The following is a 230,686-nucleotide window of genomic DNA, read 5'->3' on the forward strand; positions in this document are numbered from 1 at the left end:
ACCCTTTGGCGGGCAGATACTCTGCCTGAACGGGAATTATGATCCTGTTGGCAGCTGCCAGTGCGTTGACTGTGAGCATACCCAGGGAGGGCTGGCAGTCGATGAGGATATGGGAGTATTGCCCCTTCAGCGTGTCCAGATATTGCCGCAAGATAGTCTCACGACTCATGGCGTTTACCAGAGATACCTCCATACCGGATAACTGGATGTCCGCAGGCATCAGGTCTACGCCCTCTGAGTGGTGCAGGATACCCTCGCCGGGACGGAGCGGCTCATCCATCAAGATTCGACCCATAGCGTCGGACAAGGTAAAGGGCAGCTTGTCCGGTTGCGGATTTCCCAGGCTGATTGTCAGGCTCCCTTGTGGGTCTCCGTCGATCAGAAGGACTTTCTTTCCGGCCTGCGCCAGCCCGATTCCCAAGTTGGCACAGGTCGTTGTCTTGCCAACGCCGCCTTTCTGGTTGGCAATGGCGATGATCTGTGTGTTCAAATAAACCTCCTCCTTCTACAAAAAATATCTCTATTCCGAAAAATAGGGGATGAAAAAAGCCGCTTACTCAAATAAATGAATAAACGGCTATGTAAGAAATATTCGATTGTAAGTAAAGTTTTATATCACTGCAAAATAACGAAGTGCATCTTTGATTGCTTCTACCTTTTCTGGTGTCGGATGTTTCCTCGGCTGTTTCAATTCTTCTACCGCATTAGGAGCATCATACATCGGCAATCCCAAATTTCGCTTTACCTCTGCGATATATGCGGTATGTACCTTGAAGCCGTATTTCGCTTCTATGTACTCCTTAATCATTTTGTAGGTCACTTTTTCTTTGGGCTTGTACGCTTCGGCTCTTTTAGCAATACTATCTACCGGAATCTTGCCCTCGCCCTCTCCAAACTCCACATCAATGTGGATATAACTGTCGGCTTTTTTGTGGGACAAAAGAACTACCGTCTCCACATGAAAAGTTCTCGGGAACAGATCGAACGCCTGTGCCTTCTCGAGCGTATAGCCTGCGCCGCACAGCTCCGCCACATCGCGCGCAAGCGTTGCTGGATCGCACGAAACATACACAACCTTAGGCGGCTGCATTTTAAGGATCGCGTCGCGTGCAGTCGCGTCCAGACCCTTGCGCGGCGGATCGACCACCAACACATCAATGCCGCGCTTAGCCAACCGCTGCGCCGCCTGACCCGCATCCGCACAAAAGAACTCTGTGTTCTCCATGCCGTTGCGGAGCGCGTTGCGCTTGGCATTTTCGATGGCCTCCGGCACGATTTCCACGCCAATGGCAGTCTTTGCATGCTCGGCCAGCGCCAGCGTGATCGTACCCGCACCGCAATAGAGGTCAAGCACGGTCTCCTCGCCGGTCAGACCGGCGTAGTCCACCGCACACGCATACAGCCGCTCGGCCTGCGCGTGATTAACCTGATAAAACGCCTCGGGCGAGAGCAAAAACGTGTGCCCGCACAGGCGGTCCTCCAACATCGGCTCACCCCAGAGAACATCCGTCCGGTCACCCAGAATCACGTTGTCATCGCGCTGGTTGTGGTTGAGCAGAATACCCGTCAGCGACGGTGCTGCCGCGCGCAAACGCTCGACCAGCACGTCCAGTCCGGGCATTTTCTTGGTCGCGGAAATGAGCGTCAGCTGGCTTTCGCCGCTTTTTTCGCCCACTCGAACATAAATATGGCGAATTGTGCCGCGCTTGCTCGCATAATCGTACGGCTTGACCGAAAATTCCGTCATCCATTCACGCACCACAGCGGCAATCTTATCTGCCGTCTCGGACTGGATCAAACACCTGTCCACCGGCACAATGTCGTGGCTGCGCGGACGGTAAAAGCCGGTAACGATGCTGCCCTCTTTGTCCCGTCCGACCGGATACTGCGCCTTATTGCGGTAATGCTCAGTCGTCGGCGCACCCGTAATGCCGAGCAGCTTTGCGCCGTCCTGACCGCCAATGCGCGTCAGCGCATCACGCACCTTTTTCTCCTTTGCACGCAGTTCTTCCCCGTAGGTGATATGCTGATAACAGCAGCCGCCGCACTTGTCCGCCACCGGACATGCAGGCGCAATGCGCTGTCCCGACGGCACGATAATCTTCTCTACCCTGCCGAACGCCACATTTTTCGTCACCTTGACAATGCGGACATCACACTGATCGCCAACTGCTGTGCGCGGCACAAATACCGCCCGGCCTTCGATCTTCGCAAACCCCGTGCCGTCCGCCGTATAATCCGTAATCTGACAACGATAAACCTTGTTCTTCTGTAAATCCATTTCTTACCCCTTGATATGAGAGTGAAGAGTGGAGATTGCAGCGTGAAGAGATAAGGTGCTCTTCCCTCTCAACTCTTCACGCTCCACTCTATAATTACTAATTACTCATTCCTAATTACTAATTTTATAAGTGTATTATAGCACGAACTTCGGAGATACTGCAATCGAAAGGAGCGTGCAATTATGGCGCAGGACAGGAAAAAACAGGTCTCCGGCGAGATTCCCTTTGATTTTATGCAGGAAATGGGCCACAGTCCGCGGGCAATGGAGCAGTTCTTTGATCTGCCGTATCAGGCGCGGCAGGTGCTGACCGATGCGGTATGTATCTCAGACGAACCCGAGGAACGCCGCGCGACGGCTCTCAAGTCGCTTGCAAACGGCGGCGAAGGCTTCTGCGAACGGTTCTGACCGCTTTTCCCGCTCGAACGGCTGTACCTTACGGTGCAGCCGTTTTGCTGTATTCGCCAAAATACGCTGTCTTGACACCTTTTATTTCTAATCGCTTTTCATTGCGTTAGTGCATATTTGGTGGTAGAATAGATACTGAATTATTGTATAAACAACGACTTATATATAATGTAATGGAGAATATTTATGTGGATCGCAGATCATTGGAAGGACTACGCCGTGCTCGACTGCGGCGGCGGTGAAAAAATTGAACGATGGGGCAATCAGATTCTGCAGCGCCCCGACCCGCAGGCTATCTGGCCGCGCGACAAGGACTGCAAAATCTGGAATAAGCCGAACGCTATCTATCATCGCTCGAACGCGGGCGGAGGCAAGTGGGAAATCCGCAAGCTGCCCGAGCAGTGGGCTATCCACTACGGTGATTTGACGTTCCAGCTCAAGCCGATGAGCTTCAAGCATACCGGTCTGTTCCCCGAACAGGCTGCCAACTGGGATTTTATCGACAAGATGATCCGTCACGCAGGCCGCCCGATCAGCGTGCTCAACCTGTTCGCGTACACCGGCGGCGCTACGCTTGCGGCGGCAAACGCCGGCGCGTCCGTCTGCCACGTTGACGCATCCAAGGGCATGGTGCAGTGGGCCAAGGAGAACGCCGCGTCCTCCGGTCTGAGCGACCGCCCGATCCGCTGGATCGTGGACGACTGCAAAAAGTTCGTGCAGCGCGAGATCCGCCGCGGACGCAAGTACGACGCGATTATTATGGACCCGCCGAGCTACGGCCGCGGTCCGTCCGGCGAGACGTGGAAGATTGAGGAGGACGTTGCCGACTTCATAGACCTGACCATGGGCGTGCTGAGCGACAAGCCGCTGTTCGTGCTCATTTCCAGCTACTCCACCGGTCTGGCGCCGTCCGTAATGAGTTATCTGCTCGGCATCACCGCAGGCAGGCGTGCCGCGGGCAAGATTGAGGCGCAGGAGCTCGGCCTGCCGGTTGAATCGACCGGTCTGGTGCTGCCGTGCGGCTCTTCGGCGCGCTTTATCGCCGAGGAGTAAATTCACAGCACCCCGCCCTACGATATTTTATTTATCCGGTGTATATTGTACCATCAACCCTTTGAAATCTACCGAAGGACGAAAATAAATGAGTGAAATCATCAAAACCGAAAACCTGCAGTACGCCTATCCCACCGAGGACGGACAGCTTTCCGTTCCTGTGCTAAAGGGCGTAAATCTTTCCATCCAGCGCGGCGAGTTCGTCGCGGTGCTCGGTCACAACGGCTCGGGCAAGAGTACGCTTGCCGGCTGCTTCAATGCGATCCGTCTGCCGACCGGCGGCGTATGCTACGTTGACATGATGGACACCCGCGACGAAAACAACACCTACGATGTGCGCAAAACCGTCTCGATGGTATTCCAGAATCCGGACAACCAGCTTGTCGCCACCGTTGTTGAAGAAGATGTCGCATTCGCGCTGGAGAACATGGGCGTGCCGCCTGAGGAAATCCGCAAGCGCGTTGACGATGCACTGCGTGCCGTCGGCATGTACGAATACCGCGCACAGGCGCCGCACCGTCTGTCCGGCGGACAGAAGCAGCGAATCGCAATCGCAGGCGTTATCGCCATGATGCCGCGCTGCGTTGTACTCGATGAGCCGACCGCCATGCTCGATCCGCAGGGCCGCCGTGAGGTCATGAATGTTGTCCGTGAGCTGAACCGCAAATTCGGCATCACCGTTATCCTTATCACCCACCATATGGACGAAGCCGTGCAGGCGCAGCGTGTGGTTGTCATGCACAAGGGCAACGTGCTGATGGACGGCGCTCCGCGCGAGATTTTCACGCAGGTGGACAAGCTGCGCGCGGCTTCCCTGACCGTACCGCAGACCATCGAAGTCCTGTACGACCTCGATCAGCAGGACGGCGAAAAGCTGCCGATCGACGCACTCTCGATCGAGGAATGTGCAGATATTCTCGAACAAGAATATTTGAATTGATTATCCGAAGGAGAATCTTATGTCAACCATACTTGAAACGAGGGGCTTGACGCACGTTTACGGCGCAGGCACCCCCTTTGAGCGTGTTGCGCTTGACCATGTTGACCTGAAAATCGAAAAAGGCGAAATTCTCGGTGTGATCGGTCACACCGGTTCGGGCAAGTCTACGCTCATTCAGCACCTGAACGGTCTGCTGCAGCCGTCCGAGGGCGAGGTCCTGCTCGACGGCAAGTCCATCTGGGATGCCAAGGGCAAGTGCAGCCGCGAAACGCGCTTCCGCGTCGGTCTGGTGTTCCAGTATCCGGAGTACCAGCTGTTCGAGGAGACCATCGCAAAGGATATCGCCTACGGCCCGACCAACATGAAGCTGCCGCAGGCCGAGATTGACGAGCGCGTGCGCGAATCCATGGCGGCAGTCGGCCTTGCCCCCGAGCTTGCCGACCAGTCTCCGTTTGCGCTGTCCGGCGGTCAGAAGCGCCGCGTTGCCATCGCAGGCGTTATCGCGATGCGGCCGGATGTGCTCGTGCTCGATGAGCCGACCGCCGGTCTCGACCCGGCCGGCCGTGACGAGATTTTTGAGCTGGTCCGCAGCTACCACAAGAAGTCCGGCGCGACCATCCTCATCGTGTCCCACTCGATGGAGGATATCGCACAGATTGCCGACCGTCTGCTTGTGATGAACCACGCCAAGGTGCTGTTCTGCGACACGCCGCGCGAGGTTTTCTCGCACGCGGACGAGATCATTGCCTCAGGACTGGACATCCCGATGATCACCAAGGTCATGCTTGAGCTGAAAAAGCGCGGTCACGATGTTGATACCTCGGTCTACACCGTAGCGCAGGCAATGGATGCCCTGCGTGCCTGCAAGCGGAAGGAGGCTGCTCACGAATGCTGAAGGATATTACCCTCGGTCAGTTTTTTCCGGGCAACAGCGCGGTGCACCGTCTTGACCCGCGCGTAAAGATCGTGCTGACGGTGGCATTCATCGTGCTTCTGTTCCTCGCGCAAGGCCCGGTTTCCTATGCGCTGATCATCGCATTTCTTGCCGTTGTCATCGGTATTTCGCGTATTTCGCCCAAAATGGTGCTGCGCGGCCTCAAGCCGATCCTATTCATCGTCATTTTCACGGCGGTGCTCAACCTGTTCTATACACCGGGTACCTACATTTTCCAGTGGCACTTCCTGCACATCAGTATGGAAGGCATTAAGCTGGCCATCTTCATGGTGCTGCGTCTGATGCTGCTCATCATCGCAACTTCCATGCTCACCTACACCACCTCACCGATTCAGCTGACCGACGGCCTCGAGCGCCTGCTCTCGCCGCTCAAAAAGCTGCACGCGCCGGTGCATGAGCTGTCCATGATGATGTCGATCGCACTGCGCTTTATCCCGACCCTCATCGAAGAGACCGAGAAGATCATCTCGGCACAGAAGGCGCGCGGCGCGGATTTCGACTCCGGCAACCTGATTCAGCGTGCCAAGGCCATGATCCCGATTCTCGTTCCGCTGTTCATCTCGGCGTTCCGCCGCGCGGATGAGCTCGCTACCGCCATGGAGTGCCGACTGTACCGCGGCGATGTCGGCCGCACCCGCATGCGCCAGCTAAAGATTGCCCGCGTAGATGTTTGCGCTTTATTGTGGGTTGCGGTTTTGTTCGCAGTTGTTATTATACTCAAGCATTTTGGCCTTTGATAATTGAAAATTGATAATGGAGAATTGCGGTATCGCATAAAGTGCGATTTATTATAATCGGCGCTTTTGCACCGCACCTTCATTTTCCATTTTCCATTCTCAATTCTCCATTCACGACCCACTAAGAGTAACTGAAATGATGAAAAATATTGCAGTAGTGCTGTCTTACGACGGCACCCACTATAACGGCTGGCAGATTCAGAAAAACGGTCCTTCCATCCAAGAGAGCATGGAGGACGCGATTTTTCATCTGCTGAAGCAAAAAGTTCATGTTTCCGGTGTCGGACGCACGGATTCCGGCGTTCATGCCCGCCGGTATGTGGCAAACTTCCACGCAGACTGCACGATCCCGATGGACCGTCTGCCGTATGCGCTCAACAGCTTTCTGCCCGAGGACATTGCGGTTTCCGGCGCAGTCGAGGTTCCCGAGGACTTCGATGCGCGCTTCAACTGCACCAAAAAAGAATACGCCTATTATCTGTTTCCTTCCACCCTGCGGGACCCGTTCCACGCGCGGTACGCATATCGGTACAATTATCCGCTGGATATTACAAAAATGCAGGAAGGCGCACAGTATTTTGTCGGCAAGCAGGACTTTGCATCCGTGAGAAGTCAGGGCACACCGGTCAAGAGCACGGTTCGCACCATTTTCTGGTGCGAGGTGGAGCCGGTGGATGACCTCATCCGCATCCGCGTCTGCGGCGACGGCTTCCTGTACAACATGGTCCGCGCGATTGCGGGCACGCTGACGTATGTCGGCGGCGGCAAGCTGGCGCCCGAGCAGGTGCGCGATGTACTGCTCGCGTGCGACAGAGAGCAGGCCGGACCGACCCTGCCTGCCTGCGGTCTGTTTATGAACCGCCTGTGGTACGACGATACCCCCGAACTGGACAGATTCCGCCTGTCGGACTGACAGATTTCAAGTTTTATTCACATTTTCACCCACAAAACACGCTACAATAAGGAGGCGGGATTTCATGAGCGAACAGAACCCAAAGCAGAATATCATCCGCTTTCCGCTCTCCAGGAGGGAGCGCCGTCAACGCCTGTTCGACAGCAAGGACGCGCGTATCCGCATGACCGCCCTGCTCCGCATGCTCTGCGGCTGGGCTCTGGTGCTGGGAACAGCCATGTTCCTGATTGCCAACTACCGTATTTTTACGCCGACCTCGCTGCGCACACTCGGCAGCTATATTGCGGCCGGTATTCGCTCACATGACGGCGATATCACCACCATCAACTACGAAAACGAGACCTTCAGCGACGGTGCGCTGTTTGAATCCGGTCTGGCGTACGCGGACAGTGACGCGCTGTTCCTGTCCCGCGCGGGCAGCATGACCACGCTGCGCTATTCGCTCGGCTACTCCGATCCCGCGGTGGAGAGCAGCACGAATCATGTGCTCGTGTACGACCGCGGCGGCGTCAAAGCCGCACTGGTCGGCTCGGCAGGCGCTGTTGCGGAGCTGGAGCTGGAATCCACCATCCTGAACGGTTCGATCGGCCGCAGCGGCCGTTTCGTACTCACCACCAACGAGCACGGCTACCGTACCGCCGCTGCCGTTTACGACACCGCAGGAAAAGAGGTTTTCAAATACTGTGCATCGGAATACTATATTGTATCCGCCGTGCTCTCGCCGGACTGCAATACGCTCGGCATTCTCGCCTTCCGACAGAACGGCGTAACGCTTGAGTCCCATGTGCTGTTCTTTGATGTGTCCTCCGGCAAGCAGGTTTCGGACACCGCACTGACTGACGCGCTCGGTGTAACGCTCACTTATTCCGAGAACAACGCCGCGATCGCGCTGTGCGACACCGGCCTGTATCATGTCACCCGCAGAGGCACGGTCGATGTGCTGCTCGAGCTCAGCTCGCAAGATCTGATCGCCACTGCCTCTCAGGGCAGTACGATGGCTGTCGCTGTGCGCTCCTACCTGAACGATGCACGCAGCGATCTCTATACCGTCCGCAACGGCAGCCTGCACGGCCCGTTCGCACTGACCGAGGAGCCGACGGCGCTTGCTGTCTCCAACGCCGGTACGGCGGTGCTGTCCGCGTCCGGCGTCACGGTCTACAACACCTCTGCCGAGCCGCAGTGGCACAATGATGACGCTGTCGGCGCACGCCGTGTGCTCATGACCGATGACGGTACGGTTTTCCTGCTCTACAACCGCAACGCGCGTATCTTTACCGCGCATTCCGAACGATCCGAGGAAGTGCATGCAGATAACTGATATCAACGATATGATTTCCACAGCGGCGCAGCTGCTCAACGCGCCTGACCTTATCCTCATTGCCGTGCTGCTGGCCAACGTGTGGCTCGGTGCCCGACGCGGACTGGTCGGTGCGCTGTACGGCGTGCTCGGCCGCATCGGCATGATCGCCGCGTCGGTCGCCGCCGCCAAGTATACCGCGCCGTATATCGCGCAGTGGGTAGTCGTGCCGGCAGTCGGTCAGCTGTTTGAAAAACAGGCCGCACTTAAAACCGCCGAAGGCGTGCTGGACGGTCTGCGGCAGAGCGTCACCGAAGCGGCTGTCGGCATGTCGGAGAGCATCGCGTTCTCTATGCTTGTGGTGCTGTTCAGCGTTCTGTTCGGACGGCTCATCTGGATTTTCGGCCGCAGCCTCAAACTCATTGTGCGGCGTACACCGCTCAGCGCACTCGATTCTGCAGGCGGCGCACTCATCGGCTTTGTAACCGGCATCGTATTCGTCTGCATCCTGCTGATCGTGCTGCAGTGGCTGTTCCCGATCACCTACACATCGCTCGGCTATCTCTCGCCGGAGCGCGTCAAGCATACGCTGCTGCTAAAACAGCTGGTGGACGCTTTACCAATCGCCATTTAATGGAGAACACCTTAATTCTCCATTTTCTATTATCAATTCTCAATTCCTAAAAGGAGTTTAACCTATGAATATGCCAATGTGCTCGCGGTGCAAGAAAAACATCGCGGTGGTGTTCATCACCAAAATCGAGGGACCGGATAAGACCACCCAGGAGGGTCTGTGCCTCAAATGTGCACGCGAACTGGGTGTCAAGCCGCTCGATAACATCATGGAGCAAATGGGTATCACCGAGGATGACCTCGAAGCGCTCTCCGGTGAGATCGGCTCCCTGTCCGACCTGAACGACCTGGTTCCCGCCGGTTCGGACGGCACGGACGACGACGCCCCCCATGAGACCGATCCGGTTGCTGCCGGCACTCTGCCGGGACAGCCCGCAGGCGGCTCTCATGATGAGACCCGTACCCGTTCTTCCCGCAAGGAGGACAAAAAGCGTAAATATCTGAACAATTACTGCGAGAACCTGACCCAAAAGGCAGCAGAAGGCCGCATTGACCACATCGTGGGCCGCGACCGCGAGACCGACCGCGTCATTCAGATTTTGAACCGCCGCCAGAAGAACAACCCGTGCCTGATCGGCGAACCCGGTGTCGGCAAGACCGCCGTTGCCGAGGGTCTGGCAGTCCGCATCAACGAGGGCCGCATTCCGTTCAAGATGCGCAACAAGGAGGTCCATCTGCTCGACCTGACCGCTCTCGTGGCGGGCACGCAGTTCCGCGGCCAGTTTGAGAGCCGCATGAAGGGCCTGATCGACGAGGTAAAGCGTATCGGCAACATCATCCTTGTCATCGACGAGGTGCACAACATTGTCGGCACCGGCGATTCCGAAGGCTCGATGAACGCCGCAAACATCCTCAAGCCTGCCCTCGCCCGCGGTGACATTCAGGTCATCGGCGCGACCACGCTCAAGGAGTACCGCAAGTATATCGAGAAGGACGCCGCGCTCGAGCGCCGTTTCCAGCCGGTCTACATCGGTGAGCCGTCGGTTGCCGAGACCACCGAGATTTTGAAGGGCATCCGCTCGTACTACGAGACCTTCCACGGCGTTACTGTTTCTGATGAGATGTGCCGCCGTGCCGCTGAGATGAGCGAACGCTATATCACCGACCGTTTTCTGCCGGATAAGGCCATCGACCTGATCGACGAGGCGTGCTCGCGCCTCAATCTGGATTCTCCGCAGCTGTCCGAGATTCCCGAGCTGCAGAACGAGCTTGAGCGCCTGCAGGCACAGCTTGACGAGCTGACCCAGTCCTCTGCCCGCGCCGAGGAGGAGGAGACCTACGCCAAGATCGCCACCTGCCGCAGCCGCATTCTGCAGGTGGAGGCACAGCTGCACGAGCTGCTGACCAAGCCTGCACCGCAGGTTGACGAGCAGCTTCTGGCTGAGGTTATTGAAATCTGGACCGGCATTCCGGCATCCAAGGTAGCGGCGCAGGAGTCCGCACGCCTGCGCGATATGGAATCCCGCCTGAAATCGCACGTTATCGGTCAGGACGAAGCCGTAGACGCGGTCTGCGCGTCCATCCGCCGCAATCGCGCGGGCATCAGTCCCAAGCGCAAGCCGGCATCCTTCCTGTTCGTCGGCCCGACCGGCGTCGGCAAGACCGAGCTGGTCAAGCAGCTTGCTCTCGACCTGTTCGACTCGCCGGATGCACTCGTGCGTCTCGACATGTCCGAATATATGGAAAAGCACACAGTTTCCCGCCTGATCGGTTCCCCTCCGGGATACGTCGGCTACGATGAAGCCGGTCAGCTGACCGAGAAGATCCGCCGCCGTCCGTACTCTGTCGTTCTGTTCGACGAGATCGAGAAGGCGCATCCGGATGTACTCAATTCTCTGCTGCAGATTCTGGATGACGGCCGTCTGACCGACGCGCAGGGCCGCGTTGTCAGCTTCGAGAACACGGTCATCGTTATGACCTCGAACGCCGGTTCGCAGTCCAATAACACGCCTGCAGGCTTCGGCCGCACCGTGTCTCAGATGAGCAAGGACCGCGTGATGAAGGCTCTTGAAGAAATCATGCGTCCGGAGTTTCTCAACCGCATTGACGAGATTATCGCGTTCAACCAGCTGTCCGAGGATAACTTCCGCCATATCGCTGAGATCATGCTCGGTGAACTGCGCACCACGCTCGCGGATAAGGATATCCGCCTGACGTGGGACGACAGCCTGCTCGGTCTGCTCACCGAGAAGTCCTACTCGGTCAAGTACGGCGCCCGCAATCTGCGCCGCCTGATCGAGAAGGAGATCGAGAATCCGCTGGCCACCGCCATCGTCGCCGGTGATAAGCCGCTGATGGGCGCTCACCTGTCTGCTGTGGACGGCAAGGTAAAACTGGATACCATCTAACACGCGAAAACCGCCTGAACAGGCGGTTTTCTTTTGCACGCAGATTGACAATTCCTGTCGAATACGGTATAATCGTGTAAATTATTGGAGGTGTTATTTATGGATTTCAGCGATTCCTCGACTTTCTCCACCGCATCCGGCAAGGACTATCATTACGTTGTTCTGCAGGTTACTTTGAAGGAAAAATTTCTCGGCACCGGTTCCGGCAACCTGACCGAACTGGAAGAAGCGATTAACCATCAAGCGCAAAAGGGTTATCGTCTGCACACGATTACTACATCGAACGGCGGCAGCAAGGGTCTGATGGGCGGCGACCGCATTCAGGCAACCATGGTATTCGAAAAGGTTATTTAACAAAGCAAAAACCGCTCTTTCGAGCGGTTTTTGCTATTTATCTGCGAATTGGAACCAGAACTTCGGTCCGATTTCGGTATTCTCCGCTCCGCAGGCGTATCCATGCAGATCGAACACGGTTTTCGCAATCGACAGTCCCAATCCGTCGCCTTTTGCGCTGCGCGACGGATCGGCCTGATAATACGCCTCCCACAGCCGCGGCAGCGCGTCCGCCGGAATGGCATCGCCGGTATTCGTCACCGAGAGCACGCCGTCCGCGAGGTGCACCGTGATGCAGCCGTCTGCCGGCGTATGCTGCACGGCGTTCTCAAGCAGAGCGTCCAGTGCCCGCGTGAGCAGTGCCCTGTCCGCATTGACCTCGTATTCGCCCTGTGCTGCAAATTCGGTGTGGATGGTGGAATCGGCCGGCAGAGCCGCCTGCAGGCGCTCCTGCGCCAATTCTGCCAGAGAGAACGCGGTTCGCCGCAAAGCCTTTGCGCCGGTCTCCAGCCTCGACAGTTCAAGCATGTGCCGCACACTGCCGTCCATCCGCTGCGCCTGCTGCTGAATGACACCCAGATAGTGCGCCTGCTTTTCCGGTGCAAGGTTGTCACCGAGCAGCTCGGCGGTGGCGCTGAGCACGGAAAGCGGCGTTTTCAGCTCGTGCGCGAGCGCGGCTGTCGTTTCGCGGCGTACCCGCTCTATGCGCTCCTGTTTGCGCCAGACGCGCAGCTGCGCACCGGACAGCACTGCCGCGCAGAATAGCGCCAGTACCAGACTGAACGCCCATACGGGAATCAGTACCGGCAGCAAGGCTTTGAGCGGATATCCTTCCGCCGCATAGGACACCAGCACAGCGCCGCTTTCCGCAAACGGACAATATCTGATCGTCCGCCGGTACGTTCGCACGAGCCACAGCTTCTCGACCGTTTGGCTGCTGTTTGTGCGGCTCGGGTATTCTGCCCATTCCCGCAGCGCCTGCCGCGCGGGCGAGGACAGGGATTCCGCAATCTGTTCGGTCGTGGCGCCGTTCGGTCCGGGGCACACCAAGCGATTACAACTCATGGTTTTCATCGTCAGACCTTTCACCTGCTCCGCGTCATATGCGCATTCAATCGTGCGCACCTCTCCGGTCGGCTCCCAAGTGCCGCTCTTGGTCGGCTCGATCGTGATGGATTTCAGATAGGCGTCATCGCGGTATCCGGGCACGCTGTCCACCCACGCCTCAAAGGTTATCTTCGGCAGCGATTCTATTTTCGACTCGCCTGTGCCCGCACCCGCAAGAACCGCCTCGCACACCTCGCGCGGCTGACCGCTCATATCCACGCGGTACAGGTTGTCTCCCTCGATCAACTCAAGCCACCAGCGGTTGCTTTGCAGAACTTTGCCGGATTTCAGGTCGGTGATAGCGGTCTCGATGATCTGCAGATTGGGCGGGTCTGCGCTGTCCGCCATGAATACCGGCTTGCTCAATCGTCTGCGCAGTTCCGTCTCGTCCGTCGTGTCATAGCTCGAGGGATCAAGCAAACAATCGGTATCCTCTCCCATCAGCTTGTCCGATTTGCTTTCCATTTCCGCCAGCATGAGCTTTGCACGCTGCTGCGACAGCAGGACGGTGAACACCGCCATCACTGCCAGCCAGAATGCAAGGAAGCCCGCGCCGATTCGTGTGAAAAAGCTCCAAAAGGTTCTACGTTTGGTTTTCATCTCCGTCCACCTCCAGCTTATAGCCGCGCTTCACCACGGTTTTGATGCAGTCCGCATGCGGACCGAGTGCGCGGCGCAGCTTTTTGATGTGCCCGTCGATCACCCGGTCCGTGCCGTCAAAATCCCAGCCCCACGCAAGATTAAGCAGCTCATCTCGAGTAAGCACGCGGTTTTTGCGCTCCATCAGCGCCCGCAGCAAAGCAAATTCCTTGGGCGGCAGGTCAATGCGCCTGCCGTTCGCTGTGACAATCCCCCGTTCCGGGTCGAGTGACAGGGTACCCGCTGTCAACGTATTTCCGGCATTCAAGCCCCGCGCTCGCCGCAGAAGCGCCAGCGCCTTGGCGTACAGCACCGCCAGCGAAAACGGCTTGACCACATAATCGTCCGCACCGAGGCCGTAGCCGTGCAGCTTGTCCTGCTCGTCCTCGCGCGCCGTGACGAACAGAATGGGCGCGTCTCCCTGCTGCCGTGCTGCGCGGCACAGCGCGAAGCCATCCGTGCCCGGCAGCATGATGTCAAGCAGCAGCAGGTCGAACCGCCGGGTCTCGATCAGGTGCAGCGCCGTGTCGCCGTCCGGCGCAGACACAACCGAGAAATCGCCGCCGCTCTTTGCGGTGAAGTAGTCGGTCAGCACCTCCCGCATGGCCTGTTCATCCTCGGCCAGTAAGATCGTTGCTTTCATGCTCTCTCCCTCCTTTGATTACAGTATAGCATGACCGTCTGCCCTTTTGATGTTCTTTGCAAATTTGGCCGAAAAAAGTTTTTAAAAAAAATTTTAAAAAAGATGTTGACATTATAGGGTTTTATTGATATACTAAATGAGCGTCAGAAAGACCCGCGGGTGTAGTTCAATGGTAGAATGTCAGCCTTCCAAGCTGAACACGTGGGTTCGATTCCCATCACCCGCTCCATTTTCTTCGAATGGGTTTGTCGGAATTGATATGCGCCAGTAGCTCAGCCGGATAGAGCAACTGCCTTCTAAGCAGTAGGCCGGGGGTTCGAATCCCTCCTGGCGTGCCATTTCCGTCGGCTGCAAACTTTATATGGTGGGTATAGCTCAGTTGGTTAGAGCATCGGATTGTGGTTCCGAGGGTCGAGGGTTCGAGTCCCTTTACCCACCCCATATAACCCTGTGACGCGCTGCGAACGCAGCGCGTTATCTTTAGGGTAACGCTGTTTCGAGCAAACGAATACGGGGGCGTCGCCAAGCGGTAAGGCATCGGCCTTTGACGCCGACATTCGCTGGTTCGAATCCAGCCGTCCCTGCCATTATGGCAGATTTTGAATCCTTGGATTCGAAAGGCGGCTCTTGCCGCAGCAAAAGCGAATCCAGCCGTCCCTGCCATTATGTCATACGACTTAATTTCATACTCAGCGCAAAACTTTTTTGACCTGACCCAGTAGCTCAGTCGGCAGAGCACCTGCCTTTTAAGCAGGGTGTCCGGGGTTCGAATCCCCGCTGGGTCACCAAAATGGAAGTTTAGCTCAGCTGGGAGAGCATCTGCCTTACAAGCAGAGGGTCACAGGTTCGAGCCCTGTAACTTCCACCACATTTTCAGCACTCACGAAAGCGAGTGCTTTTCTTTTGCTTTTGCAGCTGGGTTCGTCATGTACCAACCGGCAGAGGGTCACAGGTTCGAGCCCTGTAGCTTCCACCATCAAGCACTTACGAAAGTAAGTGCTTTTTCTTTTAATCTTTATTTTAATCTTTAGCAGAGACCATTCCCGACACCGGTTTTGCTTGGCACACGAGGCGCGTATGCGCTACGCCCTGTCCGAGCGGTAGCTTTTTCAGCACCGGCTGAGCGGAGTACTCGAACTGCGTAAGCGTGTTCGTCCCTAACGGACGGGATGTTTTTCGCTGAGATTCAGCGGGGATGTGCCTACCCGGCAGGGGCACAAGAGGGTAGACACCTACGGTTTCCACTCTCTGATTTTCATCCCTTTCCCTTGTTTGTTAGTCTGACGCAGACCAGAGACCGGCGACCGCTTCGAAATGGGGAACGGCAGTCGGGTTACTCTACCGTATCTTTCGTGAAATATTCGCAGTTCACAGACAGCGTACTGCTGCACATACGGTTAAGGCCATACCGCAAGCGCGACACGAGGTGAATCGCCGAAGATCAAGAGAGGGGCCCTGGGTGATAACAGTGTTGCACAACTCGTCGGTCTGGTGGCGATGGACAACACCTGCGAATCTAACAATTAGTACAATCTACCCCGCAGGGTGCGCTGAGGTCGGTACATCATCCGGAATGTCAACGGTCGGCTTGCTGCTGCCGCCGCCACCGCCGGACGATCTGCGGGTCCATACGCCAATCAGCTTGACATCCTGCTGAATGTCCTTGATCTCGGTTACAACATCACCACTACCGTTGATCCGCCAGCCGCTGAACGTGTAGCGGCTCTGCGAGGTGGTCTGTACCGGTGCGACGGTGTAGCTGCCGCCCTTCTTAACCTTTGCTGCCGCCGGAACTGCGCCTGCGTCAGACGGAATGTCGCCGGTTACTTCGTAGGTTACGCTGCAGAGCTGACCGTGTGCAGCCTTGAGCGCCAGTGCATCGGAAACAGCCTCTTCGCTAACCGTATATTCGTCAGCGTAGTAGGCATCGCCTTCACCATCACCGTTCCAGCGCTTGTAGGCATTGTCCGTCAGCTTTTCCTTGCCGTCGTGATACCAGCCTACGATCGGGTCGTTGCAGCCGTCCAGTACCCAGTCCTTGCCGACAGGGGCAAAAGTGATGCGGCCATCGCAAGTGTAAGTTTTATACTTATAGGTACCGTTGTAAATATCATCGCCAGCAATCAGTGCATGGTTGTTATACAGCTGTGCACCAGCAGAAACAGTAATTTCACCGTAATTGCGGATACCGCCGCCATACTGAGTTTTGCTGCCGTTGTTCTTGATAACTGTGTCGGCACCGATTTCGATCATACCGCAGTTTCTGATTGCGGAAACTGCATTGTCAATCAAATTTACGGTTGCATTATCTGCAAACCGGACATTTGCGTTAGCCGGATCAGCGGTTCTTATAGCCAGAGCACCGACATAGTAACCCTCTACGACTTCCTTGGATACAGAATTACCGGTGCCGGTAATTGTCAGCGCTGTACCGTCCTGTACATCAACATTGCCGCCGTGCATGAAGATACCGCTGTGAGCGTTATCCTTATTTGCTTGTAATTTTTGTACAGCCTGAAAACTTCAATTTTCAAACAAAAAGGACGTGCCTTTTGGCACGTCCTTCCGCTTACGCTTTATCCAGCAGCTTGATGATTTCTGCGATCTTCTGCTCACGCTCGTTCTGATCTCCGGTCTCAAACGCATCCTGCACACAGCCGGAAAGGTGTCCGCGAAGAACCTCCCTCTGTGCCTTATGCACCAGCGATTCCACCGCCTGCAGCTGCATCATAATATCCATGCAGTAGCGGTTGTCCTCGATCATTTTGAGCACGCCGTCGATCTGCCCGCGCGCGGTTTTGAGCAGCGGCTCGACCTTTTTACGATCTGCCATCATTTGATGTCAACCACCTCATAGCCCGCCTCGGTGACGGCTGCGGTCAGAACGGCATCCTCCGGCAGCGTTTTGCCCGAAACGACTGCCTTGCCTGCATCCAGATCGACCGCAACATCACAGCCGGCTGCTGCACCCTCGAGTGCCTTTTTGACATGTGCCACGCAGTGCTGACACATCATGCCATCAACCTTGATTGTCTTTTCCATAACATTTTCCTCCTTTTTATGTGCCGTAAGCGGCTTTTCGCCGCTTATGGGCAAAACAGCAGGCGTCCCCGCCGTTTTTCTCGGTGTTGCGCTGAAAAAGCGCAGGCGCAGCGCGTTGGATACCACGCAGACGGACGAAAGGCTCATTGCCGCCGCGCCGATCATCGGACTGAGCTTGATGCCAAACGGTACCCACAGCAGACCCGCCGCAATCGGAATGCCGATGCAGTTGTAGAAGAACGCCCAGAACAGGTTCTGGCGAATGTTGCGCATAGTCCGGCGCGACAGCCGGATGGCGTCCACCGCGTCCATCAGGTCGCTCTTCATCAGCACAACGTCCGCAGACGAGATAGCCACGTCCGTGCCTGCACCAATCGCAATGCCGACATCGGCACGCGCAAGCGCCGGTGCATCGTTGATGCCGTCGCCAATCATGGCAACCTTGCGATTCTTGCCCTGCTTTTCGCGCACGATGCGCTCCTTGTCCTGCGGGAGCACCTCAGCGATCACATCGGTCACGCCAAGCTCGGACGCGATAGACTGGGCGGTTTTCTTATTGTCGCCGGTGAGCAGCGTTACGTCGATGTGCATGCTGCGCAGCGCTTCGACTGCCGCCTTGCTGGTCGGCTTGAGCACATCAGCGACCGCAAAAATGCCGACAATCTGGCGGTTTGCTGCAAAGAACAGCGGCGTTTTGCCTGCCGCGGCGAACTCATCGCCCAGCTTTTGCATCGATCCGGACAGCGCGAGACCGTTGGCGAGCAGCATGCGGCGGTTGCCCGCAAAGCACGGCACGCCGTCCACGGATGCGCGAATGCCCTGCCCCTCGAGCATCTCAAAGTCGGTTACCGAACGCTCCTGCGCGTTCTTCTCGCGTGCATAGCGCACAATGGCGTCCGCCAGCGGATGGTCACTGCGGCTCTCGAGTGACAGCGCCAGCGAGAGCAGGTCAGCCGACTCCACGCCGAAGGATTTTACGTCGGTTACGACCGGACGTCCTTCGGTTACGGTGCCGGTCTTATCCATAATAACTGCGTTTACGTTGTGCAGATTCTCGAGCGCCTCCGCCGACTGGAACAGCACGCCGTTTTTCGCACCGACACCCGTGCCGACCATGATAGCGACCGGCGTTGCCAGTCCCAGTGCGCACGGGCACGAGATGACCAGAACCGAAATCGCGCGTGTGAGCGCAAAGCTCGGCGTTTCGCCAGCCAGCAGCCAGATGATTGCCGTCACGAGCGCAATACCCATAACGACCGGCACAAACACGCCTGCCACCTTATCCGCCAGCTTGGCGATCGGCGCCTTGGACGCGCCTGCCTCCTCTACCAGACGGATGATCTGGCTCAGAGTCGTATCGTCACCGACACGCGACGCTTTCATGACAACATAGCCGCTCTTGGACACGGTAGCACCGATCACGGTATCGCCGACATGCTTTTCGACCGGCATGCTCTCACCGGTGATGGCGCTTTCGTCCAGATACGCGCTGCCCTCGGTGATCTCGCCGTCAACCGGCACGGACTGACCGCCGCGCACGATAACGAGATCGCCAACCTGTACCTGCTCAATCGGCAGCTGCATGGTCTGACCGCCACGAATGACCTCGGCGGTCTGCGGACGCAGGTCCATCAGTGCCGCGATGGCTTCGCCTGTCTTGCGCTTGGCACGCGCTTCAAAGAACTTGCCGAGCGTTACCAGCGTCAAAATCATGCCTGCGGACTCAAAATACAGGTCGTGCATAAAGCTGTGGGCTGCCTCTGGCGTGGGCGCGAGCGCGATTTGAATCAGCGCGTAAATGCCGTACACGAGCGCCGCACCCGAGCCGACGGCGATAAGCGCGTCCATCGTCGGGGCACGATGCAGCAGCGTTTTGAAGCCGTTGATATAATACTTGCGGTTGATAATGACGATCGGCAGCGTGAGGATCAGCTCCGTGAGCGCCAGATTGAACATGCCGTCCATACCTGCCGCATAGGACGGCAGCGGCAGCCCGACCATCTCGCCCATCGAGAAGTACATCAAAACGACCATGAACACCGCCGAAACAATAATGCGGGTCTTCATTTCCTTCAGCGCCTCGTCCGCCTGCGGGCTTTGCGCCGGAGCCGATGTCTGCCTGCCGTCGTCCACCGCAGCCGTGTAGCCGCCGGACTCAACCACCTTTATAATCGTCTGTGCGTCGCACGCGTTTTCGTCGTACTCGACCGCCATGCTGCCGGCGAGCAGATTTACCTGCACGCCGCTGACACCCGGCACCGCCGAAACGCTTTTCTCCACATGGGCGGAGCAGGCCGCACAGCTCATGCCGCCCACCCGAAACCGTTGTTTCATATCGCATCTCCTATCTATACCCCTCCCCCAAGGGAGGGGGTTCTCATTTACAGACACAGTATACACCCAGGGAACAGTCTTGTCAATAACAAAGTTAGTCTTGACGAACGCCCATAAAATATGGTATGATAACTATAATTAATGGTAGTTGAAGTAGTCCATAGGACGAAGTAGACGAAAGTTTACTTCGTCCTATTTTTTTGCGTTCAGCTGCATTTCTATTCGTTATCAAAAAATATTTCACATACACAAAAAGGAGAAAACAAAATGCCAAAAAACAAATTTCAGGACGTTATTTACACCATTATCATGGCTTCTGTCATGGTATACGGCATGGTAGCGTACAACATCGTGCTGAACACCGGTTCCATGCAGAACTGGGTATTTCTCGCAGTGTTCCACGAGTGGCCGATTATGACTGTTATCGCAATTCTGCTCGAGCTGGTGTTTGTCGGCAAACTGGCGATGAAGGTTGCATTCCGCCTTGTCAATCCGCGTGAAGCCAGCCAGACCAGCATTATGCTTGCCATCTCGGCTGCATCCGTATGGCTGATGTGCCCGTGCATGAGCTTCTTTGCCACCCTGCTGTTCAAGGACAGCCATAACGCACAGTTCTTTGCAATCTGGGTACAGACCACCGTTATGAACTTCCCGATGGCACTGCTGTGGCAGTTCTTTGCAGCCGGTCCGCTGGTGCGCCGCATTTTCGGTCTGCTGTTCCGGGAGAACGCAGACAAGTCCTCTGCGGCGGAGATGGAGTCGGTTTAATCTTCAATCGATAATTTTGATTTGCCGGTTTACTCGGCACCGGTTTTGCGGGGCGCACGAGTTGCGTTAGCAATACGCCCTTTCCGGGCGGGAAGGTTTTCGCTTAATCTCAACGGAGAGCTGCGCTCTGCGGAGCGCGGGGACGTGCTCTGACGCCGCGCGGGCGCATAAGAGGGATGGACACCTAAGGTTTGCCCGTAGGCCACTAAACCTTTTTCCCGCGCCGTGCGCGGATTTAATGAGTGCGTACCCCTCTTATGAATCTCCCCGTTTCCTCTTAACACGGCGACATTTGCAGAACTGAGACTATAAAGGAACGGCAGAGGATTCTTTCTGCCGTAGGGGTGGCCAATGGCCGCCCATTTCTTTACCTCTACGCAATGCCAGATTCCGTACTGCTACACATATCGGCTACTCTCCGCAGGCGCGACACAAGGTGAATTGCCCGAAGGGCAAGAGAAGGTCCCCTGGGGGATACCCGTGTCGCGCAACTCGTTTGTCTGGATATTACGGACGGCACCTACGGATTTCACCTATCCATCAACTCCTACCTCCTACCTTGCAGAACCGCTCACCTTGACACCAACAAAAAAGGAGAACCCACCCGGGTTCTCCTTTTTCATTACGCCATATCCTTGAGCAGACCATGCTTCTCATAGGTGGTGGTGCGGACGATCTTATTTTCCTCATCCACAAACACGACCTGCGGAGCATAGCCGTTCTTGACCTCCTCCGGCGTCAGCTGCGCGTACGCCATCAGAATGACCTTATCACCGACGCTGACGCAGCGCGCTGCGGCGCCGTTCAGGCAGATCATGCCGCTGCCGCGCTCACCGGCGATCGTATAGGTCTCAAAGCGGTTGCCGTTCTCAATATCCACGATGGCAACCTTCTCATATTCGTAAATACCGGCCGCATCCAGCAGATCGGCATCAACGGTAATCGAGCCGACGTAGTTCAGCTCAGCCTGCTTGACCGTTGCACGGTGAATTTTACCCTTGAGCATCTGTACTGTCATGGCTTAACCCTCCACCGAAAAGTTGTCGATCAGGCGTGTTTTGCCGATATAGACCGCCATAGCGACCAGTTCGCCGCCGTTGATCTCATGCACCGGCAGCATGGTCAGACCGTCCACTGCGGAAACGTAATCAATACGTGCGAGCGGCTCCTGCTCGATAAGCGCACGCATGGCATTGACGATTGCATCCGCGTTTTTCTCGCCGTTCTGTACCAGCTCCTGACCGAGCTTTACAGCGCGCGACAGCACAAGCGCCGCCTTGCGCTCCTCTGCGCTCAGATAGGTATTGCGCGAGGACTTCGCCAGACCGTCCGCCTCACGGATGATCGGGCAGCCGACAATCTCAATACCCATGGACAGGTCGAGCACCATACGGCGGATGATCGCCAGCTGCTGTGCGTCCTTCTGACCGAAGAACGCCTTATCCGGCGTTACGATGTTGAACAGCTTGGAAACGACCGTGCACACGCCGCGGAAATGAATCGGACGGGTCTTGCCGCACAGCTGGCGCGGCATTTCGGACTGCACCTCAACAAAGGTGGCAAAGCCGTCCGGGTACATCTCAGACACCTCAGGATGGAACACCATGTCACAGCCGCACTCGGTCAGCAGTGCACAGTCGTGCTCAAAATCACGCGGATAGGTCTCCAGATCCTCACCCGGACCGAACTGGGTCGGATTGAGGAACACGGACGCTACCGTGCGGTCGCACTGCTGCACGGACGTTTTGACCAGACTGGCGTGTCCTTCATGCAGATAGCCCATGGTCGGCACCAGACCGACGGTCAGACCCTGCTGTTTCCACTCGCGCACCTGTGCGCGTACTTCTGCGATGGTTGTTGCGATTTTCATTGTATATGCTCCTGTTTCTCTCAAAATTCAGCGTCGAGTTTGGCGAGATATTCATCGCTGCAGTCAGACTTGACAAAGCTCTGCTTTTCGGTCGGGAACGTGCCGTTCTGCACCTCGTTCATGTAAGTGCGGAACGCATCCACCATGCGCTCACCGATATTGTCGAACTGCTTGGCGAACTTGGGCGTAAAGTCCATGTTCATGCCGAGCATGTCCTGATAAACCAATACCTGTCCGTCACAGCCTGCGCCCGCGCCGATGCCGATAGTCGGGATGGTCAGCTTTTTCGAGATGAGCGCCGCCAGCTTGGGCGGTACGCACTCGAGCACGACCGAAAATGCACCGGCCTCCTGTACGGTAAAGGCATCCTCGAGCAGCCGCTTTGCCGCATCCTCGCCCTTGCCCTGTACCTTAAAGCCGCCGAACACGTTGACGCTCTGCGGCGTCATGCCGATATGTGCCTGCACCGGAATGCCGGCGTCTGTAATCGCGCGAATCTGCTCGGCAACGGCTGCGCCGCCCTCCAGCTTGACTGCATGGCCACGCGCTTCCTTCATCAGCCGGCCTGCGTTGCGCACGGCTTCGGAAACCGATGCCTGATAGCTCATAAACGGCATATCCATGATGACCATGGTGTTCTCGCACGCGCGCACGACGCAGGCACTGTGGTGGATCATGTCCTCCATCGTAACCGGCAGGGTCGTGTCATAACCCATCATGGTCATGCCGAGCGAATCGCCCACCAGAATGGCGTTGATGCCCGCTTTTTCCACCAGCTTGGCGGTCGTGTAATCGTAGCTGGTAATCTCGGTGAGGCGTTCGCCGTTTTGCTTCATCGAGAGAAATGTGCTCACTGTGTTCTTCATTCTTTCTGCTCCTTTTCCCTGTTCAGCAGGGCGGCAAGCGTGCCGTAATCCTGCTCAGGATGTTTTTCCTGTGCCATTTTGACCTGTTCGAGTCCCAGCAGCGCGTAAAGCTGCCGGTCGTCTCGTTCCGTCAGGCACGACAGATGCTTTTGCACGGTCTGTGTGTCGCCGCGCTCAATGGGTCCGGTCAGCGCTGAGACGGCACCGTGCTCGATCACATGCGCCAGATTGCTCCGCATGAGCGGCGCAAGCGCGTGCAGTGCGTCCGTTTCGGAGAATCCGCAGCCGCTCAGCAGCTCTGCGCTGCGCTGCACGAGTGCACAGACAAAGTTGCTCGCCAGTGCACAGCTGAGGTGGTACTGCGCCTTGCTCTCCGGCGAAATGGTCTGCACCTGCAGCCCCAGTCCGCGCAACAGCGGCACAAAGACCTCGACCGCCTGTGCGTCTCCCTCGACGCAAAAAAAAGCACCTGCCAGCTCCCGCCAGCAGTTATACTTGCTGCTGATCGGAAATAGCAGATGAATGGATATTGCATAGGCTCCCTGCGCGTGAATACCCGGAAAGGCTTCCTCGGCTGTGCAGGCGCCGCTGCAATGACATATATACTTGTCCTGAATTTCAAATTCTGCGACCTGCCGATACACCTCGGTGATCGCATTATCCGGAACGGTGATGAAAATCGCGTCACTATCTTCGATGAGTTTGCCCAGGTCGGTATAGTGTCCGGAATTTGTAAATTCTGCAGCTTCTCTTGCGCTGTCGGAATTGCGGCTGTAATAGCCGGATATCCGCACGCCTTTTTCGGCAAGCAGTCTGCCGAAGGAAAAGCCGACTTTTCCTGCTCCAACAATGCCAATGTTCATGCTGTCACCCGCTTTCTGTGGTGTGACGCAACGTAAAATCACTGTCGGAAAAATTTGAAAAACATGTTGTGACAAGGTATAGCTTCCGCTCTGCGGAATGCCATCCATCAAGGGGTATTATACCCGCTTGAGATAAGAATGTAAAGGAAAAGTTTTCGGCTCCGGGGAGCCAATCAACAGTGAACGCACGTTCATTTATGCGTATTTTGTTCTGCAATCATGCTCACAATCACAAAAACCGCTCTGTATCTTTTGATACAGAGCGGTTTCCGGTTATGCGTAATATGCGATCCTGAGCAGCTCCTCCGGGGTGGTAACACCCTGTTTTACCAGTTCCAGACCCTTATCCTTCAGGCTGCGCATGCCCTGCTGTTCCCGCGCATAGGCCTCGATCTCCTCGATTTCGGCGCCGCGGCTGATCATGCGGCGGATATTGCGGTCGATCGTGACGATCTCATGCACGGCAATACGGCCACGGTAGCCGGTGCCGTTGCAGTGCGCACAGCCTGTGCCGCGCTTGATGGTCGTGATATCCTTGCCGAGCAGCGCCTGCTCCTGCGGCGTAACTGCGACCTCTCTGCCGCAGTGCGGACACACCTTACGCATCAGTCGCTGCGCGACCAGACCGATCAGCGAATTTGCGATCAGATAGTGGTCGATGCCCATATCGGCCAGACGGACGATGCTCGAGACCGCATCGTTGGTATGCAGCGTACTCAGCACCAGATGACCGGTGATGGCCGCACGAACCGAAATACCGGCGGTTTCGCCGTCACGGGTCTCACCGACCATGATGATATCCGGGTCCTGACGCAGCAGTGCGCGCAGACCGGACTCAAACGTCAGTCCGGCAACCGGATTGACCTGCGTCTGGTTGATGCTCGGCACGTTCTTCTCCACCGGGTCCTCAACCGTGGAGATATTCACCTGCCGGTGCGACAGGTACTCGAGCACCATGTACAGCGTAGTGGACTTACCCGAGCCGGTAGGACCGGTGATATAAATAATGCCGTTCGGTGAGTTGAGCATAGGCAGGAACCTTGCATAGCTTTCGTCATCCATGCCGAAGTGGCCGGCGTAATCGACCTGACCGGCCGTTGCCAGAATTCGCAGCACGGCCTTTTCTCCGAACACGGTCGGCAGCAGCGATACACGGATGTTGACGTACTCGCTCTGTCCCACACGGATACGGAAATGACCGTCCTGCGGCAGACGGCGCTCGGCAATATCGAGGTTCGCCATGATCTTGATTCGCGCGATCAGCGGCTGATGTACACTGCGCTGCAGCGTTACATAATCAACAATCGTGCCGTCGATACGCATGCGCACGCGCGTGCTGCCCTCAAACGGCTCGATATGCACGTCGCTCGCGCCGGTGCTGATTGCACGGTCGAGCAGACTGTTGAGCAGCTTGACGATCGGCGCTTCCGGATCACCGCTTTCGCTTTCTTCGACCTGCAGCATCTCCACATTACGCTCTGCAAAGTCCTCGTTGGCGGTCTGTGCCGCCTGCTGCGCGCCGACCTCGGCGTAATAGTAGCGAATCGCGCTCTGCAGCGGACCCATTTCACTCAGGCGGATGACCACCTGACAGCCGGTCAGCTGGCGCACTTCCTCAAAGGCAAAGTAGTTCAGCGGATCGTTCGTCACGACCTCGAGGCTCTTGTCCGCAAAGCCGACCGCAAGCAGGTTCTGCTTTTCCGCCAGCTCGCGCGGAATCATGCGGACAGCGGTCAGATCGACCTGCATCTGTCCGATGCTCACAATTTCCAGTCCCAGACGGGCAGCCAGCGCCTCGATCACCTGCGTCTCGGTGACAAAGCCCAGCTCGATCAGGATTTGACCGACTCGCTTTTCACGGTGCTCCTTCTGGTAGGCGAGCGCCTGCTCCATCTGCTCCTGCGTGATGTAATTGCGCTCCATCAGCACTTCGCCGATACGCAAATTGGTTTTCATGCGTCCGCCTCCTTGTCGCTGACACACATATAGATCTCCAGCGTGCCGGTGATCAGATTGGTGCTGACCGCCTGCGTGTTGTTCTCCACATAATCATAGTCTGCAATACTGAAATTGGTCACGCGCAGACCCTTGTACCTGTGCTCTACCTCATCGAGAAAGTTCAGCCACTGGGTTACGGCGCCCTGCGCCGAGATAGTCGCAGTGCCGATGTAAACGCAGTTGACCGGCTGCACCAGCGCTGCCGATGTATCATCGGTCGAATCGGCGGATTCCGTATCGGACGAGGTGTCCGCACTGCCGTCCGTCTGCGCTGCTTCCTGCTCGGCGAGATACGCGCTGACCGCACCCGGAGCGGCCTCCGTCAGCGTCAGCGACTGCGGAAACAGTCCGTTCTCGAGCGCGATACCCGTGATGATATCGTCCATCTGACGGGTTTCCAGATCGCCCTTGTAGTATTTTTCGCTTGCCGTGTTCAGCGCGGCTTCATTCTGCGCGATAATATCGTCAATCGTCGCGAGTGCGGCAATCTGCGTCTGATATTCCTGCTGCTTCTGTTCGGCGGCGTCATACTCGTTCTGCAGCGTTTCGTGATTTTTCATCGCAGGACGGATGAGATACATGCCGAAAATGACGATTATCGCCAGACAGGCCACCAGCCGGAGCAGCTTTTTATCACGTTCGGTTACAACGATGTTCATTCGGCTGCCTCCTCTCCCAGCAGGATACAGTTCAGGCTGAGAACGTACACGCCGTCCTCATAGGTATAGCCGGTGTAGTCCACCTTGCGGAACAGACCGGTTTTCTGCAGCTTGAGCACATAGCTCGGAATGTCGATAACGCTGCCGCTCTGTGCATCGAACTGCAGCGCGCCGGTAGCCGCATCGTAGCCGGTCAGCACCATGCTGACCTGAGCACCGCCTGCCGCACCGATTTTGCTCATCAGGGTGCTGTCCACCTGCGGATAGGTGGCAAGCGCGTCCGTCAGATTGCGCACCTGCTGCAGTCCCTGCACCAGATTGTCATTGCGCTGCTGCTTTTCGGCAGCCTCGTTGTACTGCTCGATCACAGTCGGATCGTTCAGCCAGTCGTTGATGTCGTCGGTCCTGTGGCTCAGGCTGCTGTTCATCCGCAAGAACACACACCAGACCGCAGCGCACACCACCAGACACACCGCAATCGGTGTGTAGAAGCTGTGCAGCAGGTCGGTCTGCTTTTTGCTGCCGCGGGACAAACGCCGATAGCTGCGGAGCAGATCCAGCTCCTTGTTTGCACGAAGCACGGTGCGAATCAAAGCCTCGGCACAGCCGAGCCAGTCGTTCAGCCGCTCGCCGTTCGGCAGGGCGCGGAACGCACGGCATTCGGGCAGACGGCTCACTTCCAGACCCAGACCGCGGATACCCGCCAGACACACCTCGAAATCATCATCCGAGCAGCCGGCGTAATACACATCGGTCAGCGTGCCGCCCGAGCGGCTTGCCGTGTGGAACTGCATCGTACCGGAGACATCCCGTGTCATCTCAGTGCCGAAATCCACCGTGCCCGGCTCACTGAAAATACGGTTGCGACTGGAATAACGGTACTCTCCGTTCTCGACCAGCAGCGAAAGCACGCTGCTGCCCTCAAAGCACAGCCAGATACAGGTCTTGCCCTGCATGGGCTGCATGGCATGCAGGAGCTTGAGCCGTCCTGCCATGGTAACGGTAACGTTTTCCAGGCGCAGACCGAGCCGATCGGTCATTGCAAGGTATTCCTCCATCGTTTCCTTGCGGCAGGCAGCGCAGAACAGCTGCTGACGGCCTTCGGCATCTGTGCCGAGCGGCACATAGTCCGCCGCCACAAGCTGATCCTCCCGCGGACGCATTTCGTGCCGCACAAGCTCCTCCAGCTTGTTTTCCGGCATGCTCGGTGCGGTGATAGTCTTGGTGGCAACCGCCTCATCCGGCAGGACGAGCGTGATGCCGCGGGTCGGCAGCCTGTGCTGCTGCCAGAGTGCGCCTATCGCCTTCTCCCAGTTTTCCATGCCGCCGCCGTGTGCGGGGGCACTGTAAAGCGCCTGCACGGAAGGCTGCGCGCCGGACTTGCCGACCGCGACAAGCACCTGCTCCTCCTGCAGCGCCAAAACGGTTGTGTTCATTCTCATTTCTCCCCTTTTGTGAGGTTTACACGTTTCCGAGGTTATACGTTCCCCGAACTCTCTATCGCGCTGTACGAGCCGATAATCGGCGACATGACCGCGATAATGATAAAGCCGACCACAAACGCCATCAGCACGATCAGCATCGGCTCCAGAATGGTCATCATACGCTTGCTCGCCTGCTGTGCATCGTACTCCATCGAATCCGCAATGGAATCCAGCATGGAGTCCAGACGGCCGGTCTCCTCACCAACTGCGATGCTGCTGCACAGCTTGCGCTGAAAGCCATCCACCGTCTCGAGGGCGGCGGACAGGCTGACGCCCGAACGCACCTGCACAAGCACGTCACCGAACTGCGAAACGATGTAGGCGTTGCCGATGGTATCACGGGCGGTCTGCAGTGCAGTGACGATCGGCAGACCGCTCGAGTACAGGCTGCTGATGGTTCGCGCGAACCGCGCCGTGCAGATAACCTGATTGAGCGGACCGAAAACCGGCATTTTGAGCTTTCGCCGGTCCATTTCCAGCCGGACGGCCGGAATGCGCAGCAGCGAGCGGATAACCATGACCACAGCTGCGACACCCAGTATCATCAGATACCATTTGGTAACCATAAAACCGGAAAACGCCATCAGCGCCAGCGTAACGCCCGGCAGCGAATCCATTGTGGAGAACAGATCGCTGAACTGCGGCAGCACGAAGGTTACGATAACGATAACGACCGCGACCGCCAGAATCGCAAGGATCATCGGGTACATGAGCGCCGACTTGACCTGCTGGTTCATCTGGTGCGCCTTCTCATAGTGGATGGCGAGCCGCTCCGCGACCTGATCTATCTTGCCGCTGCCCTCGCCTGCGCGGATCATGCCGAGCATGAGCGTTGGGAACACCTGCTGCGCCTCGAGTGCGGCGGACAGGCTGGAGCCCTTCCGCACCTCACCCAGAACATTCTCGTAAATGCGGCGCAGACCTGCGCTGATGCCCTCATCCTGCGAGATGATCGTCAGCGCGCGCACCAGACTGACACCCGAAGCCAGCAGCGTGGACAGCTGACGGCACAGGTCGCTCAGCTCCTGCGGACGCAGGGTGCGCGGCTTGCGGCCCGCACCGCGGCGGGTCGCACTCTGCAGATACAGCCCCTGAGCGAGTAATTGGGTATACAACGTGTCATAGTCCGCAGCCTCCATTGTGCCGCGGACTATCTTTCCGTCTATGTCCTTTGCCGTGTAGCGGAACAGCGTGTGACCGCTGTTCGGTTTGACCGTGACGGTCAGCCTGCGGTTGTTGGATGCAGCCATGCTGACCCTCCTCTCCATTCATTACAATAATCCCATATACCAGTCCGCAATCGTTTCTCCGAAAAACATGGCGATCGCAATGCCGATGCACAAAAACGGACCGAATGCGAACTGGCTTTTCCGGTTTGCCTTCTTTTGGGCGAGCAGCAGCGCGCCGAAGCCGCCGCCGAGCAGAATGCCGATGAACGCGGCAACGACCGTCAGCTTTGCGCCGAGAAAAAATCCCGCGCCGAACATCAGCTTGATATCACCGCCGCCGAAGCCGCCGGGCACGATGAGCGCCAGAAGCAGCATCGGCACACTGACGATCACGCAGCCGATCAGCCGCGATTTTATCCCCAGGCTGGGGATAAGTATTTGCGCAGCGATGCCGCAGACAAACAGCAGCGCCGGAAACCGGTCGTAGATTTCAAGCGTGTCTATGTCCATGAGCGCCACGACCGTCAGAATACCGAGCACGACGAACGCCAGCGCCGCCTGTGCGGTCTCGCCGCCGAAGGCATATGCACAGGCACAGGAGCACAAGCCGCCGAGCACCTCGATCCAGAAATCCCTTGCGGGGATTTTTGCACCGCAGCCGCGGCATTTGCCGCCCTGCAGGAGAAAGCTCAGGCACGGGAGCAGCTCCGCCGCCGACAGCGTGCGCCCGCACACCGGACAGTGACTGCGTCCCTTCACCACGCTCTCTCTGCGCGGCAGGCGCCATACCACCACTCCGAGAAAGCTGAATACGCATGCGCCCAATGCAAACCGTAACAGCCATAATACAGCATAGGCAATGTAAAGCATTGGTTTCCTCCTCGTTTGGGTTGGTTTGGAATGATTTTTTACAAATAGAATCTACCATGCAGAAAACCGCATGGCAGGTCACAGCCTCTTAACTGTTAAGGGGCTGTGACCCGCCATACCGTCCGACGGCGAACGCGCACCGTGCGTTCACTGTGCTGCGGCGGCATGAATCAGGTCAACACCGACGGACACGTTCCAAGTGACCGGATCGGCGGTGTAGGTTACGGTGAAATCCCCTTCGGTGTAGATCATCTGCTGTACGGTATAGCCGTTTTCGTCGGTCTGCAGCACCCAGAAATCACCGGGCACCTTGCAGGCTGTCAGCACCTCGTTGTAAACCGCCTCCGAGACCCCGCCCTCATGGGCGGAGTCCGTGAAGGGACGGTTTTCGCCGTAGGCCTCGATCGAGGCGGCGTATAGCGCCATACGCACCGTTTTTGCATTGCCGAGCGCCACATGCGCGTCTGCCCGATAGAGCAGACCGAGCACGCTGCCCGCCGCCGCGATCACAGCCAGAAGGATCACACACACCACCGTCAGCCACCAGCTTACTGCGCCGTATTTGATCGGCGCAGTCGGTCCGTGGCGTTCGGTGCGGTTAATCATTTAACATCAGTTACTGCATACTGACCATCAGTCTGGGTATAAGTGCATTTCTTCTTATTGCGAGTATATTCAACGGTAGAAATCTTATTGCCAGAAACAGTTACCTTATTAATCGTTCCTGTAACTTCAGAAAGTGTTTTAATATTGTCCATAGTGAACTTACCTGCAGTCGAACCCGGCTCAGTTACCGGAGTAGCATCTGCCGCCAGCGTACCGTAGTATTCATCATACAAAGTCTGAGCAGCCATTACTACCTGACGTGTTTCAGCAATCAGAGACTTCTCCTTAGCCTTATTAATGTAACCAGTCAGAGCCGGAATCAGCAGTGCTGCCAGAATCGCCAGAATAACCAGAACCACGATCAGCTCTACCAGCGTAAAGCCGCCCTTCTTGCTGCGGCGCTTCTGCTGCAGCGCGATCATTTTTTCCATCATGATCTTATTCCTCCAATTTTATTTTTGTTTTTCTATTTCTGTAAACCGCGGCGGTGCTCCGCAGAGTTACACATATGGTATTGCCGTTATGCCGGCTTTTTCGTTGCCGTTACCCCGGTTTTCACCGAAATATCGTACCGCAGGTCGATAATGAGCGAATCCGAATAGATTTTATCGGTCAAATCCTTATCGCGGTAAATTGTCACGGTGGCGGTAACGGTGTGCTTTGCTTCGTCGATTTTGAAATGCAGTCCGGCGCGCAGCCCCATATAAAAGCCCTCTGCGTAGGTTTTCGTCATGGCTCGGGCAATGGGATTGCCGTCCGCATCCTGACTGTAGCCGTCTTTATAATAGCGCTCGACAAGATAACCCTTTTCCACCCGAGGCTGCTCACCGGAGTCCTTATCGGCAATCACGATTTTGGTTGGTCCGCAGCCGTCTGCCGTCAGCAGCTCCGCCGCGTTATATCCCTGTTCGGTCTCATAGCCAAACTCGATCGCCGAGCCTTCGGACGAACCGGTTTTATTCGTTACGTCCGCGCCGTTATCGTAGCATTTGATGTAATCCGTGGCGGTCTCCACCTTGCTGCGCACGGTTTCAAGCAGGTCGTCCGCGATCAGCTCGGCGCTGTTCAGCTCCTGCGTGCGGCGCGATACCTCGGCCGCCGGCCGCAGCGACGCACTGAATACGCCGATGACCAGACACAGCAGTCCGGCGCCGACCACAAGCTCCACCAGTGTCATGCCTTCCCGGCCGCGCAGGATTGAGCGAATGCGTTTCATGCCGTCACTCTCCCTTCGCAAACCGGTAGAAGGGCACGGTTTTGCCGTTCTCGGTTTTGGCGTTTACGGTCTGCTTTTTTACCTTTACGCGGAAGGCGTCAATATCGGTATCTTCGCCGTCCGACGTCGTTACCTTAAAATCGTATGCGGCAGCTTCGCCGTCCGCGACTTCTGCACTCCCGCGCACGCTTTCCTGCAGTTCGGTCGCGTCCCTGCGGAGCTGCTCCGACTTGCGCTGCGCATTTGAGGCAAAGCCGACTGCGCCGTTCAGCGCGCCCAGCAGCAGCATGAACACCACCGTGGAAACCAGAATTTCCACCATGGATTCGCCCCGGCGGTCGCGCAGCACGCGAATCAGTCTATTCATCGGCTGCACCTCCGGTTGTCCGGGCTGCCGGCTTGTGGATGGGTTCGTATCGGCTGTACGTTGGATTGTTGATATCATAGGTGTAGCTGATCTCCACATACTCCGTGCGGGCATCCTTGCCCTCGCCAATGACCTTGGGTTCTACCGGCTCCTCGCCGTTGGCACTTCGGCAAAAGCGGCCGTTTACCCAGTAGACCGGGAACTGTCCGCTGACGCCGACTTCCCCTTCCCATGTGTAGATCGGCTGAAAACTGTCCTTTCGGCGGTATTCTGTGGTGTACATGTAGCTGTCCGCTCCCTTTTCCGCCTTGACGCCTACCCAAACCTGATGTCTGTTAAAGGTTGTCTGCTCTGCCTTTTCGGTGCCTTTGTCACGAGCATCGTATGCAAAGGTATCGCCTGTGATCGGGTCCTGCGCATCGGTAACATCACGGAGCAAAATCGTAATCCTGCCGTAGTTATCCTCGGTCGAACCCGCATTATAGCAGGCAGTGGTTTCATCCGAACGGTCCGGATCGTAAATACCCAATCCCGTATCTTCCGCTAAAATGTTGTTCACTTCACGGTAGAAACAGCCTTCCGGCGCAAAATTGGTATCTAATTCCGGTTTTATTGTTTTGTATTCCTGCAGTTCGCTGTCCAGTACCTGTGCAAAGGACTGCGCCAGCTGATAACAGCGTTCCCTGCCGATCTTGCGGTTGGCCCGCGAGAGCAGCATGGAGGAGGAATACACGATACTGAGCGAAAGTCCGATCAGGACGGCGACAGCACAAAGTGCTACGATCAGCGAAACACCGCTTCGCCTGCTGCGCCGCAGGGTGTTCCAGCCCTGACGTATCCGCTTCATGTCTGCCGCCTCCCTTCGTAACTAAAATTTGCGCTCAGCAGGATCGGAGTCCGTATAACGGTCGCTCTTGCTGTCCGCAATGACAGTTACCCTGCTGATCTGTATACCATTCGTCAGCTGCAGGGTCTGATTCTCGTGCGTTACCACGGAGAAAATGTTAGGCAGCTTCAATGTAAATGTGCCGTTCTTCACCTGCAGCATGGTATCCGGCTGATAGCTGTAATAACGAATGCTGCCATTGGTAAGGCTGTATCTGCCGTTGACCGCACTGCCCTGTTTTACAGTATACCAGTCATCCCCTGCAACTGCAAACGTATTTTGACCATTTATGATAATCTCCGGCAGGTTCCCGCTCATATCGACGGTAACCGTCGTGGAATTATCGTCCTTATCGGTCAATTCAATCCGATACAGGTCAGCGTCTGCCACCTCGTCCCACGAGAGCGCGGTAAGCTGTGCAGCCCACTCTGCCGTATTGATAAGACGATTCATCGGACCATAGCTGACCGCAAGCGTCTCATTCACGTTTGCCAGCGACGCGCTCGGTGCTTCCAGCTTCACACGCGGGAATACCACATCGCCGCTCGATACCCAGACCGAGCTTACCTGTCCGGCGGATTGCGAGATACGGGCCTCAAACCGTACAGAACAGCCTGCATATTTCGTATTCAGATCGGTCAGGCTGCAGACGTAGCTGCCGCCGCTTTCGCTCATTGCGGAAACGGGGTAAGCCACCGTTGTGCCGTCCGTTCCGGTGATTTTTGCCCGCAGCAGATAGGTACTGCCGCCGGGCGGTACGCTGTTCGTGCCGGTTTTCGGCGTAACGGTGACCTGCAGGCCGCCGCTCCGGAAACCGGCCGCCGGAATCGGGTTGTTTGCTGCCGCATTCCAGTTGTACGACCACTTGACGCTCGGCGTATCCAGACGCTTCGGCACGGTCATCGTGTACACGATACCGTTCGGGCTGTCCGCGTAACCGGAATCGTCAGCAGCCACCGCCACCAGATAGAGGTCGATGGTCTTGCCGGCGTAATCTTCCAGACTGCGGCTTACCGAGCAGGTGCCGCCCCTGACGGGCACAAGCGCACCCAGGGCAGCGGCCGTTTCGCCCTCCGGCTGCACATAAATCTGATAGCCTGCACAGCCGTTTTCGCTGCCGATGGCGCTCCAACCGATGGTGTATTCCAGCTCGTTGGTATCCGGGTTGGTTACCGACGGCTGTCCCGGACGCTCGAGGCGCTGCTTGACAGCGTACTTCTTCGTCGTACTCAGGCCAACCTCGCCGTATGCCTGTCCCAGACGGGTAACGGTCAGCTCAACCTCGGCGTACTGCCAGTCGTCCGCGCTGATGGTGAACGATTGGGAAGTATTCGGATTCTCCTGCGTACCGTAAACCTCGTTGACCGGAATGCCGATTCTTGCGCCTGCCGCGGTAATACCGGTCAGCTTGACGCTGTAGTGCGGCACTGCAGTCCCCTGCCCGGGCTGCGTCCACGAGAACCGGTAGCTGATACTGCCGTTATCTTCCTGCATCAGTACCGGGTCGTTCAGCTCCGGCGCCGTCAGCGGCTTGATGTTCAGCGCCGCGGTTCTAATGTAGTTTGCAAAGTCATTCGCGTGGCCAAGGACATGACTGTAAATGATCTTGTCCTGCTGCTGAACGCCCTCTGCGCTGTAAGTCCGCAGCGTAACAGACGCATCGCCGGTCTGCCGGGTATCACCATAGGTGTAAACCGGTCCCAGACCGGAGGCGGCGTACCATGCACGCACCCGACGATTTGTGACATTCTCCGCGAAATACTCCTTCGGCAGGTCGCGGAAGTTTGCCGTAACCGTGTTGCCCGCCGAGGTCAGCACATCCTCATACGCAAACACATACTCATTTGTGCCAACCGTGCCGAGCACCTCGATACGGTAAATCGGCGGTGTTTCCATCTGCGGCTCGTTGACCGTCAGTGCAGCCGTGACCGTGCAATCATCTACCGTACTGCCCGAGTACGATACCGACAGATTGTTAATACTGCCGTCCGGCTTGTACTTCGGCGTGTCGGTCGGGATGGTATCCGTCACGGAGGCCGGCTGAATGCCGTTCGTAATGCCCGCCGCTGCCGTGACGATCAGCTCCTTCAAATCATCGCCGTTGATCTCGGCGGTATGGTTGTTCTGATCAATGGTCACGGTCTGCGAGCCAAGCCTGAAGGTAACCTTCCAGTTGCTGAAGACCGCATAATCCGCAAGGTTTTTCAGCGAGATCTGGTATTTAGCGCCATTGTTCCAATGGCTCACCAGTCGGATATTGACATCCGGTGTCGGCAGCACCGACACATCCTGCGTCGCCGCAGTTTTCCATGCAGAAGGCGCGGTATCCTCAAACAGACTGACAGCACGAACCGACAATGTAATGGTCTTGCCTGCTGTGTCTGCCGCAAGGCTTGCCGGCAGCTGGAACGAACCGCTGGTCGTACCGGAGCCGTACGCCTGCGTGCCGTTCAGCTTCGGGTCCCACTGTCCCTGCCCCTTTCGGTTCGGGATAAAGCGCAGATTGGACAGTACTTCCTTGTCATCAACGAGCACTGTACCCTCGTAGTACAAAGGACGGTCCGTATCCTCGATGGATACATCGAAACTGCCGTCTGTCTGCTGTTTCAAATCGACCATGAACGAGGCATCCAGCTTTTTGTCGGTTTGGTCGTGCTCCATGTCGCGATAGTTCTCTCGAACATACTCATCAAACAGCTTTTGCTCTGTGTTGAACACCGTATTCTTTTGATACAGCAGCGGGCGCAGCCACGAAGCACCGTGTCCATTCGTCTGTGCAATCTCTCTATATGTTGGTGTATCCGGCATGGTGAACAAAATCCGTCCCGTAATTTGGTCAGAACCATTGATATTCGTACGGATAATGCCATGCTCATCGATCGTAGAGTTTGCCGTTGTTACATTGTAATACATCCGGTTGTCTGTATAGTCGATCACGCCAAGCTGCGGACCGGCAATGGCGGCAAAGCTCTTATTCGCCCATTTTCCGTCACTGCCTGCCCAGTATCCATAGGCAACCATGCGGGAAAATCCCTTTCGTGATTCATTGCGCGTATTACTGCTGTCAAAGATTCGTCCGGCAGTGTTCGTCAAGCCCCATGTATCAAAGAAATAATAATTGTTTCCCACCTTATCACCGCTCAGGGAGCTGCTCAGGCTGGCGTTATTCAGCGATACGATGCCTGTACTGGTACCCGCATCCGAACCGATGACCGAGTAACAGTTCTGGATATAAGTATTATCCTGCGCCACAGTGCCGTCCTTATACCGGTCGCCAAAGATGCCGGCGATATAATTGTTGCCGCCGACCAGTGTTTCCGCATAGTTGCGGCAGCGGTCGATATTCAGCACGATATTTGCGGTCGAAGTGCCGATTGGACCGCCGTTCTTGCTGCTTGCCGTATCTGTTGAGAAGTAACCCACGATACCGGAGGCCATGGAGGATGAATAGATCTTAACGCCCGGCGCATTGACACAATCCGAAACGTTAATGGTGAACTTCTGTGCAGCATTTATATCATACGTCGTATAAACCGTAACGTTGCCAAGGATGCCCGCACTGTCGTTCGCGCAGTCCTTGACCCTCTTGCCGTTCTCCCAATGATAATAGTTTGCACCATCCCGGCCAAAAACGCTGCCGTGATTCTGACAGCTGATGATATTGAAATCCTGACCGGAGGCCGCATGATACAGCTGTGCCACGATACCGCCGGATGCACCGACCCAGCCGGTTTCATACGTGGTCTGCAGATTGCCGTAGTTGTAGCAGTTCTCAATCGTACCGCCGTTATTGGTCCACTGGCCGACGATACCGCCCGAGTAGTGCGACAGATAGCCGTACACCGTACCATAATTGATACAGTTCTCGATCGTCCAGTCGCTTGTGGTCTGGTTGGTCTGTGTGCCGATGATACCGCCTGCAAATCGGCTGGTCGCGCCGTTTGCCAGCTGGCGGCCGACAAACGCCTGATTGAGCAGATAGGACAGGTCCTTTTCGCTCTCGTTCATGCCGACAATACCGCCGGTGCCGACACCGATGCCGTCCGACTTGTTGACCAGCAGCCAGCTGCCGCTGACGCAGCGATTCAGCTCACCGGTCGGCGCGTTGTAACCCGCCACGCCGCCAAGGTTGCCGTTGCTCGATACGATGATCTGCATGGTGCGGTCTGCCGCTACGCTCTTGCTGCCGCCGTTGTAGGATAGTCTTTCCACATCCGTCCGGTCTGCCCACTTTACCCAAGTGGAATCCGCAGACAGCTTCTGTGCCTCGGCATTGGACAGCAGGTCGCTCACCTTGCTGACATTTTCCATCAAGGTTTCGGTGCTCTTATCGCCGGACATGGTGATCGTGCCCTTGTTATAGCCGGTCACACCGCCGACCATGCCGTTTTTGACCGTGATCGTGCCGGTTCCGGTATTGTCTATGTAGCACTGCTCGATGATGCCGGTCGTATCATTCTTGCCTGCAATGCCGCCGATATGCGAGGACAGGCGTTCCTTCTCTGCCGCCGAGCTGGTGGAGGTTGCGGTGTACACACCATCCGCCGTCAGCGTCAGCCTGGAAACTGTGCTGCCCTGCAGCAGACCGCCGTTCAGTCCGGCAATGCCGCCGTAGCAGTTGCCGACCGCGCTCTTTCCTTCGTCGATCGTGCCGGAATACGTGCATTCGGTTACCTTGCCGCTTGCATTATTCTGACCGACTACACCGCCGAGATAGGTATACTTCGTGAATTTCTCAAAATCCGAGGTGACCTTCACCTTGCTGACCGTACCGCCCGCTCGATTGATGCCGACTGCACCGCCGACCTGCAGCGTGCTTGCGGAAACGCTGTATGTCGGCTGCTGCGAAACCTCGGTTGCAGTGACCGTACCGCTGTTGTCTCCGACAACAGCACCCAGAATGAATGCACTGCCGGAAATCGTGATATGATCGCCGAGTGTCGCTCCCTGAACCGTACCGCCCTTGTGGTTTACCGCACAAATCGCGCCTGCCGCAGTCTTGTTGCGGGTGATAAGCGTTACCCTGTTGTCCGTGCCGACGCTGCAGCTCCTGATCGTACCGTAGTTTTCGCTGGCAACGCCGCCTGCATAGCCGTCGTTACTGGTGACACTGCCGTTGCCGATACAGCTCTCGACCGTGCTGCCCGCGCTGTTCATGCCGACAATGCCGCCTGCCGCACCGACATTCGCGGTCACCTGACCGAGATTCTTCGCGTACCGCAGAACAGCCTTTGTGCCCTCCTGCGCGCCGACAACGCCGCCTGCACTGCCCGCCGCCGCACGGACCTCTGCCGCCTGATTGGTCAGGCAGTTGATGCTCGTGCCGCCGAGTGTGCCGCGGTTGATGCCGGCAATACCGCCGACCATACTGCTGCCGTGCACGGTCAGCTTGTTATCCGCAGCAATGACATCGCCCTGCACGCTGCCGCTTGCCGGACTGAGCGTGCCGGTTGCGGTATTCACGCCAATCACGCCGCCGACACCGCTGCCGCTGCCGTTGACACGGCGCTTTCCTGCCGGTGTGCTCGAAAGCGTAATCGCACCGCCGTTTTCGCCCGCAATACCGCCGACACGGCCTGCACCGCTGACATTGGCGCTGCTGGTATTGTTCTGTATCCTGCCGCCGCTGAGATTATAGCCGACGATGCCGCCGACCGTGTTCCGTCCGGTGACGGTGCAGTTTTTCTCGGTCGTGCAGTTTTCAATCGTGCCCGCCGTCCTGCTGCCGACATTCAGACCCGCGATACCGCCGATATAATCCTGCGTTGCACTGCCCATGCTGCCGGAGAGCGTGCAGTCGCGGATGATGCCCTCGTTCAGACCGACCACGCCGCCCATGGCATTCAGGCCGTTCATCGTGCCCTTGCTGGCACAGTGGTCTATCACCTGATTCTCACCGTTGACGCCGATCACACCGCCGATGACGGAAATACGCAGCTCGCCGCCGCCCAGCTCATCGGAGAGCGCCTTCGCGGCATCCGTGTACTTCTGCGCCTGCAGATAGGACACCATATCCACACCGGTTTTCAGCTTACTGTCCGGGAAGGTGTCCTCTGCCGGACGGTCAAAGCCGCCTGCATTCAGGCAGTGCTCCACCTTCATCCGGGTCTGCGGCTCACAGCTGCCGATAATGCCGCCTGCATACGCATACGCGCGGATGGTCATGTTGTTGGAAACCGCAGACAGCCTGCCTGCACTGTTGCCGTCCGCTGTGATGGTGATGGTATGCGTATTGGTAGAAGCCTTGACCGTTCCCGGCACATTGCTGTTGTTTGCCGCGATGCCCGGCAGAAGCGCATACAGCGTTCCGCCTGCCCGGTCTTTCTCCGTGTAGGTGCGCTGATAACCGATCAGACCGCCGCAGAATGCCTCTGCAGTGACCGTGCCAAGGCTGTTATCGACCTTGAGACCGCTGACCGTGACATCCTCTCCCGGATTGACCACATTTGCACCGATCGCACCGCCGACATAGTACCGTCCCTGCACACTGCTCGGCTTGATGGTCAGCTTCTTCTCGAGCAGCTTTGTCGAAGCATTCAGACCGATCAGACCGCCGACACAGTCTCCGGTTGCGGCAACACGGCCGCCGATGAGCGTGTAATTGATGTCAATCGTGCCGTCCGTGTCGTTATAGCCGACCAGACCGCCGACATAGTGTCTGCCGACGACGATACCCGCCACACTCCGAGTGGAGACTGCGTTATCCTTGTCGCTGAAGGTGATCGTGCCGCTGTTGTAGCCGGTCAGACCGCCCGCATAGCTGCCGACGGCTCCCCAGTCCGTGACACGCCTGTAGATCGCATTATTGGTGTCCGAAACATAGCTTGCACAGTTTATGATGGCCGCATTGTTCTCATTTGCACCGCAAATACCGCCGATAAATACATTGTATCCTGCAACGACACCTGTGTTGACGCAGTTTTTGATCGTCGAACCGCCTTTATTCTCACCGATGATGCCGCCGACATACGAATTGCCGATGACATAGCTTGCGTTAACGGTTGTTCTGGTGCCGTTTTCACTGAGCAGTGCCGTCTGCGTATCAGACTGATTCAGCGCACCGATGATGCCGCCGACATACTCGCTGCCGAGAACGTAGCCGTTTGCCTCGGTCTCGCAGTCATACAGCACACTTTGTTCGCCGTAGCCGACAATGCCGCCGACATATCTGCCGCGCAGCCTGTCTCTATCCTCCTGCTTATAGGTATAACTGTCCGCATATCCGGCACGGCTCCTGCATTCGGAAAGAGACGCCTTATGCGCGTAGCCGACAATGCCGCCGATATAATGTCCTGCCAGCGAATGATCATCTGCGGCTGTGCTGCTGAGAATCAGGCCCTCATTTTTGCAGCCAGACATATCTTTTCCCGTGGCCTGATCCTTGCCGGAAAAATAGCCTGCAATGCCGCCAACCGAGCGATTGCCCGTTACAGCGGCGCTGTTGGTCAGGGTCTTGACTGCGGCACCGTTTGTTGTCAGGCTGCCCGCAATACCGCCGATACCGCGCGCAGTACCGCCGGTCGGCAGCGTACCGGTTACAGTACCCGATGCAGACAGCTTGATTACTGACTTAGAATCGCTGACCTCAATCACACCGGCCACACCGCCGATGCCCTGCGCCTGTGCCGAAGTCAGCGCAGCCTCCACCTCGGCTTCGGTGCCGTCCACGGTATCGCCCTTCAAAGAACCGTTGCTGTAACCGCAGACAGCGCCGACACCCTTGAGCTTGCCCGATGCGATCTTCACCTGCGGATTGAGCAGGCGCAGATCATGGATCGTGCCTGCGTTTTTTTGAAACAGACCAAGATATTCTGCGTCATCGGCAATCGAGATCTCATCCAGCTTGAGATTACTGATGGCATTCCCGCCGGTAAACACGCCGGCAATGCGGTTCAGCAGACCGCCTGTGCCGTCCAGTGTCTGATTGCTGCGCAGCGCAGGGATGCTCGGGAAGCCGATATCCTTGCCGGTGGAAACCGAAAGTGCGCCGCGGGCTGCCGTACCGTAAACCTTTACACTGTCGCTCATCCAGTCCAGTGAACGCGCGGTAACGGCAAATGCCGCCGTCGTATCCATATAACGGATATTGGACAGATGACGGAAGGTTTCGATCTCGCACCGGCTGTTATCCGACCGGGTGCCGTCACCGAAAAGCGTGTTCGCCTTATTGGATTCGATAGCGTCACTCTTTTGATACTCCTCACCGCGGGTGTTTTCTGCGTTCGGGTCCGGAAACACCTGCACGGCTGCGTAAACATTCAGCGGGGTTTCCAGCTTGCCGCCGAAGCGCGTGATGCTGGTATCGCTGCTCTGCCGGAAGGCTGCTTTGTTATCAGCGGACAGCTTATCCAGCCGGTCGTACAGCTTCGCATTCATCATACCGTCCAGCACGAGTGTTGCCCGCTTGCCGGTCCGGTCATATTCCATGGGGAAGGTATAATTCTTCGTCGCATTATCCTCGGTCGTAACCGCAACCGACTGCGAACCCGTTTTCAAATCTCTGCCCGGAATATTGATCGACAGAAGCTGCGCTTTATCCTCACTGCTGTACAGCTTGACCTCGTAATAAACCTTATCCAGATCCTGATCCTTCACATTGCTCGACCAGTTCAGCGACAAAGTTTCACCGTTTACCAGATTGATCGAGGTGATCTTCAGCTTAGTCGCATCCAGACTGACAGCATTGACTGCATCCTGAACCGAGTAATAGCCCAGCCGTTCTTCCCGGCGCGTATCGCGGCCGCGCTTGCTGTAATCAATATCCAGCCAGCTGCCGGACATATCCGCCGGTTTGCTGTCCTCATTCGATCCGTAGTACAGTCCCTTGCAGTTTGTGCCGTAGAAAACCGAATAAATCTGACCGCTTTCCACGTCGATTTCGATGCAGATTGCAGCATTCAGCACACTTTTATCATAGGTATCCTGCGAAAGAAGCGCACCAACGAGCGCACCGTCACCCGACAGCTCGCCTTCTGCGTATTCGCCTGCATCCAGACGAATGCCGTAAATACGGCCGACCAGCTTTTTCCGGTCCTCGTCCGACTCATCAAACGACTGATTCAGCACGCCTTCCTTCTTCACCTTACTGCAGAACGACTCCCATTCACCGCCGGTACGAAGGTAGGTCAGCTCGGATTCTGCCGACAGATACATGGTCTTAGCGTACGATTCATTCTTTCGGAACTGTGACAGATGGATATACCCCAGAAGGCTCGGTACAGCGATGGCAAACAGAATGCTCAGAATGACCAGTGCAACCACCAGCTCTACGAGGGTAAAGCCGCCTTTTCCGAACTTTTTACGCTGCTGTGTCATATTCGCTGCCTCCTTCCCTTCGGATATAGGATAAATGGGTATACTGCCCCAATTTAGTCATTTTATATTTTACCAACTCCTACGTTTTCTGTCAAGTATCGACACCGTTCAACTGCAATCCCCACTGTTTTCGCGTATTTCCTCTGATATTCACCATGATTTTCATGCCATACAAAAAAGGCTGCCGAAGCGAGCTTCGGCAGCCTTCTGCAATCTTTACGATTTCTTAATTAAAGGAAGATGTACTTGAGTACGAACAGTACTGCCAGAACGTACATCAGCGGAGCAACCTTCTTGCCCTTGCCGGCTGCAACATTCAGCAGAACGTAGGAGATAACGCCCAGAGAGATACCCTCGGAGATGCTGTAGAACAGCGGCATAGCGATGATGGCGAGATAAGCCGGGATGGACTCGGTCAGGTTGTCCAGATCGAAGTTGATCTCGGTTACGGTGCCTACCATCAGGAAGCCGACCATGATCAGCGCCGGAGCGGTTGCGAAGGACGGGATGGCAGTGAAGATCGGTGCAAACAGCGTGGATACAAGGAACAGGATGCCGGTAACCAGAGCGGTCAGGCCGGTACGGCCGCCGACTGCAACGCCGGATGCGGACTCAACAAAGGTGGTGGTGGTGGAAGTACCCAGAATTGCACCTGCGGAGGTTGCAATCGAGTCTGCCAGCAGAGCGGGCTTGATGCCCGGCAGCTTGCCGTCCTTATCGAGCATCTTCGCCTTAGTGGCAACACCGATCAGCGTGCCGAGGGTGTCGAAGATATCAACGAACAGGAACGAGAAGATGACAACGATGAAGTTTACGATGCCAACCGCGCTGAAATCCACGTTGAAGCACTGGCCGAAGGTCAGACCCAGTCTGGAGAAGTCGGTCATGCCCCAGCTCGGGAACAGAGAATAGAAGCCTGCGTCCGGCGTCGGAACGTAAAGGCCGGTCACCTGACAGATCATGCCGAGGATCCAGGTCAGCAGGATGCCGTACAGGATGGCGCCCTTCATCTTGCGGGTATAGAATACTGCGGTGAAGAACAGACCGATCAGCGTCAGCAGTGCGCAGATGCCTGCGGTGTGGAAATTCTCCGGGAAGCTGATGATGCCGACCAGCGTTGCGGAGTCCACGCACAGACCGGAGTTCTGCAGGCCGATGAAGGCGATGAACAGACCGATACCAACCGAAACACCCTTTTTGAGCGTCAGCGGAATGGCATTGAAGATGGCCTCACGGATGTTGGTGAGCGACAGGACGATGAAGATCAGGCCCTCAATGAATACGGCCAGCAACGCAACCTGCCAGCTGTAGCCATAGCCTGCAACAACGGTGTACGCCATGAAGGCGTTCAGACCCATGCCGGCAGAGAGCGCGAACGGCAGGTTTGCCATAAACGCCATGCACAGCGTGCCCAGGCAGGATGCCAGGGCGGTTGCCAGCAATACCGCGGTGGTATCCATACCGGTGGAGCCGAGTACGCTCGGGTTTACGGCAAGGATGTACGCCATGGTCATAAAAGTAGTGATACCGGCCATGACCTCGGTCTTGACTGTGGTTTTGTGTTCCGATAGCTTGAAAACACGTTCAAACATCGAATAACCCCCTTTTAAATTTTCAGGCTTTCGCCTTGATTACTGTGAAATGATAATTTTACTTACTTCCCCTCGTAAGCGACAACCGTCTCCGCCGGACAGGTTTTGATGCGGTCGCGTCCGTGCAGACCCTTGAGCTCCAGCAGGCAGACAACCTTGACGACCTTCGCGCCGAGCTGCTCCAACAGGTGGACAGCCGCCTCAAGCGTGCCGCCGGTAGCGATGAGGTCGTCCACAACGACAATCTTCATGCCCGGCTTGATGTCATCGCGGTGTACCTCGATGGTCTCCATGCCGTATTCCAGCTCGTAGGACATGCGGGACGTTGCACGCGGCAGCTTGCCCTGCTTGCGGATCGGAATGAATGCCTTATGCAGATTGTACGCCATCGGTGCACCGAACAGGAATCCGCGGGATTCCAGACCGGCGATTGCGTCAAACTCCACGCCGTCCAGCAGCGCAGTCATCTCGTCCACCGCCAGATGGAAGCCGTCCGCATCACCGAGCACGGTGGTAATATCGCGGAAGATGATGCCCTCCTTCGGAAAATCCGGAATGCTGGTGATATACTGCTCAACCTTACTCATGAAACCTCAATTTCCTCCTTATCCCTGCCGCCCGGCAGAGAATCAATTATGCTGTTTTTACCATTTAGCGCGTAAAACAGCAACACTTCTTATATATTATCAAATCGTGTCGTTTGTGACAAGAGATTGATTGTACGAAATGCAGATTTTTTAACACGAAGATTATTACAGCTATACAAATCCTCATCAAATTGTTCACTATCAGATGCGGAGCGAGTGCCAGCCTTTGGTTCGGTGGTTCGCCGCACCCGCGGCGGCGGGCAACTCGTTGGCCCGGTGGTTACGGACGGCATCTGAGAGTTTCATCTTTAGTACCTCTTACCTTTTATATAACCGCTATTTACTGTAACCATCTGCATCACATTTATTGCGTTCTTCCTATCGCTGTGCTATGCTGTGTATATACCGACTAACCTCGTTTATGATGGGAGGCTACTGTGATGAATCGAAAAAGCGTTATCAATATTCTCTGTGCCCTGTCGGCCATGATTGCTGTCGGAATTGCGGTTTGGATCACTCTGACTGCCCACACACCGCACACGATGGACGATTATATCAACCATCAATACCTGATTGGTGTTTCCAGCGGAATCACACTCATACTATGTATTATCCGCAGCTATATGCCAAAATAGCAGAAGAGACGCAACTGCGTCTCTTTTTTATTCTATGGAGAGCGGTAAACCGCAAGTCTCTCTTCACTCTTACTCTAATTCTCAATTTTCCATTTCTCTCCTCATCCAGCTCATCAGCATTCCAACGATATAGACCTGCTGCTCCGCCGAAAGCGACACGCCCTGCGGAATGCCGTGCCACTTCTCCAGACAGCCGCGGCAGCAGCAGGCGGTAGCGTGCTGCGCGATGAACACCGGATGTCCCCGCATGGGGGTCTGCTTGCCGTCGTTTTTCGGCTCGGCCGGTGCAAGCCGCTTGGAAACGAAATCTGCCGCGTGGTCGGCAACCGTGTTCCATCCCTTCTCGCGGATGTACTGCTTATCCTGTGCCTTCAAATGAAAACGGCTGCGGAAATTCGAGCGCGAAAGCCGCACGAGCATCTGTGCATAGGTTTCCTGCCGCTGTTTGTCTGTCATTGTGCTCACCTCTTTTTATAGTATACTCCGATCGACTTTTTTACGCAATCCGGATAGAACATTTGTTTTCTTTTCCCGAATATGATATACTATCTCTGCATTTGATTTTCTGTATCTTCAAACGAAACGAGGAAACCTATGGAACCGACCAAATTTGATATGAAATATGCCGCTGTCCGGCGTGCGATCATCGAACAGCGCTTTTCCAAGTTAAACGACAAGCAGCGCGAGGCTGTCTATCAGACCGAGGGTCCGCTGCTCATCCTGGCGGGTGCAGGCAGCGGCAAGACGACCGTGCTCATCAACCGCATCATCAACATTCTCAAGTTCGGCGATGGACTGGACAATCCCTATGCGCCCGACTGGGCGACCGAGGACGATCTTCTATTCCTGACCGAATACCTGACCGACCCTAACCCAGAGAACCGTGCCCGTGCGGAGCACCTGTGCGCGATGAATCCCGCCCGCCCGTGGCAGGTGATTGCGATCACGTTCACGAACAAGGCCGCGCGCGAGCTGCGCGAGCGTCTGGAATTTGCCCTCGGTGACGAGGAAGCCGCGTCCGCTGTCTGGGCGTACACCTTCCACACAGCCTGCCTGCGCATTCTGCGCAAGCATGTTGATCTGCTCGGCTTTGAAAGCGCGTTCACCATCTACGATGAGGACGACAAGAAGCGCGTCATTCTCAACGTAATGAAAAAGCTCGATCTCGATCCCAAGAATTTTGATCCGCGAACCGTGATGGGCATGATCTCCCGCGCGAAGGACAAGCTGATGACCCCGCGTCAGTTCAGCGCGGATGCCGTCGGTGACTATTTCCGTGAAAAGGTCGCAGACGTCTACCGCGATTACGAAAAGGCCATGAAAAAGGCCTGTGCACTGGATTTCGACGATATTATCATGAAAACCGTGCTGCTGCTGCAGAACAACCCCGAGGTGCTGGAATACTACCAGCGCCAGTTCCGCTATGTGCTCGTGGACGAGTATCAGGATACCAACTACGCGCAGTATGTGCTCACCAGCCTGCTGGCAGGCTATTACGAGAACATCTGCGTTGTCGGCGATGACGACCAGAGTATCTACAAGTTCCGCGGTGCAACCATCACGAACATTCTGGAGTTTGAAAAGCAGTTCAAGGACGCGAAAACCATCCGTCTGGAGCAGAATTACCGCTCGACCGGCAACATTCTCAATGCCGCAAACGAGGTTATCCGCAACAACGTCGGCCGCAAGGGCAAGGAACTGTGGACCGACCACGGTGACGGTGCGAAAATCCGTCTGCATCGCTCGGACAGCCAGGAGGGCGAGGCTGCCTACATCGCGGACACCATCCGCGAGGGCGTGGAGCAGGGCCGAAAATGGGGAGATTTTGCCGTTCTGTACCGCAATAACGTCCTGTCGGATAACATTGCCGCCGCATTCATCCGCGCAGGCATTCCGTACCGCGTATACAAGGGCCGCGACTTCTTCTCCCGCGCCGAGGTCAAGGACATGTTCGCCTACCTGTGGGTGATCGAAAATCCGGCGGACGAGCTGCGCCTGCGCCGTATCATCAACACGCCTGCCCGCAAGATTGGCGATAAGTCGGTCGAAACCGCCATGCAGCTTGCCGTCGAGTATGGCACAACGCTGTATGATGTGGTATGCCATGCTTCTCAGTACCCTGCCCTGTCCCGCGGCGCCGCGGCAATGGAGAAGTTCGGCGAGATGATCGAAAATCTGCGCAAGCTGCGGGAATTTGTTTCGCTTTCCGAGCTGTACGATGAACTCATGGACAAAAGCGGCTACATCCGTGCGCTGCAGCTAAAGGGCGGTGCAGAAGAGGAAAGCCGCATTGAGCACATCGAGGAGTTAAAATCCTACATTGTCGATTACGAGGACAAGACCGAAACGCCGTCGCTCGGCGATTTTCTCGAGAACATGGCGCTGTACACGGATGCCGACCAGTCCGGCGAGGACGATGACGCGGTTATCATGATGACCATGCATGCCGCCAAGGGTCTGGAATTCCCTGTCGTATTCCTCGCGGGCATGGAAGACGGGCTGTTCCCCGGCTTCCGTGCAATGGAGAAGGACGAGGACATGGAGGAGGAACGCCGCCTGTGCTACGTTGCCGTCACCCGCGCAAAGGAGCAGCTATATCTCACCTGTGCGGAGCGCCGCCTGCTGTACGGCCGCACGCAGTATTCGCATCCGTCGCGCTTTGTTGATGAGATGCCGGAGGAGCTGCTTGAGAGCAATATCACCGAAAGCCGCCGGTTCTCAAACGCAACTGCACCCGATCCAACGCTTTCACGTCCGCAGGTGGCTCGCGCGCGGTACGTTTCTGCCGCAAATACTGCGCCGAGCGCGTCGCTGGCCTCGGCAGCCCAAAGCAAGCCGCTGCCGAATTTTGCCGCAGGCGACCGCGTGTTCCATAAGGCCTTCGGTGATGGACTGATCGTGTCGGTAAAGCCGATGGGCGGCGATGCCCTGCTCGAAATTGCGTTTGATCAGAAGGGCACCAAGCGGCTGATGGCTAAGTCGGCCGGACAGTTTATGCATAAATTATGAGCAAACGACAGGAATTCTGCCTGGCGCTGCACCATCTCGCGCTCACGTTTTTCGTGATATGTGCGCTCCCGCTGTGGTATCTCACGGGTATTTTATCCGATGTTCCACCGGATGTCAGTGCAGGCGCACTGCACGCAGGCCGCCGCCAGCTCGCGATTCTGTTTGCGGTATTTACCGTTATTTTTCTTATCGGTATGATTGTATTCCGATTGGGGCGGCTGCCGCGCAGTAAATTTCAGATTGCGGCGCTGATCGTGCTTCTGATGCTCGTCAGCTTTCCGTTCCTGCTGTACTGCTCGATTGCAGCTGAATTGCGGCTTGGCAAAGTGATACTTGCGCTTTATACTGCGTATCTGGTTGAAATTTGTGTGCTGATAGTACAAATCCTTCTGTCTCCGCACAAATAAAAAGGAGTTCTCTCACGAGAACTCCTTTTTAGGCTGTCAATTAAGTTCGTTTTCGCGATGCTAATGCTGTCGCGCGGCAGCGCGTATGAAATAGCATTTGCAGCCCAAATGCATGAAAACCGGGGCGTGTACCTCGGTTTTCATACTTTCAGAGGGAGAAAGTTTCCGCACGGGAACTTTCGGACGTCCGTGTTTTGCGAAGTCAAAACACAGATTGTCGGAAAAACGAAGTTTTTCGACAGTCTCAACTCCTTTTTCACTCTCTCAGCATTTCCCTCAGCTTCTCTATGGCGCGTTTTTCGATGCGCGAGACCTGCACCTGCGACACGCCGACGATGCGGCTGACCTGCTGCTGCGTCAAATCACGCGAATAGCGCAGACTGAGCACCTGCCTGTCGCGGTCGGGCAAGTCCTGCAGCGCCTCGTGCAGCGACAGATGCAGGCAGGTTCTCTCCTCCATTCCCTCGTCACCGACCAGATCACCTACGCGTCCGCCGCCGGACAGCTCCCGCTCGAACGAGTCCACCGACACGTCCGCCTGCTCGCAGGCCGCTACTTCCTCGACCGTCAATCCGGCGGCCTGTGCCAGTTCTGATACGGTCGGTGACCGTCCGTTCCGGCTCTCCCAGTCGCTTTGCAGGCGGCGCACACGAACCGCGCGTTCCTTGACCGCCCGGCTGACCTTGACCGCACCGTCGTCCCGCAGAAACCGCCGAATCTCACCCGCGATTTTGGGCACCGCATAAGTAGAAAACTCGTTGCCGAGCGACACATCAAAACCGCGCACGGCCTTGATGAAACCGACACACGCCAGCTGATACAGATCGTCCGGCTCGGTGCCGCGCCCGTAATACCGCCGCACGATCGACCAGATTAAACCGCTGTTGTCCTCGATCAGCCGCGCTTCCGCGTCCCTGTCGCCCGAAGCCGCCTGCTCGAGCAGCGTGCGCATTTCTCCGGTCACACCTGCCGCTCCTTCAGCACCTTGACCATCGCAACCAGCGTTCCCTTTCCCGGCGTGGAGCGCACGCGCATTTTGTCCGTAAATGTCTCCATGATGGTAAATCCCATGCCGCTGCGCGTGTCGTCGCCCGTGGTGAACATGGGCTGGCGCGCCTGCTCGACATTCTCAATGCCGCAGCCGGCGTCTTTTACCTTGAGCTCCAGAGCGCGTCCCTCGAACAGCCGCACCGTGACCGTGATAAACCCGCATTTGTCCGCGTAGCCGTGCACAATAGCGTTTGTCACTGCCTCGGAGACCACGGTTTTGATGTCGCCGAGCTCCTCCATCGTTGGGTCCAGCTGCGCGACAAATGCGCCGACCGCCTGCCGCGCAAACGCCTCGTTGACCGAATGGCTCTCGAATTTCAGGCTCATTTTGTTGATGACCGCCCGCATTATTCCTTCCCCCTTTCAAAAACCATCACCTGCGGCAGACCGGCCGCCTCAAACACCCGCATCGGCTGCGGCGGCGTGCCGCGCACCGCAAATTCGCGTCCGCTGCGGGCACAGGTGCGGTACAGGTGCAGGACGACCGCCAGACCGGAGCTGTCCATAAACGTCAGCTCGGACAGGTCGAGCACCAGCTTTTCACACGGAAACAGCACCAGCAGATCCTCGGTCTGCTCGATCGCCGCCCGTGCTGCATGATGGTCCAGCTCACCGGTGTACACCGCGATCAGCGTGCCATCCTGCCTTCTCTGCGTGATTTGCAGCATATATATCACCTCGAAATCAGCAAAATATTACCTCTTATTTCGCAGGGCGCCCCGCCCTGCGATATACCAAACAATATACCTATTGAAAACAACTGACACAAAAATAAAAGGCTTGTACTTTCAAAGTACAAGCCTTATTTTACCTGTTTATTCCATTTTAATCTGTCGTTTTCGGTCGGCCGCGCAAAATCTTCTCGCACTCACCGATGAGGTACAGCGAACCGCAGATAAGAATGCAGTCGTTCATCTTCGCATGCTCCAGTGCAAGCTCGATGGCGTGCTCGGCGGATTCGCATTCGTACACGCGCTTGCACGACTGCCGCGCCAGCTCTGCAATCGTGTGTACATCCAGCGAACGCTCACCCGCATCCGGCACACAGGCGTAAAAGTCATCCGCGCGGCTGGCGACCTCGTGAACACAGGTTTCGTAGTCCTTGTCGCGCACCATGCCCATCACAACGTGCAGCCGCTTCATCTTGAGCAGCTCATCCACCGCGTGACACAGGGCATCCGCGCCTGCGGCATTGTGTGCGCCGTCGAGCAGGATGAGCGGCTGATCGACCACGCGTTCCAGCCGGCCTGCGATACGCGCCCGCGCCAGACCGCGCACGGCGGCTTCGGTCGGAATGTTCCAGCCGCGCTCGCGCAGTGCGTTCAGCGCCCGCAGAGCCGTCCGCGCATTCTGCAGCTGATGCCGTCCGGGCATGGCAATGGTGTAGCCCTGCGCCTCGTACACGAACGCCGAACCGCCGATGTCACACCGCAGTACGCGGCAGTCCTCCGCTCCGCCGAACCAGACAGCACCCGCCGCGTCGCAGGCACGGCGCAGCACCCGCTGTACATCGTTCGGCTGACCGTCCGCGCAGACAACCGCCGTGCCCGGCTTGAAAATACCTGCCTTCTCGGCCGCAATGACCGCCGTTGTGTTGCCAAGCACCGCCATATGGTCGAGCGAAATCGGCGTAATAACGCAGACCTCCGCATTTTTGATGACATTTGTCGCGTCACAGCGGCCGCCCAGACCGGTTTCGAGAACCACAATGTCGCATTCCTGCTCAACAAAGAAGAGGAACGCCAGTGCGGTCGTAAACTCAAACTCGCCGATGGTCTCACCCTCGGGCAGTGTGAGTGATTCACACGCCACCGTTACCCGTTCACACAGGCGCGTCAGATCGTCGTCCGAGATCATCACACCGTCCACGCGGATGCGCTCGTAAAACTGCACCAGATACGGCGAGGTATACAGTCCGGTGCGCAGTCCGGCCGCCTGCAGTGCCGAGGCGATCATGCACGCGGTCGAGCCTTTGCCGTTCGTGCCCGCAAGATGAACAAACTTCAGCCTGTCCTGCGGGTTTCCCAGTGCCTCGCACAGCGCCTTGATACGGTGCAGACCCGGCTTGCCGGAAAATCTGCCGAGAGAGTGTATGTATTCGATTGCTGTTTTCGGATTTTCGGTATCCATAATAGCTTCTTTCCTTGTATTATAATGATACATTTGATTATAACACAGTTTCATCAAATTGAGAATGGAGAATTACCTTTCCGCAAAAGGAGCGGCACTTACTTCATCTGAACATTCATTCTCCATCTTCAATTCTCCATTGGAAACATAAAAACCACCGAAAATCGGTGGTTTTTATGTTTTTTACTTGATCTCCTCGACCGGAATCTGCTTGAGCAGCTCGCTCGGGCCGCAGCCGGAGCACTTTGCACAGTCGTGCATGCATGCCATCGGATCATCCGGATCTTCCTCACGGCCGATCTCGAGGATGGTCGGGTCACCCTGCTTTTCACCGACGAGGAATTTCGCTACGGATTCCTCCGCCGAGCCTTCACAGCCGGGCACGAGCAGCACGCCGAGCATCTCGAGTGCGTTGCGCATTGCCAGACCGAGTGAACCGCAGATGAGCACGTCGATCTGCTCCAGACCGGCGAACTTGATCAGGTCGGTCGCGGATGTGCCGGCAATCCCGGCAATGCGCTTGCCGACCGGTTCCCGGCCCTCGGTGGTGATAATGAGCACCTCACGGCAGTCGCCCAGATTCTTGGCGATCCGGCCGTTTTCATATGCTACGCCAATGTTCATAACAGACCCTCCACGGTCTTAAGCGCACCGGAAAGCTCGTCCGGCAGCTTTGCATCCTCGATCTTGCCTGCGTCAACCGCCGCAGCCAGCTTCGGGTCGATCGGCAGCTTGGCCAGAACCGGCAGCTCGTAGTGCGCGGCTACCTCGTCAATGTGGCTCTCGCCGAATACCGAAATGTGCTTGCCGCAGTCCGGGCATGCCAGATAGCTGTAGTTCTCCACAATGCCGAGCACCGGAATGTTCATCATCTTCGCCATCTTAACCGCCTTGCCGACGATCATGGAGACCAGATCCTGCGGCGAGGTAACAACGATGATGCCGTCCACCGGCAGGGACTGGAACACGGTCAGCGGTACGTCGCCCGTTCCGGGAGGCATATCGACAAACAGGAAGTCCACGTCGTCCCATACAACGTCCGACCAGAACTGCTTGACGGTCTCCGCGATGATCGGACCGCGGTAAATAACCGGATCGTCCTCATGCGGCAGCACCAGATTGATCGAAATCATCTGTACACCGCCTTCGCTGCGTGCCGGAAGAATGCCTTCCTCGCAGCCCTCGAGCTGACCGTGTACGCCGAAGGTCTTAGGGATAGACGGACCGGTGATGTCGGCATCCAGCACACCGCAGGAATAACCCTTGCGCGTCATGCCGACCGCCATCATCGAGGTGAGCAGGCTTTTGCCTACGCCGCCCTTACCGGAAACAACGCCGATGACTTTTTTAACAGAGGCCGCCGGATTGGCTGCAACCTTGAGGCTCTTTTCGCCGCCGCAGTTAGACGAGCAGCTATCGCAATTATGCGAGCAACCCATAAAAAACAACTCCTTACCTATATATCTTGCTTAAAAAACAGTATACCCTAAAAAAGCGTTTTCCGCAAGCATCGCACCGGCTTATTTATTGACAAATGCCAAAAACAGAAAAGCACCGCTGTTTCGTGGGGGAACGAAACAGCGGTGCTTTCGGTTAATAACACAAATTGAAAAAAGGGAAAAAGAGAAATGAAAAAATCGGATGACGTCAATGCGGGATTTGCGGCTCTCCCTCACTGACAAGTACAGTATACCGTCTTTTTATGCCGAATGTGTGAACGAAATTTGAATATGCTGTGAAGGATATGAAAAGAAAACAGCATATCGTCCAAACCGCAGTTTGGCACCAAAAGAGAAACGCCCTGTTTCCCGGGGGAAGGAAACAGGGCGTTCTCGTTGATGCAAATGAAAAGAGTTTAAGAAAAGGTGATAAAATCAAAGAAAAGAGGTTGTCAGCTTGAGAAAAGGGGGAACTCTTACTGACACCTATAGTATATCGCGCAGACACCCTTTAATTGTGAACAAATCATGAACAGACCTTGAAATATTTTTTACAATGTAAACAAGTATCCTGCTTAACCATTTCAAAGATACTCCGAGGCAGGAAAACACCCCGGCTCCGTGGGGGAAACGGAACCGAGGCATTTTCGATCATTTCACAAAATAAAGGGGGTAAAAGAGAAATAAAAGATTGTAGATGACTATCGATTCAGGATTGCGGCTTCCCTTATCGACAATGTTAGTATACCGCACTTTGCTTCAAAATGTGTGAACGAATTTTGAACAGAATTTGAAAGGTTTGTGTACTGCCGAAAACCCGGTTTCGGACAGGAAAACACCCTGCCTCCGAGGGGGAACGGAAACAGGGTGTTTTCGGTCATTTCACAAAATAAAGGGGGTAAAAGAGAAATAAAAAAAATCAGTAGGCTGTGTCGTTCGGGATTGCGGCTTCCCTCATCGACAATGTTAGTATACCGCACTTTGCCGCAAAATGTGTGAACGAATTTTGAACAGAATTTGAAAGGTTTGTTTCTAAGGCAACACCGCATAATTGAACAAGAGAGATTTGCGAGTAAATTTTGCGTACTGACAAGACGCGGTGTTGCCTAAAGTTCATAATTTGCCGTTCGGTGATGAATTTTCCGTGTTACAGCTGTGCGACCATGGTTTTCAGGGCATCCGGGTTCATGGCGGGCGTATCCTTCAGCGGAAACTCCAGACCGAGCCGTTCATATTTTTCCATGCACAGCTTGTGGAACGGCAAAAACTCCAGCTTTTCAAAGTTGGGATAGCTTTCCGCCTTGGCTTTGACGCGGCGCAAATGGCCCATACCATCGGTCAGACCGGGCACGACCACATGCCGAATCCACAGCGGCACGTTTTTCATCGCGGTCAGCTGCAGGAAACGCTCAATCTGGTCGAAATCCGCGCGGCAGTTCTTGAGATAATCCGCTTTGGTGAGAAATTTCAGGTCGCACAGGACTAAATCCGTGTGTGCGAGCACCTTTTCCGCTTTGGAGAGATTGCCCACGCCGGAGGTATCGAGCGCGGTATGTACGCCGTGCTCATGCAGCTTGGCGAAAAACTCCTCGACGAATTCGGCCTGCAGGAGCGGTTCGCCGCCGGTGACGGTTACGCCGCCGCCATTCTTCCAGTACGGACGAAACCGGAGAGCCTTGCGGACCAGCTCGTCCACGTCGGTCGGTGTGCCGCCTTCGGTCAGCCAGGTATCGGGATTGTGGCAATAGACGCACCGCAGCGGGCAGCCTTGCATAAATACGACGTATCGCACGCCGGGGCCGTCCACCGCGCCGAGGGACTGAATGGAATGAATGTTTCCGATCATATTGCCACTTTCCTTTCATCTCAGAAGTCTTTCTGCAGTATTCGTTCGCCGGTTCACACGAACCGCGCAGGCGGTTCGCCCTATCCGTGCGAAGGACTTTCGCTTGAATCAAGCGAGGGAATACGCGGCACCCGCCGCGGGAGACGTGCGGCGGTTTCGCCGCGGAAACCAAAAGGGTAGACACCTGCGGTTTCTACCCTCTTGGGACTCCCGTTTCCCTTTGCTTGTTAGCCCGGCGAAAATCGGAGAACGGCGACCGCTCCGAAATTGGAGTACGACAGTCGGGTTACTCCAGCGTGTCTTTCTCCGCCTTTTCGCAGTTCACAGACAGCGTACTGCTACACAGGTCGGCAACTCCCAACAGGCGCGACATAACAGTGTCGCGCAACTCTTTGGCACGTTGTAACGCACGGCACCTGCGAATTAAGCATTCAGTACCATTTATCTCCGTAGGCCCTGTCTATCATAACGCGCTAACGTGTTGTGCGGCACTGTCATGCCGCACCCCGCGGAAAGAAAACCACCTGTGTAGCAGTACGGTATCTGATACTGCGAATATGCGGATACATGAGCGGTCGCAGGCCGTCTCTGCGGAAGAAAAAATCCTCTGCCGTTCCCCTTTTCGCAGCGGTCACATGTCGGCAATCTGCGCCAGACTATCCCAAAGGAAACGGGGAGAAAATCAGAGGGTGGAAACCTTAGGTGTCCATCCCTCTTGTGCGCCCACGCGGCGTCAGCGCAGTTCCGTTCGCTTCACAAGCGAAAACTCAGATCGCCTCGTGGAACGTGCGCGAAATAACCTCACGCTGCTGCTCGCGGCTGAGCTTGTAGAAGTTGACCGCGTAGCCGGAAACACGAATGGTCAGGTTCGGGTACTGCTCCGGATGCTCGTAAGCCGCCATGAGGGTTTCGCGGTTGAGCACGTTTACGTTCAGGTGATGCGCGTTCTGCGCGAAGTAGCCGCCCATGATGGCAACAAGGTTGTTCACCTGCTCCTCATCGGTCTTGCCGAGCGCACCCGGCGTGATGGAGAACGTGTTGGAGATACCGTCGCGGCAGTAGGTGTAACTCAGCTTTGCAACCGAGTTGAGCGATGCCAGCGCGCCGGAAACGTCGCGGCCGCTCATCGGGTTTGCGCCCGGTGCCAGCGGTTCGCCGTGACGGCGGCCGTCCGGCGTGTTGCCGGTCTTTTTGCCGTACATAACGTTGGAGGTGATGGTCAGGATGGACAGCGTATGAATTGCACCGCGGTACAGCGGGAACTGCGTCAGTGCCTGATAGAACTTCTCGACCTGCTCACATGCGATCTGATCTACACGATCGTCGTCGTTGCCGAACTTCGGGAAATCGCCCTCGATCTCAAAATCCACGATAATGCCGTTCTCCGGATTACGGATGGGCTTTACCTTGGCATACTTGATCGCGGAGAGCGAATCCGCCATGCAGCTCATGCCCGCAATGCCGAACGCCATCAGGCGGCGCACCTCAGTGTCATGCAGCGCCATCTGGCTCTTCTCGTAGGCGTACTTGTCGTGCATGTAATGGATGGTGTTCATCGCGGAAACGTAGGTCTTAGCCAGCCACGGACGGTAGAAGTCCATGCGGCGGAGAACCTCCTCGTAATCCAGCACATCGCCGTCCATGACCGGCATCTCCGGGCCGACCTGCTCGAACTTGTTCTCGTCACGGCCGCCGTTGATCGCCATCATCATCAGCTTTGCGATGTTGGCACGCGCACCGAAGAACTGCATATCCTTGCCGACGCGCATCGCGGATACGCAGCACGCGATGGCGTAATCATCGCCGTAGTACGGACGCATAACATCATCGTTCTCGTACTGCAGGGCATCCGTGTCGATAGACACCTTTGCGATGAACTTCTTCCAGTTCCCCGGCAGGTTTTCGCTCCACAGAACGGTCAGATTCGGCTCTGCTGCAGCGTTCAGGTTGTACAGGGTGTTGAGCATGCGGTAGCTGTTCTTCGTAACCATGTGACGGCCGTCCTCACCGATGCCGCCGACTGCCTCGGTGATCCACATCGGGTCGCCGCCGAACAGCTCGTTATACTCCGGCGTGCGCAGGTGACGCGCCATACGCAGGTGCAGAACGAAGTCGTCCATGATCTCCTGCGCCTCGGACTCGGTCATGAGACCTGCCGCAATATCGCGCTCAAAGTAGATATCGAGGAAGGTGGAGGTGCGGCCAAGGCTCATTGCGGCGCCGTTCTGCTCCTTGATGCCGGCCAGATAGCCAAAGTACAGCCACTGAACGGCTTCCTTTGCGTTCTCCGCCGGACGGGTGATATCAAAGCCGTAGGAAGCCGCCATTGCGATCATGTCCTTGAGGGCCTTGATCTGGTCGGAGAGCTCCTCCGCGCAGCGGATCTCCTTCTCGGTGGTCGGCACATCGCCGAGCGCATCCTTGTCCTTCTGCTTTCCCGCGATCAGACGGTCCACGCCATACAGCGCTACACGGCGGTAGTCACCGATGATGCGGCCGCGGCCGTAAGCGTCCGGCAGGCCGGTCAGCAGACCAACGTGACGCGCTTCGCGGACATCCTTGGTGTATGCAGAGAATACGCCGTCGTTGTGGGTCTTGTGGTACTTGAACTCCTCCTCAATCTTGGGAGAAACCTCGTAGCCGTACTGCTTGCACGCATCACGGACCATACGCATGCCGCCGAACGGATTGCATGCACGCTTGAGCGGCTCATCGGTCTGCAGGCCGACGATAACCTCGTTGTCCTTGTCGAGATAGCCCGGGCCGAACGCCGTGATAGTGATAACGGTCTCGGTGTCGATATTACGGACACCGCCCTTTTCGCGCTCCTCCGCGAGCAGTGCATCGAACTTCTCACGCAGCGCAGTCGTGCGTGCGGTAGCCGGAGCCAGAAAAGCGCCGTCACCATCATACGGGGTGTAATTCTTCTGGATAAAGTCGCGGACATTGATCTCGTTTTCCCAGTTGCCGCCATTAAAGTTGTTCCATGCGTTCATGTTCTTTTCCTCCTGTTTGTGCTGTCTGCTGTCCTTTTTTATGGTAACAAAAAAGGACAGCATCGCGTATTACTTGCGACACTGCCCAGACGGTCGGCATTGAGATACACTTCACGGTGCATCTGATTACGGAACTCCCTGCTCCCCGGTGGTTTGCGCTCCACCTGTGTCCGTCAGTTGCAGGGAATCTGTCTGGCATTAGCATAACACATCTGCCGCTCAATATGCAACTGCCGAAAGTCACAAAAAATCCATGTGAAAAAACGATGGAATCTGTGTAAAGTATCTTTTCAATTTACACCAAATAGGGTATAGTAAAAATACGATACTGCGCATTGTACAATATACAGAATGTGAAAAACAGAGTCAGGAGGCAGACGAGTATGTTAAAGATTGGTATGCTGACCAGCGGCGGCGACTGTCAGGGTCTGAACGCGGCACTGCGCGGTGTAGCGAAAACACTGTATAACGAACTGGGAGATAAAGTAACCATCTATGGTATTCGGGACGGCTACCGCGGTTTGATCGAGGGCGATTACCACGAAATGCTGCCCGAGGATTTTTCGGATATTCTGACCGTCGGCGGCACCATTCTCGGTACGTCGCGCCAGCCGTTCAAGGAAATGCGCAAGACCATCGAGGACAGCGAGGAGACTAAGCTGGATAAAATGCTGCACACGGTGAAAAAGGCAGGCTTTGACTGTCTGGTCATTCTGGGCGGCAACGGCACGCACAAGACCGCAAACCTGCTGAGCATGAAGGGCGTAAACGTGGTAACGCTGCCCAAGACGATCGACAACGATCTGTGGGGCACCGAGCTGACATTCGGTTTTCAGTCCGCGATTGATATCGCGTCCACAGTTATTGATTCCATCCATTCCACCGCATTTTCGCACTCGCGCGTGTTCATCGTGGAGGTTATGGGACATAAAGCCGGCTGGCTGACGCTGTACGCAGGCATTGCCTCCGGCGCGGATGTCATCGTTATTCCGGAAATCCCCTACTCCGCAAAAAAGATTGCCGCAGCGATTGAAAAGCGTGCCAAGGCAGGCAAACGATTCTCGATCATTGCAGTGGCTGAGGGCGCGATAAGTCAGGACGAGGCCAAGCTGAGCAAAAAGGAATTCAAGGCTGCCCGTGAGGCGATGACCTATCCGTCCATCTCCTACCGCATTGCGGACGAGCTGAAGGAGCTGACCGGTCAGGAGATCCGCGTTACCATTCCGGGCCATTACCAGCGCGGCGGCGCTCCCTGCCCGGCCGACCGTGTGCTGACAAGCCGGTTCGGCGTAGCGGCAGCCCAGCTTATCCTGCAGAAAAAGTTCGGCTATATGGTTGCGCTGCAGGATAACCATATCGTGCCGGTTCCGCTGACCGAGGTCGCAGGCAAGCTGAAAACCGTTCCGCCCGATGGCGAACTGGTGAAGCAGGCAAGAGCGCTCGGACTGTCGATGGGCGACTGATTGCCGAATTGAGAATTGAAAATGGAGAATGGAGAATGAACGCAGCTATTTAATCCGTTCCAAAAAGGACGCATAATATGCGTCCTTTTTTCGTGCGAAAGCACATATAAAATTCCGGTTTGCTTGCAAACCGCAACTACATGACAGGATTTCGTTCAGAAATCCGAGTCATTGTCCCGTGCCGTGCACGACCGCCGTTTCACGGCGGCATTCAATCGCGTTTGCCGTGCAAATGCAAAAAACGCAGGACATGCGCGCGCAGCGCGGACATAGCCGCGCAAGGATATCGCCTGCGTTTTTTTACAAGAAAAAAGGGATTTTGTGTGCCCGCCAAGGCGGACGCGCAAAATCCCGTATAGGACGTATCCGAGCCATTGGCTCGGTACGTCCCTCTCGTCCGAAAGCGTGGTTTCGGACGAATTATTTGATCGTCATAACCTGATCACGAGCAGGGCCTACGCCAAGCATGGTAATCGGGCACTCGATGATGCGCTCCAGCTCCTTGATGTAGGACTGCACGGTTGCCGGCAGTTCCTCGAAGGAACGGCAGTTGGTGATATCCTCATCAAAGCCGTCGAACTCCTCGTAAACCGGCTCACAGTCTACCAGATCCATGAAGTTTGCCGGGAACTCGGTAACGGTCTCGCCGTTCTTCAGCTTGTATGCAACGCAGACCTTGAGCTTCGGCAGACCGCGCAGCGGGTCGATCTTGTTGATAACAACGTCGGTCAGACCGTTTACACGAACCGCATAGCGTGCAACGACTGCGTCGAACCAGCCGGTACGGCGCGGACGGCCGGTAACGGTACCGAACTCGCCGCCTGCATTGCGGATGTAGTCGCCGGTCTCGTCGAACAGCTCGGTCGGGAACGGACCCTCGCCTACACGGGTAGTGTAGGACTTAAAGATACCCATGATCTCGTTGATGGCAGTCGGGCCGACACCGGAACCGATGCAGCAGCCGCCTGCTACCGGATGAGACGAAGTAACATACGGATAGGTGCCCATGTCGAGGTCGAGCAGCGTGCCCTGTGCACCCTCGAACAGCACTTCCTTGCCGGACTTGATAGCATCATAGGTCATAACGGTGGTGTCGCGCACCATCGGACGCAGACGGTCTGCGTAAACCTTGTACTCTGCGATAACAGCGTCCGCGTCGATCGGCTCGCCGCCGTAAACGCCGGTGATCACGCGGTTCTTGCGGGCACAGGTCTCGCGGATAACCTCCTCGAAACGCTCTGCGTCTACAAAATCGTGCATGCGGATGCCGCTGCGCTCGGACTTGTCCATGTAGGTCGGGCCGATGCCCTTCTTGGTGGTGCCGATCGCGGTGCCTTCCTTGGCCTTCTCTGCCTCGCTGAGCGCATCCAGCTCAAGGTGCCACGGCATGATGCAGTGGCAGCGTGCGTCGATGAACAGCTTGTCGGTGGAAACGCCCTTCTCGTGCAGGCCGTCGATCTCGCCGAGGACAGCCTTCGGATTGACAACAACACCCGGGCCGATGACGTTGACGCACTCCGGATACAGGATGCCGGACGGAATCAGCTGCAGCTTGTACTTCTCACCGCCGGCTACAACGGTGTGACCGGCATTGTTGCCGCCCTGGCTGCGGACAACCAGATCCGCCTTGCCTGCGAAAATATCAATAAACTTACCCTTGCCTTCGTCGCCCCACTGGGCGCCGAGAATTACCTTACCTGGCATTAGGATTTCCTCCCTTTCTATCTGCAACGTGCTCTTGTCACGCAGTATACTTATAATAGGTAACAGCCATACCCTTAAAATTATAGCATACCCTTTTCTACTTTTCAATGCCGTTTTGCACGTTTTTGTCTTGTAAAAGACGGCCCGCCGTTGTAAAATATTTTATAATAGCGGGAAGTATGGCCGCACGGCGGTCTGTCCCGATGAAGGAGTTCGTTTTTCTATGCATTATCTTGATAACGCGGCGACGACCCGCGTGCTGCCCGAAGCAGCCGAAGCGGCCGTTCACGCGATGTGCGAGGAGTTCGGCAACCCGTCCAGCCTGCACCGCATGGGTCTGGAGGCCTCGCATCTGCTTGAGGACAGCCGCAGGACGGTCGCGTCTGCGCTCGGCTGCCTGCCTGAGGAAGTATATTTCACCGCCTGCGGCACGGAGAGCACCAACATCAGCCTGCGCGGTACCGCTCACCTCAACCGACATAAAAAGGGCCGTATCATCACGACCGAGATCGAGCACGCGGCAACCGTCAACACCGCAAAGCAGCTTGCTGCGGACGGCTTCGACGTAGTTTTCCTTGCACCGGACGCAACCGGTCACATCACACCCGAGGTGCTGAGCGAAGCACTGACCGAGGACACCATTCTTCTCTCCTGCCAGCTGGTCAACAACGAGATCGGCACGGTACAGCCGGTCGAACAGCTCGGAAAGCTGCTCAAGGCCAAGGCACCCAAGGCACTGTTCCACATTGATGCCGTGCAGGGTCTTTGCCGTGTACGCCTGACGCCGAAAAAATGGAACTGTGACCTGATGAGCGTTTCCGGCCACAAGATCGGCGCACCCAAGGGCATCGGTGCACTGTATGTCAAGAAGGGTCTGCGTCTGCCGCCGCTGACCTTCGGCGGCGGTCAGGAGCGCGGCATGCGTCCGGGCACCGAGGCCGTGCCGAATATCGCAGCATTTGCCAAGGCGTGCAAGATTCGCATGGCGCATTTCGACGAGGATTACGCCCATGTGCAGGAGCTGGCCGACTACCTCAAGCAGCAGGTCAGCGCCGAGCTGCCGGATGCTGTAATGAACGGCGAAGGCGATATCCCGCATGTTGTCAATCTTTCCATGCCCGGCTGCAAGAGCGAGGTCATGCTGCATGTACTCGAGGGGGACGAGGTTTACATTTCCAGCGGCTCAGCCTGCTCCAAGGGCAAGCAGAGCGGTGTGCTCAAGGCACTCGGTCTGCCGAAGGCGCGCACGGACAGCGCGCTGCGCGTTTCGTTTGCACCGTTCAACACCAAGGAAGATGTGGATGCTTTTGTGGCAGCGGTCAAAAAGGGCGCGAAAATGTTCCGCAGATAAGCTAATTCGTAATTAGGAATTATTGCGAGGAGGTAGGGTTATGAGTAAAAAACATATTATGAACGCCGGTATCTGCTGTATCTGCACGGCCGTGATTTTCGGTCTGCACTTCTTCGTGTACGGCCGGATGCTGCTGGACAATCCTGTGCTGGTTGGCGCCGTATGCTTTATTTTTATTGCATCAGCCGCAGGCCGCACAGGCGAGGAACGGGAACCATGGTTTCCGCCTAATCATATCGTTACACGGCTTTGTCAGCTGATATTCTGCGGTATCCTCTGCACCATTCCGTACATACTGTTCACGGAACCGTATTCTCTCGACAACTGGATTTTCCTGCCGCTTTGGGCTACGTTGAGCATTATCGAGCTAAGATATCGAGAGCAAAATTCCACTGCCTATGCGGCTGCTATGGTAGCTGTTCTGTGTATTACCGGTGCATTTCTGCTGATTACCCACCCGATTACCGCATCGCAGGCGCAGAATATCGTTGAGCAGGCAGGCTACACAGACTGTGTTTACTACAAAGTCAATCCCAATAACAATACCGCGTATAAAGACGGTCGGGACAGCGAGGCTCTCTACTTTACTGCGCCCGAACCTGCGGACATGTCCGACTACTATGCCTTTTCCGCAAACAAGGATGGCGAAAAATACGGTGTTCTTGTTTCTTATTTTCGCGGAACCATTGACGAGGAACAAAAACAAGGAGTTTAATCTATATGGAATACAAAACCATCACCAAACCGAACGGCTCCGCGCAGCAGATTGCCGTTTACGACGGCAAATGCCGCTTCTGGATGGAGGGCCTTTACGACAGCCTGCCGGACACTGCCGAAAAGCGTGCGGAGGAATGCAGTCTGCCGGTCAAGATCGACCGCCGGGAGGACGGCACGGTGAGCGTCGGCACGCAGTCGCTCGTACCGTGGGAGACCGATTACGGCAAACTGGAAATCATGGCGGACGTTTACTTAAACTATCTGGCACAGGTGTTCAACCTGCCGGATGATGACTATGTAAAAACCAAGCTGGAGTTCGGCTCGGACAGCGCCGACCGCGACAGCCTGATGACCGCTGAGGAGAAGGAAATCATCAGCGCAAACGAATAAATTTACCATCAAGGAGACAATAAATGAAAGAAGTATTACTGCTCAAGTGCGGTGAGATCGTCCTCAAGGGACTCAACCGCAAAACCTTTGAGGATCGTCTGCTGAAAAACCTCAAGCGCCGCATGGCGCACGTTGCAGACTGCGAGATCACCATGCGCCAGTCGGTCGTTTATGTGGAGATTCCGGACGATGCGGACGCAGATGCGGTTATGGAGTGCGCAAGCCGCGTATTCGGCTTTGCCACCATCTCCCGCGCGGCGGTCTGCCCGGAAAAGACGCTCGAGAGCGTCATTGCGACCGCAAGGGACTACCTTGCGCCCAACTTTGCCGCGGCAAAGACGTTCAAGGTCGAGTCCAAGCGCGGCGACAAGAAATTCCCGATGACATCGACAGAGATCAGCCAGCACGTCGGCGGCGAGCTTGCTGATCTGTTCCCGGATGTTCGTCCGGACATGCACCATCCCGACCTCATCGTACACGTTGAAATGCGTGAGAAATACGCCTTTGTACACGCCGGTCCGGTTCCGGGTGCGGGCGGCATGCCGATCGGCTCGAACGGCCGTGCAGCGCTGCTGCTCTCCGGCGGCATTGACTCCCCTGTTGCCGGCTGGATGATGGCCAAGCGCGGTCTGGAACTGTGCGGCATCCACTTTTTCAGCTATCCGTATACGTCCGAGCGCGCTAAGGAGAAGGTGCTTGAGCTGGGTCGCAAGCTGACCGCATGGTGCGGCCGCATGAGCGTTATGGTCGTGCCGTTCACCCACATTCAGGAGGAGATCCGCGACAAGTGCCACGAGGAGCTGTTCACGCTCATCATGCGCCGCTTTATGATGCGCATTGCCGAGCGCGTAGCTGTTGAGTACGGCTGCGGCGCACTCATCACCGGTGAGTCGCTCGGTCAGGTTGCCAGCCAGACCATGCCCGCCATGGCCGTTACCGGCGCGGTGTGCGACCTGCCGGTGTTCCGTCCCTGCATCGGCATGGATAAGGAGGAAATTGTGACGATCGCCCGTAAGATCGACACCTTTGAGACCTCTATCCTCCCCTACGAGGACTGCTGCACCGTATTTACCCCGAAGCACCCGAATACCAAGCCGAAAATGCCGAAAATCCTCGAGGCGGAGAGCCACCTCGACGTTGAAGCACTCGTGGACGAGGCGGTTAAGGGTGTGGAGATTATTCATCTGCCGTAAACACAGGTATTCGCTATGCCGCAGGGCGGGGACACCCCGCCCTGCAATATAACCTCTATCACGTTTTTCCAAAGGAGGAAAATCCATTGAACGCAGAACTTATCGCAGTCGGCACAGAGATCCTGCTGGGCGACATCGTAAACACCGATGCACAGCTCATCTCGCAGGGTCTGTCCGAGCTGGGCATCAATGTATTCTACCAGACCGTTGTCGGTGACAATCCGGCGCGTCTCGAGCGCGTAGTCCGCGAGGCAAAGGACCGTGCTGACATCATCATCACCACCGGCGGCCTTGGCCCAACCCTTGATGATCTGACCAAGGAGACGCTGGCAACCGTTTTCGGCAAAAAGATGGTGCTGCATCAGCCGTCCATGGACCGTCTGACCGACTTTTTCAAGACCATCGGCCGCGAAATGACCAAGAACAACGAAAAGCAGGCATGGCTGCCCGAGGGCTGCACCGTATTCACCAACCTGTGGGGCACGGCGCCCGGCTGTGCGTTTGAGGCCGACGGCAAGCACGTTCTCATGCTGCCCGGCCCTCCGCGCGAGTGCAACCCGATGTGGAAGGAATGTGCAATGCCGTATCTGTACAAGCTGGCAGGCGGCTGCATCGTATCCCGCAACATCCGCGTATTCGGTCTCGGCGAAAGCAACATGGAGAATATCCTGCACGACATGATGGAAAAAAGCGCAAACCCGACCATCGCGCCGTATGCCCGCACCTCGGAGTGCTTCGCGCGCGTTACCGCCAAGGCGGACACCCCGGCAGAATGCGAGAAGCTGCTCGATCCGGTCGTTGACGAAATCCTGAAGCTGCTCGGAGACGATGTTTACGGCGTAGACGTTGACTCTCTCGAGCAGGTAGTCGGCGACGGCCTGCGCGAGCGCAAGCTGACCCTTGCGGTAGCCGAAAGCTGCACCGGCGGTCTGCTGTCCAAACGTCTGACCGACATCCCGGGCGCATCCGATTACTACCTCGGCGGTGTGTGCTCGTACAGCAACAGCGTCAAGGAAAAGGTGCTCGGCGTGAAGAAGGAGACCCTCGACACGGTCGGCGCGGTATCTCCCGAAACCGCAGAGCAGATGGCAGTCGGCGTTGCAAATGCGCTCGGCTCGGATATCGGCGTAGGCATCACCGGCATTGCCGGCCCGGGCGGCGGCACCGAGGACAAGCCGACCGGTCTGGTCTATATCAGCGTTTGGTACGACGGCAAGTTCTTTACCCGCAAAATGCAGTCCTCGCTCGGCCGCGACCGCGTGCGCATGCAGGCTGCTTCTACTGCGCTTGATCTCATCCGCCGCCATATTTTCTGAACAAATTTATATCGAATTGTACGTTATTTTGTCATTTCCGCTCAAATGATGTGGAAAGCAAACAAAATTTCTGTAAAGAAAGTCCAGTAATTGTGCTAAATTGCTGGACTTTTCTATTTATGTGATGTATACTATATCTAACTAAAGTGAGGGTATTCCGCCAAAATTCTGTCGAAGTACACAAACTGTTGGAAAATATTCTTATTTTCCTCCATTTGGCGGCTGTAAAGGGAGAGATGCTGTATGAAGAAAAAATCCGCAGCACCCGCCGCTGAAAAGCGAAGCGAGCTTTTCTATTCCGGCCGGGATTGTCGCGCATTCGATTACATGGGAGCCCACCCTTTCGTGCAGGATGGTGAACAGGGTTATCTGTTCCGTGTTTATGCACCGGAGGCCGAAAAGGTTTCCGTCATGGGTGAGTTCAACGACTGGAACCGCAACGCCGATTATATGACGCGTGATGAACAGGGTATCTGGGAGAAATTTATTCCGAATATTCCGGAATATGCCGCGTACAAGTATAGTGTATGGGCTAAGTCCGGCGATGTGTTTGACAAGTCCGACCCGTACGGCTTCCATTTTGAGACCCGTCCGGGCAACGCCACCAAGGCGTATGACCTCGACGGCTACGAATGGGGCGACGCCTCGTGGCTGGACTGGCGTAAAAAGCACCTGCCGTATTCCAATCCGGTCAACATCTACGAATGCCACCTCGGCTCGTGGAAGATGCACGAGGACGGCAACTTCTACTCCTACCGCCAGCTGGCGGACGAGCTTGTGCCGTATGTCAAGGAAATGGGCTACACCCACATCGAGTTTATGCCGCTGACCGAGTATCCGTTCGACGGCTCGTGGGGCTATCAGGTAATCGGCTATTTTGCCGCCACCAGCCGCTACGGCACGCCGAAGGATCTGATGTACCTGATCGACAAGGCGCATCAGGCCGGTCTGGGTGTTATCATGGACTGGGTTCCGGCGCACTTCCCGAAGGACGGCTGCGGACTGGTCGAGTTTGACGGCTCGCACCTGTACGAATACGCCGATCCGCTCAAGATGGAGCACAAGGAATGGGGCACGCGCGTATTCGACTACGGCAAGGTCTCCACGAGAAACCTGCTGTTCTCCTCCGCGATGTTCTGGATCGAGAAATTCCACATGGACGGCCTGCGCGTGGACGCGGTCGCTTCCATGCTGTATCTGGATTACAACCGTCAGGGCGAATGGCGGCCGAACGTTCACGGCGGACGCGAAAATCTGGAGGCCGTTGACTTCCTGCGGCTGCTCAACGAGTACATTTTGACCGACCATCCGGACGTTATGATGATCGCCGAGGAGTCCACCGCATGGCCGATGGTAACCAAGCCGGGTTACGACGGCGGTCTGGGCTTCAACTTCAAGTGGAACATGGGCTGGATGAACGACATGCTGTGCTACTGCTCGGCAGACCCGTTCTTCCGCAAGGACATGCACGACAAGATCACCTTCTCGTTCATGTACGCCTTTTCCGAAAACTACATTCTGCCGCTCTCGCACGATGAGGTCGTGCACGGCAAGTGCTCGCTCATCAGCAAGATGCCGCCTCCGTATGAAAATCAGTTCGGCGGTCTGCGCGCGCTGTACGGCTATATGGCCGCACACCCGGGCAAGAAGATGCTGTTCATGGGCGGCGAGTTTGCACAGTTCTCCGAATGGGCGTACCAGCGCGGACTGGACTGGATGCTGCTGGATTATCCGGCGCACCGCCAGATGCAGGCGTACGTCAAGGCGCTCAATCACTTCTACCTTGCTACTCCGCAGCTGTGGGAGCAGGATACCGACTGGCGCGGCTTTGAGTGGATCAGCCATGAGGACAACCGCAACAACATCATCGCCTTCCGCCGTGTGGCGAAGGACGGCTCGGATATCGTGGTCGTTGTCAACTTCTCTCCGGAGGAGCAGCAGGAATACCGCATCGGCGTTCCGATCACCGGCACTTATGAAGAGATATTCACCTCGGACAAGACCGAGTTCGGCGGCAGCGGCATGGCAAACGGCAAGCTCAAGACCGAAAACAAGCCCATGCACGGTCAGGAACAGTCCATTGTTCTGAAGATTCCGCGCTTCGGCGTGCTGTTCTTCAAGGGCAAGGCAAGAGCCAAGCGCCGCACCAAGGCAGAGATCGAGGCCGCAAAAGCCGCGGCTGCCAAGAAACCGGTAAAGCGCACCCGCTCGACCAAGGCAGTTGCGAAATCCGGCACCAAGGCCGTTGCCCGCACAACCGAGAAGGCCGTTGCCAAGACCGGCTCCAAATCCGTTGCCAAGACCACTGAAAAGGCGGTGGCACGCACCGGAACCAAGGCAGTTGCGAAAACCACCGAAAAGGCGGTTTCCGTACCGACAGACAAGGCAGTAACCGCAACCGGCGGTTCTAAATAAGCAAGCGCAAGTTTGCTGCAAAAGAGATACACAGAGGGGATGCGCCAGACGGCGTATAGATTGCAGCGATGCAAACTGTGAAAAAGGAGAATTTACATGTATCGGAAAAAAGAATGCGTAGCCATGCTGCTCGCAGGTGGCCGCGGCAGCCGTTTGTATGTGCTGACCAAAAAGGTCGCTAAGCCTGCCGTACCGTTCGGCGGTAAGTACCGTATTATCGACTTCCCGCTTTCCAACTGCGTCAACTCCGGCATTGATACTGTCGGCGTGCTGACCCAGTACGAGCCGCATGTGCTCAACGCTTACATCGGTTCCGGCCAGACGTGGGACCTCGACCGCCTGCGCGGCGGCGTCTATGTTCTGCCGCCGTACGAGAGCAAAAAGACCGAGTGGTACAAGGGCACCGCAAACGCCATCTACCAGAACATTCAGTTCCTGGAGGATTACGATCCCGAGTACGTCCTCATTCTCTCGGGCGACCACATCTACAAGATGGACTACAACAAGATGCTCCAGCAGCACAAGGAGACCGGCGCTGACGCGACCATCGCGGTGCTGGACGTTCCGCTTTCCGAGGCTTCCCGTTTCGGTATCATGAACTGCAAGCCGGACGGCACCATCTACGAATTCGAGGAGAAGCCGAAGGAGCCGAAGTCCACGCTGGCTTCCATGGGCATCTACATCTTCACCTGGAAGAAGTTGAAGGAATACCTCATCAATGACGAGGCCAACGAGCAGTCCTCCAACGACTTCGGCAAGGATATCATTCCGGCGATGCTGAATAACGGCGAAAAGCTGGTTTCCTACCGCTTCAAGGGCTACTGGAAGGACGTAGGCACCATCGAGAGCCTGTGGGAAGCAAACATGGACCTGCTCTCTCCGAACTCCGGCCTGCAGCTTTCCGATGACAGCTGGAAGATTTACGGCCGCACCACCGGTTCGCCTCCGCATTTCACCTCCAAGCAGTCCAAGGTTACCCATACCCTGCTTTCCGAGGGCTGTGAGATCTACGGTGACGTTTCCGAGTCCGTCCTGTTCTCGGATGTTAAGATCGGCAAGGGTGCCAAGGTGGAATATTCCATCCTGATGCCGGGTGCTGTGGTTGAGGAAGGCGCGACCGTGCGCTACTCCATCGTAGCCGAAAAGGCCGTTATCGCCAAGGGCGCGGAAGTCGGCGGCAGCCCGTCCGACAGCGACGTAGACAACTGGGGCGTTGCGGTAGTAGCCGAAGGCGTTCGCATCGGCAGCGGCGCAAAGCTGGCCGCTAAGGAAATGGCAGACGAGGATCTGCCGGACGTAAAGTAAGGGGGCGGCACAAACATGAACAGCGTTTTAGGCATGATCATTGCATTTGATACCGACAACGATCTCCGCGAGATCACCGAGCACCGCACGGTCGGTGCGGTACAGTGGGGCGGCCGGTATCGCATTATCGACTTTATGCTTTCCAATATGGTAAACAGCGGCATTTACCGCGTAGGCGTACTGATGAAGGACAAGTACCAGTCCCTGATCGACCACATCGGCAATGCCAAGGACTGGGATCTTTCCCGCAAGAACGGCGGCGTAACCATGCTGCCGCCGTATTCCTACTCCAAGAAGGCGTCTCCGCTGGTAACCGGCGAGTACCGCGGCAAGATCGACGCACTGGCCGGTGCGGTTGACTTCCTGCAGAAGAACCGTGCAGACTATGTGGTCGTAGCGGACGGCGACATTGTTGCCAATGTACCGCTCGACGACGTTATCGACCGCCATATCAAGTCCGGCGCAGACCTGACCATGGTATGCACCAAGAAGCAGAAGGATTCCCCATTTACCACCTATGTGGAGCTGAACCGCAAGAAGGAAGCCGTTGACATCCGCGTTGGAGACTGCAACGAGGGCAAGTGCAAGCATGCGGCACTCGGCATTTACGTCATGAGCCGCCAGTACCTTATCCACATGCTGTCCGACTGCGTAACCCATAACTGCATCCACTTCGAGCGCGAGTTCCTCACCCGTGCATTGATGGACGGCACGGTAGCCGGCTACCTGTTCAACGAGTACGCCGTCAAGGTCGAGGACACCTTCGACTACTACCGCTCCAACATGGACATGCTCGACAAGGATGTCCGCAACGAGGTATTCAAGCGCACCCGTCCGATCCTGACCCGCATCAAGGACGAGGCTCCGACCTACTACGGCGATGAAGCCGATGTAGAGGACTGCCTCATCGCCGACGGCTGCCGCATCGAGGGCAAGGTAAAGAACTCCGTCCTGTTCCGCGACGTTGTGATTGAAAAGGGCGCCGAGGTCAATAACTGCATCATCATGGAAGGCGGACGCATTATGACCGAGGCTTCGCTCCGTCATGTCATCACCGACCGCAATGTTATTATCCGTGATGGCCGCACCATGATGGGACACGAAAATTATCCGATCACCATCGCAAAAAACGCAACCGTTTGATCCTTTTCTGTTAAATCCGCATAAACTTCTGTTTAGAAGTTGCTATCACAGCAAAAACGCATTTTCCGCAGCGCAAATGTTCGTGAAATATTGCTATATTACATTCAGACAGAAACGAGTATAATAAAATTACAACGGGTGCGGAAACGGTCGGCGCTGTTTCCGCACTCTCTGTTGGGGAGGCTCGGCTTTATGAAAATCATGTATGTTACCAGCGAATGCGCTCCGTTCATCAAAACCGGCGGATTGGGCGATGTAGCAGGTTCGCTCCCGCAGGCACTCGCTGCCAAGGGACACGACGTGCGTGTATTCTGCCCGCTGTATTCTGCGATCGACCAGAGTATGCGCGAAAAGTTCTATTACATCAAAAACGCTTACGTCCGTCTGGGCTGGCGCAACCAGTACTGCGGTATCTTCCGCTATGAGGCGGACGGCGTTACCTATTATTTCATCGACAACGAGTATTACTTCGCACGCGGCCAGATCTACGGCGAGTACGATGACGCAGAGCGCTTCGCGTACTACTCCAAGGCGGTACTCGAGGTACTGCCCGATCTGGACTGGAAGCCGGATGTGATCAACTGCAACGACTGGCAGACTGCCCTCGTTCCGGTTTATTACAACCTGATGTTCGCTTCCCGTCCGTTCTACGAGAATATCAAGACCGTGTTCACCATCCACAACATCCAGTATCAGGGCCGCTACGGCCGTGAGATCCTGGAGTATGTGCTCGGTATTGACGACGCACACTTCCGCTCCGGCTTTATGGCGATGGACGGTGACGTCAACCTGATGAAGGCTGCTATCGTGGCTTCCACGGCTGTCACCACGGTTTCGCCGACCTACGCAAACGAAATTCAGACCGAATACTACGGCTACCGTCTGGATTCCGTGCTGCGCATGAACAGCTACAAGCTGCACGGCATCCTGAACGGCATCAACATGGATGCCTTCAATCCGGAGACCGACAGCAAGATCTTCAAGAAATACGGCCCGAACAATCCGCAGGATAAGCAGGTCAATAAGACCGAACTGCTCAAGCTCTGCGGCCTCGAGGGCGATGCAAACACGCCGGTTATCGGCATTGTCACCCGCTTTGTTGACCAGAAGGGACTTGACCTCGTCGAAGCAGTCCTGCCGGATATTCTGGCGGATGATGTTCGTCTGATCGTGCTCGGCACCGGCGACTACCGCTATGAGCAGATGTTCATCGAGGCAAAGCGCCGCTGGCCGGATAAGGTTTCCGCGTCCATCATGTTCTCCGGCGATCTGGCAAACCGCATTTATGCAGGCGCCGATATGTTCCTGATGCCGTCCAAGTTTGAGCCGTGCGGCCTGGCACAGATGATCGCACTGCGCTACGGTACCATTCCGATCGTCCGCGAGACCGGCGGCCTCAAGGACACCGTTCACGCCTTTGTCGATTATGCCGGCACGGGCAACGGCTTCACCTTTGCAAGCTACAACGCGCACGACATGCTGCACGTTATCCGCGAGGCCTGCGGCGTATTCCGCTTTAACAAGCCTGCGTGGAGCAAGCTGATTATGCAGGGTATGCAGAGCGACTTCAGCTGGGGCAGCTCTGCCGATAAATATATCGAGGTTTACAAGACCGCGATGGGTCAGTAACCGACCTGTCAGCCCGACCCGTCACCCGATTTGAGGGAATACGGTGACGGTAACCGGTAATACCGTATTATTTTTACCCAGTAAAATCTGCGGTATTTCCAAGGCAGTCCCGCGTGGTTCAGCGGCGAGGGATTGTCGAGCAAATTTTGCGTCCTGACGAGGCGCGGGTTTGCAGCAATACTTTGTGTATTGCAAAAAGCCGCAACGAAATCAGGGCACAAAATTTCCGACAAGCACCGCCGATGCAACCGCGTGGGACTGCCTACCAAAATTATGTGAGGAGATAAGAAAGACCATGCCAAAGACCCAGTACACAAAGACCGCTTTGAAAGAAGCCATTGCAGGTAAACTGCAGCGACATTTTGCCTGCGAGGTAGGGGACGCTACCAAGGATCAGGTATACGAGGCTTGTGCCCTCGTAGTGCGCGATGCACTGACCGAGCACATGATCGAAACCCAGAATGAGGTAGAGCAAGACGGAGAGCGTCAGGTGCATTACCTGTGCATGGAATTTCTTGTCGGCCGCAGCCTGCGCAACAACGCCTACAACCTCGGTATGCTGGACGCTCTGACCGCAGCCCTGAAGGACATGGGCTTCGAAATGGCGGACATCTTCGAGGAGGAAGCTGATCCCGGTCTGGGCAACGGCGGTCTTGGCCGTCTGGCTGCCTGCTACATGGACGGCATGGCGACCGACGGCGTACGCGGCACCGGCTACTCCATCCGCTACGAGCACGGCATTTTCAAGCAGAAGATCGTAGAAGGCCAGCAGGTCGAGCTGCCGGATTCCTGGCTGTCTACCGGCGAGGTTTGGCAGATTCCGGCAATGGATGAGACCCGCGAGGTCAAGATCGGCGGCACGGTTGACACCTACTTCGACGATAACGGCAAGCTGGTCGTCAACTACCACGATTACACGCCGGTTCTGGCAGTTCCGTATGATATGCCGATCTCCGGCTACGGCACCAACAACATCGCGCGTCTGCGCCTGTGGAAGGCACAGAGCCCGATCGCTCTGGACATGAAGCTGTTCTCCTCCGGTGAGTATCTGAAGGCACTGGAGAAGCACGCACTGGCAGAGACCATCTCCATGGTCCTCTATCCGGAGGATAACCACCGCGAGGGTCAGTCCCTGCGTCTCAAGCAGCAGTACTTCCTGGTTTCCGCAACCCTGCAGGACATCTGTGCAAAGCACAAGGCGAAGTACGGCACGCTCGAAAACTTCGCGCACAAGCACGTCCTGCATATCAACGATACCCATCCGACTCTGGTTATTCCGGAACTGATGCGCATCCTGATGGACGAGAACGACATGAGCTGGGAGCAGGCCTGGAACATCACCAGCCAGTCTGTTGCTTACACCAACCACACCGTTATGCCTGAAGCCCTCGAGTGCTGGCCGGTATCGCTCGTTCAGGAGCTGATGCCGCGTGTTATGCAGATCATCTACGAAATCAACGAGCGCTTCTGCAAGGAGCTGTGGAACTACTTCCCGAACGACTTCCAGAAGATCTCCAAGCTGGCTATCGTTGCCGACGATACCGTCCGCATGGCGCATCTGGCTATCGCAGGCTCGTTCTCCATCAACGGCGTATCCGCGCTGCACTCCGAGATCCTCAAGGAGCGCGTATTCACCGATTTCTACAAGATTTACTCCTCCAAGTTCTGCAACGTCACCAACGGCATTGCACACCGCCGCTGGCTGTGTGAGGCCAACCCGGAGCTGGCTGAGCTGATCGAGAGCAAGATCGGCACCGGCTACCGCACCCATCCGTCCGAACTGCAGGTTCTGAACAACTATGCGGACGACAAGGAGCTGCTCGACAAGCTGGGCGAGATCAAGCGCCACAACAAGCAGCGTCTGGCGGACTATATCAAGGAGCACAACGGCATCGAAGTCAACATGGACTCCATCTTTGACGTACAGGTTAAACGTCTGCACGAGTACAAGCGCCAGATGCTGAACATTCTGCATATTATCAGCCTGTACCACAAGCTGAAGGACAATCCGGATATGGATTTCGTTCCGCGCACCTTTATCTTCGGCTCCAAGGCCGCACCGGGCTACGCAGTAGCAAAGAAGACCATCCAGCTGATCAACTCCATCTCCAAGATGATCGACAACGATCCGGCAGTACGCGACAAGCTGAAGGTCGTATTCCTCGAGGACTACAAGGTATCTCTGGCTGAGATTATCATGCCGGCCGCCGAGGTTTCCGAGCAGATCTCCATCGCCGGCAAGGAAGCGTCCGGTACCGGCAACATGAAGTTCATGATGAACGGTGCTCTGACCATCGGCACGATGGACGGCGCAAACGTCGAGATCTGCGAGGCAGTCGGCAAGGAGAACATCTTCATCTTCGGCATGGAGACGCCCGAGGCTGAGGCACTGGCCGCTTCCGGCAGCTATGAGCCGATGGTCATCTACCAGAACGATCCGGTGATCCGCCGCGTACTCGATCAGATGATCCACGGCTTCGGTGACGGCGTGGACTACACCGATATTGCCAACCTGCTGCTGCACGGCGGCAACGGCGGCCCGGCTGATCGCTATATGAGCCTGAAGGACTTCGCATCCTACGCTGAAGCACAGGAGCGCGTAAGCCAGACTTACCGCGATCAGGATCAGTGGAACCGCATGGCTCTGATCAACATTGCAAACTCCGGCCGCTTTGCAGCGGACCGCTCGATCGCTGAGTATGCACAGAATATCTGGAGAGTTAAGACCAACTTCGCTTTCTAAGGCTCCGCCCTCGTTAGAAAGGACGTGATCGTCCTTTCTAACAATTAACGCCCTTGACAGGCAAGCCTGTAAGGGCTATTGCAGAAAAATCCCCCGAAAACTTCTTGGTTTTCGGGGGATTTTCCTGTTTGTTAAAAAAGGCAGGCACATGTCCTGCCTTTTTTGTCGCGCAATGCGCTCCTTTTCATATGCGAACGAGGTTCGCAATTTTCCATTCTCATTTTTCCATTTTCTTCACTCTCTGCTCTCCAATCTCAACTCTGTATGCGGATAATAGTGAGCCAGTATTTCTGTGTAATCGCTTCCCTGCTCCGCCATATATTTAGCACCATACTGCGACAGACCAACACCATGTCCGTATCCGATGGTGTGAAACGTAATACTGTCCTCAGTGGTTGTGATGGTGAAATTCGTGGACTGCAGGCCGAACAGCGCCCGCACTGCGGTTCCCTCGACGGTCACGCCACCGAGCTTCACGGTTTTCACGCCGCCAGCCGCCGAGCGCACCGAGGACGCAAACCAGCGGTCGGGCTTGCCGCTCACATCCGCTTTGGGCAGAGTCTGCGCGACCTTTTCGCGGAACGCATCCGCCGTTAGTGTCACCGCGCTCTCGTATCCGGCGTACTGCGTGCCGCCCGGACTGACCACGCTCTGCAGATACGGAATATCCTCGCCCCAGACATCGGCGGCAGACTCGGTCTTCGGACCGCTAACGCAGTGGAACACGGCCGCAATCGGTGCACCGTCGCAGGTCAGGATCTGCCCTGCCGTGTCCTTGACCGCCTTGCGTATCCGCGAATAGCCGACACTGAACGTCTTGACCGCGTCCGGCTGGTATGCCGCACAATGGCTGTAATCGTCGCAGACGTCCGCATCCAGATGCTCTGCCGGCCGTCCTCTCGACTGCTTATACACCGCGTACGTCCGCGCTGCGACCGCCTGTGCGCGAATGGCTTCAACCGGAAAATCGTCCGCAATCTCTGCCGCCGTCACGCCTTCCACATAGGTCTCCAGCGGCATTTCCTGTGCCTTTCCGTTCACCAGAACCGTGATGTCCGAACCGCCTGTCGCTGCCGCTGTGGCGCTTTCTGAGGGTGTCTGCGGCTCTGTCTTGTCCGTTTCCGCTGGGTAAAATACCGGCAGCAAATACAGCACCAGCACCAGCCCGACACCGGTCAGCAGCAGTCTGTGCATGGTATCTCCTCCTTCCCTCTCTACCACAATGTATGATGCGAATTTTAGGAATATAACACAAAATATAGTTTTTCATTGACAACTCATACTTTATGTTGTATTATAAGGGACATAAAGAATCGAACATTTGTTCGTATATCGTAAGGAGGGGCCGCCATGAAATTGTGTGAGATGGCGCAGGAATACCGTGTAAATGTCGCTCTGCTGGAGCTGCGTATCAAGCAGCTTCAGGCGGCGCAGAAGCGTACGCGTCAGCCGGAGGTGCGCTACCGGCTCAAGCAGCGCGCAAAATTCCTGCAGACGCTGATCAACGAGAGCCGTCAGACCGTATTCCTGATGGAGCACTACCACGACCACAGCGAAGAAGGTGACGCGCATGCGGACTGTCGCGCTGTCTGAGCACACAGCGACACGGCTGGCCTACCGACAGTATCTCGGTCTGCTCGCGGAGGACGACCGCGGCTTCCGGCAGGCATTCCGCACGGCCTTCTTCCGGGCCATGCGCGAGCAGCTGACACCGCGGCAGTACGAGGTGCTGCGGATGATCGAGGTGGAGGGATTATCCTGCAAGCAGTGCGCCGAACGGCTCGGGATCAGTCCATCGGCGGTATCGCGGCACTGCTCCCGCGGCAAAAAGCGGCTGCGGACGCTGCTTGCGTACAATCTGGAGCTGAGACATCAGTATTTTTCTTAGCTGCAAGCGAAAACCGGCACATACAGAGTTTTTTCTCCTTATGTGCCGGTTTTGTTTGTTTGATTGCCGAATCGAGATCGAACACTTGCGAAGCAAACGGAATCCTGCCTGCAAGGCGCGATTTTTCTTCAGAATTCGACCGAAAGCGTGGTTTTGATCGAGAGGCGGCTCGAAAAACGTTAGTTTTTCGACAGCTTCAAAAAAGAGCGGTCTCCCGACCGCTCTTTTTCATTCCGAAGCATCAGCATGCGCCCTTTTCCGAGCAGAATTTGACTTCTTTGCCCTCAAGAATCATATTTGTGGTACGCACGGCGCACATTTTACCACACATCGAGCAAGTATGACGCTCGGTCGGCGGAACCTGATTATAGAAGCGCTCGGCCTTTTCCGGGTCGAGTGCCAGCGCGAACTGCGCGGGCCAGTCCAGCTTATGACGCGCGTCCGCCATTGCGTTATCGCGGTCACGTGCACCGGGCAAACCGAGTGCGATATCGGCGGCATGGGCCGCGATCTTGCTGGCAACGATGCCCTCGCGCACGTCATTTTCATCCGGCAGGCGCAGGTGCTCCGCCGGTGTAACGTAGCACAGGAAGTTCGCGCCGGCCTGTGCGGCGATGGCGCCGCCGATGGCCGAGGTGATATGGTCGTAACCCGGTGCAATGTCGGTAACGAGCGGCCCGAGGACATAGAAAGGCGCTCCATGGCAAAGGCGCTTTTCCATCTGCATATTGGCCGCAATCTCGTTCATCGCCATATGGCCGGGGCCCTCGATCATAACCTGCACGTCCTTCGCCCACGCACGCTGTGCAAGATTGCCCAGCTCGATCAGCTCGCTGATCTGACCCGCGTCGGACGCATCATCAATGCAGCCCGGACGCAGTGCGTCACCCAGCGAAATGGTAACGTCGTAGCGGCGGAGAATGTCCAGCACCTCGTCGTAATACTCGAAGAACGGATTCTCATTGCCGGTCATCTTCATCCACGCGAACAGCAGCGAGCCGCCGCGGGAGACGATATTCATTTTGCGGCCCTCACGCATAAAGGCTTCGACCGCACGGCGATTGATACCCGCATGAATGGTCATGAAGTCCACACCCTCCTTGGCGTGCGCCTCAACAACCTTGAGGAAATCCTGTGCGGTGATCTCGAGCAGGTCCTTTTCCAGATACCCGATCGCGTCGTACATCGGCACGGTGCCGATCATCGCCGGCGACATGTCGATCAGCTGCTTGCGGAAGGTGTTGGTCTTGCCGTAGTTGGACAGGTCCATGATGGACTCCGCGCCCATGTCAACGGCCATGCGCACCTTGCGCAGCTCCATCTCGTAGTCCTTGCAGTCACCCGAAATGCCGAGATTGACATTGATCTTTACGCGGGTGCCGTCGCCGACCGCCTCTGCGGACAGGCTTTTGTGATTGATGTTCGCCGGAATCGCAATCGTACCCTTTGCGACTCGTTCCATGATGAACTCGACCGGACGGTTTTCCTTTTTGGCGACCGTTTCGATCTCCGGCGTGACGATACCGCGCTTTGCGGCATCCATCTGCGTTGCATAATTTCTCATGGCTTACTGATACTCCTTCGGAATAAAATTTATTGCTTCCGGAGTGCGGTTTTCATATAAATCTGCAGTGGCATGCGGTGCGCTCTGTCCTCAGCAGATTGCCGCACTTCGGCGGCTGACAAGCCTTGTTCTAAGGGGGACTCCGTCCCCCTTAGATACCGAACAAGTTTCCAGGGAAACTTGTCCGGATATCCCTCTCTCGTTTGCACAGCAAACAAGGCCGCGCCGCGGCGGCGCGGGCAATGGTAAGAAAGTCAGGTACACGCCCCGACTTTCTTAGGGAATTTTATGCGGCACACTGCGGTGCGCCTGTTCTGCTTGTTTTGCCTTCGGCAAAATACAGCAGAAATGTATTAAACGTATAAGTAATCTGCCATAACCGGCTGTAAACCGTGATCGCAGATCGCCTGATATACCTCATCGACCGAGCGGCCGTCCGAAATCTCGAACTGCTCATCGCCCTTATCCTCGCCGGAGTGACCGCCGATACCGACGTCTACACCTGCGGAAATCTTGGTGGCGGCGATGCCGATGATATTATCGCGGAAGCCCGCCCGCTCGCGGGTCGAGATAGTGATGGACGCGAACGGCATGAAGATGCGGTAGGCGCAGACGACCTGCAGCAGCTGCGGCTCGTGTACGTCCTTCGGATTAATCTTATCGTTATTGATGATCGGGCGCAGGCGCGGACACGAGAAAGCAATCTCTGCGTGCGGATACTTGCGCTGCAGCAGATACGCGTGCAGACCGGTCGCAAACGCATCCTTGCGGAAGTCGGACAGACCGAGCAGCGCCGCAAAGCCGACACCGCGCATGCCGCCCATCAGTGCACGCTCCTGTGCGTTCAGGCGGTACGGGAAAATGCGCTTGTGACCGCCGAGGTGCAGGGTTTTGTACTTCTGGTCGTCATAGGTCTCCTGAAATACGGTAACGTAGTCCACACCGCACTCATGCAGATAAGCGTACTCATCCACGTTGAGCGGATAAATCTCGATGCCGATGACACGGAAATACTTGCGCGCCAGCTTAACGGCCTCACCGATGTAGGATACCGGCGACATGGCACGGCTCTCACCGGTCAGAATGAGGATTTCCTGCAGACCGGTCTCCGCGATGGCCTTCAGCTCCTGTTCGATCTCGTCTATATCCAGCTTGGCACGGCGAATCTTGTTGTGACAGTTGAAACCGCAGTAAATGCAGTAATTTTCGCAGTAATTGGCGATGTACAGCGGGGTGAACATCTGCACCGAGTTGCCGAAATGCTTGCGCGTTTCGGCCTGTGCGCGCTGCGCCATCTGCTCAAGGAACGGCAGCGCCGCGGGAGACAGCAGTGCGCCGAAGTCCTCCGGCGAGAGAACGTCCTTGCGAAGCGCACGCAATACGTCAGCCGCCGTATAGGCATCCGCGTCATAGGCGTTCATGCGGGAAATGACCTCGTCCTGCACCTCGGAGCCGATGTTGTCCATACCCGGCTGGTACTCCATGTGATTGGTTTGTTCAGTGATATATTTTGCGGAGATGATCTCCGTTTTTTCGTTTTCCATGACAAATACCTTTCTGTTTTCGCGCAAAGCGCGCATTTAATCGAAAATTGCGGCGCAATTTTCATAAAAACGCGGGGCGTGTACCTGCGTTTTTATACAAGGAAGAAAATTTGTGTGCCGTGTAACGACGCGCAAATTTTCTTGCCGGATATGTCCGGGCTTTGCCCGGCATATCCTTTTTCGATTGAAAGCGTGGTTTCAATCGAGAACTTTAATCCTGCAGGAAACCGGTCAGCGGAGAGGATGCCGACGCCGTCTCACGGACGCGGCCCAGACCGGCAAGGTACGCCGTGCGGCCTGCCTCAATCGCCTGCTTGAACGCCTCAGCCATCGCCGGAATATCGCCTGCGGTGGCAATCGCGGTGTTTGCCATGATGGCTGCCGCACCCATTTCCATTGCCTCGCAAGCCTGCGACGGACGGCCGATGCCTGCGTCTACAATGATCGGCAGGTCGATTTCGTCGATCAGGATTTTGATGAACTCGCGGGTGGCAAGACCCTTGTTCGTGCCGATGGGAGCCGCCAGCGGCATGATGGAGGCCGCGCCCGCGTTGACCAGATCACGCGCAACGTTCAGATCGGGATACATATACGGCATGACAACAAAGCCTTCGTTTGCGAGAATCTCGGTCGCGCGGATGGTCTCCTGATTATCCGGCAGCAGGTACTTGCTGTCGCGCATGATTTCGATCTTGACGAAATCGCCGCAGCCGCACGCACGCGACAGGCGCGCAATACGAACCGCCTCGTCGGCATTGCGGGCACCCGAGGTGTTCGGCAGCAGCGTTACGCCCTCTGGGATATAGTCGAGGATGTTAGCCGTGCCGCCCTCATTTGCTCGGCGCAGTGCCAGCGTGATGATCTGTGCGCCTGCATTCTGCACAGCAGCGTTGATCAGGTCGAGCGAATACTTGCCGGAACCAAGGATAAAGCGGGACTGAAACTCGTGTCCGCCGATTACAAGCGTATCTTTCATGTGAAAAACTCCTTTTTCTTGACCCATTTAAGGGAAACGTATAAACTGATAGTATAAATAAGAAAGGGGAACGTAAAAGTGAAAAAGTTTATCGAAGAATTCAAAGCCTTCGCGCTGCGCGGCAACGTGATGGACATGGCGATCGGTGTTATCATCGGCGGTGCGTTCACCAGCATCGTGACTTCACTGACCGATAACCTCATTAACCCGATTCTCGGCCTGTTCGGCGGCACCGATTTAAGCGGTTTCGTGCTGAACCTCGGCGGTGTGGAGCTGCGCTACGGTGCATTCATCACCTCGATCATCAACTTTTTGATCATGGCGTTCGTTCTGTTCTGCCTGCTCAAAGCGGTCAATAAGCTGACTGCGCTCGGCAAAAAGCCGGAAGCACCCGCAGAGCCGACCACCAAGGTCTGCCCGTTCTGCTGCAGCGAGATTCCGATCAAAGCTGTCAAGTGTGCACATTGCGGTTCCGATCAGCCGAAAGAATAATGGAGAGCGGAGAATGAAAGCTGCGGCTTCTGTTCTCCGTTTTCTATTTACGGCTCCGTTTCTCCGATGAGCAGGCGCAGCACCATCGTGCCTTCATGTGCCGAGCAGACCGCTACGCGCGGCGCCATCAGGCCGAGACCGTCGGCTACATCGCTTGTACCGTCGCCGCAGAGATACACATGGCCGAAGCGTTTTTCGGTCTTGATCAGGTTCGCTGAACCGTAGCCTGCCATGCCGCTGCCCGACACGACCGGCTTTTCCGGCAGTCTGGTAAGCAGATTCTCGAGCAGCATGGCCTTCTGGTCCGGCTTGTCGAACGCCTCTACGACCACATCACAGCCGGAGAACAGCCGCTCTACGTTGGACGGAACGACCCGCTCGGTGTAGGTCTCGTAAGTGAGATAGGGATTGATGGCCTCAAGCTGCTCAACAAGCGCGAGCGTTTTCGGAATGCCGAGGTCTTTCATCGTGTAATGCTGACGGTTAAGGTTGGTGATGTCCACCACATCGAAATCCACAAGGATGAGATGACCGACACCCAGCCGCGCCAGAAAGATCGCAAGGTTGGAGCCAAGCCCGCCCAGACCTGCAATGCCGACACACGCCTTGTCCAGCTTAGCCTGAATATCCGCGCCGTGGCGTTCCACCAGTGCGTCATGCAGTTGTTCTTTGGTTAAAATCATGGGAATTCTCCTGTAATCACGCGCAGCGTGCATTTAATCGGAAATTGCATTGCAATTTCTATGAAAACCGGGAGCATGTATCTCGGTTTTCATACCAGTAAAAAATGTGTGTGCCGCTCGCGGCGCGCAAATTTCTTTGGGACATATCCGCGTTTTACGCAGTATGTCCCCTCTCGATTGAAACTGTAGTTTCAATCGAAGAATATCAGCCGCCGCCCACAAAGCATACGACTTCCAGATGGTCGGCATCGGTCAGCTTCTCTTCCGCGAACTGCGCGCGCGGAATGATGGTGCCGTTCTTCTCGACAGCCACACGCTGCGGGTCGTGACCCAACTCCTTCAGCAGTGCCAGTACGGTTCCTTCTGCGGGAACAGCGCGTTCGTTACCGTTTACTTTCATGCAAATATCCTCTTTTCCGCAAGAAAAAAATGCTCCGGTCTCACCATGCGGTAAAACCGGAGCATTAAAATTTCAAGTGTATGCGACAGCTTCCCTACGATGGTGCTAACCAACAGGTTCAAAAGGTTAGGCTCTCGCCCTCTCAGCCGCTCATCACGGCACCCTTGCTTGCAAATACAGTATGCACCTCATTCTCCCACTTGTCAAGCACATTTTTTTCGGATATAATGCAGTTATACGATGCAAACATTCGTTCGGGAGGAGATGATGACCGATGGACAGAACCATTCTGCACTGCGACTGCAACTCGTTTTTCGCGAGTGTGGAAACGCTGCTCGACCCGTCGCTCGCCGACGGACCGACCGCCGTCTGCGGTGATCCGGAGAGCCGCCACGGCATCATTCTCGCCAAGAACGAGAAGGCCAAAGCCTTCGGCGTACAAACCGCCGAGACCATCTGGCAGGCGAAACGAAAATGCCCGGATTTACGGCTGGTAGCACCGCACCGGAGCGAATATGTGAAGTTTTCGCGCAAGTGCAACGAGCTGTACCTGCAGTACACCGATCTTGTCGATCCGTTCGGCATTGACGAATCCTTCCTCGATGTCACCGGCTCGATGCACCTGTTCGGCTCCGGCGAGCATATCGCGGACGAGCTGCGCCGCCGCATGCGCGAGGAGGTCGGGCTGACCATTTCGGTCGGCGTATCGTTCAACCGCGCGTTCGCCAAACTCGGCAGCGATTACAAAAAGCCGGACGGCACGACGGTCTTTTCGCGCGGAAATTTCAAGCAGCGCGTGTGGTCCTTGCCCGCGAACACGCTCCTGTATGTCGGCAAACGCGCCAGCGACCGGCTGAACCAACTGGGCGTACGCACGATCGGCGAGCTTGCCGCCTGCGATCCGGCGTTTATCCACAGCATTCTGGGCAAAAACGGCGATCTTCTGCTGCGTTACGCCAGAGGCGAGGACGATGAGCCTGTGCGCTCATTTTACGCGGAACGAGAAGTCAAATCGGTCGGCAACAGCATGACGTTCGCGCACAATCTGCTCGGCGCGGACGAATGCCGCATGGGCATCACGGCGCTGTGCGACAATGTCGGCAGACGTTTGCGAAAGCGCGGCATGGTGTGCCAGACCGTGCAGCTCGGCATCCGCGACCCGGAATTTCACAACCGCTCGCGGCAGGTAACGCTTGAGCGGCCGACCAACTCCACGCGGACGCTCATCGACCTGTCCATGCAGCTGCTGCTCGGGCACTGGCCGATGGACAAGCCGGTGCGCCTGCTCTCGGTCACGGCAGCCAATCTGCTGCCGGAAAATCAGTCGTGCGAGCAGCTTTCGCTGTTTGACGCCGCCGAGGATATCCAGAAGCGCGACCGTCAGCATAAGCTTGACCAGACGGTTGACGCGCTGCGGCAGAAATTCGGTGATAAATCAGTCGTGTTCGCGCATTCGGTGAAGAAAAAGGATAAAACGGATAAAAAATGAGGACATATCTGCCGGATATGTCCTCATTTTTGCGTTACTGCGTCAGCCGGAAGGATACCGCCCAGCTGCCGTCCATCAGGTCGCTTGCGGTGTAGATATCACCGGTAAGTGTACAGCCGGCAACATCCTCGTATGCCATCGGGAAAACGTACTCTGTGTAATCAATATCATTGTCAAAATCCTTGTAGGATACCGCGTATTCGCACATCAGTTCCGTGCCGTCCGCAAGGTGCAAGGTCGAAAAATCTGCGTGATTATCCAGCGTCAGCGAACCATCTGTGCGATAATGCAAATGCAGTTCTCCATTTTGCCATCCGGCAGCAATCAGTGCGCATACCCCATTCTCACTCTGCCACAAAGTGCCCTGCGAAACAAGAAAATCATAGTCGTGCATGGTTTCGTACAGCGAGATATCCGACGCACTCAGACCGTTGATATCGTGATTCTCGGTCGGTGCATTCTGCGTCACTGCGGACAAATCCGCCGTTACCGGAACATCTTCCTGCTCTACTTTTCCAATCAGCAGCTTGTTAAACGAAAACTTGAACGCGCCTGCCGGAACATCTCCTCCCAAATCGTCAATTTGAAGAAAATATGTTGCCGTGCGGGCACTTGGATCGTAGTCAACCGTCGAGCAGCCGCAGGACAGCGGTGCAGTTCTGCCCAAGCGCGGATAATCCAAATGCCAGCTGTCGTACATATCCGGCGCGGCATCGCCGAACACGCTGCCCGTGGTGTCGGTCAGCGACAAATAAACCTTTGCTGTGCTGCCTTCCACGTCCGCCGAAACGACCTCCAGCTTGACGCCCCGGTCCTCGCAGACCTGCCCGACCGGCTGCAGGTACTCTGCCATGCCGGGCGCGATTTGGTACAGCACCCGCAGAACCGCCTCCTGATTGGCAGCTACGGCGGTGCTCACGCAGGCCAGTGCCGCCGCAACCGCAAGGATGATCTTGAGCGGTTTTCGCGCTCTGTGCGGCCTGCCGCTCTCCATTTTGGCGATCGTCTGCTGCACCAGTGTGTCGCTCGGCGTGATATTCTCATTCATGTCGCGGTACTGCTTGTGAAAATCCATCGTCCAGTTCTCCTTTCATCAATTCGCGCAGCTGTGCCCGTGCGCGCGTCAGCCGTGTGCGTATCGTGGACGGTTTTTCCCCGCTCATGCGCGCAATCTCCTCTGCGGTGTAGCCCTCGCAGTAGAATAAATGCACTGCCGTGCGGTACTTGGGCGTCAGCCGCCGCAGGGCTTCATCCAGTACGCTGTCCTCCGGCTCAGGAAACGGAATGCGGTCATCGAGCGGTGTGTCGTGCCGCCGCCATGCCATGCGCCAGTGGCTTTTCAGGCAATTGAGCGTCACCCGCAGCAGCCATGCCTTTTCGTGCTCCACACTGTCGAAAACCGGTCGTTTACGCACGGTCTGGAGAAAGACCTCCTGAAAAATATCGTCCGCATCGTGACGGCTGCGCGTCTGTGCATACGCCAATCGGTATACCATGTCGCCGTAGACGCTGACGAGTTGTTCGGGTGTTTTTGCGGTCATGCTCCATCCTCCTTTCACCGGTAATACGAAATAAAAACCCGAAGTGCTACAAATTTTCGCAGAAATTTATCGCACTTCGGGTTGCATTTATTTTGTCCAGGCTTGCTTGAGCAGCTTTGCCGCCTCGTCAATCTGCTGTTCGGTCAGACCGGCATAGCCGAGCACGAGTGTTGCTCGCGGTGGCTTGACCGGCGGCGTATAGTACGCCGAAAGCGGGTAAACACGCACACCGACCGCCTTTGCGCGCTCAATAAGTTCGTGCTCGAGCATGCCGTTGCGCATGTGCAGCAGCAGGTGCAGGCCGGCTTCCGAGCGCGAGACCTCATGCGGCAGGTCGGCCAGCTCGCGGTCAAGCGCAGCCATGAGCGCGTCGCGGCGTGCCTGATAGACCTTGCGGCTGCGGCTGATGTGCCGCTCAAAGCCGCCGGTGTGCATGAAGGCCGCCAACGTGTACTGGTCAAAGCTCGGCACAGTAGACGAGTACCGCGAAAACCGTTCGCGATAGCGCGCCATCAGCGCATTCGGCAGCACCAGATAGCCGATGCGCAGTCCGGGGGCAAGGCTTTTCGCAAAGGTGTTGACGTACACGACGCGTCCGGTCCGATCCAGCTCGCCTAACGCCGGAATCGGGCGGGAGGCATAGCGGAATTCGCTATCGTAGTCATCCTCGATGATGTAGCGGTCGGGCGCTTCCGACGCCCAGCGGAGAATTTCCAGTCGGCGGGCAGCCGTCATAACCGTGCCCAGCGGGAAATGGTGCGACGGCGTAAGGTATACCACCGATGCGTCGCTCGCGGTCAGCGCGTCAGCACGCAGACCGTGCTTGTCCAGCGGTGTCGGACGCACGGTCACACCGTTCGCTGCGAAAATCTGGTACAGCTTGCGGTAGCCGGGGTTCTCGAGCGCGTACACGCGGTCGCGGCCGAGCAGCTGAATGACAAGATGCATCAGATACTCCGAGCCTGCGCCGATGAGGATGTTGTCCGGCGAGACGTTGATGCCGCGGAAGTCGTGCAGGTATCGCACGATCTCCTCTCGAAGTTCCGCCGCGCCGCATGGGTCGGTCGCACGGAGCAGCGCACTCGAGTATTCGCTCAGCACACTGCGCGACAGCCGCGCCCATGTGGAGAACGGAAAGCAACCGTTATCGACAAAATCCGTGCGAAAATCGTAAGGATAGGTCTCCTCAGAGGCGGAAATCGGCGGCAAAGGCGGTGTGGATGGCTCCTGTGGCTCGGAAACCGGCACAGCAAGCTGCTCCTGCACAAAGTAGCCGCGCCGTGGCGCAGAGGCGATGTAGCCTTCGGCGGCAAGCTGGCCGTAGGCGGTTTCCACGGTAATCTGGCTGACGCGCAGATTGGCCGCCAGCTTGCGTTTGCTCGGCAGGCGCGTGCCGCCGGGCAAGGCGCCGGACATGATGTCCGCGCGGACAGCGTGGTAGAGCTGCTCATAGAGCGGCTGTTGATCGTGCGGTTTAAGGTGGTAAGTCAGCATGGTCGGAGGCTCCTTTCTTTGCGTCTTTTGCAAAATCTGTGCTGATTTTATGAGTTATCGCTTGCAAGCGAACGAAATCTGCGCTGACGCCGCGCGGGCGCACAAGAGGGTAGACACCAAGGTTTCTACCCTCTTGTGAATCACCCGTTTCCTGTCATAGTCTGGCGCAGACCAGAGACCGGCGACCGCTGCGAAAATAGGGGTACGACAGTCGGGTTACGCTTGCGTTTGTTTCGTAAAATATTTGCAGTTCCCGGATAGCTTACTGCTACACAGACCGGCTACTTCCAGCAGGCGCGACATACCCGTGTCGCGCAATTCGTTAGCGTGTTATCACAGACGGCACCTACGAAGATAAATGTTACCAAGTGTCTATATTCGCAGGTGCTGTCTACAATCTCCAGACTAACGATTCGTGCGGCACTGTTATGCCGCACCCAGCGTAGAGTCGCCGATCTGTGTAGCAGTCAGAAAACAGCTTGAGCATCTGCGGTTGAGAAATGGGCGGCCATTGGCCTCCCCTACGGAAGATGAACAGTACGGCCGTTCCCCCATAGTCTCAGCTCTGCAAATTTCGCCGTGCTTTCCCAAAGGGAAACGGGAGTCCCAAGAGGGTAGAAACCGCAGGTGTCTACCCTTTGGGTTTCCCCGGCGAAACCGCCGGCGTTCCCCTCGCCTCGAAGGCGAAACCCTTACGTTAAATAAGCGCCATCGAACGCAGAATGAACAGCGTCAATGTCAGCGTAACCGCACTCAACGCCGTGCTGAGCACAATGATCGACGATGACAGCACATGATCACCGCCCATATTTTTCGCCATAACATAACCGGACGCTGTGCTCGGCGCACCGCACAGGATGACGATGGCCACCAGTGTCTGCTCGCGGAAGCCGAGTGCCACGCCCATCGGCAGAAAGATAACGCTCAGCAGCACCAGCTTGATAAACACGGCTGCACAGGTCGGGCCCAGTTTTTTGATTGCCTTTGCGCCCTCAAAGCCCGCGCCGATGCTCAGCAGCGCCATCGGCGTTGCACAGTTACCCAGCATGGACAGACCCTTGTCCAGCATCGGCGGAAAGTCGATTGCCAGGAGCGAGAACGGCAGACCCGCGAAAATGCCCAGTATGATCGGGTTGGTGATGATGCCGCGCAGCGTTTTGCCGACCAGGCCGCGGTGGTCCGCCTGCTGTGCGTCCGGCGCGGTGACAGTCAGCACCAACACCGAAAAGATGTTGTACAGCGGCACGCTTGCCACGATCATCAGCGGCACAAGACCGGCATTGCCGTACAGATTCTGCACAAAGGCCACGCCCAGAATCGCCTGCGAGCCGCGGAACGCGCCCTGTGTGAACGCGCCAACCATGCTCTTATCTTTAAGAAAGAGGGACGCGCCGATCCAGACGGCAAAAAAATACACCGTCGTCGCACCCGCGCAGAAAAAGAAAAACACGGGGTCGAACTGCTCGGTGATGCGTCCCTGCGCGATATCGCGGAACAGCAGGATCGGCAGCAGCACCTTGAACGACAGACGGTCGATGTCGGTCAGCGTCTGCTTGGTGAAAAAGTTTTTGCTGCGCAGCCAGCGGCCAAGCACGATGATCGCAAAAATCGGCACGGTGGCATTCAGACAGAATATCAGGTTATCCATTGGTTTCTCCCTCCACGGCTGCTTCCTCGTGGCGGAAGAAGTCCTGCAGTTTCTCCAAGCTCTGCGCTAAAAGCGCGGTCTGCTCGGGTGAGAGCGTGTCCACCAAAGACGCGATCATGCGCTCGTGAAAGTCCTTGTGGTACTCGTAGGCGGCTCTGCCCTTGTCGGTGAGCATGATATTGACAACGCGGCGGTCCTCCTGGCTGCGCACGCGGCGCACCAGTCCCTTGGAGACCAGCTTGTCGCACGCAACAGTCAGCGTGGCCAGTGTTACGCCGATTGACCTGGCAACCTCGCTCATACGCACAGGTTCCCTGTCACCGATCTTCTCGATGATATGGATTTCGGTGATGGACACCGCGCTGCCCAGTCCGCCGGCCATAGCACGTTCTTCGATTTTGTTGATCCGGCCGAACACATCGACCAGAAAGGAATTGAGCTGCTCTGCGTCTTCCATGTTCGTGCTGTCCCTCCGTTAGTTCGTTAATCTAACTAAATATTAGCATAAAATTGTCGAGCTTGCAACAAAAAAGGCGCAATCGAATGATTGCGTCAATGGATATAGGATTTTTCGAGCTAAATAATGAAGAATGGAAAATCGACGTGGTCGTGAATCGGTTTGGAAAACGGCGGGGTGAGGGCAGCCCGCCCTCACCCCGCCGTCTATCGGATTGGCACCATTGATAATGAACAAATGAAACCGTCACATACGCAGCACAAACGAAACTTGCGCAAGGATAGGGCATTTTCAATTCTGCATCATTTCACTGTGCATTTGTGCATTTTTATACAGACTTACACATTGCACAGTGCCGCTATCGCGGCCCTCAGGAGGGCGCTCAGCACGGCGAGCGTAATACACAGGAAATACGGCATCCTGCACGTTCGAAGCGAATACCGTCCGGTGGCTTCACCGCCCTGCCAGACCATCGAGCACGCGGCAAGCAGCGCGGAGACGCTCAGCACGGCGGGTACGCCGGCTGCTCCGATGATGAGGGCGTTTCCTTCTCCCACGCTGACCGCGACGGTCATGGCAAGCACGAAGCCGCGTGCTGCGGCAACCGCACTCAGCAGCAGCTCTCTCGGGCGCAGAAAGGCGCACACGAGCGGCAGCAGCACCCAGATGAGCGCACACAGTGTGCTCTGCACCACATGCGCGGGCAATTCAGCCAGCAGACCGGAAAGCACCGCCGCGCCGTCCCCTTCGCCGGCCCGCAGACCGGTCAGACCGCCCGCCGCTGCACCGCACAGGAACATCGCACACAGGAACAGGAACACCGGCGTCCGCACCAAATCGTCAAAAAAACCGAGAATATGCTGTTTGTTCATACGTCTTCCCCCTTGGAAAAGTCATAGAACAGCATATTCCCGGTTTTATCTTTTTAGAACAACAGACGGACTTAGCCTTCCTCGTTGATCATCTCGCACATCGCGTCCACCATGTCCTTGCAGGGCTGGCGCAGGAACGGGCGTGCCTTTTTGTTGATCTCGTAGGTTGCATACAGCTTGCCTTCCTCGTCACGGTGCAGCACGGCCGCGATCAACTCGGTTGCAGCGGCGATGCGGTCAGCCAGGTACGCAAGATCCACCTTTTCGCTGTCGCACACGGAAACCACCACGCGCTTCTGCGAACTGCTGGAAATCTTGGCAAGCTCGGTCGGCATTTCACGCTTCGAAGCGGTGAGCAGCACGATCTCACTCTTGATCACGGCAGCAAGTTCGTCCTCGCAGATACGAACCTCGTCGTAGCCCTCTGCAGCCTTGCAGGCCGCCGCATTCTTCGCGGACAGGAACAGATTGCGCTGCGGTATGACCTCCTTCTCCAGGATGGCGCGGATCAGCTTCTGAAGATATTCACCTTCACCAAGCACAGAAACCAGTACATTCTGCGGCATAATATCATCTCCTTCACAGGGCAGTACAAATACAAGAGCAATTATACGCACAAACAGCCCGTTTCGCAACGGATTTTACGGATTCTTTTTACAATTCATCACTTCGACTGATTTGCACAAATTTTATCCATTGCCTTTAGGTAAATTGCACATTCCAGACGCTTACGCTCCATCTCGCAGCCGAGGTCGTAGGAGTCGTTCATGTCGTGGTTCATGTTGTAGTTTGCTGCCGAGCAGCCACCCGAGCAGTAGAACTTTGCCCAGCACTTCTGGCACTTCGGACGAGAATAGATGTTCATGCCGGCAAACTTCTGCGCGATGTCCATATTGAAGGACTGGTCGAGCACACTGCCCTGCTTGAACTCATCCTTGCCGACAAACTGGTGGCAGGGATAGATGTCGCCGTCCGGCGTTACGGCCACATACTCATAGCCCGCACCGCAGCCGCGCAGACGCTTGACAACGCACGGACCCTGATCCAGATCGACCATGAAATGGAAGAAGGTAAACGGCTTGCCTTCCTTCTTACGCTCGAGCATGATATCGGTCAGACGGTCGTACTCGGCCTCAATCTTCGGCAGATCGTCCTCGGTCAAGTCGTAGCCGCAGCCCGGGTCAGCCGTTACCGGCTCGACGGAAAGGCGGTCAAAACCTGCATCTGCAATGCTCAGCACATCCTCAGCAAAATCGAGATTGTGCGAAGTGAACGTGCCGCGCGCGTAGTAATCGAGGTTCGGGTCACGCTCGTCCACCAGTGCCTTGAACTTGGGCACGATGGTGTCGTAGCTGCCCGTACCGGCTACCGTCTTGCGGAACTCGTCGTTGACCTCGCGGCGGCCGTCGAGCGACAGCACGCAGTTGTCCATGTTCTCGTTGATGTACTTGCGCTTGTCCTCATCGAGCAGCAGGCCGTTGGTGGTGATGGTGAAGCGGAACTTCTTGTTATGCTTCTCCTCCAGGCTGCGGGCATAATCGACCGTCTGGGTAACGGTATCCCACGCCATGAGCGGCTCACCGCCGAAGAAATCGACCTCGATGTTGTGACGCACGCCGGAACGCGCGATAACAAAGTCGATGGCCTTCTTGGCGATCTCAGGCGGCATGATCTTGCGGCCCTGACCAAAGTCGCCAGTGGATGCGAAGCAGTACTTGCAGCGCAGGTTGCAGTCGTGCGCTACGTGCAGGCACAGAGCCTTGACCGGTGCATTCACCGGAATGTAGCGGCTTACGTCGATGTAGTCATCCTGCGCGAACAGCTGACCGGCCTTTTTCAGCTCGTACAGCTCGTCATATGCCTCGCGGATCTCGTCCGCGGTGTAGTCCGGCAGGGCGTCAATGATGCTCTGCGGACAGGTATCACCCATGTTTTCATCCAGCAGTCCGGACACTGCATAGCTGATATCATCGAGCAGATGTACCGCGCCCGAATTGACATCGAGCACGAAATTCAGCCCTTTTTTCTGATAACGATGAATCATTTATTTTCCTCCGATATACAGGAACAAGGCGCACCCGCAGGCGCGCCTTGCATATTCCTTTTAAGCGTGATTACTTTGCGTGCTCGCACTTCTGGTTTGCCACGGTGCAAGAGGTCTTGCATGCGGACTGGCAGGAAGTCTGGCACTCGCCGCAGCCGCCGTGTGCTGCAGTCTGCTTCAGGGTTGCAGAAGTCAGGGTAGAAATATGCTTCATTTGATTTCCCTCCTATTTTTTGATGTGGCTGTAACGCTTCTTTTTCCGCATATTGGCACCGGCGTAACCGCCCAGTGCCGAGGCGATCAACGAGCAGAGCAGGCTGATCACCGTGCGTACAAAATGAATGGATTGACCGAGCGGCAGCACCGCAACGATCAGCAGGATCAGAAAAACCGCAAAACCTGCGCCTAGCGACCAGTAAAACTGTTTTTCGCCTGCGCGCTTTGCAGCGACCAATGCAGCAAGCGCACTGCCGAGTGCAAGGAACACCAGCGCACAAGGCGCTATTGCACCCTCTGCCAATGTGCCGCGGTGAACGAGCACCGCACCGAGCAGCATCAGCAGCAGAGTACCGAGCAATCCGGCAAGCACCGATGGTAAAAGGATACCGACCGGCGACTGACCCTCATTGGTTTTTCTCATCATTTCATAGCCTCCCGCCGAATTTTATTTATATGTCATGCTATTCGGCAAGAAATGGGGTTATTACTTTGCGTCCTTCTTTGCTTCCTTGGGCGCCTCGACCGTCTCGGTCGCCGGAGCCTCCTTACCGCGGATCGCCCAGCGGTAAATCTTGAGCTTCGTGCGGTCGCTCGAAGACTCGATGACCAGAACGTCGTCCTTGATGCTGACTACGCGGCCGATAAAACCACCGATGGTGGAAATCTCATCACCGATCTCGATGGAGTTACGCATATCGCGCTCCTGTTTGTCGCGCTTGCGCTGCGGACGGATTAGAAAAAAGTAGAATACGACGATCAGAACTACAAACGGCAAAAACTGCGCGATGATCGCGCCATAATCCGACAGAGCCGGCATTTTGTCCAATGCCATAACCATGGTTACACCTCCCTATGCAATTTGCTGTAAATACTCACTATATTATACTGGATATTCTGTCAAATTACAAGTCCTTTTTGGAGGCAATACCACATAATTCAGCTGCGGCGCTTTACGGAAATTTTGTATCCTGATGTCGGCCCCGGTTCCTTGCGCGAGTTCCATCCGCGCTGCCGCAATTTCTTGCAGTACACAAAGTATTGCAAGAAACCGCGCCTAATCAGTACGCAAAATTTACTCGTAAATCGCTCTTGCTGTATTATGCGGTACTGCCTCTTTATTTGTGCTACTTAAGCTATTCACAGCATAAAATAGCAGTATCTTATCGAAACGAGGTGCTGACCATGCTTTTCCCTGCTTTATTTGCGCTCGGCGGCGCATTTTTCTTCTTTGTGCTGCGTGTACAGGGCGCGGACGGGTCGTTTCCCAAGCCGCTCACGCCCGATGAGGAGGCGGTTCTGCTGCGCCGCATGCAGCAGGACGGGGACGCCGAGGCACGGGAAAAGCTGATCGAGCACAATCTCAGACTGGTAGCACATATTGTGAAAAAATATTACGCCGTAAGTACAGAGCAGGACGATCTGCTGTCCATCGGCACGATCGGGCTGATTAAAGCGGTGAACACCTTTAAGGCGGATAAGAATATCCGCCTGGCGACATACGCCTCCAAATGTATCCAGAACGAGCTGCTGATGTATTTCCGGCAGAAGCGCAAGAGTGCGGGCGAGCTTTCGCTCTCGGACACGCTCGAGTCGGACGGTGATGGCAATGCGCTTGCCCTGCAGGATATCATCTGCTGTGAGGACAGCGGTCTGTCCGCCGTTGAGGAGCAGGACCGATACCATGCCATGCACCGCGCGCTGGCAGGCTGTCTCTCTCCGCGGGAACGCGAGATCATCCGCCTGCGGTACGGCATCGGTCTGGCATCTCCCCTGCCGCAGCGTGAGATTGCCGCGCGGCTGGGTATTTCGCGCAGCTATGTTTCGCGCATTGAAAAGCGTGCGCTCGAAAAGCTGCGGGAGGCTCTCGAACGCGAGGGACGGCCGCCGTAAAAGCGGCGGTTGTCCCCTTCCGAAAAAAATTTTAATTTTTTTGAAAAAAGGGGTTGACGAATCTCGAATTTTGATATATACTAAACAAGTCGTCAGCGATGAGTCATCAAAAACGACAGCAAAACTTAACAAATAGCCGAATTGTGTAAAGGTAGCACGACAGACTCTGACTCTGTTTGTGAGGGTTCGAATCCTTCTTCGGCTGCCACCGAAAACCGTCTTTTTTTGAAAAGACGGTTTTTCTTTTTCCTTTTCGTGGTTTTCCTGTGACGGCTATTTGACAGACGGTCTCTCTCCCGATATACTAAAGTATATGTAAAGGAGCGATTACCATGTTTTGCATGAACTGCGGCACGCAGCTGCCGGACGGCGCAAAATTCTGCATGAACTGCGGCACAAAGGTCGGTGAGGTCGGCGCAGGTGCTGTCCCCTCCGGCAAAAAATATCCCTCGTACGCGATGCTGTATCCGAACAGTATGGCTTATCTCGAGTCCCCTGCCTATCAGCGCGAGCGCGGTCTGATGAAGCAGTCCGAGCTTGGCGCGACGCCGTATGCGGGCTTTGATTTTACCAACTATGTTTCTCTGGACGACGGCACGTTGGTCGGCTTTGTGTTCGGGCACACCGCGCGTTACCGCGCTGCCGAGGACTTTGGCTACAATCTCTACCGCCTGAATCCGGACGGCACAGCTGTTTTCCTGAATGCCGGCTGCAGACGCGGCGGCTCCGAGCTGTATGTACAGGACGGAAAAGCGCACTGGACGGTGAATGGAGAAGCATTTTCCGCATCTATTTGAGCATTAAGGCACCTGATATCAGGTGCTCTTATTTTTTGCATAATTTTTCGTAAAACCGCTTGACTTGGAGCACACTCCAAGTGATAGAGTGAGTTTAGAAAAAATATTCAGGAGGAAAACTATGTATATCGAGAACATCAACGGTCCCGCTGACGTGAAGAAGCTGAACATTAAGCAGATGACCGTGCTTGCGTCCGAAATACGTGATGCACTGCTGACCAAGCTGAGCCGTCACGGCGGCCATTTCGGTCCGAATTTCGGCATGGTAGAGGCAACCATCGCACTGCACTATGTATTCGAGTCCCCGAAGGATAAGTTTGTATTCGATGTTTCCCACCAGTCCTATCCGCACAAGATGCTGACCGGCCGCAAGGACGCTTTTCTCTACGAGGAGCACTACGACGACGTTTCCGGCTACAGCAGCCCGCACGAGAGCGAGCACGACCATTTCACCATCGGTCACACCTCCACCTCGGTCAGTCTGGCCTGCGGTCTGGCCAAGGGCCGCGACCTCAAGGGTGAGGGCGGCAACGTGGTCGCTATCATCGGCGACGGTTCGCTCAGCGGCGGCGAAGCGCTCGAAGCACTCAACTATGCGGCAGAGCTGGACGGAAACCTGATTATCCTTGTCAACGACAACGATATGTCCATCGCGGAGAATCACGGCGGTCTGTATCAGAACCTGTGCCTGCTGCGCGAGACGGGCGGCAAGGCCGAGTGCAACCTGTTCCGTGCGATGGGTCTGGATTACCGCTTTGTAGCCGACGGCAACGATATTGCTTCGCTGATCGAGGCATTTAAGGCCGTAAAGGACAGCAGGCAGCCGGTTATTGTGCACATCGTCACCCAGAAAGGCAAGGGCTATGCGCCTGCCGAGCAGCACAGGGAGGCATGGCACTACTGCGCTCCGTTCCATCCGGAGACCGGCGAGCCGCTGATGGACATAAGCGGCGAGTGCTACGAGAGCATCACGCTCGACTTTATGATGAAGAAGATGCAGGCCGATCCGTCTGTGTGCATGATCACCTCGGGTACGCCGACCGTGCTTGGCTTCACCGAGGAGATGCGCAAGAAGGCAGGCAGGCAGTTTATCGACGTAGGCATCGCCGAGGAGAACGCGGTCGCGCTGGCGTCCGGTATCGCGGCAAACGGCGGCAAACCGGTCTACGGCGTGTACAGCACGTTCATTCAGCGCGCTTATGACCAGATTTCGCAGGACCTGTGCATCAACAGCAACGCAGCTACCATTATCGTTGCGTGGGGCTCGGTTTACGGCATGAACGATGTAACGCATCTCGGTCTGTACGACATTCCGATGCTGGCGAACATCCCCAACCTAATTTATCTGGCGCCGACTACCAAGGAAGAATATCTGGCAATGCTCGACTGGAGCATTGAGCAGAACGAGCATCCGGTCGTTATCCGCATGCCGGGCGGCGCACTGGTTTCGGACGGAAAGGCTGTTACCAAGGACTTCGGCAGGCTGAACACCTACGAGGTTAAGGAGAAGGGCGCAAAGGTCGCTGTCATCGGTCTGGGTTCGTTCTACCCGCTCGGTGAGCAGGCGGCGGCGCTCATCAAGGAAAAGACCGGCGTACAGCCGACTCTTATCAACCCGTACTATATCACCGGCGTGGATACTGACCTGCTCGAGAGCCTCAAGGCGGAGCACGATGTGGTCATCACCCTCGAGGACGGCGTACTCGACGGCGGCTTCGGTGAGAAGATTGCGCGTTTCTACGGCGACTCTGACATGAAGGTACTGAACTTTGGTCTCAAGAAGGAGTTCCTCGACCGCTATGACGTAGACGAGGTACTGAAGGACAATCATCTCACCGTAGAACAGATTGCGGAGGATGTGGAGAAGGTTCTCTAAAAATCGCGCGTAAGCGCGCATAAAATAGCATTTGCTCTGCAAATGCAAGAAAACCGAGGACATGCGCCACGCAGTGCGGCCAAAAAGCCGCGCAAGGATAGCGTTCGGTTTTTTTACTTCTGGAGGGAGAAAGTTTCTGAATAGGAACTTTCGGACGACTTTGGAACGGCCCACGGTCCGTTCCTGCTTGTCGGCGGAACCGTGGTTCCGCGACAGCCCAAACACGAAAGGCTTCGGAGCAATGCTCCGAAGCCTTTCGTGCTGTATGTCAAGTTTGGGGAGGTTTATGCCAGTCCAAGTTCCTTTACACGAGCCTGTGCCGCTGCCAGACGTGCGATCGGCACGCGGAACGGCGAGCAGGAAACGTAATTCAGGCCAACATTGTGGCAGAACTCAACAGAGGACAGGTCGCCGCCGTGCTCGCCGCAGATGCCGAGCTTGATGTCCGGGCGGGTGCGCTTGCCTTCTGCAACAGCGAAGCGAATCAAGCGGCCTACGCCATTCTGGTCCAGACGAGCGAACGGATCGGACTCGAGGATCTTCTTGTCGAAGTAGGTCTCCAGAATGCGGCCCACGTCATCACGAGAGAAGCCGTAGGTCATCTGGGTGAGGTCGTTGGTGCCGAAGGAGAAGAACTCTGCTTCCTTGGCCACATCGCCTGCGGTGACTGCGGCACGCGGCGTCTCGATCATCGTGCCGACCATATACTTCATCTTCAGGCCGGACTGCTCGATCAGCTCGTCAGCCTTAGCCTTGATAACCTTCTTTACGAAGCGCAGCTCATTGACCTCGGATACCAGCGGAACCATGATCTCCGGCGTGATATGCAGGTCGTCTTCCTTCCAGACGTTGATAGCTGCGGATACAATAGCCTCGGTCTGCATCTCGGCGATCTCCGGATAGAGAACGTCCAGACGGCAGCCGCGGGTACCCAGCATCGGGTTGAACTCGTGCAGGCTTTCTACCTTGCCCTTGAGCTTGTCGAAGGATACGCCCATCTCATCGGCCAGCTCCTTGATCTCGTCATCCTCGTGCGGGAGGAACTCATGGAGCGGCGGGTCAAGCAGACGGATGGTAACCGGCAGGCCGCCCATCGCGCGGTAAATTGCCTCAAAGTCGCCGCGCTGCATCGGCAGGATCTTGGCCAGAGCCGCCTTGCGCTGCTCGAGCGTATCGGAAATAATCATCTCACGAACCGCCTTGATGCGGGCCGGCTCGAAGAACATATGCTCGGTACGGCAGAGGCCGATGCCTTCTGCGCCGAACTTGCGAGCCTGCGTTGCATCACGCGGGGTATCGCCGTTGGTGCGAACGTGCAGGGTGCGAATCTCGTCAGCCCAGCCCATAAAGCGGCCGAAGTCGCCGGTCAGCTCAGCCTCCTGCGTTGCGATCTCGCCGAGGTATACGTTGCCGGTGGAGCCGTCGAGCGAAATAACGTCACCCTCGTGCACTACCGTGCCGTCGGCAAAGGTCAGGGTCTTATCCTCTTCGGAAACCTTGATGCCGTTTACGCCTGCTACACAGCAGGTGCCCATGCCGCGGGCTACTACGGCTGCGTGCGAGGTCATGCCGCCGCGGGCGGTCATGATGCCTTCGGATACGGCCATGCCGTCGATATCCTCCGGAGAGGTCTCCTGACGGACGAGGACAGCCTTGATTCCGGTCTTGTGGGCCTTAGCTGCAGCATCTGCGGTGAAGTAAACCGCGCCGCAGGCTGCACCGGGAGATGCCGGCAGGCCGGTGGTGATCGGCGTAGCTGCCTTGAGAGCTGCCGGATCGAACGTCGGGTGCAGAAGTGCGTCAAGCTGCTTTGCCTCGACCTTCATAACCGCCTGCTCCTTGGTGCAGACGCCTTCGTCTACCAGATCAACCGCTACCTTGAGCGCTGCCTGTGCGGTGCGCTTGCCGTTACGGGTCTGCAGCATGTAGAGCTTGCCGTTTTCGATGGTGAACTCCATATCCTGCATATCGCCGTAATGCTTTTCAAGGCGGCTGGAAATGTCAACAAACTGCTGATAAACCTCCGGCATGGTATCTGCCAGCGCGGAGATCGGCTGCGGGGTGCGGATGCCGGCTACAACGTCCTCGCCCTGTGCATTCATCAGGAACTCGCCGTACAGCTTCTTTTCGCCGGTGGCCGGGTTGCGGGTGAAGGCTACGCCGGTGCCCGAGGTCTCGCCCATATTGCCGAATACCATGGACTGTACGTTTACGGCAGTGCCCCAGCTGTGCGGGATGTCGTTCATACGGCGGTAGGTGTTTGCACGCGGATTGTCCCACGAGCGGAATACTGCGCGGACAGCCTCCATCAGCTGCTTCTTCGGGTCCTGCGGGAAATCTTCGCCGAGGGACTTCTTGTAGTGATCCTTGAACAGGACGATCAGCTCGGACATATCGTCCGCGTCCAGTTCATTATCCATCTTAACGCCCTTTTTGTCCTTTACCTGGTCGATAAACTGCTCGAAGGTGGACTTAGGCAGCTCCATAACAACGTCAGAGAACATCTGAATGAAACGGCGGTAGGAATCGCGTGCGAAACGCGGGTTATTGGTCAGCTTGGCAACTGCTTCGCAGATCTCGTCGTTCATGCCGAGGTTGAGGATGGTGTCCATCATGCCGGGCATGGATGCGCGCGCACCCGAGCGAACGGATACGAGCAGCGGCTTCTCGGGATCGCCGAGGGTTTTGCCGGTAATCTTTTCAAGCTGATCGAGGTAAAGCAGAATCTGATCCTGAATATCCGGATAGATGGTCTTGCCGTCCTCGTAATAACGGGTGCAGGCCTCGGTGGTGATGGTGAAACCCTGCGGCACAGGCATGCCCAGTCCGGTCATTTCAGCCAGATTGGCACCCTTGCCGCCAAGCAGCTCACGCATTTTGCCGTTGCCCTCCGGGAACATGTAAACATACTTTTTCATTTGGGTATTTCCTCCGTTTCGATTGATGCTCTCTCTAATACTCATTCTCTTTATCACGCAAGCACATTATAGCACGTTAGCGGTGAAATATTCCATTGTAGTATTATACCGATTTCCCACGAATATATTGTGCATTTTGACTAATCATGTATTTTTAGCCAAAACTCAAACGTTTGCGTAAAATCTATCTTTTTAATTTATCAGAAATTTTGTCCGAATTTTATTTTATCTTTTCTCGTTTTTCTCGATTTTTATGGCATTTTGGGCGTAAATACGTTTCATGCCTGTCAGCTTTCATTCTATTAGGCGTAATGCACAAATTCCTGCAAAAGAAAATCGACGGTCTGAGGCAGACCGCCGATAGAAGCGAATGAATTGCTGGAAACCACGACGCTGATCGCAGGGATGCCGTCGTAGCTGGTCTCGTAGAGCTTGACCGAATACGGATACGTCGAGGACGAGGTGAACGAGCCGCCGGTGAACTGGTAGAAGGTGTTTTCACCCAGTGCGGCGTAGTAGTGGAGCAGAATCTTGTCGCCAGCTTCTACCTCTTCCCTGTCGTAGTAGTAGGTGGTCGTGGTGCCCTCCCGGATGGTGCCGAGCAGCGTGACACCGGTCACCGTGCCGAAATCCGGCACCGGATAGTGCTTGCTGTAGCAGCGCGATGCATCCGGCTTGTGGTTGCGGTTATACTCGCCGGGAGAGTACGCCGTGCCGTCTCCGATCAGGCTGTTCAGATAGCGGATCGGCACTGAGTAAGACGGTACGCCGCCGGAATGGCTGCTGACCGTAATGCCGACAACCTTGCCCTCATCGTTGATGAGCGCACCGCCGGAGTTGCCGCTGATGACCTGCGCCGTGCTTTCGATCATCGGTGCAAGGTAATCGTCGTTTTCCGGGTCGGTCACCTTGCCGGTCGTAACCGTTGCGGCGCCGCCGCCCGGGTAACCGAGCGCGTAGACCGTGTCGCCTTCCTCGACCTCAGTGGTAACACCGAGGTACGGCAGCGTGCTGCCGACGACTCGGATATGCGCGATGTCCGCGTCCGCGTCAAAGCTGTAGATCGTGACTTCCCGCTTGGTGCCGTCGTACATCTCAGCCACAAGGCGGTAAACGCCGTTGACAAGGTGTCCGCAGGTTACAGCATCGCCGCGTGCGCTGAGCACAACGCCGCTGCCGATGCCGAGGATATTGTTCTTGTAATCGTAGGCGTACAGCTTGAAAATCGCCGGTACACAGGCGCTGAACACCTCGTCCGCCGTCATGCCGACATGTGCTTCGATGGTGAAGCTCTGCCGCAGATCCGGCTTTGCCATACGGGTGACGATAGCCGCAACCTCGCTGCGGCGAATGTTGGTGTTCGGCTTGAAATCATGCGCGTTGTTGCTGCCCGTGAGCACGCCCGCCCGGTACAGACGGTACACATCAGCGGCATAGCCTGCCGACATGTCCACATCCGCAATCGCACCGTCCGCAATGTCGTTGATCGCGGTCAGAGCGTCCTCCGGCAGCGCGTTTGCAAAGATGGACGCAAACTGTGCCCGGGTCGCCGGCTGATCGTAATCCGCATAAGTCGTGTTAATAATACCATTTTCCAGCGCATACGTCACATACGGCTGATACCACGGACGAACTTTGTCAAAATCCGCACTGCCGCTGACATAGGTGCTGTGCAGACACGCCGCCAGCTTGATCGCCTGTGCGATCGTCAGGTTGCTGTTCGGCTTGAACTGGGTGGCGTTTACGCCGTCCACCAGCTTGTATTCATACGCCGCCTGAACATTCTGTGCGTACCACTCGGTTGAGGGCACGTCGGTGAACTGTCCGGCAGGATACGTTGTTTTCGAGGTAAAGTTTTCATAGCCCGCAAAAGCCGCAGGCAGCATGCCGACCATCAGCGCAGCCGCTGTGATCAGACTGAGCAATCGTTTTTTCACGAATTGCATTCCTCCCTTTTGAGGCGTGGGTTTGTGGATTGGGATACAGGGCCGCAGAGCGACCCTGTACTTCTTTTCTTGATAATACACCAAAACCGTGAGGAATTGGTGAATTTTCTGTGAAATCAGTTCTCGTAAGCGGCTACGATCTCGCCGATATACATGGTGTGGTAGTCGTGATCGCCGTACCACTTGTCCTGCACTTCCTGAGCCATGTCGTCCGGTGCGATGTCGGTCACACCGCGCTTGCGGCAGATGAGTACCAGCTCGGCCTCCTCGAAGGTCGGCTGACCCTCTACGAATACCGGCGTCAGGCCGCTCTCGTGCATCTTATCCATGTCACGGCCGGACTTGGAGCCGAGGGTATTCAGTGCCTGACGGTTGCCGTCCTTGAGCACGGTCAGGGTGAAGTACTCGCCTGCGTCTACAAACTCCTTGGTGAAGCGGCTCTTGCGGATATAGCAGGTCGCACTCGGCTTGCCCCACATAACGCCTACGGCGCCCCAGCTTGCAGTCATGGTGTTCCACTTGTCCCCGGTGCCTGCGGAAATCAGCATCCACTTCTGACCGATCAGTTCGAACGGATTGAAAGACTTTTCGGCAATGTTGATCTTCTTCATGATATGTTACCTCCTGAGAGAATTGTTTAGCAAATTGAGAATTGAAAATGGAGAATGGAGAATTATGGGACGGCACAAAGATAGCGTTCATTTTCCATTACTGCTGCTTGTCGAGCGGCATTGTGCGGCGCAGTTTCATCTCCTGCCAGTCCTCACGCGAGATGAGGATCTGGCGCGGCTTGGAGCCTTCGGACGGGCCGATGATACCGCGGTCCTCGATCTGGTCGATGATACGCGCGGCACGCGAATAGCCCAGCTTCAGACGGCGCTGCAGCATGGATGTGGATGCCTGACGGCAGTCCATGATGACCTCAATGGCTTCCTCGATGAGTTCATCCTCATCGTCGCCCAAATCGCTCGTGCCGCTGCTGCCGCCGCCCTTGTTATTGCCCACCTGCTCGGCCTGCTGCTCGATGTGCTCAAGGATTTCCTCGCTGTACTCGGCGGTGCTGGTCTCCTTGATGCGGGCAATAACAGCTTCGATCTCCTCGTTGGAGATGAAGCAGCCCTGCACACGGGTCGGCTTGCCCTCACCGAGCGGCGCATACAGCATATCACCCTTGCCGATCAGCTTTTCTGCGCCGGTCGTGTCCAGAATGATACGCGACTCGATCTGGCTGGCTACCGCAAACGCGATACGCGACGGGATATTTGCCTTCATAATACCGGTGATAACGTCAGCCGACGGACGCTGCGTTGCTACAACAAGGTGCATGCCTGCGGCTCGTGCCTTCTGCGCGATACGGCAGATGGAGTTCTCGACTTCCTTGGCAGCGACCATCATCAGGTCGGCCAGCTCATCGATAACGATGACGATCTGCGGCAGCACCTGATACTGCTCAGGATGACCGTCCTCGGTCTGCTCTGCTTTGGCCTTTTCGGAACGCATGAGGTCGTTATAGCCGACCAGATTGCGCACCTGATGGTCCGCGAACAGCTTGTAGCGGCGTTCCATCTCACCGACCGCCCAGTTAAGCGCACCGGCGGCCTTTTTCGGGTCGGTAACGACCGGAATCAGCAGGTGCGGAATGCCGTTGTAGTTGCCCAGCTCGACCATCTTCGGGTCCACCATGATGAGGCGGACCTCCTCCGGCGTGGACTTGTACAGCAGCGAAATCAGCATGGAGTTGATGCACACCGACTTACCGGAGCCGGTGGTGCCGGCAATCAGCATGTGCGGCATCTTGGCAATGTCACCGATGACCGGCTTGCCGGTGATGTCCTTGCCAACGGCAAAGGACAGGCGGCTTTTCGCATTCGCGAACGCCGGAGAGCCGATACACTCGCGGATAAAGACGGTATTGACCGTCTTGTTCGGCACCTCGATGCCGACCGCGACCTTATCCGGGATAGGCGCGATACGCACGTTCGCCGCGCCGAGCGACAGCGCAATGTCGTCCGACAGGGCGGTGATGCGCGAGATCTTGATGCCGCGCGGGATGGTCAGCTCGAACCGGGTGACGGACGGGCCGCGCACGATGCCGATGATCTGCGCCTCGATGTTGAACGAGTCGAGCGTATCGAGCAGGCACGCCGAGCTTTCGCGCAGCTCGGCTTCTGCGCCCGCGACAGAGGCGTGCTTGCCCTGTGTCAGCAGGTCGATCGGCGGGTAGTCGTAGACCGGCATGGGCGCTTTCTGGCTCTCGTCGATGGCAATATTCATGGCTTCCTGCTCGGTCTCCGAGATGTTCTCGGTCTTTTTCGACTTGGATGCCGGTGCAGGAGCCGCCTCATGCTCGGGCTCCGGCTCGGAAACATGCGCCGATTCTTCCTCCGGCTGCTTGTTTTCGACCAGATCCATAATGCTTCCGGCCTTTTTCTTTACGTTATCGCGCAGTGAACGCAGATATTCGTCCGGTGCGATGGCCTTGCCGTGGCGCTTGTTCGGGTCGATCAGTTCCTCGCCCGGCTTATCCTCTCCGGGCGGGTCAGTGTCGATCGGGATGTCAAAGTCGGATTTACGGTGTGCGCGGCGTTCCTCTCGGCGCTGTGCATGCGCAGCTGCCGCCTCGTGGATGTTCGGCAGCTGTAGAGGTGCTTCGTAGCGCTCGCGTTCCTCCTCGTCCTCGTATTCGTACTCCGGCGGACGAACCATGTCGTACAGCGCCTGCGGCGTGATGCGACAGGCCACCAGCAAAGTCACGATGAACAGCACCAGCAGGATGAGCAGTGCGCCGATGGACGAGAGCGCCCACTCGAGCAGGATGTACAGACCGCCGCCCAGCAGACCGCCGGACGAGCCTTCCATACCGGTAGAGAGCAGACCGCTGAGCGTGCTCATGGACAGGTCGTACTCATTTGCACACGAAAAGGCGTGAATGATACTGCCGATCAGCAGCGGCATGAGCGCGATACACGTTCCGCGCAGACGCACAGGACCCTTGGGACGCGCAAACAGCAGCACGGCGATGCCGATCAGCGCAAACGGCATGACATACGCGCCCTTGCCGATGAGCGCACCGATGCCGCGGTGCAGCCACTTGAGCAGCACGCCGTCGATCGGCAGGATCGACAGCAGGCACAGCAGACCGACAATGCCCCAGATTGCGCCCCAGACCGGACGGGACAGGATCGGACCGAGTTCCTCCGGCTGCGGCTGCGCCGCACGCTTGCCCTTGGGCGCGCTTTTCGTCGATTTTTTAGTTGTGGTTTTCCTTGCAGCCAAAACTTCTATCCTTCAACTTTCTTTGTGATTCAATCTGACGGCGTTCTGCGCCGTTTTTCCGCTTTCTGCGGATACTCTGCAAGTATATTATAGCATAGAAATCCGATTTTTACCACTGTTTTTCCGGAAAACAGCGGCCGTCTGCTCGTTTAGCCGTTCTCCGCGATGATGCGGTCGATGGCGGCTGCTACGCCGTCCTGGGCGTTGGTGAGCGTCTCGCGCAGGCACAGATTTTTGACGGCTGCGCTTGCGTTTCCCATCGCAATCGGGAGGGCCACGGCGTTCAGCATTTCAAGGTCGTTTTCGCTGTCACCGATGGCGGCGGCGTGGTCGAGGTCGGTGCCCAGCTCGCGGCACAGCATGCCGAGAGCAACGCCCTTGTCTGCGGCCGGCGTGATGACCTCGAGGTTATCGGTCGCGCTACTCATCACGCGGATACCCGGAATCTGTTCCAGCTGTGCACGGGCGCGCACGAGCATGACCGGGTCCTGGCTGCGGATGAACATTTTATCGACCGAAATGTGGTTTGTGGCAATATATTCCGCAACAGACGGCACAACTTTTTTCGCGCTTAAATAACCTTCATTCGACTTATACTTGCCAAATTCGATATCATCATACGGAGTAATGAGCAACGTCTCCCCTACATACACCATCGTGATCATGCCGATGCGCTCCACCACAGCAGACGCACGCACAGCAGCTTCCCACGGCATGGACATACGCATGGTGCAGCGCTCCTGCGACACGCTCGACAGCGTAGCGCCGCCCGAGGTGACCATCTGGTCATCCGTACCGAGCATGAGCGCGAAGTCGCGTGCCTCTCCGCAGATTCGTCCGGTGGAGACCACAACATGAATGCCGCTCTCGCGGGCACGGCGCACGGCATCAGCGGTCGCCGGAGAGACCTGATTCTGCGGATTGAGCGCGGTTCCGTCTAAATCGAGCGCGATAAGGTCGATTTTTTTCATCTTCTTTCCTCCTGATACTGGCGCTGCTGCGCCGCATATTTCCCATCTTATTCAGCATACCGCAGCTGAGCAAAAATTGCAAGTAAATAAAAAATCGAACATTTGTTCTTGACAAATTCGGATTTTGCTCCTATTCTATGGCTCATCGAAAGGAGGTGAGGCCATGTGCAGCGAAAACGAAAAGCCGGATCGGCTAATCCGCATGCTGTACGACATCGCGGACGATGCGGAAGCACCGGCGAACAGCCGGCTCAGCGCGATCAAGGAAATTCTCGACCGGACGGTCGGCAAAGGCGTAATGCTGGGCGGCGAGCAGACCGAAGTCCAGCCGGTGGAGATCGTGTTTCGGATCGTAGACGATACGAATTCCCCGTAACACGGCGGCAGGCAGCGTTCATGCAGTCGGATACGCTCGAAACCCTGTTCGGCGGCGCGGCAGGCGGCGGCAAAAGCCATGGTCAGCTGCTCGATGCTTTGCGGTTTGCGGTGTGCTATCCGGGTTCACGGCAGCTCATGCTGCGAAGGACCATGCCGGAGCTGGAGCGCTCGCTTGTACCGGCGGCTTTGCGGCTGTATCCGCAGTGCATTGCAAAGTACAAGGTGAGTGAGCACCGGTGGGATTTTGCAAACGGTTCGGCGCTGGAATTCGGGTACTGCGACGCGGAAAGCGATGTGACCAAGTACCAGAGCGCGGAATACGATGTCATCCGGTTCGATGAGCTGACACATTTCACCGAAAGCCAGTTCACCTATCTGCTGTCGCGTATCCGCGGCACGAATGGATTCCCCAAGCAGGTCAAGGCGACGACCAATCCCGGCGGTGTCGGTCACCAGTGGGTCAAGAGCCGTTTTATCGACTCCATGCCGCCGGACACCGTGCGCGAGTTCGACGGCGGCACGCGGCTGTTTCTGCCCGCAAGACTGGGTGACAACCCGTTTCTCCGCAAGGCGGATGCAGGCTACGAGAAGCGGTTGAAGCTGCTCTCTCCCACCGACCGGAAAGCACTGCTCGACGGCGTGTGGGAACTGAACGAGGGACAGTATTTCAGCGAATTTTCGCGCGACCTGCATGTTGTAAAGCCGTATGCCATCCCGCATGACTGGCGGCGCTGCCTGACCATTGACTACGGTCTGGACATGCTGGCAGCGCTATGGATTGCGCAAAGTCCGGACGGACACAGCGTGGTCTACCGCGAACTCTACCGTCCGGGACTCATCATTTCGGATGCAGCGGCGCAGATGCTTGCCTGTGAGACGGCTGGAGAACGCATTGACTGCCGTCTCGCGCCGCCCGATTTGTGGAACCGACGGCAGGAAACCGGCAGAAGCGCGGTAGAGCTGTTCGCGGACAGCGGACTGGATTTTGTCAAAAGCAGCAATGAACGCGTTGCCGGATGGCTGGCGCTGCACGAGCTGCTCATGCCGCGCAAGGATACGGACGGCGCCGTTCGTCCCAGACTGACGATTTTCGACACCTGCCGCAATCTGATCCGCACGCTGCCTGCGCTGCAGCACGACAAACGCAATCCGTCCGACACAGCGAACACGCCGCACGAGCTGACCCATGCGCCGGATGCGCTCCGCGGGTACGCCGCGACCGTGTACGAACCGGTTAAGGCAGTCCCTCAGTCAGCGTATGACTGCGAGGTAGGCGAATTTCTCAGGTTTTAGCACAGCAAAGGAGGATTTGATGGAAATTTTATGTTACACGCTGTCTGCGGCGATACTGGTCCTGACCGGTGCAATCATCTCCGGCGGTGTGGTTCTGCCGCGGCGTTTGCCGAAGGAGCACACGGCAGAATCTACGCCGGAGGATACGCTCAGCCGCGATCTGGCGGCGCTGATGAACTACGGACGAGAGGAGGACAACGATGAAATTTGATCCGTCACCGACGGCAATCTGGAAGAAATATGAGCGCGACCGCGACTACAAGCGCTCGATCGGTTTATACGACCGTGTTCGGCGCAACGAGGCGTTTTACCTCGGCAGGCAGTGGGAGGGACTGCGCGTGCAGTCCCTCGACCCGCTGATCTTCAACGTGCTGCGGCGCTGTGTCAACCTGTTTGTGGCCATGCTGGTCTCCGACGATGTGGCGGTACGCGCCCAGCCGTTTGACATGGATGAGGACGGGCGGCAGACCGCGCATGTGCTCGAACGCGCGTTTGCATCCGCGATCGAGCGTTCGGGTGTCAAGGCACTCGGTCGCCCGCTGCTGAAAAACGCCTGTGTGGACGGCGATGCTTGCTTCTACATGCACTTTGATCCGGCGCTTGAGACCGGTCAGGCGGTCAAGGGCGATATTGCGGTGGAGTTGATTGATTCCACGAACATCTGCTTCGGCAACGCCGCCTGCGATGAGGTACAGCGCCAGCCGTACATTATCATTGCCATGCGGCGCGACGCGGACGAGGTGCGCCGCGAAGCGCGTGCCAACGGCATCTCCGCGAGTGACGCGGAAGCCATTCGGCCGGATGATGTGGGCGAGTACCACCGTTACCGTACCTCGAGCGACAGCGAGCGCGTGACCGTACTGCTGCACATGCGCAGGACCGAGAACGGCATTGCCTTCTGCAAGACCACGCGGAATGCCGTTGTCATGCCCGAAAAGGTGCTTCCCTATCGGCTGTATCCGGTGACGCATCTGTGTTGGAATCGCGTGCGCGGCTCGTGCCACGGCGAAAGTCCGCTGACCGAGGCCATTCCGAACCAGATCGCCATCAACAAGCTATACTCGATGTACGTCCAGTGCATCAAGCAGGTGGCGTTCCCTAAGATCGTGTACGACATGACGCGGTTCCCGAACGGCTGGTCGAACGACGTCGGCAAGGCAATCGGCATGCGCGGCAACCCGAATGAAGCGATCGCTGCCGCATTCCGCGCACCGGATATCTCGGCACAGGTGCTGCAGCTGCTCAAGCAAATGATGACCGATACCGCGGAACTCATGGGCGCAAGCGAAGCCGCACTCGGCACGGTCAATCCGGACAACACCTCGGCAATTATCGCGGTGCAGAACGCAACGGCGGCTCCGCTCGAGCTGACAAAAATGGAGTTCTACCGCTTCACTGAGGACTGGGCGCGCGTGTTTCTCGATCTGATGGGCGCTCACTACGGTGTGCGCACGCTCGTTCTGCCGAACGAGGACGGCGGCGAACTCGAAAAATGCACGTTCGACTTCTCCGCACTCGCCGGACAGGACATGCGCCTGCAGGTGGATGTCGGCGCGGCAAGCTACTGGTCCGAAACCATGCAGACGATGACAAACGATCATCTGCTGGAGAGCGGTGTTATCTCTGACCCGCTCGTATATCTGGAAAACGTACCGGATTATCAGGTACGCGGCAAACACGACCTGCTGCACGCGCTCCGCGTACAGCAACAGCAGCAAAAGGAGGCAAACAGTAATGCAGAAAACAGCAATGAATCCTAATCCCGAGCAGGAAATGGCGGTTAATCCGTTCGCACAGGAGCAGGCGGCAGAAACCCACCCGCAGGAAAATGCACAGACCTATCCAGTCGAGGTGGACGGTGATATCGTCGAACTGACGCTCGAAGAGCTGATTGACGCAGCCGCACAGGGACTTTCCAAGCGCAACGCCTACATCCGCCGCAACCGCGCGGCAAACGCCATGCCGAACGGCCAGATCTACGCCGCATTCGTCGAGGAATATCCCGATGTCCGTCCCGAGGACATTCCGCAGCAGGTATGGGAGTGGGCGCAGCAGGAAGGCTCGCTCGTGTCCGCGTACCGCAAGTGGGAGATTGCCGAGCTGAGAGACGAACTCGCCGCCCTCGAGATGAACCAGAAGAACCGCCGTGCGGCGGTCGGTCCGGCGCAGTCGGACGGGGAACCCACGGGAGCAGATCCGGTCACCCTCGCTTTGCTCGGCAAGTAACACTCTCATCACTTCACGATTTAACATTTATATAGGAGGTAAATTTTTATGGCTATCAATCTCGCAAGCAAGTATTCCGACCAGATTGCGGAGGTATTCACCCGTGCGTCCTTCATCAAGGGCAAGACCGCGGAGACGTATGACCTGACCGGCGTGAAAACGCTCAAGGTTTACACCCCGATCACGGTGGAGGAGGTCGATTACGACCGTGACGGCGGTCTCAAGCGTTACGGCGATGTGACCGAAATGCAGGACGTGGTGCAGGAACTGACCATGACGCAGGACAAGGCGTTTACCCTGACCATCGACAAGGGCAACAACCTCGATCAGAATCTGGTCAAGAACGCCGCCGACATGCTGCGCCTGCAGCTGAATGAGAAGTCCACACCGGCGGCGGACAAGTACGCATTCAAGCGCTTTGTCACCATGGCGGGCAGCATTGTGGAAAGTGCAAAGCCGACCAAGGCGAATATCATCAGCAAGATTGCGGATGCATCGCAGGCGCTCGATGACGCGCTCGTGCCGGACGACAACCGCTATCTGTATCTGACCAGCGAAATGTACAAGCTGGTGTGCACCTCGGACGAGTTTGCAGGCGTAGATGTGCTGGCGCGTCAGTCCATCGCCAAGGGCGTGTGCGGCGAGGTATTCGGCATGAATGTCGTCCGCGTTCCCAAGAGCTATCTGCCGGAGGACGTGTACTTCCTCGTTGCACACAAGGATGCCGTGCTCATGCCGTACAAGATCGCGGATGCCAAGGTGCACGAGGACCCGGTCGGCGTATCCGGTGCGCTGATCGAGGGCCGTCACTACTACGACGCGTATGTGCTCGGCGCAAAGTGCGGCGGCGTATATGCACTGGTCGATGAGGACTGCCGCTCGAGCGCACCGACCATCAGCCAGGGCAAGATCACCGCGTTCGGCAAGGTGCGCTACACCCTGGACGGCTCGGATCCGCGCTACTCGGATTCCGCGAAGGATTATGTTGCCGGCACCGTGCTGACGCCTGAAACCGGCTGCAAGATCCGCGCATACTGCGTGCAGTCCGGCGCGTATCCGTCCGAGGTAGCGGAAGGCTAAATTCAAATAGCAGATAAGAGTTAGGAGTGAGGAGATAGGAGTTTTTCTTCGTTTACTCCTCACTCCTTCTCCTAACTTCTCACTGTATCCAATGAACCCATCACAAAGGAGGTAACCCTATGACCGGAACCGAATGCTTTCGTGCAGCGCTGAATATTTTATCCGAAACGCCGGACAGCGGTGTGTATTACGAGCAGTTTGCGCTCGGTGCGCTCAACCAGCTGTTAGCGAACAGCCTGCGCGAGATGAACGCGGAACGTGCGTCTGACGGCAAAGACGTGCTGCTTGTGCCGCCGCGCATGACGGCGCTGACCGAGGAACTGCCCGCCGGTGACTGGCTGGCGCGCGAATGTTTTCCGTACGGACTGGCGGCGCTGCTTGTCGCGGATGACGACAAGGCCAAGTTCAACTGGGCGGCAACCGAATACAGCGAACGCCTGCTGAGTCACTGTCCCGCGCAGTTTACCGCCGTGCAGGAGATGATTTAATGCGAAGCTACGAATTCCCCTATCCGGAGACCGAGCAGCAGACTGTGGTCAGCCGGTTCGGCGGCATCGACTGCCGCACGCATCCGACCAAGGTTTCCCTCTCCCGCTCGCCGGATATGCAAAACATGATCTGCGACCAGAACGATTTTCTGGTAAAGCGCACCGGATGGCGCACACAGGCGCAGTTTAACGCACCCATCTACGGGTTATTCGCCATGCCGGATGGTGTGGGCTGTGCCGTTCATGCGGGTGCAAAGCTGTATTTCCGGGCGCCGGACGGCACGCAGACCGCGCTGTGCAGCGACATGAACGAGGCGTTTTCCCAGTCGTTTACGATGAAGGGTGTACTCTACCTGATGGACGGCAAAACCTATCGTGCGGTGCGCAAAAGCAGCAAAAACACGGCCTGGGAAGCCGTTTCCGTATCCGTCACAGCCTATGTGCCGACCACGACCATCTCTGCGGCGCCGACCGGCGGCGGCACCAGCTACGAGGCGGTAAATCTCTTGACGCCTAAGCGCATCAACACCTTTATCGGTGACGGCACGGCGACCCAGTTCAAGGTGGACGCGACCGACCTCGACGAGACAGCTGTCACGGCTGAGGTGAACGGCTCGGCGGTTACCGTTTCGGCGGTCAACCGCTCGACCGGTCTGGTGACACTGTCCGCTGCTCCGGCAAACGGAAACGGACTGGCGAATGTGTCCATCTCGTTTGCCAAAACCGTCAGCGGGCATGCGGACAAGATCAACAAATGCCGCTTTGCCGGTCTGTACGGCGGCAAAAACGACACGCGCGTGTTCCTCTCCGGCAACCCGGACGAGCCGGACTGCGACTGGCAGAGCGGCCTATACGACCCGACCTACTTTCCGGACACCGGCTACACTCGCATGGGCACGGACGCATCTGCGATCGTCGGCTATCTCAAGCAGTACGAAAGTCAGGTAGTGGTCAAGTCCGGCGGCGCACAAGAGGCGACCAGCTATCTGCGCACCTACATGATGGCGGATGACGGTTCCGCGCTGTATCCGCTCAAGCAGGGTGCGCAAGGTGAAGGCGCGATTTCGAGCCGCTGCTTCGCCGTGCTGAACGACCTGCCGCTGTATCTCTCGGCAAGAGGTGTGCAGGGCGTGTACGGCACCGCCGTTGCCGAGCAGCGGACGATCCGCTCGGTATCCGATGCCATTGTGCCGAAATTATCGCAGGAGACCGACCTCCAAAGCGCCTGTGCGGTGGTATTCGAGGGCAAATATTATCTGGCAGTAAACGGACACATTTATGTCGCGGACGGCTCTCTGACCGAGGAAAACGGCGATCCGGCGTGGTTTTTCTGGGTCAATGTGCCTGCACAGTGTCTGGCGGTGCTGAACGGTCAGCTGTGGTTCGGCACGGCAGACGGCCGGCTGTGCCGCTTTGCCAAAAGCGAGGAGGAGCACGCCTATCTTGATGACACGGCGGCGATTGCCGCGTACTGGCGCACGCCTACCCTACCCTTATCCGACTGGAGCCGCTTAAAGACCGTGCGGGACGTGATTCCGACGCTCATGCCGCATTCCCGCTCGGGCGCGACCGTGCAGTACGAGAACGAAAACGGTGTCCAGCTTGCGCTTTCCCGCAATATGGACCTGTTTTCCTTCCGCACACTGGATTTTTCGCGGTTCTCCTTCCGGTGTATTCCGGGTGCGGTGACGTACCGTACCCGCTGGAAGCAGCACCGCAGTCCGCTGTTTGCCGTGCGCATCGGCAACGACCGGCCGGATGAGCCGTTTGGTCTGCTCGCGCTCACCATCCGCTGGACACAGGGCCAGACCGTAATTTAGAAAGGAGGATTCCCCTTTGGCAATCATCAAATCAACTTCCGCGCGCCGAACATCAACCGTAAAGTCAGCCGCGTCCAAGTCCGCTTCGTCTAAGACGGCGGCAAGCAAATCGACGTCAAGCACGTCCTCCGGCGCGCTCAATTCCAACGGCTACCGCGACAATTTTGACTACTCGGCGGCAATCGCCGGCACGACTGATTCAGCGAAACGCCAGCAGCTGCTGAGCGAACGCCAGAACAAGATTGACTCGCTCGGTCTCGGCGGCAAGGTTGCGTCCAACGACGCGGTTTCGACATGGAACGGCAGCTACCGTCCGTACTCGGTTTCAAGCACAACAACCGGTGCAAACCGCGTCAGCAGCCTGTATGACGCGGCGGAAAATGCCCGTTTCAAGCGATTTGAAACCGCCCGCAGCCGCATTGCAAAGCAGCTGGAGAGCAATCTCTCGTCCATCGAGAACGACTACACCGCCGGTATGCGTCAGACCGATATCAATGCCCGACAGTCCGCAGTGAATAACGAGGAAAAGCTGGCGGCGCTCGGACTTAACATGGGTGCACGAGGGCAGGCGACCACCAGCGGTATGGCAGAGACCAGCCGTATCGCGGTGGACAACCGGTACCGCAGCGACCTGAATGCGCTCGGCCAGGCGCGTCTGTCCGCGCGTGCGGCGGCGCAGAATGCTGCCGATGAACAGACCGCAGCCGCCGAGAGCAGCTACTATACCGCATCAGAAAATGCAGCGCTTCAGCAGGCACAGGCGGCGCTGAGCCAGTTTAACGCCGACCGCGATTACGGCTTGTCCGTAGCCGGTCTGACCGGCTTCCTGAACGGCACGCCGACGCTGAACTGGCGCAATTATCAGCTGAATGTCAGCAGTGCGGCGGCGAATGCACAGATCCGTGCCTACGAGCAGGCACTTGAGCGCTGGAAAACCAGCGGATACGTTCGTCAGGGTGACGCGGCGATCCTCGGTGTGCCTGCCGGAACGCCGACCGCCGATGTCAGCTATAAGAACGCCACACTTGCGCTGCAGCGATGGAAGAACGGCTACGGCGGTTGATTTTCTCAAGTCGCGTCTATCCGAAAAAATAAATCACCTCTGCACACAAGGTGCAGAGGTGATTTATGATAAAGAAATGAAAATGTGAGCAATTTTATCCAAAACAGCCAGATTCTCCGTTTCAGCACAGAGAATTCGCTATGTTACTGCAGTTATGATAGCACAGGTTTGTCCGTCCGTCAACCCAAGCGCAAGAATTTACTATATATTCGCAAGAAATTTCTATATAAAAAGGCTCAATCATTTTTCTTGTGGGATTGGAGTGCAGCAGGGTGTGCGTGGCAGCGTCCGTACCGGTATGCTTTTCGCAGCAATCAGCACGGGAGGCTCCGCCATGCAATTATTGCCCATGCTACTTTCAATTTCTCCGCTGGCAGATCGAGGGAAGCAACAACAAAATCAAGACTCTACGGTGCAAGGGCTGCGGCTATCCGGATGACGATTACTTCTTCCTGAAGCTGTTCGATGTCAGCCGGAAACCCTACATCAGAAATCCTTCATCCCACAGCTTTTATGATTGAGCCATAAAAAAAACCGCACGCAAAAGCGTGCGGTTTTCTCATATTGCAGTAACGGTAAGGACGGAGACTTACTTGTTCTTCAGGTTGAAGAAAGCCTTCTTGCCCAGGAACTGTGCAACATCCTCGCCCAGCTCTTCCTCGATGCGGAGCAGCTGGTTGTACTTTGCAACGCGGTCGGTACGAGACGGAGCACCGGTCTTGATCTGGCCAGCGTTCAGTGCAACAGCGATATCAGCGATGGTTGCGTCCTCGGTCTCGCCGGAACGGTGGGATACAACTGCAGTGTAGCCTGCGCGGTTAGCCATCTGGATAGCATCCAGGGTCTCGGTCAGGGAGCCGATCTGGTTAACCTTGATCAGGATGGAGTTAGCAACGCCAAGCTCGATGCCCTTGGACAGACGAGCGGTGTTGGTTACGAACAGGTCGTCGCCAACCAGCTGGATCTTGTCGCCCAGAGTCTTGGTCAGCATAGCCCAGCCTTCCCAGTCTTCCTCAGCCATGCCGTCCTCGAGGGAGATGATCGGGTACTTCTCAGCGAAGTTCTTCCACATCTTAACCAGCTGCTGCTGAGTCAGCTTCTTGCCGGACTTCGGCTGGATATAGCACTTCTCCTCGTCATTCCACCACTCGGAGGAAGCAGCGTCGATTGCGATCATGAAGTCCTCGCCCGGCTTGTAACCAGCTTCTTCGATTGCCTGAACGATAACCTTCAGAGCGTCCTCGTCCTTCTTCAGGTTCGGAGCGTAGCCGCCCTCATCGCCTACACCTGCTGCCGGAGTGCCGTTCTCCTTCAGGGTGGTCTTCAGCTGATGGAATACCTCTGCACAGCGGCGCAGAGCCTCGCGGAAGGACGGAGCAGAAACCGGCATGATCATGAATTCCTGAATCTCAACGTTGTTGGTAGCGTGTGCGCCGCCGTTCAGGATGTTCATCATCGGCATCGGCAGGGTCTTAGCGTTGCAGCCGCCGATGTAGTTGTACAGCGGCAGGCTCAGAGCCTCTGCAGCAGCCTTGGCAACAGCCAGGGATACGCCGAGGATAGCGTTTGCGCCGAACTTGGTCTTGTTCGGGGTGCCGTCAGCCTCGATCATAGCCTTGTCGATTGCCTGCTGGTCGAGAGCGTTCATGCCGATAACAACCTCAGCGATCTCGCCGTTTACAGCGTCAACAGCCTTGAGTACGCCCTTGCCGTTGTAGCGGGACTTGTCGCCGTCACGCAGCTCGCAAGCCTCGAAGATACCGGTGGAAGCACCGGACGGAACAGCAGCGCGGCCCATGTATGCGCCGGTGTCGCCCTCAACGTAAACCTCAACCTCAACGGTCGGGTTGCCGCGGGAGTCCATAACTTCGCGGCCGATTACATCAACAATTTCAATGTAGCCCTTCATAATTCTTTCTCCTTCTTATTATAAAATAAAATGGTTGGCTAACTAAACAGCAAAAATCACATTTTTGCTGCGCCGCGCGCACGCGGCGATAAAATTCCCCATAAAAGTCCAGCTCTGCCGGACTTTTATACCACTGCTTCGGGACACGTGTCCCGAACCGTCTTTGCCGTGCAAAGATGAGGGGGATATCCGAAAAAGTTTCCTTGGGAACTTTTTCGGTATCTAAGGGGGACAGCGTCCCCCTTGGAGACTTACTTAACAAGCAGACTGTGACCCGTCATCTCTGCAGGCTGCGGAATGCCCATCATATCCAGCATGGTGGGAGCCAGATCAGCCAGTACGCCGCCGTCTGCCAGCTTGCCCTCGTGACCGACCATTACAAGCGGCACCGGGTTAGTGGAGTGTGCGGTGAACGGAGTCACACCATCAGCGTCGAGCATCTGATCGACGTTGCCGTGGTCGGCAGTGATCAGGCACTGGCCGCCCATCTTGAGGATGGCGTCAACGACCTTGCCTACGCCGTCATCGGTAGCCTCAATCGCCTTTACGGCAGCCTCGAATACGCCGGTGTGACCTACCATATCGCAGTTTGCGAAGTTGAGGATAACAACGTCGTACTTGCCGGACAGGATGCGCTTTACGCACTCCTCGGTAACGGCAGGCTCGCTCATCTCCGGCTGGAGATCATAGGTTGCAACCTTCGGGGACGGGATCAGAGCGCGATCCTCGCCCGGATACTCCTTCTCAACGCCGCCGTTGAAGAAGAACGTAACGTGTGCGTACTTCTCGGTCTCGGCAATGCGGAGCTGGGTCATACCCAGATCGGAGATATATTCGCCGAACGTGTTCTTCAGGCTCTGCGGCTTGAAGGCGATTTCCACGCCCGGAATAGTAGCATCATACTGCGTCATGCAGACGTAGTGGATCTTAGGCTGTACGCGCTCAAAGCCGGTGAATTCCGGATCAACGAATGCACGGGTGATCTCACGCGCACGGTCGGGACGGAAGTTTGCGAAGATGATCGCGTCATCGTCCTTGACGGTCGCGCCCTCGGTAACGATAACCGGAACAACGAACTCGTCGGTTACGCCGTTTGCGTAGGACTGCTCCATAGCCTCGTGTGCGGTAGCAGCGTGCTCGCCTTCGCCGAGTGCGATAGCGTTGTACGCCTTCTGTACGCGATCCCAGCGGTTATCACGATCCATTGCGTAGTAACGGCCGGATACGGTTGCGATGCAGCCGACCTCAACAGCGTCGATCTTGGCCTGCAGGCGGTCGATATACTCGATACCGGACTGCGGTGGCGTGTCGCGGCCGTCCATGAAGCAGTGGAAGCAAACCTTGCGCAGACCATTGCGGCGTGCCAGCTCGAGCAGCGCGAACATGTGGTCAATGTGGGAATGCACACCGCCGTCAGACAGCAGACCGAAAATGTGCAGGGTGGAATCAAACCACTTGCACTGGTTGATAGCGCTCATCAGAGCCGGATTCTCGAAGAAATCGCCGTCCTGGATGGCCTTGGTGATGCGGGTCAGCTCCTGATATACAATGCGGCCTGCACCGATGTTGGTGTGACCAACCTCGGAGTTGCCCATCTGGCCGTCCGGCAGACCAACGTCCAGACCGGATGCACCGATATAGGTGAGCGGGTTCTCTGCGAAAATCTTATCGAGATTCGGCTTTTTAGCAGCCTCAATGGCGTTGCCCTTGGTCTCCTCGCGGTGGCCGAAGCCGTCCATGATGATCAGAGCGGTCGGCTTCTTCGGGCCCTCTGCCTTCTTGGCAGCAGCGGTGGCTGCCTTGGGCTTGCGGCCGCGCTTGGCTGCCGGCTTTTTCGCCTCAGTCTTGGCTGCAGTTGTCTTTGCCGCAGCGGTCTTGCGGGTACGCTTTGCCGCCGGCTTTTTTGCAGGAGCCGGATCTGCCAGAACATTAACCGGTGCGGAAGTCTTGATCTCGACTACCTCTACCTCCGGCATGCCCGGCATAGTGGTTTTTTTCATACTGATAAAACTCCTTTACAGAAGCGAACGATAAGAGAATAAAAGGGGACACGATATCACCATGTCCCCCTCCGCAAAACGGTGAGGGAGCGTTTCCCTTTCCCGTATCCTTATCTTACTGGTTAGCTGCTTCTACGATGGTAGCGAAGTCAGCGCTCTTCAGGGAGGCACCGCCGATCAGGCCGCCGTCAACGTCCGGCTGAGCCAGCAGCTCGGAAGCGTTCTTCGCGTTCATAGAACCGCCGTACTGGATGGTGATGCCGCGTGCAGCGCGTGCGCCGTACTTCTCGCGCAGGCAGTCACGGATAGCGGAGCAAACCTCGTTAGCCTGCTCTGCGGTAGCGGTCTTGCCGGTACCGATTGCCCAGATCGGCTCGTAAGCGATGACAACCTTCTTGATGTCCTCAACAGCTACGTTCTGCAGAGCGATCTTGATCTGCTTGCGGATAACTTCCATGGTAACGTCCTGCTCGCGCTCGGTCAGAGACTCGCCTACGCACAGGATCGGGCGCAGACCGTTCTCAAGAGCGACCTGAACCTTCTTGCCGCAAGCCTCGTCGGTCTCGTTGAAGTACTGACGGCGCTCGGAGTGGCCGATGATAACGTACTTAACGCCCAGCTCCTTGAGCATGTCAGCGGAGATCTCGCCGGTGAACGCGCCGGACTTCTCGAAGTGCATGTTCTCAGCGCCGATTGCAATCTTGGAGCCCTTAGCAGCCTTTACAGCAGCCTGAATATCGGTGAACGGTACGCAAAGAACCATCTCGCACCACTTGGTCTTGGACAGGAGCGGCTTCATCTCTTCGATCAGAGCCTTAGCCTCTGCCGGAGTCTTGTTCATCTTCCAGTTGCCGGCGATAATGGTCTTACGATATCTGCGATTCATGTTGGTTTTACCCCTTTCAAACATTCGGACGGACTTTTCCGTCTTAAATCTTTATGTATTTATACGGAGCGCTCAACAGAACGCGCTCCGATATAAAGCGTTCCTAATGGACTTACTTGTCCTGCAGGCATGCGATGCCCGGCAGCTCCAGACCCTCGAGGAACTCCAGAGAAGCGCCACCGCCGGTGGAGATGTGGGTCATCTTATCAGCAAAGCCCAGCTTCTCAACAGCAGCTGCGGAGTCGCCGCCGCCGATGATGGAAACAGCCTTGCTCTCAGCGATTGCCTTGGCAACAGCCTTGGTGCCGACTGCGAAGGTGTCAAACTCGAATACGCCCATCGGACCGTTCCAAACAACGGTGCCTGCGTCCTTGACAGCCTCAGAGAACAGCTCTACGGTCTTCGGGCCGATGTCCATGCCCATCATGTCAGCCGGGATCTTGCCAGCCTCGTATACGACCGGAGCAGCGTCCGCGCCGAAGTGATCTGCACAAACGGTATCAACCGGCAGGAGCAGCTTAACGCCCTTGTCAGCAGCCTTCTTGAGCAGGCCGAGTGCCAGCTCGATCTTGTCTTCCTCACAGAGAGAGGTGCCGATCTCGCCGCCCTTTGCCTTGGAGAAGGTGTAGGCCATGCCGCCGCCGATGATGATGGTGTCGCACTTGTCGATCAGGTTCTCGATAACGCCGATCTTGTCGGAAACCTTAGCGCCGCCCAGGATTGCAACGAACGGACGAGCCGGGTCGCTCAGAGCCTTGCCCATGATGGAGATTTCCTTCTTGATCAGGAAGCCGCATACAGCCGGCAGGTAATCTGCGATGCCTGCGGTGGAAGCGTGCGCACGGTGTGCGGTGCCGAATGCGTCGTTGACGTAAATGTCAGCCATGTCAGCCATAGCCTTTGCCAGCGCAGCGTCGTTCTTGGTCTCGCCCTTTTCAAAGCGAACATTCTCAAGCAGAACGACCTCGCCCGGCTTAACCTCAGCGGCCAGCTTCTTAGCATCCTCGCCTACAACGTCCTTTGCCAGCTTGACTTCCTTGCCAAGCAGCTCGCCCAGACGCTTAGCGACCGGAGCCAGCGAATACTTCATGTTTACTTCGCCCTTCGGACGGCCGAGGTGCGAGCACAGGATTACAGCAGCGTTGTGATCCAGCAGGTAGTTGATGGTCTCCAGCGAAGCACGGATGCGCTTGTCGTCGGTGATGTTGCCGTTCTCGTCCTGCGGTACGTTAAAATCGCAGCGGGCAATTACCTTCTTGCCGGATACGTCGATATCCTCAACGCTCTTCTTGTTATACTGCATAAATATCCCTCTCCTTTAAGATGTATTATAAAGTTACGATAAGGAACAAAAGCACGGTTGTTATTACTACAATAATTCCGTTTCCAATACAGAATTATACTCGTAATTCGTGTCATTCGCAAGCAAAATTGTGAAAATCATCACATTCCAACTCGCTTTTAGAGGATTTTTGCGTTTTTCGCCAAAAAGTTGCGAAATATTAAACAACATTCACAATTTTTGCATCAATCCCGCGGCGTTCCATAATACGCTACAGCCATCGCCAGCGGACCAGTATTTGTCAGAACCGAGGGACCGATCACTACGCGTTCCACATCGCGGAATCCAATTTCGGTACGCAGACGCTTTTCCATTTCATCCAGACGCTCGGCGGGTACGTCGCCGTAGAGCAGGATAGCCGTCTGCTTATCCGGCTGCACCACACGGGCGGAGACTTTTTTGCTCATTCCGGCAACGAGTGCCTTCTCACCGCGCACCTTGTCACACACCTTTACCGCACCATCATACACATGGCTGATGGGCTTGAGACCGAGCGCCTCACCCACGAAAGCCGCGCCGCCCGAAATACGGCCGGACTTCTTGAGGAACTTGAGGCTGTACACGCCGAGGTAAGCTTCCACGCGGTTAAGACGGCTCTTTACCACGCTGACGATTGCGTCGAAGCTCTCGCCCTGCTCGCGCATTTCGGCAGCCTTGACAACAATGTGTCCGTAAATGTAGGTGTAGGTCTTGGAGTCGATGACCTCGATGGTCATTTTGCCTTCCCCCTGCTCCTCTTCGAACATGGATTTTGCAAGGCACGCCGCCTGATAGGTACCCGAGCCACCGCCGTTGATGAGCACTGCCAGCAGATGCGTGCAGCCGCGCTCAAATGCACGATTGTAGGACTCGAGGAATACGGTCGGCGTAGTCATGGCCGTGCCGGGAATCTCGCTGCTGGTCTCGAGCAGCCTGCAGTAGTCCTCGGATGTGATGTCGTAATATTCGCGGAAGCTGCGTCCCTCATGCGTCAGCATGATCGGAACGATCTCGATTCCGTGGGCTTCCACCAGCTCGTGTGGAATATCCGACGAGGAATCGGTCAAAATATGAATCTTTTCCATGCTTTACTCCTTTATGCCTGCGGAAACGGTCCCGCAAGTCTCAGATTTTCAAAGCCGGTCTGCCGCAGTGCCTCAAACACAATAACAGCGACCGAGTTAGACAGATTAAGGCTGCGCGCGCCCTCTCTCATGGGAATGCGGACGCAGCGTTCCGGGTGCTCGATGAGCAGCGCTTCCGGCAGACCGCGGGGCTCTTTGCCGAACATCAGGTAGTCGCCGTCGCGGTATTCCACCTCATGATAGGCGTGCGGCGCCTTTGTTGTCGCATAGAAGTAGCGGCCGTCCGGATTTTTCTCAAAAAATTCATCCAGATTTTTATACATACGCACATCGAGCAGGTGCCAGTAATCCAGACCGGCCCGCTTCATGCGCTTGTCGTCGATAGCAAAGCCGAGCGGCTCGACCAGATGCAGCACACAGCCTGTCGCCGCACAGGTGCGGGCAATGTTGCCGGTGTTCTGCGGGATCTCCGGCTCGACCAAAACAATGTTGAGCATACTTTCGCCTCATTTACGAACTAAACTTCTTCTATTTTATGCGATAACACCGTATTTTTCAAGGTATATTCCCATTTTTTTCGCAAAAAAGTTTCCTCTGAACACAAGATTCAGAGGAAATTTTCATGCACTATGCTAATTTTCTGATGATTTTGGATGAACGGCACATATCTTCAATTACTCAATATCCGCATAGACGCCATAGATATAGCCTTCCGCTGCGGTCTGCTCATCGGTCAGCACTTCGCCGGTAAGGCTCGGACCGGACGTATCGTCCTTGTATTCCACGCCCAGCTTGCCGGTGTGCAGCGTCATCGAGCGGGTCTGCTCCGAGCCGTCAGTAAAGGTGATGGTAACGGTCAGCTTTGCGCCCTCAAAGCCGTCCACAGCCGCGTGCCACGAATCCTGCAGATCATCGTCCGTGGTTTCCGGCTGGCTGGGCAGCCACAGACCGTAGCCGGCGTCCGGGTCGTACTCGTCGGTGAAGCCGTTGTCCAGCTTCCAGCACAGGTCGGCGTACATATGCATCTCGTCACTGCCCCAGACCATGATCCGGTCTGCGCCGTCGAGTTCGGGGTTCGTGCCCTGATGCATCGAGCGCACCCACTCGTCACGGTCGGCCGATGTATCCTTGACGGTTTTCGTGCGGTAGACTGCGCCCTTGTCGATGGTCGCGGATATGGTCTTGATATTCTCACCGGTGACTTTGAACAGACAGCCGGAGTAAAAACCCTTTTCCGGATCGTCTGCGCCGCTGCCGGTATCGAACACGATCTTGCTGTCCTTCGGCTGACGCAGCTCGCCGGTATCGGCGGCATAGGCTGCAAAGCCGAATGTGTGACTGATGGCATCCGCTACGGCTGCACTGCCGGTCTGCGCGGTGCCATTATGCGTGCGATAAACCGCCGTACCGCCCAGCACAATACCGAACGCGCAGGCTGCCGCCAGAAGGCGCTTTGCCATTCCCCACGGATGGCGCGGCACCGCATGCAGCGGTTCGTTCGTCAGCTTACGCGCTTCACGAGCTGCTGCCAGCGTGCGCTCCTTGAGCTCCTGCGGAGCCTTGATGTCCTTCAGTTCGTTCCAGTTGTTCTTCATCGTAAGATCCCTCCAAATCCAGCTTTAATTGCTTTCTTGCGCGATGCAGCCGCGTGCGTACCGTTGCCGGACGGCAGCCGACCATTTCCGCGATTTCCTCTGTGCGGTAGCCTTCCACATAGTGCAGCCACACCGCGATTCGCTGATCGTCCGGCAGTGCGTGTACCGCCTGCCACAGCTCACTGCTGCTTTCCGGTTCCGGAACGGCAGCATCCGCGGCAGCTTCCATCGGTGCGGTGCGCTTAAACCACGCCGACCGGCGAAGATCGGTGCACCGGCTGAGCGTTACGCGCAGCAGCCATGCTTTCAGATGCTCGGTGTCGCGGAAATCGGTGTCGTCCCGCAGCAGCCGGAGAAAGACTTCCTGATAGACGTCCTCTGCGTCCGCGCGGCTGTTCAGTCTGCACAAAGCTAAGCGGTAGACCGCGTCGCCGCAGGTGACCATCGCCTGCTGCAGAAATGCGTCCGACCTGAGTTTTGTCTGCATTGCTCTCTCCTCCTTTCACCACCAACACGTTTTGCAGCGGCAAATCGTTCCCGCTTCCGCCGGATTTTTTGAGATTTCGGCTTGTTTTCCCTTTACTTTGTGTTTACCTACAATTTACAGAGGTTATTCTTGTGATATATGCACAAAAACTTTCGCATTTTCTCTGGAACATTAAACAAAAAATCTATTGCATTTTTATCTAAAACGACTATAATAATAATTGTTCTAAGGAACACAACAAATCGACAATAACCAACAACCACATTGGTTTTTATATTTCATTTGCTCTCTTTTTTTCTTTTTTCTTTCTTTACTCTTTACCTGCTCTTTGAGGGAAAATCGCCGTCTGATTCATCAGGCGGCTTTTTTCCGCCTTGCGGCAAAAAAGCTGCGGTTTAACCGCAGCTTTTTTATTTAGCCATTTGTTCCGACAGCGTGCGTTACAGTGCTGCCTGTTGTATCATACGGATACAGGGCATTCAGATACGCCGCAAGCGTCGGAGCGTTCAGCTTGTACCATCTGTCTTTGCCGCGCACTTCTGTTTTCAATAGCAGGAACTCTGCCGCCTCCTCCTTGCACAGAAAGAGCTTGTAGTCCGCTTCCGCGCTCTCGGTTTCCACCAAAACGGTGCACGGCATACGGGTATTGGTACCGTATGGCGTCCAACTGCCCGAAAAACGGCGCGTTCCCTTGCTGTCCGCAAGCAGCTTCGCGATTGTTTCCCGATTTTCCGCAGAAAGTGTGATTTCCTCCGACGGAAACGCATAGTTGTAGAGCGTGCCGCTCGTGACCGGCGTATAGCTGTACGCCTTCCACGAAAACGAGTCATCGACCGCGCAGCCGATGTTCCGCGCCGCAAAAAAGGTTCCGTAAACCCCGACCGCGCAGAGCAGCACAAGCAATCCCGCTGCCGCCGCATACTTGACCGATTTCTTCATCCTGTCTCCCTCTCTTCTCTCTATTCTTATCCTTGTACCATTATTATACAGGGCGGTCCTGCGGCTGTCAACCGGAGGTTCTGCGGATGCAAAAACGGCATCTTTCGATGCCGTTTTTTCTTATTTTTCCGCGAAAAAGTCTCTGGTCTGCTGCACATTCTCCTCGATGGCGGTCTTGAGCGCCTCCACCGATTCAAACTGCATTTCCGGACGCAGGAACTTATGCAGCTCCACATGGATCATCTTGCCGTACAGATCGCCCGCAAAGTCAAGCAGATGCGGCTCGATGGTCGGTGCACCGCCGTCTAAAAATGTCGGCTTTACACCGATATTGGTCGCTGCGATATAGCTCTGTCCGTCCACCAGAACGCGGGTTGCGTACACACCGTACGGCGGCAGCGCCATTTCGGTCGGCAGACGCAGATTGACCGTCGGCACCTGCAGAACGCTGGTTCCCACACGCCGCCCGTGCTCCACAATGCCGGAAACCGTATACGGATGACCGAGAAACTTAGCCGCACCTTCCATATCGCCCTGCGAAATCAGCTGACGAATATAGGTGGAGGACACCACAATGCCGCCAATCTTGACATCCTCAATGCAGTCATAGCCGATGCCGGCCTTTTCGCACTCGATAGCCATGCCTTCTGCGTTGCCCTGCCCCTTATAGCCGAAACGGTTATTGCGCCCCGAGATGATCCAGCCCGCGTTAAAGCGGCCGATGAGCAGCTTGTGGATAAAGTCGCGCCAGTCCATGTGCTGCATTTCATGGTCAAAGTGGCCGAAAATAACCTCGTCCACACCGCCGAGCTTTTTGATCTCCTCGGTGCGATATGCATTTGCGGTCAGCAGCGGCACCTGACGGCCCATAACGACCGAATCCGGATGCACATCAAACGTAAAAACCGCACTCGTGCCGCCGATTTGCTTGGCCCGCTCGACCGCACGCTGCATGAGCGCCCGATGCCCCAGATGCACGCCATCAAAGTAGCCGAGCGCGATGGCACGCGGCTTTGTAACTTCTATCATAAGGGAATCCCCCTGAAAAAAATTGATAATTGAAAATTGAGAATTGAGAATGAATGCGGCGCTTTGCGCTTATTAAATCATCGCGCAAGGCGCGATACCTTCATTATCCATTTTCCATTTTCAATTCTCCATTTCTGTTTGTATACAAAAACTTATCGGAAGTTTTTGTATACAAACAGACCTAAACCGCCCTTATCCAGCTCTCTCACCTGACCGAGCATAAGGAACCTGTCCTGATGGTACACACGGCAGATGGTATCTGCGGTTTCCGGCAGGCTGTCGGTCTGGCGCGGAAATACGACTGCGCCTCTCGCAATGCGCTCTGCGCCCTCGTCGGTGAGCGAAACGGCGGGTCTATCGGTAAACAGGCTGTCGGTCGGCAGCAGAAGCTGCTGCATGGTGCCCTCTGCCATTGCCTGCTCACACTCGGCAAAGGTGTGGCACTGCGCCAGCTCATACGCGCCCGAACGGGTGCGCTCCAGACTGTGCAGTACGGCCAGCGTGCCCAGCTTTTCGCCAAGGTCATTGACCAGCGTGCGGACGTAGGTGCCCTTGCTGACCTTACACCGCAGCGTGCCCTTCTGGGCATTCTCATCGAAGTCGAGCAGGTCCATTTCGTGCACAATGATATCGCGTGCCGGACGCTCGACTTCCCTGCCCTTGCGGGCAAGATCGTACAGCTTCTGGCCGTTCACCTTGACCGCCGAATACATGGGCGGTACCTGCTGCTGTGGGCCGACAAAGCGCCGTACCATCTGCTTTACTGCGTATTTCGCGGCGTAGCGTTCGCTGGTCTGGAGCATTTCGCCGGTGACATCCTGCGTATCCGTGCAGTAGCCGAGCGTAAACCCGGCAACGTATTCCTTATCCTGCGCTGCGGCAAAATCGGCCGCCTTGGTCGCACCGCCGACAAATACCGGCAGAACACCGGTCGCCATCGGGTCCAGTGTGCCGCCGTGACCGATCCTGCGCGTATGCAGAATGCCGCGCAGCTTGGCTACCACGTCATGTGAGGTAAAGCCCTGCGGCTTGTTCATCAGCAGGATGCCGTTCAGGTCACTTTGCTGCATGAAACTGCTCCTCTGCCGCCTTCAGCATAGCAGCCTTGGCTTCCGCCATGCCGCAGGTGAAGCTTGCACCTGCCGCACGGACATGACCGCCGCCGCCGACCTTCTTGCAGATAGCAGCCGCGTCCATCTCCTTGGTGGTGCGGACGGAAACGCGAACCGTACCGTCCGGCTTCTCGGTCAGCGTGATGCCGATCTGTACGCCCTCAATCTGGCGCGTGAGCGATGCAATCGAGTCCAGATCGTCCATATCCGCGCCTGCATGGTCGATATCCCTGCGCCAGAGCACGGCAACCGCGATCGCACCGTTCTCGTGGAACTCCATCGTATCAAATACAATGCGCTCCATCTCAAACCGCGGACGCGATTTGGTCTCAAACAGCACGCGGTTGATCTCACCGCCGTCGATACCGGCAGTCAGGCAGGCCGCCGCTACCGCATGCGAATGCGCGGTCGTATTCGAGAACTTAAAGCAGCCCGTATCGGTCGAAACACCGATATAAATGCACTCTGCAATATCGGCTGTGAACTTAACGCCGAGCGCGGTCAGCACATCGTACAGCACCTCGGCACAGCCGCCTGCATCCGGCCGGATGAGGTTTTTTTTGCCGAAGCCGTCGTTCGAGCCGTGATGGTCAATGACCAAATCGACCTTGCCCTTGTACGGCTCTGCCGTGTCCGGAAACAGCTTCTCCTCAGCGATATCGGTCGAAACCACATACGCCGGAACGAAATCCTCCGGCGGATAATACGGCACGATCAGCGGCGCATAACGCCTGGTGATCTCCGGATTTTCCAGAATATATGCGCGCTTGCCAATCTGCTGCAGACCGCGGCAGAGCGCACCGGCACAGCCTGCCGTGTCGCCGTCCGGTCTGCGGTGAGTCAGGATGAGAATGTCGTCCGCTGCCTGCAGCGCAGCAGCAGCGCCAGCAACGTCAACGATCATTCTGCGTCCTCCTCGCCCAGCTTGCCTTCATTTTTCAGTTCGTGCAGCACCTCGGAGATGTGTGCACCGTGGGTGATGGACTGATCCAGCTCAAATACCAGCTCCGGCGCGTAGCGCAGCTGTACCTTGTGGCCAACCTCGCGGCGCAGCCAGCCTGCAGCGGACTTCAGGCCCTTCATCACGTCCTTGGTCTGCTGCTCACTGCCGAGTACGGAAATATAGCACTTCGCATAACGCAGATCGTTGGTAACATCGCAGTGTACCACGGAAACCATAGCCTCCTGCACACGCGGGTCCTTGACAGAGCGCATCGCCTCTGCCAGAGCCTTCATCACTTCTTCGGAAATACGATCAATTCGAGTAGACATAACTTTCCTCCTTTGAGGATTGATTAAAATCTGCTTGTACAGAAAATGCGATAAGCATTTTCACACGCACCGCAGTGCGTGATTCAATTCCCCATAAACATCGAGCTTTGCCCGATGTTTATACCACTGCCCGTGCCGCAGCGGCGCGGCCTCGTCCGCCGTGCGGACGAGAGGGGGGTATCGAAAAAAGTTTCCTCGGGAACTTTTTTCGTATATAGGGGGGATGGAATCCCCCCTATAAGGTGTTTTAGCGCTTCACTTCTTCCATAACAAAGCACTCAATGATATCGCCTTCCTTGATATCATTGTAGTTCTCGATGCTCATGCCGCACTCATAAGAGGTCGCAACTTCCTTCACATCGTCCTTGAAGCGCTTGAGGGTATTCAGGTGGCCCTCGTGGAATACGATGCCGTCACGGACTACGCGAACCTCAGCGTTACGCTGAATCTTGCCGTCCTGTACATAGCAGCCTGCAACCGCGCCTGCGCCGGTGATCTTGAACACCTGACGAACCTCTGCGTGGCCGAGAACAACTTCCTTGAACTTCGGCTCGAGCATGCCCTTCATGGCCTGCTCCATCTCCTCGATGGCATCATAAATAACGCGGTACATACGCATATCAACGCCCTGCTGTGCAGCGGAGTCGGTAGCGGTGCGGTCCGGACGAACGTTAAAGCCAACAATGATCGCGCCGGAAGCAGCAGCCAGCATAACGTCGGACTCGTTGATGGCGCCAACGGCACCGTGGATAACGCGCACGCGAACCTCTTCGTTGGTCAGCTTCTCGAGAGAGGAACGAACCGCCTCGACAGAGCCCTGAACATCTGCCTTGACGATGATATTCAGCTCCTTCATCTCGCCCTGCTGGATGGAATCGAACAGGTTATCGAGCGTTACCTTGTGGAACAGCTTGTTGCGCTCTTCCTTCTCCTTGTCCTTGCGCTGCTCAACCAGTTCACGAGCCATCTTTTCGTCGTCTACGGCGTCAAAGATGTCGCCTGCACCCGGAACCTCAGCCAGACCGATGATCTCGACCGGAACGGACGGGCCTGCGGACTCAATCTTCTTACCGTCGTCGTTGGTCATTGCGCGAACGCGGCCGACAGAGGTACCCGCGATAACGGTATCGCCTGCATGCAGGGTGCCGTTCTGTACCAGCAGGGTTGCAACCGGGCCACGGCCCTTATCCAGCTTTGCCTCGATGACGGTACCGTGCGCCTTGCGGTTCGGGTTTGCCTTGAGGTCAGCCATTTCAGCGGTCAGCAGTACCATTTCGAGCAGGTTGTCAATGCCCTGACCGAACTTTGCGGAGATGTTGCAGACGATGGTCTGACCGCCCCATTCCTCCGGTACCAGCTCGTACTCGGTCAGCTGCTGCAGAACACGATCCGGGTTTGCACCCTGCTTGTCGATCTTGTTTACGGCAACGATGATCGGCACGTTTGCCGCCTTGGCGTGGTTGATAGCCTCGATGGTCTGCGGCATAACGCCGTCATCGGCTGCTACGACCAGAATGGCGATATCGGTTACCTGCGCACCGCGTGCACGCATGGAGGTAAACGCAGCGTGACCCGGGGTATCGAGGAAGGTGATCGGCTTGCCGTCAACCTCAACGCGGTATGCGCCGATGTGCTGGGTAATGCCGCCGGCCTCGCCCTCGATGACCTTGGTCTTGCGGATCGCGTCGAGCAGAGAGGTCTTGCCGTGGTCAACGTGACCCATAACAACAACGACCGGATCGCGCGGCTGCAGCTCCTCTTCCTTGTCCTCGTGCTCGTCGAACAGCTGCTCCTCGATGGTAACGTGTACTTCCTTCTCAACCTTGCAGCCCATTTCCTCTGCAACGATGGCTGCGGTATCGTAGTCGATCACCTCAGAGATGGACGCCATAACGCCCAGCTTGATGAGACCCTTGATAACATCCGCTGCGGTGCGCTTCATACGGGAAGCCAGTTCACCGACGGAAATCTCCTCCGGAATCATTACCTTAACCGGAATCTTCTTAAGTGCTGCCATCTGCTGCTGACGCTGCAGGCGGCGCATCTTCTCCTGCTCCTCCTGACGGCGCTTGTTGCCGAACGGCTTGGAGCGCTGGTCGGACTTCTTGGTCAGCTTCTGCTTCTTGCTGCCCTTGGACTCCATTCGCTCGGCCTTTGCGTCAACCAGCTTATCTACATGATCATCATATTTTGCAAGGTTTACGTCGCCGGTGCCGCGGGTATCAATGCGGTGAACCTGCTTTACCTTGCTCTGTGTCGGCTGCTGCTGCACGATAGGCTCCTCTCTCTTGGACTCGGTCTGCTGTTTGGTTTCCGCCTTGGACTGCTCCGGCTTCTTGCGGGATGCGCCCTGTGCGTTCAGCGTACCTTCCATGTCTCTTACTTGATTATGCTGGGTGAGATACTCGAAAATGACCGACAGGTCGGTATCGTCAAGCACCTGCATGTGATTCTTCGGTGCAGAGCGATACTTCGTCAGGATTTCGGTGATCTCCTTGGTGGATACGCCGAAGTCCTTTGCAACCTCGTGTACCCGATATTTATTGTCTAATGCCATGGGCAATAACCTCCTTACACACTTCGTTCAAAACCACGGTTTTGAACGAGAGAGGACGTACCGAACAATGTTCGGATACGTCCAAAGCTGCAAAAAGTTCCTCCTGTGTCGAAACTTTTCTCCGCTCTGGTATCAAATGCACGGGCAAAGCTCGCACATTTGATGCAAAGCTATGCTTTGCTATTGGAATGCGCGCTGCGGCGCGGGAAATTACGTTTTATTGCGGAAGCTGCGCTTGCCGCTGTTGAAGCTCGGCTTGCCGGCACCGCTTTTACGGTACGGGCGGCGTTCGCCGTCCTTGCGGAACGGACGCTTCTCACCATCGTTCTTACAATACGGACGGTATTCGCCGTCCTTGCGGAACGGGCGCTTCTCGCCATCGTTCTTACGATACGGACGATATTCGCCGTCCTTGCGGAACGGGCGCTCCTCGCCGTCATTCTTGCGATACGGACGGTCGCCGTCCTTGCGGAACGGGCGCTTCTCACCGTCGTTCTTACGATACGGACGGTATTCGCCGTCCTTACGGAACGGGCGATCGCCGGCCGGCTTACGGTAGGTGCGCTTGGGCTTCTCCTCTGCCGATTTTTCGGTCTTGACCGGCGCTTCCTCGGTCTTTTCCGCCTTATCCTTATGCTTTTTGACGCCCCTGCGGGACTGGATCTTTGCGTTTTTTTCGCTAAGCTGCTGCGCCACTTCGGTGTATGCAGGATCCTGCTCCGCCAGCTTGTTTACAGCTGCCGCCGCCATACCGATGTCCGCTACCGCGCACATCGCGCAGCCTGCCTTGCCGATCGCGCTGCCGAGTTCCAGCTTGCCGTGCGGCAGCGTCACGCACGGAACATTGGCCTTATCGGCGTAAAATGCGGCCTTTTTCGCTGCATTTGCGCCTGCGTCGCCCGCGATGAACACACAGCGGGTCTTGTGGTCGAAGCACGCTTCACGCACCAGCTCGTCACCGTAGGCCAGCTTGCCGGCACGGCGTGCCAGACCGAGCATTCTCAGAACCGGATCAGTTGCCATTTGCACCCTCCTGTTCCATCTGCTGCTCAAGCTGATCGTAAACCGACTCGGGCACCTCTACACTGAGCGCACGCTCGATCGCACGGCTCTTGCGGGCCTTTTTCAGACATTCCGGCTTGCCGCACAGGTATGCGCCGCGGCCGGGTGCCTTGCCCTTGAAATCCAGCGAAAGCTCACCTTCCGGCGAACGCACCACGCGGATCAGCTCCCGTTTCGGGAACATTTCACGGCAGCCGAGGCACTGCCGCATGGGAATCTTCTTCTGTACCATATTCTGCCGCACCTCCGCTTGCTTATTCGCCCTGAGACTCAGGAGCGATATCGATCTTGCAGCCGGTCAGCTTGGCAGCCAGACGCGCGTTCTGGCCTTCCTTGCCGATGGCGAGGGACAGCTGATCATCCGGAACGATGACGCGGCAGGACTTGTTGTCCGCCTGCATGGTGGCATTGATAACATCAGCCGGAGCGAGTGCCGCAGAAACGAACTGCGCCATATCCTCGTTCCACTTGATGATATCGATCTTCTCGCCGTTCAGCTCGCCGGTGATGTTGGCAACACGCGCACCGCGGGTACCAACGCATGCACCGATCGGATCGACGTTCTCATCGTGAGAAACAACAGCGATCTTGGTGCGATTGCCTGCCTCACGCGCGATGGACTTGACCTCGACGATACCGGAGTGGATCTCCGGCACCTCCAGCTCAAACAGACGCTTAACCAGACCCGGATGGGTGCGGGAAACAACGACCTGCGGGCCGCGGGTGCCGCGGCGAACCTCGATGAGGTAAACCTTCAGGCGCTGACCCTCGGTCAGAACCTCACCGCGCACCTGCTCGGAAGCGGCCAGAACAGCCTCGCTCTTCTCGCCGCCGGAAACAACATCCAGATAAGCAGTGCCGGAGCGCGGATCGATGCGGGCAACCACGCCGTTCAGGATCTCGTGCTCCTTGCTCTCGAACTCGGAGATAACCATGCCGCGCTCTGCCTCGCGGATGCCCTGGATGATAACCTGCTTTGCAGTCTGGGCAGCAATGCGGCCGAAGGACTTGGTCGGGATGTCGATATCAATGATATCGCCTACCATCGGGTTATTCTTGTACTCAGCAGCCTCCTCGAGAGTGATCTCCTCGTACGGCTCGTACAGGTCCTCCGCCTTGACAACCGTCTTGCGGACAAACATGTGAATGGTCTTCTTGTCGCGGTCCGGCTCAACATAAACATTGTCGGTCATGCCGTCGTTATCGCGCTTGTAGGCGGTGATCAGCGCCTGACCTACACGGTCGAGCATATAGTCTACCGGAATGCCTTTTTCCTTTTCCAGCTGTTCCAGCGCGTCAAAAAATTCTGCGTTAACCATTTTTTCCAACTCAGCTCCTTCTTATATCTCTACCGCCAGTCGAACTGCGGCAATGTCTTTGGGTTCGTATACAGTGGTCTCGCCGTTCACTTCCAGCGTTACAGCGCCGTTGTCATAGCCGGCGAGCGTGCCCTCGATCTGCTTCATACCGTTCATCGGCTTGTAGAAGCCGACTTCGACGGTCTGACCCATGAACGCCTGGAAATGCTCCGGGCGCTTGAGGCGGCGCGACATACCAGCCGAGGAAACACACAGCGTGTAGGACGGCATATCGTCAAATTCCTTTTCATCCAGCATGGGATCGAGTGCGCGCGAAACCTGCTCGCACTGGTCGATATTAACGCCTTCCGGACGATCCACGGTGACGGTCAGCATGTACTGTCCGCCCTCTTTTTCAAACTCCACATCCCACAGGGAAACACCAGCCTGTTCACACAAAGGCTTTACCAGTTCCTCTACGCGGGCTACGATCTGCTTTGCCTGCAAAGCCGTCCCTCCTTACTGAAAAATTTTCTCCGAGCAAAGCGTAAGGAGTGGCACTTGGCCACTCCTTACGGTTACTTATCATCTTACACTGATAGTATATCACGCATTGCCGTACATTGCAAGCGTTTTTGCAATAAAAATATCCGTTTTTACCGTGAAAATGCACAAATTTAGGCGTGTGAGCCGCAAATTTTGCGGATTAGCGGCTGCTGCCGTGTCTCAGCTCATGCAGGATGCACAGTCCCATGGCAAGGATGGGCAGCAGGATGCGCAGACTGAGGAAGCCCATCGGGTCTCCGAAATCGATGTTTGCATCTAACACCATTCCAATAAACCAGCCTAATATGGTGAGTATGGTTGCTTTCAGGTACATAATCTCTATCTCCTTTTTATTTACTTCAACTGCCAATTACTTAAATTCACGCCAGTTAAACGAATCCAATAAATCTTCCATGTCATTTCCATACTGAATATAATCTGTTAACATTTTAGATTTATAGTTAACCATACTTGAAAGTGCAGAAGTGTTTTGCGGATTTTTCGAAAAGGCAATATACACTGATTTCAAAGAGTTATACTGATTAACAAAGTCTTGATAATATCCCAACAGCGAATCTTCTAAGTAGCCATAATTTCCATTATCATCACGCAATGTCTCTATCATGCGCTTATTGCGTTCCAATAATTGAGCCTGCAGAGATATTTCCTCAGAAGCATCGTAGGACGTATTAGCAAATATATAATTCAGCCACAGATCAGCCGAAGATAAACAGTAGTACATATTATGATTTAATTTATATGCCACTGTAACAATTTCTGTGAAATCATCATAAATCGAAATCGTCTGCGTATTGCGGTCGTAGCCGATATCCGCGCCGAACGCATTGGACACCGCACGAATCGGCACGTAGGTCGTGCCGTTGTAGATAAACGCCTCGACCGCTTTACCGTTGGCGTCTGTCATGTCGATTGCTTCGTTGTTAAATTCCACATTGACGCCGGACGTGACGGCAATCGTCTTACGATAGGTGTTCGCCGCATAGGATGTGGTCAGAAACAGGGCAAACATCAGGATGATTGCGGGGATTCTCTTTTTCATATTGTGACCTCCCTTCGTTTGTTATAGTATACCAAACAATTCCTTATATTTCAATGCTATATTATCCAATCAGCACAAAAGCCGTCCGGCATTTCTGCCGAACGGCTTTGCTATTCCGTTTATATCTCAACCGACTGCACACCCGGAATGTCCTCCTGCAGCCGCAGGAAATCCGCTTTATCGAAATGCCGCGGTATGGCGATATACAGCACAATTTTTACCGAATTGCCTTCCTTCCGCTTGAGATTGATCTCGCGCACGGTGATTTTCCTCTGTGCCAGCCAATCATACAGACGCACAAGTTCGCCTTTGCCGTCTGTCCGACCGACCGCAAGCTCGGTCACCTGCATTTTTTTCTCGCCGCTCGACACCGCGCAGCAGCACGCAGACAGCCGCAACAAACAGATTATTTGAATATTTTTCGGCATACGCAAGTCCCTCTCGAATAAAAACTATCGCTCAAACGACAGATACCGCGTCCCTTGGAAGGTCAGTCTGCCGGTATCACCCTCTGCAAGCATACCATATTCCGAGCCGGAAACATGGAACTCCATCCGGTCCCCGCTTTCCACCTGAAACGTGACATAATAGGTCGTGCTCGACGTTGTGTGGAAGCCGTGTGCTCCGCTCATGTCGCCTGCATTGGCATGCTGGTGATGTGATACATCTGTCCGCTTTGCAACGATTACCGCCGGTACGGTCAATCTGGGCGAATTGTTGTTCTTATGCCATGTGCTTATCCCCTGTATGATTGAAAAAATGATGATGCCAAATACGACAATAAACATGATGGGGACGATGAAGCTCAATATATCAAACATCTGCATTGCAAACATCTTCCGGCCCTCCTTCGGCGTTCCAATTTTCGATCGGACAATTTACGTTCTACCTACATAGTATCATAGGTATTCCAAAAAGGCAAAAAGAAAAAGGTTATCCAATAAGCACGCTACTGGATAACCTTTTTAGGATCATTTTTCTGTTTTGGAACAGATCGAGTCGTCAGAAGTTAAAATTTAACTTACTTAACCAGCTCGATGATCGCCATTTCAGCTGCGTCGCCACGACGCGGGCCGGTCTTGATGATGCGGGTGTAGCCACCGTTGCGGTTAGCGTACTCCGGAGCGATCTCAGAGAACAGCTTAGCAACAACAGCTTCCTTGGTTACGAAAGCCATAGCCTGACGGCGGGATGCCAGGGTGTTCTTCTTGCCCAGGGTGATCATCTTCTCAGTCAGCGGGCCTACTTCCTTGGCACGAGCGAGCGTGGTCTCAACCTTGCCGTTCTCCAGCAGGTAGGTTACCAGCGCACGCAGCATAGCCATACGGTGATCCGTAGCACGGCCGAGCTTGCGATTGTTAGCCATGTGAGTTTACCTCCAAATTAAAGTAAAGCGGCGGCGCGGTAATCGTACCGCCGCAACAGTTCAAGTAATTCCTCTTTGAAATAATCAAGTATTTTCGTTCACAGCAAGGAAGAAGCGCGTGCCGCGTACAAAGGTACGCAATCGTGCTTCTGACGAAGCTGCGGGCGGAAAGACGCAGATTATTCTTCGGACTTGGCGAGGTGGAGACCCATTGCCTCCAGCTTGCCGATAACCTCTTCCAGGGACTTGCGGCCCAGGTTACGAACCTTCATCATGTCCTCCTCAGAGGTGTTGATGAGGTCCTCAACCGTGTTGATGCCTGCGCGCTTGAGGCAGTTGAACGAACGCACGGAGAAGTCAAGCTCCTCAATGGTCATTTCAAGCACCTTATCGTGCTGCGCTTCAGCCTTTTCAACAACGGTGGACTTGGAGCCGATTTCCTCGGACAGGTCTACGAACAGATCGAGGTGGTCGCGCAGAACCTTCGCACCGAGCGAAACCGCATCGCGTGCGTTGATGGTTGCATCGGTCCATACCTCGAGTGTCAGCTTATCATAGTCGGTCAGGTCGCGTACACGGGTGTTTTCAACCGTGTAGTTTACCTTGTAAACCGGCGTGTAGATCGAATCCACCGGAATGACGCCGATGGAGGTCTGATGCTGCTTGTTCTTCTCAGCCGGAACATAGCCGCGGCCGGAAGTCATCGTGATCTCCATGGACAGACGCGCGTCGCTCATCAGGGTAGCGATGTGCAGATCCGGGTTGAGGATCTCAACCTCGCCGTCTGCGTGGATATCGCCAGCCTTGACCTCGCCCTCGCCGGCGGCCTCGATGTAGACCGTCTTGGGACCATCACAATGCAGCTTGGCAATAATGCCCTTAACATTCAGCACGATTTCGGTAACGTCTTCCTTAACGCCCGGAATCGTAGAAAACTCGTGCTGCACACCAGCGATCTTGATGCTGGACGCTGCCGTGCCAGGCAGAGACGACAGCAGGATGCGGCGCAGAGAGTTGCCCAGCGTGGTGCCGTAGCCGCGCTCAAGAGGCTCTACAACGAACTTGCCGTAGGAACCGTCCTCCGCGAGCTGTTCACAGTCAATACGCGGTTTTTCGATTTCGATCATGTGGTACCCTCCTTCACGTTGGTTGGAAACTTAAGATAGAACAGGCGAAGCAGACGCCGCGCCTGTTCCAAAAGCGAGGGTCTATTATTTCGAGTACAGCTCGACGATGAGGTGCTCGGCAACATCATAGTCGATGTCGTCGCGTGCAGGCATCGCAACGATCTTGCCCTCGAAGGAATCGTTAGCCTTCTCGATCCACTTCGGGCAAGCCTTCTTGCCGTTCTCTTCCAGCAGAGACTTGAACTTGGTGGTAGAACGGGACTTCTCGGAAACTGCAACTACGTCGCCCGGCTTAACCTGGTAAGACGGAATGTTAACGCGCTTGCCGTTTACGGTGAAGTGTGCATGGTTAACCAGCTGACGAGCCTCACGGCGGGTGTTAGCAAAGCCCATGCGGAAAACTACGTTGTCCAGACGGCGCTCGAGCTCCTGCAGCAGGATCTCACCGGTGATGCCCTGCTTGCGCTCAGCCTTCTCGTAGTAAGCATGGAACTGCTTCTCGAGTACGCCGTAGATGAATTTTACCTTCTGCTTTTCGTTCAGCTGCATGCCGTACTCGGACTGCTTGCGGCGGCTCTGCTTGGGCTGACGCTTCGTGGACTTGGAGTAACCAAGTACCGCAGGGGAAAGACCAAGCGTCTTGCAGCGCTTGAGAACGGGCTGGGTATTCTTAGCCATTTATTGGTTCCTCCTCTATTAAACTCGACGACGCTTGGGCGGACGGCAGCCGTTGTGCGGGATCGGGGTTACGTCCTTGATCATGGTAACCTCGAGGCCAGCGGCCTGCAGTGCACGGATTGCAGCCTCACGGCCGGAACCCGGGCCCTTAACGTATACTTCAACAGTCTTCAGACCGTGCTCCATTGCAGCAGCAGCAGCGGTTTCAGCCGCAGTCTGAGCAGCGAACGGAGTGGACTTACGCGAACCGCGGAAGCCCATTTCGCCGGAGGAAGCCCAGGAAATAGCGTTACCGTTCAGGTCGGTAATGGTAACGATCGTGTTGTTGAAAGAGGAACGGATATGTGCCGCGCCCTTTTCAATGTTCTTGCGCTCACGACGACGAGTACGGGTCGCAGCGCCCTTCTTCTGTACCTTAGCCATTTATACGTTCCCCTCCTTACTTCTTCTTGTTCGCAATGGTCTTCTTCGGGCCCTTGCGGGTACGAGCATTGGTCTTGGTGCGCTGACCGCGAACCGGCAGGCCGCGGCGATGGCGCAGGCCGCGGTAGCAGCCAATCTCAACCAGACGCTTGATATTCAGGCCGATCTCACGGCGCAGGTCACCCTCGACGTTGTAGTCGCGCTCGATGACTTCACGCAGCTTAGCAGCCTCTTCTTCGGTCAGGTCCTTAACGCGGGTATCCGGATTGATACCGGTCTTAGCAAGGATCTCGTTGGACGTTTTGCGGCCAATGCCGAAAACGTAGGTCAGGCCGATCTCCACGCGCTTCTCGCGGGGAAGGTCAACACCGGCAATACGTGCCATACTATTATAACCTCCATAGTTACACACTGAGGCGTGTTTGCAAACACAGTATAGGAGCCGCCTCCGCTCCTGCAGCGCCGCACTCGCCGTGCGTGCTTGTCGTGCTCGCGTAAACCATGATCCGCACCCCTGGGTGCGCATTTATTCGATGACTGCTGAACAGTCATCATAAAAACCCGCGACATGTGCGTGGGTTTTTATACCTTGACTCAGCCGCCTAGGGCGACGTCATTTCGGTATCCAGTGCAAATAAATTGCACTGGGATAATCAAGCATGATCGTCTGAGACGAGGCACGGACGAGCGCCGCGTACAAAGGTACGCAAACGAGTCCGTAACGAAGTATCAGGCGGTCAGGCGCAGATTAGCCCTGCTTCTGCTTGTGCTTCGGGTTCTGGCAGATAACCATAACCTTGCCCTTACGGCGAATGATCTTGCACTTCTCGCAGATCGGCTTTACAGACGGTCTTACCTTCATGTTATTTTACCTCCATCAAATTTTTTGGTGGGATGGGACACCGGAAACCTGTCCGGCGACCACTGGCGCGCAGGTCACATGCGTACCTCCGCCCGCTTTTTATCTTACTTGGAACGCCAAGTGATACGACCGCGGGTCAGGTCGTAAGGCGACATCTGAACGGTGACCTTGTCGCCGGGAAGAATGCGGATAAAGTTCATACGGAGCTTGCCCGAGATATGCGCCAGAATCTTATGGCCGTTGGGAAGCTCTACCTGAAACATTGCATTGGGCAGCGCCTCTACGACGGTACCCTCGAGCTCAATCACATCATCTTTTGCCATTGTGGTTTATCCTCCTCGGTCAATTTGCGTTCTCGTCCCCTGTCCAGAGGGCGAGCGCCTTGCGGATCTCGCTGTTTGTCAGCCGGCTTTCGCTTTGTAGCTTAAGCCGTGTGCGCTCGTCGCATGGGCCCTGCAGGCTCACATGCTTGCGGCGCTTGCGCTTCGGGTTTTCGGCCCGGCGCGCACGTCCGTTCGCCAGCAGAAGAAAATCCCCCTCCTCTGCGACGACCAGCATCAGCTGTCCTCTGTCCCTTCCGGTCAGCGACAGCACAATGTCGGCGGTACGAATCTCTGCCATTACAGCACTTCGCCGTCGATATTCGTAAGAATCTCCGGCTCTCCATCCGTAATAGCGATGGTGTTTTCGTAGTGAGCGGACAGCTTGCCGTCCCTGGTCTTAACCGTCCAGCCATCCGGCAGGACCTTGACCGTGTAAACACCCACATTGACCATCGGCTCTACCGCGATGACCATACCGCGCTGCAGGCGAATGCCGTGGCCCGGTTTGCCGTAGTTCGGAACCTCCGGGCTCTCGTGCAGCGCAGCGCCTACGCCGTGACCGACGTAGTCGCGCACGACAGAAAAGCCGTTGGCCTCGACGTATGCCTGAACGGCTGCGCCGATATCCGATACGCGGTAGCCCTCACGGGCAAATTTAATGCCTTCAAAGAAGCTCTGACGTGTTACAGCGATCAGCTTTTTTGCCTCTTCGCTTACCTCACCGCACGGAACCGTGCAGGCGCAGTCGCCGTGGAAACCGCCGATGTATGCACCAACATCAACCTTAACGATATCGCCTTCCTTGACAACTGCATGCTTGGAAGGAATACCGTGGATGACCTGGTCATTCAGCGATACGCAGGCGCTGCCCGGGAAACCGCCGTAGCCGAGGAAGGACGGCTTGGCGCCGGCATCCTCAATCGTCTTGCGGACGATGCGGTCGATCTCCCAGGTGGTAACACCCGGCTTTACGGCGTCTGCCGCCGCCTTACGCGCAATAGCGGTAAGGCGTCCGGCAACACGCATTTTTTCAAGCTCTTTTTCCGTCTTGATATGAATCATATTACAGACCCAGCGCCTCTACTGCAAACTTTTCGGTAGCGGTGATGCCCTGCGCACCATCGATGCTCTTGAGCTTGCCCTGGGCTTCATAGTAGCCCTTGAGCGGCTCAGTCTGCTCATGGTAGGTTTCAAGACGATGACGAACGACCTCAGCCTGATCATCGCTGCGGATGACCAGCTTATCGCCGCAGATGTCGCAAACGTCCTTCACGCGCGGCGGATTTGCCTCAACGTGATAGGTTGCACCGCAGCGCAGGCAGACACGGCGGCCGGTCATGCGCTTTTCGATGACGTCGTCTGCAACCTCAAGGGACAGAGCGCAGTCGATGTGAGCAATCTCGTCGAGTGCTTCCGCCTGCGGAATCGTACGCGGAAAACCGTCGAGGATGAAACCGCTCTTGCAGTCGCGCTTAGCGATACGCTCCTTCAGCATGCCGATAACCACTTCATCGGGTACCAGCTTGCCGGCATCCATATACTCCTTAGCGGACTGGCCGAGCGGAGTATTGTTCTTAATCGCTTCGCGCAGGATGTTGCCGGTGGAAATGCTCGGTACACCCATCTGCTCGATCAGGTAAGAAGCAAGCGTGCCCTTACCGGCGCCCGGAGCGCCCAGCAGAATTAAATTCATTTGAACACAGCCTCCAGAATTATTCCAGGAATCCCTTATGATGACGCATCAGCATCTGTGCTTCCATCTGCTTCACCGTATCAAGCGCAACGCCTACTACGATGATAACCGAGGTGCCGCCCAGTGCTACGTTGCTCAGGCTGGAGTTTACTGCGCCTACGATCAGCGGGAGCAGTGCTACAACAGCGAGGAACAGCGCACCAACGAAGGTGACCTTGCCGAGTGCCTTGGTGATGAAGTCGCTGGTCGGCTTGCCGGGACGGAAGCCCGGGATGAAGCCGCCGTTCTTCTTCAGGTTGTTGGCGATCTCGATCGGGTTGAACTGGATGGATGCATAGAAGTATGCAAATGCGAGGATCAGCAGTGCGTACAGTACAATGTAGAACACGCTGGTCTGAGAGAACAGGTTAAGAATATGCGCACCAACCGAGCCGCTCTCTGGGTGCCAGAACATCGAAATGGTCTGCGGCAGGGACAGGATGGACGATGCGAAGATGATCGGCATAACGCCGGACGCATTGACCTTGATCGGCAGGTGGGTGGACTGACCGCCGTACATCTTGCGGCCAACTACGCGCTTTGCGTACTGAACCGGGATGCGGCGCTCTGCGTTCGACATATAAACGATGAATACAACGATCGCAAGACCGACGATAATCATTACAATGCCGGAAACGATGCCGCTCGTGCCGGTCTGGAACAGGTTAACCAGCGTACGCATGAGCGACGGACCGCGGGAAACGATACCTGCGAACAGGATGATCGAAATGCCGTTGCCGATACCCTTCTGGGTGATGTGCTCACCCATCCACATGATCAGCGCGGTGCCTGCGGTGAAAGTTACAATAATGGTTACGGCTGCAAGCGCGCCGGTGTTAGACAGCATAGTCTTGCCGCCGAAACCGTTGCGGAGCAGTGCGTAGTAGGACAGGCCCTGGAGCAGACCGAGCAGAACGCCGAGGTAACGGGTCCAGCTTGCAATCTTCTCACGGCCTTCCTCGCCGCCGTCCTTTACCATGCGCTCAAGAGCGGGGATGGCAACAGTCAGCAGCTGAAGGATGATGGATGCGTTGATATACGGGGTAATGGACATTGCGAAGATGGTCGCACGAGACAGACCACCGCCGGTGAACATATCCAGATAACCAAGCATCGAACCGTTTACCGATGCCTGCTCAAAGTACTGAGACAGGAGCGCGGTATCAATAAACGGAACCGGAATGCACGAACCAAAGCGGAAGATCAGGATGATGAACAGAGTGTACAGCATCTTCTTGCGCAGTTCGGGCATAGACCAGGCGTTTTTAAGGGTTTGAAACACCTTAAACCACCTCGGCCTTTCCGCCTGCGGCTTCGATCTTCTCCTTTGCGGAAGCCGAGAAAGCAGCTGCCTTAACGGTCAGCTTCTTGGTCAGCGTGCCGGTGCCGAGGATCTTGATGCCGTCGAGAGCATTCTTAACGATGCCGGCATTGCAGAGGATCTCTGCAGTTACCTCAGCGCCGTCTTCAAACTTCTCCAGTGCGGAAACATTGACCGGTGCGTAAGTGGTGCCGAAAATGTTGTGGAAACCACGCTTCGGCAGACGACGTGCCAGAGGCATCTGGCCGCCTTCAAAGCCCGGACGGACACCGCCGCCGGAACGGGCCCACTGGCCCTTGTGACCGCGACCTGCGGTCTTGCCATTGCCGGAACCAGCGCCGCGGCCCTTACGGTATGCCGGCTTGGTAGCGCCTGCGGCAGGCGTCAATTCATGCAGCTTCATGGGTTACGCCTCCTCTACGATTTCGAGCAGGTAACCGATCTGCTTTACCTTGCCGCGCGTCTGCGCGTTGTCCGGCTGAACGGTTACGTCATTGATCTTCTTAAGCCCCAAAGAATGAGCCGTTGCGATGTGCTTCTCCAAGCGACCAGCCAGGCTCTTTTTCAGGGTAATCTTCATGTTAGCCATTGTCAGTTACCCCTTTCTTACAGTTCTTCTACGGCTTTGCCGCGTACAGCAGCTACCTGAGCTGCGTCGCGCAGGCTCTTCAGGCCTTCCATCGTTGCGGTAACAACGTTCTGCGGGTTGTTGGAACGCAGGCACTTAGTACGGATGTCCTTGATGCCGGCAGCCTCAACTACTGCACGAACAGCGCCGCCGGCGATAACGCCGGTACCGGGAGCAGCAGGCTTGAGCAGAACGCGGCCTGCACCGAACTCGCCGATAACCTCGTGCGGGATGGTGGTGCCCTTCAGAGAAATCTTAACGAGGTTCTTCTTGGCGTCCTCGATGCCCTTGCGGATAGCGTCCGGAACCTCGGAAGCCTTGCCGAGGCCGAAACCAACGGTACCCTTGCCGTCGCCTACTACGACCAGAGCTGCGAACTTGAAGATTCGGCCGCCCTTGACGGTCTTGGCAACGCGGTTCAGCGCTACGACGTTCTCGGAGAACTCGTCCTCACGCTTATCGTTTCTGTTAAACTGAGCCATGTTTTACCTCCTCCCGATTAAAACTGCAGGCCGCCCTCACGGGCGCCATCTGCGAGCTCCTTCACGCGGCCGTGGAACACATAGCCGCCGCGGTCAAACACGACAGCCTCAATGCCCTTAGCCTTGCAGCGCTCGGCAACGATCTGACCAATCTTCTTGGCTGCTTCCTTGTTGCCGCCGTACTCGGTAAAGCTCTTCTCTGCAGTCGAGGCGGATACGAGGGTTACACCGGCTACATCGTCAATAACCTGTGCATAGATGTTCTTTGCAGAACGGAATACGTCCAGACGGGGACGCTCAGCGGTGCCGCTGATCTTAGCGCGTACGCGCTTGTGGCGCTGAAGGCGCGCCTTGTTGGAATCCTTCTTCGAAACCATTTATTTTCGCCTCTCCTTTCCTTACTTCTTCTTAGCGCCGGTCTTGCCTTCCTTGCGGCGGACATACTCATCAGCGTAGCGAATGCCCTTGCCCTTATAGGGTTCCGGCGGACGCTTCTCGCGGACTTCCGCTGCAAACTGGCCAACCTTCTGCTTGTCAGGACCGGAGATGATGATCGTGTTCGGGTTCGGAACGTCGATCGTGATGCCCTCTACCTCGCTCATGGTAACCTGATGCGAGTAACCGAGGTTCATAACCAGATCCTTGCCCTGCTTAGCGACACGGTAACCAACGCCCTGAACGCTCAGCTCCTTCTTGAAGCCATCGGTAACACCAACAACCATGTTGTGAACCAGGCTGCGGGTGAGGCCGTGCAGTGCGCGGTTGTGCTTGTCGTCGTTCGGACGGGTTACGAGGATTTCGTTGCCCTCTACCGCGATGGTCATGTTCGGATGAAATTCGCGGGTAAGGGTTGCCTTAGCGCCCTTCACGGTAACAACGCTGCCGTCAATCTTGACTTCAACGCCGGCCGGGATGGCAATCGGCATTCTACCAATACGAGACATTGTTTATACCTCCCTTACCATACAAATGCGAGAACTTCACCGCCGACGTTCAGCTCGCGAGCCTTCTTGTCGGTCATGACGCCTCTGGAAGTGGAAACGATGGCAATACCAAGGCCGCGGAGTACCTTCGGCAGCTCCTGTGCGCCAGCGTATACACGCAGGCCCGGCTTGGACACACGCTTGATGCCGGTGATAGCCTTCTGGCGGTTATCAACGTACTTCAGTGCGATGCGGATAATGCCCTGGGTGTTGCCCTCTACAACCTCGAAAGACTTGATGTAGCCTTCGTCGAGCAGGATCTGGGCAATAGCCTTCTTCATCTTGGATGCGGGTACATCCACACTGGCATGACGAGCATTGCCAGCGTTGCGGATACGAGTCAGCATATCCGCGATAGGATCAGTGATCTGCATAAAATGCTCTCCTTTAATATAAGAAGTTTGGGGGTAGTGCAGCAATCGAGCGCCGGTGGGTTAATCCGGTTCTGATTTGTCTGTTTGCCCTCCACTTTTCTTTACACTGTTCGTGGCCCTTCCACGGACAGCGGCGGGGATAAAAAATCGCCGGTCCAGTACTCAACCAGACCAGCGTTAATTATAGCACGAGAAACCAATGGCTGCAATCGGAAAAAGTGCTGATTTTTACGCAGTTTTAGCCTGTTTTGCAGTCAAATTGCTTGATTACCCGGTATAACGGCAGGTCGGCCGTTTTTGGACCGCACCAGGGACCACGCCGGGAAAATCCGGTTGATGGCCGATGGGCGTGCGCAGGAGAAACTCCTTTGCGCGGCAATTCGGTTACGCATTTGCGCAACTGTAATTAGTATACACTACACCGGGTGTATCGCGCAAGTGTTTTTTTCAAAATTTCTTATTTTTTTGAGATTTCTTTTTCGATGGGATTTCGCCTGCGAGGCGAACGGAACTTGCCTGCCCGGCAGGGGCACAAGAAGGAGAGAACCAAGGTTCCCTCCTTCTTGTGAATCATCCTTCTTCCTATTTAGCACGGCGAAATTTGCAGAGCTGAGACTATAAAGGAACGGCAGAGGATCTTTTCTTCCGCATGGTCGCACTTCGTGCGCCATGTATCCGCATATCCGCAGTATCAGATACCATTCTGCTACACAGACCAGAAAATCTACGCTGGGTGCGGCACAATAGTGCCGCACAATTCGTGAGCGCGTTGTTACAGACAGGGCCTGCGAAAATAACTTGTACCAAACGCCTAATCCGTAGGTGCCGTGCGCAAACTCCAGATTAACGAATTGCACAACACGGTCATGTTGCGCCTGCGTAGATTTAACCGTATGTGTAGCAGTACGTTATCTGACACTGCGAATCGGTTGAGAAAGACACGGAAGAAAAAATCCTCTGCCGTACTCTTATTTTCGAAGCGGTCGCCGCTCTCCGATTTTCGCCGAGTTAAGAAATAAAGGAAACTGGAGTCCCAAGAGGATAGAAACCTTGGTGTCTATCCTTTTGGACCCCCAGCTAAGGGTTAGCACCCATTCATCATTCTTTAGGAAACCGCAAAGTAATGCAAGTCCCCTCGCCGAGTACACTCTTCAGCTCAACCTCCGCACGATGCAGTGCCGCACCATGCTTGACAATTGAAAGCCCCAGTCCGGTGCCGCCGGTCATCTTGCTGTGGCTCTTATCCACGCGGTAGAACCGCTCAAACACGCGCTGCTGGTCTGCCGGCGCGATACCGATGCCGGTATCCGCCACCTGCACGAACGGCCGGCCGTTCTCTGTGCCGGTCACAAGCGTCACTCTGCCCTGCGGCTTATTATAATTGATGGCGTTATCCGTTAGATTGAAGATCATCTGCTCAAGCGTGCGGCGCTGACCGGAAACCGCAGCCGGTTCTCCCTCGATGCGCAGCGCGATGCCCTTGCCTGCTGCCTTGCTCTGCAGGCGGTCGCGCACAGTATCACAGAGTGCGGACAGCTCCACCGGCTCAAAGGACACCGTTTCTCCGCCTTCATCCAGCCGGGACAGATGAATGATATCCTCGATGAGCGCCAGCAGCCGCTGCGCTTCCGTGCGGATCTTGCCCGCAAACGGCGCCACGTCCTCCGGCTTGGCAATGCCGCCCGCGATGATCTCCGCGTAGCCCATGATGCTGGTCAGCGGCGTTTTCAGCTCGTGTGACACGTTGGCGGTAAATTCCTGCCGCTGCTGCTCGGCACGCTCGCGCTCGGTAATATCCACGATCAGCAGCACGGCGGCGTGCCATGCGCTGTTCTCCTCCACCGAGCTTGCCGTAAGTTCATAAATGCGGCCGTTCCGCTCGAGTTTTCCGCGCGCGCCTTTGCCGTCGAGCGCCTGCTCGACCACCTGAATGTAATTCGCATCGCGGCACAGCGTCAGATAGCTGCCTTCCGCACTGTCATGCGGAAACAGCGCCCGCGCAGCGTGATTGGCGAACAGAATCATGCCCTTGCCGGAAAACAGCACCAGACCTTCATCCATACGAGCCGTAATGTCGTCAAACTCAGCCTGACGGCGCTGCAGCTCGTCCATCTGCGCCTGAATTTTGCGGTTCTGCTTGTCCATACGGTGCAGCAGCGGCGACAGCTCGTCATAGGCTTTGCCCTTCATCGGATCATGCAAGTCGAGTGCTTCGATCGGCTTGAGGAACAGACCGGTCAGCCAGCCTGCCAGCACAGCTGCAACCAGCAGCGTCAGCAGGATGATCAGCACAATCCACGGTGACGCATTCGACAGTGCACCGAACACGCTGTCCGCAGTTGCGGAAATGCGCAGAATATCGCCGTTTTTCAGACGGACCGCGTAATAAAACGTCTGCTCAGCGAAAGTTTCGGACAGACGGTTGTCCTCGCCCGTGCCGTTCTGCTCTGCCGCCGCAATCTCCGGACGGACGGCGTGGTTCTCCATCTCGGAGGCATTCGTGCGATTGTCGTACAGCACCGTGCCGTCCTGCTCGACCAGCGTCAAACGGTCGGCGTACACCGAGCCGAACTTCTCCAGCTTCTCCCCGATATTATCCACCGCAGACAGGTAGCTGCTCTCCGTCACCAGCCGCTGCCGCATGTCATTGGTCAGACCGGCGTGAACTGCCAGCAGCAGCAGCCCGGTCGTCAGCAGCAGCGTGACAAGCGACGTGAGAAAAATGCTGCCGAATACGCGCTTTCTCATGTGTGCTCTCCCATGCGGTAGCCGACACCGCGGACAGTTTCGATCAGCGCACCGTCTGCGCCCAGCTTTTGCCGCAGCGTGCGGATATGCACATCGACCGTGCGGGTTTCGCCTTCATTATTATAGCCCCAGATATTCTCGAGCAGCACATCGCGCGTGAGCACAGCACCGCGGTTTTTCATCAGCAGGCACAGCAGCTGGTACTCCTTGAGCGTCAGCTGCACCTCCTGCTCGTTAACGAATACGGTGTGGGCCCGCTCATCCACACAGATGCCGCCGGCTACCAGCGGACGCGGCTCATCCTTGTCCTGCATATCCTCGGTGCGGCGCAGGACCGCACGAATGCGCGCAATCAGCTCCATCATGCCGAACGGCTTGGGAATGTAATCATCCGCACCGGTGTCCAGACCGACTACCTTGTCGTACTCCGTGTTTTTCGCAGTCAGCAGAATGACCGGAATCTTCGCCGTATCCGGCGCTGCGCGCAGACGACGCAGAATGGTGATGCCGTCCTCGCCGGGCAGCATGATATCCAGCAGAATCAGCTGCGGCTTGCATTTTTTCAGAGCAGCCGTCAGCGCCGCACCGTCCTCGAAGCCGTCAGCCTCAAAACCGGTGTTGCGCAGCGTGTACACCACCAGTTCGCGGATACCCGCATCATCTTCCACACAGTATATCATATGTTACACTCCGATTTCTGTCAGCGCGCCGCCGCTTCCGCGCCGTGCATTGCGCTTTTATGCGAGCCGGTGATGGAAAACTCCACCCATTCGGCAATATTGGTCGCGTGGTCGCCGATACGCTCCAGATACTTGGCGATCATCAGCACATCGAGTACGCGCTCGCCGTCCTCCGGGTTCTGCGCGATCTCCGCGATAAGGTCGCTCTTGCACTCGTCGAACAGGCGGTCTACCACATCATCATATTCAATAACGCTCCATGCAAGGGTCAGGTCACGGCGGACAAACGCATCCAGGCTGTTGGTCACCATTTTAATGGTTGCCTGCGCCATCTGGTCGATATGCGTGTTGTGACCGCACGCACCGGACAGATACGTTACAATCTCCGCAATATCGCTTGCCTGATCGCCGATACGCTCGATATCCGTGATCATTTTCAGCACGGAAGAGATCAGACGCAGATCGCTTGCCACCGGCTGCTGCTGCAGCAGCAGCTTGAGGCACATGGACTCGATTTCGCGTTCTTTGCGGTCGATCTCCTGATCGATGCGGATGGCGGCCGCCGCCAGCTTGATATCGCCCTCAAGCAGAGCCTTTACCGCACTGGCGATTGCGTTTTCGCACAGTGCTCCCATCGAGATCAGCTCATTGTTCATCTCCGCAAGCTGATTGTCAAAACGGTTTCTCATTAGCCGAACCTCCCCGTAATGTAGTCTTCCGTGCGCTTGTCCGACGGCATGGAGAACAGCTTTTCGGTGTCATCCACTTCGATCATGTCGCCAAGCAGGAAGAATGCGGTCGTATCCGAAACACGGGTGGCCTGCTGCATATTATGCGTTACCATAACGATAGTATAATCCTTTTTGAGCTCGAGCACAAGGTCCTCGATCTTCGCGGTGGAGATCGGATCAAGCGCAGAGGTCGGCTCGTCCATCAGCAGCACCTCCGGGTCTGCGGCAAGCGCACGCGCGATGCAGATACGCTGCTGCTGACCGCCGGACATGGACAGCGCGGATTTTTTGAGGTTATCCTTGGTCTCCTCCCAGATAGCGGCACGCTTGAGCGAAGTCTCGACGATCTCGTCAAGCTGCACACGGCTCTTGATGCCGTGCGTGCGCGGACCATAGGCGATGTTATCATAAATCGACATCGGGAACGGATTCGGCTTCTGGAATACCATGCCGACACGGCGGCGCAGCAGATTGACGTCACAGTTCTTGTAGATATCCTGACCGTCAAGCATGATGTCGCCCGTGATACGGCAGTTTTCCACCAGATCGTTCATGCGGTTGAGCGAACGCAGCAGCGTAGATTTGCCGCAGCCGGACGGTCCAATGAATGCAGTGATCTCCTTCTCCTTGATATCCAGATTGATATCGTACAGGGCGTGAAAATCACCGTAATGCAGATTCATATTGTGAATTTCGATCTTATTTTCCATGTTCATTCTCCATTTACTTCTTGGTCAGCTTTTTCGCTGCCAGAGCGGAAAGCGTATTCATCAGCAGGACCACCAGCAGCAGAACGACTGCGGTAGCATTTGCCTCGTTCATGTGCAGCGCCTCACCCGAGAGCACATACATGTGGATGGCCAGCGTACGGCCGGACTGGAACAGATCGGGAATCTGGGCCATAGTGCCTGCGGTAAAAATGAGCGCCGCGGTCTCACCGACAATGCGGCCGATACCAAGGATAACACCGGACAGAATGCCGGGACCCGCAGCAGGCAGCACGATGCGGAATACCGTGCGCAGACGTCCGGCGCCCAGACCGAACGAGCCTTCGCGGTAGGAATCCGGAACCGCTATCAGTGCTTCCTCAGCGGTACGCATGATGAGCGGCAGGATCATGATCGCCAGCGTCATCGCACCGGCCAGCAGCGAGTATCCCCAGTGCAGCCTGGTGACGAAGAACAGCATGCCGAACAGGCCGTACACAATGGACGGAATGCCGGAAAGCGTCTCGGTCGTGATGCGGATGACGTTTACCAGCTTGTTGCCGCGCTTGGCGTACTCATTCAGGTACACGGCGGTGAACAGGCCGAGCGGCACGGCCAGCAACAGTGCCAGCGCGGTCGTTTCAACCGTAGCGAGGATGGCAGGCATCATCGAGACGTTCTCAGAGGTATAATTCCACTGAAACAGCGACGGCTTGAGATGCGGAATGCCCGTCACCAGAATATAGCCGAGCAGGAACAGCAGCACCGCAAAGGTCAGCACAGCCGCGCCGTACACCAGACCCTTGAGCACAGCCGCAGATGCGGCGCCGTGCACCTTTCCGGTCTTTGCCTGTACGCGCACTGCCGGTTTTGCAGCAGAGACAGCTTCTCTTGTCATGCTTTCTTCCTCCTTTTGAGAACCGAGAATGCCAGATTGATGAGCAGAATGAATACGAACAGCACAACACCGGTCGCAATAAGCGCCTCACGGTGCAGGCCGGTGGCGTAGCCCATTTCGAGCACGATGTTTGCCGTCATGGTGCGAATGCCCTTGAGCATACTGCCGGTCAGCCGCGGCTGGTTGCCCGCTACCATGATAACCGCCATGGTCTCGCCGATGGCGCGGCCGATGCCGAGCACGATGCCAGCCAGCACGCCGGACTTGGCAGCCGGTACCATAACCGTGAATATGGCACGCTCATGCCGTGCGCCCATGGCGACAGCGCCCTCGTAGTAGCTCATCGGAACCGCACGCAGCGCCGCTTCGGACACGCCGATGATGGTCGGCAGAATCATAATGCCGAGCAGGATGGACGCCGCCAGAATGGATGAGCCGGAGATATCCGCGCCGAACACGCCTGCCACCGCACGGACTGCCGGTACGATAATGACCATGCCGAAGAAGCCGTATACGATGGACGGAATACCGGCCAGCAGTTCGGTGCACGGCTTGAGCAGACCGTACAGCTTTTTCTGGCAGTAGAATGCCATGAATACCGCGGTCAGCAGACCGATCGGCACGCCGATAACGATCGCACCGGCGGTGATGTACAGGCTGCCGAGGATCATCGGCAGGATGCCGTAAATGTCGTTGCCCGGCTTCCACTTCGCGCCTGTGAGGAAGTCCAGCAGGCCAATCTCCTTCATGGCAGGCACACCGTTCGCAAACAGGAAAATACAGATGAGCACCACCGCAAAGATGGAGGTCAGCGCACAGAGAAAAAATACCATGTGCATCAGGTTTTCCCGAAGTTTTTTCATAAATCTATCTCCTATACAGGCACAGGGCGAATCGCTTCGCCCTGTTTTATCAGTCTGTGAATTCGCTTACGCGAGGTCGCCCCAGTCGGTGATGTCGCCGACATAGATACCCTTGATCTGATCCATAGACAGGTCGTCAATGGTGTTCGCCGGGTTTACGACTACTGCGATGCCGTCAAGTGCGATGGCGGTGCCGGTAAGCTGTGCAGCCTCGTCGTCCTTCAGCTCGCGGGATGCCATGCCGATGGCAAAGGTGCCGTCCATCGTGCCGGTCATGCCGGAGGTGGAGTCAGAGGTCTGCAGGTCGATACTTGCGTTCGGGTTTACAGCCTTGTACGCCTCGATCAGCTTCTCCATAACCGGGGATACCGAGGAGGAACCGCCGACTGCGATCTGTCCGGAGGAACCGTCGGAAGTAAAGGCTGCTGCATTGTCGTCAACAGCGATGTACTTGTTATCGGTTACAACAGCCTGACCTTCCTTGGAGAGGATGAAGTTGATAAAATCCTTGGCTACGCCGGTCGGCTCGCCCTTGGTTGCAATATTGAACGGACGGGACAGCTTGTAGGTGCCTGCCTTTACGTTATCTACGGTAGCTTCTGCGCCGTCTACCTTGACAGCCTTTACGGTGTCGTTCAGCGCACCGAGGGAAATGTAGCCGATAGCCTTCTCGTTGCCTGCTACGCTGGTCAGCACAACATCGGTCTTGTTGGCGATCTCGGCATCCGCGGTGGTATTGTCGATCTTCTCGCCTGCGTCGTTCTTCTCCTCTACACCAGTCAGTTCGATGAACGCGCCGCGCGTACCGGAACCATCCTCACGTGAGATAACGGTGATCGCACCGGATACGCCGCTGTCATTACCGCTTGCCCGGGAATCGGAAGAGGAGCTGCCGCCGCAGCCGCTCAGTGCACCGGTCAGCATCAGTGCTGCCAGAAGCATGGAAATGCTCTTTTTCATAATTTGTTCTCCTTTTACATTCGTCTTCGTTTTTTGTTACAAGATTATCTTACGGAAGTTTTGTAAAATGCAAAAGCGAGAGTTCGTTAAGTTTAAGTAAAGTGTGTGTTTTCGAGTAAAATCTATGTTAAATCGAGGTTTTCGCCTGCGATTCAGCGGGAGTTGCGCTCTGCGGAGCGCAGGAACGTGCGGCGCCCGCCGCGGGGGCAAAAAGGAAGGACAACCTGCGGTTTTCCTTCCTCTTTGAACTTCTACCTTTCCCTTGCTTCCTAATCTGGCGCAGATTACCTACATGTGACCGCTGCGAAACAGGGGTACGGCAGAGGATTTTTTCTTCCGTGTTTTTCGCAACCTGTTCGCAGGGTCGGATAGTGTTCTGCTGCACAGGTCGGCTACTTCCAGCAGGCGCGGCATGACAGTGCCGCGCAAACCGTTTGCGAGTGCAAATCAGCTATAACCGCAGGATTTGGATAATCTGCACAGGTAAAAATGTTGCGCGACACGGGTATGCCGCGCTCTGCGTAGAGTAAACCGTCTGTGTAGCAGTACGCTGTCTGTGAACTGCGAAAAGGCGGAGAAAGACACGCAAGAGTAACCCGACTGCCGCGTCCTTTTCCTGCTTACGCAGTCTACCATCTGCACCCAAGCTATCCCAACAAGGGAAAGGTAGGAGTTCAAAGAGGAAGGGAAACCGCAGGTGTCCCTTCCTCTTTGCCCCCGCGGCGGGCGCCGCAACGTCCCCGCCGTCCGCAGGCGGCGTACTCCCCTCGCTGAGGTTAAGCGAAAACTCCCCGCCCGTTAGGGGCGAACACGCTAACGCGGTTCGTGTGCCCCGCTGAGTCGGTGCCGAGAAAAAAAGAGAACCCTCTCACGAAGGTTCTCTAAAAAATCAGGTTTTTCGTTTTCGGAAGTACCCGAGGTACATAACCGCTGCCGCCATGCTCCAGAAATACGCCATCATATACGGCACCTCGAAGATATTCTCGAAGTAGCAGTGCACCAGCACGCCGCACATGCCTGCGAACATGGAAACCGCCAGCACGCGCGTGCGGTCGCCCTTGGTGTAGCCGGTACGACCGATCGAGCGCAGGCTCCACAGCACCAGACCGAACAGCAGCAGGATAAAGAACGCCAGACCGAGATAACCCATCTCGACCAGCGTTTTCAGATAATAGTTATCCATGTAGAAGTAGGAGAAATCCTTGGTCTCCTCGATGACCTTGTTCTGCATGGCAACCGCGCCGCCGAAGCGGCCGAGGCCGAAGCCGAGCACCGGATTGCTCTCCTGCAGCAGCTTAAGACCCTTGGACCAGCGAATAACACGACCTGCACGGCGGCTTGCCGCAAGGTAATCCGCGGTAAACAGATAGGTAATGCGGTTCGCAATAGACGGGATTGCCAGCAGTGCACCGACACCGGCCACGCCCATCAGCGCGATCAAACGACGATCCAGAAAGATGGCGAAGATCACAACAGCTACTGCCAGACCGCCCCAAGCACCCTTGGAAAAGGTGAAAATGCAGCTCAGGCACATCATGCCGGTCGCGCAGATAGCCAGCACCTTGACCCACATTTTACTGCTGTAATATGCAAGTCCTGCCACCATCGGGGCAAACAGCACCAGCAGACTGCCCATGATATTCGGGCTGCCGGTGAGCGAGTATACACGCGTACGCACGCTGGCCTCAGTCTGGGAGACCCAGCTCGACGGGATCGGCGCGGCTACGATATACTGATAAATGCCGTGCGCCGCAATGCAGAGCGCCATCGCGACGAGCGCACCGTAGAATACCGCGAAATCGCGGTCGTTTTCAATCAGGCGGGTGACAAGGAAGAACCAGAACAGGTACTCCACAACCGCACGGTAGCCCGCTACCGCGATGTGCGTATTCGGTGAAACCGCACACATCAGGAAAAAGCCGACCGCGATGAACAGCAGCAGATAGGCATCCACCGGCGTAGCACGCGAGCCGAGCGGCGCACGCTTCATCGCCATGTGCCACAGGATGTACGCAAATGCAGCAAGCATCAGGCACTCATCCCACACGGACGCCACAAACGACGGCAGATAGCCGGCGTCCGACACCCAGCGGACAGCGGAATCGAGCGGCAGATACATCGCCAGACAAATGAGCAGCAGACCGCGCATGCCGACGAACCTGCAGGCTCTGCCGATCAGGCCGCCGCCTGCGACACGCTCGATCGGCCGCCAGACGGCAAGGCAGATGCGGTAGATCAGGCTGTTTGCCGCAATTCCGCCCAGTTTTTCGACAAACCGGCGCAGCGCTGCCAGAATCCGCGCATAGGTGCTGTTCGCCGCTGTACATATCGGTGCCGCACAGAATTTATTCCACAGACGGCAGAATACCGCGCCTGGGTACGCCTGTCGGATACGGTTAAAGAATCCCGCGATAGCGCCCTCGTGGTACCATGCGCGCAGACACATCAGCAGCCGCACGAACAGACTGTTTTCAAATAACGCTTTCATAGGCTTTAATTATCCGCAATATCGACCGAATCAATGTTGCCGGTCGTCTCAAAATCGTTGGTCTTTACAATGAATGTACGGCCTGCGCGCACCTCCTGCGTACCGATGGCCGGTGCAGGCGTGCCCTTGGAAACCTTGGTCGTGATGGTGAATACCAGATCCTTCTTCTCCGGATCGGTTGCCGTTACAATGCGGCCGTCAGCGGTGGTAACCTGCTGATTGTAATCATCGATCTTCATATCGGTGATCTGCGCATTGACATAGCTGTTGCCGTTTACCAGCGACTTGCCTACCTGACTGTTGCGCTGCACCTCGTTTACCAGGAACGGCGTTGCACCGCGTACGCGGACGGTCATCGTCAGGGAGACCTGCGGAGACGCAACCTCCTTGATCTGCTTGGCAAACAGCTTGTAGCCGACACCCGCTACGACAGCGATCGCAGCGACCAGCACCAGCAGATCGACAACATTGATGATGCCGAACAGCTTGCCCTTTTCGTTAATGATCTTCATAAATTTCCTCCGTTGGCAAATGAATTTCGTGTTTCACTGTGTCATTATACCATAGAGCGACTGAAAAGTTAAGTGTTATCTTTGTGAAGCAGCAAGTCTGCCAGAAGTGACCGAAATTCCACCCGGTCGCTGCCTGTTCTGCTCTCACCTGCCGCCTCCTCGCAGGTGATGGAAAACGCCGTACACCACCATGCCGCACGAGGACTCTGCGGCGCAAACGCCGACCAGAACAGCACATAAACCGCTGTCAGCACTGCCGCGAGTGCCTTTCTATCCTGTTTCTGCATAACAAAACCGCCTTTCTGCATCCGGTGTACCCAGTATGCCCGAAAGGCGGCTTTCTATACCGTTTAATTGCAGGTTTCGGTCAAAAACGTATCCGCGAAACGGCGGCGCAGCATTTTCGCTGCCGTTTTGGCGCGGCTCTCATCCGAGAACAGGCCGTACACGGTCGGACCGGAGCCGCTCATCAGCGTACCGTCCGCACCGTTTTCTGCGAGAAACGACTTGATTTCGCCGATCTGACGGCGTTTTGCCGCCGTAACGGTCTCCATCACGTTGGACAGGTACGCGCACACGCCCTCGTAATCTCCCTGATCGAGTGCGGCCATCATACCCTTGTTGTCCGGATGCTCGAGGATATCCACGCTGTCGATTTCCTGATAGACCTCCTTGGTCGGCACCGCAAACGGCGGCTTGCACAGCACGACCCAGCAGTGCGGCATATCGGGCAGCAGGCTCAGCTCCTCGCCGATGCCCTGCGCCAGCATGGTGCCGCCGCGCAGGCAGAACGGCACATCGGCACCCAGTTTAAGTCCCATCTCGCACAGCTCGTCGTCGGTCAGACCGGCTGTATGCAATGCGTTGAGCGCACGCAGTACAGCCGCCGCGTCCGTCGAGCCGCCTGCCAGACCTGCCGCAACCGGAATGCGCTTTTCGATATGAATCTCGCAGGTTTCGAGTAGTGCGCCAGTCTCCTTGTAGAACAGCTCCGCCGCACGGTACGCCAGATTGCGCTCGTCAGTCGGCAGAAACGGCAGGCTGCAGCTCAGCACGATGCCGCGCGGCTTTTTCTCGCCGTGAATGGTGGTAACGCGCACGGTATCGTGCAGTGCGATCGACTGCATGACCATCTCCACCGTGTGGTAACCGTCCTCCCGCCGTCCGGTGACGTCGAGCGTCAAGTTGATCTTTGCACGGGCACGAACGGTCGTATCCGCGTGTGTAATTTCCTGCTTTCTTCCAAAAAACATGTTATTTCAGCCTCTACATTTATTTCAGTGCGATCTGCACCGGTTTGCGCTCTCGGAACACGGTAACGTGGGTAAAGCCTGCGTCGAGTGCATTCTTCACGCAGTCGTCTACGCCGCGTGCCACAGTGTCCAGCGTGTGCGAATCCGAGCCGATCGAGATGCGCTCGCCGCCCATGCGCTTGTATTCGTACAGAATATCCTGCGGTGGACCGACCTTTTTCTGCCAGCCCGCAATGCCGGCAGCATTCAGCTCAAGCGCATAGCCGTGGTCGATGCACGAGCGCAGCACCTGCTGGACGCGGTCCATATAATTGTCAAACGACGGGATATAGTCGCCGTGCTTCATCACACGCAGCGGATAGTCAATGTGCGCCAGCACATCAAAGCCGCCGTGCTCCTCGAGCAGCAGCAGCTGATCGAAATACTCGTGCAGGAACTTGTCGCAGTCCATATTGGGAAAGTCGTGAAAGTAGATATCCAGATCGTTCGGCATGGCATGCAGTGAGCCGATGACCATATCGAACGGATGCGTGCGGACAAAATCGTCCGCATCCGGTGTGGCATGCAGCTGACCGATCTCCATACCCGCCAGAACCTCAATACCGCCGTTCCCTGCCGGACGGCGCTTTTCCCATACCTCGCGCGCACAGGCTTCCGGATCACGGTTGTCGCGCGTGCCGCCCGAACGCAGAAAATCCAGATGATCGGTAATGCCGATGATATCCAGTCCGGCCTGCTCGCAGGCGTGAATTTTATCGTCGATGGACTGCGGATACTGGGCGTCAGCTGAATATCCGGTGTGCATATGCAGGTCTACCTGCATGGACGTTCCTCCTTATAGATAATTGAACACGGTCTGCACAAAGCAGGCGACGATCAGCAGAAACATGCCTGCATTCTGCAAAACGGCTTTGAGCGACGGCGCACAGGGTCCGTGCAGCCAGACCTGCTGTTTTCTGCCGCGAACGAGCAGGATCATGCCGATCACCAGCATTGCCATCCAGAACAGACCGAGCGCCGACTGCGCGGCTATGGTATCCGGCAACAGCATGGGCACCACCGAGCCGATGATGTTGAACAGCATGTGCAGCAGCACCGAGGTGCGCAGCAGTCCGGTGCGGTAGTACGCGTAGGACAGCAGCAGACCGAGCGCAAAGGCGTAGAAAAACTGCTCCAGATTGGCGTGATACAGGCCGAACAGCAGTGCAGAAATGAAGGCGCCCGGCTTCTGCCCGTACCGCGCAAGACGGCCGGCCAGCAGACCGCGGAACACCAGCTCCTCACACAGCGGACCGATGATGCAGGCACCAAGAACGATGGCCGCCATCGGCATCTGCGAAAAGCTCTCGTCCACCATGCCGACCGGATCACGTCCGGTCAGAGCGTAGACCATGTCGTTGATATTCGTGCCGATGAGCGAACCGAGCCACATCAGCGCACAGCCGATGACAAACCACCGGCCCATGCGCTTTGCGCCTGCCCGCTCCCTGCAGAACGGCATCGGCGGTGTTTTGCGCCATATACAGAACACGATCGGCAGCGAGACCGCATAATGTCCGACGAGCAGCAGCAGATAATACAGCGTTTCCGGTATGCGGAACGGCAGGATCCAGCCATCCAGCCAGTACAGGCCGAACTGCCAAAGGATCGACCACAGCATGATCGCCAGCACGGAAAATCCCAGCTTCGAGCAGTAGCGGCGCTCCTGCGGGATATCAATTTGATCCATAAAAGTTTCCTCTCCGGGCAAAAACAGAGGCGGAGCCTATGCTCCGCCCCCATATTTGTCTAATTGACGAAAGACTTACTGAGCCTTGGCCTCGTTTACCAGACGCTCGGTATCCTTGGCGATCATAAGCTCCTCGTTGGTCGGAATAACCAGAACGCGAACGCGTGCCCAGTCGATGGAGATATCCATCTGCTTGCCGCGGTACTTGTTCTTCTCCGGATCGATCTTGATGCCGAGGTACTCGAGGTGCTCGCAGACATCCCAGCGAACCGAACGGTCGTTCTCACCTACGCCTGCGGTGAAGATGATAGCGTCTACGCCGCCCATCTCAGCAACGTAGGAACCGATGATCTTCTTAACGGACAGGTTGAACATATCCTTCGCCAGAGCAGCACGCGCGTTGCCGTCAGCAACTGCAGCGTCCAGATCGCGGAAGTCGGAGGATACGCCGGAGATACCCAGCATACCGGACTTCTTGTTCAGGATATTGATGACCTCGTGTGCGTCCATGTGCTCGTGCTCAGCCAGGAACTCGATGATAGCCGGATCGATGTTGCCGGCACGGGTGCCCATCGGCAGACCGTCCAGCGGAGTGAAGCCCATGGAGGTATCGAAGCTCTTGCCGCCGTTGATTGCGCAGATAGAAGAACCATTGCCGAGGTGGCAGGTGATCAGGCGCAGCTCCTCGAGCGGACGGCCGAGCATCTCAGCAGCCTGCTGAGAAACGTACTTGTGGCTGGTGCCGTGGAAGCCGTAACGACGGATCTTGTACTTCTCGTAGTACTCGTACGGTACAGCGTACATGTAGTGGGACTGCGGCATGGTCTGGTGGAATGCAGTATCGAATACTGCAACCATCGGAACGTCCGGACCCATAACCTCGCGGCAAGCCTCGATGCCGGTCAGGTTAGGCGGATTGTGAAGCGGTGCCAGCGGTACGCAGTCCTCGATAGCCTTGATGACCTTCTCGGTGATGATAACGCTGTCCGAGAAGAACTCGCCGCCGTGTACAACGCGGTGACCTACTGCGTCGATCTCGCTCATGGAGGAGATTACACCCTTTTCCGGATCGAGCAGAATGTTGATAACAGACTGGATCGCTTCCTTGTGGGTGGGCATTGCGATGTCAAACTTGAACTTCTCATCGGACTTGTTGCCGGTGTGGGTCAGCACACCGTCGATGCCGATGCGCTCGCACAGGCCCTTCGCCATTACCTCGCCCGACTCGGTGTCGAGCAGCTGGTACTTCAGCGAAGAACTGCCAGCGTTGATTACCAATACTTTCATTTGTGAAAACTCCCTTATGCCGTATTTGGCGGCTTGCATAAAGCCGCGGAAGCCTATATAATAATGCTATATTTTTATTCTACACGATTCTTTGCAAATGTACAACCCCTTTTTCGAGGTTTTTACCTTGCAGACCGCTGTCATCTCGCTGAAAGGAGCACCGTCATGACCGTATGCGGCATCACCGCCGAGTATAATCCGTTTCACACAGGCCATCTGCACCATATTGCCGAAACCCGGCGCAGCCTCGGCGAAAACGCCGTGATCGTGTGCGTGATGAGCGGCAATTTCGTCCAGCGCGGCGATTTTGCCGTGCTGGATAAGTACGCGCGTGCCGAAATGGCCGTGCGCTGCGGCGCTGACCTCGTGGTTGAATTGCCGCTTGCGGCGGCGCTGTCCTCGGCGGAGGGCTTCGCCAAGGGTGCGGTGCAGACGCTGCACGCACTCGGGTGCGGCACGGTATCGTTCGGCGCGGAGACTGCGGATGCGGATTTGCTTTTACAGGCGGCAGAACTCCTGAACAGCCTGCCGATGGAGGGTGAATCCGGCTCTCCGCACCTGTCCTACGCCGCCAAACGGCAGGAGGAATTAGCGAAAGTTCACAAGCAGGCGGCAGCTCTTTTAGACAACCCAAACAACACGCTTGCCGTTGAATACTGCCGCTTTCTGCTCCCGCTCGGGATGCGCCCGCTTGCGGTGCTCCGGCAGGGCGCGGCCCACGATGCATACGCGCCGCACAGCGGCTTTGCCTCGGCGAGTCTGCTTCGAGCGCATTTGCGAAACGACGATTTTGCGTTCTGCGCACCGTTCCTGCCGCCTGCGGCTCGCGCCGTGTGGAAGAAGGCCGCAGATTGCGGTGAAGCGCCGGTCGCTCTGCCGGTGGACACACTGCTCGCGCTGCTGCGGACGGCACTCTATCAGGGCAGACTGCGGACCGGCTCGGCAGACGGCTTTGACGAGCGGCTGTGCAAGGCGGTCTATACGGCACATTCGTTCTCGGATGCTGTAGAAAAGGCTCGAACGCGACGGTTTCCGGCGGCTCGTGTGCGGCGAGCGCTCCTGCGGTCTGTGCTCGGTGTGGAGGCAGACGCACCCGTCTCCCCTGCTTATCTGCGCGTACTGGCACTCGGTGTGCGCGGACGTGCGGCGCTCAGGCAGGCTGCCCTGCCCGTTATCGTCAAGCCGGCAACGGAAAAACGGCTTTCCGACGCTCTGCAGCCCGCTTTGCGCCGCGACGCGTTTGCGGATGATCTGTTTGCGCTTGCACTTCCCGATCCCGAACGGAGAATCGGCGGCGGGCATTTCCGCAAAACGCCGTTCTGTCTGCGCTGAATTGACAATCCTCTCATTTTGCTTTACAATAAACTTTAGCGTTGTAAAGTGAAACGAGGGGATTTTATGATTGGTCTTGGAACCATTGTAAATGTTGGCACGGTGCTTATCGGCACTACTATCGGTATACTGTTAAAAAACGGTCTGCCGAAACGCTTTGAAAAAACGGTCATGCAGGGACTGGGACTAACCACCTGCTTTATCGGTATAGGCGGAACACTCAGCGAAGTATTGACCATACAGAATGGTGAAATCGGCACCCAGCATACCATGCTGCTTATACTCTGTCTGGCACTCGGCGCTGTCATCGGTGAAGCGCTGAATATCGAGCAGCGACTGGAGGATTTCGGTGCATTCTGTCAATCACACTTTGCTGCCAAAGGGGACAGCCGATTTGTTGAAGGCTTCGTTACCGCATCTCTTCTGTTTTGTGTCGGTGCAATGGCAATTGTCGGTGCATTAAACGATGGTCTGAATGGTGACCCAACCATGCTGATTGCCAAGGCTATTCTGGATGGTGTTGCCTCGATTCTCTTTGCCGCATCTCTCGGCAAGGGCGTATACCTGTCTATTGTGCCGATTTTCTTCTATCAAGGCGGCATTACATTGATGGCACGATTCATCCGTCCCTGGCTGACCGATGTCTTGATCGGTCAAATGTCGTGTGTCGGCTCCGTGCTGATTTTTGCCATTAGCTTGAATCTGATCTTCAACAGCAAGCTGCGTGTCGGCAATCTGCTGCCTGCGATCTTCCTGCCGGTGCTGTTTTTCTTTCTGGCACGGTTTTTCCCGGCTCTTGCCACCTTATAAAATCGACACCGTTTGACTTTCTTTTCGCCCTCCCGTATAATGGATATAACATTTAACGAAACGGAGCCGTAAACTATGCTCGCTTACACTTATCGAAAACAGGGTGAGTTTGCCCTGCAGAACAAGCCGGAACCCGTTCTCACGCATGCAGGAGACGCGGTAGTACGCGTTACCATGTCGAGCATCTGCACGAGCGATCTGCACATCAAGCACGGCTCGGTGCCGCGTGCCGTACCCGGTATTACAGTCGGCCATGAGATGGTCGGCGTAGTCGAGCAGGTCGGTTCGGCAGTCAAAACCGTCAAACCCGGCGACCGTGTAGCCGTCAACGTGGAGACGTTCTGCGGACACTGCTTTTTCTGTCAGCACGGCTTTGTCAACAACTGCACCGATCCCAACGGCGGCTGGGCACTCGGCTGCCGGATTGACGGTGGTCAGGCGGAGTACGTCCGCGTGCCGTATGCCGATCAGGGTCTGACCGTCATTCCTGATCGCGTTTCCGACCGGCAGGCGCTGTTTGCCGGTGATGTGCTCGCCACCGGCTACTGGGCCGCCAGGATTTCCGAGATCAGGCAGGGCGACACCGTGCTTATCCTCGGTGCCGGGCCGACCGGTATCTGCACCATGCTGTGCGCCATGCTGCATCACCCACACAGGATCATCATCTGCGACCCCGATCCGGCGCGGCTGCGCTTTGTGCGCGAGCGCTATCCCGATGTGCTCACCATCACGCCCGACCACGCGCAGGAGTTCGTGCAGCTGAACAGCCCGCACGGCGGCGCGGATGTGGTCTGCGAGGTGGCAGGCTCGAACGAAAGCTTCCGTCTTGCATGGGAGTGCGCCCGTCCGAACGCCGTTGTTACCGTTGTTGCACTGTATGACAAGCCGCAGGTGCTTCCCCTGCCCGATATGTACGGCAAAAACCTGATCTTCAAGACCGGCGGCGTGGATGGCTGCGACACCGCAGAAATCCTGCGGCTGATCGAGTGCGGTCAGCTGGATACCACACCGCTCATCACGCATATTTTCCCGCTGAATGAGATTGAAGCGGCGTACGATCTGTTTGAGAAGCGCCGCGACGGGGTCATGAAGGTGGCAATTACGCCGCCTGAAAAATAATTGAGGATTGAAAATGGAAAATGGAGAATGGGCCACATGGTTTACCATTCTCCATTCCGCACCAATACAGCAGAAAAGCCACCGTATCATCCGATACGGTGGCTTTTATAGCATTATTTTTAATCAACCAGCTTATCCAGCTCGGCAACATGATGCGTGCCGGTTGCAGTCTGGTGCTCCGCCTGCTTGGCATACATGCCGACTACCGCAGCGGATTTCTTGATGGACTGCATCGTGCCCGCACCGGCCACGCAGCCGCCCGGGCACGCCATGCCCTCGAGCAGATAGCCGTTGTACTTGCCGGCCTTGGCGGCCATCAGCAGCTTGCGGCAATCGCGCAGGCCCTCGGCGTTGGCGACCTTGATCTCGCGGTCCGGGTGTTTCTCGTTGATGACGTTGACAACCGCATTTGCTACACCGCCGGATACCGCAAAGTTACGGCCGTCCGTGGATGCATCGTTGATGCCGTGCGGGTCCTCCTTGAGATTTTCCACGTCGATATGGCGTGCGGCGAAAATACCGGCCATCTCCTCGAACGTCAGCACGAAATCGACCTCGCTTCGTACGTCCGAACGCATCGCCTCGAGCTTCTTTGCCGCGCACGGGCCGATAAACGCAACCTTTGCGCCCGGCTGATGGTGCTTGACCAGTCGAGCGGTCAGCGTCATCGGGGTGAGGGCCATCGAGATGCAATTGGCCTGTTCCGGGAACAGCTTCTTTGCCATCATCGACCACGCCGGACAGCAGGAAGTCGCCATGAACGGCAGCTTCTCCGGTACTTCCTCTACGAAGTCCTCGGCCTCCTGTGCGGCGCACAGGTCCGCGCCGATCGCGACCTCAATAATATCCGCAAAGCCGAGGCGCTTCATCGCGGCACGCAGCTTGCCCGGTGTCATCTTCGGGCCGAACTGGCCGACAAACGCCGGTGCGACAGCGGCGTAGACACGCTCGCCCGCCTGAATGGCGCGGATCATCTGGAAGATCTGCGACTTGTCTGCGATCGCGCCGAACGGGCAGTTTACAAGGCACTGGCCGCAGGAAACGCACTTCTCGTAATCAATATCGGCTCTGCCATTGCAGTCGCTGTGGATGGCATCCATGCCGCAGGCTGCCGCGCACGGGCGCTCCTGACGGATGATGGCGTGATACTGACAGACATCCATGCAGCGGCCGCACTTGATGCACTTCTCCTGATCGATAACAGAACGGCCGTTGAAGCGGTCGAGCGATACTGCGCCCTTGGGACATACCTCAACGCACGGATGCGCCATGCAGCCCTGACAGCCGTCCGTGACCATGACCTCGTTCTCCTTGCAGGCGTGGCACGCGAACTTGATCACGTTGATCAGCGGCGGCGTGTAGTAGGTCTCCTCTCGGGTGGCAGCCTCGATGTTGTCGGACAGCGGCGCATGCTCGGCAGCGCTGCGGCACGGCAGACCCATCGCCAGACGCAGACGTTCGCCTACGATAGCGCGCTCGAGGAAAATATCGTTGCGGATGTTGCCCACTTCGCCCGGCATGATGTCGAACGGCAGTGCTTCGATGCGGCGGTCGGTCGGCCACTCAGTATGGTACGCCATACGGGCAACCTCGGTGAAAATGCGGTGGCGGATCTCCTGAATACGGGTTTCTACACCTCTCATAGCCATAGTTTGTTTTATCCTCCTGAATTCCTTTGCGACCCGTTGAGCGGGTCGTCCCTTTGTCCTATCTTATGAGCGCTCCCGGCAGAGCGCATGTGCTCTTTTAACAGGATACCATAAACAGGGCTTTCTGCAAAGGGTATTTGTAGATTTTTTAACAATTACTTTGTTACAATTTTACCTGTGTTTTTTGGGCATTCTGTTGAAAAACAACGCGCAGACGGACAGGTGTCTTTCTATCCCTTGCAAAATCGAAGGTTTTACGCTTGACGAAAAGCGAGAGGTACGCTCTGCGGCGCGCGGGAACGGTGCCCGCCAACGCATTTATGTTATAATAAATTTATCCTCTCTGTCAGGATACGCGATCCGCAATCGTATTATAGGTGAAGCAACGTTGCTTTCCAAAGGAGCTGAAACCAATGAAACAATTTGACAGGGCAGACGCCGAACGTCTGGTGCAGACGTACTCCGACCTGATCCTGCGGCTGGCTTACACCTATTTGAAGTCAACCCACGATGCTGAGGACATCTGCCAGAATATCTTCCTCAAGCTGCTGACCGGCGGTCAAACCTTTGACAGTCCGGCGCACGAAAAAGCGTGGATCATCCGCGCGACCGCCAACGCCTGCAAGGACAGCCTGCGCGCCGCGCACCGGCGCAACGTCGGTCTGGAGGCCGCTGCCGCGACACCTGCGCCTGCCACACCGGATTCCGATGTGCTCGATGCGGTGATGGCACTGCCGCGCAAATACCGTGAAGCGGTCTATCTGCACTACTACGAGGGCTATTCCGTGCGTGAAATCGCATCTCTGCTCGGTCAGAGCGAGTCTGCCGTTTCCGCACACCTGAGCCGCGGGCGCAAAAGCCTGCGCACCACCTTGGGAGGGGATCTTTATGAACAGAAAGTATAACGATAACAAAATGTATAATTCCGCACTGGACGAGCTGCGCTTCTCTGACGAGGCGAAAAGCCGCATGGTCAATCGCCTGATGGCCGCCGCCGAGCAGCCGGAGCAGCCGGTTGCCATTCATCGTGTACGCCGTTTTCCGCGCATCGCGGCGGTCGGCGTGGCTGCCGCTCTGGTGCTGAGCATCGGTGCAGGCGCAACCGGCGTATTCAAGTCCGCGAGCGACGCATTTGCCGGCGTATTCGGTCCGACAGCAGACACCGAAATCATCGACCAGATTGGCCGCCCGATCGGCGCGAGCGATACCTCGAACGGCGTGACCGTCACCGCGGATGCGATTCTGTTCGATGGCTACAACTACCTTATCTCCTACACGCTCGAAAAGGAGGACGGTTCGGCGTTCGACTGCACGAAAAACCCGGATACCGGTCTGCTGAATGTGTACTGGAATCGTGCAGACAGCAATATCGGCCTGAATGCGCAAGGCGCAATCGGCAGTAGCTATTTCTATGACGAAAATCCGAATGATAATGCCATTCAGTATGTTGAAACCATGTCGTACACTGACGCAGTTACGACCGGTGGTACAGCAAAGATTATGCTCGGCGACCTGACAGCAGTAACTGATAACGGCGCTGAAACCAAAACCATCGCCGACGGTACCTGGCATCTCAAGTTCAAGCTGGAGGCCGATAACAGCGCGGTTGAACTGCCTGCCGGTCAGTCTATTCAAGTAGGTGGCAAAACCGCAACGATCAATAAAGTCCTGCTCTCGCCTATCGGCTATAACTTTGTCTACACGGTTGATGGCAAAGCACCGTTTGAGAATGCCGAAAGCGGTCAGGAACCCGCCAGCCACCGCGATACATGGGACGCATTTTCCGCAAAACTGCTTATCAATAAGAAGGACGGCACTGTAATCGACGTGCCAGGCAACGGCAGCAGCATGGACCTGCATGACGGCAAGACCGTCTGCACCCGCCAGGGCACGTTCGATACCATTCTCCCGCTTGATGAAGTGGCGTCCGTCACCATCGGTGATACTACGATTCCGGTAAAATAATCGGCGTAGTGCTTGCATTATCGCAAGATCGATGCTATACGATTAACAACGATGTGACACAGCCATGAGCTGCGAAAACCCCGGAGAGTGGTAGTCTCCGGGGTTTTCTCATGCCTAAACAAAAATGGAGAACGGAATGCTGCATAATCATTTTCCATTCTCCATTCTTCATTTTCATTAAATCGTCGTCAGCAGCTTTGCGAACTCCGCACGGGTGAACGTACCCTGCGGCTTGATCGTGCCGTCGCTGAAGCCCTGCACCAGACCCTTCTGCATACACAGCGCAACCGCATTTCGGCGGTCTGCCGAGATAGAGCCTGCATCCTTGACAGATACCAGCGTCTGTGCGGTTTCGGTATCACTCATGGCCGCTGTACCGTCCGCCTGCAGCAAATTTGCAAAAAGCTGCATCGCATCCTCGCGGGTCATAGCAGCCGTCGGCCGGAAGTTATCGCTCAGGCCCTCGAGCAGACCGTTTGCGTACACCGCGCTGACCGCATCCGAGTACCACTCGCCTGCGCGAACGCCTGCGGGCAGTGCGCCGCTGCCGGACAGACCGCGCTGACGCGCGATGGTCGTGCAGACCTCAGCCGCCGTGATCTTATCGTTCGGACGGAATTTACCGTTCGCGCCAGTCATCAGCTTGCGCTCGGTCACTGTATTGATATACTGCAGTGCCCAGCAGGTACTGCTCACATCGCTGTAACCGGTTGCAGCAGCCGAAACTTCGGGCGAATACGACGTCATCAACGCCTTATAGCATGCGCTGTTGCAGTTCAGCACACCGGAAAGCTGCTCAAACGTCAGCAGGTATTCCTCTGTGTATGCTCTGCGGGAAGCGCTCTCATATTCGTTGTAAAAATAGGTTACGCCTTTCGTGCTGACGCGCGGATAGCTGTACAGATAAATCGCATGATCGTCCGGCAGCAGCTGCTTGACCGTCTCGATGTAGTCACCGGTCAGCAGGTCGTTCAGTGTGTACTGTGTGCCGGTGTACAGATCAAATGCCAGACAGTTATTCCAGACCGATGAACCGGCGCCTTTGCCGCTCACGCAGTTGGCCCAGACAACGAGCACCGAGCCTTCCACGGACGCACCGTAGCTGCCCTCGAGCGCATCATACTCGGCGGTAACGGACGGTCCCTTGAGGAAGAACGAACGGATTTCGCTGTTGATGGTGCTCTGCACCTTTTTGTCGCTCAGACCGCTGATCTCCGGAAAATCGACATCCCATCCATGCTCCGTGCCGTCCTGCTGATAGCCCATGAACTTTTCGTAATGCACAGTCCTTGCGGTGATGCCGCCGCCAAGGTCGAACGACTTCGGCTGCTCGAACAGCGTTTTGCCGCTGCGCAGATCAATATACTTGCGGGTGTCGTCCTGCGTGACGCAGACCACGTTTTCGGTCAGAATGGTCGGGTTCTCCGCCTCTTTAACGGACGCTGCAAAGCCGCCGTTTTTGCGGAAGAAAATCAATGTGCCGTCTGCGGTGTTGTGCCACGACAGACCGTAGCGCAGCTCGGAGAAGCCGCTGATGTAGCTCAGCGTGCGGTAAGACAGGCTGCCGCCCGCATCCACCGCGGAAACCGAACCGTCCTCACTGCGGGCCGCGTACAGCCCCTCGCCCATGTAGGACAGATAGTAATACGTCGGCGCCGTCAGCAGCTTACCGGTGGTATCCATAATGCCCCAGCGGTTGATCTGACGAACCATGGCTTCGCCATCGTGAAACTCCGAAATGGTGTTGTACAGAAACTCGGTCAGCAGTTTGCCCTCCGAAAGCGAATACAGCGCCTGATTGGTGCCGTTGGTGACGACCACCGTGCTCTCGCCGTAAATCGCCATGTAGGAAGGCGTTACGTCGTTCGGCAGAGTGTACAGCACCGTGCCCTCGGTGTCGATTGCCTGATAATCGCCGTCCTGCGTCTGCACAAGCGTTCTGCCGTTTGAGAACGCGCCAGCCTTACGGTAGCTGCCCGAAAAGGCAGTCGAACCATCCTGCTTGACATAGGAATACAGACCGGTATCCGCATTTCTGCACAGCAGCAGTCCGTCCTCAAAGAAGCCAACCGCGCCCGGATATGAGCCAATGCGCTTGCCGTCAGTCGCATAATACACGCTGTGGTCAGTGTAACGATACGCAACTATCGTATCCGAAAAATCCACCGAAACCGGCGAATCCGTGTATGCAATGACGAGCTTTCCCGTGCGGTCGATCACCGCCGTCTGCCACTGCTCGTTTTCTACGGCAGCGAGTCCGCAGTCCGCGAAATCTCCTGCCTGTGCGTAGGCAAACGGAAGAACGGTCATGCCGTCCTCATCCAGATAGCCTGCGCGTGTCACGCCGTCAATGTCGGTGTACTCTGCCGGAAAAATGGTGCCGGCCGCAGCCGCACTCACCAGCATCACACACGCAACCGCCAGCGCGGAAAGTGTTTTTTTGAACATATGCTTCACCTGTATATTGTGTAAAGTTCTCTATCCTTGTTATTCTTATACAATATATATTATAAGCAATCACGCACTCTCATACAAGGTCAGGCGGCAAAGTGTAACAATGGTGAAACAACCCGCCGGAATGTTACGATTATGTTACATTCCCAGAATGCACATCAGTTGCCGATAATCGGTGTTGCGCTCTTGGCGATGGATACCTTTTCCACATACGGCACATGTGCGTAAACGTTGGCTGTGGTAGAGATGTCGGAATGCCCCAGCCAGTCCTGAATCTGCTTGAGCGAAAAGCCTTGCTGCAGCAGAATCGTTGCAACCGAATGCCGTAAATCATGAAACCGGATGCGCGGCAGGCACGCACGGCGGCACACCCGCTCGAACTCACGCGAAATGTAATCCGGCCGGAGCGGCGAACCATCTTCACGGCAGCAGACGTAATCGCTCTGGCAGTAGGCTTTGCCGTACTTTTTGCGGTTGGCGTTCTGTCTGCGGCGCAGATCGGTCAGATACCGCCGGAGCGAGTCGGACAGCGGCAGCGTCCGATAGCTTGATTTGGTCTTTACACTGTCCGCGTAGATCACACGTCCGGAGGACAGCACCGCCGTATGATTGATAATCATGCTCCGTGCCCGAAAATCCACGGCACACCAGCGCAGACCGGCGCACTCGCTGCGGCGCAGACCATAGGTTGCCGCCAGCACGAACGCCGCCTCTGCCGGCGACTGCAGCGCCGCTGCCAGAAAAATGTTGATCTGCGTCCGGTCGTACACCTGTCCTCGAAAGCGCGTCCGCTTGGGCAGCATGACATTATCCGACGGATTCGTCGGGATAATCTGCAGTGCTACCGCGTATTTCAGGCACTTATGCATAATGGAATGGAACTTGACGATCGAAGTCGGTGAAAGCCCCTGATCAAATTTCAGGTTGACAAAATCCTGAAAATCCATCGGCCGTGCCGTAGCAAGCGTTGTCCCTCGTGCGGTGAAAAACGGCTTGATATGCTTTTCAAATGCGTAGCGGTAGCCGTCCATCGTGTTTTCGCGCACCTGCGTTTTCATCTGGGTCAGCCAGCGGTCCATGAAGTCTGCAAACGGCGTTTTCGCTTCGGTCGAGTAGCGCAGCCGCATCAGGTCCTCCGGACGCATAATAAAGTGAATGTAGCCGTCCTCCTCGTAAATGCGTATGTTCTCCATTGAGAAGCCTCCTGTAAAAATAGTCATCCTGCAGTATTCGGCAGCACCGCACAATGAAAGCTGCGGTGCTGTCTTGTCCTGCATTTCCATATTTTACGAAAATTCGACCAAATTCGACAATATTCAATTTGCACAGAAAAGCAACAAAAAACCGCTCCGAATCTGCATTCAGAGCGGTTTTATCGGTTTTATGGCAATTAGATCGTGCGAACAGAGATCATGCCTTCGATCGCGCGCAGCTCGTCGAGGTTAGCCTCGGTCGGAGCCTCTGCGGTGTCGATGATGGTGTACGCATAGTCACCCTTGGAACGGTTGCCCATATTCTCGATGTTGCAGCGAACAACGGAGGTGATGGATGCGATCATGTTCGGGATGTTCTTGTGGATCATGCAGATGCGGTAGCCGCCTTCGTACGGAACCTTGAGGTTCGGGAAGTTGACAGAGTTGCGGATGGTGCCCTTCTCGAGGTACTCGGTGATCTCGTAAACGGCCATCTTGGCGCAGTTGTCCTCGCTCTCCGGCGTGGATGCACCCAGATGCGGGAGCGTGATGGCATTCTCCTGCTCAAGAATCTCGTCGGAAGCAAAGTCAGAAACGTAAGCTGCAACCTTGCCGCTCTCGAGTGCCTTCGCCATTGCCTTGGTGTCAACCAGCTCGCCGCGTGCGAGGTTGATAACGCGAACGCCGTCCTTCATCTTGCCGATGGCTTCCTCGCTGATGGTGTGCTTGGTATCCGGGGTCAGCGGAACGTGGATGGTGATATAATCGCAGTTTGCAAAAATCTCGTCCAGCTCGGTAACGTGCTTGACGGAGCGGGACAGCTTGAGTGCGCCGTCAACCGACAGGTACGGGTCATAGCCCCAGACCTCCATATCCAGGCCAACAGCTGCGTTTGCAACCTTAACGCCGATCGCACCCAGACCGATGATGCCCAGCTTCTTGCCGGCGATTTCCGGGCCTGCGTAGGTGGACTTGCCCTTCTCAGCAGCAGGACCGATGTCCGGCGTGCCCTTGAGGCCCTTAACCCAGTTTGCACCCTGTACCACCTTGCGGGAGGCCAGCAGCAGTGCGCAGATAGCCAGCTCCTTAACGGCGTTAGCGTTTGCACCCGGTGTGTTGAATACTACGATGCCTTCCTCGGAGCAGCGGTCGATCGGAATGTTGTTGACACCGGCGCCTGCACGCGCGATGCAGCGCAGGTTCTTCGGGAACTCGACGTCATGCAGCTTGGCAGAACGAACCAGAACGGCGTCATAATCGGTGAAATCCTCGGAGCAGGTGTACTTTGCCGGATCGAGATCGTCCAGACCTACCTTCGAGATCTTGTTGTAGAGTTTTACGTTATACATGGGATTATCCTCCAATGGAAAATGGAGAATTGAAAATGGAAAATGTCGCTATCCTTGCGCGATACCGCAATTTCCCATTCTCCATTATCAATTCTCAATTATTGTTACTTGTTTTCTTCAGCGAACTTCTTCATGAAGTCGATGAGCTTCTCAACGCCCTCGATCGGCATTGCGTTATAGATGGAAGCACGCATGCCGCCTACCGAACGGTGACCCTTCAGGTTGGACATGCCGGCTGCCATGGACTCCTTGGCAAACTTTGCGTCCAGCTCGTCGTTGCCAGTGCGGAAGGTCACGTTCATGCGGCTGCGGGAATCCTTTGCGGCTACAGTCTTGTAGAAATCCTGGGAATCGAGGTAATCATACAGCATGGAGGAACGCTTTTCAGCACGCTCCTGCATAGCCTTTACGCCGCCCATGTCTTCAACCCACTTGGCAACCAGACCGAGTACATAGATGCCGTACGTGGGAGGCGTGTTGTACATGGAATCCTTGTCAGCCATGGTCTTCCAGTCGAGCATAACCGGGTACTTCTCGAGCGGATAGTTGCCGAGCAGATCCTCGCGGACGATAACAACGGTAACACCGGCCGGGCCCATGTTCTTCTGTGCGCCGGCGTAGATAACGCCGTACTTGGAAACATCAACCGGCTTGGACAGAATGTTGGAGGACATATCCGCTACCAGCTCAACGCCTGCCGGGGTCTCGGGATCGTACTGATACTCGGTGCCGTAGATGGTGTTATTGGCGCAGATGTAGAAGTAGTCGGCATCCGGACGGATATCCAGCTCATCCTGCGTCGGAACGTGGTCGAAGTTGGTCTCCTTGGAGGAGAATGCAGCGTGCATGTCGCCGAACTTCTGTGCTTCCTTGTAAGCCTTGGAAGCGAAGCTGCCGGTCAGCGCGTAGTCAGCCTTGCCGGTCTTCAGCAGGTTCATCGGGATCGCTGCAAACTGGGTGGTAGCGCCGCCCTGCAGGAACAGAACCTTGTAGTTATCCGGAATGGAGAGTACGCGGCGCAGCGTAGCCTCGGTCTCCTTGATGATGCCGTCATATACCTTTGAACGGTGACTCATCTCCATGACTGACATACCGGAGCCCTGATAGTTCAGCATGTCGGCTGCACAGCGCTCAAGCACCGGAACCGGAAGCATGGAGGGACCTGCGGAAAAATTGTAGATACGATTGTCTGCCATAGTGAATAGCCTGCCTTTCAAATATAAGCGTAAAGACGTTCCCAGTTTACATATCACGGTCTGTCGCGGTGATATTACTTTTATGAATGGAACGTATTATTTATTATAATACAAAGCCCTGCCGTTGGCTACCGAAAAATGTCCCAAAAAATCCGCAATGAATAAACGAATGTCTGCACATTGTGGACAGTTCATGAAAATTAGTAATGCGTAATCAAAAATCAGTAATTTTTTGTGATAGGTAAATGCATACCTGTGAATCACGGCAATTCCTAATTCCTAATTCCTAATTATGTGTTATACTGTATTATAGCATAATAATGTAAGGAGCCAACTCAACTATGCACCACCGCCGACCGGCTGCGCCGCACAGCCACCGTCCCAATCACAGACAGATCAACCGCCTGATGCCGTTCACGACGGCGCCGCTGTTCCATGCTCTGCAGCTGCTCGAGACCGGCGACTCCGCGCGGTTTCACATGCCCGGGCACAAGGGTGAGCCGGTTTTCAACACCTATGCGGATATTTTTGCCATCGACTTTACCGAAACCTACGGCACCGGCAACCTGTACACCGGTGAAGGCCCTATCCGCGATGCGGAGGTTGCCGCCGCGCGGTATTTCGGCGCGGCGGACTGCTTTTTCCTGACCGGCGGCTCGACACAGGGCATTCTGGCCATGCTCGGCACAGCGGTCGGACGCGGCGGCGCTGTCCTGCTCGACCGCGAGGTACACAAGTCCGTCTGCTACGGCTGCGCGCTGCTCGGCATTACGCCGTATTTCTTTTCTGCACCGCTGATCGAGCCGTTCGCGGTTTCCGGTTCGCTTCCGGTCAAGGATGCGGAAGCACAGCTGATTGCACATCCGGAAATCAAGGCGATCCTGCTGACCTCTCCGACCTATTACGGCATCCGGCGGGCGATTCCCGAGTTTGCCGATCTGTGCCGCGCGCACGGCAAGCTGCTGCTCGTAGACGGTGCACACGGTGCACACTTCCCTGCCGTCGGCCTGCCGACACCGGTCGCGGAAGGTGCGGATATAGCCGTGCTCTCCATGCACAAAACGCTGCCGTGCATGGGACAGGGCGCCGTTCTGCTCTCCGCGGCAGGCGTGGACCGCCGCGCACTGCGCGAAAACACCATGCTGTTCGGCACATCCAGTCCGTCCTATCCCATTATGGCATCCATTGACCTTGCGCGTGCCTACACCGAGGGGCCCGGTCACGCGGAGTACCGCCGCTCGGCGGAAACCTGTGCCGAACTGCGTGCCTATGTGCAGCACCGGACCATGTTCACCGCACTGACCGAGGATCATTTTCCTGCGCTTGACCCATGCCGTCTGACGGTGTGCACCGCCGGAACCGACATCACCGGTCACCAGCTGGCCGATACGCTGTGGAGCGAATGCGGCGTGGCGTGCGAGATGGCGGATGACCGCAATGTTGTGTTCATCCTCACCGGCTCCGACCCGAACGGTGCGATCAGCCGTCTGAAACGCGGTCTGCGGCGCATTTCCAAACGGCGCGAGCTGATTCCCCTGCCGTCCCTGTCCGCACCGTTTCCGCCCGCCGAGCGCGTGATGAGCGTGCGCGACGCATGGTTCTCACAGACCGGCAGAGTGCAGCCTGCCGCTGCCGAGGGTCTGGTCTGTGCCCGTCCGGTCACGCCGTATCCGCCCGGTGTGCCGCTGCTCTGGCCCGGCGAGAAAATTACAGGAGCGCACATTGCACTTATCCGTGAAAGATGGTACAATATAATAGATGAAATAACCGTTGTTGTCCATCAATAACGCATCTCATCCAAGCAAACGATATGTTTCCGCGCAGCAATGCGAATAGGGGGTTACTATTATGAAAATGGTACTGGCTATCATCAATTACGATGATTCGCAGGATGTTATCTCCAGCCTGATGAAAGCAGGCTTCTCTATCACCAAGCTGGCGACCACCGGCGGCTTCCTCAAAGCAGGCAACGTCACGATCCTGATCGGTCTGGACGAAAGCAAGCTGGATGAGTGCTTTGACATCATCCGCGAGCACTCCTCCTCCCGCAAGCAGATCATGCCGGCAACCGCTGAGCTCGGCATGGGCTTTTTCCCGTCCACGCCGGTGCAGGTCGAGGTCGGCGGCGCAACCGTATTTGTACTCAACGTTGAGCGTTTTGAAAAGCTGTGATCTCATTTGACGCACTTGCGGGCAACAATGCGCTCAAAAACAGCCTGAAGCATGCGCTGAACGAGCGTTTTCCGCAGACCGTGCTGCTGTCCGGTGACGATCCGGCGGCGCTCAAAGCCCTTGCGAATGTGCTTGCAGCCGGTATTTTATGCGAAGGCGCGGGCAGTCATCCGTGCGGAAGCTGTCTGCCGTGCCGTAAGGTGGAGCAGGGTGTGCACCCGGATCTGATGATCGTGGACGAAGGAGAGGCCGAACTCAAGGTCGATCTAGCGCGTCAGATCAAGGCGGAAAACGCCATTATCCCGAACGACGGCGAACGCCGTGTGACAGTCATTCACCATGCGCAGAATCTCAACCCCATGGCGCAGAACGCGCTGCTCAAGGAGCTGGAGGAGCCGCCTGCGTATGCGTTCTTCATTCTGACCGCCGAGCAGCCGGATTCGCTGCTGCAGACCGTGCGCTCGCGCTGCACTAAATTTGCGCTCGAGCCGTCGCATGCGGCGGTATCGGACGAGGAGGCGGCAAGCCTGCTGGCACCCTATCTCTCTGCGGTTGCCGAACGGCGTGAGGACCGCATGATGCTCGGTGCAATGGGTCTGGAAAAGACGCCGCGCCGTGCACTGTTAGGCGTGCTCGGCATTCTGCAGGCCGCTGTCCGGGACGCGATTTTCGTCTCAAAGGCTCTGCCGCAAAAGCCGCTGCAGCCGGCACTCCGCAAGCAGACGCAGGCACTCGCCGGCGCCGTCAGTACGGAACGCCTGCTGGCGGTCTACGATTTTATTGATGTGCTGATCGACCGTGTGTCGCGCAACGCGGCATCCGCGGCTGTCACCTGCGCATTAACAAGCGATATCTACCGCATCTGTTACGCTTCCTAAGCGTTTCCATCATACAGGAGGAAAACTTTTTGACAACAATAATCGGAGTTCGTTTCAAATCGAACGGAAAAATGTATTATTTCGACCCGCAGGGTCTGGAAATCGCACCCGGTACGGGTGTGATCGTCGAGACGGCCCGCGGCGTGGAATACGGCGACTGCGTGCAGGGCAACACCGATGTGCCCGATCAGCAGGTCGTGCAGCCGCTCAAGCGCGTGGTCCGTGTGGCAACCGAGACCGATATGAAAACGCTCGAGCGCAACAAAAAGCGTGCCGACGAGGCGTTTATTATCTGCAAGCAGAAGATCGAGGACCGCGGTCTGGAAATGAACCTTGTCACCGCGGAATGCACCTTTGACATGAACAAGCTGCTGTTTTACTTCACCGCAGACGGCCGTGTGGACTTCCGCGAGCTAGTTAAGGACCTTGCGAGCGTGTTCCGCACCCGCATTGAGCTGCGCCAGATCGGCGTGCGCGATGAGGCGAAGATGATCGGCGGTCTGGGCTGCTGCGGCCGCGAGTTGTGCTGCAGCTCATATCTCGATGATTTCCATCCGGTCTCCATCAATATGGCAAAGGATCAGAACCTGTCGCTCAATCCGGCGAAGATTTCCGGTGTGTGCGGCCGTCTGATGTGCTGTCTCAAGTATGAGCACGAGGCCTACGCCGAGCTGCAGAAGGTCACGCCGCGTCAGGGCAGCGTAGTCGATACGCCGGAAGGCCGCGGCAAGGTAGTTTCCACCCAGATGCTGCGCGGCACCTGCAAGGTACAGCTGGACGACAGTCCGGAGCACTCGCTGACCGAGTTCCAGTGCACGCAGTGCTGCATGGTAAAGGGTGCGTGCCGCAACCGTCAGAATGCCGCCGCTATGGCCGAGGAACGCCGTAAGCGCGAGGAGCAGGAGGATGCTGCCGCTCCCGCACCCAAAAAGGATGCACCGAAAAAGAGCGAGGCTCCGCATCAGAAGCCGCAGCAGCCGCGTCCGCCGCGCAAGCTTGCCCCGCAGCAGACTGCCGCAGACGAACTGCCCGAAGAGGCTCAGAATGAGCTGTCTCCGGACGGTGAAGGTGCGCCGCGCCGTCGCCGCCGCAGAGGCGGAAGACGCCGCCGCAAGCCGAATGGCGAGAACGGTGCTCCGGAACAGAATTCCGGCGAAGAATGAGAAAAAGAGCGAAACCGCATGGTTTCGCTCTTTTTTGCGCAAATACAGCCGCTCCCCTGTCTGCAAGCTCAGTGAAGAAAATCGGCTTCAGTGAATCACGCTTTCTATCATTCTCCTGCTTATTTTGCCGTGGCAGCGTACTTATCAACCAGCGTCTGTGCCATTTCCATCGCCGTCTCGCCCTTATTCAGGCGCAGCGACAGATACGGTGTCGAACCGGCGTTGAGCAGCAGGCGGCCCTTGAATTCACTGTCACCGCAGAGCGCGGACAGGCGCGCGAAATCGGTCTCGGAAAAGGTGAGCAGCAGCCGTCCGTCCTGCTGCTTGATCTCCGCAATCCCCTGCTCGCTGGCCTTGGCACGCAGCAGCGCGATATCCAGCAGCGCGATGGCCTCCGCAGGCGGCTCACCGAAGCGGTCGATCAGCTCATCGAGCATATCACTGCGCTGCTCGTCCGTGCGGATGAGCGCGATACGGCGGTACAGATCGACACGCTGTCCCGCATCCGCAACATAATCAGCGGGAAGATTGGCAGAAATCAGCAGCTCGGCCGCACAATCAACACGCGGCTTGGGTGTTTCTCCCTTCTCCTCCTGCACAGCCTCTTCGAGCAGCTTGAGGTACAGATCATAGCCGACACTCATCATGTGGCCGGATTGCTCGGGACCGAGCACATTGCCTGCACCGCGAATTTCCAGATCACGCATGGCAATCTTGAAGCCCGAGCCGAACGCTGCAAACTCACGAATCGCACCGAGCCGCTTCTGCGCAATCTCGCTCAGCGCCTTGCCGTGCCGGTAGCACAAGTAGGCGTAGGCGTGGCGCGACGAGCGGCCTACACGGCCGCGAATCTGGTGCAGCTGCGCCAGACCCATATTGTCTGCGTTCTCAATGATAAGCGTATTCGCGTTCGGAATGTCAATGCCGGTTTCAATAATCGTGGTGCAGACCAGAATATCAATCTCGCCGTCCGCCATCTCGTTCATAACCTTTGCGATCTCTTTCTGACCCATTTTGCCGTGAACGATGCCGATTCGCGCATCCGGAAGCCGCTGCTGCCACATGCTCGCACATCGCTCGATGGACTCCACGCGGTTGTGCAGGTAGTACACCTGTCCGCCGCGTCCCAGCTCACGCCGGATGGCATCGAGCAGCACGCCGTCGTTCTGCTCAAGCACGAACGTCTGCACCGGATGACGGTTCTGCGGCGGCTCCTCGATGGAGGACATATCGCGGATACCGGACAGCGCCATGTTGAGCGTGCGCGGGATCGGCGTTGCCGACAGCGTGAGCACATCCACGTTTTTGCTCATTTCCTTAAGCGTTTCCTTGTGCCCGACGCCGAACCGCTGTTCCTCGTCCACGACGAGCAGACCGAGATCCTTGAACTTGATCTTCTTGTTGAACAGCTTGTGCGTGCCGATAACCAGATCGACCGAGCCCGCCTCCAGCTTTTTGAGCAGCGCAGTCTGCTCCGAGCCGGTCTTATAGCGCGTTAACAGCTCGATCGTGATCGGGTGACCCTGAAAACGCTGCATTGCGGTCAGGTAATGCTGGCGCGCGAGTACGGTCGTCGGTACGAGGATCGCCGCCTGCTTGCCCGCGAGAATGCACTTCATCACGGCACGCAGCGCGACCTCGGTCTTGCCAAAGCCGACATCACCGCACAGCAGGCGGTCCATCGGACGGTCGGACTGCATGTCATCCTTGATCTCGGCAATGCAGCGCAGCTGGTCGTCGGTCTCCTCGTAGGGGAAATCCTCCTCGAACTCGCGCTGCCACGCGTCATCCGGCGGGAAGGCGTAGCCCTTGACCTTGGCGCGCTCGGCATACAGCTTGATGAGACCCTCGGCCAGCTCCTTTGCCGCCGCTTTGGCGCGTGCTTTCGCCTTGCTCCAGTCCGCGCCGCCGAGCTTGTTCAGCCGCACGCGCTCGTTGTCGCCGCCGCCGATGTATTTGGAGATAAGATCGAGCGAGGTTGCCGGAACATACAGAAAATCCGTACCCGCAAACGCAATTTTGATGAAATCGCGCTCGGAACCGTCCACCGTCATGCGCTCCATGCCGATAAACCGACCGATACCGTGGTGCTCATGCACGACCAGATCACCCGGTGTCAGGTCGGTATACGACTTCACCTTATCACGGTTGGACTTCTTGACCTGCGTTTTCTTCCGCCGGGCAAGAACCTGTCCCTCGGTCATGACAACAAGACCGAGATCGGGATACTCAAAGCCGGCGGACAGCGTGCCCTCCATGATGTTGACACAGCCGCCCTTGGGCAGCAGATCGCTGATTTTTACGTTGAGACCGGTGTCGGTCAGCGCGTCCAGCATGTTCTGGCAGCGCAGCGCACTGCCGCACACGACCGCCACCGCGCGTCCCTGCTCGGTATAGCTGCGGATATCGGCAGACGCCATGTCGAGGTTGCCGCCGTAGGCGTTCATCTGGTTGGCGATAAAGTTTTCCAGATGCTGCGGTGTCAACTCGGCTACATTGTTGAGAAAGCTGTCCAGGCGCAAAATCTGGCGCTTCACGCCGCATACGCCGACAAAATCCAGCGCATATTCTCCCAGATTCGGCGGCATTTCGCCGCGCTCGAGCAGAGCAGTTACGTCGTCGGCTACACGCGCGTGGAAATCGCGCACCGCGTCGCGCAGACGGGGCGTGTCCTCGATGATGACGATGGCATTTTCGGGCAGATAGTCGAACGCGGTCGCCATTTCGGGATAAATGAGCGGCATATACTTGTCCGCTGCGGGCAGCGAACCGGTCTCGCGCAGACGTTCTGCGTCCCGTTCAAGGTTAGTCTGCAAATCCGCGTGCTGCTTCTTCCGGCGGGTCGAGGTGAGTGCCAGAACAGCCTTTGCCAGTCCTGCCGCACCGCCCTTCGCCAGTGCAGGAATGGATTCCATGCACGGCAGACAGCGCAGGCACTCGCACTGCTCCAACCGGCGCTGACTGCCGACGTCGAACGTGGAGATTGAGTCAATCTCATCGTCCCAGAATTCCACGCGGTACGGGTGCTCCGCCTGCGGCGGAAACACATCGAGGATGCCGCCGCGAATGGAAAACTGACCGGTGCCTTCGACCTGTACGCAGCGCTCGTAGCCTGCGCGCGTGAGCGACTGTGCCAGCTCATCCAGCGGCGCGGTTTCACCGGTGGCCAGCGACACGATTACCGCCTTGAGCGCCTCCGGCGGCATGGTGCGCTGGGCTGCCGCCTGCACGGACGCGACCGCAAAATGCGCTTCCGTCAGCTCGTCCAGTGCTGCCAGACGGCGCTGCTCGTAGCCGCGCGACACACCGACTACATCCGCCATCACCAGCTCACGAGAGGGCAGCTGCACAATGTCACGCTCGGAAAAACCGCGCAAATCAGCGGCAAATCGATTCGCAGTGTTGTCGTCGTCGGTCAAAACCAGTACCGGACGATCTGTATCCAGTCCTAACGCCGCCGCCAGATGCGCCTTGTGGATGGCTGATAAGCCCACCGCCAGCACCGGAGTTTTGCCCTCATCAACAGCTTGTTTTAACTGTTTGTATTCTTTTAGGAAAGTTATACTTTTTGTAATTTCATTCAAGAGGTTCACCTCCCTTTCATAATGGAAAATGAAGGAGTCCGCCTGTAAAGGCGGTTATTGAATCATCGCGCAAAGCGCGATACCAGCGCAGCGCGACTGAAGTCTGCGCAAGGATAGCGCTAATTCTCAATTCTCCATTATTCATTCTTAATTATTGAGACACCAAAAGGGCAGATTTCTCAATCTGCCCTAATGTTATGCGTATTTTTTGCGAAATATGCGTGTTAGTCTGCCTTGTGGCAGGTCTCGCAGTCTGCATCGCAGCCGAGAATCTCAGACGGATCCTTGCCCAGACGCTTGTAATAGTCGGAAATTGCAGAGCGCAGCGCTTCCTCTGCCAGCACGGAGCAGTGCATCTTTACCGGCGGCAGACCGTCCAGAGCCTCAGCAACGGCCTTGTTGGTCAGCTTGAGCGCTTCCTCCAGGCTCTTTCCCTTTACCATCTCGGTAGCCATCGAGCTGGTTGCGATTGCTGCACCGCAGCCGAAGGTCTTGAACTTAACATCCTCGATGATGCCGTCGTCCGACACCTTGAGGTAAATCTTCATAATATCGCCGCACTTTGCGTTGCCGACCTCGCCGACACCGTTTGCGTCCTCAATCTCGCCAACATTGCGCGGATGCGTAAAGTGGTCGAGCACCTTTTCACTGTACTGCATAAAATCTATCTCCTTTTTGTCCAATCAAATGAATATATTGCAGGAAAATCAATCGTAGGGCGCGACGACCCCGGCGCGCCGAGTCGTCGCGCCCTACGGGATACGTTTCCGCTTATCTTAATGTGCGTGCAGCTCGGTTGCAGCGGTCAGGTTAGGATGACCGTTCTCCCAAACCGGGCTCATCGAGCGCAGGGTCTTAACAACATCGGTGACCGTCTCGATGATATAATCAACGTCCTCCTCGGTGTTCTGCTCGCCAAGGGTCAGGCGCAGAGAGCCGTGCGCGATCTCGTGCGGCAGACCGATCGCCATCAGAACGTGAGACGGATCGAGCGAACCGGTGGAGCATGCCGAACCGGTGGAACCGCATACGCCTGCGTTATCCAGTCGCAGGATCAGACCCTCGCCCTCAATCGCCTCAAAGACGAACGAAGCGGTGCCCGGCAGACGGTTTACCGGATCGCCGGTATAGTGGGAGTACGGAATGTTTTCCATAATGCCCTTAACGAGCTTGTCCGTCAGCTTCTTGACGTAGCCCATCTTCTCATCCAGACCTTCAACGGCCTCCTTCATCGCTGCTGCCAGACCGATGCAGCCTGCGGTGTTCTCGGTGCCGGAAACCAGACCGCGCTCCTGACCGCCGCCGTATACCAGCGGCTCAAGGGTGATGCCCTTCTTCACATACAGCACGCCGGTGCCGCGCGGACCGCGGAACTTATGACCGGACAGGGACAGCATGTCGATGCCCATCTCCTGCACGTCGATGTGCATATGGCCGACAGCCTGAACCGCGTCGGTGTGGAACTTTGCGCCAACCGAATGCGCCAGCTCGGCAATCTGCTTGATCGGCTGAATCGTGCCGATCTCGTTGTTTGCCGCCATAACGGAAACCAGTGCGGTGTCCTCGGACAGTTCTGCTTTAAGCTGTTCAAGGTCTACACGGCCTTCCTTATCCACATTCAGATAGGTAACGCGGTAGCCTTCCTTCTCAAGCGCCTCACAGGTGTACAGCACTGCATGATGCTCGATCTTGGAGGTGATGATGTGCTTGCGGCCCTTGGAGGACGGACCGTGCATAAAGCCGCGAATCGCAAGGTTGTCCGCCTGCGAACCGCCGCCGGTGAATACGATCTCACCCGGTGCATAGTCGTTCTTCTCGTTTACCGGCTCTGCCGCGTTCAGGCACTTGCCGACAACGGTACGCGCATCGTTGAGCGCTTCCTTTGCCGCACGGCCGATGCGGTACAGCGAAGACGGGTTGCCGTAGTTCTCGGTCAGCCACGGCTTCATAGCGTTGAACGCAGTTTCGGACATCGGGGTCGTCGCCGCGTTATCCGCATATACGAATCTCTTTTCCATAGTATATCTGCCTTTCTTTGTCCAAAAAGGTTGTCTTAAACACAAGCTGAACAGGCGGTTTTCGATGCGCGAAAACCCGAGTAAAATGATAGGTTCAGCGGGTACTACTAATATACACCCGAAACGGGTATTTTAGCAAGTGAAAAACTGACGAAACAGCAAGCATATCCTGCTGCATTTTGCATTAGTTTGTGCATTTTGTGTAGTTTTATAAGGAAGTTAGCTGTGTTTTACCGGTGCGTGTGTGTATCGAGGCGCTTTTTCAGCCGTTCGAGCACCTCAGTGTAACGCTCGGAGCGGGCGGTCGGGTTGCCGCGCAGCAGGCTCTTGCGGGTGCGGCCGAGTGCGGCTGCCCGCTCGTCAAAGCGGCGCTGCAGCTCGTCGAGCTTAGCCTGCAGCTGCTCGCGTGCAGCTGCGGTCTGCGCCCTACGCTCATCGGAGCGCATCTCATGCACGGCGGCAAGCTGTTCCTTCGCATCGTCCATTTTTTCGGAGAGCTGCGCTTTTGCGTCGGCAAGCTGTTCCTTCGCATCATCTATTTTCTCGGAGAACTGCGCCTTCGCCTCGCCCACCTTCTCGGTGAACTCGCCGTGTGCTTCCTCCACGCGGTAGGACAGGTTGGTCAGACCGACAAGTGCAGTCTCGGACAGCTGCTGACGCAGCTCGGCTCCCTGCTCGCGCAGACGGTCGAGTTCCTCGAGCACCTTGGCAAGATCGAGTGCGCTGCGTACGGATACGATCACATCGCTGATAAATGCCGCCGAAAACAGAACGTCGATCACGATCAGTCCGATAAACGGCAGACCGAGCACCAGCTTTTCAATCGGCGGATGAATGACGCTCGTCAGGATCAGGCCGAGAAAGCCCCAGCACAGTGACGAGCGCAGGCAGACATAGCCCTGAAACTGGAATCTCTGCTTGGAGTAATCCCAGTATTTTACCTTGAATATCTTTTCCATCACCACGCCGACGATGTATTCAAACACGGTCGCCGCGATCATGCTCGCCAGATACAGCCACACCGGATGCTGTTTTAACGGCAGCGAAACATGCAGCAGGATCACGGCGCCGAAGCCGTAAATCGGCAGCATGGGGCCGCGCAGGAAGCCGCGGTTTACCAGTCTGCGCTGTCCTACCGAAACCACGGTGGACTCAAAGCACCAGCCGAGCATACAGTACAGGTAGAAAACCAGCAGCCACTGGGCGGCGGAATAACTGTAATACACGCTCTCACCCCTCACGATTCGGATTTCGCATTTATCTATTTTATCGAATTTTTTGACTTTTTGCAAGGGGAACGATATAATAGAATCATACTATTTTAATAGGAAGGGCAGGAACGCCTAATGCTGAATTTTAATCTGCACACCACGACTGAGATTGTATTTGGTAAAGATATTGAGGAACAGATCGGCCCGCGTCTGAAAGAGCTGGGGGTGCACCGCATTTTAGTGCACTTCGGCGGCTCGAGCGCACGCACGACCGGTCTGCTGGACCGTGTGGAAAAGAGCCTGTTTACGGCGGGTCTTGCCTTTGTTGAACTGGGCGGTGTATCGCCGAACCCGAAGGTATCGCTTGTCCGCAAGGGCATTGCACTGGCAGAGCGAGAGGGCATCGACTTTGTACTGGCAGTCGGCGGTGGCTCGGTAATCGACTCGGCGAAGGCCATCGCCATGGGCGTTGCCACCAAAACCGATCCGTGGCAGTTTGCATCCACCGGCACAAAGCCGGATACCACGCTGCCGGTCGGCACTGTGCTGACGCTGGCAGCCTCCGGCTCGGAAAGCAGCAACTCCTGCGTACTCACCAACGAGGAGACCAAGGAGAAGCGCGGTATCACGAGCGAGACCAACCGTCCGCGCATCAGCTTCCTTGATCCGGAGAACACCTATACTGTGTCCAAATTCCAGACCGGCTGCGGCATTGTGGACATCATGATGCACACGCTCGAGCGTTACCTCACGCCGGAAGGCGGCGAAAGCGACATTACCGACCGCATTGCCGAAGGTCTGCTCATTGCCGTGCGCGATGCCGGCCGCCGGGCAATCGCCAATCCGCGCGATTATGAGGCGCGTGCGTCCCTGATGTGGGCCGGCAGCGTTTCGCATAACGATTACACCGGCTGCGGCCGCAAGCGCCTGTTCCCGGTGCATAAGCTTGAGCATGAGCTGTCCGCGTTCCGCGATGAGATTGCACACGGTGCCGGTCTGTCCGTGCTGTTCCCGGCCTGGGCGCTGTACGAGATGAAGAACGACTTTCCGCGCTTTGCTCAGCTGGCGAACCGCGTATTTGGCGTGGAGATGGATTTCCACCATCCTGAGCGCACCGCACGCGAAGGCATCCTGACCATGAAGCGCTTCTTTGAGGAGATCGGCATGCCGACGCATCTGTCGCAGCTTGGCATCAAGCCGGAGAATTACGCACAGCTGGCCGCAAATACCGTCCGCACGGTCAAGGGTCCGGTCAAGAGCTATTCCGCACTTGATGAACAGGCTATCATCGAGATTTATAAGCTGGCGGAGTAAAACCGCCTGTGACAAAGGCAGTGCAATAAGCGTAACAGCTGCAAAGGGAAGGCTGTGCAGCAGCCACCCCCTGTATCTCATCGCTATCGAGACCAAATGAAAGCAGGGATTTTATGCAAATTGTAGATACCGGCGTACTGACCCCGTCCTTCATGGACTTCTCACTGCCGTCCGAATTTGCGAAAAGCGCGCTGTATTACTGCCCGCAGTTCGGTCAGTTCATCTGCAACAGCGATTACCGGATCGAACGAAACGGCATTGACCAATACCTGCTGATCTACATCAACAGCGGCTCGCTCTGCATCCGCACAGACGGTATGACCGCTGAGGCGCACGAGGGCGAAATAGCACTGTTCGACTGCCGCAAGCCGCACTGCTACTGGTGTCCGGACAAGGTTGACTTCTACTGGTTTCACTTCAACGGTGCAAGCAGCAAGCAGTACACCGAATATCTGACCGAGCGCTTTGGCCTTGTGCACGAAAAGCAGCCGATGCTGTCGCTCAAGGACCAGTTCCGCACGGTTGTGCACTCGGCGCAGTACGGCATGAGCACGCAGTTTGCCTCCATGAACGAGCACCAGATTTCCATTGCCGTCCACAGCATTCTGGGCGGTCTGGCATCGCAGACCGTGCGAACCACCGTCATCAGCGAGCTGCTTGCACCGGCACTGGCGTATATTCACGGTCATTTTGCCGATGACATTTCGCTGAACGACCTTGCCGAGATGTGCGGCATCAGCAAATCCCACTTTATCCGCAGCTTCAAGCGATACGTCGGCTGTACGCCGCATGAGTATCTGCTGCAATACCGTCTGCGTCAGTCCAAGCGTCTGCTGCTGTCCAGTGACCTGACCGTTGAGCAGATTGCCGAGGACTGCGGCTTCAACAGTGCGTCGCACTTTGCGCGGGCATTCCGGCAGGAAACCGATATCTCACCGACGGCGTTCCGGTCAATTTCCTTCTAAACGCACAAAAAAGACAGACCGCAAAACGGTCTGTCTTTTCTTCTTGTAAATCGTAATTCCGGCTGTCCGCAATGTGCTTCGTGTGGCAGCACGCATTCAATCGAATTTGCGAAGCAAATTCATAAAAAGGCGGGGCGTGTACGCGCAGCGCGACCGAGAAGTCGCGCAAGGATAGCGCCTGCCTTTTTATACAAGGGACGAAAAAATGTGTCCGCAGGACGCGGTTTTTCGTCGAAATTCGATTGAAACCGTGGTTTCAATCGAGGCGAAGCCTTTAGCCGCCCAGACCCAGAGGAGAGAACAGCACATAAATGCCTGCCAGCAGGATGAACGTAACTGCAATGACCGGCTTGCGGTACTTCCACGGGGTCATATCAACAACCTCAAGTTCAGGCAGTACATATGCTTCCTTGCGCGGTGCAGCCTTGGTCAGAATCGCCATCAGGATCAGGTCAATTACGAATGCGCCTACTTCAAAGTACAGGAAGTGGAACGTCAGAAGGTTCATCATCAGGCCATAGCATACGATATGGACAATGATGGCAGCCTTCGGTGCGAAGCTCGGCATGCGCGGAGCCAGAATACCCATAACGACAATCGCCAGAACCGACACGCCGTAGTAACCCCACATCTGATTGAGGAAGGTGCTGATGCCAGCCGGCAGATACAGCAGAAACGGTGCGATAATAATGGATGCCAGACACAGCACGATGCCGAAACGCTTTGCCATGGTGATCAGCTGCGCGTCCGTGCGCTTCTTCTTGGAGATAACCGGAAGGATGTCCAGGGTGAACAGCGTCATGGAGCTGTTCAGTACCGAGTTAAAGGAGGACAGGATCGCACCGAACATGACTGCTGCAAAGAAGCCCAGTACCGGAGTCGGCAGGATGTCCTTGATCAGAGACGGGTACGCCATATCGAAGTCGGTCAGTACACCGCCGTCACGGATGAACTGGATAACGCCGGGCGCTACCAGAAAGATCGGGCAGAATACGCAGGTAAGACCGGTCAGCAGAGAGCCCTTCTGTGCTTCCTTCAGGTTCTTAGCGCCGAATACGCGCTGCATGATGGACTGGTTGGTGCACCAGTAAGAGATGTGGTTGATACCACAGCCAAGTACGATCATCGGCCACGGAATGTACGGCGGCTGTGCGTCAGCAGGCTGGATCACATTCAGGTGCTCCGGAGAGGATGTAGCGAAAATGCGGATGCCTTCTGCGATGCTGCCGTCGCCCAGTGCGATAAACGCCAGAACCGGGATCAGGATGACCGCGCCGATGATAAAGATGATGCCGTTCAGAGAGTCCGATACGGCTACGGCCTTCAGACCGCCGAAGATTGCATAGATACCGCCGATTATGCCGAGTGCAACGCACATTACGGTGGTTGCCATGAAACGGTTGCCGCCCATCAGTGCGGTAATGCCGAAGATACGCTCCATCGCTACCGAGCCTGCGTACAGCACCAGCGGCAGCATGGTTACAATATAAGCGACAAGGAAAATGAACGATACAATGACGCGGGTTGCGCGGTCAAAGCGGCTTTCCAGAAATTCCGGAATGGTGGAAATGCCGAGCTTGAAATACTTCGGGATGAAAAACAGCGCCATCAGCGTCAATGCGATCGGGCACATGGTCTCCCAGCCCATTGCAGTCATGCCGGCTGCATAGCCCTGACCGTTGCGGCCTACCAGCTGCTCCGCGGACAGGTTGGTCATCATCAGAGAACCAAAGATAACCAGACCGCTCAGGCTTCGGCCTCCAAGAAAGTAACCGTCTTTGCTGGTCTCGTCCGTTCCCCTGGTTTTCAGCCAGCTTACAAATGCCACCGCTGCACAAATGAACCCAGTGTAAATACCATTTTTTAAAACCCCTCTTGTTTGCTGTGTAAATACGCTGCCACGGGTGTTTGCAGCAGCGTGTCCCTCTTTTTCTCTGCAGCCTGCAGGATAATCTGTACAGAATTGCTAATTTTGTCTATCTCATCCAACTTCATTCCATAGCAATGCCCCCTGATCCTGCTTGGGCAGGAGCAGGGGGCACCACCATATAGAGAAATAGAATGAGAGAAAGGATCTTTGAAATTTGCGTTTATCCATTACGGATTGGCAGAACGTTGGAGCGTTTTCCTGCCGATCCGGAGAGAGGATCTTACGCGTGAACATTATCGCACAATCTGCGTTTGTACGGAATGCAGTTTTTGTTTTATTAGTGGAGCTGCGTCTTCAGGGTATCCAGGCGCTCCTGCGCGTTGTCCGGGGTAACTACGTCAGAACCGGAGTCAACGAACTCGTCAACGGTCTCGCCGTCCAGAACCTGAACCATGGTCTCAACAGCCTTGTAGCCCATCTCGTAAGCCATCTGGGCGACAGACATCGTCATCTGGCCGGCCAGGATTGCTTCACAAGCAGCGCGGTCACCGTTGAAGCCGAGGAAGATGGTGTTCTTGTATGCGTCATGGCCCTGCGCTGCACGGGCTGCTGCCATAGCCATATCGTCGTTGTTTGCGCAAATGATTGCGATGCCTTCCGGATGTGTCTGCATGATAGCTTCCATAGCGGTGGTAGCGCGATCAGCAGTTGCGTCTGCGTACTGTACTTCGTCGCTCAGGAAGGTGCCGCCCGCTTCTTCAACGCCAGCCTTGTAACCGTTCATGCGAGCGGTGTTGGTCTGGTCGCCCTGTACGCCTGCGATCTCAATGCACTTGATATCGGTCCAGCCGGCAGCCTTGGCAGCCTCTACAGCAGCCTCGCCGCCCTTCTTGGCAGCAGCTTCGTTACCGGTACCTACGAAGGACTTAACCTCCGGTGCCGTGAAATTGGTGTCGATAGCAACAATCGGCAGCTTGGTGCCGCTGACGAGCTGCGCCGCGGTATCCGACTGCAGCGGAGAGATAATAACGCCGTCATAGCTGCCGGAGCTGAGGTCGGTCTCGATCATGTTCTGCATTTCATCGAAAGCGGTCTCAGAGCTTGGACCCTTAACCTCTACCGTAACCTTGTCCGAATGCTCGGAAGCATAGTCCTCTGCGCCCGACTTTACATACTGCCAGTACTCGGCAGCCAGGGTCTTCAGGATAACGCTGACCTTGTAGCTGCCGCTGGAAGCGGATGCGCCACCGTCATTACTGCTGCCATCGGTCGAGGCAGAATTGCCGCCGCCGCATGCGATCATCGACAATGCCATCGCTCCTGCCAGCAACATCGCTAACACTCTCTTCTTGTTCATAATTTTTCTCCTCTCTTTTTTCCGGGCCCTGCTCTCTCAGCGCCCTTTTACGCTTGTGTATTTCACACTTGCGTGTACTCTTTATCAGCAGTCCCTCTTGATTTTCTGTTGGATGAAATTCAAGAGGGACCGGATAACAAAATAATGAAAACGGGAATGGTGTAGATGCGATTGTCAAATGGGTATGTGATTACTATTTCATTAGAAGCCTGCCTTGCGCAGGTTCTCACGACCGATGGAAGCCTTCTCCAGCGGTACGTCGAAGGACTTAACCGGGAACAGATCCTGCTCTACGACGCACCAGCCGTCGTAGCCGCACTCGTCGAGTGCCTTATGCATTGCAGTGAAGTCGATGCTGCCCTTGCCCGGCTCAACCATGATATCCTCGGTTACAGCCTTGGCAAAAGACCACTTGTTTTCGTCCATCTTTGCCTTGACTGCCAGATCGCAGTCCTTGAAATGGATGTACGGGATACGCTTCGCCCACTTCTTGTAGAAGGAGATCGGCTCGCCGCCGCCGTATACATGGTGGCCGGTGTCGAAGCACAGATCTACATTGGTGTCGTTCAGGAAGCGCTCGATCTGCTCCTCAGTCTGAACGTGGCTGTCAACATGCGGGTGGAACAGACCGATAAAGCCGTTCGCTGCGCAGCGGTCCGCGCACTTTTGCACGTTCTTGCAGTAGGTAGCCCACTCCTCGTCGGTCAGCTCCGGGTTCATCTCCAGCTCGCCGGTAGCGAGGTTAGTGTACATCGGAGGCAGCAGAACGATATACTTTGCGCTCGGGAAAGCCTTCAGCAGCTTGGAGATATCGTCGATGTCCTTGAGCATGCCTTCAACAGCCGCGTCATCAAGGAAGTTGCCGCCCTCGGTGGCGCCTACCAGAGTCAGGCCGCGCGCGTCCATAGCGTTCTTGAGCACCTTGGGATCGTCGTTCGGCATGTAGCCCCACGGACCAATCTCGCAGCCCTCGTAGCCGGCAACCTTCATTTCGTCCAGACAGCGCCACCACTGGGGCTGCTTTGCATTGTTCGGATCACTTGCCGGGAACCATACACCCCAGGAGTCCGGTGCAATACCAATCTTGATAGCCATAATTTTATCCTCCCTGTCAAATTATTCAGGAAACTGTCAGCCTTTCCGGTCTCGGCGGAATCACTCCCGCCGGAGACCGTTTCGGCATTATGTTTTAATTGATGTAAACGGGCAACTTACTTAACGTCAACCCACTATCCTGTTCCCGCACCAGAGAAAATAATAAAAAAGAGGTGCACCGAAGTGCACCTCTGAGGCTGAAACAGTATGCGGTTTTATTTTGCCTTTACCGCGCCGTCCTTGATGAGATCCCAGTTCTTCTTGAGATAATCATAGCCGGAGTAAATGGTAACCAGCGTTACCACCCAGCCGACGATGGTCAGCAGCAGCGGCATACCATTCGCATGAGGGATGAACATAACAGCGGTAACACCATCGCCGTCCGCGAAGGCGATACCGTTTGCCAGCGCACCCATGATGATATAATACAGATAAATGACGATGATGCCGCCAATCTGCACACAGGTCTTGACCTTGCCCGTCCACGTTGCAGCCATAACAACGCCCTTATTGGCTGCAACCACGCGCAGAGACGTGATGATCAGCTCACGCGCGAGGATAACGCAGACCATCCAGCCTGCCATCGCCTTCTGCTCTACGAACAGGATGAGCGCGGACGCTACGAGCAGCTTATCGGCCAGCGGATCGACAAATTTGCCGAAATCCGTCACCTGATTGTACTTTCGCGCCACATAGCCGTCCAGAAAATCCGTGAACGATGCCACGCAGAACAGCACGAGCGCGATGACCGTGCTGGTCGGGAACGCGGCGAGATACCGGGTCTCATCGATGATCAGCATGGGCTGCGCCGCAAAATAGATGAAAAACGGAATCATCGCAATGCGGGTCAGCGTGATTTTATTTGCGGTTGTCATAGGAAATTATGCCTCCTTCTGACGGACACCGAGTAGGTCGGGTCCAAGGCTTTCGGTGATGAGAACGGACACGAACTCGCCTTCCGCCGGTTCGTTATCCGCCGCGTCAAAGTAGACGTGGCCGTCTACCTCGACCGAATCCGCGTAGGTACGGCCATACCACAGGCCCTGCTCCTCGTCAAAGCCCTCGCAGAGCACCTGCATGACCTCACCGTGGCGGGAGGTATTGTAGTCATCGAGCACACCGGACTGCAGCTCTTCGACGATCAGACGGCGGTTCTGCTTGGTCTCGTCGTCGATCTGGTCGGGCAGCTCTGCGGCCTCCGTGCCTTCCTCCGGCGAATACTCGAACACACCGACACGCTCAATGCCGACATTCTGCAGGAACTCACACAGCTCGGCAAACTCGTCCTCGGTCTCGCCCGGCAGACCGACGATCAGGCTTGTACGCAGCACAAGGCCCGGAATACGCTCGCGCATATCCTCAATCAGCCTGGTAAATTCCGCGCCGTCACCCGGACGGTGCATTGCACGCAGAATGCGCTTAGAGACATGCTGCAGCGGAATATCCAGATATTTTACGATTTTCGGCTCATCCGCAATCACGTCGATCAGCTCGTCCGTAATCTGGTCGGGATAGAGATAGTGCAGACGAATCCAGGTAAAGTCCATCTTGCACAGCTCGCGGAGCAGCTCGGGCAGCAGGCGCTTATGCTCGGGCAGGTCCATACCGTACTTGGTGATGTCCTGCGCGATGACGATCAGCTCCTTAACGCCTGCGTCAGAGAGTGCACGCGCTTCCTCGAGCAGCGATGCCATCTCACGGCTGCGGTAACGTCCGCGCAGCTTGGGGATGATGCAGTATGCACAGGTGTTCGAGCAGCCCTCCGCAATCTTAAAGTATGCGGTGTAGGACGGTGTCAGGCGATCGCGGCTGCCGTCGAGTGCAGCAGAGGTCATATCGGCCATGTACGCCGCCTGCTGCCCCTTGAGCGCCGCATTGGCCGCGTCCACGATGTCATCATAGCTGCCCGTTCCGCAGAATACGTCGATCTCGGGCAGCTCAGCGCGCATCTCGTCAGCATAGCGCTGCACCAGACAGCCGGTCACGACCAGACCCTTCATATTGCCGGTCTGCTTGTTCTGGGCGGTCTCCAGAATGGTTTCGATGGCCTCAGTCTTAGCGGCTTCGATGAAGCCGCAGGTGTTGACAACGCCAACGTCTGCTTCGGTCATATCCTCGGTGATCTCCCAGCCTGCGTCCCGCAGCCGGGCCAGCATGTGCTCGCTGTCCACGAGGTTTTTCGCGCAGCCGAGCGAAATAAGTCCTAATTTCGGCATGAGATTCTCCTTCTTGTCCACATTATTATTCTATTTTATTATACCGCACAATTTCGGGTTTGTCACCACTGACTGACGGAAATTTTGGCATAGAAAAAGACGCAGAGCAAACGCTCTGCGTCTTTGGAATTGCTTGATTGCAAGCAGTTGGTTCGGTAAGGAAACCTTACTTCAGCTCAACCTTAGCGCCAGCAGCCTCGAGCTTCTCCTTAATCTCGTTAGCCTCAGCCTCCGGAGCAGCCTCCTTGATGGTCTGCGGAGCGGAGTCAACCTTCTCCTTAGCTTCCTTCAGGCCCAGGCCGGTGATCTCGCGAACAGCCTTGATAACGTTGATCTTGGAAGAGCCAGCGTCAACCAGAACTACGTCGAAGTCGGTCTTAGCGTCAGCAGCAGCTGCGCCGTCGCCGCCTGCTACAGCACCTGCAACAGCTACCGGCGTAGCGGATACGCCAAATTCTTCCTCGAGAGCCTTTACCAGCTCAGAGAGCTCCATAACCTTGAGCTCTTTTACAGCTTCCATAATCTCAGCGATAGTCATGGGATTAAACCTCCAATTTTAGATAATTTTTAAGTTAAAATGTGTTCCTGACCGAATAAATCAGCCAGTGCGGGGAAATTACTCAGCAGCTTCTTCTGCTGCAGCTTCCTTCGGGGCTACCAGTTCAGCAACCTTCATTTCCTCATTGCCCTCTGCCTTCTTAACGATAGCATCGCAAGCAATAGCGAGCTGCATAATGGGGTAGTTGAAGCTGTACAGTACCTGAGCGATAAGGGTTTCCTTGCTCGGCATAGCAGCCAGCTTCTTGACCTCGTCCTCACCGATGGCCTTACCTTCCAGGTAACCAGCCTTCAGGGTGAAGTTCTCGTGGGTCTTAGCAAAGTCAGCCAGGATCTTCGCCGGAGCGACAACGTCGTCGGTGGTGGAGATTGCCAGAGCGGTGGTACCGTGCAGGCACGCATCCAGCTCGTCAAAACCCAGTTCCTTAGCTGCAAAGCGGATCAGAGTGTTCTTGATGACAGCATACTCAACGCCAGCTTCACGGAGCTGCTTGCGGAGCTTGGTATCATCCTCTACGTTGATGCCCTTGTAGTCGACCAGTACACCTGCCGGAGAATTCTTGATCTTCTCTACCAGGGAAGCGACCAGAGCCTTCTTCTCTTCCAGAATCTTTGCGTTCGGCATCATTTTCACCTCCTGTAAAATAAAAGTACCCTCCCGGTGCAAAGACACAGGGAGGGTACACAGAAAACATAATCAAATATGATAATAAACATGTCTGTGTTGACCTCGGCGGGCGGCGAACAAATCGCCATTTAAGCCTTGCGGCGCCAGCTGTCTTTGACCAAGCTCATTTAGTATAACGCATATAGAGCAGGTTGTCAACACTTTTTTTCAAAAAAACTAAAAATTAAGGCAACACCGCACAATTAAAGCTGCGGCGCTTTGCGGAAATTTTATGTCCTGACTTTGTTGCGATTTCACGGCAATACATCAAGTATTACCGCAAAACCGCGCCTTGTCAGCACGCAAAATTTGCTCGCAAATCGCTCTTGTTCAATTATGCGGTATTGCCTTAAAAATCAGTCATTGATCGGACCGTCATTCCGCTCATCAATATTAACATACTCGATATTCTTCGCAACAGGCTTATACGCCGGACGGATGATCTTACCGCCGGTGGTAACTTCCTCAAGGCGATGTGCCATCCAGCCGACGATACGCGCAGTAGCGAACAGCGGCGTATACAGCGACTTGGGCAGTCCGAGCATTTTGTAAACAAAGCCGGAGTACATATCGACATTTGCGCACATCGGCTTGTCGCTGCCCTTGATTTCGGCAAAGACACCCGGCGTCAGTTTTTCTACCAGCTCGATCAAATCCATCTCATCTGAATAGCCGGTCTTTTCCGCCAGCGGACGAGCAGCCTTTTTCAGTGCAACGGCACGCGGGTCGCTCAAGGTGTAAATTGCATGACCCATGCCGTAGATCAGACCGGAGCCGTCGCCTGCTTCCTTATTCAGAATCTTGCGCAGGTAATTGCCGACCTCGGTCTCGTCCTTCCAGTTGTGGATATTCTCCTTCATCTCCTCAAACTGCTTAACGACGCGCAGGTTCGCACCGCCGTGGCGCGGGCCCTTCAGCGAGGAAACCGCAGCCGCGATCGCCGAATAGGTATCCGTACCGGACGAAGAAGTAACACGCACGGTGAAAGACGAGTTGTTACCGCCGCCATGCTCGGCGTGCAGGATCAGACAGCGGTCGAGCAGCTTAGCCTCGTCATCGTTGAATTCGCCGGTCGGACGGATGAGGTGCAGAATATTCTCTGCAGTCGAACGGTTCGGATCCGGCACATGCAGGAACATGGAATCGTTATCAAAGTAGCGGCGTTTTGCCTGATACGCATGCGAAATGATAACCGGGAACTTGGCCATCAGGCTGATGCCCTGACGCATAATGTTCTCGACCGTGGTTTCATCCGGGTTCGCATCATAGGAATACAGTGCCAGCGTTGCGCTTGCCAGCTTGTTCATGATGTCGCGGCTCGGCGCACGCATGATCATATCCTCGGTGAAGTTGTCCGGCAGGGCACGCTCCAGACCGATGGTGTGCTGAAATTCCGCCAGCTGACGGCGGCTCGGCAGCTTGCCGCACATAAGCAGATAACCGATCTCCTCAAAGCCGAAGCGGTTTTCCTGCTCCAGACCGTGAATCAGATCGTATACATTATATCCGCGATAGGTCAGGCGGCCTTCGATTGGCTCACGCTCGCCCTCGTTCAGAATATAGCCGTGTACGTTGCCCAGATGCGATGCGCCGACCAGAACACCGGTACCGTCTGCGTTACGCAAGCCGCGCTTGATGCGGTAGCGCGTAAACAGATCAGGTGGGAGCTGGTTGTGCATACGAAAGCTCTCACTCAGTTCATGCAAAAGTTCTTCCTTTACATAATCAGGCTGAATCGTCATTCCGCCTTCTCCTTTCCGTCCCAATAAATCAGATGATGAATATATTGTACCGCAATCCTGCAAAAATGTCAATCAACGACACTTGTATAAACCGATAAAAACCGCTTTTTCGCAGGTTTTCCGCTTGTCCATCCTGATATCACGCAAGTTTTTTGTGCGCGGCGTGCAAAGATTTTATCAATTTGAAGTGAAAAAGTCACCAGCAGCGTTCCTTAGTACTGGTTGACCGGCACATGCGGGCTGCGTCAGCAAGGTGCCCTGCCAGTGCAGAAAATACGCAAAAAGTCCCCTATTCGCACACGAACAGAGGACTTTTTCTATCAAATAGTCGAGATTCGCAATTTAATTGCGGCTCCACTGCGTGCCCTGGCGGGTATCCTTAATGGTAACGCCCATATCAGCCAGTACACCGCGGATGCGGTCTGCCTCAGCGAAGTTCTTCTCCTTCTTGGCTGCGGCGCGCTGCGCGATCAGCTCCCCGATCTTCTCGGCATCCGGATCAGCCGCATCGTCGCGGTTCTGCACCAGATTGAGCACACCGGTCAGCTCCATGAACAGGTCATGCGCTGCGGTCAGGAATGCCTTAGTTGCGTCCTGATGCGAGCCGTTGTACGCGTTGATCTCGCGGGTCAGCTCGAAGATGGCGGACAGTGCGTCTGCGGTGTTCAGGTCGTCGTCCATTGCGTCGATGAACTTCTGCTTGTAGCCCTTCAGAGCCTCCAGCTTCTCGGTCTCCTCGGCGGTCATGGTGTCGCCGGATGCCTTCTCGATGCGGAACTCCATATTATTGCGGGCCTCGTACAGACGGGCAAGGGAGGCCTTGTTCATCTCAAGCGACTCAGCGGAGTAGTTAAGCGGAGTGCGGTAGTGCGCGCTCAGCATGAACATGCGGATGGTCTCATAGCCGAACTGCTTTGCTGCGTCGCGGACCATGAAGAAGTTGCCCTTGGACTTGGACATTTTCTCATTGTCGATGGTCAGGAAGCCGTTGTGCAGCCAATAATGCGCAAAGGTGCAGCCGTTTGCACACTCGGACTGTGCGATCTCGTTCTCGTGATGCGGGAAAATCAGATCAAGACCGCCGGAATGGATGTCGATGGTCTTGCCGAGGTACTTGTTCGCCATAGCCGAGCACTCAATATGCCAGCCCGGACGGCCCTTGCTGCCCCACGGCGTATCCCAAGCCGGCTCACCCGGCTTTGCAGCCTTCCAGACCGCGAAGTCCATCGGATCTTCCTTTACCTCGCCGACCGAGATGCGGGCACCGGCCTGCAGCTCCTCCATCGGCTGGTGGCACAGCTTGCCATACTCGGGGAAGGACTTGGTGCGGAAGTATACGTCGCCGTTCTCAGCAACGTAAGCGTGGCCATTCTCGATCAGGCGCTCAACAATATCAATAATAGCGTCCATGGTCTCGGTCGCACGCGGGTGCACGGTCGCCTTCTTGACGCCCAGACCCTGTGCATCAACGAAATATTCCTTAATATAACGCTCAGCGATGGTGTTGAAGTCCACGCCTTCCTCGTTCGCCTTGTTGATTACCTTGTCGTCAATGTCGGTGAAGTTCTGAACGAACTCAACCTTGTAGCCGCGGTACTCGAAGTAACGGCGCAGCAGATCGAAAATGATGAACGGACGTGCGTTGCCGACATGGAAATAGTTGTATACCGTCGGACCGCAGGAATACATCTTTACCTCGCCCGGCGTGATCGGAACGAATTCCTCCTTCTGACGGGTCAGCGTGTTGTAGAGTTTCATGATTTTTATCTCCTTTTGATGGTTTTCAGGAAAGCTATGCGGAGTTTCGGGAATAAAAAAGCCTCCCAAGGGATATTCTTCCCTCGGGAGGCGTACAAACGCGGTTCCACTCCGATTTTTCGCTCGTGCAGTGCGGTAACGGGCACTTTCCGCAGGGCGTTTGACCCTGTTGCTCGGCAGGCGCACTTCACCGTTTCCCGCGCAAAGCCCTTTCAGCCGAGGAGCTTCTCTCTTTCGCGCAAGGCGAGCCGGTTACTTTTCCTGCGTCATCGCATAAATAACGATTATAGTGATTTTATTATAACCATTTTATGAGGAGAAGTCAAGCCGACTGGTGCAGACCACAGCTTTCCGCAAAATTAAATACACCGCAGAGAGCACCATCTTGACGAACAGCGCTTTCCGCGGTATACTATGGATATACAGGGACGCTGTCTATGCAGTCAGCCCCTTATCGAATCAAAAGTTTTATGCTAATGACCGTTCGGGGACCAGCCGAGCGGTCATCGCGCTTTTACGAAGAAAATGTACAGTACAATGACCGCACAAATAAAAAGCTGAAGTGCTTTCTTCTTCATCTGCGCCCACCTCCTTTCCACCGCAGACCGCGGGGAAAGAAAGGGCTGACCGCCATACAAAAACAGCGTGTATATATCCTTAAACAACAGTATAGCAGATTAAGGCGTATTTTGTCTATGCGCTGTATGACTATAAAAACACCGCAGCGTGCACGATTTTAACAGTTCGTGCACCTGCGGTATATTTTTACACATGATGAAACGCAGTCAGAAAATCATACGCATCGAGCAGATTGCCGATATGAAAATCCATAACCTGTGCATCCACCGGCGAGCACCGGCAGTAATCCTTAAGGTTTTCCGGTGCGGTAAGGCCGTGCGCGGTCAGCCGCTCTATGCTTTTCTCACCCGGTGCCGGATTGGAGTCCATATTGCACAGCGCCGCCAGCTCACCGCACATTTTAGCAAGCAGCTGCTCACAGCCGCGCAGATAAGCCGCCTCCTGCCGTCGGGCCGCCACGCGGACTGCATGCTGCCACAGCGCCACCGGCTGCTTCTCGAAAATACGCAGCTCGGACGCAAGCGAGGTCATTTTCTCAGTCAGCGGCGTCAGATCCGGATAACGATGCTCGAGCACACGCGACTGCAGCAGCGGCAGAAACATTTTCTGAATCTCATCCATCGTATTGATGATCTTCTGGCGGTTGTTATACGGCCGAATCACCACATTGACGAGCAGCGCCACCACCAGACCGACCAGCGTATCCGTGAAGCGGTGGAAGCCATACACGATTGAATCTCCGCCGGTATACAGGCACACATCCGCAAACACGATGCTCGCCAGCGGAATCGCAAAATTCAGCTTGAGACCGATACACAGCGAAATCACACACAGAACGCCGAGCGCCATCCACACGAAAAACGTTGGATTGGGCAGCACGGTAACAAACACACATGCGATCAGATAGCCGAGAAATGTACCCGCTATCTGATTGAGGCTCTCCTTGAGCGAATCCACCCAGGTACGGCTCATCACCGAGATTGCACCGATGGCTGCAAAAATAGGCAGGCTGGAACCCAGCACCATCGCCAGTGCAAGCGCCAGACCGACCGATACCGCAGTCTTGATGGCGCGCTGACCTACCCGAAACCGTTTGATAAACTGCAACGTCCTATCCCCTTTACCCCTGAATACCGTATGTTTTTAAGTGTACCACATTCTATCGGTAAAAGCCAACACAATCCTGTCACACAAAGAAAAAGGCTTCCCGGCCATCTGTTCCGGGAAGCCTTTATAAATTCGGTTTGATTACCGCTTACTTAGCAGTGCGCTCTGCCTTGCGAGCCTTAGCGAAAGAACGGCTGTTATCCAGCTCCATCATGCGTGCGCTTACCAGACCATTAAAGAAACCCTTCATCATGATATATACAACTCCTTAAAAGTTAATGACTAAATTGCGTTTTTGTGTTTGGATCATTTCCTGATCACAGGTATTATAATACACGATAACCGCCTCTGTTACAAGAGCTATATTTTATGAATCTTTACTAATCGAAGCATTATCTTTTTGTGCATATTTAACATCATCTATTTACGAAGTGTACAAAATAAACCATTCACGCTTGTACGCTTTATATAACAAAGCTGGCAAATCCTCCAAATCAAACATCCTCCCCTCGAATTTCCCTGCTTTTGTGCGAGCCGAATCTGCGTATCACCTTGACTTTTATGGCATTTCCCTATACTATTATATGATAAAAATTTATTTGCTACAATATATAGCGCGACCCCAAACCGAGCCTGACCCGCTCGGTTTGGGGCTGCTACCTGTTTGGGGAGAGTGATGAGGATTGAATCAAAATCTGGTTGATCTGCAAAACCTGAAAAAAGAATTTGACGGAACGCCTGTGCTGCGCGGCATTTCGCTGTCCATCAAGCGCCGCGAGTTTGTGACCCTGCTCGGTCCGTCCGGCTGCGGCAAAACGACCACACTGCGCATCATCGGCGGCTTTGAGCAGCCGGATTCCGGCGATGTATTCTTCGACGGCAAGCGCCTGAACGATGTTCCGCCGTATCAGCGCGAGATCAACACCGTATTCCAGCGCTATGCGCTGTTCCCGCACCTGAACGTAGCGGAAAATATCGCGTTCGGCCTGCACATCAAAAAGCTGGACCGCGCAGATATCAAGCGCAAGACCACCGAAATGCTCGAGCTGGTCGGCCTGCGCGGCTTTGAGAACCGCGATGTGACCAGCCTTTCCGGCGGCCAGCAGCAGCGTGTCGCCATCGCGCGTGCGCTGGTGTGCGAACCGCGTGTGCTGCTGCTCGACGAGCCGCTCGGCGCGCTCGACCTCAAGCTGCGCAAGGACATGCAGATCGAGCTGAAGCGCATTCAGCAGCGTACCGGCATCACCTTTATCTACGTCACCCACGACCAGGAAGAGGCGCTGACGATGAGTGACCGCGTGGTTGTCATGAACCACGGCGTTATCCAGCAGGTCGGCAGCCCGACCGATATCTACAACGAGCCGGTCAACGCCTTTGTTGCGGATTTCATCGGAGAATCCAACATCATCCCGGGCGTGATGCTCGAGGACTGCAAGGTCGAGTTCTGCGGCCGCACGTTCGAGTGCGTGGACAAGGGCTTCGGCCGGAATACGCCGGTCGATGTCGTTATCCGTCCGGAGGATCTTAAAATCGTTTACGCCGGTGACGGTCTGCTGCAGGGCGTTGTTGAGTCCATCGTATTCAAGGGCGTGCACTATGAAATGATGGTGCGTACCCAGTATTTCACCTTTATGGTGCATTCCACCATGGCGGAGTCGGTCGGCAAGACGGTCGGTCTGTCCGTCATTCCGTTTGACATCCACATCATGCACAAGAGTGCGGAGGCGGAAGCGTGAAAAAGTCCTTTGCCTATCCCTACGGCGTATGGCTCGCCGTATTTATCCTTGCACCGATTCTGATGGTCGTGGTCTACGCATTCCACAATGCGGACGGCGGCTTTACCCTGCATAATTTCAGCTATCTGCCCGGCTACCTGCCGATTTTCGGACGGTCGTTCTGGCTGGCGTTTCTCTCAACGGTGGTGTGCCTCGTGCTCGGCTACCCGATGGCGTATCTGATGAGCCGCCTGTCCGCCAGCAAGCAGAGTCTGTGCATGATGCTGATTATGCTGCCGATGTGGATAAACTTTCTGCTCCGCACCTACGCATGGATGTCCATTCTAGAAAACAACGGCTTCATCAACCAGTTTTTCCGTTCCATTGGCTTAATATCCTTCCTGCAGAGCCATTTCGGCTATTCGCTGGATTATATCCCGCTTATCAACACGCAGGGCGCTATCGTGCTCGGCATGGTGTACAACTTTCTGCCGTTCATGGTGCTGCCCATCTATACCGTTCTCATCAAGCTCGACCGCAAGCTGATCGAAGCCGCGCAGGACCTCGGCGCGCCGACCCATCTGGTATTCCGCCGCGTCATCTTCCCGCTGAGCATTCCCGGTGTGATTTCCGGCATTACAATGGTATTTGTGCCGTCTGTCTCCACCTTCGTTATTTCGCAGATGCTCGGCAGCGGCAAGAATCTTCTCGTCGGTGACCTTATCGACCTGCAATTCATGGGCGGTGCGTACAACCCGCATCTCGGCTCGGCCATCGCACTCGTGATGATCATCCTCATCTTCATCTGCATGTGGATCATGAACAAGTTCGATGACGGCTCCTCCGAGGAAGGAGGTCTGCTGCTGTGAAAAAGTTTTTCAAGAACTTCTATCTGCTGCTGATCTTCCTGTTCCTGTACGCGCCTATCGTTGTGCTGATGATCTTTTCGTTCAACGATTCCAAGTCGCGCCGCCTGTGGAACGGCTTTACCACCCGCTGGTATGTCGAGCTGTTCCGCGATGCGGATATTCTCCATTCACTGTATGTCACGCTGCTCGTGGCTGTTGCTGCTGCCGCGATTGCAACCGTGCTCGGCACGATCGCCGCCATCGGCATTCACAACATGGGCCGCAGAGCCAAGGCGGCTTACCTGACCGTCAACAACATCCCGATGTCCTCGTCGGATACCATCATGGGCGTAACGTTCATGCTGCTGTTCGCCGCCATCGGTCTGGACAAGGGCTACCTGACCCTTATCCTCGCGCACGTTACGTTCTGCACGCCGTATGTCGTGCTCAACGTCATGCCCAAGCTGCGCCAGCTGGATAAAAACGCCTATGAGGCCGCGCTCGACCTCGGCGCTACACCGCATCAGGCGCTCCGCAAGGTCATCCTGCCGGAGATTATGCCGGGCATCGTCACGGGCGCTATCATGGCGTTCACCATGTCAATCGACGATTTTGTGGTCTCCTACTTTACCGCCGGCACGACCAGTCAGCCGCTGTCAGTCGTTATCTACTCCATGACCCGCCACCGCATGACGCCGAAGATCAACGCCATCTCGACCATTCTGTTTTTGATCGTGCTGGTGCTGCTTATCGTCATCAATATGCGCCAGTCCCGCGACGAGAAACGCCGCGAAGCCGCCCGCCGGAAAGGAGCGATGCAGCCGTGAAAAAACGCATGCTTTCCCTGCTGCTGTGCGGCGCGATGTGCGCCGGACTGCTCTCCGGCTGCGGCAATGCATCCTCGGCGGAGGTGCTCAACGTGTATAACTGGGGCGAGTACATCGACACCGACCTCATCGACCAGTTCGAGGAGGAAACCGGCATCAAGGTCATTTACAACACCTTTGATTCCAATGAAAACCTGTATTCGCGCATCCAGACCACGAGCTACGATGTCATTATCCCGTCCGACTACGCGATTTCGCGCTTTATCGACGAGGATATGCTTCAGCCGCTCAACTACGACCATATTCCGAATATGAAGCTGATCGATGAGAAATACACCCATCTAGACTTCGATCCGGAGCAGAAGTATTCCGTGCCCTACACCTGGGGCGTGGTCGGCATCGTGTACAACACCAAGTACGTTGATAAAGCGGATATTGGCTCGTGGGATTTGCTGTGGAATCCCAAGTACACAAACCGCACCGCGATGTTCAACAACTCGCGTGATGCGCTCGGCATTGCGCTGATGTACCTCGGCTATTCGCTCAACACCACCGATAAGGCTGAGCTTCGGCAGGCAGCCGACCTCATTATCGCCGGGAAGCCGGTGTATCAGGGCATCTGGATGGACCAGATTCTCGAAAAGCTGCCGAGTGAGGAAATTGTGGCCGCACCGTACTATAATGGCGATGCCGTCACGATGATAGACGAAAATCCCGACCTCGCATTCTACGTTCCGAAGGAAGGCACCAACCTGTTTGTAGATGCCATGTGTATCCCGAAGAACGCGAAGAACGTTTCGGGCGCGGAAAAGTTCATCAACTTCATGTGCTCGACCGAGGCGGCGATGGCAAACTGGGAGTATATCGGCTATTCCAGTCCGCAGACCGAGGTCTATAACGAACTGGACGAGGAAATCACCAGCGACCCGCTGTATTTCCCGGATATTACGCAGTATCCGACTGAGGCGTATACCAATCTGCCGACGGAAATCAACCAGTACTATAATGATTTGTGGGTTGATATCTTAACGTGAGAAAAAGAGTGAAGATATTGTAACCGATGGGTTCACATCCAAGGCAAACCATCGGATAATCTCCACTCTTCACTCTCAGCCCTCCACGCTGTCCCCAACTTTACAGCAAAAAAGAACGTATCCAATCGGATACGTTCTTTTTTGCACTTACTTTTGCTCCATCGCTGCCATCGCAATCTTTTCCGGCGTGATGGGAAGCTCATAGAACCGCTTGCCTACGGCATTTCGGATTGCATCCGAAATCGCCGGCAGCGGTGTGTTGATAACAACCTCGCCGATGGATTTCGCACCGAACGGGCCTTCGCCCTCGTAGCTGTTCTCGAACTCCACGCGGATCTTGCCGATATCCACGCGTGCGGGAATCTTATACTGGAAAAGCGAATTCTCCATCGGATAGCCGCGGTCATCATAGGTGACGCTCTCGGTCAGCGTCATGCCGATGCCCTGCGCAATGCCGCCCTCGGCCTGCACGCGCGTCAGGTTCGGGTTGATGGGTGTACCGCAGTCCACTGCCGCAGCGTAATCCAGCAGGGTCACCTCGCCGGTTTCGGTATCCACCTCGATTTCAGCCGCACCGACCATATACGGCGGAGGCGAAATCTCGGACGAATGCGTAACCGTCGCCTGCAGCTCGATGCTGTTGCCGTTCATGGAAGCCGTCGCAATATCACTCAGGTTAATGGTCTTGCCTGCATTTTCGCCTTCCTCCACGCGGACTTCCTTTCCGTCAAAGCTGACCTGCGTCTTATCGCAGCCGAGCAGCTTTGCGCCGAGCGCACAGATTTTGCCGCGCAGCTCAAGCGCACACTTCTCTGTCGCCTTGCCGGTGACGTAGGTCGTGCTCGATGCATACGAGCCGGAATCATACGGCGACCAGTCGGTGTCCGCACTCAGCGTGGTGATGTTGTCAAGCGGACACTCAAGCACCTCTGCCGCAATCTGTGCGAGCGTGGTATCGCAGCCTGTGCCCATATCCGCCGCGCCGATGAGCAGCGTGTAGAAGCCCTCATCGTTGACCTTGAGCGTCGCACTGCCGACGTCCATGCTCGTAATGCCCGAGCCCTGCATTGCCATACCCATGCCGACCGCACGAATCTTGCCGTTTCCCATATCCCGGCACGGATACTTGTTATCCCAGTCGATCATGTCGTGCACGCGCGCCAGACAGCGGTCGAGCGCACAGCTTGTGTTCAGCTGGCCGTAGTACGCGGGCATGATCTCGCCCTCGTGCGTAATATTCATCTCTCGGATTTTGAACGGGTCCATGCCGAGAATGTTCGCCAGCTCGTTCACCGCGCTCTCCACCGCGAACAGGCCCTGCGTCGCGCCATAGCCGCGGTACGCGCCCGCCGACATGTGATTGGTGTACACAACGTCACTCGTAAAGCGGAACGCCTCGGCCTTGCCATACAGCGGAATCGACTTATGACCGGACAGACCAACCGTTGTCGGGCCGTGTTCACCATACGCGCCGGTGTTGGACAGCGTGTGCAGGTCGATGCCGCGCACGATGCCGTCCTTGTTTGCGCCCAGGCGGACGTGCATTTCCATCTCGTGACGCGGCGAGGAGGCAATCTGACTCTCCACGCGGCTGAAGATGATCTTGGACGGCTTCTTTGTCATCCAGGTGACAAACGCCGGATACACCGCGCTGACTGCGGTCTGCTTGGCGCCGAAGCCGCCGCCGATACGCGGCTTGGTGACGCGCACCTTGCTTTTCGGAATATGCAGTGCGTTCGCCACAATACGGCGGGTATGGAACACGATCTGCGTTGAGCTGATGATATGCAGGCGGCCATAGGTGTCGATCTCGCAGTAGGTGCGGAAGGTTTCCATCATCGCCTGCTGGCATGCCTGCGTGTGGTACACGCGGTCGATAACAACATCGCAGTCCGCGAGGACCGCATCAATATCGCCGTTGCCGCACTCGTCATGCGCGCACAGGTTGCGCCTGTTGTCCGCGCCGACCGGCGCAAGGCTCTCCCAGTTGTCCTCCGGATGCACGAGCACCGGATTGTCCTTTGCCGTGTGGAAATCGAGCACCGGCTCGAGCACCTCGTACTCCACCTTGACCAGCTTCATTGCCTTATCCACGCATTTTTCGTCCGCACCGGCAAGGATGGCAACCACATCACCGACAAAGCGCACATGACGGTCGATAACAAGGCGGTCATACGGGCTGGCCTCCGGATAGGTCTGACCGGCCTGCGTATAGCGGCGGCCGTCCTGGTCTACGTCCTCCCATGTGAAGATGGCCTCCATGCCGGGGACTTTCATCGCGGCGGTCTTGTTGATAGACTTGACGATGGCGTTCGCGTGCGGCGAGCGCAGCAGCTTGACGCACAGGCAGTCGCGCGGCGTTACATCGTCCACATACACCGGCTGACCGGTCACAAGCTGCATTGCATCCTTTTTACGGAGCGGCTGATTGACTACCTTCACTGTGCGTCCTCCTCTCTCTGCTTTTTCCAGTCGAGATATGCGCGGATACCGCGCAGCTGTCCCTCATACCCCGAGCAGCGGCACAGGTTGCCCGCCAGATATTCCTTGATCTCCTCGTCGGTCGGGTCCTGCTTTTCGCGGAACAGCGCTATGGCGTTCATCATAAAGCCGGGATTGCAGAAGCCGCACTGCTCCGCACCCTGATCCGCGATGAACGCGCCGAATTCGGCGGCTTCGCCCTGCAAGCCCTCCAAGGTCGTGATCGTATGTCCGCTTGCACGCGCTGCCAGCACCGAGCAGGACAGCACCGGCTTTTCGTCCATAAATACGGTGCACAGACCGCAGTTCGCAGTCTCACAGCCGCGCTTGACGCTCAGGCAGCCATGCCCCCGCACAAAGTCGATGAGCAGCGTGTCCGCCGCCACATCGTCTGCTACTTTCTTTCCATTCAATGTCATTGTGATCAGCATATCCGTTCCCCCTTACTCTGCATCGAGCGCCTGTGCCGCACGGCGCACCAGCACACCCGCGAGGTGTCTGCGATATTCCGCACTGCCGCGCAGACTGCTGCCGGTCTTGATTTCCGCCCGAACGGCTTCCGCCATCTGCTCTGCCGTTCTATCCACAGGCTGTGCATAAATCTGTGCGCGTGCCGGACGGGCACCGATGGCGAACCGGTAGCCGTTTTCGTCCTTGACGGACGCACAGGTCAGCACCGGAATATCGGTCTGGCTGATGCGCACAGACTGGTAATTGAACTTCGCCTTTCGCTTGGGAACGATCACGCGCACCAGAATATCGCGGTCCTTGGGTCTTTCGGCGTACTCGGAAAGCGGCACAATGCCGCCCTTGTACAGCTCTACCTGTGCATCCAGCACAAGGAACATGGTCAGCACATCAGAAAAGCCGAATCGGCTGTACAGGCTGCCGCCGACCGTCGCAAGATTGCGCAGCTGCACGCCGACAATATGGCGCACAGACTCGCGCATCGCACCGTTCGTGTAGGCTGCCAGTCCTTCGTGCAGCTCCAGCGCGCGCAGCGAGGCCATCGCACCGATCCGGAACTCAGTGTCGGTCTCCTCGATAGTGTCCAGTCCCAGACCGGACAGGTCGATTGCCGTGCCGACATTCAGCGTCTCCATTTTGAGCCAGATCATGCCGCCGATCACGCGGTTGGACTTTTTCTGGTTGAGCGTATACGCTTCCTCGAGTGACTCGGCTTTTTTGTATTCCCGTATCGTCAACATACGTTATATCCTCTCTCTTTCAGGGGAATGTGTTATCTTTTCAGTATACTACTTTTATTTTACCACAAAATCTGCTATAATGCCGTTGTGAATATCAAAATACAACGGAAAAGAAAAAGTTGTGGGAAAGGAGCCGCCATGCAGCCAAATATCCGCGTGATGCTGTTCGATGAGAACGGCGAACGCTTTTTCGGTGAGGGACCGTGCCGCCTGCTGCATGCCATCGAGCAGACCGGGTCGCTTCGCGCCGCCGCGCAATCCATGCAGATGGCATACACCAAGGCGCTCGGACTCGTCCGCCACGCCGAACAGGTGCTTGGGTTTGCGCTCACCGAGCGCAAAATCGGCGGCAAAGGCGGCGGCGGCAGCGTACTTACCGATGAAGCAAAGGAGTTTCTCTATCGCTATGAGCAGTATCGTGACGCCTGCAAACAGGCAGGAAAACAGCTCTACCCGCAGTTTTTCCCCGACGAAAAGTGAAATCGGATGTGTGATCATGGCATCCGGACTGGCAAAACGGTTTGGCTCCAACAAGCTGCTCGCCGAATTTGACCGAAAACCACTGCTCTGCCGTGCGTTTGCCGTGACAGAGGGGCTGCACCGCGTGGTCGTTACCCGCTCGACCGAGGTGCAGGCATTGTGTGAAAAATGCGGCATTCCTGTCCTGCATCATGCCCTTCCCTTTCGCAGCGACACCGTGCGGTTGGGACTGGAGTACCTGCTGCCGCGGTTTCCGTCCATGTCCGGCTGCATGTTTCTGCCGGGCGATCAGCCGCTGCTGACGAGGAAAACGCTCTGCGGTATGGCTGCGGCATTCTGCGCGGAACCGAGGAAACGATCACGGATTTTTCGCCTGTGCGAACCGCAAAGCGGTACGCCGGGCAGTCCCGTGCTGTTCGGCGCGGATTATTTTGAGGAATTGCGTTCTCTTCCCGAAGGCAAGGGCGGCGGCGTAGTTGTCAAACGGCATGCGGAACAGGTTGCGCTGTTTCCCGCAAAGCATCCGGCTGAATTGATGGACGCGGATACGCCGGAAATGCTGGAAAAATTGCGAAAGATCTTTCTTACAGACAAATTCTATTCATCAACCTAAACCGCAGGGGGCATAGTATGCGCCGAGGTCGTCGCACCCTACAGTATCATTTTACGCCTCTCTCAATCGGAATGGCGAATGGTTGACCGTTACGATCATTTTCCATCCTCAATTCTCCATTTGCAGTTAAAAACCCCGGAAAGAGCTTCTTTCCGGGGTTTCAGTCTGTCAAAAAAGTATTATTTTAATATTTACGCTTCGTGCGGCAGCACGCATAAAATAGAATTTGCGAAGCAAATTCATAAATTCCGGGAGCATGTATCTCGGAATTTATACAAGGGAAGAAAAAATGTGCCCGTCAGGGCGCGGTTTTTCTTCGGAATTCGCTCGAAAGCGTGGTTTCGAGCGAGAGACTGCTCGGAAAACGTTAGTTTTTCGACAGTCTCAAACCCCGGAAAGAACTTCTTTCCGGGGTTTTGCATTATGCTTCGGTTTTCTTATCCTTCGGGAGCACGATATTCAGCAGAATCGCAACAAACGCTGCCGGTACAATACCGGAACCGCCGAAAATCAGCTGAACCGCCTGCGGCGCCTGTGCCAGAATGGTCATATTGGCACCCATGCCATAGCCGACACCCAGAGCAACCGACACGATGGTCAGGTTGCGCGGCGTCATCTCCTCCTTGGTGATCAGCTGGATACCGCTGATCACGATGGACGAGAACATCATAACAGCCGCACCGCCGAGCACGGACTGCGGCATAATGGACACGATCGCGCCCAGCTTCGGAATCAGACCGCACAGAATGAGGAAGATCGCGCCGACGGCCAGTGCGCCTCGGTTGACAACCTTGGTCATGGTAACAAGGCCTACGTTCTGGCTGAACGAGGTATTCGGCAGTACGCCGAACAGCGCCGCAAACGACGAACCGATACCGTCGCAGGCTACGCCGCCGGACAGCTCCTTGTCGGTTGCCTCACGGCCCATGCCGCCTTCCATAACGCCCGAAATATCGCCGACGGTCTCGACTGCGGTAACAATAAACATAACCAGCACCGGCAGGATGGCGCGCAGATCAAACACCGGCTTTACCGGCATCAGCTTCGGGATGGCAAACCAGCCGGCCTGTGCTACCTTGTCCCAGTTGAGTACCCATGCCTTGGTGAATTCTACACCGTCCGCATCAACTGCGGTGGTCGGCAGAACAAAACCCATGATGATTGCCGCAATGTAGCCTGCAATAATGCCGACAAAGATCGCGGACGAGCCAAGGAAGCCCTTGCAGCCGTGCTTGACGACCAGAATAACCACCAGCACGAACAGCGCCAGCAGCAGATTTTCCATCGAGCCGAAATCCTTCGCGGAGTTGCCGCCGCCGAAGGAATTGATGCCGACCGAGATCAGCGACAGACCGATACTCAGCACGACCGTGCCGGTAACGACCGCCGGGAAGAACTTGCGCAGCGGCTTGAGGAAAAAGCCAAGTACCGTCTCAAACAGGCCGCCGAGAATGGACGCACCCATAATCGCGCCATACGCAATCACACCGCCGCCCATGGTAGCCGCAACGCTGTTGAACACGCCGATAAAGCCCGAGCTTGTACCCATGATGATCGGCACCTTGCCGCCGATCGGGCCGATGGAAAACAGCTGCACCAGCGTTACCACGCCGGCCACGAACATCGCGTTCTGCAGAACGCTTACCTGCAGGTCCGCGAACTCGCCGCCTGCAATGCCGCACGCACCCATGATGATGAGCAGCGGCGTCAGGTTGCCGACGAACATCGCAAAAACGTGCTGCAGTCCCAGCGGAATCTTGCGCGACAAAGGCATTTTTGCCTCAAAATCGTGCGCTGCGTCCATAGAAATTTTCTCTTGCATACCCACACTCCTTTGTGTTGTCCTGTAAAGTGCCGTGCCATTCATTCCCCTTAGCAAAACACTTTCTGATTTCATGCAAATAAATTATAACAAAAACAAATTCCTATGTAAATGGATTGCGCGGGCAGACGCAGGATTTTGGAGGTATGCGCAAAAATTTACGTTCTGCGACCTGTTTCCTTAACAATTTCCCGAATCCGCGCAAAAGGAAAGGAACAACGCACACAGGCATTGTCCCTTTTCGTATCGTTTCGAATTTCTGATTAACCCAGTCTTTCCTTGCGCTCGCGTCCGTCTCTCAGCAGAATGGTCAGTTCCTCGCGGTCTCCTGCACGGATAGCCTTGCGGTATTCGTCAAGGTGCTTGATGACCTCGTCAATCTCCTGCGCGAGCGGCTCTGCGTTGCACAAGAACAGCTCGCTCCACATGGTCTCATTCAGCTTGGCAACACGCGTCAGATCCTTGTAGCTGCCCGCCGAATAGCCGTTGTGCTTGTCCGCCTCCGGACTTTTGATGTACGCCGAGGAAACCACATGCGCCAGCTGCGAGGTAAACGCGATCATGTGATCGTGCTGCTGCGCGGTACAGCGCACGGTCTGACCGAAGCCAAGCGACATGAAGTACGCTTCCAGCTGCTCAAGCACACGCTCGGTGCTGCTCTTGGTCGGCACAAAGATCATGCTCGCACCGTCAAACAGGGTCGGCAGCGAATAATCCAGACCGGAGAACTCACGGCCCGCCATCGGGTGACCGCCGACGTAGTGCACACCGGCGTCAAGCGCGGCCTGTTCCAGATGATCGACCATAAACTGCTTGACGCCGACCATATCAACGATCACGCAGCCCTTTTTCATCTTCGGCATGTTCTCGAGCAGCCAGTCTACCGTTGCCTGCGGATACAGACCGATGATAACAAGGTCAGCCTCCTTATACAGCGCTTCGGTCGCAATCGCGTCAATCGAGCCGTCAGCCAGTGCCTGCTCCGCGGTTGCACGCGTGCGGTTCCAGCCCAAAACGCGGCTGAGCGTGCGCGCCTTGATGGTTTTCGCCATCGAGCCGCCCATCAGGCCCAGACCGGCGATGAGTACGGTATCAAACATGAATGGGTTCCCCCTGTCTTTTGTTTTTTATTCAGTTAAAGTTTATAACGGCAGACAGGGTTTGTCAATGAAAAACCGACTGCCTTTGCAGCCGGTTGTCATTTCATTATTTCTTCGGTCTTGGATTAACGCTGCAAATCCGGTGCCACAGCGGTGTCACTCTGCACACGATAAAAACGAGCAGTGCACCCGCCAGATTGAGGATAAGATCATCCACATCGCACGAGCCCGTTCCGGTGTACACCTGCAGCACCTCCACCGCCGTAATGCTCAGCGTGAGCGATGCCGTGAAAAAGAAAATGCTTCTCTGCCAGCGGAACAGTGCGGGCAGAAATACGCCCATCGGCGCAAACGCAATCAGGTTGCCTGCCAGATTGAGCACCACAAGCCGCAGTGAGATATTGTCGTATCCGTAGGCTAACAGGTAATTTTTCACCGTGCGGAGCGGCTCCAGATTTACCATATCGAGCGAGGTATGACCAAATCCGCGGCCGAATGCGTTATCGAAAAACAGCACATTCAGCAGCACCCATATGTAGTACAGAAACAGCACCAGCATGTACAGCCGCCGCCGTGTCGGACGCGTATTGTCCGGCACGCCGCAGAACAGCGCAGCACGCAAAAGCACCGCAAAAATCGCTGCAAACATGAATTTCTGCTCGGGTGCAACGGTGATTCCGGGTGCTAACTCATAATAGATGTTGAAGCACAGAAATACCGCTGTCAGCAGTACCGCTATGCCGCGAATTAAATTCTTCAAAAGGAGATTCTCCTTTGTATTGGAATATCATAGGGCGGGAGTACCCGCCCTATGTCAAAAATTCTGTTATAGGCTCTCCGCTTCCCTGAGCCACAGCGCGGACACTGCATCCGACGGCATACGCCAGTCGCCGCGCGGCGAAAGCGTTACGGTGCCGACCTTCGGGCCGTCCGGCAGGCAGGAGCGCTTGAACTGCTGCGTAAAGAAACGGCGCATAAAGGTCGTCAGCCACTTCTTGATGGTCGCGTCGTCATACACGCCCTCGAAGGTCTTGTGTGCGGCACGGAAGATCTTGCGCGGCGGATAGCCGAAACGCAGCATGTAATACAGGAAAAAGTCGTGCAGCTCGTACGGGCCGACCAGATCCTCGGTCTTCTGGCTGATTTCGCCGTCCTTAGGCGGCAGCAGCTCGGGCGATACCGGGGTATCGAGCACATCCTGCAGCACATCGGACAGCTCGCCGAGCGTGCGGTCTGCCTCATAGGCAACAAGGTAGCGCACCAGCGTTTTCGGGATAGAGCCGTTCACGCCGTACATACTCATATGGTCGCCGTTGTAGGTCGCCCAGCCGAGCGCCAGCTCGGACAGGTCGCCCGTACCGACAACCATGCCGCCGTTCTTGTTGGCGAGGTTCATCAGCACCAGCGTGCGCATGCGCGCCTGACCGTTTTCAAAGGTAACGGAAAGATCGTCCTTGGACTGACCGATGTCCATGAAATGCTGATCGACCGCCGCCTTGATGTCCACGGTCTTGAGTGTAACGCCGTAGGCTTCCGCCAGCTTTTCTGCGTTGCCCTTGGTACGGGCAGTTGTGCCGAAGCACGGCATGGTGACAGCCAGAATGCCCTTGCGGTCGAGCTCCAGCATATCGAATGCGTGTACGAGCACGATAAGCGCGAGCGTGGAATCCAGTCCGCCGGACAGACCAACAACCGCCGTTTTCGCGTGCGTATGGCGCAGACGGGTGGCAAGGCCGGTCGCCTGCAGCGTCAGGATCTCCTCGCAGCGTTCATCGCGGAGCGCCTTGTTCGCCGGAACGAACGGCGTGCGCGGGAACGTGCGGTCGGCAAGGTCGTTCTCCACCGGCTCGAGCGAGAACGAGAACACGCTGCCCTCGATAGACTCGAATGTGTTCATGCGCTGACGCTCGTGCGCCAGACGCTGGAGGTCGATATCCGCGTAAATGATGCCCTGCGAGAACATTTTGCTCTCGGACAGCAGCGCACCGTTCTCCGCGATGAGGTCGTGACCCGCGAAAACAAGGTCCTGCGTGGACTCACCGAAGCCGGCGTCCGCATACAGGTACGCGCACAGCAGTCGTCCGGACTGCTGACGAACAAGGTCGCGGCGATATCCCGCCTTGCCGATGATCTCATCCGATGCGGACAGGTTGACGATAATGTGCGCGCCCATCTGCGCCAGCGTGGTAGACGGCGGATTCGGCACCCACAGATCCTCGCAGATTTCCACGCCGAAGGTGAACAGCGGCTGCTCGTCGCACTGAAAAATGCTGTCGGTCACAATCGGTACATAGCGCGGCTCACCGGCTGTATCAGTAAGCGTTACGCTCTCGATCGAACCCAACGCATCTGCCGATACGAAATGGCGCTGCTCGTAGAACTCGGAGTAGTTCGGAAGATGGGTTTTCGGCACGAACGCCAGCACGTCACCGGCATTGACGACAGCGGCCACGTTGTACAGCTTGCCGCGCACGCGCAGCGGCAGACCGACTACGATGACAGCCGCAAGCTCTGCGGTCTCGCGGCAGACCGTGCTCAACGCATCCAGTGCACCTTCGAGCAGGGTCTCCTGCAAAAACAGGTCGCCGCAGGTATAGCCGGTCAGGCACAGCTCAGGGAACGTGATGAGCTTCGCGCCTTTGACAGCGGCCTCCTTGGCCAGCTTTACGATCTCAGAGGTATTATATGCGCAGTCCGCAGCGTGCAGATCAGGCGTTGCCGCGGCAATTTTGATAAATCCATCTCGCATCGGTGATGCTCCTTCCAGTGGAATAGTCCAGATAAAGTTAGTATACCTCTTTTTGTACCTTTGTGCAAGAGCGGCTATACCAGACATAGGTATAAACCGCGTGCCTATCGTTTGAACCGGCGGGCTGAGGGTAGCCCGCCGTATGCCCCATCTGCACATTGTGTATCCGTAGGGGCGAGCATTGCTCGCCCAGGCAACGTTGAATCACACGAGTCTTGGGCGCACACTGTGCGTCCCTACGATATAACCTCTGCAAACCATACACAATCTGTCCTGCAAAATGACGAAATGGAGAATGAACCCGCCACGTTCATTCTCCATTTTCAATGACTTACCGATCGACAACCGGAATCTCGGACTCATCCTTTTCATCCAGATGCTTCAGATAATGCTTTGTCTCTGCCGCGATCACGCCGGAGAGCAGCAGCACAGCGATCAGGTTCGGGATGGCCATGAAGGCATTGAGTACGTCCGCAATGGTCCACACAAGGTCGAGCGCAAGCACGGGTGCGCACACAACGACCGCGATAAACAGCACCTTATACGGCAGAATTGCCTTTTTGCCGAGCAGATACTCAGCGGCACGCTCGCCGTAGTACGACCATCCGAGGATGGTGGAGTACGCGAACGTAACGATGCTGACCATCAAAATCAGCGGACCGATATACGGAATCTGTGCGAATGCCGCCGTGGTCATCTGACCGCCGTTTGCCATGTTTTCCACGCTGACCGCCGGATTTTTCATCATCGAGGAGACGAGCACCAGACCGGTCATCAGGCACACGACAACCGTCGTCCAGAAGGTGCCGGTCGCAGAAACGAGCGCCTGCCGCACCGGATTGCGCGTCTGTGCCGCGCTAGCAACCAGCGGTGCAGAACCCATGCCGGACTCATTCGAGAACAGTCCGCGTGCCACGCCGTACTGCAGCGCCAGACGGATACCGCCGCCGACCAGTCCGCCGGTCACGGCGCCCGGCTTGAACGCCAGCACGAAAATAGCCTTGAGAGCCGGCAGCAGAAAATCGTAGTTGGCGCACAGAATAACGATGCAGCCGACCACATAGAACAGCGCCATCAGCGGCACCAGTTTTTCGCACACAACTGCAATGGATTCAATGCCGCCAATAATGATAATCGCGGTGATAATGCCGAAAACAATGCCGATTGCGATACGCGGCAGGCTGATGGGAAGGTTAGTCTCCAGCACCTCGGCAATCGCGTTGATCTGCGTGCCGCAGCCGATGCCGAATGAGGCGAGCATGGCGAACAGCGCAAACAGCACCGCCATCACCTTGCCGAACTTCTTCCACTTGAGGCCGCGCTCAAGCGCGTACATCGCACCGCCCATCATGCGGCCATCCGCGGTCTGCACGCGGTACTTGACCGCGATCAGGCTCTCCGCGTACTTGGTGGCAATGCCGAACACGCCGGTCAGCCAGCACCACAGCACAGCACCCGGTCCGCCGAGATAGATGGCCGTGCCGACACCGATGATGTTGCCCGTGCCGATGGTCGATGCGAGTGCGGTCGTCAGCGCCTGAAACTGACTGACGTCACCCGGCGAATCCGGGTCCTTTGTCACCGACAGGCGGATGCCGGTGAAGGTTTTGCGCTGGATGAAGCCCGTGCGGAACGTCATAAAAATATGCGTACCGCACAGCAGCACCAGCATGGGCAGCCCCCAGATCCAGCTGTCGATTTTGTTCATTAATGCAACAAATACTTCCATGTATCCGATTCCTTCCTCACTTTTCTTCTCTTTCGGACAAGAGAAGGCGCTTACCCCCATTTTGTTCGGATAAGCGTCGCAGATTTATATTATATCGAATTTTCCGAAAATATGCAAGCATATTCGAGCGTATTCGACACTTTTCCGGCATTTGACGGGATATTGCGCGTTCTCTTATCGTATGCTATAATCGTATCGAATCAAAAACTATCGAGGTGTTCTCTATGAACTCTGTGAATTATAAACGACTGGAAAAGAGCCTGACCGATGTCATTCAGGAGGCACAGATCAAGATTGGCTACGACCACCACCCGATCACGCTATATTATCCCACGGAATCCGTGGCGCGTCTGCTCGGCACACCGGAGGAGGACGCGGACAGCACCGAGCATGCGCTCGCTTCCCTTTCCGCGCACACCGCCGGCACGCTCGGCGCAATCGAAGTCACCCGCGATGCCAAGCGCTTCTGCTTCCACATTTCCGCGGAAGGCACACAGTATGTGCATGAACAGCTGCCGGAACCCGCGTTTCTGCGTGCATTTCTACAGGTAATGCGCGGTCTGACGGTCAGCTTTGACGATATTCTTGCGGTGTTCCATCAGTTTTCCGACAAGGTACACTGTGAGAAGCTCGAGGGCAACGAGGAGTTTGACTACCTCGTGTACTTCGAGGACGGCACACCGGACAGCTACCGCTACTGCATCAAGCTGGATGATGACGGTGATGCCGTCTATCACCGCTTTACGCCAGAGGATTATGCGGCGTTTGGGTTCTAAACCTCACGCAGACATGAAAAAAGGACGCTCCTTGAGCGTCCTTTCTGTTTTTGCGGTTTTACTGAGCAGACTCGGTAGTAGCCGTCTGCGCCTCGTCCGTCGAGGACTGGCTGTCGGTTGCGGACTGGTCTTCGCTCTGCGCGTCCTCAGTCTGCGCATTACCGTCATCATCCGATGTATCGCTGTTCAGAACAGTCTGCACGTCAGCCGGCAGATAGTCCTTAGTGTTATCATAGGTGATCTCATCGTAAGCATCGGTGGTCTGAATGTCAGCCTCGTCGATCCACTGCTGCATCATCTCGTCGATCGAGCCGGCAGTGCCCTTTTCGGAAGCAACCGCTGCGATGATCGCGTCGCGCATGTTCTCGAACTCATCCTGATTCAGCTCACAGCGCTTGATGATATGGTAGCCGTACTGGCTCTTGACCAGGCCGGAAACTTCACCTTCCTGCAGAGCCTTGGCAGCGTTGTAGAACTCGTCTACCATCTGACCCTCGGTGAAGGTATAGCCCTTGGCATACTGTGCTTCGCCTGCATCCTCGTTCTTCTCGGTCAGCAGCGCGTCAAAGTCCTCGCCGTTGTTCAGACGATCCAGAACAGCCTGTGCTTCCTTCTTTGCTTCCTCATCTGTGCGAGTGGTCTCGCCGGTGGACGGATTCTTAGTCAGAATGAGGATGTGCTTTGCAGTGATGTAGTTGTCATCAAAATACTTCTGCAGCTCGTCATCGCTCGGAACACTTACGCCGTTCTCGCCGAAGTAGTAATCCTTCAGCACCTGTGCGCATGCGCTGACATACTGGTAGTTATTGTAGTTGTCCATGTCAAAGCCGATCGAAGCCAGGCGCTGCAGATAAGCGTCCTCGCCGCCGAGCTGCTCCGCATTCTGCTTGTTTGCCGTAACAATGTTCTTCTTCTGGCTGTACGACAGGGACAGGCCCAGCTCATCCATCTTCTGCTTAACGATATGGATCAGAGCGACCTGCTGCTTTGCGGACTCCTTTGCGGCATCGCCGAATGTAGATGCCATATTCTTCTCAGAGAGACCGTACATAGCGTACATCTGCTGATAATTGATGATCTGGCTCATCATATAGCTTGCATACTCATCTGCGTGGATTTCCTCGCCGTTGACCGTCATAACGACCGGTGCATCGCTTTTCAGCTCCTGATAATCCACCACAAAGGTGGATGCGCCGTATGCGGTTGCGCTCATAACGACAGCCAGCATAACGACCAGCGCAACGATGCGCTGCACTAACTTGCTCATATTACTATGCTCCCTTTTCTGTATTTTACGAACGCTATCAGTATAACACTATTTCGGAACAGGCACAAGCGAAAACACAGAAACATCACAAATTTCGCTGCCCGCTGGGGACGCTGCCCGCTGGGGCACAAGGATGGACACCAAGGTTTCCACCCTTGTGAATCCCGCTTCCTTTATTCCTAATCTGGCGCAGACCGGAGACCGGCGACCGCTTCGAGAAGGAGAACGGCAGTCGGGTTACTCTTGCGTATCTTTCGTGAAATATTCGCGGCTCACAGATAGCTTACTGCTACACAGGCGGTTTACTCTCCGCAGGCGCGACACGAGGTGAATTGCCCGAAAGGCAAGAGAAGGTCCCCTGGGGGATACCCGTGTCGCGCAACTCATTGGCCTGGCAGCTACAGACAGCACCTGCGAATTTCATCTGATGATAAATGTTATACCGTAGGGTGCGCCGACTCGGCGCACCTTTTCTAACGAGAAAACACCCGTAAAATGCAAAAATGGAGAATGAAAACCATCTGGTCAATTCTCTATTTTCCATTCTCAATTACTGCAAACAAAAAGAGAACCGCTTCCGCGGTTCTCTCAGCTTGTCGAAAAAGCAATATTCGATTTTTATGCTTCGTGCGGCAGCACGCATTCAATCGAATTTGCTTTGCAAATTCATAAATTCCGGGAGCATGGTCCAGACCACCCTCTCTTGCCGCTATGCGGCAATTCACCTTGTGTATCTCGGAATTTATACAAGGGAAGAAAAAATGTGCCCGCAGGGCGCGGTTTTTCTTCGGTTTCGCTAGAAAGCGTGGTTTCGAGCGAGAGGCTGCTCGGAAAACGATAGTTTTTCGACAGCCTCAGAGAACCGCTTCCGCGGTTCTCTTTGCTCATTTCGCGTCAAACCCTTGACAGATAACCTCAAACAGCTCATTGATACGCTCATAGCGTCCCTTGAGGTACAGCCAGCCGAACAGCGCCTCGAGTGCGGTCGCGTAGGCATACTCTGCCACGGAGGCCGACTTCGGCACGGATTTCGGCTTTGCGTTGCGTCCGTGACGCAGAACGGTCTGCTCGTCTTCATCGAGCATAGGCTGAATGCGCTTTACCGCTTCCGCCTGCGCGGACGCACGAACGAGCTGGATCGTACGGCTGTGCAGGTTTTTCGCGGTCTGAGTGCCGCCGCACGCCAGATGCGTGCGCACGAGTATCTCATAAACAGCGTCGCCCACATGGGCGAGTGCAAGACTCGTCATGCGGGCGATCGCAGCGTCATCCAGCACAGGGTGCAGATGATCGGTCATTACTTGTCCTCAGCAGCCTTTGCTTCAGCGGCCTGCTTTGCAGCCTCAGCCTTAGCCTTGGCAGCAGCAGCCTGCTTAGCCTGCATTTCCTTGAACTTGGCCTTCTCTTCCTCGGTCGGAACCGGCTCGATGCAGCCCTTCGGGCAAACCTTGGTGCACATCTTGCAGTTCTTGCACTTGTCGTAGTCGATCTTGGCAACGCCGTCTACTACGTGAATTGCATCGAACTTACAGGTCTTCTCGCACATCTTACAGCCGATACAGCCGTTGGAGCAAACCTTCATAACCTCCGGGCCCTTGTCCTTGTTCACGCAGTTAACGTGAACCTTCTTGACCTCGGATACCAGGTTAATGATCTTCTTCGGGCAGGTGGAAACACACTTGCCGCAGGCAACACACTTGTCGGTATCAACCTTTGCAACGCCGTCCACAATGTGGATTGCGTCAAACGCACAGGCCTTTACGCAGGAGCCGAGGCCCATGCAGCCAAAGGAGCAAGCCTTCGGGCCGCTTGCTACACGCATTGCAGCGTTGCAGTCCTGCAGACCCTCGTAGTTTGCCTTGTCCTTTGCGTTGCAGCCGCCGTTGCAGTAAACGTGTGCAACCTGACGGTCGCCGGCAGCAACCTCAACGCCGAGTACCTTTGCGACCTTCTCAGCCGCAGCAGCACCGCCGACCGGGCAGCCGTTTACCGGCGCACGGCCCTCTACGATTGCAGCAGCCAGACCATCACAGCCCGGAAAACCGCAGCCGCCGCAGTTAGCGCCCGGCAGGCACTCGCGTACCAGCGGGATGCGCTCGTCAACCTCTACAGCGAAAACCTTAGCGGCAACGCCGAGCAGGATTGCGAAAACGATACCCATGATGAACAGTACCGCTACCGCGTAAATAACATTTTGCATATCCATTTCTTGTGTCCTCCCTTACCAAATCGACAGGCCGGAGAAGCCCATGAAGGACATAGCCAGCAGCGCTGCTGCAACCAGCGAGATCGGGAAGCCTTCAAAGCACTTCGGGCACTTGGAAGTAGCGTCCAGACGCTCACGGATGGAAGCGAACAGCACGATTGCCAGCGTGTAGCCGACACCGGCTGCAACGCCGTATACCAGAGAGCCGATGAAAGAATAGCTGTTGGAAATGTTGGTCTTAGCAGCACCGAGCACCGCACAGTTGGTGGTGATCAGCGGCAGGAAGATACCGAGCGCAGAGTACAGCGACGGCATAGCCTTCTTCATGAACATCTCGACGAACTGAACCAGCGTTGCAATTACGAGAATGAACGCGATGGTCTGCATGTAGCCCAGACCCAGGGGTTCGAGAATGAAGTACTGTACAGCCCAGGATGCTGCGGAAGCGATCGCCATAACGAAGATAACCGCCATGCCCATGCCGAGCGCGGTGTCGGTCTTCTTGGATACGCCGAAGAACGAGCAGCAGCCGAGGAACTGAACGAGAATGTAGTTGTTGACCAGGATTGCCGCGATTGCGAGCGACAGGATATCGGTCAAACCCATAGAGGCAGGTAAATTAAACACTTACTTGTCCTCCTTTCGAGCCATGATCTTCTGGATCGCAGCCAGGATGAAGCCCATCATGAGGAAGCCGCCGGCCGGCAGGATCATCATGACCATCGGGTTGGAGTTGAAGAACGGAACTGCGATGCCGTTAACGCCGTTAACGTAACCGGACAGGATGGTGCCTGCGCCGAGCAGCTCACGGAAGAAGCCCATGAGTACCAGAGCGAAGGTGAAGCCCAGACCCATTACAACACCGTCGAGTGCGGACGGCAGAACCTTGTTCTTGGAAGCATACGCCTCGGCACGGCCGAGGATGATGCAGTTTACTACGATCAGCGGCAGGAACAGACCAAGGGACGATGCCAGCGACGGCAGGAATGCCTGCATGGACAGGTCGATCATGGTTACGAAGGTTGCGATGATCGTGATAAATGCTGCGATGCGGATCTTATCCGGGATAATTCTGCGCATCGCGGAAATAACGATATTGGAGCAGATGAGAACGACGGTAGCCGCCGCGCCCATGCCAATCGCATTCTGCAGAGAAGTAGTGGTTGCCAGCGTCGGGCAAAGACCGATCGTCTGCATGAAAACCGGGTTATCGAGGATAACGCCCGATTTCAGCTGTTCAGAAAATTTCATTTGGCTTTTCCTCCTTAACCCAGAGTAGCGACATATGCTGCCGCAGTATTAACGCCGTCGGTTACAGCACGGGAGGTGATGGTAGCGCCGGTGATCGCATTGATCGTGCCGCCGTCCTTGGTCACCTTGAGCTGACCGTCAGCAGTCTGACCTGCAAACTGGGTGATCCAGTTCGGGTCTGCCTGGCTCTTCGCACCGAGGCCCGGGGTCTCAGCGTGAGAGGTTACCTTTGCGCCTGCAACGGTGCCGTCCGCGTTGATGCCGACGATCATCGTCAGGTTGCCGCCGAAGCCCTTCGGCTCTACCTGTACGCAGTAGCCGATCTCTTCGCCGTCCTTGGTTGCCTTGTAAACGCCGTCGATCTGAGCAGCGGTACGGCCTGCCGGCAGGGTTACGCCAGCGGCTGCAACGTCCTCAGCGGACAGTGCGGTGTCGAGATCCTCGAAATCAGCGTCCGGGATGATCTCTGCCATTGCTGCGTTGCGGGTTTCGATACCGTTCTGGGTGATCTTATCCGCGGTTACACCGTTGATAACGCCCAGCAGCAGTGCACAGATGAACGTGATGAGGCCCAGTACGACGACAAGCTGTACGATGCCGCCTTCCTTTTTGCTGTTATCCATGATTTACTGCGCCTCCTTCTTAGCCTTGTCAAGCTGATAGCCGAACTTGCGCGGATGGGTCTTCTTGTCGATTGCCCAAACCAGCGTGTTCATGATCAGGATGGAGTAGGATACGCCCTCCGGCAGACCGCCGAAGTAGCGGATGAATACCGTCAGCAGACCGCAGCCAATGCCGAAGATAATCTGGCCCTTCGGGGTAACCGGGCTGGTAACGTAGTCGGTAGCCATGAAGATCGCGCCGAGCATCAGGCCGCCGGACAGTACCTGGCTGAGCATCCACTGTACGCGGGAAACATCGCCGGACAGCGGGAACAGGAAGGTGATGACAGCAACAGTAAGGATGTAAGCTGCCGGAATGTTGATGGTGATAACCTTGCGCCACAGCAGGTAAACGCCGCCTGCCAGCAGAGCCAGCGCGGAGGTCTCACCGATAACGCCGCCGGTCTGGCCGAGCAGCATCTCCAGCAGGCCGGTGTCAGCCGGTACAGCACCGGTCTTGAGGGTAGCCAGCGGAGTTGCGGTGGAAATCGCATCGGTAACGGTTACGTTGCCGAACAGCGGCAGGTTTGCATGCGGAGCAGTCCAGGTGGTCATGAAACCGGCCCAGGATGCCATCATGAACGCACGGGCACCGAGTGCCGGGTTCATAAAGTTCTTGCCGATACCGCCGAACAGCATCTTAACAACGATGATGCCGAACAGAGCACCGAAAGCGCTCAGCCACAGCGGAGCTGCAACCGGAATGTTGAATGCGATAAGTACGCCCGTAACCAGGCAGGACAGGTCGCCTACGGTGTTCGGGTGATGAACGATTTTGTTGTAAATGGTCTCAAACACAAGGCTTGCCACCATTGCAATAACAACATGGATCAGCGCACGAGCGCCGAAGGTGTAAACTGCAACCGCCAGTGCCGGAACAAGTGCGATGAGCACATCGAGCATAAGGCTCCGGGTGTCATCATCCGCCTTGATATGCGGCGAGGAGGTTACGACTACTTTGCTAAGATCATAAGCCATTTTCGTTTTCCTCCTTACTTGTTCTCTGCGGACTTTTCAGCCTCTGCCTTTGCAGCAGCCTCCGCCTCGGCCTTTTTCTTCTCAGCCTCAGCCTTGGCGCGCTCTGCAGCACGCTTAGCCTGGATCTTGCCCTTGGTCAGACGGAACTGTGCAACCAGCGGGATACGAGCCGGGCAGACATAAGCGCAGGAGCCGCACTCGATGCAGTCCATCATGCCGCAGTCAACGGCGTTGTCCAGATCCTCCTGCTTGCCGTATACATTCATGTAGATCGGCAGGAGGTGCATCGGGCAGGCGTTGATGCACTTGCCGCAGCGGATACACTGGGGATCCTTAACGCGCTTATCCTCATTGCCTGCAAAGGCGAGGAATGCGTTGGTGCCCTTGACAACCGGGGCATCCAGAGAGAACTGGGCGTTGCCCATCATCGGGCCGCCGGCAAGGAGCTTGTTCGGAGCTTCCTTGAAGCCGCCGCAGGCATCGATCAGCTTTTCGATCGGGGTGCCGATGCGTGCTTCGAGGTTCTTCGGCTCAGCAACAGCGGAACCGGAGATGGTAACGATACGGCGGATCACCGGCATGCCGGTGGTGAAGCGGCGGTAAACCGCACCTGCGGTATCTACGTTGAATACCGCGCAGCCGGCGTCTGCCGGCAGCTTGCCGGACGGAACTTCACGGCCGGTGCAGGCATTGATCAGCTGCTTCTCAGCGCCCTGCGGGTACTTGCAGGTCAGCGGATACAGCTTGAGGCGGGAATCGTCCGCGATCAGCTCCTCGATCTTGGCGAAGGTATCCTTCTTGTTTTCCTCGATTGCAATGATTGCGGTCTGTACGCCCATGATGTCGGCCAGCATCTTCAGGCCGCCGATGGTCTCTTCCGGACGCTCGAGCAGCAGGCGATGGTCGGACGTGATGTACGGCTCACACTCTGCAGCGTTGATGATGACCGTGTCGCACTTGCCGATACCGGACTGGATCTTGACATGGGTCGGGAAGGTTGCACCGCCATGGCCGACGATACCGGCAGAACGGATGCACTCGATACGCTCCTCATTGCTCATGGAAGCGAAGTCGTAGGGATGCACGGACTCGTGCTTGCGGTCCTCGCCATCATTTTCAATTACGATGGACAGAACCTTGCTGCCGTTCGGATGCAGGCGAGGCTCGATTGCCTTTACCTTACCGGAAACGGTAGCATGGACAGGAGCGCTGACAAAGCCGCCGGCTTCCGCGATAGGCTGTCCCAGGTCCACGGTGTCGCCAACCGAAACGATCGGCTTTGCCGGTGCGCCGATGTGCATGGAAACCGGCAGGATTACCTCATCGGGCAATGCCAGCTTCTCGATCGGCTTGGTGTTTGTCGCGGATTTATAGCCCGGGTCTGCGTGAGTACCCGGGTGTATGCCGCCACGGAACGAATACGCCATTTCTTTCACCTCTCTAATATTTTGCGCAAGAAGAACCGGACGCGCGCCCGGCTTCCTCTTCTTCAGAAATTGGCTGGCTACGCATGAAGCATAGCCTTACAGTATAGATTATACTGGTTTTTGTACAGTATTGGCAAGACCAAAAGCAAAAAAAAATCGAATAAAATACAGGGAAACTTTGTACATCTTGTTAAGTCTATCATTTTTATCCGCTTTTTCTTTGTGAATAACGCTCGGGTTCGGTCAGTTTAGACGGATGCAGGTATTCCCTTTCCGGCTTGCATTTTTCGCAAAACCGGCTGAAATGCGCGCAAAATGCGAAGTTTTGCCCTCTGCCTTTTGTGCACATTTTTCGTATACCGCTATTGACTTTCCCTTTCTTCGGTTATAATATGAATACATGAACATATGAGCAATCGTTCATATATCATTGACTATCACCGACAGGAGGCGATCCGAAATGGCAGACGAACACAAGCATGAGGATACCTTATTAAATGAAGAAGTGCATGAGCACGAACATCATCATCACGAACACGATGAAGATGAATGCGATTGCGGCTGCGGACACCATCACCACCACAATGAGGATGAGGAGCACGAGCATCACCACCATCACCACGATGACGATGACTGCGACTGCGGCTGCGGACATCATCATCATCACGATGAGGATGAACATGAGCACCACCATCATCATGACGATGACTGCGGCTGCGGCTGCGGACATCATCACCATCACGACGAGGATGAGGAGCACGAGCATCACCATCATCATGACGACGATGACTGCGACTGCGGCTGCGGACACCATCATCACCATGACGAGGATGAGGAGCACGAGCACCACCATCACGAGCACGCCGCCGGCGCGCACAGCGTCAAGCGCGTGTACACGCTGCAGAATGTCGGCTGCGCACACTGCGCGGCAAAAATGGAGCAGCGCATCAGCGAACTCGAGGGCGTGGAGGACTGCGTTCTCGTATTTGAGACCAAGCAGCTGCGCGTAACCGGCGAAAATCCGGATGCGCTCTTGCCTGAAATCCGCAAAATCTGCTCCGGCATTGAGAGTGAAGCCAAGGTCATCGCACCCAAGCCCAAGCACTACGGCAAGGACGGTCAGCGCGTCTACACGCTCGAAAACCTCGGCTGCGCACACTGTGCCGCCAAAATGCAGCACCAGATCAGCCAGCTGGACGGTATCGATGACTGCGTACTGGTTTATGAGACCAAGCAGCTCCGCGTAAAGGGTGACAATCCGGACGCGCTGCTGCCCGAAATCCGCAAAATCTGCTCGAATATCGAGAGCGAGGTCAAGGTCATCGCGCCCGAGGAGGAAAAAGAGGACAAAGGCGGCAGCCATCCGCTTGCGGAAATGCTGATCGGCGCGGGTCTGTTTATCGCAGGCGTACTGGTTCCGATTACGGCGGTCAAGATCATTCTGCTGCTGGCAGCATACCTGCTGCTCGGACGCCATGTCCTGCTGACAGCTGCGAAGAACATCGGCCGCGGTCAGGTATTTGACGAAAACTTCCTGATGGCCGTTGCAACCATCGGTGCATGGGCGGTCGGCTCGTTCGACGAGGCTGTCGGCGTTATGCTGTTCTATCGAGTCGGCGAATACTTTGAGGATCGTGCGGTTGACCGTTCGCGCAAGCAGATCATGGACGCGATCGACCTGCGTCCCGAGACGGTAAATCTGGTCAAGGACAACGGCAAAATCAAGGTTATTCCCGCTGAGGACGCACAGGAGGGCGACATTGTTCTGGTGCGCCCGGGCGACCGCGTTCCGCTGGACGGCGAGGTTGTCGAAGGCGAAAGCCGTCTGGATACCTCGGCTGTTACCGGTGAGCCGGTTCCGGTTCGTGTCGCTGCCGGCGACAAGGCAACCTCCGGCTGTGTCAACACCGACGGCGCGATCAAGCTGCGTGTCACCCACATTCTCGCTGAGAGCATGGTACAGCGCATTCTCGACAGCGTGGAGAACGCAGCGGCTCGCAAGCCGAAGATCGACCGCTTTATCACCCGTTTTTCCCGCGTTTACACCCCGGCAGTCGTTGCGATCGCTCTGCTGACCGCCATTATCCCGAGCCTTGTTACCGGCGAGTGGCACAAGTGGGTCTACACCGCGATGACCTTCCTTGTAATTTCCTGCCCGTGTGCACTGGTGCTCAGCGTACCGCTGACCTACTTCTCCGGCATCGGCGCAGGCTCCAGGCGCGGTATCCTGTTCAAGGGCGGCGCTTCTCTGGAAGCACTGAATAACGTTAAGACCATTGTTATGGATAAGACCGGCACCATCACCAAGGGCAACTTTGTAGTACAGAAGGTCGTTCCGGCGCAGGGCGTTCCGCTCGATGAGAATGAGCTTCTGTGGCTGGCTGCCGCCTGTGAAGGCGCTTCCACCCACCCAATCGCCAAGTCCATCATCAACTCCTACGAGGAGCGCAAAGCGTCCGCGGCAAAGGCCGGCGACTTTTCTCTTGTTGCCGTTGGTGCAACGGTTGAGAACATCCGCGAACAGGCCGGCGAAGGCGTTTTCGCCGAGCTTGAAGGCAAAACTATACTCTGCGGCAACGTAAAGCTGATGGAGCGCAATCATATCGACCTTTCCGGCTACCACGGCACCCCGGGCAGCACGGAAGTGCTGCTGGCGATGGACGGTCACTTCCTCGGTCATGTTGACATTTCCGATACCATCAAGGCAGATGCCAACTCCGCAATCAGCCGCATGAAGGCTCAGGGACTCACCACCGCCATGCTGACCGGTGACGGTCAGGCCAGTGCGGACGCGGTTGCACAGGAAGTCGGCATTGACGAAGTGCGTGCCCGCCTGCTCCCGCAGGATAAGCTTTCGGCGCTGACCGATATCCGCGAGAAGCGCGGTGCGGTTATGTTCGTCGGTGACGGCATCAACGATGCTCCCGTACTCGCCGGTGCAGATGTCGGCGCGGCAATGGGCAGCGGCGCAGACGCGGCAATCGAGGCTGCAGACGTGGTGTTCATGAACGCCGACCTGGCCTCCATCCCGATCTCGATCAAGATCGCCCGCAAGGCGAATATCGTCTCCAAGGAGAACATCGTGTTTGCACTCGCGATCAAGATTCTTATTATGCTCCTCGGCCTGTTCGGCATCGCATCCATGTGGCTGGCCGTATTCGCTGATACCGGCGTGGCTATGCTGTGCGTGCTCAATTCGATCCGCATGCTGTATATGAAGACCGAATAATGCATACTCTTTGCACATTTTATATAGAAAGACTCCCGTCCGATTGGAACGGGAGTCTTTTGTATACCATATCGTCTGTGCCGATACGCAGGGTTTTCGCCTGAGAGGCGAACGGAAAACCACCGTTTACACCCGGCAAGCAAACTCATTTGTGGAAAACATACTCTTTTCTGAAAGTCCTCGGCGCCATACCCACCGCCTTGGAAAACTGCGCATTGAAATGGCTCGGGTTGTCATACCCCACCTGCGATGCAATCCGTGTTACCGGCAAATCAGTTGTGATGAGCAGCGTCTGCGCTTCGCCAATCCTGCGGCGCAGAACATACTGCAGCGGCGAATATCCGGTCACTTCCTTGCAGATATGCGCCAGATAGTACGGACTGACGTGCAGCGCATCCGCCATCTGCTGCAGAGAAAATTCGTCCGCAAAATGCTTGTCGATGTAGTCCTTGATACGCTGTGCAAAGGCGTTGCCGCTGTGCGTACTGCCCTCGGCTGCGGTCGCGCGGAACTGCTGCACGAGCGTCAGGATCGCAAGCAGAAGATGATGCGCACCGTCGTCGTTGCCCTCGGTCAGCTCATCATAAAGCACGTCGTACAGATGCTCCAGCCGCACGGTCTGCGGCTCGGTCAGGCGGCACACCGGACACGAATCCTCCGCGATCAGCGTATTTTCGCGCAGTCCGGGCACAGCCAGTCCGCCAAGCGCCAGACTTGAGGTTGCTACCGGACGATCCGGTCCGGACGGCTCATCGTGCACGACGCGGCTGTTGAAGATGAACAGATCGCCGCGGCGTGCCTCATACGGCGTGCCGCCGACAAAATAGCGGCTCTCGCCGCCTCGCACGAGTACAATTTCCACTAAATCATCATGCGCATGCATAACACGCGGATGCGCCGACGCCTTCTCGTCCGTGCGGCTGACCGAAAACAGACGCGGCATCTGCGTCAGGCCGAATGGCGCTTCATATTCCTTTTTCACAAAGCATTGAATCATAAAAACGCTCCTTTTTCCTCAATTCCGCGGCAAAAGCGCCTTTCTGCGACGGAGATAGTATCCGCGAAAAAACAGCCGGTCGGGATAGCAATCCGGATACCAACCTCACCGACCGGCCCCGCCAGCGCAAACCAGATCAAACCTTTGGCGATACTGCCTTTTGTCAGATCGCGGTACATAGAATCACCTGCATACTAAGATAAATTTATTATAGCGCTCCTGCGGTGAAAACTCAATGCAGCGCTTCGCCCGCTGCAGCCCGGCAGGGCTGCGGATAAAAGAAAGCCTGCCACTACGGTGACAGGCTTTCTCTATGCTGATTTTATCGAATCGGCAGCATCTTGCCGGTCTCGAAGGACTCCTTGCAGCGGTAAGCAGCCTCGGAAACGGCGGTGCCGTCATAAACGGTGAGGTCAGCCGGCTTGGTGTTGTCGCGGACATGGCCGGTGAAGGCAACCATCTCGGCTACGAAAGCCTCGTGCCAGCGGCTCATGAAGTCCGGATAATACTCCTCGCGGGAGCCGTGCTCATCCACGATATTCAGCAGGTTCTTTGCGCCGACGTTTGCAATGCGCAGCGTGCCGTGGGTGCCAATGATCTCGGTCTCGACATTGCAGCCTGCGGCATGGGTGCGGTTGGTGAACATAAAGCCCATTGCGCCGTTCTCCATCTGGATGGTAGCAGCTGCGTTGTCCGCATCGTTCAGCTCCTTGTACAGATCGAACTCGAATACGCCGCCGATTGCCCATACATTCTTGACATCCGAGCCGGTGAACCAACGGATGAGGTCGATATCATGCACGCACATATCGAGGTACTGACCGCCGGAGTGCGGTGCAAACTTGAGGGTGGACTCGATAGTGGAGCGCGGGTCCTGCGTGTAGGAGCGAACCAGAACAACCTTGCCGATATCGCCGTTGTCGATCTTGCGCTTCGCCTCGGCGTAGGACTTGTCAAAGCGGCGCATGAAACCAAGCTGGAAGATCAGGTCGGGATGTGCTTCGATGACCTTCTCGGCAGCCTTGCACTGTGCAACATCCGTGCCAAGCGGCTTCTCGCAGAACACATGCTTGCCGTGGTTCATGGCAATTTCAATCTGCTGGCAGTGCAGGAAGGACGGGGAAACGATAACGATCGCGTCCAGCTCCGGATTCTTGCACATTTCCTCAAAATCGGTGTAAGTATTCGGCACGCCGAGCTCTGCCGCAACTTCCTTTACGCGGTTCGCATCTACGTCGCAGATGGCTGCCAGCTCACAGCCCGGAATCTGCGTTGCAAGGTTCTTTGCGTGCTCATAACCCAGACGACCCAGACCTACCGAACCAACCTTAACAGTTTTCATGGTATATTCTCTCCTTTTATATGTAACTCTCACTCTTACGCGGCGGTTTTGCCGCTCTCCATTTGATGATTCTATTGTAGCGTTTCGGGGGCTGAAAAAACAGAGCATTCTTGCGAAAAGAACGCCCCTATTCGCGGGATATGAGCGGGGCTCTCAGGCAAACTTTCAAATTCTTGCGGTCGATGCAAAAAGGCAGACCCAACGGTCTGCCTTTACGCTTACGTTGTTCAGCTGACATGAATGACGGCCACCGGACAGCCGCCTGCAGCCTCCTGCGCACCCGCCTGCTCCTCTGCGGTTTCCGGCTGATGATGGACT

At 56.1% G+C, this 230,686-nt stretch carries 209 protein-coding genes, 7 tRNA genes, 1 pseudogene, 2 riboswitches and 1 other annotated feature (1 of these 220 running past the window's edge); of the genes and pseudogenes, 68 read left to right on the forward strand and 149 right to left on the reverse strand.

Annotated features, from left to right (window positions below; all coding sequences use genetic code 11):
* Together PGS25_RS03815 and rlmD are read right to left on the reverse strand one after the other, a co-directional pair.
* The coding region (locus PGS25_RS03815; protein ID WP_270417759.1) for a ParA family protein at nucleotides 1-490 on the reverse strand (490 nt) is incomplete at its 3' end.
* A gap of 120 nt (nucleotides 491-610) precedes the next feature.
* Nucleotides 611-2,281, reverse strand: coding sequence for a 23S rRNA (uracil(1939)-C(5))-methyltransferase RlmD (gene rlmD / locus PGS25_RS03820; protein ID WP_270417760.1), 1,671 nt, complete (start codon nucleotides 2,279-2,281; stop codon nucleotides 611-613).
* Nucleotides 2,282-2,464: 183 nt separating this feature from the next.
* Between rlmD and PGS25_RS03825 the strand changes: the two genes are divergently transcribed.
* The 10 genes from PGS25_RS03825 (at nucleotide 2,465) to PGS25_RS03870 (ending at nucleotide 11,919) form a co-directional block, all read left to right on the forward strand.
* A complete protein-coding gene (locus tag PGS25_RS03825; protein ID WP_118478196.1) occupies nucleotides 2,465-2,689 on the forward strand; it encodes a hypothetical protein in 225 nt (74 codons plus the stop codon).
* 186 nt (nucleotides 2,690-2,875) lie between these two features.
* Entirely contained in the window at nucleotides 2,876-3,742 is an 867-nt protein-coding gene (locus tag PGS25_RS03830; protein ID WP_270417761.1) for a class I SAM-dependent methyltransferase, read from the forward strand.
* Between the two features lie 88 nt (nucleotides 3,743-3,830).
* Nucleotides 3,831-4,682: an energy-coupling factor transporter ATPase gene (locus PGS25_RS03835; protein WP_270417762.1), complete on the forward strand. Its 852-nt coding sequence runs from the start codon at nucleotides 3,831-3,833 to the stop codon at nucleotides 4,680-4,682.
* 19 nt (nucleotides 4,683-4,701) lie between these two features.
* The gene (locus PGS25_RS03840; protein ID WP_270417763.1) at nucleotides 4,702-5,577 is read left to right on the forward strand and encodes an energy-coupling factor transporter ATPase; all 876 of its coding nucleotides are present in this window, start codon (nucleotides 4,702-4,704) and stop codon (nucleotides 5,575-5,577) included.
* Nucleotides 5,571-6,374, forward strand: coding sequence for an energy-coupling factor transporter transmembrane component T family protein (locus PGS25_RS03845; protein ID WP_270417764.1), 804 nt, complete (start codon nucleotides 5,571-5,573; stop codon nucleotides 6,372-6,374). The genes PGS25_RS03840 and PGS25_RS03845 overlap by 7 nt, the downstream gene beginning before the upstream one ends.
* 136 nt (nucleotides 6,375-6,510) lie before the next feature.
* A complete protein-coding gene (truA, locus tag PGS25_RS03850; RefSeq protein WP_270417765.1) occupies nucleotides 6,511-7,287 on the forward strand; it encodes a tRNA pseudouridine(38-40) synthase TruA in 777 nt (258 codons plus the stop codon).
* A gap of 64 nt (nucleotides 7,288-7,351) precedes the next feature.
* The gene (locus PGS25_RS03855; protein WP_270417766.1) at nucleotides 7,352-8,605 is read left to right on the forward strand and encodes a DUF5711 family protein; all 1,254 of its coding nucleotides are present in this window, start codon (nucleotides 7,352-7,354) and stop codon (nucleotides 8,603-8,605) included.
* Nucleotides 8,592-9,218, forward strand: coding sequence for a CvpA family protein (locus tag PGS25_RS03860; protein WP_270417767.1), 627 nt, complete (start codon nucleotides 8,592-8,594; stop codon nucleotides 9,216-9,218). The genes PGS25_RS03855 and PGS25_RS03860 overlap by 14 nt, the downstream gene beginning before the upstream one ends.
* Nucleotides 9,219-9,282: 64 nt before the next feature.
* Nucleotides 9,283-11,565, forward strand: coding sequence for an ATP-dependent Clp protease ATP-binding subunit (locus tag PGS25_RS03865; protein WP_270417768.1), 2,283 nt, complete (start codon nucleotides 9,283-9,285; stop codon nucleotides 11,563-11,565).
* Nucleotides 11,566-11,664: 99 nt separating this feature from the next.
* Nucleotides 11,665-11,919: a DUF4177 domain-containing protein gene (locus PGS25_RS03870; protein ID WP_181967608.1), complete on the forward strand. Its 255-nt coding sequence runs from the start codon at nucleotides 11,665-11,667 to the stop codon at nucleotides 11,917-11,919.
* Between the two features lie 33 nt (nucleotides 11,920-11,952).
* Here PGS25_RS03870 and PGS25_RS03875 read toward each other — a convergent pair whose 3' ends face one another.
* Entirely contained in the window at nucleotides 11,953-13,605 is a 1,653-nt protein-coding gene (locus tag PGS25_RS03875) for a sensor histidine kinase (RefSeq protein WP_270417769.1), read from the reverse strand.
* Nucleotides 13,589-14,287: a response regulator transcription factor gene (locus PGS25_RS03880; protein WP_118284690.1), complete on the reverse strand. Its 699-nt coding sequence runs from the start codon at nucleotides 14,285-14,287 to the stop codon at nucleotides 13,589-13,591. The genes PGS25_RS03875 and PGS25_RS03880 overlap by 17 nt, the downstream gene beginning before the upstream one ends.
* 155 nt (nucleotides 14,288-14,442) lie before the next feature.
* Between PGS25_RS03880 and PGS25_RS03885 the strand changes: the two genes are divergently transcribed.
* The 6 genes from PGS25_RS03885 (at nucleotide 14,443) to PGS25_RS03910 (ending at nucleotide 15,155) form a co-directional block, all read left to right on the forward strand.
* Nucleotides 14,443-14,516 (forward strand) — tRNA-Gly (locus tag PGS25_RS03885).
* Between the two features lie 32 nt (nucleotides 14,517-14,548).
* Nucleotides 14,549-14,625 (forward strand) — tRNA-Arg (locus tag PGS25_RS03890).
* A gap of 26 nt (nucleotides 14,626-14,651) precedes the next feature.
* Nucleotides 14,652-14,728 (forward strand) — tRNA-His (locus PGS25_RS03895).
* Between the two features lie 71 nt (nucleotides 14,729-14,799).
* Nucleotides 14,800-14,874 (forward strand) — tRNA-Gln (locus tag PGS25_RS03900).
* A 125-nt stretch (nucleotides 14,875-14,999) separates the two neighbouring features.
* Nucleotides 15,000-15,075 (forward strand) — tRNA-Lys (locus PGS25_RS03905).
* Between the two features lie 4 nt (nucleotides 15,076-15,079).
* Nucleotides 15,080-15,155 (forward strand) — tRNA-Val (locus PGS25_RS03910).
* A gap of 665 nt (nucleotides 15,156-15,820) precedes the next feature.
* Here the strand turns inward: PGS25_RS03910 and PGS25_RS03915 are convergent.
* The 3 genes from PGS25_RS03915 to PGS25_RS03925 form a co-directional block, all read right to left on the reverse strand.
* On the reverse strand, nucleotides 15,821-16,750 hold the full coding sequence (locus PGS25_RS03915) for a hypothetical protein (protein WP_270417770.1): 930 nt from the start codon (nucleotides 16,748-16,750) through the stop codon (nucleotides 15,821-15,823).
* A 106-nt stretch (nucleotides 16,751-16,856) separates the two neighbouring features.
* Nucleotides 16,857-17,123, reverse strand: coding sequence for a metal-sensing transcriptional repressor (locus PGS25_RS03920; protein ID WP_118478176.1), 267 nt, complete (start codon nucleotides 17,121-17,123; stop codon nucleotides 16,857-16,859).
* Nucleotides 17,120-19,663, reverse strand: a complete 2,544-nt coding sequence (locus tag PGS25_RS03925; protein WP_270417771.1) for a heavy metal translocating P-type ATPase — start codon at nucleotides 19,661-19,663, stop codon at nucleotides 17,120-17,122. The genes PGS25_RS03920 and PGS25_RS03925 overlap by 4 nt, the downstream gene beginning before the upstream one ends.
* A gap of 267 nt (nucleotides 19,664-19,930) precedes the next feature.
* On the opposite strand from PGS25_RS03925, the gene PGS25_RS03930 reads away from it, so the two are divergent.
* Complete coding sequence (locus PGS25_RS03930; RefSeq protein WP_118645998.1) at nucleotides 19,931-20,431, forward strand: DUF2798 domain-containing protein; 501 nt, start codon at nucleotides 19,931-19,933, stop codon at nucleotides 20,429-20,431.
* A gap of 622 nt (nucleotides 20,432-21,053) precedes the next feature.
* On the opposite strand, the gene panD is transcribed toward PGS25_RS03930, so the two are convergent.
* The 17 genes from panD to PGS25_RS04015 all read right to left on the reverse strand — a co-directional run bounded on the left by panD (nucleotide 21,054) and on the right by PGS25_RS04015 (nucleotide 44,779).
* A complete protein-coding gene (gene panD, locus PGS25_RS03935) occupies nucleotides 21,054-21,449 on the reverse strand; it encodes an aspartate 1-decarboxylase (protein WP_117751412.1) in 396 nt (131 codons plus the stop codon).
* Between the two features lie 3 nt (nucleotides 21,450-21,452).
* Complete coding sequence (gene panC / locus PGS25_RS03940; protein WP_270417772.1) at nucleotides 21,453-22,301, reverse strand: pantoate--beta-alanine ligase; 849 nt, start codon at nucleotides 22,299-22,301, stop codon at nucleotides 21,453-21,455.
* Nucleotides 22,302-22,321: 20 nt separating this feature from the next.
* The gene (panB, locus tag PGS25_RS03945) at nucleotides 22,322-23,167 is read right to left on the reverse strand and encodes a 3-methyl-2-oxobutanoate hydroxymethyltransferase (RefSeq protein ID WP_119191389.1); all 846 of its coding nucleotides are present in this window, start codon (nucleotides 23,165-23,167) and stop codon (nucleotides 22,322-22,324) included.
* The gene (locus tag PGS25_RS03950) at nucleotides 23,164-24,030 is read right to left on the reverse strand and encodes a Rossmann-like and DUF2520 domain-containing protein (protein ID WP_442865233.1); all 867 of its coding nucleotides are present in this window, start codon (nucleotides 24,028-24,030) and stop codon (nucleotides 23,164-23,166) included. The genes panB and PGS25_RS03950 overlap by 4 nt, the downstream gene beginning before the upstream one ends.
* Before the next feature lie 273 nt (nucleotides 24,031-24,303).
* Nucleotides 24,304-25,986 carry a GspE/PulE family protein gene (locus PGS25_RS03955; RefSeq protein WP_270417773.1) on the reverse strand — a complete coding sequence of 561 codons (1,683 nt, stop codon included), beginning with the start codon at nucleotides 25,984-25,986 and terminating at the stop codon, nucleotides 24,304-24,306.
* On the reverse strand, nucleotides 25,983-26,687 hold the full coding sequence (locus PGS25_RS03960) for a hypothetical protein (RefSeq protein WP_118359879.1): 705 nt from the start codon (nucleotides 26,685-26,687) through the stop codon (nucleotides 25,983-25,985). Before PGS25_RS03960 ends, PGS25_RS03955 begins: the two co-directional genes overlap by 4 nt.
* A complete protein-coding gene (gene pilM / locus PGS25_RS03965; RefSeq protein WP_270417774.1) occupies nucleotides 26,684-28,123 on the reverse strand; it encodes a type IV pilus biogenesis protein PilM in 1,440 nt (479 codons plus the stop codon). Before pilM ends, PGS25_RS03960 begins: the two co-directional genes overlap by 4 nt.
* Before the next feature lie 41 nt (nucleotides 28,124-28,164).
* Complete coding sequence (locus tag PGS25_RS03970) at nucleotides 28,165-29,421, reverse strand: type II secretion system F family protein (RefSeq protein WP_270417775.1); 1,257 nt, start codon at nucleotides 29,419-29,421, stop codon at nucleotides 28,165-28,167.
* A 21-nt stretch (nucleotides 29,422-29,442) separates the two neighbouring features.
* Nucleotides 29,443-30,210, reverse strand: a complete 768-nt coding sequence (locus tag PGS25_RS03975) for a prepilin peptidase (RefSeq protein ID WP_270417776.1) — start codon at nucleotides 30,208-30,210, stop codon at nucleotides 29,443-29,445.
* A 147-nt stretch (nucleotides 30,211-30,357) separates the two neighbouring features.
* A complete protein-coding gene (locus PGS25_RS03980; RefSeq protein ID WP_270417777.1) occupies nucleotides 30,358-30,816 on the reverse strand; it encodes a hypothetical protein in 459 nt (152 codons plus the stop codon).
* Entirely contained in the window at nucleotides 30,813-31,250 is a 438-nt protein-coding gene (locus PGS25_RS03985) for a prepilin-type N-terminal cleavage/methylation domain-containing protein (protein ID WP_270417778.1), read from the reverse strand. The genes PGS25_RS03980 and PGS25_RS03985 overlap by 4 nt, the downstream gene beginning before the upstream one ends.
* Before the next feature lie 86 nt (nucleotides 31,251-31,336).
* Complete coding sequence (locus PGS25_RS03990) at nucleotides 31,337-32,032, reverse strand: type IV pilus modification PilV family protein (protein WP_270417779.1); 696 nt, start codon at nucleotides 32,030-32,032, stop codon at nucleotides 31,337-31,339.
* Between the two features lie 4 nt (nucleotides 32,033-32,036).
* Nucleotides 32,037-32,399: a type IV pilus modification PilV family protein gene (locus PGS25_RS03995; RefSeq protein WP_270417780.1), complete on the reverse strand. Its 363-nt coding sequence runs from the start codon at nucleotides 32,397-32,399 to the stop codon at nucleotides 32,037-32,039.
* Nucleotides 32,392-33,246: a hypothetical protein gene (locus PGS25_RS04000; protein ID WP_270417781.1), complete on the reverse strand. Its 855-nt coding sequence runs from the start codon at nucleotides 33,244-33,246 to the stop codon at nucleotides 32,392-32,394. The genes PGS25_RS03995 and PGS25_RS04000 overlap by 8 nt, the downstream gene beginning before the upstream one ends.
* A gap of 21 nt (nucleotides 33,247-33,267) precedes the next feature.
* Entirely contained in the window at nucleotides 33,268-42,600 is a 9,333-nt protein-coding gene (locus tag PGS25_RS04005) for a prepilin-type N-terminal cleavage/methylation domain-containing protein (RefSeq protein ID WP_270417782.1), read from the reverse strand.
* Between the two features lie 230 nt (nucleotides 42,601-42,830).
* Nucleotides 42,831-44,192, reverse strand: coding sequence for an NCS2 family permease (locus PGS25_RS04010; RefSeq protein ID WP_118728844.1), 1,362 nt, complete (start codon nucleotides 44,190-44,192; stop codon nucleotides 42,831-42,833).
* Nucleotides 44,193-44,254: 62 nt separating this feature from the next.
* A complete protein-coding gene (locus PGS25_RS04015) occupies nucleotides 44,255-44,779 on the reverse strand; it encodes an adenine phosphoribosyltransferase (RefSeq protein WP_110435309.1) in 525 nt (174 codons plus the stop codon).
* A 440-nt stretch (nucleotides 44,780-45,219) separates the two neighbouring features.
* Here PGS25_RS04015 and PGS25_RS04020 point away from each other — a divergent pair, with 440 nt between their 5' ends.
* Nucleotides 45,220-45,414, forward strand: coding sequence for a hypothetical protein (locus PGS25_RS04020; RefSeq protein WP_270417783.1), 195 nt, complete (start codon nucleotides 45,220-45,222; stop codon nucleotides 45,412-45,414).
* A gap of 81 nt (nucleotides 45,415-45,495) precedes the next feature.
* Here PGS25_RS04020 and PGS25_RS04025 read toward each other — a convergent pair whose 3' ends face one another.
* The gene (locus tag PGS25_RS04025) at nucleotides 45,496-45,870 is read right to left on the reverse strand and encodes a DUF4186 domain-containing protein (protein WP_270417784.1); all 375 of its coding nucleotides are present in this window, start codon (nucleotides 45,868-45,870) and stop codon (nucleotides 45,496-45,498) included.
* Between the two features lie 138 nt (nucleotides 45,871-46,008).
* On the opposite strand from PGS25_RS04025, the gene PGS25_RS04030 reads away from it, so the two are divergent.
* Nucleotides 46,009-48,423, forward strand: coding sequence for an ATP-dependent helicase (locus tag PGS25_RS04030; protein ID WP_270417785.1), 2,415 nt, complete (start codon nucleotides 46,009-46,011; stop codon nucleotides 48,421-48,423).
* Complete coding sequence (locus PGS25_RS04035; RefSeq protein WP_270417786.1) at nucleotides 48,420-48,830, forward strand: hypothetical protein; 411 nt, start codon at nucleotides 48,420-48,422, stop codon at nucleotides 48,828-48,830. The genes PGS25_RS04030 and PGS25_RS04035 overlap by 4 nt, the downstream gene beginning before the upstream one ends.
* A gap of 256 nt (nucleotides 48,831-49,086) precedes the next feature.
* On the opposite strand, the gene PGS25_RS04040 is transcribed toward PGS25_RS04035, so the two are convergent.
* The 6 genes from PGS25_RS04040 to PGS25_RS04065 all read right to left on the reverse strand — a co-directional run bounded on the left by PGS25_RS04040 (nucleotide 49,087) and on the right by PGS25_RS04065 (nucleotide 53,449).
* The gene (locus PGS25_RS04040) at nucleotides 49,087-49,794 is read right to left on the reverse strand and encodes a sigma-70 family RNA polymerase sigma factor (protein ID WP_227109314.1); all 708 of its coding nucleotides are present in this window, start codon (nucleotides 49,792-49,794) and stop codon (nucleotides 49,087-49,089) included.
* A complete protein-coding gene (gene spoIIAB, locus PGS25_RS04045) occupies nucleotides 49,791-50,228 on the reverse strand; it encodes an anti-sigma F factor (RefSeq protein ID WP_270417787.1) in 438 nt (145 codons plus the stop codon). The genes PGS25_RS04040 and spoIIAB overlap by 4 nt, the downstream gene beginning before the upstream one ends.
* Nucleotides 50,228-50,548 carry an anti-sigma factor antagonist gene (locus PGS25_RS04050; protein WP_270385840.1) on the reverse strand — a complete coding sequence of 107 codons (321 nt, stop codon included), beginning with the start codon at nucleotides 50,546-50,548 and terminating at the stop codon, nucleotides 50,228-50,230. The genes spoIIAB and PGS25_RS04050 overlap by 1 nt, the downstream gene beginning before the upstream one ends.
* A gap of 157 nt (nucleotides 50,549-50,705) precedes the next feature.
* Nucleotides 50,706-52,010: a bifunctional folylpolyglutamate synthase/dihydrofolate synthase gene (locus PGS25_RS04055; RefSeq protein ID WP_270417788.1), complete on the reverse strand. Its 1,305-nt coding sequence runs from the start codon at nucleotides 52,008-52,010 to the stop codon at nucleotides 50,706-50,708.
* A gap of 183 nt (nucleotides 52,011-52,193) precedes the next feature.
* A complete protein-coding gene (locus PGS25_RS04060; RefSeq protein ID WP_270417789.1) occupies nucleotides 52,194-52,634 on the reverse strand; it encodes a NifB/NifX family molybdenum-iron cluster-binding protein in 441 nt (146 codons plus the stop codon).
* Nucleotides 52,631-53,449 (reverse strand): P-loop NTPase, encoded by an 819-nt coding sequence (locus tag PGS25_RS04065; RefSeq protein ID WP_117751035.1) that lies wholly within the window; start codon nucleotides 53,447-53,449, stop codon nucleotides 52,631-52,633. The genes PGS25_RS04060 and PGS25_RS04065 overlap by 4 nt, the downstream gene beginning before the upstream one ends.
* A 305-nt stretch (nucleotides 53,450-53,754) precedes the next feature.
* Between PGS25_RS04065 and PGS25_RS04070 the strand changes: the two genes are divergently transcribed.
* Nucleotides 53,755-53,910, forward strand: coding sequence for a hypothetical protein (locus tag PGS25_RS04070; protein WP_270417790.1), 156 nt, complete (start codon nucleotides 53,755-53,757; stop codon nucleotides 53,908-53,910).
* Nucleotides 53,911-54,596: 686 nt separating this feature from the next.
* Here the strand turns inward: PGS25_RS04070 and pflA are convergent.
* Nucleotides 54,597-55,295, reverse strand: a complete 699-nt coding sequence (gene pflA / locus PGS25_RS04075; protein ID WP_270417791.1) for a pyruvate formate-lyase-activating protein — start codon at nucleotides 55,293-55,295, stop codon at nucleotides 54,597-54,599.
* Between the two features lie 767 nt (nucleotides 55,296-56,062).
* Complete coding sequence (pflB, locus tag PGS25_RS04080; protein ID WP_270417792.1) at nucleotides 56,063-58,291, reverse strand: formate C-acetyltransferase; 2,229 nt, start codon at nucleotides 58,289-58,291, stop codon at nucleotides 56,063-56,065.
* A 76-nt stretch (nucleotides 58,292-58,367) separates the two neighbouring features.
* Nucleotides 58,368-58,482, reverse strand: a riboswitch (ZMP/ZTP riboswitch).
* 192 nt (nucleotides 58,483-58,674) lie between these two features.
* Between pflB and PGS25_RS04085 the strand changes: the two genes are divergently transcribed.
* Nucleotides 58,675-59,754: a 6-phosphofructokinase gene (locus PGS25_RS04085; protein WP_116704708.1), complete on the forward strand. Its 1,080-nt coding sequence runs from the start codon at nucleotides 58,675-58,677 to the stop codon at nucleotides 59,752-59,754.
* 420 nt (nucleotides 59,755-60,174) lie between these two features.
* On the opposite strand, the gene PGS25_RS04090 is transcribed toward PGS25_RS04085, so the two are convergent.
* Nucleotides 60,175-61,458, reverse strand: a complete 1,284-nt coding sequence (locus tag PGS25_RS04090) for an adenylosuccinate synthase (RefSeq protein WP_110435320.1) — start codon at nucleotides 61,456-61,458, stop codon at nucleotides 60,175-60,177.
* A 223-nt stretch (nucleotides 61,459-61,681) separates the two neighbouring features.
* On the opposite strand from PGS25_RS04090, the gene PGS25_RS04095 reads away from it, so the two are divergent.
* The 10 genes from PGS25_RS04095 (at nucleotide 61,682) to PGS25_RS04140 (ending at nucleotide 75,660) form a co-directional block, all read left to right on the forward strand.
* Nucleotides 61,682-62,809 carry a cysteine desulfurase family protein gene (locus tag PGS25_RS04095; RefSeq protein WP_270417793.1) on the forward strand — a complete coding sequence of 376 codons (1,128 nt, stop codon included), beginning with the start codon at nucleotides 61,682-61,684 and terminating at the stop codon, nucleotides 62,807-62,809.
* Between the two features lie 40 nt (nucleotides 62,810-62,849).
* Nucleotides 62,850-63,524: a hypothetical protein gene (locus tag PGS25_RS04100; RefSeq protein ID WP_118760825.1), complete on the forward strand. Its 675-nt coding sequence runs from the start codon at nucleotides 62,850-62,852 to the stop codon at nucleotides 63,522-63,524.
* Nucleotides 63,525-63,529: 5 nt separating this feature from the next.
* Nucleotides 63,530-63,916 carry a hypothetical protein gene (locus PGS25_RS04105; protein ID WP_118760824.1) on the forward strand — a complete coding sequence of 129 codons (387 nt, stop codon included), beginning with the start codon at nucleotides 63,530-63,532 and terminating at the stop codon, nucleotides 63,914-63,916.
* Nucleotides 63,917-63,939: 23 nt separating this feature from the next.
* Nucleotides 63,940-65,109, forward strand: coding sequence for a tRNA uracil 4-sulfurtransferase ThiI (gene thiI, locus PGS25_RS04110; protein ID WP_118760823.1), 1,170 nt, complete (start codon nucleotides 63,940-63,942; stop codon nucleotides 65,107-65,109).
* Between the two features lie 86 nt (nucleotides 65,110-65,195).
* Nucleotides 65,196-66,425: a competence/damage-inducible protein A gene (locus PGS25_RS04115; protein ID WP_117751043.1), complete on the forward strand. Its 1,230-nt coding sequence runs from the start codon at nucleotides 65,196-65,198 to the stop codon at nucleotides 66,423-66,425.
* Nucleotides 66,426-66,668: 243 nt separating this feature from the next.
* Nucleotides 66,669-68,840, forward strand: coding sequence for a 1,4-alpha-glucan branching protein GlgB (glgB, locus tag PGS25_RS04120; RefSeq protein WP_118359944.1), 2,172 nt, complete (start codon nucleotides 66,669-66,671; stop codon nucleotides 68,838-68,840).
* Between the two features lie 96 nt (nucleotides 68,841-68,936).
* Nucleotides 68,937-70,145, forward strand: a complete 1,209-nt coding sequence (locus tag PGS25_RS04125) for a glucose-1-phosphate adenylyltransferase (RefSeq protein WP_270417794.1) — start codon at nucleotides 68,937-68,939, stop codon at nucleotides 70,143-70,145.
* A gap of 15 nt (nucleotides 70,146-70,160) precedes the next feature.
* Entirely contained in the window at nucleotides 70,161-71,288 is a 1,128-nt protein-coding gene (gene glgD / locus PGS25_RS04130) for a glucose-1-phosphate adenylyltransferase subunit GlgD (protein ID WP_270417795.1), read from the forward strand.
* A 192-nt stretch (nucleotides 71,289-71,480) separates the two neighbouring features.
* Nucleotides 71,481-72,917 (forward strand): glycogen synthase GlgA, encoded by a 1,437-nt coding sequence (glgA, locus tag PGS25_RS04135; RefSeq protein WP_270417796.1) that lies wholly within the window; start codon nucleotides 71,481-71,483, stop codon nucleotides 72,915-72,917.
* A gap of 295 nt (nucleotides 72,918-73,212) precedes the next feature.
* Entirely contained in the window at nucleotides 73,213-75,660 is a 2,448-nt protein-coding gene (locus tag PGS25_RS04140) for a glycogen/starch/alpha-glucan phosphorylase (protein WP_270417797.1), read from the forward strand.
* A gap of 234 nt (nucleotides 75,661-75,894) precedes the next feature.
* Here PGS25_RS04140 and spoIID read toward each other — a convergent pair whose 3' ends face one another.
* The gene (gene spoIID, locus PGS25_RS04145) at nucleotides 75,895-76,854 is read right to left on the reverse strand and encodes a stage II sporulation protein D (RefSeq protein ID WP_270417798.1); all 960 of its coding nucleotides are present in this window, start codon (nucleotides 76,852-76,854) and stop codon (nucleotides 75,895-75,897) included.
* A 156-nt stretch (nucleotides 76,855-77,010) separates the two neighbouring features.
* Between spoIID and PGS25_RS04150 the strand changes: the two genes are divergently transcribed.
* Entirely contained in the window at nucleotides 77,011-77,253 is a 243-nt protein-coding gene (locus PGS25_RS04150; RefSeq protein ID WP_118359956.1) for a hypothetical protein, read from the forward strand.
* The gene (locus tag PGS25_RS04155) at nucleotides 77,231-77,548 is read left to right on the forward strand and encodes an RNA polymerase sigma factor (protein ID WP_270417799.1); all 318 of its coding nucleotides are present in this window, start codon (nucleotides 77,231-77,233) and stop codon (nucleotides 77,546-77,548) included. The genes PGS25_RS04150 and PGS25_RS04155 overlap by 23 nt, the downstream gene beginning before the upstream one ends.
* A 241-nt stretch (nucleotides 77,549-77,789) precedes the next feature.
* Here PGS25_RS04155 and thiC read toward each other — a convergent pair whose 3' ends face one another.
* The 3 genes from thiC to PGS25_RS04170 all read right to left on the reverse strand — a co-directional run bounded on the left by thiC (nucleotide 77,790) and on the right by PGS25_RS04170 (nucleotide 81,632).
* The gene (thiC, locus tag PGS25_RS04160; RefSeq protein WP_118760816.1) at nucleotides 77,790-79,112 is read right to left on the reverse strand and encodes a phosphomethylpyrimidine synthase ThiC; all 1,323 of its coding nucleotides are present in this window, start codon (nucleotides 79,110-79,112) and stop codon (nucleotides 77,790-77,792) included.
* 353 nt (nucleotides 79,113-79,465) lie between these two features.
* Nucleotides 79,466-80,656 (reverse strand): 2-iminoacetate synthase ThiH, encoded by a 1,191-nt coding sequence (gene thiH / locus PGS25_RS04165; protein ID WP_442861201.1) that lies wholly within the window; start codon nucleotides 80,654-80,656, stop codon nucleotides 79,466-79,468.
* Between the two features lie 211 nt (nucleotides 80,657-80,867).
* Nucleotides 80,868-81,632: a thiazole synthase gene (locus PGS25_RS04170; RefSeq protein ID WP_116704713.1), complete on the reverse strand. Its 765-nt coding sequence runs from the start codon at nucleotides 81,630-81,632 to the stop codon at nucleotides 80,868-80,870.
* 78 nt (nucleotides 81,633-81,710) lie between these two features.
* On the opposite strand from PGS25_RS04170, the gene mscL reads away from it, so the two are divergent.
* Complete coding sequence (mscL, locus tag PGS25_RS04175; RefSeq protein WP_188886527.1) at nucleotides 81,711-82,124, forward strand: large conductance mechanosensitive channel protein MscL; 414 nt, start codon at nucleotides 81,711-81,713, stop codon at nucleotides 82,122-82,124.
* Between the two features lie 47 nt (nucleotides 82,125-82,171).
* Here mscL and thiF read toward each other — a convergent pair whose 3' ends face one another.
* Both thiF and thiS read right to left on the reverse strand, forming a co-directional pair.
* Nucleotides 82,172-82,807, reverse strand: a complete 636-nt coding sequence (thiF, locus tag PGS25_RS04180) for a sulfur carrier protein ThiS adenylyltransferase ThiF (RefSeq protein WP_117751049.1) — start codon at nucleotides 82,805-82,807, stop codon at nucleotides 82,172-82,174.
* Between the two features lie 205 nt (nucleotides 82,808-83,012).
* Entirely contained in the window at nucleotides 83,013-83,207 is a 195-nt protein-coding gene (gene thiS, locus PGS25_RS04185) for a sulfur carrier protein ThiS (RefSeq protein WP_199720411.1), read from the reverse strand.
* Nucleotides 83,208-83,280: 73 nt separating this feature from the next.
* Nucleotides 83,281-83,383, reverse strand: a riboswitch (TPP riboswitch).
* A 98-nt stretch (nucleotides 83,384-83,481) separates the two neighbouring features.
* Here thiS and dinB point away from each other — a divergent pair.
* On the forward strand, nucleotides 83,482-84,696 hold the full coding sequence (dinB, locus tag PGS25_RS04190; RefSeq protein ID WP_270417800.1) for a DNA polymerase IV: 1,215 nt from the start codon (nucleotides 83,482-83,484) through the stop codon (nucleotides 84,694-84,696).
* 34 nt (nucleotides 84,697-84,730) lie between these two features.
* On the opposite strand, the gene PGS25_RS04195 is transcribed toward dinB, so the two are convergent.
* The 11 genes from PGS25_RS04195 to yajC form a co-directional block, all read right to left on the reverse strand.
* The gene (locus PGS25_RS04195; RefSeq protein ID WP_270417801.1) at nucleotides 84,731-85,771 is read right to left on the reverse strand and encodes a hypothetical protein; all 1,041 of its coding nucleotides are present in this window, start codon (nucleotides 85,769-85,771) and stop codon (nucleotides 84,731-84,733) included.
* Complete coding sequence (locus PGS25_RS04200; RefSeq protein WP_270417802.1) at nucleotides 85,737-86,237, reverse strand: RNA polymerase sigma factor; 501 nt, start codon at nucleotides 86,235-86,237, stop codon at nucleotides 85,737-85,739. The genes PGS25_RS04195 and PGS25_RS04200 overlap by 35 nt, the downstream gene beginning before the upstream one ends.
* 87 nt (nucleotides 86,238-86,324) lie before the next feature.
* On the reverse strand, nucleotides 86,325-87,731 hold the full coding sequence (pdxR, locus tag PGS25_RS04205) for a MocR-like pyridoxine biosynthesis transcription factor PdxR (protein WP_270417803.1): 1,407 nt from the start codon (nucleotides 87,729-87,731) through the stop codon (nucleotides 86,325-86,327).
* 697 nt (nucleotides 87,732-88,428) lie between these two features.
* Nucleotides 88,429-89,379 carry an AEC family transporter gene (locus PGS25_RS04210; RefSeq protein WP_118284652.1) on the reverse strand — a complete coding sequence of 317 codons (951 nt, stop codon included), beginning with the start codon at nucleotides 89,377-89,379 and terminating at the stop codon, nucleotides 88,429-88,431.
* Nucleotides 89,372-89,836, reverse strand: a complete 465-nt coding sequence (locus tag PGS25_RS04215; protein ID WP_118359970.1) for a MarR family winged helix-turn-helix transcriptional regulator — start codon at nucleotides 89,834-89,836, stop codon at nucleotides 89,372-89,374. The genes PGS25_RS04210 and PGS25_RS04215 overlap by 8 nt, the downstream gene beginning before the upstream one ends.
* Nucleotides 89,837-90,174: 338 nt before the next feature.
* Nucleotides 90,175-90,708 carry a hypothetical protein gene (locus PGS25_RS04220; RefSeq protein WP_118728818.1) on the reverse strand — a complete coding sequence of 178 codons (534 nt, stop codon included), beginning with the start codon at nucleotides 90,706-90,708 and terminating at the stop codon, nucleotides 90,175-90,177.
* A 71-nt stretch (nucleotides 90,709-90,779) separates the two neighbouring features.
* Nucleotides 90,780-91,274, reverse strand: a complete 495-nt coding sequence (locus tag PGS25_RS04225) for an NAD(P)-binding domain-containing protein (protein WP_118478096.1) — start codon at nucleotides 91,272-91,274, stop codon at nucleotides 90,780-90,782.
* Nucleotides 91,275-91,372: 98 nt separating this feature from the next.
* Nucleotides 91,373-92,752 carry a thioether cross-link-forming SCIFF peptide maturase gene (gene scfB, locus PGS25_RS04230; RefSeq protein WP_118728816.1) on the reverse strand — a complete coding sequence of 460 codons (1,380 nt, stop codon included), beginning with the start codon at nucleotides 92,750-92,752 and terminating at the stop codon, nucleotides 91,373-91,375.
* A 70-nt stretch (nucleotides 92,753-92,822) separates the two neighbouring features.
* On the reverse strand, nucleotides 92,823-92,966 hold the full coding sequence (scfA, locus tag PGS25_RS04235; RefSeq protein WP_110435348.1) for a six-cysteine ranthipeptide SCIFF: 144 nt from the start codon (nucleotides 92,964-92,966) through the stop codon (nucleotides 92,823-92,825).
* 12 nt (nucleotides 92,967-92,978) lie between these two features.
* Complete coding sequence (locus PGS25_RS04240; protein WP_117751058.1) at nucleotides 92,979-93,395, reverse strand: TIGR04086 family membrane protein; 417 nt, start codon at nucleotides 93,393-93,395, stop codon at nucleotides 92,979-92,981.
* Between the two features lie 60 nt (nucleotides 93,396-93,455).
* Nucleotides 93,456-93,809: a preprotein translocase subunit YajC gene (yajC, locus tag PGS25_RS04245; protein WP_242988051.1), complete on the reverse strand. Its 354-nt coding sequence runs from the start codon at nucleotides 93,807-93,809 to the stop codon at nucleotides 93,456-93,458.
* A gap of 344 nt (nucleotides 93,810-94,153) precedes the next feature.
* On the opposite strand from yajC, the gene sigK reads away from it, so the two are divergent.
* The 4 genes from sigK (at nucleotide 94,154) to PGS25_RS04265 (ending at nucleotide 97,534) form a co-directional block, all read left to right on the forward strand.
* Nucleotides 94,154-94,861, forward strand: a complete 708-nt coding sequence (gene sigK / locus PGS25_RS04250; RefSeq protein WP_110435350.1) for an RNA polymerase sporulation sigma factor SigK — start codon at nucleotides 94,154-94,156, stop codon at nucleotides 94,859-94,861.
* A gap of 134 nt (nucleotides 94,862-94,995) precedes the next feature.
* Nucleotides 94,996-95,069, forward strand: a tRNA-Gln gene (locus PGS25_RS04255).
* A gap of 124 nt (nucleotides 95,070-95,193) precedes the next feature.
* On the forward strand, nucleotides 95,194-95,658 hold the full coding sequence (locus tag PGS25_RS04260) for a zinc ribbon domain-containing protein (RefSeq protein WP_202183504.1): 465 nt from the start codon (nucleotides 95,194-95,196) through the stop codon (nucleotides 95,656-95,658).
* Nucleotides 95,659-95,779: 121 nt separating this feature from the next.
* Entirely contained in the window at nucleotides 95,780-97,534 is a 1,755-nt protein-coding gene (locus PGS25_RS04265; protein ID WP_270417804.1) for a 1-deoxy-D-xylulose-5-phosphate synthase, read from the forward strand.
* A 284-nt stretch (nucleotides 97,535-97,818) separates the two neighbouring features.
* On the opposite strand, the gene ppdK is transcribed toward PGS25_RS04265, so the two are convergent.
* The 5 genes from ppdK to PGS25_RS04290 all read right to left on the reverse strand — a co-directional run bounded on the left by ppdK (nucleotide 97,819) and on the right by PGS25_RS04290 (nucleotide 106,645).
* The gene (ppdK, locus tag PGS25_RS04270) at nucleotides 97,819-100,452 is read right to left on the reverse strand and encodes a pyruvate, phosphate dikinase (RefSeq protein WP_270417805.1); all 2,634 of its coding nucleotides are present in this window, start codon (nucleotides 100,450-100,452) and stop codon (nucleotides 97,819-97,821) included.
* A gap of 302 nt (nucleotides 100,453-100,754) precedes the next feature.
* Nucleotides 100,755-102,389: a trypsin-like peptidase domain-containing protein gene (locus PGS25_RS04275; RefSeq protein WP_270417806.1), complete on the reverse strand. Its 1,635-nt coding sequence runs from the start codon at nucleotides 102,387-102,389 to the stop codon at nucleotides 100,755-100,757.
* A 125-nt stretch (nucleotides 102,390-102,514) separates the two neighbouring features.
* Nucleotides 102,515-103,009 carry a flavin reductase family protein gene (locus PGS25_RS04280; protein ID WP_270417807.1) on the reverse strand — a complete coding sequence of 165 codons (495 nt, stop codon included), beginning with the start codon at nucleotides 103,007-103,009 and terminating at the stop codon, nucleotides 102,515-102,517.
* A 97-nt stretch (nucleotides 103,010-103,106) separates the two neighbouring features.
* The gene (locus tag PGS25_RS04285; protein ID WP_270417808.1) at nucleotides 103,107-105,674 is read right to left on the reverse strand and encodes a DNA translocase FtsK; all 2,568 of its coding nucleotides are present in this window, start codon (nucleotides 105,672-105,674) and stop codon (nucleotides 103,107-103,109) included.
* A 149-nt stretch (nucleotides 105,675-105,823) separates the two neighbouring features.
* On the reverse strand, nucleotides 105,824-106,645 hold the full coding sequence (locus PGS25_RS04290) for a Cof-type HAD-IIB family hydrolase (RefSeq protein ID WP_110435356.1): 822 nt from the start codon (nucleotides 106,643-106,645) through the stop codon (nucleotides 105,824-105,826).
* A 163-nt stretch (nucleotides 106,646-106,808) separates the two neighbouring features.
* Between PGS25_RS04290 and PGS25_RS04295 the strand changes: the two genes are divergently transcribed.
* From PGS25_RS04295 to PGS25_RS04335, 9 genes are all read left to right on the forward strand, one after another.
* Complete coding sequence (locus PGS25_RS04295; RefSeq protein ID WP_117751064.1) at nucleotides 106,809-107,021, forward strand: hypothetical protein; 213 nt, start codon at nucleotides 106,809-106,811, stop codon at nucleotides 107,019-107,021.
* 20 nt (nucleotides 107,022-107,041) lie between these two features.
* Nucleotides 107,042-108,316, forward strand: a complete 1,275-nt coding sequence (locus PGS25_RS04300; protein ID WP_270417809.1) for a phage terminase large subunit — start codon at nucleotides 107,042-107,044, stop codon at nucleotides 108,314-108,316.
* A 19-nt stretch (nucleotides 108,317-108,335) separates the two neighbouring features.
* Nucleotides 108,336-108,527 carry a hypothetical protein gene (locus tag PGS25_RS04305; RefSeq protein ID WP_117489718.1) on the forward strand — a complete coding sequence of 64 codons (192 nt, stop codon included), beginning with the start codon at nucleotides 108,336-108,338 and terminating at the stop codon, nucleotides 108,525-108,527.
* Complete coding sequence (locus PGS25_RS04310; RefSeq protein WP_270417810.1) at nucleotides 108,517-110,076, forward strand: portal protein; 1,560 nt, start codon at nucleotides 108,517-108,519, stop codon at nucleotides 110,074-110,076. Before PGS25_RS04305 ends, PGS25_RS04310 begins: the two co-directional genes overlap by 11 nt.
* Nucleotides 110,051-110,542 (forward strand): hypothetical protein, encoded by a 492-nt coding sequence (locus PGS25_RS04315; RefSeq protein WP_119189197.1) that lies wholly within the window; start codon nucleotides 110,051-110,053, stop codon nucleotides 110,540-110,542. The genes PGS25_RS04310 and PGS25_RS04315 overlap by 26 nt, the downstream gene beginning before the upstream one ends.
* Before the next feature lie 48 nt (nucleotides 110,543-110,590).
* Nucleotides 110,591-111,622, forward strand: a complete 1,032-nt coding sequence (locus PGS25_RS04320) for an FN3 associated domain-containing protein (protein WP_117751069.1) — start codon at nucleotides 110,591-110,593, stop codon at nucleotides 111,620-111,622.
* A gap of 119 nt (nucleotides 111,623-111,741) precedes the next feature.
* A complete protein-coding gene (locus tag PGS25_RS04325) occupies nucleotides 111,742-112,110 on the forward strand; it encodes a hypothetical protein (RefSeq protein WP_110435363.1) in 369 nt (122 codons plus the stop codon).
* Entirely contained in the window at nucleotides 112,110-113,930 is a 1,821-nt protein-coding gene (locus tag PGS25_RS04330) for a hypothetical protein (protein ID WP_270417811.1), read from the forward strand. Before PGS25_RS04325 ends, PGS25_RS04330 begins: the two co-directional genes overlap by 1 nt.
* Nucleotides 113,931-113,946: 16 nt before the next feature.
* A complete protein-coding gene (locus PGS25_RS04335; protein WP_270417812.1) occupies nucleotides 113,947-114,993 on the forward strand; it encodes a hypothetical protein in 1,047 nt (348 codons plus the stop codon).
* Between the two features lie 589 nt (nucleotides 114,994-115,582).
* On the opposite strand, the gene eno is transcribed toward PGS25_RS04335, so the two are convergent.
* From eno to PGS25_RS04600, 53 genes are all read right to left on the reverse strand, one after another.
* Nucleotides 115,583-116,902, reverse strand: coding sequence for a phosphopyruvate hydratase (gene eno / locus PGS25_RS04340; protein ID WP_117489732.1), 1,320 nt, complete (start codon nucleotides 116,900-116,902; stop codon nucleotides 115,583-115,585).
* 251 nt (nucleotides 116,903-117,153) lie between these two features.
* On the reverse strand, nucleotides 117,154-118,902 hold the full coding sequence (gene gpmI / locus PGS25_RS04345) for a 2,3-bisphosphoglycerate-independent phosphoglycerate mutase (RefSeq protein ID WP_270417813.1): 1,749 nt from the start codon (nucleotides 118,900-118,902) through the stop codon (nucleotides 117,154-117,156).
* Nucleotides 118,903-119,017: 115 nt separating this feature from the next.
* Complete coding sequence (tpiA, locus tag PGS25_RS04350) at nucleotides 119,018-119,788, reverse strand: triose-phosphate isomerase (protein WP_110435367.1); 771 nt, start codon at nucleotides 119,786-119,788, stop codon at nucleotides 119,018-119,020.
* Between the two features lie 112 nt (nucleotides 119,789-119,900).
* Complete coding sequence (locus PGS25_RS04355; protein WP_118728802.1) at nucleotides 119,901-121,091, reverse strand: phosphoglycerate kinase; 1,191 nt, start codon at nucleotides 121,089-121,091, stop codon at nucleotides 119,901-119,903.
* Nucleotides 121,092-121,315: 224 nt separating this feature from the next.
* A complete protein-coding gene (locus PGS25_RS04360; RefSeq protein ID WP_118360007.1) occupies nucleotides 121,316-122,194 on the reverse strand; it encodes a DegV family protein in 879 nt (292 codons plus the stop codon).
* A gap of 11 nt (nucleotides 122,195-122,205) precedes the next feature.
* Nucleotides 122,206-122,691, reverse strand: coding sequence for a tRNA (uridine(34)/cytosine(34)/5-carboxymethylaminomethyluridine(34)-2'-O)-methyltransferase TrmL (gene trmL, locus PGS25_RS04365; RefSeq protein ID WP_270417814.1), 486 nt, complete (start codon nucleotides 122,689-122,691; stop codon nucleotides 122,206-122,208).
* Nucleotides 122,692-122,868: 177 nt separating this feature from the next.
* Nucleotides 122,869-123,789 carry a hypothetical protein gene (locus PGS25_RS04370; protein ID WP_270417815.1) on the reverse strand — a complete coding sequence of 307 codons (921 nt, stop codon included), beginning with the start codon at nucleotides 123,787-123,789 and terminating at the stop codon, nucleotides 122,869-122,871.
* Entirely contained in the window at nucleotides 123,710-124,276 is a 567-nt protein-coding gene (locus tag PGS25_RS04375) for an RNA polymerase sigma factor (RefSeq protein ID WP_270417816.1), read from the reverse strand. The genes PGS25_RS04370 and PGS25_RS04375 overlap by 80 nt, the downstream gene beginning before the upstream one ends.
* Before the next feature lie 414 nt (nucleotides 124,277-124,690).
* Nucleotides 124,691-125,215, reverse strand: coding sequence for a hypothetical protein (locus tag PGS25_RS04380; RefSeq protein WP_270417817.1), 525 nt, complete (start codon nucleotides 125,213-125,215; stop codon nucleotides 124,691-124,693).
* 120 nt (nucleotides 125,216-125,335) lie between these two features.
* Nucleotides 125,336-126,244 (reverse strand): riboflavin biosynthesis protein RibF, encoded by a 909-nt coding sequence (ribF, locus tag PGS25_RS04385; RefSeq protein ID WP_118564204.1) that lies wholly within the window; start codon nucleotides 126,242-126,244, stop codon nucleotides 125,336-125,338.
* A gap of 152 nt (nucleotides 126,245-126,396) precedes the next feature.
* Nucleotides 126,397-127,314 carry a tRNA pseudouridine(55) synthase TruB gene (gene truB / locus PGS25_RS04390; RefSeq protein ID WP_270417818.1) on the reverse strand — a complete coding sequence of 306 codons (918 nt, stop codon included), beginning with the start codon at nucleotides 127,312-127,314 and terminating at the stop codon, nucleotides 126,397-126,399.
* On the reverse strand, nucleotides 127,301-128,260 hold the full coding sequence (locus tag PGS25_RS04395; protein WP_110435376.1) for a DHH family phosphoesterase: 960 nt from the start codon (nucleotides 128,258-128,260) through the stop codon (nucleotides 127,301-127,303). Before PGS25_RS04395 ends, truB begins: the two co-directional genes overlap by 14 nt.
* A complete protein-coding gene (rbfA, locus tag PGS25_RS04400) occupies nucleotides 128,257-128,628 on the reverse strand; it encodes a 30S ribosome-binding factor RbfA (protein ID WP_110435377.1) in 372 nt (123 codons plus the stop codon). Before rbfA ends, PGS25_RS04395 begins: the two co-directional genes overlap by 4 nt.
* Nucleotides 128,629-128,875: 247 nt before the next feature.
* Nucleotides 128,876-131,185 (reverse strand): translation initiation factor IF-2, encoded by a 2,310-nt coding sequence (infB, locus tag PGS25_RS04405; RefSeq protein WP_118478056.1) that lies wholly within the window; start codon nucleotides 131,183-131,185, stop codon nucleotides 128,876-128,878.
* Between the two features lie 210 nt (nucleotides 131,186-131,395).
* Nucleotides 131,396-132,208: a ribosomal L7Ae/L30e/S12e/Gadd45 family protein gene (locus tag PGS25_RS04410; RefSeq protein ID WP_118478054.1), complete on the reverse strand. Its 813-nt coding sequence runs from the start codon at nucleotides 132,206-132,208 to the stop codon at nucleotides 131,396-131,398.
* Entirely contained in the window at nucleotides 132,198-132,479 is a 282-nt protein-coding gene (rnpM, locus tag PGS25_RS04415; RefSeq protein ID WP_117489855.1) for an RNase P modulator RnpM, read from the reverse strand. The genes PGS25_RS04410 and rnpM overlap by 11 nt, the downstream gene beginning before the upstream one ends.
* 22 nt (nucleotides 132,480-132,501) lie before the next feature.
* Nucleotides 132,502-133,566 (reverse strand): transcription termination factor NusA, encoded by a 1,065-nt coding sequence (gene nusA, locus PGS25_RS04420; RefSeq protein WP_110435381.1) that lies wholly within the window; start codon nucleotides 133,564-133,566, stop codon nucleotides 132,502-132,504.
* Nucleotides 133,567-133,587: 21 nt separating this feature from the next.
* Complete coding sequence (gene rimP, locus PGS25_RS04425) at nucleotides 133,588-134,052, reverse strand: ribosome maturation factor RimP (protein ID WP_242988106.1); 465 nt, start codon at nucleotides 134,050-134,052, stop codon at nucleotides 133,588-133,590.
* Nucleotides 134,053-134,251: 199 nt separating this feature from the next.
* Nucleotides 134,252-134,425 (reverse strand): hypothetical protein, encoded by a 174-nt coding sequence (locus PGS25_RS04430; protein ID WP_270417819.1) that lies wholly within the window; start codon nucleotides 134,423-134,425, stop codon nucleotides 134,252-134,254.
* Nucleotides 134,426-134,461: 36 nt separating this feature from the next.
* On the reverse strand, nucleotides 134,462-135,151 hold the full coding sequence (locus PGS25_RS04435; RefSeq protein WP_270417820.1) for a copper amine oxidase N-terminal domain-containing protein: 690 nt from the start codon (nucleotides 135,149-135,151) through the stop codon (nucleotides 134,462-134,464).
* A 119-nt stretch (nucleotides 135,152-135,270) separates the two neighbouring features.
* The gene (locus PGS25_RS04440; RefSeq protein ID WP_270417821.1) at nucleotides 135,271-135,579 is read right to left on the reverse strand and encodes a hypothetical protein; all 309 of its coding nucleotides are present in this window, start codon (nucleotides 135,577-135,579) and stop codon (nucleotides 135,271-135,273) included.
* Between the two features lie 24 nt (nucleotides 135,580-135,603).
* Nucleotides 135,604-135,987 (reverse strand): DUF2500 domain-containing protein, encoded by a 384-nt coding sequence (locus tag PGS25_RS04445; protein ID WP_442861173.1) that lies wholly within the window; start codon nucleotides 135,985-135,987, stop codon nucleotides 135,604-135,606.
* 185 nt (nucleotides 135,988-136,172) lie between these two features.
* On the reverse strand, nucleotides 136,173-136,517 hold the full coding sequence (gene rplQ, locus PGS25_RS04450; RefSeq protein WP_110435384.1) for a 50S ribosomal protein L17: 345 nt from the start codon (nucleotides 136,515-136,517) through the stop codon (nucleotides 136,173-136,175).
* A gap of 179 nt (nucleotides 136,518-136,696) precedes the next feature.
* Nucleotides 136,697-137,644, reverse strand: coding sequence for a DNA-directed RNA polymerase subunit alpha (locus tag PGS25_RS04455; RefSeq protein ID WP_110435385.1), 948 nt, complete (start codon nucleotides 137,642-137,644; stop codon nucleotides 136,697-136,699).
* 84 nt (nucleotides 137,645-137,728) lie between these two features.
* Nucleotides 137,729-138,322: a 30S ribosomal protein S4 gene (gene rpsD, locus PGS25_RS04460; RefSeq protein WP_110435386.1), complete on the reverse strand. Its 594-nt coding sequence runs from the start codon at nucleotides 138,320-138,322 to the stop codon at nucleotides 137,729-137,731.
* An 18-nt stretch (nucleotides 138,323-138,340) separates the two neighbouring features.
* Nucleotides 138,341-138,745 (reverse strand): 30S ribosomal protein S11, encoded by a 405-nt coding sequence (gene rpsK / locus PGS25_RS04465; RefSeq protein ID WP_031472201.1) that lies wholly within the window; start codon nucleotides 138,743-138,745, stop codon nucleotides 138,341-138,343.
* 16 nt (nucleotides 138,746-138,761) lie between these two features.
* On the reverse strand, nucleotides 138,762-139,130 hold the full coding sequence (gene rpsM, locus PGS25_RS04470) for a 30S ribosomal protein S13 (RefSeq protein WP_031472203.1): 369 nt from the start codon (nucleotides 139,128-139,130) through the stop codon (nucleotides 138,762-138,764).
* A gap of 363 nt (nucleotides 139,131-139,493) precedes the next feature.
* The gene (gene rpmJ, locus PGS25_RS04475; RefSeq protein ID WP_031472205.1) at nucleotides 139,494-139,607 is read right to left on the reverse strand and encodes a 50S ribosomal protein L36; all 114 of its coding nucleotides are present in this window, start codon (nucleotides 139,605-139,607) and stop codon (nucleotides 139,494-139,496) included.
* 104 nt (nucleotides 139,608-139,711) lie between these two features.
* Nucleotides 139,712-139,930 (reverse strand): translation initiation factor IF-1, encoded by a 219-nt coding sequence (gene infA, locus PGS25_RS04480; RefSeq protein WP_110435387.1) that lies wholly within the window; start codon nucleotides 139,928-139,930, stop codon nucleotides 139,712-139,714.
* A gap of 19 nt (nucleotides 139,931-139,949) precedes the next feature.
* Nucleotides 139,950-140,228, reverse strand: coding sequence for a KOW domain-containing RNA-binding protein (locus tag PGS25_RS04485; protein WP_110435388.1), 279 nt, complete (start codon nucleotides 140,226-140,228; stop codon nucleotides 139,950-139,952).
* Nucleotides 140,228-140,992: a type I methionyl aminopeptidase gene (gene map, locus PGS25_RS04490; RefSeq protein ID WP_110435389.1), complete on the reverse strand. Its 765-nt coding sequence runs from the start codon at nucleotides 140,990-140,992 to the stop codon at nucleotides 140,228-140,230. Before map ends, PGS25_RS04485 begins: the two co-directional genes overlap by 1 nt.
* A 1-nt stretch (nucleotide 140,993) precedes the next feature.
* Entirely contained in the window at nucleotides 140,994-141,623 is a 630-nt protein-coding gene (locus tag PGS25_RS04495) for an adenylate kinase (RefSeq protein WP_110435390.1), read from the reverse strand.
* 19 nt (nucleotides 141,624-141,642) lie between these two features.
* Nucleotides 141,643-142,944, reverse strand: a complete 1,302-nt coding sequence (gene secY, locus PGS25_RS04500; protein ID WP_270417822.1) for a preprotein translocase subunit SecY — start codon at nucleotides 142,942-142,944, stop codon at nucleotides 141,643-141,645.
* 1 nt (nucleotide 142,945) lies between these two features.
* Nucleotides 142,946-143,386 (reverse strand): 50S ribosomal protein L15, encoded by a 441-nt coding sequence (gene rplO / locus PGS25_RS04505; RefSeq protein WP_110435392.1) that lies wholly within the window; start codon nucleotides 143,384-143,386, stop codon nucleotides 142,946-142,948.
* Between the two features lie 3 nt (nucleotides 143,387-143,389).
* Nucleotides 143,390-143,572 (reverse strand): 50S ribosomal protein L30, encoded by a 183-nt coding sequence (rpmD, locus tag PGS25_RS04510; RefSeq protein WP_110435393.1) that lies wholly within the window; start codon nucleotides 143,570-143,572, stop codon nucleotides 143,390-143,392.
* A gap of 17 nt (nucleotides 143,573-143,589) precedes the next feature.
* Nucleotides 143,590-144,093 carry a 30S ribosomal protein S5 gene (gene rpsE / locus PGS25_RS04515; protein ID WP_054326956.1) on the reverse strand — a complete coding sequence of 168 codons (504 nt, stop codon included), beginning with the start codon at nucleotides 144,091-144,093 and terminating at the stop codon, nucleotides 143,590-143,592.
* Nucleotides 144,094-144,110: 17 nt separating this feature from the next.
* Nucleotides 144,111-144,470: a 50S ribosomal protein L18 gene (gene rplR / locus PGS25_RS04520; protein WP_117489843.1), complete on the reverse strand. Its 360-nt coding sequence runs from the start codon at nucleotides 144,468-144,470 to the stop codon at nucleotides 144,111-144,113.
* A 21-nt stretch (nucleotides 144,471-144,491) separates the two neighbouring features.
* Nucleotides 144,492-145,037: a 50S ribosomal protein L6 gene (gene rplF, locus PGS25_RS04525; protein ID WP_117489841.1), complete on the reverse strand. Its 546-nt coding sequence runs from the start codon at nucleotides 145,035-145,037 to the stop codon at nucleotides 144,492-144,494.
* Between the two features lie 14 nt (nucleotides 145,038-145,051).
* The gene (gene rpsH, locus PGS25_RS04530) at nucleotides 145,052-145,450 is read right to left on the reverse strand and encodes a 30S ribosomal protein S8 (protein ID WP_110435396.1); all 399 of its coding nucleotides are present in this window, start codon (nucleotides 145,448-145,450) and stop codon (nucleotides 145,052-145,054) included.
* Nucleotides 145,451-146,548: 1,098 nt separating this feature from the next.
* Nucleotides 146,549-148,198 carry a sensor histidine kinase gene (locus PGS25_RS04535; protein ID WP_270417823.1) on the reverse strand — a complete coding sequence of 550 codons (1,650 nt, stop codon included), beginning with the start codon at nucleotides 148,196-148,198 and terminating at the stop codon, nucleotides 146,549-146,551.
* The gene (locus tag PGS25_RS04540; RefSeq protein ID WP_270417824.1) at nucleotides 148,195-148,878 is read right to left on the reverse strand and encodes a winged helix-turn-helix domain-containing protein; all 684 of its coding nucleotides are present in this window, start codon (nucleotides 148,876-148,878) and stop codon (nucleotides 148,195-148,197) included. The genes PGS25_RS04535 and PGS25_RS04540 overlap by 4 nt, the downstream gene beginning before the upstream one ends.
* A 20-nt stretch (nucleotides 148,879-148,898) precedes the next feature.
* On the reverse strand, nucleotides 148,899-149,567 hold the full coding sequence (gene phoU, locus PGS25_RS04545; RefSeq protein WP_227109062.1) for a phosphate signaling complex protein PhoU: 669 nt from the start codon (nucleotides 149,565-149,567) through the stop codon (nucleotides 148,899-148,901).
* Complete coding sequence (gene pstB, locus PGS25_RS04550; protein WP_442865236.1) at nucleotides 149,567-150,319, reverse strand: phosphate ABC transporter ATP-binding protein PstB; 753 nt, start codon at nucleotides 150,317-150,319, stop codon at nucleotides 149,567-149,569. The genes phoU and pstB overlap by 1 nt, the downstream gene beginning before the upstream one ends.
* A 13-nt stretch (nucleotides 150,320-150,332) precedes the next feature.
* A complete protein-coding gene (gene pstA, locus PGS25_RS04555; protein ID WP_270417826.1) occupies nucleotides 150,333-151,214 on the reverse strand; it encodes a phosphate ABC transporter permease PstA in 882 nt (293 codons plus the stop codon).
* Nucleotides 151,211-152,077, reverse strand: a complete 867-nt coding sequence (pstC, locus tag PGS25_RS04560; RefSeq protein ID WP_270417827.1) for a phosphate ABC transporter permease subunit PstC — start codon at nucleotides 152,075-152,077, stop codon at nucleotides 151,211-151,213. The genes pstA and pstC overlap by 4 nt, the downstream gene beginning before the upstream one ends.
* 66 nt (nucleotides 152,078-152,143) lie before the next feature.
* Nucleotides 152,144-153,037, reverse strand: a complete 894-nt coding sequence (locus PGS25_RS04565) for a substrate-binding domain-containing protein (RefSeq protein ID WP_270417828.1) — start codon at nucleotides 153,035-153,037, stop codon at nucleotides 152,144-152,146.
* 889 nt (nucleotides 153,038-153,926) lie between these two features.
* Entirely contained in the window at nucleotides 153,927-155,525 is a 1,599-nt protein-coding gene (locus tag PGS25_RS04570) for an O-antigen ligase family protein (RefSeq protein WP_270417829.1), read from the reverse strand.
* Between the two features lie 5 nt (nucleotides 155,526-155,530).
* Nucleotides 155,531-156,037 (reverse strand): DUF4330 domain-containing protein, encoded by a 507-nt coding sequence (locus PGS25_RS04575; RefSeq protein WP_110435405.1) that lies wholly within the window; start codon nucleotides 156,035-156,037, stop codon nucleotides 155,531-155,533.
* Between the two features lie 68 nt (nucleotides 156,038-156,105).
* A complete protein-coding gene (locus PGS25_RS04580) occupies nucleotides 156,106-156,324 on the reverse strand; it encodes a hypothetical protein (protein WP_119214600.1) in 219 nt (72 codons plus the stop codon).
* A gap of 63 nt (nucleotides 156,325-156,387) precedes the next feature.
* Complete coding sequence (ispE, locus tag PGS25_RS04585) at nucleotides 156,388-157,290, reverse strand: 4-(cytidine 5'-diphospho)-2-C-methyl-D-erythritol kinase (protein WP_116704739.1); 903 nt, start codon at nucleotides 157,288-157,290, stop codon at nucleotides 156,388-156,390.
* 19 nt (nucleotides 157,291-157,309) lie between these two features.
* Entirely contained in the window at nucleotides 157,310-158,113 is an 804-nt protein-coding gene (locus PGS25_RS04590; RefSeq protein ID WP_270417830.1) for a PHP domain-containing protein, read from the reverse strand.
* 12 nt (nucleotides 158,114-158,125) lie between these two features.
* Nucleotides 158,126-159,019 (reverse strand): CPBP family intramembrane glutamic endopeptidase, encoded by an 894-nt coding sequence (locus PGS25_RS04595; protein ID WP_270417831.1) that lies wholly within the window; start codon nucleotides 159,017-159,019, stop codon nucleotides 158,126-158,128.
* A gap of 75 nt (nucleotides 159,020-159,094) precedes the next feature.
* Nucleotides 159,095-160,306, reverse strand: a complete 1,212-nt coding sequence (locus PGS25_RS04600) for an acetate/propionate family kinase (protein WP_110435410.1) — start codon at nucleotides 160,304-160,306, stop codon at nucleotides 159,095-159,097.
* Nucleotides 160,307-160,471: 165 nt separating this feature from the next.
* Here PGS25_RS04600 and PGS25_RS04605 point away from each other — a divergent pair, with 165 nt between their 5' ends.
* The 3 genes from PGS25_RS04605 (at nucleotide 160,472) to PGS25_RS04615 (ending at nucleotide 163,567) form a co-directional block, all read left to right on the forward strand.
* Nucleotides 160,472-161,638, forward strand: coding sequence for a tRNA(Met) cytidine acetate ligase (locus tag PGS25_RS04605; RefSeq protein ID WP_270417832.1), 1,167 nt, complete (start codon nucleotides 160,472-160,474; stop codon nucleotides 161,636-161,638).
* Between the two features lie 66 nt (nucleotides 161,639-161,704).
* Entirely contained in the window at nucleotides 161,705-162,448 is a 744-nt protein-coding gene (locus PGS25_RS04610) for a DUF554 domain-containing protein (protein WP_270417833.1), read from the forward strand.
* Between the two features lie 75 nt (nucleotides 162,449-162,523).
* The gene (locus PGS25_RS04615) at nucleotides 162,524-163,567 is read left to right on the forward strand and encodes an alcohol dehydrogenase (RefSeq protein WP_270417834.1); all 1,044 of its coding nucleotides are present in this window, start codon (nucleotides 162,524-162,526) and stop codon (nucleotides 163,565-163,567) included.
* Between the two features lie 119 nt (nucleotides 163,568-163,686).
* Here the strand turns inward: PGS25_RS04615 and PGS25_RS04620 are convergent, their stop codons facing one another.
* Nucleotides 163,687-165,210: a 4Fe-4S dicluster domain-containing protein gene (locus PGS25_RS04620; RefSeq protein WP_270417884.1), complete on the reverse strand. Its 1,524-nt coding sequence runs from the start codon at nucleotides 165,208-165,210 to the stop codon at nucleotides 163,687-163,689.
* Nucleotides 165,211-165,629: 419 nt separating this feature from the next.
* Here PGS25_RS04620 and PGS25_RS04625 point away from each other — a divergent pair, with 419 nt between their 5' ends.
* Nucleotides 165,630-166,121: an RNA polymerase sigma factor gene (locus tag PGS25_RS04625; RefSeq protein WP_270417835.1), complete on the forward strand. Its 492-nt coding sequence runs from the start codon at nucleotides 165,630-165,632 to the stop codon at nucleotides 166,119-166,121.
* Nucleotides 166,105-167,181, forward strand: a complete 1,077-nt coding sequence (locus PGS25_RS04630) for a DUF4179 domain-containing protein (RefSeq protein WP_270417836.1) — start codon at nucleotides 166,105-166,107, stop codon at nucleotides 167,179-167,181. Before PGS25_RS04625 ends, PGS25_RS04630 begins: the two co-directional genes overlap by 17 nt.
* 177 nt (nucleotides 167,182-167,358) lie before the next feature.
* Here PGS25_RS04630 and PGS25_RS04635 read toward each other — a convergent pair whose 3' ends face one another.
* The 4 genes from PGS25_RS04635 to serC form a co-directional block, all read right to left on the reverse strand.
* On the reverse strand, nucleotides 167,359-169,629 hold the full coding sequence (locus PGS25_RS04635; protein WP_270417837.1) for an S-layer homology domain-containing protein: 2,271 nt from the start codon (nucleotides 169,627-169,629) through the stop codon (nucleotides 167,359-167,361).
* 164 nt (nucleotides 169,630-169,793) lie between these two features.
* The gene (locus tag PGS25_RS04640) at nucleotides 169,794-170,828 is read right to left on the reverse strand and encodes a tyrosine-type recombinase/integrase (RefSeq protein WP_158574617.1); all 1,035 of its coding nucleotides are present in this window, start codon (nucleotides 170,826-170,828) and stop codon (nucleotides 169,794-169,796) included.
* 197 nt (nucleotides 170,829-171,025) lie between these two features.
* The gene (locus PGS25_RS04645; RefSeq protein WP_270417838.1) at nucleotides 171,026-172,177 is read right to left on the reverse strand and encodes a 3-phosphoglycerate dehydrogenase family protein; all 1,152 of its coding nucleotides are present in this window, start codon (nucleotides 172,175-172,177) and stop codon (nucleotides 171,026-171,028) included.
* Nucleotides 172,178-172,281: 104 nt separating this feature from the next.
* On the reverse strand, nucleotides 172,282-173,373 hold the full coding sequence (serC, locus tag PGS25_RS04650; RefSeq protein ID WP_118728773.1) for a 3-phosphoserine/phosphohydroxythreonine transaminase: 1,092 nt from the start codon (nucleotides 173,371-173,373) through the stop codon (nucleotides 172,282-172,284).
* 341 nt (nucleotides 173,374-173,714) lie between these two features.
* Between serC and PGS25_RS04655 the strand changes: the two genes are divergently transcribed.
* The 4 genes and pseudogenes from PGS25_RS04655 to PGS25_RS04670 form a co-directional block, all read left to right on the forward strand.
* Nucleotides 173,715-175,160 carry an aminotransferase class I/II-fold pyridoxal phosphate-dependent enzyme gene (locus tag PGS25_RS04655; RefSeq protein ID WP_270417839.1) on the forward strand — a complete coding sequence of 482 codons (1,446 nt, stop codon included), beginning with the start codon at nucleotides 173,715-173,717 and terminating at the stop codon, nucleotides 175,158-175,160.
* A gap of 61 nt (nucleotides 175,161-175,221) precedes the next feature.
* The gene (locus PGS25_RS04660) at nucleotides 175,222-175,545 is read left to right on the forward strand and encodes a cyclic-di-AMP receptor (protein ID WP_110435421.1); all 324 of its coding nucleotides are present in this window, start codon (nucleotides 175,222-175,224) and stop codon (nucleotides 175,543-175,545) included.
* Entirely contained in the window at nucleotides 175,542-176,423 is an 882-nt protein-coding gene (locus PGS25_RS04665; protein ID WP_270417840.1) for a hypothetical protein, read from the forward strand. Before PGS25_RS04660 ends, PGS25_RS04665 begins: the two co-directional genes overlap by 4 nt.
* Before the next feature lie 29 nt (nucleotides 176,424-176,452).
* Nucleotides 176,453-177,325: pseudogene (locus PGS25_RS04670) on the forward strand (PSP1 domain-containing protein); the annotation flags it as partial.
* 380 nt (nucleotides 177,326-177,705) lie between these two features.
* Here PGS25_RS04670 and mfd read toward each other — a convergent pair.
* The 4 genes from mfd to PGS25_RS04690 form a co-directional block, all read right to left on the reverse strand.
* The gene (mfd, locus tag PGS25_RS04675) at nucleotides 177,706-181,179 is read right to left on the reverse strand and encodes a transcription-repair coupling factor (RefSeq protein WP_270417842.1); all 3,474 of its coding nucleotides are present in this window, start codon (nucleotides 181,177-181,179) and stop codon (nucleotides 177,706-177,708) included.
* A gap of 215 nt (nucleotides 181,180-181,394) precedes the next feature.
* Nucleotides 181,395-181,829, reverse strand: coding sequence for a Fe-S cluster assembly scaffold protein NifU (gene nifU, locus PGS25_RS04680; protein WP_118477998.1), 435 nt, complete (start codon nucleotides 181,827-181,829; stop codon nucleotides 181,395-181,397).
* 117 nt (nucleotides 181,830-181,946) lie between these two features.
* Nucleotides 181,947-183,188 (reverse strand): cysteine desulfurase family protein, encoded by a 1,242-nt coding sequence (locus PGS25_RS04685; RefSeq protein WP_110435446.1) that lies wholly within the window; start codon nucleotides 183,186-183,188, stop codon nucleotides 181,947-181,949.
* A 230-nt stretch (nucleotides 183,189-183,418) separates the two neighbouring features.
* A complete protein-coding gene (locus PGS25_RS04690; RefSeq protein WP_270417843.1) occupies nucleotides 183,419-184,414 on the reverse strand; it encodes a putative ABC transporter permease in 996 nt (331 codons plus the stop codon).
* 120 nt (nucleotides 184,415-184,534) lie between these two features.
* Between PGS25_RS04690 and PGS25_RS04695 the strand changes: the two genes are divergently transcribed.
* Nucleotides 184,535-185,713 carry an iron-containing alcohol dehydrogenase gene (locus tag PGS25_RS04695; protein ID WP_270384286.1) on the forward strand — a complete coding sequence of 393 codons (1,179 nt, stop codon included), beginning with the start codon at nucleotides 184,535-184,537 and terminating at the stop codon, nucleotides 185,711-185,713.
* Between the two features lie 113 nt (nucleotides 185,714-185,826).
* Nucleotides 185,827-186,678, forward strand: coding sequence for an AraC family transcriptional regulator (locus tag PGS25_RS04700; RefSeq protein WP_118564222.1), 852 nt, complete (start codon nucleotides 185,827-185,829; stop codon nucleotides 186,676-186,678).
* Between the two features lie 274 nt (nucleotides 186,679-186,952).
* Here the strand turns inward: PGS25_RS04700 and PGS25_RS04705 are convergent, their stop codons facing one another.
* The 11 genes from PGS25_RS04705 to PGS25_RS04755 all read right to left on the reverse strand — a co-directional run bounded on the left by PGS25_RS04705 (nucleotide 186,953) and on the right by PGS25_RS04755 (nucleotide 199,627).
* A complete protein-coding gene (locus tag PGS25_RS04705; RefSeq protein WP_330671857.1) occupies nucleotides 186,953-188,533 on the reverse strand; it encodes a solute:sodium symporter family transporter in 1,581 nt (526 codons plus the stop codon).
* 8 nt (nucleotides 188,534-188,541) lie between these two features.
* Nucleotides 188,542-188,673, reverse strand: a complete 132-nt coding sequence (locus PGS25_RS04710) for a hypothetical protein (protein WP_256372137.1) — start codon at nucleotides 188,671-188,673, stop codon at nucleotides 188,542-188,544.
* Nucleotides 188,674-188,885: 212 nt separating this feature from the next.
* Complete coding sequence (locus PGS25_RS04715) at nucleotides 188,886-189,905, reverse strand: sugar ABC transporter substrate-binding protein (protein ID WP_270417844.1); 1,020 nt, start codon at nucleotides 189,903-189,905, stop codon at nucleotides 188,886-188,888.
* 201 nt (nucleotides 189,906-190,106) lie between these two features.
* On the reverse strand, nucleotides 190,107-191,000 hold the full coding sequence (locus PGS25_RS04720; RefSeq protein WP_270417845.1) for a TIM barrel protein: 894 nt from the start codon (nucleotides 190,998-191,000) through the stop codon (nucleotides 190,107-190,109).
* Nucleotides 191,001-191,215: 215 nt separating this feature from the next.
* Nucleotides 191,216-191,875 (reverse strand): CDP-diacylglycerol--glycerol-3-phosphate 3-phosphatidyltransferase, encoded by a 660-nt coding sequence (gene pgsA, locus PGS25_RS04725; protein ID WP_270417846.1) that lies wholly within the window; start codon nucleotides 191,873-191,875, stop codon nucleotides 191,216-191,218.
* Between the two features lie 6 nt (nucleotides 191,876-191,881).
* Complete coding sequence (rimO, locus tag PGS25_RS04730) at nucleotides 191,882-193,216, reverse strand: 30S ribosomal protein S12 methylthiotransferase RimO (protein WP_118728760.1); 1,335 nt, start codon at nucleotides 193,214-193,216, stop codon at nucleotides 191,882-191,884.
* 166 nt (nucleotides 193,217-193,382) lie between these two features.
* Nucleotides 193,383-193,754: a 50S ribosomal protein L7/L12 gene (rplL, locus tag PGS25_RS04735; protein ID WP_118360056.1), complete on the reverse strand. Its 372-nt coding sequence runs from the start codon at nucleotides 193,752-193,754 to the stop codon at nucleotides 193,383-193,385.
* Between the two features lie 78 nt (nucleotides 193,755-193,832).
* Nucleotides 193,833-194,399, reverse strand: a complete 567-nt coding sequence (gene rplJ / locus PGS25_RS04740) for a 50S ribosomal protein L10 (protein ID WP_110435457.1) — start codon at nucleotides 194,397-194,399, stop codon at nucleotides 193,833-193,835.
* A gap of 10 nt (nucleotides 194,400-194,409) precedes the next feature.
* Nucleotides 194,410-194,577: a sequence feature (ribosomal protein L10 leader region), on the reverse strand.
* A gap of 220 nt (nucleotides 194,578-194,797) precedes the next feature.
* A complete protein-coding gene (locus PGS25_RS04745) occupies nucleotides 194,798-196,183 on the reverse strand; it encodes a citrate/2-methylcitrate synthase (protein WP_110435459.1) in 1,386 nt (461 codons plus the stop codon).
* 342 nt (nucleotides 196,184-196,525) lie between these two features.
* Nucleotides 196,526-197,941, reverse strand: a complete 1,416-nt coding sequence (cysS, locus tag PGS25_RS04750; RefSeq protein WP_270417847.1) for a cysteine--tRNA ligase — start codon at nucleotides 197,939-197,941, stop codon at nucleotides 196,526-196,528.
* 765 nt (nucleotides 197,942-198,706) lie between these two features.
* Nucleotides 198,707-199,627, reverse strand: a complete 921-nt coding sequence (locus tag PGS25_RS04755) for an FUSC family protein (RefSeq protein ID WP_118760760.1) — start codon at nucleotides 199,625-199,627, stop codon at nucleotides 198,707-198,709.
* 683 nt (nucleotides 199,628-200,310) lie between these two features.
* On the opposite strand from PGS25_RS04755, the gene potA reads away from it, so the two are divergent.
* From potA to PGS25_RS04775, 4 genes are read left to right on the forward strand one after another with little or no spacing between them, the layout of a single operon-like run.
* The gene (potA, locus tag PGS25_RS04760) at nucleotides 200,311-201,363 is read left to right on the forward strand and encodes a spermidine/putrescine ABC transporter ATP-binding protein (RefSeq protein ID WP_270417848.1); all 1,053 of its coding nucleotides are present in this window, start codon (nucleotides 200,311-200,313) and stop codon (nucleotides 201,361-201,363) included.
* Nucleotides 201,360-202,211: an ABC transporter permease gene (locus PGS25_RS04765; protein ID WP_243022597.1), complete on the forward strand. Its 852-nt coding sequence runs from the start codon at nucleotides 201,360-201,362 to the stop codon at nucleotides 202,209-202,211. The genes potA and PGS25_RS04765 overlap by 4 nt, the downstream gene beginning before the upstream one ends.
* Entirely contained in the window at nucleotides 202,208-203,017 is an 810-nt protein-coding gene (locus PGS25_RS04770) for an ABC transporter permease (protein ID WP_270417849.1), read from the forward strand. The genes PGS25_RS04765 and PGS25_RS04770 overlap by 4 nt, the downstream gene beginning before the upstream one ends.
* Nucleotides 203,014-204,051 (forward strand): ABC transporter substrate-binding protein, encoded by a 1,038-nt coding sequence (locus PGS25_RS04775; RefSeq protein WP_270417850.1) that lies wholly within the window; start codon nucleotides 203,014-203,016, stop codon nucleotides 204,049-204,051. The genes PGS25_RS04770 and PGS25_RS04775 overlap by 4 nt, the downstream gene beginning before the upstream one ends.
* 147 nt (nucleotides 204,052-204,198) lie before the next feature.
* Here the strand turns inward: PGS25_RS04775 and PGS25_RS04780 are convergent, their stop codons facing one another.
* From PGS25_RS04780 to PGS25_RS04790, 3 genes are read right to left on the reverse strand one after another with little or no spacing between them, the layout of a single operon-like run.
* Nucleotides 204,199-206,493, reverse strand: coding sequence for a xanthine dehydrogenase family protein molybdopterin-binding subunit (locus PGS25_RS04780; RefSeq protein WP_270417851.1), 2,295 nt, complete (start codon nucleotides 206,491-206,493; stop codon nucleotides 204,199-204,201).
* Nucleotides 206,490-206,963, reverse strand: a complete 474-nt coding sequence (locus tag PGS25_RS04785) for a (2Fe-2S)-binding protein (protein ID WP_118360063.1) — start codon at nucleotides 206,961-206,963, stop codon at nucleotides 206,490-206,492. The genes PGS25_RS04780 and PGS25_RS04785 overlap by 4 nt, the downstream gene beginning before the upstream one ends.
* Nucleotides 206,964-206,975: 12 nt before the next feature.
* Nucleotides 206,976-207,740 (reverse strand): FAD binding domain-containing protein, encoded by a 765-nt coding sequence (locus PGS25_RS04790; protein ID WP_270417852.1) that lies wholly within the window; start codon nucleotides 207,738-207,740, stop codon nucleotides 206,976-206,978.
* Between the two features lie 138 nt (nucleotides 207,741-207,878).
* Between PGS25_RS04790 and PGS25_RS04795 the strand changes: the two genes are divergently transcribed.
* Both PGS25_RS04795 and PGS25_RS04800 read left to right on the forward strand, forming a co-directional pair.
* Nucleotides 207,879-208,220: a winged helix-turn-helix domain-containing protein gene (locus tag PGS25_RS04795; protein ID WP_118360065.1), complete on the forward strand. Its 342-nt coding sequence runs from the start codon at nucleotides 207,879-207,881 to the stop codon at nucleotides 208,218-208,220.
* Complete coding sequence (locus PGS25_RS04800; RefSeq protein WP_270417853.1) at nucleotides 208,147-208,833, forward strand: nucleotidyltransferase family protein; 687 nt, start codon at nucleotides 208,147-208,149, stop codon at nucleotides 208,831-208,833. The genes PGS25_RS04795 and PGS25_RS04800 overlap by 74 nt, the downstream gene beginning before the upstream one ends.
* A 421-nt stretch (nucleotides 208,834-209,254) precedes the next feature.
* On the opposite strand, the gene PGS25_RS04805 is transcribed toward PGS25_RS04800, so the two are convergent.
* The 5 genes from PGS25_RS04805 to PGS25_RS04825 form a co-directional block, all read right to left on the reverse strand.
* Nucleotides 209,255-210,655, reverse strand: a complete 1,401-nt coding sequence (locus PGS25_RS04805) for a uracil-xanthine permease family protein (protein ID WP_118284591.1) — start codon at nucleotides 210,653-210,655, stop codon at nucleotides 209,255-209,257.
* A gap of 263 nt (nucleotides 210,656-210,918) precedes the next feature.
* Nucleotides 210,919-211,755 carry a prephenate dehydrogenase gene (locus PGS25_RS04810; RefSeq protein ID WP_110435477.1) on the reverse strand — a complete coding sequence of 279 codons (837 nt, stop codon included), beginning with the start codon at nucleotides 211,753-211,755 and terminating at the stop codon, nucleotides 210,919-210,921.
* A 106-nt stretch (nucleotides 211,756-211,861) separates the two neighbouring features.
* Complete coding sequence (locus PGS25_RS04815) at nucleotides 211,862-212,515, reverse strand: VanZ family protein (RefSeq protein ID WP_270417854.1); 654 nt, start codon at nucleotides 212,513-212,515, stop codon at nucleotides 211,862-211,864.
* A gap of 66 nt (nucleotides 212,516-212,581) precedes the next feature.
* Nucleotides 212,582-214,504 (reverse strand): NAD(+) synthase, encoded by a 1,923-nt coding sequence (locus PGS25_RS04820; RefSeq protein ID WP_270417855.1) that lies wholly within the window; start codon nucleotides 214,502-214,504, stop codon nucleotides 212,582-212,584.
* Nucleotides 214,505-214,835: 331 nt separating this feature from the next.
* Nucleotides 214,836-216,233 carry an alanine/glycine:cation symporter family protein gene (locus PGS25_RS04825; RefSeq protein WP_270417856.1) on the reverse strand — a complete coding sequence of 466 codons (1,398 nt, stop codon included), beginning with the start codon at nucleotides 216,231-216,233 and terminating at the stop codon, nucleotides 214,836-214,838.
* Nucleotides 216,234-216,457: 224 nt separating this feature from the next.
* On the opposite strand from PGS25_RS04825, the gene PGS25_RS04830 reads away from it, so the two are divergent.
* Nucleotides 216,458-217,009, forward strand: a complete 552-nt coding sequence (locus PGS25_RS04830; protein WP_270417857.1) for a DUF3877 family protein — start codon at nucleotides 216,458-216,460, stop codon at nucleotides 217,007-217,009.
* A 58-nt stretch (nucleotides 217,010-217,067) separates the two neighbouring features.
* On the opposite strand, the gene PGS25_RS04835 is transcribed toward PGS25_RS04830, so the two are convergent.
* The 8 genes from PGS25_RS04835 to rsxC all read right to left on the reverse strand — a co-directional run bounded on the left by PGS25_RS04835 (nucleotide 217,068) and on the right by rsxC (nucleotide 224,800).
* A complete protein-coding gene (locus tag PGS25_RS04835; RefSeq protein ID WP_270417858.1) occupies nucleotides 217,068-218,276 on the reverse strand; it encodes a peptidylprolyl isomerase in 1,209 nt (402 codons plus the stop codon).
* Nucleotides 218,277-219,160: 884 nt separating this feature from the next.
* Entirely contained in the window at nucleotides 219,161-219,574 is a 414-nt protein-coding gene (locus PGS25_RS04840; RefSeq protein ID WP_110435483.1) for a Mini-ribonuclease 3, read from the reverse strand.
* Nucleotides 219,574-220,476, reverse strand: a complete 903-nt coding sequence (locus PGS25_RS04845; RefSeq protein WP_199667369.1) for an RnfABCDGE type electron transport complex subunit B — start codon at nucleotides 220,474-220,476, stop codon at nucleotides 219,574-219,576. The genes PGS25_RS04840 and PGS25_RS04845 overlap by 1 nt, the downstream gene beginning before the upstream one ends.
* Before the next feature lie 21 nt (nucleotides 220,477-220,497).
* Nucleotides 220,498-221,088: an electron transport complex subunit RsxA gene (gene rsxA / locus PGS25_RS04850; RefSeq protein WP_110435485.1), complete on the reverse strand. Its 591-nt coding sequence runs from the start codon at nucleotides 221,086-221,088 to the stop codon at nucleotides 220,498-220,500.
* A 21-nt stretch (nucleotides 221,089-221,109) separates the two neighbouring features.
* The gene (gene rsxE, locus PGS25_RS04855; protein ID WP_118477953.1) at nucleotides 221,110-221,733 is read right to left on the reverse strand and encodes an electron transport complex subunit RsxE; all 624 of its coding nucleotides are present in this window, start codon (nucleotides 221,731-221,733) and stop codon (nucleotides 221,110-221,112) included.
* Between the two features lie 14 nt (nucleotides 221,734-221,747).
* Complete coding sequence (locus PGS25_RS04860; RefSeq protein WP_118360072.1) at nucleotides 221,748-222,356, reverse strand: RnfABCDGE type electron transport complex subunit G; 609 nt, start codon at nucleotides 222,354-222,356, stop codon at nucleotides 221,748-221,750.
* 3 nt (nucleotides 222,357-222,359) lie between these two features.
* Complete coding sequence (locus tag PGS25_RS04865; RefSeq protein WP_270417859.1) at nucleotides 222,360-223,373, reverse strand: RnfABCDGE type electron transport complex subunit D; 1,014 nt, start codon at nucleotides 223,371-223,373, stop codon at nucleotides 222,360-222,362.
* Nucleotides 223,374-223,387: 14 nt separating this feature from the next.
* Nucleotides 223,388-224,800, reverse strand: a complete 1,413-nt coding sequence (gene rsxC / locus PGS25_RS04870) for an electron transport complex subunit RsxC (RefSeq protein ID WP_270417860.1) — start codon at nucleotides 224,798-224,800, stop codon at nucleotides 223,388-223,390.
* A 460-nt stretch (nucleotides 224,801-225,260) separates the two neighbouring features.
* On the opposite strand from rsxC, the gene PGS25_RS04875 reads away from it, so the two are divergent.
* A complete protein-coding gene (locus tag PGS25_RS04875; RefSeq protein ID WP_270417861.1) occupies nucleotides 225,261-228,029 on the forward strand; it encodes a heavy metal translocating P-type ATPase in 2,769 nt (922 codons plus the stop codon).
* A gap of 145 nt (nucleotides 228,030-228,174) precedes the next feature.
* On the opposite strand, the gene PGS25_RS04880 is transcribed toward PGS25_RS04875, so the two are convergent.
* From PGS25_RS04880 to PGS25_RS04895, 4 genes are all read right to left on the reverse strand, one after another.
* Nucleotides 228,175-229,026, reverse strand: a complete 852-nt coding sequence (locus PGS25_RS04880) for a helix-turn-helix transcriptional regulator (protein ID WP_117491843.1) — start codon at nucleotides 229,024-229,026, stop codon at nucleotides 228,175-228,177.
* On the reverse strand, nucleotides 229,023-229,205 hold the full coding sequence (locus PGS25_RS04885) for a hypothetical protein (RefSeq protein ID WP_270417862.1): 183 nt from the start codon (nucleotides 229,203-229,205) through the stop codon (nucleotides 229,023-229,025). Before PGS25_RS04885 ends, PGS25_RS04880 begins: the two co-directional genes overlap by 4 nt.
* 143 nt (nucleotides 229,206-229,348) lie before the next feature.
* Complete coding sequence (locus tag PGS25_RS04890) at nucleotides 229,349-230,368, reverse strand: Gfo/Idh/MocA family oxidoreductase (protein WP_270417863.1); 1,020 nt, start codon at nucleotides 230,366-230,368, stop codon at nucleotides 229,349-229,351.
* 227 nt (nucleotides 230,369-230,595) lie between these two features.
* A protein-coding gene (locus tag PGS25_RS04895; protein WP_270417864.1) for a ferredoxin crosses the window boundary here: on the reverse strand, nucleotides 230,596-230,686 show its 3' end. 98 nt of this gene lie beyond the right edge of the window; the window shows 91 of its 189 coding nt (coding positions 99-189); its start codon lies off the right edge, out of view; the stop codon is at nucleotides 230,596-230,598.

Source organism: Butyricicoccus sp. AM78-15b2TA, assembly GCF_027665985.1.
Classification (GTDB): Bacteria; Bacillota; Clostridia; order Oscillospirales; family Butyricicoccaceae; genus Agathobaculum; species Agathobaculum butyriciproducens.

Excerpts from the sequence above, each read along its gene's own strand:
- rlmD (WP_270417760.1), bottom strand. The coding sequence starts at position 2,281 with ATGGATTTACAGAAGAACAAGGTTTATCGTTGTCAGATTACGGATTAT.
- PGS25_RS03825 (WP_118478196.1), top strand. The coding sequence starts at position 2,465 with ATGGCGCAGGACAGGAAAAAACAGGTCTCCGGCGAGATTCCCTTTGAT.
- PGS25_RS03830 (WP_270417761.1), top strand. The coding sequence starts at position 2,876 with ATGTGGATCGCAGATCATTGGAAGGACTACGCCGTGCTCGACTGCGGC.
- PGS25_RS03835 (WP_270417762.1), top strand. The coding sequence starts at position 3,831 with ATGAGTGAAATCATCAAAACCGAAAACCTGCAGTACGCCTATCCCACC.
- PGS25_RS03840 (WP_270417763.1), top strand. The coding sequence starts at position 4,702 with ATGTCAACCATACTTGAAACGAGGGGCTTGACGCACGTTTACGGCGCA.
- PGS25_RS03845 (WP_270417764.1), top strand. The coding sequence starts at position 5,571 with ATGCTGAAGGATATTACCCTCGGTCAGTTTTTTCCGGGCAACAGCGCG.
- truA (WP_270417765.1), top strand. The coding sequence starts at position 6,511 with ATGATGAAAAATATTGCAGTAGTGCTGTCTTACGACGGCACCCACTAT.
- PGS25_RS03855 (WP_270417766.1), top strand. The coding sequence starts at position 7,352 with ATGAGCGAACAGAACCCAAAGCAGAATATCATCCGCTTTCCGCTCTCC.
- PGS25_RS03860 (WP_270417767.1), top strand. The coding sequence starts at position 8,592 with ATGCAGATAACTGATATCAACGATATGATTTCCACAGCGGCGCAGCTG.
- PGS25_RS03865 (WP_270417768.1), top strand. The coding sequence starts at position 9,283 with ATGAATATGCCAATGTGCTCGCGGTGCAAGAAAAACATCGCGGTGGTG.
- PGS25_RS03870 (WP_181967608.1), top strand. The coding sequence starts at position 11,665 with ATGGATTTCAGCGATTCCTCGACTTTCTCCACCGCATCCGGCAAGGAC.
- PGS25_RS03875 (WP_270417769.1), bottom strand. The coding sequence starts at position 13,605 with ATGAAAACCAAACGTAGAACCTTTTGGAGCTTTTTCACACGAATCGGC.
- PGS25_RS03880 (WP_118284690.1), bottom strand. The coding sequence starts at position 14,287 with ATGAAAGCAACGATCTTACTGGCCGAGGATGAACAGGCCATGCGGGAG.
- PGS25_RS03915 (WP_270417770.1), bottom strand. The coding sequence starts at position 16,750 with ATGCACGGCGGCAATGTTGATGTACAGGACGGTACAGCGCTGACAATT.
- PGS25_RS03920 (WP_118478176.1), bottom strand. The coding sequence starts at position 17,123 with ATGATGGCAGATCGTAAAAAGGTCGAGCCGCTGCTCAAAACCGCGCGC.
- PGS25_RS03925 (WP_270417771.1), bottom strand. The coding sequence starts at position 19,663 with ATGAAACAACGGTTTCGGGTGGGCGGCATGAGCTGTGCGGCCTGCTCC.
- PGS25_RS03930 (WP_118645998.1), top strand. The coding sequence starts at position 19,931 with ATGCCAAAAAACAAATTTCAGGACGTTATTTACACCATTATCATGGCT.
- panD (WP_117751412.1), bottom strand. The coding sequence starts at position 21,449 with ATGACAGTACAGATGCTCAAGGGTAAAATTCACCGTGCAACGGTCAAG.
- panC (WP_270417772.1), bottom strand. The coding sequence starts at position 22,301 with ATGAAAATCGCAACAACCATCGCAGAAGTACGCGCACAGGTGCGCGAG.
- panB (WP_119191389.1), bottom strand. The coding sequence starts at position 23,167 with ATGAAGAACACAGTGAGCACATTTCTCTCGATGAAGCAAAACGGCGAA.
- PGS25_RS03950 (WP_442865233.1), bottom strand. The coding sequence starts at position 24,030 with ATGAACATTGGCATTGTTGGAGCAGGAAAAGTCGGCTTTTCCTTCGGC.
- PGS25_RS03955 (WP_270417773.1), bottom strand. The coding sequence starts at position 25,986 with ATGAAAACCAATTTGCGTATCGGCGAAGTGCTGATGGAGCGCAATTAC.
- PGS25_RS03960 (WP_118359879.1), bottom strand. The coding sequence starts at position 26,687 with ATGAACATCGTTGTAACCGAACGTGATAAAAAGCTGCTCCGGCTGGTG.
- pilM (WP_270417774.1), bottom strand. The coding sequence starts at position 28,123 with ATGAACACAACCGTTTTGGCGCTGCAGGAGGAGCAGGTGCTTGTCGCG.
- PGS25_RS03970 (WP_270417775.1), bottom strand. The coding sequence starts at position 29,421 with ATGGCTGCATCCAACAACCGCAGGCTGACCGTCACGGTCAAACCGAAC.
- PGS25_RS03975 (WP_270417776.1), bottom strand. The coding sequence starts at position 30,210 with ATGCTTTACATTGCCTATGCTGTATTATGGCTGTTACGGTTTGCATTG.
- PGS25_RS03980 (WP_270417777.1), bottom strand. The coding sequence starts at position 30,816 with ATGATTAACCGCACCGAACGCCACGGACCGACTGCGCCGATCAAATAC.
- PGS25_RS03985 (WP_270417778.1), bottom strand. The coding sequence starts at position 31,250 with ATGATGGAAAAAATGATCGCGCTGCAGCAGAAGCGCCGCAGCAAGAAG.
- PGS25_RS03990 (WP_270417779.1), bottom strand. The coding sequence starts at position 32,032 with ATGAAACGCATTCGCTCAATCCTGCGCGGCCGGGAAGGCATGACACTG.
- PGS25_RS03995 (WP_270417780.1), bottom strand. The coding sequence starts at position 32,399 with ATGAATAGACTGATTCGCGTGCTGCGCGACCGCCGGGGCGAATCCATG.
- PGS25_RS04000 (WP_270417781.1), bottom strand. The coding sequence starts at position 33,246 with ATGAAGCGGATACGTCAGGGCTGGAACACCCTGCGGCGCAGCAGGCGA.
- PGS25_RS04005 (WP_270417782.1), bottom strand. The coding sequence starts at position 42,600 with ATGACACAGCAGCGTAAAAAGTTCGGAAAAGGCGGCTTTACCCTCGTA.
- PGS25_RS04010 (WP_118728844.1), bottom strand. The coding sequence starts at position 44,192 with ATGTTTGAACGTGTTTTCAAGCTATCGGAACACAAAACCACAGTCAAG.
- PGS25_RS04015 (WP_110435309.1), bottom strand. The coding sequence starts at position 44,779 with ATGAGTAAGGTTGAGCAGTATATCACCAGCATTCCGGATTTTCCGAAG.
- PGS25_RS04020 (WP_270417783.1), top strand. The coding sequence starts at position 45,220 with ATGAATCGAAAAAGCGTTATCAATATTCTCTGTGCCCTGTCGGCCATG.
- PGS25_RS04025 (WP_270417784.1), bottom strand. The coding sequence starts at position 45,870 with ATGACAGACAAACAGCGGCAGGAAACCTATGCACAGATGCTCGTGCGG.
- PGS25_RS04030 (WP_270417785.1), top strand. The coding sequence starts at position 46,009 with ATGGAACCGACCAAATTTGATATGAAATATGCCGCTGTCCGGCGTGCG.
- PGS25_RS04035 (WP_270417786.1), top strand. The coding sequence starts at position 48,420 with ATGAGCAAACGACAGGAATTCTGCCTGGCGCTGCACCATCTCGCGCTC.
- spoIIAB (WP_270417787.1), bottom strand. The coding sequence starts at position 50,228 with ATGCGGGCGGTCATCAACAAAATGAGCCTGAAATTCGAGAGCCATTCG.
- PGS25_RS04050 (WP_270385840.1), bottom strand. The coding sequence starts at position 50,548 with ATGCTGCAAATCACGCAGAGAAGGCAGGATGGCACGCTGATCGCGGTG.
- PGS25_RS04055 (WP_270417788.1), bottom strand. The coding sequence starts at position 52,010 with ATGGATACCGAAAATCCGAAAACAGCAATCGAATACATACACTCTCTC.
- PGS25_RS04060 (WP_270417789.1), bottom strand. The coding sequence starts at position 52,634 with ATGAACATTGGCGTAGCATATGAAAACGGCCGGATCGCCAAGAATCTG.
- PGS25_RS04065 (WP_117751035.1), bottom strand. The coding sequence starts at position 53,449 with ATGGGTTGCTCGCATAATTGCGATAGCTGCTCGTCTAACTGCGGCGGC.
- PGS25_RS04070 (WP_270417790.1), top strand. The coding sequence starts at position 53,755 with ATGAAAAGAAAACAGCATATCGTCCAAACCGCAGTTTGGCACCAAAAG.
- pflA (WP_270417791.1), bottom strand. The coding sequence starts at position 55,295 with ATGATCGGAAACATTCATTCCATTCAGTCCCTCGGCGCGGTGGACGGC.
- pflB (WP_270417792.1), bottom strand. The coding sequence starts at position 58,291 with ATGAACGCATGGAACAACTTTAATGGCGGCAACTGGGAAAACGAGATC.
- PGS25_RS04085 (WP_116704708.1), top strand. The coding sequence starts at position 58,675 with ATGTTAAAGATTGGTATGCTGACCAGCGGCGGCGACTGTCAGGGTCTG.
- PGS25_RS04090 (WP_110435320.1), bottom strand. The coding sequence starts at position 61,458 with ATGCCAGGTAAGGTAATTCTCGGCGCCCAGTGGGGCGACGAAGGCAAG.
- PGS25_RS04095 (WP_270417793.1), top strand. The coding sequence starts at position 61,682 with ATGCATTATCTTGATAACGCGGCGACGACCCGCGTGCTGCCCGAAGCA.
- PGS25_RS04100 (WP_118760825.1), top strand. The coding sequence starts at position 62,850 with ATGAGTAAAAAACATATTATGAACGCCGGTATCTGCTGTATCTGCACG.
- PGS25_RS04105 (WP_118760824.1), top strand. The coding sequence starts at position 63,530 with ATGGAATACAAAACCATCACCAAACCGAACGGCTCCGCGCAGCAGATT.
- thiI (WP_118760823.1), top strand. The coding sequence starts at position 63,940 with ATGAAAGAAGTATTACTGCTCAAGTGCGGTGAGATCGTCCTCAAGGGA.
- glgB (WP_118359944.1), top strand. The coding sequence starts at position 66,669 with ATGAAGAAAAAATCCGCAGCACCCGCCGCTGAAAAGCGAAGCGAGCTT.
- PGS25_RS04125 (WP_270417794.1), top strand. The coding sequence starts at position 68,937 with ATGTATCGGAAAAAAGAATGCGTAGCCATGCTGCTCGCAGGTGGCCGC.
- glgD (WP_270417795.1), top strand. The coding sequence starts at position 70,161 with ATGAACAGCGTTTTAGGCATGATCATTGCATTTGATACCGACAACGAT.
- glgA (WP_270417796.1), top strand. The coding sequence starts at position 71,481 with ATGAAAATCATGTATGTTACCAGCGAATGCGCTCCGTTCATCAAAACC.
- PGS25_RS04140 (WP_270417797.1), top strand. The coding sequence starts at position 73,213 with ATGCCAAAGACCCAGTACACAAAGACCGCTTTGAAAGAAGCCATTGCA.
- spoIID (WP_270417798.1), bottom strand. The coding sequence starts at position 76,854 with ATGCACAGACTGCTGCTGACCGGTGTCGGGCTGGTGCTGGTGCTGTAT.
- PGS25_RS04150 (WP_118359956.1), top strand. The coding sequence starts at position 77,011 with ATGAAATTGTGTGAGATGGCGCAGGAATACCGTGTAAATGTCGCTCTG.
- PGS25_RS04155 (WP_270417799.1), top strand. The coding sequence starts at position 77,231 with ATGCGGACTGTCGCGCTGTCTGAGCACACAGCGACACGGCTGGCCTAC.
- thiC (WP_118760816.1), bottom strand. The coding sequence starts at position 79,112 with ATGAGAAATTATGCAACGCAGATGGATGCCGCAAAGCGCGGTATCGTC.
- thiH (WP_442861201.1), bottom strand. The coding sequence starts at position 80,656 with ATGGAAAACGAAAAAACGGAGATCATCTCCGCAAAATATATCACTGAA.
- PGS25_RS04170 (WP_116704713.1), bottom strand. The coding sequence starts at position 81,632 with ATGAAAGATACGCTTGTAATCGGCGGACACGAGTTTCAGTCCCGCTTT.
- thiF (WP_117751049.1), bottom strand. The coding sequence starts at position 82,807 with ATGATTTTAACCAAAGAACAACTGCATGACGCACTGGTGGAACGCCAC.
- thiS (WP_199720411.1), bottom strand. The coding sequence starts at position 83,207 with ATGAAAGTAAACGGTAACGAACGCGCTGTTCCCGCAGAAGGAACCGTA.
- dinB (WP_270417800.1), top strand. The coding sequence starts at position 83,482 with ATGGACAGAACCATTCTGCACTGCGACTGCAACTCGTTTTTCGCGAGT.
- PGS25_RS04195 (WP_270417801.1), bottom strand. The coding sequence starts at position 85,771 with ATGGATTTTCACAAGCAGTACCGCGACATGAATGAGAATATCACGCCG.
- PGS25_RS04200 (WP_270417802.1), bottom strand. The coding sequence starts at position 86,237 with ATGACCGCAAAAACACCCGAACAACTCGTCAGCGTCTACGGCGACATG.
- pdxR (WP_270417803.1), bottom strand. The coding sequence starts at position 87,731 with ATGCTGACTTACCACCTTAAACCGCACGATCAACAGCCGCTCTATGAG.
- PGS25_RS04210 (WP_118284652.1), bottom strand. The coding sequence starts at position 89,379 with ATGGATAACCTGATATTCTGTCTGAATGCCACCGTGCCGATTTTTGCG.
- PGS25_RS04215 (WP_118359970.1), bottom strand. The coding sequence starts at position 89,836 with ATGGAAGACGCAGAGCAGCTCAATTCCTTTCTGGTCGATGTGTTCGGC.
- PGS25_RS04220 (WP_118728818.1), bottom strand. The coding sequence starts at position 90,708 with ATGAACAAACAGCATATTCTCGGTTTTTTTGACGATTTGGTGCGGACG.
- PGS25_RS04225 (WP_118478096.1), bottom strand. The coding sequence starts at position 91,274 with ATGCCGCAGAATGTACTGGTTTCTGTGCTTGGTGAAGGTGAATATCTT.
- scfB (WP_118728816.1), bottom strand. The coding sequence starts at position 92,752 with ATGATTCATCGTTATCAGAAAAAAGGGCTGAATTTCGTGCTCGATGTC.
- scfA (WP_110435348.1), bottom strand. The coding sequence starts at position 92,966 with ATGAAGCATATTTCTACCCTGACTTCTGCAACCCTGAAGCAGACTGCA.
- PGS25_RS04240 (WP_117751058.1), bottom strand. The coding sequence starts at position 93,395 with ATGATGAGAAAAACCAATGAGGGTCAGTCGCCGGTCGGTATCCTTTTA.
- yajC (WP_242988051.1), bottom strand. The coding sequence starts at position 93,809 with ATGGTTATGGCATTGGACAAAATGCCGGCTCTGTCGGATTATGGCGCG.
- sigK (WP_110435350.1), top strand. The coding sequence starts at position 94,154 with ATGCTTTTCCCTGCTTTATTTGCGCTCGGCGGCGCATTTTTCTTCTTT.
- PGS25_RS04260 (WP_202183504.1), top strand. The coding sequence starts at position 95,194 with ATGTTTTGCATGAACTGCGGCACGCAGCTGCCGGACGGCGCAAAATTC.
- PGS25_RS04265 (WP_270417804.1), top strand. The coding sequence starts at position 95,780 with ATGTATATCGAGAACATCAACGGTCCCGCTGACGTGAAGAAGCTGAAC.
- ppdK (WP_270417805.1), bottom strand. The coding sequence starts at position 100,452 with ATGAAAAAGTATGTTTACATGTTCCCGGAGGGCAACGGCAAAATGCGT.
- PGS25_RS04280 (WP_270417807.1), bottom strand. The coding sequence starts at position 103,009 with ATGAAGAAGATCAACATTGCCGAAAAGTCTTTCAATCCGTTCGAACTG.
- PGS25_RS04290 (WP_110435356.1), bottom strand. The coding sequence starts at position 106,645 with ATGAAAAAAATCGACCTTATCGCGCTCGATTTAGACGGAACCGCGCTC.
- PGS25_RS04295 (WP_117751064.1), top strand. The coding sequence starts at position 106,809 with ATGTGCAGCGAAAACGAAAAGCCGGATCGGCTAATCCGCATGCTGTAC.
- PGS25_RS04300 (WP_270417809.1), top strand. The coding sequence starts at position 107,042 with ATGCAGTCGGATACGCTCGAAACCCTGTTCGGCGGCGCGGCAGGCGGC.
- PGS25_RS04305 (WP_117489718.1), top strand. The coding sequence starts at position 108,336 with ATGGAAATTTTATGTTACACGCTGTCTGCGGCGATACTGGTCCTGACC.
- PGS25_RS04310 (WP_270417810.1), top strand. The coding sequence starts at position 108,517 with ATGAAATTTGATCCGTCACCGACGGCAATCTGGAAGAAATATGAGCGC.
- PGS25_RS04315 (WP_119189197.1), top strand. The coding sequence starts at position 110,051 with ATGCAGAAAACAGCAATGAATCCTAATCCCGAGCAGGAAATGGCGGTT.
- PGS25_RS04320 (WP_117751069.1), top strand. The coding sequence starts at position 110,591 with ATGGCTATCAATCTCGCAAGCAAGTATTCCGACCAGATTGCGGAGGTA.
- PGS25_RS04325 (WP_110435363.1), top strand. The coding sequence starts at position 111,742 with ATGACCGGAACCGAATGCTTTCGTGCAGCGCTGAATATTTTATCCGAA.
- PGS25_RS04330 (WP_270417811.1), top strand. The coding sequence starts at position 112,110 with ATGCGAAGCTACGAATTCCCCTATCCGGAGACCGAGCAGCAGACTGTG.
- eno (WP_117489732.1), bottom strand. The coding sequence starts at position 116,902 with ATGAAGGGCTACATTGAAATTGTTGATGTAATCGGCCGCGAAGTTATG.
- gpmI (WP_270417813.1), bottom strand. The coding sequence starts at position 118,902 with ATGAAAAAAACCACTATGCCGGGCATGCCGGAGGTAGAGGTAGTCGAG.
- tpiA (WP_110435367.1), bottom strand. The coding sequence starts at position 119,788 with ATGAATCGCAGATATCGTAAGACCATTATCGCCGGCAACTGGAAGATG.
- PGS25_RS04355 (WP_118728802.1), bottom strand. The coding sequence starts at position 121,091 with ATGCAGTATAACAAGAAGAGCGTTGAGGATATCGACGTATCCGGCAAG.
- PGS25_RS04360 (WP_118360007.1), bottom strand. The coding sequence starts at position 122,194 with ATGGAAAAGATTCATATTTTGACCGATTCCTCGTCGGATATTCCACAC.
- trmL (WP_270417814.1), bottom strand. The coding sequence starts at position 122,691 with ATGCTCAACATTGTTTTGGTCGAGCCGGAGATCCCGCAGAACACCGGC.
- PGS25_RS04370 (WP_270417815.1), bottom strand. The coding sequence starts at position 123,789 with ATGAAGAACAACTGGAACGAACTGAAGGACATCAAGGCTCCGCAGGAG.
- PGS25_RS04375 (WP_270417816.1), bottom strand. The coding sequence starts at position 124,276 with ATGCAGACAAAACTCAGGTCGGACGCATTTCTGCAGCAGGCGATGGTC.
- PGS25_RS04380 (WP_270417817.1), bottom strand. The coding sequence starts at position 125,215 with ATGAAGAAATCGGTCAAGTATGCGGCGGCAGCGGGATTGCTTGTGCTG.
- ribF (WP_118564204.1), bottom strand. The coding sequence starts at position 126,244 with ATGATAGAAGTTACAAAGCCGCGTGCCATCGCGCTCGGCTACTTTGAT.
- truB (WP_270417818.1), bottom strand. The coding sequence starts at position 127,314 with ATGCAGCAAAGTGACCTGAACGGCATCCTGCTGATGAACAAGCCGCAG.
- PGS25_RS04395 (WP_110435376.1), bottom strand. The coding sequence starts at position 128,260 with ATGATCGTTGACGTTGCTGGCGCTGCTGCTGCGCTGCAGGCAGCGGAC.
- rbfA (WP_110435377.1), bottom strand. The coding sequence starts at position 128,628 with ATGTCTACTCGAATTGATCGTATTTCCGAAGAAGTGATGAAGGCTCTG.
- infB (WP_118478056.1), bottom strand. The coding sequence starts at position 131,185 with ATGGCATTAGACAATAAATATCGGGTACACGAGGTTGCAAAGGACTTC.
- PGS25_RS04410 (WP_118478054.1), bottom strand. The coding sequence starts at position 132,208 with ATGGCAACTGATCCGGTTCTGAGAATGCTCGGTCTGGCACGCCGTGCC.
- rnpM (WP_117489855.1), bottom strand. The coding sequence starts at position 132,479 with ATGGTACAGAAGAAGATTCCCATGCGGCAGTGCCTCGGCTGCCGTGAA.
- nusA (WP_110435381.1), bottom strand. The coding sequence starts at position 133,566 with ATGGTTAACGCAGAATTTTTTGACGCGCTGGAACAGCTGGAAAAGGAA.
- PGS25_RS04430 (WP_270417819.1), bottom strand. The coding sequence starts at position 134,425 with ATGTACCTGAAAGCAACCATACTCACCATATTAGGCTGGTTTATTGGA.
- PGS25_RS04435 (WP_270417820.1), bottom strand. The coding sequence starts at position 135,151 with ATGAAAAAGAGAATCCCCGCAATCATCCTGATGTTTGCCCTGTTTCTG.
- PGS25_RS04440 (WP_270417821.1), bottom strand. The coding sequence starts at position 135,579 with ATGCCGAAAAATATTCAAATAATCTGTTTGTTGCGGCTGTCTGCGTGC.
- PGS25_RS04445 (WP_442861173.1), bottom strand. The coding sequence starts at position 135,987 with ATGTTTGCAATGCAGATGTTTGATATATTGAGCTTCATCGTCCCCATC.
- rplQ (WP_110435384.1), bottom strand. The coding sequence starts at position 136,517 with ATGGCTAACAATCGCAAGCTCGGCCGTGCTACGGATCACCGTATGGCT.
- PGS25_RS04455 (WP_110435385.1), bottom strand. The coding sequence starts at position 137,644 with ATGATCGAAATCGAAAAACCGCGTATTGACTGTGAACAGCTCGCGGAG.
- rpsD (WP_110435386.1), bottom strand. The coding sequence starts at position 138,322 with ATGGCTAAGAATACCCAGCCCGTTCTCAAGCGCTGCAAGACGCTTGGT.
- rpsK (WP_031472201.1), bottom strand. The coding sequence starts at position 138,745 with ATGGCTAAGGTACAGAAGAAGGGCGCTGCGACCCGTACTCGTCGTCGT.
- rpsM (WP_031472203.1), bottom strand. The coding sequence starts at position 139,130 with ATGGCACGTATTGCCGGTGTTGACCTTCCCCGCGAGAAGCGCGTGGAG.
- rpmJ (WP_031472205.1), bottom strand. The coding sequence starts at position 139,607 with ATGAAGGTAAGACCGTCTGTAAAGCCGATCTGCGAGAAGTGCAAGATC.
- infA (WP_110435387.1), bottom strand. The coding sequence starts at position 139,930 with ATGGCAAAAGATGATGTGATTGAGCTCGAGGGTACCGTCGTAGAGGCG.
- PGS25_RS04485 (WP_110435388.1), bottom strand. The coding sequence starts at position 140,228 with ATGGCAGAGATTCGTACCGCCGACATTGTGCTGTCGCTGACCGGAAGG.
- map (WP_110435389.1), bottom strand. The coding sequence starts at position 140,992 with ATGATTCATATCAAGACGGAAAAAGAGCTTGAAAAAATGCGTGTTGCC.
- PGS25_RS04495 (WP_110435390.1), bottom strand. The coding sequence starts at position 141,623 with ATGAATTTAATTCTGCTGGGCGCTCCGGGCGCCGGTAAGGGCACGCTT.
- rplO (WP_110435392.1), bottom strand. The coding sequence starts at position 143,386 with ATGAAGCTGCATGAATTGACGCCTGCCGCAGGCGCTACCAAGCCGGCA.
- rpmD (WP_110435393.1), bottom strand. The coding sequence starts at position 143,572 with ATGGCTAACATGAAGATTACCCTGAAAAAGAGCCTGGCTGGTCGCTTG.
- rpsE (WP_054326956.1), bottom strand. The coding sequence starts at position 144,093 with ATGGCTCAGTTTAACAGAAACGATAAGCGTGAGGACGAGTTCTCCGAG.
- rplR (WP_117489843.1), bottom strand. The coding sequence starts at position 144,470 with ATGGTTTCGAAGAAGGATTCCAACAAGGCGCGCCTTCAGCGCCACAAG.
- rplF (WP_117489841.1), bottom strand. The coding sequence starts at position 145,037 with ATGTCTCGTATTGGTAGAATGCCGATTGCCATCCCGGCCGGCGTTGAA.
- rpsH (WP_110435396.1), bottom strand. The coding sequence starts at position 145,450 with ATGCAGATCACTGATCCTATCGCGGATATGCTGACTCGTATCCGCAAC.
- PGS25_RS04535 (WP_270417823.1), bottom strand. The coding sequence starts at position 148,198 with ATGAGAAAGCGCGTATTCGGCAGCATTTTTCTCACGTCGCTTGTCACG.
- PGS25_RS04540 (WP_270417824.1), bottom strand. The coding sequence starts at position 148,878 with ATGATATACTGTGTGGAAGATGATGCGGGTATCCGCGAACTGGTGGTG.
- phoU (WP_227109062.1), bottom strand. The coding sequence starts at position 149,567 with ATGAGAAACCGTTTTGACAATCAGCTTGCGGAGATGAACAATGAGCTG.
- pstB (WP_442865236.1), bottom strand. The coding sequence starts at position 150,319 with ATGGAAAATAAGATCGAAATTCACAATATGAATCTGCATTACGGTGAT.
- pstA (WP_270417826.1), bottom strand. The coding sequence starts at position 151,214 with ATGACAAGAGAAGCTGTCTCTGCTGCAAAACCGGCAGTGCGCGTACAG.
- pstC (WP_270417827.1), bottom strand. The coding sequence starts at position 152,077 with ATGAAAAAACTTCGGGAAAACCTGATGCACATGGTATTTTTTCTCTGT.
- PGS25_RS04565 (WP_270417828.1), bottom strand. The coding sequence starts at position 153,037 with ATGAAAAAGAGCATTTCCATGCTTCTGGCAGCACTGATGCTGACCGGT.
- PGS25_RS04570 (WP_270417829.1), bottom strand. The coding sequence starts at position 155,525 with ATGAAAGCGTTATTTGAAAACAGTCTGTTCGTGCGGCTGCTGATGTGT.
- PGS25_RS04575 (WP_110435405.1), bottom strand. The coding sequence starts at position 156,037 with ATGAAGATCATTAACGAAAAGGGCAAGCTGTTCGGCATCATCAATGTT.
- PGS25_RS04580 (WP_119214600.1), bottom strand. The coding sequence starts at position 156,324 with ATGCAGAAACAGGATAGAAAGGCACTCGCGGCAGTGCTGACAGCGGTT.
- ispE (WP_116704739.1), bottom strand. The coding sequence starts at position 157,290 with ATGTTTTTTGGAAGAAAGCAGGAAATTACACACGCGGATACGACCGTT.
- PGS25_RS04590 (WP_270417830.1), bottom strand. The coding sequence starts at position 158,113 with ATGCAGGTAGACCTGCATATGCACACCGGATATTCAGCTGACGCCCAG.
- PGS25_RS04595 (WP_270417831.1), bottom strand. The coding sequence starts at position 159,019 with ATGGATCAAATTGATATCCCGCAGGAGCGCCGCTACTGCTCGAAGCTG.
- PGS25_RS04600 (WP_110435410.1), bottom strand. The coding sequence starts at position 160,306 with ATGAAAGTATTGGTAATCAACGCTGGCAGTTCTTCGCTGAAGTACCAG.
- PGS25_RS04605 (WP_270417832.1), top strand. The coding sequence starts at position 160,472 with ATGACCGTATGCGGCATCACCGCCGAGTATAATCCGTTTCACACAGGC.
- PGS25_RS04610 (WP_270417833.1), top strand. The coding sequence starts at position 161,705 with ATGATTGGTCTTGGAACCATTGTAAATGTTGGCACGGTGCTTATCGGC.
- PGS25_RS04615 (WP_270417834.1), top strand. The coding sequence starts at position 162,524 with ATGCTCGCTTACACTTATCGAAAACAGGGTGAGTTTGCCCTGCAGAAC.
- PGS25_RS04620 (WP_270417884.1), bottom strand. The coding sequence starts at position 165,210 with ATGAGAGGTGTAGAAACCCGTATTCAGGAGATCCGCCACCGCATTTTC.
- PGS25_RS04625 (WP_270417835.1), top strand. The coding sequence starts at position 165,630 with ATGAAACAATTTGACAGGGCAGACGCCGAACGTCTGGTGCAGACGTAC.
- PGS25_RS04630 (WP_270417836.1), top strand. The coding sequence starts at position 166,105 with ATGAACAGAAAGTATAACGATAACAAAATGTATAATTCCGCACTGGAC.
- PGS25_RS04635 (WP_270417837.1), bottom strand. The coding sequence starts at position 169,629 with ATGTTCAAAAAAACACTTTCCGCGCTGGCGGTTGCGTGTGTGATGCTG.
- PGS25_RS04640 (WP_158574617.1), bottom strand. The coding sequence starts at position 170,828 with ATGGAGAACATACGCATTTACGAGGAGGACGGCTACATTCACTTTATT.
- PGS25_RS04645 (WP_270417838.1), bottom strand. The coding sequence starts at position 172,177 with ATGTATAACGTAAAACTCTACAACAAGATCTCGAAGGTAGGTCTGGAC.
- serC (WP_118728773.1), bottom strand. The coding sequence starts at position 173,373 with ATGGCAGACAATCGTATCTACAATTTTTCCGCAGGTCCCTCCATGCTT.
- PGS25_RS04655 (WP_270417839.1), top strand. The coding sequence starts at position 173,715 with ATGCACCACCGCCGACCGGCTGCGCCGCACAGCCACCGTCCCAATCAC.
- PGS25_RS04660 (WP_110435421.1), top strand. The coding sequence starts at position 175,222 with ATGAAAATGGTACTGGCTATCATCAATTACGATGATTCGCAGGATGTT.
- nifU (WP_118477998.1), bottom strand. The coding sequence starts at position 181,829 with ATGCAGTACAGTGAAAAGGTGCTCGACCACTTTACGCATCCGCGCAAT.
- PGS25_RS04685 (WP_110435446.1), bottom strand. The coding sequence starts at position 183,188 with ATGGAAAAGAGATTCGTATATGCGGATAACGCGGCGACGACCCCGATG.
- PGS25_RS04695 (WP_270384286.1), top strand. The coding sequence starts at position 184,535 with ATGCTGAATTTTAATCTGCACACCACGACTGAGATTGTATTTGGTAAA.
- PGS25_RS04700 (WP_118564222.1), top strand. The coding sequence starts at position 185,827 with ATGCAAATTGTAGATACCGGCGTACTGACCCCGTCCTTCATGGACTTC.
- PGS25_RS04710 (WP_256372137.1), bottom strand. The coding sequence starts at position 188,673 with ATGAAGTTGGATGAGATAGACAAAATTAGCAATTCTGTACAGATTATC.
- PGS25_RS04715 (WP_270417844.1), bottom strand. The coding sequence starts at position 189,905 with ATGAACAAGAAGAGAGTGTTAGCGATGTTGCTGGCAGGAGCGATGGCA.
- PGS25_RS04720 (WP_270417845.1), bottom strand. The coding sequence starts at position 191,000 with ATGGCTATCAAGATTGGTATTGCACCGGACTCCTGGGGTGTATGGTTC.
- pgsA (WP_270417846.1), bottom strand. The coding sequence starts at position 191,875 with ATGACAACCGCAAATAAAATCACGCTGACCCGCATTGCGATGATTCCG.
- rimO (WP_118728760.1), bottom strand. The coding sequence starts at position 193,216 with ATGCCGAAATTAGGACTTATTTCGCTCGGCTGCGCGAAAAACCTCGTG.
- rplL (WP_118360056.1), bottom strand. The coding sequence starts at position 193,754 with ATGACTATCGCTGAGATTATGGAAGCTGTAAAAGAGCTCAAGGTTATG.
- rplJ (WP_110435457.1), bottom strand. The coding sequence starts at position 194,399 with ATGCCGAACGCAAAGATTCTGGAAGAGAAGAAGGCTCTGGTCGCTTCC.
- PGS25_RS04745 (WP_110435459.1), bottom strand. The coding sequence starts at position 196,183 with ATGACGATTCAGCCTGATTATGTAAAGGAAGAACTTTTGCATGAACTG.
- cysS (WP_270417847.1), bottom strand. The coding sequence starts at position 197,941 with ATGAAACTCTACAACACGCTGACCCGTCAGAAGGAGGAATTCGTTCCG.
- PGS25_RS04785 (WP_118360063.1), bottom strand. The coding sequence starts at position 206,963 with ATGCTGATCACAATGACATTGAATGGAAAGAAAGTAGCAGACGATGTG.
- PGS25_RS04790 (WP_270417852.1), bottom strand. The coding sequence starts at position 207,740 with ATGTTGACGATACGGGAATACAAAAAAGCCGAGTCACTCGAGGAAGCG.
- PGS25_RS04795 (WP_118360065.1), top strand. The coding sequence starts at position 207,879 with ATGCAGCCAAATATCCGCGTGATGCTGTTCGATGAGAACGGCGAACGC.
- PGS25_RS04800 (WP_270417853.1), top strand. The coding sequence starts at position 208,147 with ATGAGCAGTATCGTGACGCCTGCAAACAGGCAGGAAAACAGCTCTACC.
- PGS25_RS04805 (WP_118284591.1), bottom strand. The coding sequence starts at position 210,655 with ATGCAAGAGAAAATTTCTATGGACGCAGCGCACGATTTTGAGGCAAAA.
- PGS25_RS04810 (WP_110435477.1), bottom strand. The coding sequence starts at position 211,755 with ATGTTTGATACCGTACTCATCGCCGGTCTGGGCCTGATGGGCGGCTCG.
- PGS25_RS04820 (WP_270417855.1), bottom strand. The coding sequence starts at position 214,504 with ATGCGAGATGGATTTATCAAAATTGCCGCGGCAACGCCTGATCTGCAC.
- PGS25_RS04825 (WP_270417856.1), bottom strand. The coding sequence starts at position 216,233 with ATGGAAGTATTTGTTGCATTAATGAACAAAATCGACAGCTGGATCTGG.
- PGS25_RS04830 (WP_270417857.1), top strand. The coding sequence starts at position 216,458 with ATGAACTCTGTGAATTATAAACGACTGGAAAAGAGCCTGACCGATGTC.
- PGS25_RS04835 (WP_270417858.1), bottom strand. The coding sequence starts at position 218,276 with ATGAGCAAGTTAGTGCAGCGCATCGTTGCGCTGGTCGTTATGCTGGCT.
- PGS25_RS04840 (WP_110435483.1), bottom strand. The coding sequence starts at position 219,574 with ATGACCGATCATCTGCACCCTGTGCTGGATGACGCTGCGATCGCCCGC.
- PGS25_RS04845 (WP_199667369.1), bottom strand. The coding sequence starts at position 220,476 with ATGCAAAATGTTATTTACGCGGTAGCGGTACTGTTCATCATGGGTATC.
- rsxA (WP_110435485.1), bottom strand. The coding sequence starts at position 221,088 with ATGGGTTTGACCGATATCCTGTCGCTCGCAATCGCGGCAATCCTGGTC.
- rsxE (WP_118477953.1), bottom strand. The coding sequence starts at position 221,733 with ATGAAATTTTCTGAACAGCTGAAATCGGGCGTTATCCTCGATAACCCG.
- PGS25_RS04860 (WP_118360072.1), bottom strand. The coding sequence starts at position 222,356 with ATGGATAACAGCAAAAAGGAAGGCGGCATCGTACAGCTTGTCGTCGTA.
- PGS25_RS04865 (WP_270417859.1), bottom strand. The coding sequence starts at position 223,373 with ATGGCTTATGATCTTAGCAAAGTAGTCGTAACCTCCTCGCCGCATATC.
- rsxC (WP_270417860.1), bottom strand. The coding sequence starts at position 224,800 with ATGGCGTATTCGTTCCGTGGCGGCATACACCCGGGTACTCACGCAGAC.
- PGS25_RS04875 (WP_270417861.1), top strand. The coding sequence starts at position 225,261 with ATGGCAGACGAACACAAGCATGAGGATACCTTATTAAATGAAGAAGTG.
- PGS25_RS04880 (WP_117491843.1), bottom strand. The coding sequence starts at position 229,026 with ATGATTCAATGCTTTGTGAAAAAGGAATATGAAGCGCCATTCGGCCTG.
- PGS25_RS04885 (WP_270417862.1), bottom strand. The coding sequence starts at position 229,205 with ATGTACCGCGATCTGACAAAAGGCAGTATCGCCAAAGGTTTGATCTGG.
- PGS25_RS04890 (WP_270417863.1), bottom strand. The coding sequence starts at position 230,368 with ATGAAAACTGTTAAGGTTGGTTCGGTAGGTCTGGGTCGTCTGGGTTAT.